The organism is Brumimicrobium oceani, assembly GCF_003143775.1.
In the GTDB taxonomy this organism is placed as follows: Bacteria; Bacteroidota; Bacteroidia; order Flavobacteriales_D; family Crocinitomicaceae; genus Brumimicrobium; species Brumimicrobium oceani.
The window spans coordinates 82,501-313,186 of record NZ_QFRJ01000002.1 but is presented as its reverse complement, the minus strand read 5'-3'; the positions used below and the strand labels follow the sequence as shown (position 1 = coordinate 313,186).

Genomic DNA, 230,686 nt, shown 5'->3' with positions numbered 1-230,686 from the left:
CGGTCATCTATTTTAACACGTGGTGTGTTGTTGTCTCCTTTTACTACTTCGTAAGACATTCTTCCGTCTTCGTTATTTACTTCATCATAAGTTACCCCCATGAATCTTTTAATAGACGAAATAGTTTTTGTTGGATTTGTAATGGCTTGACGCTTTGCTGGATCCCCAACTTTACGTTCTCCTCCTTCAACAAATGCAACGATAGAAGGTGTTGTACGCTTTCCTTCTGCGTTTGTAATAACCACCGGCTCATTACCTTCCATTACTGAAACACAAGAGTTGGTAGTCCCTAAGTCAATTCCAATTATTTTTCCCATATCAATTTTTGTTTATTCTAATTTTTAAATTCTAACTCGCTTGTCCTTTCTCAATTCTTGTGCCACTGGAAATTTATTCGAATATTCAATCATTTTGACACGTTTTGAGCGTTCTGCACTTTTTTTTACTGACAGCTTGTCCTAAAACTGTCAGTATTAGGGTGGATTCATAACTGACAAGTAACATAGCTGGAACGATTTAAATGCTTTATCACTTCTATTATTTAAAACCAAAGCTTTTTTGTCTTTTCTCCTAGGGTGGAATTAAGTGAGAGCACTACTAAAATTGTGTAAAGAATGAAGATAGTTATTCATTTTTACATGAGCATACCCTTCCTTTATCACTTCCTTCAAAAGAAGTATTGGTTTAAACTGCGATAAAGGCATGTGCGAATTTATAAGGCTATTGCTCAAGAAACCCACTTAAATCTGCTTTCATCAAAGGTGGAAATCCGTCACTATCTTTCCTTCTCTTACGCAATTGTAAAAACAATTTACTACATTAGCCTTATGTATCGCATCTCACTATTACTTTATATTTGCTTGCTTGCATTCACCTCAACTGCACAAGAAATCACGCATGCTCATTCAGTACATCATGCTTTTGTGGAAAACAAAGGACAATGGGAAGACCATGTTTTCTTCAAAAACAAAGTGAATGGCGGAAATATGTGGGTAGAGCAAGGGCGAGTGCTATTTCAATTGCAGGATTACTCTCAATTACAAGAAGCACATTTTTCAAAAAAAGAATTCAAAGAAGACATTAGATTCAAGGAGAAATTAGTAGAGTTGGAATTTGTTGATGCTTTGGAAATTCAGAACATTGAAAAGAAAGGAGCGACAGAGCACTATTATAATTATTTCTTGGGAAATGATAAAACCAAATGGGCATCAGAGGTCCGAGGGTTTGAAGAATTCACTTTAAAAGAAATCTACTCTGGAATTGATTTACGATTTATAGAACAGGAAAAACAAATCAAATATGAATTTATCGTAGCACCGAATGCTGTGGCAGATCAGATAAAATTGAAATATACTTTCCAAGATGAATTAGAAATTGACAATGAAGGAAATTTAATTGTGAGGACAAAACTGGGGAATATCATTGAAGAAAAACCTTATGCTTACCAAATTGTAAATGGTAAAATTGTTGAAATACCCTGTCAGTTTGAATTGAATGAAAACAAAGTGACCTTTAAACTAGGTGACTACAATAAAAGAGTGGCTTTGATTATAGATCCAACTCTGGTTTTCGCTACTTACAACGGGGCAGTTTCCGATAATTTCGGAATGACAGCAACTTATGGACATGACGGTTCAGCATTTACTGCGGGTACTATTTATGGAAACTCTCATCCTATGCCAGATCCAAATGCTTTTGATGTGAATTCGAATTTAACAGTGGTGGGTGTGGGTGTAATTACAACCGATGCGTTTATAGCCAAATATTCTGAAGATGGAACCAATTTACTTTGGGCAACCTTTTATGGTGGTGGAGACAATACACAAGGGACAGATGTGCCCCATTCTTTAATTTGTGATAAAGATGATAATGTCTACGTATTTGGTTCAACATCTTCCTTAGATTTTCCAATTGTGAATGGGTTTCAGTCCAATCATGGAGGAGGCTTCCCATTGGCCATAAGCTCGAATGGGACTAATTTTGGAATTCAAGGAACTGATATTTATGTAGCGAAATTTAGCACAAATGGACATAATTTATTGGGCTCAACGTATGTGGGAGGCAGTGAAAATGATGGGGTGAATTATATGATTTCTGCGGGCAATTATCCATCTCCTCTTGCTTATGACAGTTTAACAACCAATTATGGTGATCAATTTCGAGGTGAAATTATGCTGGATTCTTTAAACAATATAATTGTGGGCTCATGTTCGCGCTCTGCAAATTTCCCCTTGAACAATCCCTTCCAAACTTCTTTGGGGGGACAACAAGATGGAGTGGTGTTTAAATTGAAAAATGATTTTTCAAGTCTGCTTTTTTCAAGTTATTTTGGAGGAGCAGAGGCGGACGCCATTTATTCTGTCAAAATTGATTCAAGTTATAATATTGTCTTTGCCGGAGGAACAACCTCTTCCGATTTAGATGTAACAGCCGGCGTTTATCAAAGTGCTTATGCTGGCGGAGAAGCGGATGGATTTATAGGAAAACTTGCTCCTAATGGCTATACTTTAACTCATTCCACATACATAGGAACTGCAAATTACGATCAAACATTTTTTGTTGAAATAGATCGGTTGGACAATGTTTTCGTACTGGGGCAAAGTAATGGTGGAGCTTTCCCCGTTACGAACGCAGTTTATTCAAATCCCAATTCGAGTCAATTTATCGCCAAACTCGATCCGAACTTAACCATTTTGGAAGGTTCGACAGTTTTTGGAAGCGGAAGTACATCTTATGATATTTCTCCTTCAGCTTTTCTGGTGGATATTTGCGGGAATATGTATGTTTCGGGATGGGGAGGAAGCGTTTTTCCCGCAACGCCCGCAATTTCAAATATGCCAATTACAGCAAATGCATTTCAAAGCTCTCCTCCAAGTGGATTTGATTTCTATTTAATTGTGATTGAAAGAGATTTCAATAGTTTACTGTACGGTTCGTATTTGGGAAGTCCGTCTTCTAAAGAGCATGTCGATGGAGGAACGAGTCGTTTCGATAAAAACGGTGTCGTTTACCAAGGAGTTTGTGGGGGTTGTGGTGGATTTAGTGATTTTCCAACCACACCAAATGCTTGGTCCAATCAAAATTTAGCGAATAATTGTAATGCACTGACATTTAAGTTTGATTTCAATTTAATTCCCAAAGCGGAGTTTAGTTTAGATTCTACACTTGGATGTGCTCCTTTTCAGGTCACTTTCTCCAATTCATCTTCTTCCTCAGACCGCTATTTATGGGATTTTGGTGATGGAACGGTTGACTCTACAACACTTAACCCTACAGTCTTATACGACCAACCAGGAACTTATAACGTTGTGTTGATGGTTACCGACTCCACTTGTTTAATAACGGATACAGCTTTTGTGACCATTGAGGTTTTGCCAGCTATTGACTTGGAAGCTTTATCAGATATAAGCTTGTGTGAACCCGACACAATACTGCTCACCGCTGATGCAAATGGGACAGCAAATTCTTTTGTGTGGTCCTCCAACGCTCAGTTCTCCGATACTTTAAATAATTCAACTGCCGATTCGGTTTTACAGATTAACAACCCCGTCGATGGATGGTATTACATTGAGGCCTCAAATGGCGTGTGTAGTGCTATTGATAGTGTTCAGTTTTCATTTACCAGTGCCAGTTTGAGCTTAACAGGCGATACAACTTTGTGTTTTGGGGAGGAGACGATTATTTCTGCCACAAGTAATAATCCAGACCTCACTTTTGTGGACTTTGATTGGGAACCCAACTCTATTATTGTTTCAGGGGATGGAACAAGCGAGGTGACTGTTCAACCCAATGTTTCGCAATATGTTTATGTTACTGCAACTGCCAATAACGCTTGTGTTTTATTCGATTCCATACTTGTTTTGGTGAGTGATATTGATCCATCCACGGTTCTAGCGAATTCCTCAGAAGATTTTGTACCAGTGGGAACGGAAGTAGTTTTATCTGCTGAGCCAGACGGTTTTTCTTACTCTTGGAGTCCCACAGATAATTTAACTGAACCCAATCAACAAGAAACAAATGCTACAATTTATGATGACATCACTTACAAGCTCTCCGTTTCTGATGGGATTTGTAGCAAAAGCACATCGGTAACCATAAAGTCCTTTCCTTATCTTTGTGATGAACCATTTGTTTTTGTTCCCAATGCTTTTTCACCCAATGGAGATGGCGAAAATGATGTACTCTATATTCGCAGTTTAATTGTAGAGGAAGTCACTTTCAAAATTTATAATCGATGGGGAGAAATGGTTTATGAATCCACATCAATGCATGAGGGCTGGGATGGAACGTTTAGAGGAAAGCTTCTTGATCCTGATGTTTATGATTACTATTTAGAAGGGTATTGCATAGATGGACAAGAATTCTTGATTAAAGGAAATATAACATTGATTCGATAATTGAAAGCGATTAAATACATATTGATTTTCTTGTTGTGGTCGAATTTTGTTCAATCGCAAGACATTCACTTTTCTCAATTTGACCATAACCCTGTGTTTCAAAATCCGGCGAACGTGGGGCGTTTTGATGGCGATTATAGAATACACGCCAATTACCGAGACCAATGGCGGAGCGTAACAGCTCCCTTTCAAACCTTATCGATTTCAGGGGAGGTCAAACAAATTTACAAGGATTTTAATGTGGGTGGATTCCTAACTAACGATGTTGCGGGAGATGGTAATTTTCGTACCATAGAATTTCAACCTTCCGTTTCGTATACCTATAAACTAACTCCAGATTCAGTTCACCTTCTGCGCCCGGCTGTTCAATTTGGAATCAATTTTCGATCCTTTGACGCTTCCGAATTAACTTTCGATAATCAGTGGAATGGTTATAAATTCGATGAAACGCTGTCTAGCAATGAAATTTTTCAGTCTCAGAGAAAATCGAATTTTACTTGGGGAGTTGGAGCAGCTTATGAATTTCAAAAAGGAAAACGGCAAAGAATAATTGCAGGACTAGGACTTTTTAATATCAACAGACCAAACCAAGGTTTTTTTAGTGATAAGGTAAAAAGAGACATTCGCTTTAATTTCTACACGCAAGCAGAATACAAAATAGCCCTCGATTGGGATATTTTACCCAGCATTCAAATGAATTTACAAGGGAAGTACAGAGAATTCATCTTAGGTTCACAAGCACGCTATGTGTTAGAAGACCGTTTGGGGAGTTACAAATCTTTCATGGCAGGAATATATATGAGAAGTAGCGACGCTTTTTATATCTCTGCCGGAATGGAGTATCAAAATTATTGGGCGGGAATTTCCTACGACATCAATACTTCGGGTTTATCTCCTGCCAGCAGAAATAGGGGAGGATTAGAACTTAGTTTCCGTTATGTCATTAAAAGATTCAAGCCAAAGACCATAAAACATAGAGTATGTCCAGATTTTATTTAATAGTCCTATTGCTGTTTTTGAGTTTCGCTTCTTCTGGGCAGCAAGAATTAAAAAAATACCTTGATTTCGCTCAAGAAAAGTATGATGAAGGAGATTATGTCTACGCATTGCAGTATTATGAAAAAGCCATGAAAATTGATTCCAATACCATCGATATTTTGTGGGGATATGCCGAAACATTGAGGGCATATAAAGACTATCGAAAAGCGGCTTTCTATTACGGAAAAGTGTATGGCAGAGAGAAAGCACAATTATTTCCTTCGAGTTTATTGCAATATGGATTAATGACTAAACAAACCGGAGACTATGATCAGGCTTTAGAACTTTTTAAGTTAGGAAAAAAGAAATACCGTCAAGACAGAAGGGGATATTTGTACATGAAAAGTCGGGCAGAAGTTCAATCCTGTGTTTGGGCAAAGTCCAATGAGGGTGATACTGCAAATTACATTTTTGAAGCCTTGCCAAAGCACATTAATACACCCAATGCTGAGTTTGGACACAGAATTCACAAGAATCAATTGATTTTTTCTTCTCTTCGAGCGGATTCAATAAGTACGAACGAAGAAGTTTATGACACAACATACAGTACACATCTGTACCGTTCTGCAATGGAAAATGGCGAATATCTAAACGCAAATCAGATTGAGGAATTGGCATTTGATAATATTCATACAGGAAATGGAACTTACAGTTTAGACGGGAGTCGCTTTTACTTCAGTTACTGTGGAGATGATGGACAAAATTACAAATGCAAGATTTTAGTGGCTTATGTTGATGGAGAAAGTTTTGTAGATATCGATACTTTAGGTAGGATCATCAATTCAGAAAATGCAAATACCACAATGCCGTTTATAGGAGAATGGATTGGAAGTGAAGTTTTGTTCTTTGTTTCCGACAGAGAAGGAGGCAGAGGAGGAATGGACCTTTGGTATAGTTTTATAAAAGATGGAAATCAATATGAAAAACCAATCAATATTCGCACTTTAAACACGGTAGACAATGAGCTATCTCCCTTTTGGGACGCAGAAAACCAAACGCTTTACTTCAGTAGCTCTTGGTATAATGGTTTTGGCGGCTATGATGTTTTCAAATCGACTTACAATACCGCTTTTTCGGAACCTGAAAACCTGATGGAGCCCATTAATTCACCAGCCAATGATCTGTATTATTTCGAAACGTCTAAAGGAGATTCCGCATTCTTTAGTTCCAATAGGTTGGGGAGTAACTACAGCAAGAATCCAACTTGTTGCAGTGATATTTACAGTGTCAGAAAACCATTAATTGCCTTACCGCCAACCATTGAAGAAAGCTTTGAAGAATTGAATAAAAGACTTCCTGTGACCTTGTATTTTCATAATGACATGCCTAATCCCCGATCAACAGATACGGTTTCGAATGTAAATTATATTGATAGTTATTACGATTATATTTCAAGGATAGACAACTATAAAAATGAATATTCTAAAGGATTGAAAGGCGAAAAGAGTGAAGATGCAAAAGATGATATTGAAGATTTTTTCACTGAATATGTAAAACAAGGTGTCCAAGATTTGAATCAATTCATGGATTTACTGAAAGATGAATTAGAAAAAGGAAGAAAAATTGAATTGACCGTAAAAGGCTTTGCCAGTCCATTGGCGAAATCTGATTATAACGTGAAGCTTACTAAAAGAAGAATAGCTTCCATGGTGAATTATTTAAGTAGCTATGAAAATGGATTTTTTGTTCCTTATTTAAGTGGAAACGCGGAAAATGGAGGTTTATTAAGTATTGTTCAAATTCCATTTGGAGATTCTCAATCAGACAAGATAGTGAGTGATAATCCCAATGATAAAAAGAATTCGGTTTATTCTAGGGCTGCAGCCAGTGAAAGAAAAATTGAAATTCAGAGTGTTGATTTGTTGTAGGGGCGATTTTCATAATCGCCCTTACACAAATCGCCCTTACTAATAGCGCTAATGCAATCTCTGCCTTAACTCTTGTTATGCATCAATCACCTGAAGGTCCATTTCGCAAAGAGGACATTGCCCTTCTTCTTCATACGTTTTTCCATCTTCACAGTCCATTGGGCATTGGTAAACTGCTTTTTCAGCTGTTTGTTCTTGTGTTTCAGTTCCCTCAGAACCACATGCAGTAAACATCATTCCCGCCAGGAAAAACATTCCAGTAGCCATTAAAATTTTTGCTTTTTTCATCTTGTTTATTTTTTGAGTTAGCACTCTATTTTCAAATTTTCCACCAAGATAATAATTTTTGAATTAATATTTATGGCTATTCATGACTGAAAAACGAGGGTGCCAATTTCATGCTGTTTTTATGAGTAATTCTGAATATCGTTTTCCACAAGAGTTGGTATAAAGCGCTAACAAATGAAATAGCTTTAGTGGGGGATTAAGAATATTAAAAAAAATTAAGCGTACGTCAGTTTTGAAAAAAACTATTGCTTAGACGAAGGGGATGAGGTCAATTAGGCGAGCAGTATAGCCTTCCAAATAAATACTACCTTTGTATTGATTTTTTACAAAGTGTAAAACAGAGTTTAAGCATAGAATTTTCTGAGATAAAGCATTCTTTTTGATATTAATTCTATATTTTTAATCATAGGTTCTTGGAAACCTACAATATGATCCTATTTTGATTGATATGAAGGATCAGGAAAAATGAAATATGACGAACATTACTGAATTTTTTAATACTATTAGAAAGTGGTCATGGACTTTGCCAATCAACCGAAACTTTAGTGCACAGATTTTCGGTATTTTGGTTCTATTGTTTGGCCTCGATTTAAGTCTTTATGCCCAACTTGTTCAAGCACCTACTTTGTCTCATTCTTCTGGTTTTTATTCCGAAGAATTTAGTTTGAGTATAGCAGCAGAAAACCCAAATGACATTATTCTATACACTCTTGATGGTTCTGTACCAAAAATTGAGCATTTGTCTGGAAAAGAGTGGAAGTATAAATTAAATTATAAGGTCAATCCTAGCGATAATGAGGGCCAACTGATCAATGATACCCTTTGGACAAAGGAATATGTTGGTCCCATTTCTATTAAAGATATAAGCAATGATTCAGATAAGATAGCCGATATTTCCACAAGTTATTTGACCAATGATACTTATTATGCTCAGTCAAAAGCGCTAGAAACACCTGTTTATAAGGGAGTATGTTTGCGCGTTGTGGCGTATAGAGACGGAATTTATAGTGATGAGCTAACAAAAAACTATTTTATAGGTGAAGAGCGTAAATACTCAATCCCAATGGTTTGTTTGGCCATTGAACCTGATCAGTTTTTTGGTTTTGTCACAGGAATAAATGTGCCTGGAATAGATTTTGATAACTGGCGAATGCTAAACCCACAAATCGCCCTGGATAATTACCAAAGTATTTTTAGTGCACCAGGAAACTTTAGGCGTAAAGGGATCAACACAGAGTTGAAAATTAATTTTTCCTATTGGGTAGAAGGAAATGAGGTGCTAAACCACGGGGCTGGAATAAGAATTAATGGAAACACAAGCAGGTATTATCCAAACCGGAGTTTAAGGTTGTATGCCAAAAATGGATATGGTCCAAAAAAATTCGAGTATCCTTTTTTCGAAGACTCAGAGGAAGATGAGTTCAAGAGGTTGATTTTGAGAAATGCCGGAAATGATACCGAAGCTTCTTCCGTGAGAGATGCTTTTGTGGGAGATGTTTCGGAAGATTTAAATGTTATCGCTCAAGCATACCAACCCACAATAGTATTTATAAATGGAGAATATCACGGACTCTATAACTTAAGGGAACGCTTCGACAAAAAGTATTTTAATCAACATTTCGGAATTCATGAAGACAGTTTGGATTACATCAAAATAAATGAAGCAAAAGAGGGGAATACCATTGCTCTTGAACAGCTCTATCAATTCATGTTGGCCAATGATTTTACTGATGATAACTTACTCAAAGCATTAGCTGAAAGGGTAGATTTAGATAACTTAATTGATTTTTACATCGTTGAGACATTTATGGGAAATTGGGATTGGCCCCATAATAACCATGAATTGTTTAGAAAGCGAGTCGATTTTGATAGCTTGGCTGAATTTGGTAACGATGGCAGATGGAGATTTTTGGTGAAGGACTTGGACGCTTCTTTGGGAATAGCTCCACATCACGCAGATTATACCTCAAATGATTTTGAACAGTTTAGGGAAGCATCTGGTCATGAAGCAATCGACCGACTCATCCTACCGTTTGTTTACTCCATGAAAAATTCAACTTTTAAGCATCGATTTATAAATAGGTATTGTGATGTTTTGAATTCAACTTATAAAACAGATGTTTTACAAAAGCGATTGGAGGAAATGACCAATGTAATTAGACCAGAAATCAGTGAAAGTGCGCAGCGTTGGAATCCACAGAATAAATATCTGTTGTATTATTGGCCGGTTTATTCATTGAACAAGTGGGAACAACATGTTGAAGTGATTTATGAATACATAGAAAATAGAGCTTCTTGGGTACGTACTCATTTGAATGATGAGTATAGTTTGGGCACAGAAAAAGAGATTATTTTAGATGTTTCCGACAACAATGGGGGAATCATTCATGTAAACACCTTGAAGTTAAATGAAGATTTAGCAGGGGTAAACCAAAATGCTGTTTATCCTTGGAAGGGGATTTATTATTCCGAGGTTCCAGTGCTATTGAAGGCAGAAGCTAAAGCGGGTTTTGAATTTACACACTGGTCTGGAAAGGTAAATAGTACATCGAAAGAATTGAGCGTGAAAATAGACGATGTGAATTACCTTAAAGCGAATTTTAAAAGAACAGGAGAGAGTATTTCTGAGGAGGAAAAAGTAAGTGTTTTTCCTAATCCCTTCAGTGAATTCATCAATATATATGCCGAAAGTTACGAAGGAGAATATAAGCTCGTTGATATGAAGGGAAGCATCGTTTCGGAAGGAAAGTTGACTTCTACTCACATTGATTTGTCACATTTAAAAAGCGGTGTTTATTTTTTAAACATAATCTATGAATCGGAAATAATTAGGAGAAAACTCTTGAAAATTGCTCAATAGAATTTAATAAATGGCTGCTGTTATATTGAAAAATGAATAATAGAAAGCGCGATTCGGAGAGCTAACATCACTGTGACAAGCAAAATGAACTGATTTCGTCTTTATCTTCCGGTGAAAATCTTTTCTAATCTATTTGTTATCCATGTGCTTTGCAAGAAAAGATTAATAGGGTTATACGATAGAGCTTATTGCGACTTAAATGGGTAGCACTAAACGTTTAATCTCAATGGCACGTGATGTCCCAAATAAATCGTGGTAGAACCAAAAAAAAGTGATTTTTACAAATAATGCTATACTATTTCAAACATTTGAAATAGTCAAAAGGCTCTTGGCAGTCATTACATTGGTAGAGGGCTTTGCATGCGGTGGAACCAAATTGAGAGACCAATCGGGTATCTTTTGATTTACATAAAGGACAAGGAATTACAGGTTTTTCACCAAAAAGAACAGATTTGTCCCCTTCGTCTTGGGGAGGTGTAATTCCATATTCTTCAAGTTTTTTTCTGCCATTTTCACTGAGCCAATCTGTAGTCCAAGCAGGAGAAAGTACCAATTCAACTTCGGCTGTTAGCTTGTCTTTCTCTAATCTTGATTTTATATCTTCTTCGATTACCTGCATGGCTGGACAACCTGTGTAAGTCGGTGTGATAATAATTTTCCAATGATTGTCATTCACATGAATAACATCGCGAACAACGCCAAGGTCAACCACAGTTAAAACAGGAACTTCCGGATCCGTCACGTCCTCCAACATTGCCCATATATCTTCTGACTTCATATTCAATTACGAGTTATTTAATTACGAATTACGAACCCCTGAACAACGTAAAAAGCGTAATTCAAACATTCGTAATTTGTAATTGATTTTCAAGTTAAACCGTTAACAATTAATCATTAAAAAGATTTACCATTCCATTCCAGGATAGGTTCTTTGCATATATTGCAATTCAGCGAGTAAATAGCCTAAATGCTCGGAGTGCACTCCTTTTCTTCCTCCTGATAACTGCCATTTTTCTTCTGGTAAACTAAGTGTTGCTTCTTCTAGAATTTTATTCATATTGTTTTCAAAGGCAACTCTGAATGTTTTAACATCAGGAATAATCCCTTCGTTAATTAAAATCTCATCGACTTCATCTTGAAAGAACAACTCGTTGATGAATCTTGAAAGGTCGGTAACTGAAGCCTGTACACGATTGTGTGATTCTTCTGTTCCATCTCCCAAACGAATTACCCATTCGCTAGAATGTCTTAAATGATATTTAATTTCCTTTATTGTTTTTGTAGCAATTGCAGAAATTCTTTCATCTGTGCTGTTCATCAAACCTTCGTACAACAAGTGTTCAAAGTGATCAAAGAAAAATTGGCGAACAATTGTTTTTCCGAAATCTCCATTCAATTGCTCAACTAACAACACGTTTTTGTATTCTCTTTCGATACGTAAGAAAGCCAAATCGTCTTCGGTTCTCCCTTTTCCTTCAACTTCTGCTGCGTATTTATACAATTCCGTTGCCTGACCAATTAAGTCAAGAGAAATATTCGTTAAAGCAATGTCTTCCTCTAGAATGGGACCATGTCCACACCATTCGGATAAACGATGACCAAGTATTAGACTGTCATCCGCTTTTCGCAATAAAAATTCAAATAATGCTTCTTGTTTTGTCATTTTCTTGGCTTACATGTGTTTGATTCCTTCTGGAACTTCGTAAAAAGTTGGGTGGCGGTAAGCCTTAGAGTTTGCTGGTTCAAATAAAGGTCCCGCTTCTGATGGGTCTGAAGCAACAACGTTTTTAGACTCAACAACCCATATACTAATTCCTTCGCTTCTTCGGGTGTAAACGTCGCGTGCATTGTTGATCGCCATTTCTTCATCTGCTGCCCTTAAACTTCCAACGTGTTTGTGACTTAATCCTTGTTTACTTCGGATAAAAACTTCCCAAAGTGGCCATTCTATTTTACTCATAATTTCTTTCTTAAATATTTTTAAATGATGTATTAAGATACCTTTTTGTTGCGTCTTGCTCTTTTTTCAGCATAAACATTGGCAGCTTCTCTCACCCATAATCCGTCTTCTTTGGCTTTTTTACGTGCAGAAACCCTTTCGGTATTACAAGGACCGTATCCTTTTACTACCTGCCAGAATTCATCCCAATCAATTTCACCAAAGTCATAATGACCCGTTTCTTCATTAAATTTAAGATCATTATCTGGAATTTTTAGTCCAATCAATTCTGCTTGTGGAACAGTAGCGTCAACAAACATTTGTCTTAACTCATCATTCGTATGGCGCTTAATTTTCCATTTCATGGACTGAGCCGTATGTGTTGAATCCGCATCATTTGGTCCAAACATCATTAGTGCAGGCCACCACCATCTATTTAATGCCTCTTGGGCCATTTCTTTCTGCACAGGAGTTCCTTGTGCTAGTTGTGTAACGATTTCAAAACCCTGACGTTGGTGAAAAGATTCTTCTTTACAAACACGCACCATAGCACGGGCATACGGTCCGTAAGAACAACGACATAATGGAACTTGATTCATGATGGCAGCACCATCAACCAACCAACCAACCATTCCCATGTCTGCCCATGTTAAAGTTGGGTAATTAAATATACTTGAATATTTAGCGCGTCCTTCATGTAAATCGTCGATTGTATCTTCACGGTCGGCACCCAAAGTTTCAACAGCACTGTACAAGTATAATCCATGTCCAGCTTCGTCTTGAATCTTTGCTAGTAAAACTGCTTTTCTTCTCAAATTTGGAGCGCGGGTTACCCAGTTCGCTTCAGGAAGTTGTCCTACAATCTCTGAATGGGCATGCTGTGAAATTTGACGAATTAAAGTTTTTCGGTAAGCATCAGGCATATAATCTTTCGGCTCTATTTTAATCTCACGATCAACTTTGTCTTGAAAGATAGTGTCCAATGAATCTAAGTTATTTTTCTCCATGTTTTTTAGTTTTATGAGTAGGAGTTCTTTTCAGAACTCACTCCTCTACAAATTTATAAAAATATTTACTATAATGACTTCACATTTACAATTGTACTTGTGCTTTGTCTATTTTTTATCAGATCAATGTTGGCTAAAGGCTAAAACAATAAATCTGGACTTATGTTTTTTAAAGCTATGTGATTCTTAAAGGGAATGCACGAAAGTGTAAATAAGTGACAATTAAAATCATTCTGTTCTTAAGTTATAACTTTTTAGCTCCTAATCCAAGAAATATGGCTTTAGTTGTTAAATTTGTGAGCACAGAATTTGAAAAACTATGAATCCAAGATTTCACACATTAAAAGTAAAAGATATTCGTCAGGAAACGAAGGATGCGGTTTCTATTGCATTGTCAGTTCCAAACGAACTAGCGGAAAATTATAAATACACACCTGGACAATACCTCACTTTCAGAACGTCAATTGATGGAGAAGAGGTGAGAAGGTCATATTCTATTTGCACAGGCATTCAAGAAAATGAGTTGCGTGTAGCGGTGAAGAAAATGGTGAATGGAAAATTTTCTTCTTTCGCAAATGACACATTGAAAGTTGATGATGAAATTGAAGTGATGACTCCTATGGGGACTTTTACGACCGATATAGAGGAAAATACGAAAAAATCTTTTCTGTTTTTTGCTGGAGGTAGTGGGATTACGCCTGTGATGTCTTTGATTAAAACCATTTTAAATACTTCGAAAGAAAGCAACGTTACCCTGATATATGGTAATCGAGGAGTAGATCATATTATTTTTAGAGATGAATTAGAGGATTTGAAAAACCGGTTCATGAATAGGTTTAGCCTCATGCATGTCTTTAGTGGCGAAAAAATTGGAAATAAACTTCAAGAAGGCTTGTTGGATAAAAATCAAGTTGAATTGATATATAATGCGGTTTTAAAAGGTCAAAATACTGATGAAGTGTTTGTTTGTGGACCTGAGCCTACAATTTATGCGGTGAAAGACGTTTTTGAAGAGGCAGGGTTTGATCCTAAAAAAGTGCATTTCGAGTTGTTTACCTCTCCAACACAATCCAATAAAAAACCTTTACCTACAGTAGCATCAGCACATAAGGTTGACGCCAATATTAAAATCATTTTAGATGGGGAAGAGGTGTTGTTGAACTTGGACAGTAATGGGGAAAGTATTTTAGATGCTGCAGCAAACGCTGGTGCAGATGTACCTTATTCTTGTAAAGGTGGAGTTTGTTGTACTTGTAAAGCGAAGGTTTTAGAAGGGAAAGCAAGAATGGATGTGAATTATGCCTTGGAAAAAGACGAAGTTGAAGCAGGGTATATTTTGACATGTCAAGCACATCCTGAAAGTGAGAAATTAGTGGTTTCTTTTGATGAATAATAAGATTAATATAAAACTATGAGTTTGTTTAAGAAAATGTTTGGTGGAAAAAAAGGAGCAAATCCTGAAAAAGTGAAAAGCAAAAAGGAGGAATCCAGTGCTGTTTTGAAAATCAAACAAATAGAGCGCTTAACGGCAGATGCAGTTAAAGTGATTTTTGAAGTGCCTGAGTCCTTAAAATCAAGCTATACCTATGTTCCAGGACAGTATTTGAACTTGATAATGGACATCAATGGAAAAACAGAACATCGTTCTTATTCTATTTGTAGTGATATCAATGAACCTTTGGCGATCGGTATTAAAAAAGTGGAGAACGGAATTGTTTCTTCTCATTTTAATGAAGTTGCAAAGGCAGGCGATGAAATTGAGGTTGGTTTTCCAATCGGTAACTTTAAAATGTCTAAAGTGGATGGGAATTACGTCGCTTTTGCAGCGGGAAGTGGAATTACTCCTGTATTGTCGATTGCGAAATTAATCAACAATACGGCAGAAGGTCACCTAGAGTTATTCTATGGAAATAGAAATGACCAGTCCATAATGTTCGAGGAGGAAATTAATATGCTGTCTACTGATAAAGTGAACACAACGCATATTTTCTCTGAGCAAGAAAAGGAAGGTTTTAGACACGGAATGCTAACAGAGGAGGTGATTACAGAGATTATTAAAAGTAATTTAGATCTATTAAAGGCAAAAGGGTTTTATTTGTGTGGACCAGAACCTGTAATTATAAACGCTCAAAACGCGTTGAAGAAATTTGGAGTTCAAGAGGATAAAATGTTTTATGAATTATTTACTACTCCCGTTCTAATGGAGTCAACTAAAGAAGCGGTAGTTTCCGACTTTAGTGGAGTTTCTAAAGTAACCGTGATCTTGGATGAAGAAGAAGAGCATTTCGAATTGGCTTCCGACGGAGACACAATTCTTGAAGAAGTGGAGAGCCATGGAATTGATGCGCCGTATTCTTGTCGTGGAGCAATTTGTTGTACTTGTAAAGCAAAGGTTTTAAAAGGTTCAGCAACAATGGAGAAAAACTTTACTTTGACCGATTCGGAGGTTAAAGATGGCTATATTTTGACTTGTCAAGCACACCCAAACAGTGAAGAATTAATAATTAGTTATGACGAATAAGGTAATAGTTGTTATTGGTGCGAGTAGAGGGATAGGGAAAGAACTTGTGTTGCAATTCGCGAAGGAAAAGTCGAATACTGTTATTGCCCTCTCCAGAAATACGGGTGTCATGAAAGCCAATTTCACGGCAAGCAACATTCACTCGGGATTTATTGATTTAGCGGCGAAAGATTTGCATGTCGCAATGGCCGAAAGCCTAGATCAGTTTCCTGTGGTAGATATTGTGATCAATAATGCAGGAAAGTTGGTCAATAAACCCTTTCTGGAATTAAGTCGTGATGATATAGACGCCTGTTATCAAACCAATGCGATTGGAATGATGCATGCAACCCAGTTCATGGTAGGGAAAATGATTGAGGAAGGTGGACACATTGTTAATATTTCAACAATGGGTGCATTTCAAGGTAGTGTGAAATTTCCTGGCTTATCGGCCTATTCTACCTCCAAGGCTGGGATTACTAGTTTTACAGAACTTTTTGCAGAAGAGTATAAGGACACAAAAATCAAAATGAATTGCCTGTGTCTTGGGGCCACTCAGACTGAAATGTTGGAAGAAGCTTTTCCCGGTTTACAGGCACCGATCTCAGCATCAGAAATGGCGGAATATATTGTTGATTTCGCATATAACGCAACGAAGTACTTTAATGGAAAAGTGCTACCCGTGAGTTCGACTACGCCGTGATCAACTTATAATCAGTACTTAACGTCTTGTAAGGCTTCTCTATTGAAGATTTTAAGCTTGTTTCACTGGGAAAAAGAATATAGTGGTTTATAAGTATCAAATAGCGTTAATAGCTAAACATTAAAAATTAAACATTATAAGTTATAATGAGCATTCAACTTTACGCCATTCGATTAAAGAAACTATATCTAGCTATTGCTTTGCTTTCCCCAATCTGGATTGTGATTCCAGTTCTTATTCAGAAAAACGGAGGACATCAATATTTAGTTATATTTCTCGGACTTGTTTTGTTAACGCTTACAGGAATTTTAGCACAAATTATTGCACGTAGAAAAATCGAATTAGCAGTAAGTGACCATGCAGTGAATTATGAGAAGCTTTCAATTTTGAAAAATGATATTCAAAGCATAAAAATTGATAAATCGGGCATAGGAATTACTGCGATTGGATTCAATCTGAAAACAGGTAAAAAGATCGTATTGCATTTACCCAATTTAAACCGCAACGCGGAAAAAGGAATTGCGTTTATCGAAAAAGCATTACCAGAGGTTGAATTCGAAGCCCCAGTGGATTTGTTGGAATAATGACGTTTTGTTGGGTGGTGTAGGCTTGCCCTACTAGGGCATGCCTACGCACCCAAAAAACCAAAGGCATGCGTCATCCAACAAACCAACAGACATTCGTAACATCCAGCACGTCTGTTTGTTGGGTGTTGTGCCCTACTAGGGCATGCCTACGCACCCAACAAACCAAAGGCATGCGTCATCCAGCAAACCAACAGACATTCGTAACATCCAGCACGTCTGTTTGTTGGGTGTTGTGCCCTACTAGGGCATGCTACGCACCCAACAAACATCACCGTTTCCTTTTTCCATTAAAAACATCATCTTGCCATTTCTGCGGATTATTTTTTATATAATTTTGAATTCTATCAAATGAAATTGAATTACGAATGATATGATCATTAAATTTTGGTTGCCAACCAAATGACGGATTTATCTTTCGTGCGTTGATGGTTACAATTCTTTTGTATTGATTAATAATCACACCAACACTTCCGGAGTTCCAGTTTTCATTTTTACCACCAAATTTAATTTTAGCTGCTGATTTAGGATTTCTTGGTTTGGTATCACCAACCGAATTTGATGGCCTTACACAAGATTCCAAGATTAAAATTCCGTGGGTGTGGTTTGGCATAACAACAAAGTTTTCCAGTTGAACATGCTCAAAGTGATTCGGTATTTCCAACCAAAAGTTTTCAGCAAATTCTCCAATTTCATTTTTGCACATTTTTCCGTTGATTATCTCACCAAAATAATGCTTGTGCTTTGCGGCGTTTATCGTTATAAAATATGCGCCATCATTGCGATAGTCCCAAGATTGTAGTCGAAATGAACCATTTCTAAATTTTTTATTTCCCATGATTTAAGTGGTTTTTTTGTTTTATAAAAATTGATTTTGGGTAATTCCCTAAATTAAAATACAAAAATTAGTTGTATTGTTTAGAATAAATCATGGAATATTTTAATGGTTATGGAAAAACAATGGTTGGTTGTTTGGTTGGTTGGTTGGTTGGTTGGTTGGTTGGTTGGTTGGTTGGGTTGGTTGGGTTGGTTGGGTTTGATGACGTAGGCTTGCCCTATTAGGGCATGCCTACAGCGCAAACCAACACCCCAACGCCCCAACCAACCCAACCAACACCCCAACAACCAATATTTAACGAATCAATAAAACTGTACATCCATCCATTATTTCGTTAACAATTTTGCCAATAATTCTTCTCTTTCCACTTTCGGAATGGCTTTTTTCTCTATGGCATCTTTTAAATCAACAGTGATTAATTCATCTGCTTTGACACCTACCATTTTTTCTGTTTTTCCTGCCATCAATAATTCTACCGCCATAATTCCAGAACGCGTTGCCAAAGCACGATCAAAATAGGAGGGAACTCCCCCACGTTGAATATGTCCTAAAATTGTTGTTCTTAACTTGAAATTCTCCAGGTGAGGTCTCAATTTTGCCATTATCTCCATTGCGCCACCTTCTTCATCACCCTCTGCAACAATGATTATGCTGCTTCTGCGTCCTTTGTTCTGAGATTTAATTTGCGCGGCAATGGCTTCAATGTCGGTTATTGTTTCTGGTATTAAAACAGATTCTGCCCCGGACGCAATGGCTGAATTCAACGCTAAAAATCCTGAATCTCTTCCCATAACTTCAACCAAGAAAACCCGTTTGTGCGAAGTGGCTGTATCACGAATTTTATCTACGGCCTCTACTATAGTATTGAGTGCAGTATCATATCCAATCGTTGAATCTGTTCCATACAAGTCGTTATCAATAGTCCCTGGAAGTCCAATCACGGGGATATCTACTTCCTTGGCCAGTACGTTTGCACCACGAAAAGACCCGTCTCCACCAATGACAACCAGTCCATCAATTCCTGCCTCTTTTACATTGGCTACTGCACTTTTTCTGGCTTCGGCATTTTTAAATTCTGGACAACGGGCAGAACCCAAAATTGTCCCTCCACGCTGAATAATATTGTCAACGTCTGTATATTTCATATTGACGAATCGGCCTTTCATTAATCCTTCGAAACCATCCCTAATTCCTATGGCTTGAATTCCATAATGCATTGCAGATTTTGTAATTGCACGAATTGCAGCATTCATTCCTGGTGCGTCGCCGCCTGAGGTAAGTATTCCAATCTTTTTCATAGTAAAATAATAGTCAAGTTGTAAATTAAAGAAATATGAACTCTAAAAATAAGTGAATATGTTCAACCAATGATTATTTCGAGAAAAAAGATGGGCTTTTTTAACTGTTCAACGCAAAAATTCTTAGTTTTACCCTTCGTAAATTTACTTTGATTCAAAAGGAAAATATAAGACTTTAATAATGAAAACAGTTCAATTTAGAGAAGCCCTTAGAGAAGCGATGTCTGAAGAGATGCGTCGCGATGAAAATGTATTTCTAATGGGGGAAGAAGTTGCCGAATATAACGGTGCATATAAAGTTTCACAAGGAATGTTAGATGAGTTTGGAGACAAACGAATTATCGATACTCCAATTGCAGAACTTGGTTTTACTGGAATAGCAGTGGGTGCTTCAATGAATGGTTTACGTCCAATCGTAGAGTTCATGACTTGGAACTTCGCTATTTTGGCAGCTGACCAAATTATTAACAGTGCAGCAAAAATGTTGCAAATGTCGGGTGGTCAATACCATTGTCCTATTGTTTTCAGAGGTGGAAACGGAACTGCTGGACAATTAGCAGCAACACATTCCCAAGCATTTGAATCTTTTTATGCACATGTTCCTGGTTTAAAAGTGGTTACGCCATCTAACCCGGCAGATGCTAAAGGTTTGTTGAAGTCTGCAATTAGAGATGAAAGCCCGATTGTATTCTTAGAATCTGAGAAAATGTATGGAGACAAAGGAGAAATTCCAGAAGGGGAATACCTTGTGCCTATTGGGTTGGCTGATGTAAAAGTTAAAGGAAGCGATGTTACTTTAGTTTCTTTTGGTAAAATTATCAAAGAGGCTTACAAGGCTGCTGAGGAATTAAAGAAAGAAGGTATAGTTTGTGAAGTTATTGATTTAAGGACAGTAAGACCAATTGACTATGATACAGTTGTTGAATCAATCAAGAAGACAAATCGTTGTGTAGTAGTTGAGGAATCTTGGCCATTGGCGTCCATTTCTTCTGAAATTGCTTATCATTTGCAGCGATATGCTTTCGATTATCTAGACGCTCCTGTAATGAGAGTAACACAATCAGATACACCATTCCCATTCTCACCAACTTTGATGGATGAAGCTCTACCCAATGTAAGCAGAATTATTGATGCAGTAAAAGCAACAATGTACAAGAATTAGAATTTATTATTTCTAGATACTGAAAGCCCAAGCAGAAATGTTTGGGCTTTTTTGTGTCTTTGTTTTCTTGGTTGCAATGATTTTATTTTCTCATTCTAAAAGAACCTTCACTTTTAATAAACTTCCCTCAGGAGATTTGTTTTTAAATTGAATTCCTTTCGGGAGCTGTATTCGTAAGTTTAATAAAATGTAATAGAAAACGGTTTTCTCTATAATTTGACAAGTCCCTTCCATTGTTCTCGATCATAATTTTCAACGATGATGAAGTGACAATTGGTGCGATTAAGGGCGGGAGACCAAGCTGTAGTGGTTACCTGCAATTATACCAGTTCTTTGTGATGAAAACAAGTGGATGGAAATCAGATTTTTGAAGCTAAATGCATATTAAACGAGAATCAAAAAGAGATTCAGTCGGAAGCGTGAGAATTCCTCAGTCGTTTGACTCCTTTGGAGTGCCAGATGATATATACTATTGATTGGGGAAAATTGCTTATCGATTTTCATTCCGAAAATCCCGAATATAGAGAAGTCTCTTTTGTTGTTCGAAACAATCCTATAAGGCAGATTAAACAAAATTCAAAGGTTTTAAATTGAAATTAGTGCTGATTTTATAAGGAAGCAAAAAACTTTATTTCATTATCACTGAGTTTTAGTTAGAACTCAACTAAAAATCAATATTTGTTGGATAGATTACTTGTTGATAGCTGGGATTATTAGAGATAGAAAAAAAGCCACTCAAAAAATGAGCAGCTTTTTCCAAAATTTAATAGGTCTTAATTATTTAAATAAAACTCTTTTTGTTCCATAGTTCGTTTTACCGCTACTGATATTGAAGAATAAAAGTCCTTTTGGTACATTAATATCAAACTGGATTTCATTTCTTCCCTCTACAAGTTTTGTTGTGGATGAGTAGACTTTTTTACCAGTGATATCATATAGTGTAACATCTGCTTCGCTTTCTTCTTGGCTGTATAGCACGCATTTAACCGCTCCACTTGAAGGGTTAGGGAAAATTATAAAATCGTCATTCATTGTGGATAATAAAGTCATTGCTTCTTCAGGAGCCGATTTCGTAAATCTAAGCTTTTCAATGGTTAGATCTAAATCATTTGTTTGGGCTTCCACCGGCAAGAAAGTAAACGTTAACATTGTTAAGTCGTTGGCTATTAATTTTTCATTTGTCCCTGTAGAAGTAAAGTAGTCAAAAGGAACATAAAAAGTTTGTTCATTTTTGGCAACATTAATGGTTGCTTTATATTGCTGATCCCATTCTTGCACAGAGGATTTTAGCAGGCCTAAATCAAGTAAACCACTTCCTTTAACAGTAAATGATAGGAATTTGTAATCTGTATAATCATCTGGTAAGTTTCCAGGTAATAATGATTTATATAGCGTTAAATAATCATATTCACTGTGTGCTTGTATATGAACATTTCTATGGATAGGCATTTCATCTTCCTCATATACCCTATCGAAATCGTTGGATACTGTATATTCTAAAATGTCAGTGTAAGTAGGATCAAAATCTAATCCCCAGTTACCATCTGCATGGTAAAAAGCATCTTGAATTTCACCATTTACTTTAATTAAACCGTCGTACTCATAGCCATCTTTAATTTCAAAAGTGATGATTTGTTCAGTTTCAGACTTGAAAGGGTTATATCTAGAACCAAAGCCATCAGTTTCGCTGTACACTTCATCTAAAGAAATTTCAATGGTTTGTTCGTCAAGAATACTTCTTAATTTGATATCCATGTCAATTCCTTCTCTAGAAACCTTTGCAGCATATGTTTTAGGTAGTTTTTGAACTTCTGTCTGAACAACGGTTGCGTGTGCATTTAAATTATTTAAAATATCTTTCACTAATTTGTTCGTGTGTTCAGGAGAGGTCGTCCAAACTTGAAAGTTGTAAACTTCATTAGATGCAGTGAACTCATTTACATACCAATTAGATTGAAGTGTGTAATTCTCTTGATTATCATTTTTTCCTACTGCGAATGAAGTGGCGTATTCGGTTACTCCATTTCTTTGTTGAATCACTTGAGTAATGAATTTATAAGCTTCAATTTCAATGGCTTTAACTTTTAAGATTTCAGCGCCTTTAAGTCTATCACATGAGGCTTTTGTGTGGTTATAAATTTTATCAATTGTTTTTATCCCCAATACAACACCTTGTGTTTTTCCGTTTACAGAAAAGTCTACACTCAAAACTTCTTCGGCAATAGTGTAGTCTAATATATCTGTTGGTGATGAAATATAAGAATTGTCTCCTGCAATTAATTCTGATGGGAACATTTCCAATAGACTTTGACCATTGCTTTTAGTGCTGTTTTTCATTAGTTCAGCTTTATTAAATTGAAGCGCGCTGAACTTGTCGAATTGCGTAGGAATACTTTTTATTTTGCGTTGAACATATTGTTTTGACAGCGCATCTCCCAAACTCTCGCTTTCCAAACCTCCACTGTTTCCAGAATTTACTTCTGAAGATTGAATTGTAATTGGGATGATTTCTGAATTTTCACATCCGTTATTGTCAATCGTAGAAATGATTACTTCATAATAGCCCGCTTGGGTAAAGTCAAAACTCACGTTGCTTTGGTTAGAATATAAACCAGCACCCTGAGATGCCAATTCCCACGTGTAATTACTGAATAAATTAGCATTTACTAAAGTTATGTTTTTGGTAACAGTATTTGTGCCAACTCCAGTAGTTGTAATATTGTAATTTGGAGCTGTGATGTCATAGACAATTACTTGCATAGTTTCAATATCGCTTCCATAGGTGTTTGTAGTTGTGAGTGTTACAGTATATGTTCCTGCCGAAGCATAAATTTTCGTTGGGTTCATATTAGTGCTTGTAGTACCATCACCAAAATCCCAAAGATAACTCAAAGGAGCTGATGGTTGAGCAGCTGTACCCGTATTAGAAGTGTTATTAAAAATGAATTCGTTGTCGTTTAAACATTGATTGGTACTTGTGGTGTTAAACTCCGCAGTTGGAGCAACTCCAGGAGCAGGAGCACATCCGGCAATAGAAGGCTGAAAAGGAGCATAGTGCATTTCTCCACCTCTGTGATATAATGATTTTGCAATTACTTGTCCTTCAATATTGGATTGGTTAACAGACTTTGAAATATCTGCGAAAGGAGCAAAAACTGTTCCTTCGATGGTAGAGTGACCATTAATATTTAGCGTTGTGGTATTATAAAAATTATAAAGTATGAAAGGGCTTTCTTGAAATCCTATTCCTGCCTGATTCCAAACATTCCAGTTAAAAGTTCCTTGAGCATCAACATTGATAATTAAGATACGTGATGCATTTGGTTTGTTGTTATAGGTGAATACTTGAACATTATTCATGTCAGCTCCTGTAACATTCAGGTAATTTATGCCCGATTGAAGATTGATTTTAACTTGATTAGGCAGGTTAGTAGTTGGAATTGATTGACCATTCGGGTTGGTTAATTGCGCATTTCCTGTACATTGGGCAATGTCAGATGAGCTTGCTCTCATTATTTGAAAGGCACTTGCAAAATCGATTAGACTTCCTTCAAATACAGGGTTATTATTAACTCCAACACCCAATTGATTAGAATTGGCTTGAAGCATAATTTTAGGAGATGAATTGTAATTTGAAGTTGGAGTAATTCTAATCGGAGAAGCCGCATTATTCTGGTCATAGTACCAGACATTTGATCCCTGACCATTTCCGATTTTAACGTAAGTGTTTTGGTTAACTTGCAGAGCGTTTCCAGATGTGTAATTCACCTTTCCACCGACTAAAAGTCCAATCTTTGTTCCATTTACAGTAAAAGTTCCTGTATGATTTGTAGCGACTTGATAATTTCCTTGAATTTTTAAGTCTTTACCACATGCAACAGGTCCCTCAGATTCATTGGTTGAAAGCGTCATGTCGTTTTCGATGAAAACATTAAAATCTTTAGCAGGACTTGTAGGACTTTGTGCGAAAGTAACACCTGCAATGCTCATGAGTACCGCAGTGATAGCGGTTTTCATATTTAAGTATGATTTTGTCATAGAATTCTATTTTTAATAACACCACAAAGTAGTGATTTTCAGGCACAAAATTAAGAAAAATAATCTTAAATATGATGGGTAATATTATTTGATTTCGATGCTGGTATTTCGAAGCATGTTTCACAATAAGCGCTAAGCACACCTGATGCTTTAAATCAGAAGATCGATTAGTTGCGGAGTAATTCCTGAACATTCGAGATTAAGCATCCGATTAATCACCTCATTTTTCCGCGTTTATTCAGAAACTTAACCAGTAATTCATTCAAAGGTTGATTGGTGTCGAGCTCATGAAAATCAATGCCATACGCAGCACATTTTTGTTCTAATTCTCTAAAATACGCTGCAACTTGTTTGGTGTAGTGTTCCTTTACTTCTCCGGGAATAAGTTTCATTTGTTCACCAGTCTCCATGTCAACCAGTGTGTAAGGCCGGTTTTCAAATTGAAAGTCTAACTCTTTCTTTTTATCTACAACATGAAATAAAATGACTTCATGCTTGTTGTGTTTTAAATGTTGAAGCGCTTCAAAAAGTTTATCTTTATTTTCAGGATCACTGAGCATGTCGGAAAATATGACAATTAAACTTCTGCGTTTGCATAATTCAGCAATATCATGGAGTACCTGAACGGCTTCCGTAGTTTTTGCTTCGTTCGCTTCATATTTGTATAGTAATTTTTCTAATTCAGAAAAAATAAATTGATGGTGTCTGTTCGATGATTTGTTTTCCGTATGCAAATCAAGTTCATCTGTAAAGGTAGAAAGTCCAACTGCATCGCGCTGACGTTTGAGTAGCTCCATTAGGGAGGCAATACCGTAAATACTGTATTTTAGCTTGGACCAATTTTCTTCCTGTTGAAAATACATTGAACTGGAAGTGTCAAGCACAAATTGACAGCGTAAATTGGTCTCTTCTTCGTATTTTTTTGTGAATAATTTCTCTGTTCTGGCATACAATTTCCAATCAACGTGTTTGGTCGATTCACCAGTATTATAGAGTCTGTGTTCGGCAAACTCAACAGAAAAGCCATGAAAAGGAGATTTATGTAGACCAGTGATGAAGCCTTCTACAATCTGCTTAGCAAGTACTTCAAGATTGCCAAATTGCTCTAAATATTCACGGTTAATTTGTTCTGCCATGCGGGAAAGATAGGGAATTAATGTTTAAGGGGGAAGTGGTCGCGCTGTATTTTTAATGTTTAAGGTTTAATTATTAACGTGGTTGCGGTGTAATTTTTAATGTTTAAGGGTGAAGTGGTCGCGCTGTATTTTAATATTTAAGGTTTAATTATTAACTTGGATTTTGTTCTAATGAAAAACTGTTTTTAACGAATAAATCATAACCACAATTTTAACACAGTTGAAATTCAATGCTATAATCGTTAAACATTAAAAACTAAACATTAATAATTGCTAATTATTAATAATTACTAAGGTTTATAATCCTTCAATACCGATTTTCTTCCAATTGCCTCTGTAATATAATCTACGCTTAACTTTGGGTTTCTTGCAGGGGAGTGACTTCTTCCGTAAAAGATGATTTGAAGATGTAATTTGTTCCATTTTTCTTTTGGAAATATCCTTTTAGCATCTTTTTCTGTTTGCGTGACGTTTTTCCCGTTGGTCATTCCCCAACGATAAAGCAGGCGATGAATATGTGTATCTACAGGAAATGCCGGATAACCAAATGCTTGAGACATAACAACAGAAGCTGTTTTGTGTCCAACACCTGGTAAAAACTCTAAATCTTCATAATTATCAGGAACTATTCCATCGTGTTTTTCAATGAGAATTTCAGAAAGCCGATGAATCGCCTTTGATTTTTGAGGTGATAAGCCACAAGGTTTTATGATTTCTCGAATTTCTTCAACCGATAGTTTGACCATGTCATAAGGATTGTCTGCCTTGGCAAATAGGTGAGGAGTAACTTTATTTACACCAACATCAGTCGATTGTGCAGATAATAAAACGGCAATCAAAAGGGTATAGGGGTCTTTATGATCTAATGGAACTGGAGTGGTAGGATAAATTTTGTCCAGCTCTTCCATTATAAATTCTGCCTTTTCTTTTCTTGTCATTTTTCTAGTTTAAATCCATTTTTAACGAAGCTCACAAACTCTTTGAATACACTTTTTTTCGTTACTAAATCTTTAGAAACTTGTCCAAAAGTTGGAGGAGTATCTGCTTTTAATTTTTTAGGTTGTAGCGGTTCTCCTTTTGGCGTATTCATGGTGCCCGGTTTAGGCAAAGGATTAGATTTAGAGATTGAACCCTCATCATTATTCTTTACAAGAAACTTTTCTTCCTCTGACTCAAGTTCGTTCAATTTGTCCAGCATGTCATCTTGAATTTGTGCCAATTTATCGGCCTTTTCAAAATTATCTTTGGCTTTCTGTTGATAACCTTGCTTTTCCATTAATAATCCCAAATTGTTGTGAGAAATAGCGTCTTCAGGATCCACTTCTACCGCTTGTTGATACAGTAAAATGGCACCTTCTAAATCCCCAAAATAGTCTCTCGCATAGGCCAATGCAGCATAACGATAGGCATATCCTTTATCCAATTCCAGTGATAATTCAAGATCGTCGAAGCATTTCCTCTTTTGATTCATGTGCAAATGAAGTACACCTCTGTGCGAAAGAATGTCTGGATGATTTGGATCGAGCTTCAAGGCTTTATTAAAAGCGATTAAAGATTTTTCAAATTTCTGCTCATCCAAGAGCTCTTGTGCTTTTTTATGTTCCGAATTAATATACATTTGTGTTCCTTAATTAATGAGACAAACTTATGGACTTTCCACAATATAGAAAACGATTTGACAATAAGTCTTTTTACAAAGTTACATCATTTACCACATTTGAAGAAGTTCAATTAGTAGGTAAACGTTTTTTAATTCATGTTGTTCACGCAAAAAAGTATTTTGAACAGTTGCAAATTCAAGATATGTTGGCTTCAGAAATTGAAATGTACCAAATGAGTGAAGAAAGCGAATTTGAAGAACAGTTTCAGGCCGCGAAAGAATATATTGCACTCAAGAAGTGAAAGAAAAATAATTCTAGCATCTTGCGGAAGATTTTGTCAGTACATCCACCAACTCATCGAACTAATTGCAGCGCTGTGTTTGTGTGAAGTCTTAGTTCTTTATACTCGGGAACTTGGCGGGAGTCCAAAGTAAAATGAGAATGGTGACCAAAGCCATTATTGAAATTCCTGCATAGACGAATTGTGTAGCATCGAAAAAAGTTTCTCTGAGAAAAAACTGCAATTCTGCCCCTGTCTCCTTGGATTGCATGACATCCACTAGCTCATTTACACTAGGTAGATTCGTTTTTAATTCCTGTGGAGCAGCTTCCATTTTAGAATTTAATCCATAATTGAAAACCACCGCGAATAAGGCAGCTCCTAAGCTTTGACCAAAATAGCGCGAGAAAATATTGGCTCCAGTGACTACCCCACGTTGGGCGTATTCCACCGTCGATTGAACACCCACCAATAGTGGCGTAGAAATTAAACCAAATCCTGCCCCCATAAGCATTTGAATGGCCACCAAAGACCAAGCAGGACCAGGGAATTGAATAAAAAGGAAGCTAAAAGTTCCAATCCCTACAATAGTGATTCCGCATAATGCGGTGTTTCGAAATCCAATTCTTAGATACAGTTTTCCTGATAAAGCGGAGGATACCGGCCAAGTAATGCTCATGCTGGCTAAGATGAAACCTGCAGCAATAGCACCCACACCGGTTACCGATTGTGCGAAAACAGGTAGATACATGCTCGGTCCCATGAGAATCATTCCCATTCCTATGGTGGCAAGATTTGATCCCAGTGTGACCCGTTTTTTCCAAACCCAAACGGGTAAAATAGGTTCAACAGCTTTTCTTTCTATGCGAATGGTAACGATGATGAGTAAAACAGATGCCGAGAGATATCCAAGCATGGTATAGGAAAGCCAAGGCCAAGATTTTCCGCTTTCTAGCAAGGTGTACATGATAAGAAACGCGGTGATCAGCATAGAAATTGCTCCTGCCCAATCGATTTTTGGTTGTTTGGCGCTTTTTCCTTCTTTTAAAAATTTCACAATAAGGCCAATGGAAAGTAGTCCAAATGGGATATTGATGAAGAAAATCCACCTCCAGGAAACATAATCCGCTAAAAAGCCGCCTATGGCTGGTCCAAGAATAGCAGATATTCCCCAAACACTGGAAAGCCAACCTTGAATTTTGGCCCTTTCTTCAATGGTGTAAATATCGCCAGCAATTGTGTTCACAGTGGCCATGATTGCTCCTGCACCTACGGCTTGGATTCCTCTGAAAGCGATAAGCGAAGGCATGTTCCAAGCAAAGCCACAAGCCGCTGAACCTACGAGAAATACGATTATTCCATATATAATAATCGGTTTTCTGCCCAATAAATCTGCCAGTTTACCATAAAGTGGGATGGTAATGGTTTGTACCAAAAGGTAAATGGAAAAAAGCCAACTGAACAGAGAAAACCCTCCCAAATCACCAACAATCTGAGGAATTGCGGTGGCCACAATGGTGTTGTCCATCGCAGCGAGAATCATAGTCATCATTAAAGCGGCTAAAATCCAATTTCTTTTGAGTTCTGTTTTTTCTACTTCCATTTTGTTTTGTGAAGGTGCAAAGATAGGGTTTCGTTTTAATGCTGCTCAGAAACCTTATCAGTAGTTCAATAAATTACGGTAGAATATAGTTTTGTCTTTAATCTGACAAGCATCTTCAATTGTTTGAAATTCATAATTTTTAGCAATGTCAACTTTCGAAGATTTCTTTTTTAATTTGTTGAAAATAGAAATTTTCGAAGGATCTGTTGCCATTTATTCCAGTTGATCACCTGAAGACAATCTTATGATTATCAATATACAGTTCTAAATTTCGCAGGGAAGAAAATAGGCCTTTACAATCTGCGACTTAAAAGCTCACCCTGTTTTATTTTTAGTTCGCTTCATTTTACCAGTTAAAAGCTTTGTTTTATAATTGTTGTCTAATTTAATACAGTAAGATGGATGGCTGGAATAAGCGCAATATATTCTCTTCCATTTTTTCAAGGCAAGACTTTGTTTTTTATATTTGGCGAGTGAAGAAAAAAATATTGGTGCTCGACAATTACGATTCATTTACCTATAATTTGGTTCATTATATTGAATCGAGTGGGGACTATACTGTGGATGTTTTTAGGAATGATGAAATCGATATTGACATTGTAGATCAATACGATACTATTGTACTTTCTCCAGGACCTGGCTTACCCGAAAACGCTGGGATTTTAAAAGAGCTCATTCGACAGTATGCACCTTCTAAGATAATACTGGGCGTTTGTCTAGGTATGCAAGCCATAGGAGAGGTGTTTGATGGTCAACTCGAAAACTTGGAGAATGTTTTTCATGGCGTTTCAACACAGTTATTTGTTGAAGAAACCAATGATTTACTCTTTAAAGGTTTGCCACAAACATTTCAAATAGGGCGTTACCATAGTTGGGTGATTTCGTCTAAAAACTTTCCTAAAGATTTAGTGGTTACCTCAAAAGATGAAAATGGACAAATCATGTCTTTGAAACATATGGATTATCAGCTCTATGGAGTACAGTTTCACCCAGAATCTGTTTTGACAGAATACGGAAAGGAGTTGATTAATAATTTCTTGGAAATAGAATAAGCCAAATTTGTTTTTATCCATCTAGTTTTCTATTCAATTTCCGAGCATTACTGAATTCTTGTGTAAACATGTAAATATCAGCATTGCCCTGATCAAAAGAAAGTATTTGGGTTCGCCAATTTAAATGAACGTGGAGTTTCGTCTTCCTGGTTTTTGAAATTATTATAGAAAATAAGGTGAACATTTCCTGTTGCTAAATTGAAGAATACATTTTAGTGTAATTGATTAGGCCAGATGTAAAATTCCCGCTAAGTGTTTTGAATCGTAACAACAACGCAAAGGAGTTTACTTATGGCAGAATATCGAACTTAGCTTTTAACGATTAATTTCTTTGTTTGATTTTCAAACTTTATGAAATAGACTCCTGGTTTTAAGTCATTTTTAATTTCTGCAGCAGATTCAAATTGCGAGATTGGACAGCTTTCTATTAAAACTCCATTTGAATTGTAAATAGAAAGGGCAGCATTTCCGGAGGTGGAGTGTAAATGATCAAAATAAATTACACCTCCCTGTTGGATTGGGTTTGGATGCATAGTGAAGTCGTTGATAGTCTGGAGATTAACACTGATAGTGGGAGAGTATTCATATTTTCCGTCATAGTCGGTTTGCTTTAATCGATAGTACGATACACCGTTATATGGGCTTCTATCTGTGGTAGAATAGCTTAAACTTGCAGTGCTGTTACCTGCGCCTTCAATGTTTTCCAAAATTTCCCAAGAAAAACCGTCTTGACTTTTTTCAATGGTGAAATAATCATTATTTGTTTCAGAAGCTGTTCTCCAATTTAAATCTACTGTAGAGTTGTCTATATTCAGTTCTGAAGAAAATGAGATGAGTTTTATGGGTAAAGGAGAGTAGGTAATTCCTTTTAAAATATAGTTGTCATAAATTGTTTTGTTCATACCAGAACCGTCCATTAATTCACCAATTTTGATCTGACCAGCTCCAGTCCAATCTAAAACCATTCCTAGGTCAAAGTTAGCTGACCATTTTTCATCACCATCAACAAATAGTTGCGCAGTTCCTGTATTTGGAGAATATTTAAAGCGATAAGTTCTAAAAATGTCATCTAATGGAATATTAAAAACATTTCCAGAATTAACGCTTGTGCCTAATGCTGGGGTATTTGGGTTTTTTAATTTGAAGGACACGATGAGTTGACTTGCACTTAAAAATGAAAATACAGATCCTCTTTTAAAAAATGTACCCTGGGATTCATCTCTTTGATAATCTATGGACAAATCAATTCCTTCTACGTTGAATATAGGGTCATTCGCAAAAAACATATTAATGTCCTGCTTATTTTCATTAGGACCGGCATTTAAACCATTGGTCCCCCCCGCACCATTGGCTGCAGTTAAAGCGATGGGTGAAATACTTGTCGCATTTGGACCAACATCCGCTATTTCTGGATCTTGCCCAATAACATCCCATGTGAATTGTGAAATTACCGTTGTAGTTTGTGATAAAGCAGAATAAGAGATAGAAATGAAAAGTAGTAGAGTAGCGCTGTAGTGTTTTTTCATTGAAATATGAATATAGTTTTAGAAATAGTAAAAAAATAAGGACAAATGGTGCGACCGTTTTAGTTCACAATTTGTTCGGTGTAAAAGTAATAAAAGTTAATTGGGTTACCAAGATAGGTCGTTTATGGAAGGAGAATTTTCTATGCTGTAATCCTAGCTAAGCCCACAGAGTGGGTGATATGTTAATAAAAAACGACTTGCGTTTTTTATTAAGCCACAGAGTGGTGACACAACCGGAATTAATACTTTCATTAACCTAGACTAGTTCTTTTTTCAGAAAAGAAAAGGCCGCTAATTACTTAACTTGTACCCATGTGTCGCCACTCTGTGGCTTTTAGGAGCGAACTCATAATTGTTTTTATTAACATTTTGCCACTCCTGTGGCAATGGTAAATTTCAAAACAAATTAATGATAAGTCGAATCCAAAAAAATCATTTTTTTTTTAAACTTCTGAATTGTCTGAAAAAAAGCTTGACGGTGAAAATAAGATTTCCTTCAAATAAACTTTAGCTAACGACCTAACTTGGTAACCCAAAAAGTTAATTTAAAATGCTTTTTCAGCTTGTTAAGACATAAGATTTGTTAAATATTTTGATTGAAAAAGCTTTGGTTTTAGCGCAAATAAATGGACAGTAAAAAGGATTTGTTGGGCTAAAATTAAACTTGGAATGCGGCATTCACCTGACATTAATGAATTTTTATAGCTTGAGGTTGGGGCTTTTTTCTCTGAAATAAAGATAGTATTGTCTTAATTTTAAGGTCTTAACCCTACTTGCACAGTCGAAAGTTGTTTAGTATATTAACCTAAAATTAACAGAAAACATAATTATATGAAATTAACTAAGATTGTATTGACAGGAGTAATAGCGGCAGCAATGATGAGTACTTCGTGCTCTTCAGACTCGAGTGATCAAGCTGCAGATTCGGAACACCCAGCTGCTACTTCAGAAGGTGAGCATCCTTCTTCTGATGCCGAGCATCCGTCCGATTCAGAGCATCCGGCAGCAAATTCAGGAGATGAACACCCATCTTCAGATTCAGAACATCCAAATGACGCTGATCATGCAGACGGCTTTCATGAGGCAAGTGCTGTTGTAAAACACGAAGAGGTAAAATTGACTTTGTTGCCACCAGCGGTTAACGAGGCGTTGAAAGCGGAAGAATACCTTGATTATAAGACTGAAAGAGCCTTTGTTATTGAGGAGGACGGTGTGAAAACTTACGAAATCATTGTAAAGAAAAATGATGTTGAGTCTAAAATGCTATTCAATTCAGAAGGGATTAGATTAGATAGATAACATAATTGTTTTTAAGGTTTAACAATTTTATTGAGGGCCATACCATTACGGTGTGGCTTTTTTTTGTTTCTTGATTTAGTTCTGCATCTATACGCCACAAGAAAAATAGCTCTAATTAAAAGTCGGGTGTAATTCAAAATGAAGAACAGAATGAAAAAGAATCGACTTAATTTTGAATTGCCAGGTCTTTCCATTGTTGAACATAATAATTTTCAGTGACGATCAGAATGACAGTTTAGGAATATGTTCCTAGTCCAATGTTATCCTGATGAAAATTTATATTTCAATTTGTTGAAATGGAAATTTGCGAAGGATCTTTTCAGTTTGCCTATTAGTTACATGGTTGTTTATTTATCTTATCGGATTCGCGTGAGAGGATGATCATGGAGGGAGATTTCTTTGTAGTGCAATCCTAGCTATGCTCAAAGAGTGGTAAAACAAATCGGAATTAACTCTATCGTTAATTTAGAGTAGTTCTTTTGATAGAAATGAAGTGACTATTAATTGCTTGGTTTTTAAGTGTGTGTCGCCACTCTGCGGCAATCCTAAATATCAAAACAAATCAATGATAAGTCAACTTAACAATTCATTTTGATGCTTTTCGAAAACTTTACCAGCAGTTGAATAAATTACGATAGAAAAGGGTGCTCTCTTTAATTTGGCAAGGTCCTTCCATTGTTGAAAATCACAATTTTCAACAATGATCAGGATGACAGTTTTCGGAGTTAGGGGGGTAAACGAGAGGAAAAAACAAAACGCCAGAGCGCTTTTGTTTTTTCCTCTCGTTTGAAATATGTCCCTACTACAATGTCATCCTGAAGAAAATTCCTATTTCAATTTGTTGAAATGGAAATTTGCGAAGGATCTTTTTAGTTTGCCTATTAATCACTTACTTGAAGAGATGTATTTAGGGGTAAAGTATAGGCATTAAAAATGATCTGGCACGGAGTTAAGTTTGGTTGTGAATTTTGAAGACTGGAGTGCAGAGTGGGTTTCAGAGTGAGAAAGAAAGTGGTAATGATGTAAATATAATGAAACCCCGTCAAGAGTGTAGATCTTTTAGTGCTCCGAATCGCTGCGTTGAGCATGTCGAAACGTCCGAATAAAAGCTTTGAAATCTTAACGATTTCTAGTCCTTTTTTATTCAGTTTTAAAATTAGAGAATTGTTTTCATGAGCTTGCTTTGCTGCGGTTCATTTTATATTCCCTTGAACGCCTTTTAGTTGTTCAGACGAATATAAAATAAAAAAAGCCTCCACTAACGTGAAAGCTTTTCTTCTTAGTGACCCCGTCAAGATTCAAACTTGAAACCTCTACAGCCGTAATGTAGTGCTCTATTCAGTTGAGCTACGGAGCCATTTTATGTTTTTTAAATTCGCTATTCTTTCATAGCGAGTGCAAAATTAACTCTTTATTTTCCAAAAACAAGGGGAAACTGAATAAAAATGAACTTTTTTTTATAATAATTCCAATGTGCTTGTAAATCAAGGGGTAAAGAGCTGATGTTTTTTATTCTACTTCTGCAGAAATTCCACGGTCTAATAAACCGGTGCACATTCCTTTTAATTTTTCGTAATCTCCAGATTTAACATCGCACTTTCCTTTATAGTGGATCAACATTGTACATTGCTCTGCTTGAACAGCGTCATGCTTGCAAATCTTGATTAGCGATTCTATCACGTGATCAAATGTGTTTACGTCATCATTATACACGATTAAATTATGTTCGGCAACTTGCTTTTCAACAACTTCTTCCTCAAATAATGTTTCTGTACTCATTTTAAATTCTCTCATTGGTTATGTGATGCAAAAATACACTATAAATTGATGACCGCCAATTATATTTTGTGCCCAAGCCCGAAACAAATAATTGGTCAATAGGAAGGTGTTGACGCTGAATGGAATCTCTTCGCAAGATTACAGTGTCAAAAGTAAAATTGCTGCAACAGAAACAATTCCTCCAACGATTTTTAAAGTAGAAGCAGACTCTTTGAAAGCAAGTATTCCGATGATGAAGGACGCTATGACAACGCCGGTATTGTTCACCGCATAAGTGACGGAATCCGATAATCCTGAAAAGCGAATGGCCATTAAAAGGAAATACATTGAAAAGAAGTTTGGAATGCCCAAAATAAATCCTCCTAAGATGGCGCTCTTTTGAAATTGAATGTCACGCTTAATTACTTTTACAAACATGAAAAGCAAACCTAAAATCGCCGCTACTCCAAAGCCAAGTGCAGTAAATAATGCCAAAGAAAGATCTCCAGCGGCCACCTTTTCAACGTAATTGACAACAGTATCTAACATTCCGCTTCCCAAAAAAAGCAGAACGAGAAACCAAACTTTTCCCTTTCCTCTTTTTTCTTGGTCGATTTTCTTTTGAAAGGTAATGAGGAATACGCCAATTAATGCAGCCATAATTCCTATGATTTTAGTGAAATAAACAGATTCCTGATATAAAAATATTGCCGCCAAAACAGGAATGGCTAAACTCATTTTTACCGTCACAGAGGTAATTCCAATTCCATTTTCTTGCGAACTTTTTCCCATCATTAAAAACAAGCCTATAAAAGACGCACCGACAATGAAAACAAAGGGAATCCAAAACCCTGTGCTCAAATCCCCAGCTTTCCATTCATCTCCAAATAGGAAAAGTCCAACGGAAAAACCTGTGATGTAGTTGTAAACAATCGCTTGGAACACATTAATGTTAAAGCGTTCGAATAATCTAAAGGTGATTAAAATTAAAGTTGAACTGGCGATGCTGAGTAATAAATAAATCATGATTTTCGGTAGTGCTGAATAATATCGACGCCAACTGTTTCGTGAGACAATAAAGTTTTATTCAATAGGAGAGGAGCGGTAATCCCTTTTCCAAATGTTGAACTGCCAATCAATTGATAAGCTTCATCCCAAAGTCCGTCGGAAATAAAATTCGCATGTGTTTGTGCGCCGCCTTCAATGAAAACGGAAAGCATTTTTTTTTCGTATAACAGCTTTAAAATGTTTTCTGAAGTCACCTTTTCTAAAGTGATTAACTTAACATGTTGGGGTAAATCCTTAATTTTAGATTGCAAACTTATAATTGTTGTCGCTTCGCCATCGGTGAAAACTTTGGCCTTCAGATTTGAGTTTCCATTCGAATCAATCACAAAACGATGTGGAGATTTTCCTGCGATTTTTCTGACATTCAACTGCGGATCATCATTGTTTATTGTTTTCCAACCTACCATAATCGCTTGCTCTTCACTTCGCCATTTGTGGACAAACATTTTCATTCTTGGCTGCGTAATCCAATTGATTCCTTCTGCTCTTTCTTCTGGCAAACGGTCCATAAATCCATCTCTTGTTTCTGCCCATTTCAATACAACATAAGGCCTTTTTTTCTCGTGATAAGTGAAAAATCTTCTGTTCAACCAGCGGGCTTCCGTTTCCAAAACACCAATTTCCACTTCAATTCCAGCGTCTTTCATGCGTTGAATTCCTTTACCAGAAACTTCAGAAAAAGTATCTAAACATGCCACAACAACGCGTTTAAATTTGTTTTGAACAATCAAATCCGCACAAGGAGGTGTTTTTCCAAAATGAGCGCATGGTTCCAAAGTCACGTAAATTGTTGACTCAGAAAGTAAAGACATGTCTTCAACATCATTCACCGCATTTACTTCCGCGTGGGCTTGACCATATTCCTGATGAAAACCTTCGCCGATGATTTTGTCATTGTGAACAATCACCGCGCCCACCATAGGATTCGGCGCTGCATTTACACCCGCTAATTTTGCCAATTGCAAGGCCCGCTGCATATAAATTCTATCTTTTTCTTGTTGTGACATAGTGGGTGCAATTTAAGGAATAAACTAAATTAATCTTTATTTGAGTTGGGTATTATTTTCTGAATTAGGGTTGTCCTCTCCCTTTATTCGCCTCCAAAGGGGGAGATTGATAATACCTTCGATTTATTTCTCATTTATACACTTAGTTTTCTCCTCGATTAATTTTAATTGAAGGCAATTATTTTTAGGGTGATCTTTTTTGGAAATTCGGTAGCTTCGGCAGGCTCAGTCACCGAAGGGTAATCCGTTGACTGAGCCCGTCGAAGGCAACTGTCATGAATGTAATCTCTGTTTGGAATTCGGTACCTTCGGCAAGCTCAGTCACCGAAGGGTAATCCGTTGACTGAGAATCTTGATAGTTCACCATTTAATCACATGATTGTTTATCTCCCGCTATTCATTGCATCACGTTAATCATCAGCCATTAAACATTAAAAATTAAAAAGCCTTCCAATACATCGCAACCCCCGTTAATCATTAAACCTTAAACATTAATCATTGACAAATCATTATCTAATCGAACTTCAAAGCCTTAATCGGTGAAATCTTGGTCACCACATACGATGGAATAATCAAGGCGGCGGTACACAGGATTATGGTTCCTATGTTCAGGAGTAAAATGTGAATGAAATTTAGTTCGACGGGAACGGCATCGAGGTAATAGACCTCTGGGTTTAATGGGATGATGGTGAAATGTTGTTGCAATAAACAAAGGCCAATTCCTACGACGTTTCCGATGATTACGGCGCGGAGGATGATGAAAACGGCTTGGTAGAGAAATAGTTTTCTGATGTCCCAATTGGTGGTTCCAATGGCTTTTAAAAGACCAATTAATTGCGTTTTTGTGATGATTAAAACCAATAATCCCGAACCCATGTTGATGGTTCCAATCAAGAGCATTAACACCAAAATAATGATGACGTTGAGGTTGAGGAAATCGAGCCATAAAAAAATTTCTTGCTGATCTTCTGAAATGGTTCTTACACGGTATTCGATTTGTTCCTCGGTGTCTTGAAAGTAAATTGCACGTTTTATATTCGCCGCAATTTCATCTAGTTGGGCAAAGTCATTGACTTCCACTTCGTAACCGCCAATGTAGTTTTCGTAACTCCCTTTTCCGTCGAAATATTCGAAAATAACGCGTTTTCCTCCTTTAATGTTTACAGCGAATTTTGTTCCCGATTCATTTAAAAACTCTTTTTGAATTTGATCCATTTCTAAGTCTTTTGGAAAGCATGGCAAGTACTTATTTCCTTCTACTTTCACATGAAGGTAAGCAGTGTCTGGAATAGAGTTTAATTCTCCAAAACCGTCTATAAAGGAATAATAATCGGAACTTATCAGGCGAATTACAGTGTCTTTGATGTCGCAATAGGTGAAACCATAAGCATTTTCGAAGCCTTTTCCCCAATCGTGGCGGTAGTTTCCATTTCCCCCTCGGGCATCGGCATAAATTACAAATTGACCATCGCTGGTAACAGTGTCTGCCACACGAATCGCGGTTTGAATCCCCCAATCGTTGAGGCGCTGCACATTTCGCATATCGCCAATTACCACTTGTTCATCAAACTCCTGAAGTCCGGTTTTAAAAATTCCCGACACTTTGTATTTTAACTTAACGGGGGTTGCCTTCACGAAAAATACACTCACATCATCGCCCACAGCTATGCTTAAATTTTTAGCCACTTGCGAAGAAACAATAATTTCATCATGGGGAATACTGTCTTTTACGTTGGGAACAATTCCCTCAACCAAATGCTTTTCAAAAAAGTCCCAATTGTAGCTCGAACCCACGCCTTTCATGACAATTCCGTGAATTTCTTGTTGCACTTGAAAAGTGTCCACGCCATTTACGGTATAGCGATTGGTGTCAGGATCCGACTGTAAAAGCGCAGGTTTGTAGGCGAAAGGCTGAATGTTTTTAACGCCCTGTATATTTTTCACAGCCAATTCTAAAGAATCATTGTAGATAATTGGGGCAGATTCGAAAGTAGAATTTTCACCAGCTTTAACAATTGTAGCGTGCGAACCAAAGCCAATTACTTTATCTTTGACCTTGTTCTGAAATCCTGTAACGACGGCTAAGGTGATGATATTTATGACCATAGCCAAAATTATACTCAGGCGAGCAATTCGCGTGATGGGTTGCGAAACTTTTTTATCTTCGCCCTTCCCTTTATGGATTTTCTTTGCTATGTAATAGATTTTATTCACAATATCTTAAAATGCTTGCTAATGTACTCATTGCGTCTCTTCCTAAAAAGTTTTTTAATGTTTTTCGTCATTTCTTGTCAAAGCAATTTGCCCGCACAAGAAAACGAACTGAACCAGACGCTAGAGAATTCACAAGATTCAATACAAAATTCGCTGCCAGAAGTCGCTGAGAAATTAGTAGTAGGAGCAGAACAAATAGAACTTATTCAAACACTTTTAGGAAACAAAAAAGTGGGAATTGTCGGCAATCAAACCAGTAGAGTAGGAGAAACGCATTTGGTGGATACCTTGCTTTCTCGCGGAATGAATGTCGTAAAAGTGTATTCTCCAGAACACGGATTTCGTGGAGATGCAGATGCCGGAGAACATGTTTCTTCAGATCAAGATCCTAAAACAGGTTTGTCTATCGTTTCTATTTATGGAAGTAATAAAAAACCAAGTGCCGCCCAGCTAAATGGAGTGGAAGTACTGCTTTTCGACTTGCAAGATGTTGGCGCGCGATTCTATACTTATATTTCAACGTTACATTATATCATGGAGGCCGCCGCAGAAAATAACATCGAAGTGGTGGTGCTCGATAGACCCAATCCCAATGGACATTATGTGGATGGACCGATTCGTAAGAAAGGATATGAATCTTTTGTCGGAATGCACCCAATTCCAATCGTTCACGGAATGACAGTCGGAGAAATTGCAAAAATGATTAACGGGGAAAAATGGCTAAAAAACGGAGTTCAAGCCGATTTAACTGTGGTTTCTTGTTTGAATTACGATAGAAATATGCCTTATTCGCTGCCCGTTTCACCTTCGCCAAATTTGAGAAGCGATGCGGCCATTCAACTTTATCCTGGTTTATGCCTTTTCGAAGGTACGATTTTAAGTGTGGGCAGAGGAACTGAAACGCCTTTCGAAGTTTTTGGTCATCCTGACTTAAAAGGAAAAGAAGCTTTCGATTATAGTTTTACGCCTGTGCCTAGTTATGGCGCGAAAGATCCTAAACTTAAGAATGAGTTGTGTTATGGAATGAATTTACACAATTACGGTGATCCAAATAATTCAGAAACGAAAAGAATACATCAGTTAGAAATTCAATGGTTAATTCAAGCCTATAAAGCGATGGGTTCGGATGACTTTTTTATCACGAAGAACAGATGGTTTGATATCCTAGCGGGAACGGATGAGTTGAGGAAGGATATTGTTGCAGGGAAAAGTGAGGAGGAGATTCGAGCGAGTTGGAGAGCTGGTTTGGAGGGGTTTAAGGAGAAGAGAAGGGGGTATTTGATTTATTGATTATGGCTGTAGGCTTTAGGCAATAGGCTGTATGCGATAGGCTTTATGCAATTGTAGCTTCGATTTTGCTTTTTCTTCATTCTCACTCTGATTTATTTGGGTTGGAGAACTGGTTTCGTGGAGGTGACGCAAAGCTGCGCGGAGGGGCAGAGATTCGCAAAGTTCTTGAAGGTGACGGAGAGTTCTTGAAGGTGACGCAAAGCTGCGCGGAGGGGCAGAGATTCGCAAAGTTCTTGAAGGTGACGGAGAGCGCTGCACTGAGCTTGCCGAATGTGTTGTGTGGAGGGGCAGAGATTCGCAAAGTTTTTTAGAGGTGACGGAGAGTTCTTGAAGGTGACGCAAAGCTGCGCGGAGGGGCAGAGATTCGCAAAGTTTTTAGAGGTGACGAGGGAGTAGGGCTGTTTTTTCGGGGAGCTTTGCAAAGATAAGTTTCGTGGAGTTTTTTTAGGTTTCACAGAGAAAAAGAAGAGATTTACATGAATTCCCCAATACTCCTTATTGAATACTGACTACTGATTTGGGGCTTCCCTAATTTTCTCTCCGTAAACTCCAAGAAAATCAGGTCGGGCTATCCACTGTATCTTTTTTTTGAAAGAAAAAAAGGATGCCGTTTCTATCCCTAAGCCGGGCGTTAATGGTTCCATAATTAAGAATTGATTATTCGAAAATTTTATTTTAGTTTTTGTGAAAATATAGCATTGCATACTATGGTGATATACACCACCCCACTGGGGTTTATTATGTATTATAAACCAAAAAAGAACGCAATCTGCGTTCTTTTTAAATTACTATATTTTTGAATGAAAAGCCTGCCAAGTTTTCAAACCTCTCCCAAGACCCTCAAACCTCTCCCTATAAATCTCTAAAAAGGACGTTTTGGTAGTCCTTTAAACCATTTATAGACAATCTCGCTTTCTGGTTTTAAAATTACCCAAGCGGTTACAATGATAATCTTAACATCGGTAATAAAACCTTGATTTTCTTGGTACCATTTTTCCACTTCTCCTTTGAATGGGTAGATCTTTTGAGAATAGAACTCCCAAGTATCTTCACCTCTGTTTCTTACTTCGGTGATGAGTTCCTCTTCGTCTCTAAAGATGATAGAACCAATACCAGTCAATCCAGGTTTAACGTTATATATTACCTTTTGTACATGCTCGGGATAAGCGTCAAAACTTACTTTCATAACTGGTCTAGGACCTACAACGCTCATGTCGCCTTTAAAAATGTTAATCAGCTGAGGTAATTCATTGATTTTACTTTTTCTCAAAAATCCGCCCATTGGGGTAATGCGTGGATCTCGTTTTGTAGTAATCACACCACCTTTCATATTCGGACTATTCAACAACATCGTTGCGAACTTCCAGATCAAAAAAGGCTTGTTTTTATATCCAACACGCTCTTGCTTGTACCAAATATATCCTTCTCCTGTCAATTTTAGCCCAATCATAATTGGAATTAGCAATGGGGAAAGAATGATTAATGCAATCCCTGAGGAGAGGATGTCAAAAAAGCGTTTTATTAATTTGTACATTTTTTTTGTTTGTTGTTTATTCGTGTATTCGTGAAATTGTGAATTTGTTGGTTTCAAAACACGTGGATGCGTTGGTTTTTAAAACAGGTAGAGCCACACGGCCGTGTGGCTCTACCTGTTTTAAAAAACTAATTATTTACATTTTCTGATCCAATGATTTCCCTGTCTCGATATGTTCAAAATCGGGTAAATGTTTCTTCAATAAATCTACAATTGATGATTTGTCGTGATTTCCTGAATCCATTAATTCTTGTAATTCCTTAATGGTTTGAACGATGTCTTCTTTAGGCAGTTTTCTTGCATTTTTAATTACGCCTAAACTGTCAAAAGTTTCCTGATCAACTACATCTGTATCCGTATAAAATTCTTCGTAAAGTTTTTCTCCAGAAGTATCTGTATCAAAGAAATAAACAGGATATGGATCTTTGTCTGTCGTTGTTAATGCTAATTCTTTGGCTTCAACATCAGATTTACATTCTACAATTGGACGGTTTGATGCTTTGAAGAAATCAATAGTGATATCCTTAAAAAAGGCCATTTCTTCTTCTGCTAATTTGGGGAAAAAGATTTCTCCTGAATTTCCTAGCATACACGCTAACATACAAATCTGACCACTTTCTTCTGGCGAAACAAAGAATCTTTTCACATCCGCAGGACAAGAGATAGGCTGATTTTGAAATAATCTTTCAATATATCCTGCTAAAAGGGAACCGTTTGAAAAGGCAACATTTGCAAATCGGGCTGTTGTAATTTGTAATTCATTACTGTAAGCCATAATGGTTTCTTCCATCAATTTCTTACTAGCACCCATTACGTTAACCGGATTCGCTGCTTTATCTGTGGAAACACAAAAGAAATGCTCTGGTTTGTTATCAACCAGTAAATCTAAAAACTCTTTCGCTTTGAAAACATTATTTACAATCATCGCCTCAATAGAGTATTTATCTTTCTCGCTTCTAACGTGCTTGTGTGCTGCAAAATTCGCTACAATATCAAATGGACCTTCAGCCAAGAACATTTTTCTAAATACAGAATCTCCAAAACTCATTGGATAAGTTTTGTATTCCTCAGGAACAAACATATTTGCATCTGAACGCAAAGTTCTTGTTAATTCAGTTAAACCGTTCTCATTCGTATCAACCACATATAATTTACCTGGCTTAAACTTCAGGACTGCTTTGATATAAGAAGAACCAATTGTTCCAGCTCCTCCAATAACAAGTACTGATTTACCTTCAATTTTTTTAGTTAAAAGTGCTGCGTTCGCTTCAATATCCTTCTCAAAAAGACTTGTTGCTCTTTTTGTTATGTGGGTGTTTATGAAATTAGGGATGTCTATTATGTTCATTTTTTAGTTTTTTCGTTAATTTGTTTTTTAGTTGATTTGTTGATTCGATTTTTTGTGAATTAGTGAAGTCGTTTATTTGTTATTTAGCATTCAAGGATTCTTAGTGTCTCCCCCTTTGGAGGGGGCGGGGGGAGGATTTAACTACTTGTCTAAATTAATTGGCCTATCTAAAGCATAATACTCAAAGCTCTATATGCTTTTGTAAGCAAACAATACATAAATGAATAGATTTAGTTTAAAATTATTTAAATTCATGTACTTTAAGTTCCGTTTTAACATTTAAAATAAACATTGCTATTAGATAAAGTAAGAACTCATAATCTATAGGATAAACCCTATTTCTCGTAAAAACCTTTGATCACCTATATTATCCTCCCTCTGTATCTCCCTCCAAAGGGAGAGGTGTTTCAAATCAGCTTTTATGTTTAATTAACAAGATATATTCAATTGATATCACGATGGAATTTTCTTAATTAAGATGAATCCTTTAATCACCTATTTCTCGTAAAACCCCTTTATCGTCTCCACAACCTCCTCCAACTGTTCTCCCGTTATCCCAGCCGAACTAGGAATACTAATGCTATTCTCATAAACGCTTGCAGAAACATCTTTTTTATTAATATAAATATCGTCTTTAAACATGGCTAATTGATTCATCGGCATCCAGAATGGACGAGATTGAACTCCATTCTTGTTCAAATAATCCAATAACTCACGCATGCGAGATGTGCTGAACGTAAACAACCAACAGTTTGGATCTGTTCCTTCTGGAATTGATTGAAACTTGATATCTCCAACTCCTTCTAAGTGTTCACGATAAAAAGCATCCATTTTTTTCTTCGCTTTTAACGTTTCTGGGAAAGTTTCCATTTGTGCAACTCCAATTGCTGCAAGTACATTCACTAATCGATAGTTATAACCAATTTCATCATGAATGTAATCCATCGCACTGACTTTCGCTTGAGTTGTTAAGTGACGCGCTTTTTTTGCGATTTCTTCATCGTCGGTAACAATTACTCCACCACCTCCAGTAGAAATAATTTTATTTCCATTGAAGCTAAAAACTCCAATTTTACCGAATGTTCCAGCGTGTTTTCCATCAAATGTACTTCCTAATGCTTCCGTACTGTCTTCGATGATATCTAAATGATATTTCCCTGCTATTTCCAACATGCGGTTCATATCACCAAAGTTTCCTAGTACGTGAACTGGCATAATCGCACGAACTCTTTTCCCAGTGGATTTATCAAAACAAAAAGTTCCGTTGTTAGATGTCTTTAATTCTGTATTTTCTTGAAGATATTTCTCCAATAAATTCAAATCCATTTGCCAATTGTCTGCATCGACATCAATCAAAATGGGTTGTGCTCCTGTATATTTTATCGCATTCAATGTTGCAATAAATGTAATATTTGGTGCAATCACATGATCGGCAGCCGTAACACCCAACAAGATTTGTGCTATGTGAAGTCCAACAGTTCCGTTCATACAAGCAACGCCATATTTAGCACCTGCATATTCAGCAATCATTTCTTCAAATTGCGTAACATAACTTCCAGCTGATGAAATCCAACCGGTTGTTAAACAATCAAGGACGTACTTCGACTCGTTTCCTTCTATTTTTGGGATTGATAAGGGTATCATTTTTTTTATGTTGTTAATTTGTTGTTTCGTTTATATGTTAATTCGTTGAATCCCTTTGTCTCCTCCCGATTAAAATCGGGAAGGGGGCAAGAGGAGGATTTTTATCTATTTAAAGATTCTTACATTTTTGTTTTAACGACTGGCAAAAAAGGGATTCCTCAGTCGTATTACTCCATCGGAATGACAGTTGTAGAACATATGAGAGTGGGAGAAAAGTTGAAAAAGCGAAGCTTTTTCAACTTTTCTCCCAATAAAACATCCAATTCTCTGTCATTCCGAACAGCGCTTAAAATCTTTGATTTTTAGTGATGGAGGAATCTCTTCTTTTCTATCAGTTAATATTTCACTCCCCAATCTTTAAATTTTTGAATAAGAATCGAAGATTCTTATTGAATTATTGAATCTTTAAACAATTGGTTTCGCGGGATTTCCTACCACAGTTTGACCATCTGGAATATCCTTAATGACCACAGCACCTGCGCCTACTATTACATCTTTGCCTATCGTTACACCTTGTTTAACAACTGATCCAGCACCAATAAAACTTCTTTCTCCAACAGTTACATTTCCTGCTAGTATAGCTCCGGGAGCAATATGAGCAAAGTCTTTTATTTTACATTCATGTTCTACTACTGCACCGGTGTTTATAATACAACCAATTCCTATTTCACTCAATGGATTTATTATGACTCCTGCAGAAATTAATGTGTTCACTCCAATCTTTGCTGTGCTTGAAACTATTGCAGATGGATGTTGTAAAGTCGTAAAAACACCTTCTTTAACTGCAATGATTTTATGGTAAACCTTTTCACGGATATAGTTATCTCCTATACTTCCAAAAAGCATCGCATCATGTTGCTCGAATTTTTCTTCAATGTCTAAAAACGGTAATTTATATGGGTTGTTTTTTGATTCAGTAAATTCGTGATAACCTAGAATATCTAAATTCATAGCTTGTGCTGTTTCGATGCAGACGAAAGCATGACCTGAGTATCCTATGAAGGCGATTTTTTTATTTGAGTTCATTTATTCTTAAGGTTGAAATTTTCTTTGACCTTACTTTACAGCAACCTCCTCTAAGTAACCAAGATATTCCTTTGCTAACTTTTCTCTATCAAAATGAAGCTTAGCATATTCATGTCCGCTGATTCCCATTTTAAGTAATTTCTCAGACTGATTATATATCTCTCTTAGTTTCTCGGCAATGTCTTTTGCATTTTCAGGTTCAACATATATACCGCATTGTGCTTTCTCCACCAGCTCTCTAGAAACTCCATCAATTGCTAAAAGAATTGGAATTTTACACGACATGTAATCAAATGATTTATTACTGTAAATTGTTTTAAACGTATCTACCTTTTTTAATACTGATGCGCCCATATCTGAAGCCATAATATATTTAAAAACATCTTCCTTTGCTACAGGATCTCTGAAAATTACATGATTGTCTAATCCTCTTTTTACAGTTTCTTCTTGTAGCATTTTCTTTTGCATTCCACTTCCTATGAGTTGGAAAACAATATTTGTGTCTCTAAGGTATTCTGCAGCATCTAATAATTGAATTAGGTGGTTGGCTACTCCATGTGCACCGACATAAGTAATCACGAATTTGTTTTCTAAACCTAAATCCTTCTTAAAAGCTACTCCATCAAAATCGCTTAATTTTTCAGAAAGTGTAAAGTCAGCTGCATTGGGTATAAATCTGATTTTCTCAGGAGAAATCCCTTTTTCTATCAATTTATCTCGAAAAGCTGGCGTTAAAACGTTAATGAACTTCGCTCGTTTATATAAAAATCCTTCAAACCAAAAAGCGAGTTTGATAATAAACTTATTTTTTAGTACTCCCGTGTCTATTGCTGATTCTGGCCATAAGTCACGCACTTCAAAAACAAATGGTACTCTTTTTAGTTTTGATAAAACATAAGCGGTCATTCCTACAAATAGAGGAGGGGAGGTGACTAAAATCACATCGTATTTACCTTTGGTTTTTCTCCATCCTCCCCAAATAGCAGAGAACATAAATGAAAAATAGCCCCATAAACGGCCTAAAAAGTTAACGTTGTAACTTTCTGATACATGACAACGCAATACATCTACGTTTGGATAAAAGTCATTGTCTTTAAAGTAATGCTTTCCTTTATAGCGTTCTGGTTTTTTCCCTGTAGTGTAATTTACCATTCCTCCCAAAACGGTAACTGAATGACCAAGCTTACTCCAAACTTGCGTCATCTCATTAAATCGAGAACCTCCACCTTCGCCTTTCTCTAAGAAATATTGATGTATGAGTAGTATTTTCACTTTTAGTCTTTAATTTTTATTGTTGTAAGCATTGTGTTTTTACTTTTGAAAGTATAACGAATACTTTTTTCTTTCACACCGTAGTTGCTTGAATGCCATTTCTCTTCAATTAATGGTTCAAGTTTTAAGCCATCAACTGTTTCACATTCTATATCAATTGAGTTTAAAACTTCGGGATTTATGTGCCAAAAGACCTTCTTATCTAAGTGGTCGGTATTTGAAACCTCATCTTTAACCACCCATTCATTCTTACTTTTCAGTTTCTCTACTTTTCTTGAATGCCATATTCCTTTACCGATGTTTTTAAAGCCTTCAATTTTACCTTCAAAAACAATTTTATCATTTGTTTCTGAAACTTCTCCGGTTGCCTTTTTTATCCAATTAAACCAAATGAATCGGCTACCTCTTAACATTTGGTTTTCACCATTAACAGATAAAGTATTATGACCTTCACAACCAGTAAAAAAATCGATTGTTTCTTTATCTGTGTTGTATTTATAAGTACCAGCGTCCCAAAGATAATTCTGTCCATCTTTCCAGATATCTAAATGCAAATTATCACTTTGGGAAGGACGATCTTTATATGCTCCACATCGAATAAATGTTTTTACTGAATCTTCTTGATGAATATAGTAGCCACCTATCTTGAATTCATGTATTCCTTGAATATTTTTCGGTTTAATTTTTAGATTATTCAATCCGTACCAAGCTTGACTTTCTTGATTAACTGTAACGGTATTATTTATTACTGCTCTTAAGTCGTTCAATTGGGAAACGTAAATTCTAAAATCATCTTCTGTCCATTTGAAAAATAGTGCACCATCATTGTTTCCATAATTGGGAAGTTTTCCACTAACAGGATCCATTGATGTGTCTAAAAATTCTAATGATAATTGAGCACGTTTCTTGACAATTGGTGACAGGTTGACTTTATGTAAATCTGAAAGTCTTATTCCCCATGTTAATAATTGAACAAGTACCCTATGATAATTCATACTGTATTGAAGGAATGTTCCATCAGGGTAAACTTGATACTCTACTTCTTTCTCAAACCATTTCTTTCCGTTTGTGCTCCATTCTTTAGTGTTTGGTAAAAATGGGAAAAGTAAGCCGGAAAGATACAACATCATTGTCTCAGTTATTGCATGATTGTTCCTTACTGCAATTCTAGAGAAATTAATATGATGATATACATGATGTAATTGCCAATAAATAGCATACATGATTTTTTGAAATCTATCTTGCGTTAAATTTGGAGAATCTTTATAGTAATTTAAAGCCAAAGACCAATTCATAATACGTAGGCTAATTTCCTGACTACATTTATAATTCGGACCGCAATTGATAGGATTCTTTTCTATAAAATCAATGATTTGATTAATAACAAATTCCGATTGGTCTTCTTTGTAATGATGGTCATATCTTAATAAATCAGTAAGGAATGAAAATCTAGCCTTTTCCCATACAAATTTAATATCACCCATTTCTTCTGAAAGATCTGGAATTGCTGACCAATGTATTGAGGTGTCATATTCGTATCCTGTAATTGGGTTGGTCACCCAGTTGAAATCTATACCTAAATCATATATTTCTTTACTGAATAAAACGAATTTACCGGCTTTCATGTTCTCAACTCTCTTTTTAAGAGTATCATCAGGAGAAGAAGGAGTATCTATATTTTTTCCGCTAAAAAAGAAAGTTGGTGTATCTGCTCTCCATTTCTCTAAAGAAACTTCTGGTGAAAAGGTTGGATTAGCAGGATGTCTTTTTTGTAAAACACCTATTTTAGTTTCAATAGCGTGAACAATGCGATAACTAGTGTATCGTAAACCCATGTTTTGAACTAATTGTAATTTGTTTTTAATCAAGATTCCAATTTCAAAAGTGTTTCAATAATTCTTTCAGCACATTTTCCATCCCACATTGGGATTTCTTTAGCCTTTTTCCATTCTCCGCTAAAAAGTTTTTCCATTGCTGGTTGAATAGCTTTAGGATCAGTTCCCAAAAGCTCGTTGGTACCCAAATCCATTGTTTCAGGTCGCTCAGTGTTGTCTCTTAAAGTCATACATGGAACATTCATTATAGACGCTTCCTCAGTGATTCCACCTGAATCGGTAACTACCGCCTTTGCTCTTTCTACCAAATAGTTAAATTCTAAATAACTTAAAGGCTCAATCATATGTAGTCTAGGGTGCGAGATACCCAATCCTTCAAGAATCTTAGCGGTTCTTGGGTGTACAGGAAATACTAAAGGGATTTCGTTTGAGTGATCAATGATTTCTTGCATTAGCTCCTTTAGCTTTGAACTTTCATCAACGTTTGCAGGACGGTGAAGTGTCATAACGATATACTCCTTTTCTTTAAGATTTAGTTCATCCCAAACTGGAGGTTTTATGAAATTAGGTCTTTGTTTTAATAAAGTATCAATCATTGTATTTCCAACAAAGAAAATTTGATTGTCTTTAACACCGCTTTTTCTTAAGTTCTCATTGGCTAACTCAGAAGTTGTAAAAAAGTAATTAGTGATAGCATCAGTAATTAAGCGATTGATTTCTTCTGGCATTGACCAGTCTCCTGAACGAATTCCTGCTTCTACGTGGGCAACTTTTACTTGCATTTTTTGTGCAGTAATAGCACAAGCCATGGTAGAAGTTACATCACCAACTACTAAAACAAGGTCTGTTGGATTATCGAGTAATTCTTTTTCAAAAGCTATCATGATTTTAGCTGTCTGTTCAGCTTGTGTTCCTCCACCTGATTCCAAATTAGTGTCAGGAGCTGGAATTTCTAACTGATCAAAAAAGTCACCTGACATTTTTTTATCGTAATGTTGACCAGTATGAACAAGACGATACCCTATGCTTTTACCTTCATTTTTCGCTTTTTGAACAGCGTGAATGATTGGTCCTATTTTCATAAAGTTTGGTCGTGCGCCTGCTATGATTGTGATTTTCATATTTTTCTAAACTATAAATTTATAAATTTTTTTTTATTTGTTTTAAAGGATACTTAATGATCATTTGATCCTTTTTAGTAGCGAAAGTTGTAAACCAAAGATGGTTTTCGGATCCTGGTCCACTAGGAAACATTAGCTGACCATATTGAAACAATTTCATTGGATATAAATCTTTTTTAAATACTTGAATACACTTCCACTGAATACCATCAATAGAGCCCCATAATTCAACATTTTTTTGATTGTTAACTTCTGAAGGTTCACAGACAGTTGAAAAAAAGAGCATACCTTTTACCTGACTTCCATAAAACACCGGACCACCAATCTCTTGGAGTCTTTCGATTTTATTGTTTGCTCTAACAATTCTGTAGATATAGTTCCTTTCATGCGGGGCATCAGTTGCATAATAAATATGTTTCTCTGTAAATAATAACTGGATTCCTCTTGCCTGTTGATCACCCTGAATTAATGGGATAAATTTCTCACCTTCTAAGAATCCGATAAAACATTCATCATCATTATCCCCCGTTGCTATAAATAGTTTTTTGGTAAAGGGGTCAAGCTGTACACTATGAATATGACGAATGTTTTTAAAAACATAAAATTCCTCAAAACGGGTTTTATCCTCAGTGGATTTAAAAAGACAAATTTCTTTACGCTCTATATTTGAAGTATATTCGCCATAATAGAAATCCCCATTATATTCAGTAACCACTAGAGGACGAGAACCAACAATTGGACTTCGACTAATCAGCAGCTTATCTGTTTTGGAGAAAATAAATATTTCATTAAAACCAAAAACTGTAATAAAATTTTTGTCAATCAAAACATGATAAACATATTGTCTAAAAAGACGACGGCTTAACTTTGTCTGTACTTTTAAATTATTAACAAACTTTATGGGGATCTCTAAATACTTCTGCCAATTTTCACCTTCATCTTCACTTATGTAAAGAATATTCTTTCGAGAGCTGATCAACACATCCTTATTCACATAGTGTAACAAAGCGTTTTTTTGAACAACTTCAGAACTTTTATTTAAAGTAAGGCTCATAACAGATTTTATTTTTTAAAATGTCACTGATTTTAGGACAACTTAAGTTTTTATGTTTTAAAAAAGCCATTCCTAAGCGCGGAGTATTAACCCAAGCTTGTTTTGTACTTAATTGAACAGGTTTATTTTCCAAAAACACTTCTTTGAAATTTTGGACACTATCTAGATAATAATAAAACCATCCCCATGTTCTAGGATTTATATCCATTAAAAAATATTCTTTAGTATCCAGTTTTTGTTTGAATTCAAACTCAATAAAACCCTTATAATCGATATCAGATAAATGTTCTTCTATTCTGAATATTAACTCTTTATTCTCTGCCGTCTTGTTCACAACATATGCTGATATACCTTTAGGATAATGGTTTTTTTGTTCGACAGCAATTAAACTATTTTCATATCCATTATAATAACCTGCGATAGCGACTTGACGATATTCTTTCTCATCTAAATATGGTTGCAAAAGACATTCTTTCACAATTGATCCTAATTCATCAAACTCTATTTTAGTTTCAATTTTTTTAAATTTGAAACTTACATTCCCTTTCATAGAATCCTTTGGTTTCACGGCTAAAGGGAATAAAAGATTGTTAACATTGATTTCGGGGATGTAGTTTGTTTTTATATCATTTGCAATCTTAGAAATATTAGCTTTATCTCTTAAATAATAATGATTGGATAGATATGGTATATAGAGCTCTGATAGGTGATTAAAGGCAGTTTCAGAGCTAACTAATATATTATTAGAATCAGAAATTTGATTCTTATTTATAATGAAAGCTTCACCGATCCTCTTTTTCTCAGAATATTCATTTGGAAAATAATAAAGAGTTGATGATATTCCTTCTTTTAAAAGAAATTTATAAAGATTATAACCTGTTTTGGCTCCGCCAATTATTTGAATCGCGTTAGTCATATTAATTCCATTCTCCTTTAATAGCTTTTAAATATTGTTGAGCCATGTGTTCAATTGTGTAGTTTCCCATTTTATCAGAGAGTCTTTTAGCATTTTCTTTTAAAAGTTGGGGGTCTGAATAGATTTGATCAATGTAGGCTTTTACTTTTTTAGGTTCTGAAAAATCAATAAAATCTTGATTGGCGTCTATCGCTAATTGGATTTCCGGTCCATGATGAGAGTTTGGATCAATGGCTATAGATCGGTTGAATCGTGCCGCATTCATAACTAACAGGCCAGCTCCCCCCGGATTAAATACGAGATGTGCCCATTCAAAGTGTTCTTTTAACTCTTCTTCATAAGCAGCATCAAAAATCTCCAAATTATCCAGTTTCTTTTTATTTGTGAATTCTTCACGAATACCAGGACCAATCAATCTCACGTGAACCCTAGAATCCCTTTGTGCTAAATCATGTAATCGATCTATTTTTTTGCGCTCTTGATATCTGCCTACCCAGATAATATGAAGTTTATCTTTTAACTCAGGTAGAGGAAGAGGAGAGATTTCACTTTTACTATATGAGGTATTGTTAAATACGATAATAGGCTTTTTTGTTTCCTTAATTAGTCTCTTTTTAACCATTTCGGAATAGACTAAAATACCTTCTTGATTAGCATTTATAAATATCTTTCTTAAAAGCTTAGTTATGGGGTCTTTATGACTTCCGTAGATTAGTCCTTCACATATTACTCTTTTTTTTCTTCTGAAAAGATTGAACATCCGAGGAAGAAACCACATTGAATACCCTACTACAATTACATCATAATCTTCATTTCCAAGCGTAAACTCTTTGGTGTTAAAGTGAAATTTCAAGAATTTCTTTTTTTCTAAAGGAATATATTTATAACCTATTCTTTCATCCGGATCTTGTAAATTAGCTTCTATTCCTTTATATGAAGTTACGGTTAAATCTACGAACTGCCCTAATTCCGTTAAAAATTTATCTCGGTAATTAGGGGCGTAGTTAATCAAATAAAGAACTTTATATTTTGCCATCAACTAATATTTATTTAATATCGTGTTATACAATGATATATAATCTTGTGAAAATTGCTTCTTATCAAACTTATCTTCCATTAATTTTCTACTATTTTGGCCCATAACTTTTAATTCGCCCCTATTTTCAATGATTGACTTTATTACTGCGATTAATTGATTTATATCTCCTGCTTGAATTAATTTACCATTATAACCATCAACCACCACTTCATGCGTTCCTCCTACATCTGTAGCAATAATAACACAACCAGAAGCACCTGCTTCCATGGCAATATTTGGCAAACCTTCCGCCATACTAGGAACTAAAACTATATGTGCTTTTTGCATAAATAGTTTTACTTCTTCCTTACTAAGTTGACCAATTGCTTTAATTGAATATAAGTTGAGATTATTCGTTTCTAACTTATTTTCTAGTAATTCAACTGAAGTCTCAGGTCCTCCATATAAAAGTTCTACCCTATCATTCAATTCAGGGTTTTGGTCAATAACTAGTTTCCATGCTTTTAGGACAGTAATACCGCCTTTTAAATTTCTTCCAAAAGATGTTTCACTGCGATAAGATAACCCTCCTAAAAACAATAAATAAATTTTCTCTCTTGGGTCTAAAAACTTTTGTTGATTAAATTTGAATTCTTGTAAATCTACCCCTCTGTAAACTACTTTAGTGTTTGCAGCTGAATATAGTTTTTTGATTGCTTCGGCTAATTCATTGCTATTACAACCAAAATAATCCACATTATTTTCCCAACCTTTAATTCCTAAGGAATTAGTCAACTTTGGTAAGCTGAAATTTATATCAGACCCAATACATTGTGCTATATGCTTTTTGATGAGTTTCTTGGCTACATAACTTCCGACTACTCCTGAGAAACTGGCACCTACAGAATGAATAAGTTCAATGTTTTTTAATTTCTTCCTGAACGTCATCAGAAAAATATTTTTATAAATCAATAATTGTAACCCTAAAATTCTCGGACTAGAATTTGGTAAAAGAGGAAATGAAAAAACAGATATATCTAATCCATCAATTTGATAAGTATCTATAAACTTTCTTTTGGGGTGCCAAGCGCGTAAATGTATTATTTTTAGTTTTACAGAATTGGATAGCTGTTTTGCAGCTCTCAGGTTAAAAGCACCGTCTTTTGGTCTTTCCAAACTTGGAAAAGTATTTACTAAGAATAATACCATTAAAATGTACTTAAAGATTTGTTATTTATTCTTTGTTCAACATGATATACATATCCTATAACTCCAACCATTATAATCATTGCTGAAGGAGAATTATATAAAATAATACCTAATCCAATAATTTTTGTTGTAATAACAATTAATGTACAAAATAATAGATTAAACCTAACTTGTTTATCCATAATTATTTTTGATAGTTTATATGATTTTATAATAGCCATTATGTAAACAAATTGATAAATAATGAAACCGAATAAGCCTGTTGAAGTTAAAGACTCTACGTAGTCAGAGTGAGAATATTGACCTGAAAAAAAATACACACGGTAATTATTAAGTCCAACTCCAAAAATTGGATTATCTGCAAATAATTGTAATCCAAAGGTAAACATCTTATAACGAATATCTCCTTCGACACCTCCTCTTTCTTCTCCCATTTCAAAACGTTCTTCTAATACTGTTCCCTCCATAATTATAGGAATTAGAGCGTATGTTATTAAACCAATTATCAAAAGAGGAATGAATATTTTAGAAATGGAAAGTTTATACTTTTGATTGGCTTTATAAATCCCAATAAATCCAACTATTAACACAAAGAATGACATTGCTGATTTTCTAGATCCAGAATCAAAAACTCCATCTAAAAAAACAATTAATAATGCAATCGCTACTATCCAAGTTAGATTAACTTTAAATTTTTTAAAAGACATGAAAATCAAAATAGACATACTTGCAAAGACCATTTTTAATCCAAATGAATTTGGGTTACCAGCTAATCCATATTCTCTTTCTTTATTTATCATTTCTTCAGTCTGAAAACCAAATTGAATAGCTAAAATTTGCAACAAACCGGATATAAAAATGGCAAATATTAGATGTTTAATTAATCTAATATCATAAACTAGTATTAAGAATATAACATTAATAAGAATCACTAAAAGTATTAAAGAGGAAAATCCATTCATGAATAGATTTATATTCTTGACTGTAAATACTCCAGTAAAGTAGGCCCATGCTACCCAGCAATTTAAAAGTTTAAGTTCAATCGGATATTTTTTTATTTTGAAAAAAAGTCTATAAGGCTCTTTTAACAGAAATGCGAATGTCATTATCATTGCAAAAGCTGGCATTAGACCTGTTTCATTAAATGTAAATGCCACTACAATAAATGCGATCAAACTTATCTTTAAAAAGAAATTGTTTTTTACAGTTTTAAATAAAGTAAGGAGTTTACTTTTTTGTGGCATGAATGTCTTTTAAGTTATCAATTATATAGGTGATTCTTAAGTTACATAAATGATTTTCACAAAAGCTACCGGCCTCGAAATACCATTTGTTATTTTTAAGTAAATATCTACCTGGAACTCCTTTTATTTTCATTTGTTCCTTTGCGATGCTATTACCGAAAACAGTTTGAAGTTCATTTACATACAGATTGCCCTTATCATCTTCAAAAAGATCAACATCCATTGAATGGAATTTACCCTTATCAGTAATTTCTTTTAATAGTTCGAAGGCTTTTAATGGTGGTAAGTCCCAGTTTGCCTTTCCTGAGCCACTATGAAATTGTCCTTCCATGTCCTTTCCATGTCCAAAATAGGAGTCCCCGATTCTTACCATTCTCCATTCCTTTACGTTGGCCAAGTACTTTTGAAAATAAATACTTCCTTTTTGTCTCTTGTTGGCACCTTTGCGTTTTACTTTATATCCATAATGCAAAAAATCTTTTGTCATTTTTATAGCTTTATCTCTGTTTTTTAAAATATAGACTCCACTCGCTGATGCACCTAAATTACTTTTTAAGACTATTGGGAATTCAGTTTGTCTTAAAAATGAAACTGCCTCTTCCACGTTGTAAAATATATCGGTTTTAGGTCTCGGAAAATTGAAAGATTCTAACCAGTAATTTTGAACGCGCTTATTCTCGTATAACCAAATTTCCTTAAGGGTAGGATAAAGTTTTAGATTAAGTTCCTCATTCATTATTCGGAGTCGCTCATCTACCATCAACTTAACCTCTTCAGTTCTAACGTCTGGCCAAGTTAAAAAAACATCGCATTTAGAGTTTTTTACTTGGTCTATCCAATCTTTCTTTTCTAGATATATTATTTGATAAGAAATTTTTAATTCATGACAGGCAGCAATCCAGTGTTTGTGATACTGAATTCCTCCGTAAATTATTCCTACTTTAATTGGAGATTCATGATATATAACTGTATCAGGATCATTTAAATATGGATTTGTTTTAGCTAAGGAATATTCATCATATTCTGGTATGTAAATATTGTTTCTCAATACTTTTTTTAATCCTGTTGGAGTAACTTTTTTTAAAAACTTATATAGTTTTATCTTCTTCATTTTTCTATGTAATCACTTAATTCTTTCAACATAAAACCAAGGTATATAATATATCTTCTTTGCGTACTTTCAATCAACATTTTATCAAAATCCGTATGAGGAGAATAGTCTAATAAAACTTCTTTTGCTTTATTTAATACTTTCTTCTCTCGAATCATGTTTATGATTTCTGAATAGGAAGAAGAGTTCATTCTCTTAATTAACTGGTTCTTAACTAATTTATTTCTTCTTTTTACAGACCCTAAAGTCTTAAGTTTACTCCAAACTAGATACTTTGTACTTAAGCTGTCAAAACTAAACCCATAATGACTACCTACTTTTGCCAAGGCAGGAGCCGTCCTTGTTATTAATTCGGCTTGGTATTGGCCACCGATCCCTAAATAGGGTGTAGCTTTTAAAGCTTCAATTACATTATCATATTCTATAAAAGGCATCAGAAAGGGAGAGGCTTTTCCATAAGCTGAGGCTACAGAGCCATTACATTGTGGCATTTTGATTAGACCGTAATAAGCATGAGTAGAAAACATATCCATCTTGTCAAAATCTACATCAAGTTGTTTTTCTAACTTACTTCGTATGTAATCTGATGTATTATTTAATTGTTGTGGAGACCCCACAGATTCCTCGGAAAATGGAAGAAATATATAGCGATTTACCCAATCATTCCAATTCATTTTTTTTGAACCAGTAAAATACGAATCTCTATAAATTTCGCCTCCTAAACCATTTAAGCTATATTCTGAATTTCCTAAAGTTGACTTTTTATAATCAAAAGTATATGTTTCACTGTAGGCTCCTAAGTGTCTAGCACTTATTCCATCAAAAAAGTTTAGATTCTCTGTTAAAATCTCTTCTAATCGTTTATCCTCGTATTTTTCGAGTCTTTCGGTAGGAATTAAATCAATTTGTGTTCTATATAGTTCAGCTATTTCTTTAGCATATTTTATCTCTGTATCATGAACACCCTTTGTATTATGAGAGTGTAAGTGTAATTTGTTATCAATGTGTTTATCTGCCAATGACAAAATCAGTCTACAATCAAAACCGCTTGATAATCCTAAATCGCCTATTTGATCTTTAAATGTGTTGTTAATTTGAGTAAAATAACCACCTAGTTGATTTGCTTGATCATTTAAACTCTGATCTCTACCTTTGTCGTGTAAACGAATTTCATCTATTTTTTTATATTCATGCTTGGCCCAATTTATATTGTTTAATACAGGGAATTCTAAAGGATTATTTGGTAAGATTTTTCTTATTCCATTTACTAAGGTTTCACTTCCTAGGTTAAAACCTGTGGATAGTTTTTCTTGTAAAGCATTTTGATTGATTTTAAATTTATGATTACTATTCCTTAATAATAATAAAAATGAAGATGATATGGAAGAACTTATTTCATTATGAAATATTGATTGTTCTCCTAACTTGTCATTAAGTATAGTAATTTTTTCGTCTCTCCAGAGAATGAAAATATAATTGCCTTTTAGTTGATCTAATTCTAATTTTCCTGTTAGAAAGTCTGTCAATAATTGATTTAGAATATGGTTTAATGGTAAATTTTTATACATAGGAGTACCTATTAATACTCCTCCTTGGTCTTTATTACCTGTTTGATAAACGGATTTGTTTCTGACTCCTTCAAATACTTTTAAATTCCATTCACCTATATCATAACCTTTACAATCTGAAATCTTTGATTCAGTTGATTCCCTGATGAGGTTTGCTTTATTTTCGCTTAATTTGGAAAGTAGAAACATAGATTTGTTGATTTATAATCTAATAGATTTATTCTTAAGAATTTCTTGGATGATTTCAGAATGCTCCGTGTTTCGGAATAAATTTAGAAATTTAGCAAATCCGGTGTTCTTATATAAAAAAGAGAAATTTTGTCTACGAAAAATTCGTCTTATTATTTTATTGTTGAAAAAAAACATTTCTCTCAAATAATAACTTTCTTTTAATTTGACGAACTTTTGCCATTCATAGTGAAAATCATTTTCATTTTTTAAAATTTCATTAACTTTTTTTAATTTTCCATCAAATATTATTTTTTCATTTTCTTTTAAAAGACGAATTTGATTGTCTCCATCAAATTGTTTAAGACCTTTAACTTCAGTGTCCATCTTATTTTTATCAAATTTAAATTTAACAATATATCCTTCATTCCATGATGTGTTTGTTCTGTTTAAATCAAAAGCTAAACTACCTTGACCGTAGGAAATAAAACCATTATTGTATTTTTCATATGCACCGATTATATGTGAATGCTGGCATAACACTGCTGATGCTCCTATGTTAATCAAGTGTCTACAAAGTCTTAGTTGATTAGGACTAGGTAATGGGTTGCCTGACAGACCCGTATGAAGTAAAATAACAATGTGATGAACCTCTTTTTTATATTTTTGGATTAATTCGAATATGTAAATCAAGTCCATAGGCAAAGCTCCTGAATTATTGAAGTCTTCAAATGTAGAGAATTCATTATTACTAAATGATGCGATACCTACTTTAATATTACCTTTTTCTATTATCTTAAAATCATAAAATTCTTTTTCTTTGACAACACCAAAAAAATCTGAATCAGATTTTTCAATTATCTCAATAGTATCCAATAAACCTTTAATACCATAATCCATAATGTGATTATTGGCTAGGGAAAAGTAATCAATATTAAGCTTCTTTAAACCTTTTTCGACAGTTGTAGGTGCTTTGATATGACGACCTGATTTTAAGATTTTACTTTTTGAATCTGTAATTGGAGATTCTAAATTTACTATACGAAAATCAGCATCATTCCAAAATTTCGAAAAGTCTTTCGAAAAAATAATTTTGTCGTGGCTCAGGCTTTTGATAACTCTATTTTCTATGCAGAAATCTCCAGCTATATTTATTTCAATCATGTATTAGTAAATTTATTGATGGATGTAAGGCTAGATAGATATTCATAAATCATTAGAACATTTTCTTTTTTTGTTTTGTTTCCAATATTTTTTGATATGTCATAATAACAAATGTTTATGCTAGGATAAATTTGATAAAGCGTAAATAATGCTGTTGAGAAGAAAGAGATAACGTGTGATGGTAAAAAGTTTATTTCATTTCCAAATACTATTTCTATAGGCTTACGAAATCTCTGTTGTTTGAGATCTATCTCTTTTTCATTTTCAAGTCTATGCAATACATATATAATTTCAATTCCTTTTTTGCTGTAAAATGTTTTAATTTCATTGATAAAGGATTTGAATTTATCAAATGAAATAAAATCCAATTCTACTACAGGTGCCCCAATAAAGAAACATATGTTTTTTTCTGGAATAATTAATTCATCATTGTAAAAAGAGTTTTTCTGTGCAGGAAGTACATGGTCGATAAGGTTATTAGGTAGTGAAAAGTGAGTATAGAAATTCATTCTTGGAATTTCATTTGTTTTTTTCAGTCTTAATATTTTGTAGATTATTTTATCCAATATTGATTTACGAAATCCAAATCCATAATTGCCATCAATATTTCTCTTTTTATATACATTTATAGTTGCGAAACCATCGTCAACCAATGTAATCTTTTTTCTTTTTTCTGAAAATTTATATCCCAAATAATAAGCGAAAATATTATTGAAATTTCCGATGAGGATAGAGTCGTAATTTTCTGAATTAAAGATTAATCTTAAATATAGAGCTTTTAAAATCCAGTTTATCCTAATTGGCAAATAAGCAATTCTTTTGAATGGAATAATACTATTTTCTTCAACAATTTCTAATATGCTTTTTACATTTTTTGAGTCTGATGCAAAAATTAGAACTTTGGAATTTGCTTCACAATTATTATTAATTATGTATGATCTTGCATTTATGTATTGTAATGGTGTAAATACTATTGCTAAAACTCTTTCGCTCATGTTATTTGTGACTTACTTTTTTAAAGAAAAATAAATAATTAAACAAGTTGAAAAATTCAGATAGAACGGCACCTATTGAAACAGCAAGGAGTAAGTCGTCAACAATTAGAAAAGAAATATAACTAAAACCAGCTATATAAATAAGGCGAAGGATAACTATATATTTTAAAGGTTTGTAAACCTTTAAACTATTTAAGGCATTATGAATTAAAGCGTTTATACTATAAAAAACACCTGAAAATATAGTGATTTGTGCTGCCAAAATACCATCTATGTATTTTGGAAAGAAATTTGTAAATATCGTTGGGATTATTAAAGCAAAAAAAGACGCGCCTATAATCATAACTATAAAAAGTATCTTAGATGCTTTTATAGCATAATTGTAAACTTGTTTAGCATCCCCGGTTTTTCCAAATTTATATGCCATTTGAGGAAATAGGTAACGATTAGTATAATTTGGTAAATTTAGCATTGCGGCATTTACGCTACCTGCAGGAGAGTATAAACCAACTAACAGAGGATTCCCAAATAGTACGAGTATTAGTCTAGGTATTGTTCTACTCAAACCTGCGATATAATTCCAAAAGTAAATAGGAAAGCCTATCATAACTAATGCTTTAAATTGATCTTTTTCAAATTTATAAGAAACTTTAAATGGTTTGAACACTTGGTATCCAGCATATAGAGCCAGAGCCAGTCCTACCTGATAAATAATATAGCCCCAAATATTAAAGAAATATACTAGTGGTAAAAAAACAAAATATAGTAGTGTGTTAAATAATTGAATTTTACTTAATTTATCAAAAGATTTTGATGATCTATAAGTTGCACCTAAAAAATTAGTCTGAATAGTTAAAGCACCTGTCGAAAAGGCAAATACTAACATTATAGTATTATTCAAAGATAAATTATCAGCTAAATAAAATATAGCAGCAATCAAAATTGTTGCAAACATTAAAACAAAACTAAGGCTGGTAATAAAATAACCTGCTGTCTTAAGTCTTTTCATTGCCAACTGTTTATCGCCCTTTCCTAACCAATATGGTAATTCTCTATTCAGGCCACTTGTAGTTCCCAGTGTTAAGATTTGGATATATCCTACAAAAACAGTGAAACTTTGCCATTGACCAAGATCCTTAGGATCAATCCATCTTAAGATTATAAATCCGGAAATTGTTTGAGCAAGTGTTTTTAATAATCCAGAGGATATGTATTTACCAGCAGTTTTATTCCTCTTTAAAAAATTCACAATTCATAGTTAATTAAAAATTCAGCTATATCCCAATCCAACATCGTATCAATATCATGAGATGAAATATCATCCATAACAAACTTTTTCACCTTTGTAAATTCATTGATTTTCATTTTTTTCAAGGATTCAATGTTTATAATATAAATTGCACCATTCAATTCATATACTTTCGGGCAATCTTGTCTTCTTGTAAAGTTGCCTTCTTTAGAATTCTCTAGAAAGCCTAATTGATTTTCTTCTTTTAAGACAAAGTATGGATTAGAACTTGTTTCTTTAACCGAAACTACCATGTCCAAATCATTATGGTATAATGATAATGCTTCTTTAATGTGTTCTGAAGTTCTGAATGGAGATGTAGGTTGTAATAAAATTAAAGTATCACATTCAATTCCTTTAGACTCCATAAAGTTTATTGCATGAAGTAAAACTTCATAAGTTCCCGCAGAATCAGTTGCGAGTTCAGCGGGTCTTAAAAATGGTACTTGTAAACCATTTTCTATCACTTTGTTTCTTATTTCTTCGCTATCCGTGCTTACGATTATTTGACTTTCACTAAAAACTACTTTTGCAGCATCAATGGTATGTTGTATTAAAGGTTTACCTCCTAATTCTTTAATATTTTTACCTGGAACACCTTTTGAACCACCTCTTGCAGGAATAACAACTAATGGTTTCATATTAAAATTTAATGTGTTTAACATCTTCCTGCGCCTTCTTGAAATCCTCATGTTTTCCAATGTCTAACCAATATCCGTTGATAGGATAGGTTATGAGTATATTATCCATAGAAAGAACATTTTCCATCAAATCAGTGATATCATAGAACTCATCTTTCGGAATCATTTCGAGTAAACTCTTTTTCATCAAATAGATTCCTGCGTTAGAAAAGTAAGTATATCTAGGCTTTTCTTTTAACGATTTCACTTTATTTTTACCGTCTGTTTCTAGCACGGCATAGGGTACGTCAACGTGGTAACTTGTCGCTGCTACAGCCATGTCTGCTCCAGATTCTTTGTAACTTTTATAAAAATCGGCAAAGTCTATGTTCGTTAATAAATCACTATTCATAACAAAAATATCCTCATGCTCAAACTCATCTGCCAGAAGAATTGATCCTATAGTTCCTAATGGCTTATCTTCCTTTAGATACTTTATGTTTAATTTTTTATTTGAACCATCACCAAAATAATCTTCTAATTGTTCACCTAAATAATTAATACTGATATGAATATTTTCAACTCCTATTTTTGCAAGTCTATCAATATTGTATTCTATAATCGGCTTGTTACCAACTATTAGAAGTGGTTTAGGTGTTTTTTCTGTTAACGGTCTTAAACGTGTACCTTTTCCTCCAGCCATGATTACGGCATCAGCAGGAATAATCGTTGATTTTTCTCTAAAATTTAATATATCAACAATCTGATTTTCGCGATTTAGAATAGGAATGATCTTAAAGTTGCGACCTTTAAAGTCTTCTAATTTAGCTTGATTATATTCATCATCAAAAATGAACTTTGGATTTCCTTGAATGAAGTCCATTATTGAATTATCAAATCCAAGTCCTTTAATAAAACCTCTTCTTAAGTCTCCGTCTGTAAGTGATCCGATAAGCACAGTCTTATTATCTACAATGAATAAGATAGCGTCAGCACCAAGTTCGTCTAAACGTTTTAGTGCGTCTCTTACGCTTTTATCTTTTGAAATGAGGTGTGTATTATTATCCATTAGGGAATAGTTATTTATCAATATATTTAACTAGTTGGAATGCTTCTGCATATTCTACTCCTACACTGGCTCCTCTGAATGTAGCCAAAGCTTCTATGTTTCGAATTGATCTAGGAAAAGGGTGTTCACCTAATTCAGAATGATAGATCTTCATGATATCGATTTTTTCATCCATAAACTCGGAAATATCAACAAAATAGTTCGGCATGAAAGTTTTTTCGGGTAGTGCTGGTGCAAATTCTGTTTCCGAAATACACTCATACATTAAAACGCTTTTTATGTATGGATATCTAAAAGATTTGGTACATGCCATTACCGCGTCGAATGTAACTCTATGATCTGAATGAGCGTCTGATCTATTTAAACAATAAATAACTTCTGGTTTAACCTCTGAAAATATTTCTGAAATTTTAGGAACCATATCAATTAGTGTCTCCGATGATAGGGACATAGTAGGGTAATCAAGTTTATAGATGGCTTTAGCTCCTATTCTCTCTGCGACTTCATTTATTTCAATTTGTCTTGAATTTACTCTTTCATTTGAAAAACCATTCTCTTCAAAAATACTAGTAGTAATAATCCAATATATTTCATCACCGTTTTTCTTATGTTTTAATAAGGTTCCTCCAACTCCAAGTACTTCATCATCGGGGTGTGCTGAAATAATAACTATATTTTTACTCATAAGTATTCATTTATTTTAGGTAGTTCTGTAAATTCATGCTTTTCAAGAATAATTGCAGAATCGTAAGTTTTTACTACAATTTTAGTATTATCTATTATATCTAAGACTTTTCCTGGTTCATAATTAATCGGATAATCCACTTTGGATATTGAAACTTCCCAAATCTTTATTTCTTTATTTTCGATTTCTATATGTGCTCCGACGTATGGATGAGTCAAAGCTCTAACTAGATTGAAAATAGAAAGGGAATTCATTCGGAAATCTATTATCCCATCTAATTTCCCTCTTTTTCTCCAACTATTTCCTTGGTTTTTGTTTTGTTTAATTCTTAAAGGAGCTTCTCCTTTATTTTGATAATGGTTTGAAAAATCAATTATTTGATTTAAAGCTATGCATTTAATTTCATCATATAACGTTGTTGCAGTGTCTTGTGGGGATACCTTAATTACTTTTTGCGAGATAATGTCACCAGTATCTGCATCTTTATCCATGATAAAGAATGATGACCCTGTTTTTTTTAATCCTAGAAAAAGAGCCCAAATAATAGGATGCCTGCCTCTATTGTTTGGTAAAAGCGAAGGATGAAAACCTATTACCCCATGTTTTGTAGCATTAAGTATGCTAGTTGGCAGTAGATATGACCATCCAAAACAATAGATTATGTCGGGTTTTTGATTTGAAATGAACTCCTCTTTGGTCTCATTGTTCGATTTTTCGTCAAAATAGGTTGGTATATTGAATTTGTTACAAAGTGGTGTTAAGTCACTAAAATCGGAGTTGAAATTAGATTTTCTTTTTGTGATTACACCACATATTTTAAAATTGTTTTCAATTAGGTGCTCTAAACAAGAGTAGGAAAAATCAACAGTCCCTATGAAAAGTATTTTCATTTTACTCAATGTCATAAAATTTCTTTTTAATCAGATTAGTTAATTCTACTTTTTGAAGAACATCTACAATTTTATTTGAAGAGAAACCATTTTCATATGGGTTTTTAACTTTTTCAACAATTTTTTTAAATTCAGGTGATATGGCGTTAATAATAGCTTTCTTTATGTTTACTTTTTCTGGTAAGCAATCGATAACACTTTCAGCTTTAATTCTACCTTTTTGCCTATCTCCAATATTGATTGTGGCCTTCTTAAATGAAGGGACCTCAATTAAACCACTAGATGAATTTCCTATTACTACGTCAATAAACTGTAAAGCTGACAAGTATCGAAGTTGTCCTAAAGAGTTGTATACAGTTGAAATTTCAGGATTCTCTCTTACAAAGTCATCAATTTCTGAATTAATTATTCTTCCATCTGTGTCTGCGTTTGCTTTAGTGAATATTATTTTAATATCATCTAATTCCTTAAAAGCCTCAAGAAGTTCTTTTATCTGCTTTTCTGCCGTAGAGTTCTCTAATGTTACTGGATGAAATGTGACCAAGAAATGATGTTTTGCATCAAGTTTAAAATTAATTGACTTCTCGAATGTATCTCGGTCTAACAGTGCCATCTTTTTTATACTTTCAATTCCAAGAGCACCAACATTATGCACACTACTTGGTTTTTCACCTAATTGAATAATTCTTTTTTTGTATTCATCGGTTGATGGGAAATGTATATGTGACATTTTAGTTAGTGAATGACGGATAGGTTCGTCAATTAAGCCCTCTGTAGCTTCACCCCCATGACAATGTGCTACAGGTATTCGTGCAATCATAGCGCTACTTACAGCGGAAAATATTTCAAACCTATCCCCTAAAACTACTATAATATCTGGTTTTAAGTCCGCATAAACGTCAGCAAACGAAATCATTGCTAGCCCCATGCTTTTCGAGACTCCAATTGGTGTATCAGAAGATAAAAGCATTTCTATTTTTTTATTTATTGTAAATCCATCAGCTTCAATTTCTTTATAGGTGTTACCAAATTCTGGAGATAGATGCATCCCAGTGACTACTATTTGTAACTCCAAATCTTTAGAGTCGTTTATAGCTTTCATTGTCCAGTGAAGCAATCCATATTCTGCTCTAGTTCCCGTTATGACACATATCTTTCTCAAAATCAATTCAATTTTATAATTTCTTCAGCATTAAAGTCTCTTATTGCTTTTGTTCCAATTATATGATTCCAAAGCATTGGACTTATCCCTGATCCAGGTCTTTTAATTCCTAAATTATTTTTAGTCAATACTTCACCTTTTTTAATTTTTTTTAATGCTATTATACTCTTTCGAACTATTGTTTTGTTTTTAGTTTCAGAAGGAGATGGCTCTTTAATTCCAGAGCCAGAAATAGCTATTTCAATATTTCGAATTGCTTTTACCATTTCTTTTAGTTCATTAGGTTCTAAGGAAGCCCTATGATCTGGTCCAGTTAAATTTCTATCCAGTGTAAAATGCTTTTCAATTACTTTTGCACCTAATGCAACAGCTGCAATTGGCACTTCAATACCTAAAGTGTGATCTGAATAACCTATAGCCGTACCAAGCTCTTCTTTTATGTGAAGCATTGCTTTTAGGTTAACGTCTTCCATTGGAGTGGGGTACTCTGTATTACAATGTAAGATTGTGATATTAGAAGATTTAACCCCATTATCAATTAAAACTTTGTAAGCATCTTTAACTTCATCTATATTGGCCATTCCTGTTGAAAGAATAAATTCTGAATACAAGGATGCAACTTTTTCTAAGTAAGGCAGATTTGTTATTTCTCCTGATGGTATTTTTGATAAAGTTATTCCAATGTCAGAAAGAAAAGTTAAGCTGTCCAGGTCAAAACCAGTAGAAAGAAATTTAACACCTTTGGCTTGACAATAAGTTATTAAATCTAAATGATTTTTCTTTGATAATTCTAGCTTTTTAAGCATTTCATATTGAGAGTCATTGTTACCCGTATTTTCATTTTGGTAATCTGCTCTAGTAGCACTTTTTGTTACTAACTTGGAAGCTTTAAACGTTTGAAACTTCACATAATCAACTCCTGCATCTGCTGCAGCATCAATAAGCTGTTTAGCAAGGTTCATGTCGCCATTGTGATTCACTCCAGCTTCTGCTATAATAATTACTTTATCTATCATATTTTTCTTCCGGGGTTTCCAACTATTTTTGAGTTATCTTCTACATTTTTTATTATGACTGAACCAGCTCCAATTATTACATTTTTACCAACTTTCACGCCTTGTTTCACAACTGAGTTCGCACCGATAAAATTATTTTCACCTATTTCAACATTTCCAGCTAAAACTGCACCTGGCCCTATGTGCACCGCATCTTTTATTTTACATTCATGTTCTACAATTGCACCAGTATTGATAATGCAAAAATCACTAATTTCAGCAAGAGGATTAATCGAAGCATTTCTTGCAATGAAATTCCCTACACCAATCTTTAGCATTTCTGTAACTGAAGCTGATGGATGTATAATGTTTAAAATTACTTTTTCTTTCGAAGAAATTAGACTTCCTAGTTTATGACGTATCTGATTATCACCAATGCCTAAGATGAAGTTATTATTTTCACTCCAATCGAAATTAGGATCCGTTTCAAATCCTAAATATTCTAAATCAAAATAATTTGGAAATACTTCATTTGGTTCTAAATATCCATCAATTTTAACATCAGATAAGAGTGCAGCCTCGGCAACTACAAACCCATGTCCAGAGTATCCTGCTAGAATTGTTTTTTTCATTTAATTGACTTGCAATTTTAATAACCTGTTTAAAAGTCCATTCGTTGATGAATCAAATTCCCCAGAAATTCCCCCTTTATTTATCGAATCTAATTTACTTTTCGAAAGTTCCTTCCCTAATTCAACTCCCCATTGGTCAAAACTGAATATATTCCAAATTACCCCTTGAACAAATATTTTATGTTCATAAAAAGCAAGTAGACTGCCAAGGTTATAAGGATTTAATTTCTTGAGCAATATTGTATTGGAAGGTCTATTTCCATCAAATACTTTATAATTTTCATTTTCTGCGGTCGTATTCGCTAAACCATCAACTTCTTTTACTGTCCTTCCTTTTAACAAAGCTTCTGTTTGAGCAATTGCATTACAAATTAATTTATTTTGATGATCATCCAATGTTGAATGAGTACCAATTGGTATAATTAAATCACAAGGAATAAACTGTGTGCCTTGATGTAATAATTGATGATAAGAATGTTGTCCATTTGTTCCAACTTCTCCCCAAATAGCTACTCCAGTTTTATAATTTACTGGAAAACCGTTTCTGTCAATGTTTTTTCCATTACTTTCCATCGCAGCTTGTTGTAAGTAAGCTTTGAATTTGGAGAGATGATGTGAATAGGGGAGTACAGCTTCACTTTGTGCATTGAAGAAGTTAATGTACCAAATACTCAATAAGCCCATTATTACTGGGATGTTTTTATTGAAGTCTTCATTAACAAAATGTTGATCTGCAGAGTTTGCTCCTTTTAAAAGTTGTTCGTAATTATCATAACCAATTGTTAAAGCAATGGAAATCCCCATCGATCCCCACAGGCTAAATCGTCCACAAACCCAATCCCATATTTTGTATATATTTCCATTTAAAATTCCGAAATCATTTGCTGCTTGCTTGTTTCCGGTTATTGCAATAAAATGTTTTTGAATAAAATCTTCATTTCTACATTCCTCAAGGAACATCTCTTTTATCGTATTGGCATTGGTAAAAGTTTCTTGGGTTGTAAAAGTCTTTGACGCTATTATAAAGAGCGTTTCATCAAAATTAATTTCAGATACCACTTCTAAAAGATTGGCACTATCAACATTACTGATGAAGTATGATTTAATTCCATCTAACCAATAAGGTTTTAATGCCTCATTGACCATAGCTGGACCCAAATCACTTCCCCCTACACCGATATTAACTATGTATTTAATGTTTTTGCCTGTGTAGCCTTTCCATTTACCAGAATGAATCTCATTACAAAGCTTTTCAATCCTTCTTCTCTCTACTTGAACTAATGGAGTAATGTTTTCATCATCAACTAAAATCTCCTCATCTGAAAAGCTTTTTAAAGCTGTATGTAAAACGGCTCTATCTTCTGTTTCATTGATTTTCTCACCAGTAAACATCGCTTGAATAGCCGCAGAGAGCTGACATTCATTTGCTAAATCAACTAATAATTCAATAGTTTTATCGTTTGCAATATTCTTAGAATAATCGAATAAGATCTCTTCAAACTCAATAGAAAACTTATCAAAACGATTCACATCATTGTCAAAAAGCTCATTCATATTCATCGAATGATGCGTCAGATAATACGCTTTAAGCTTTCTCCAAGCTTTGGTTTGAGTAGGGTTAATTTTGGGGAACACTTTTATGTTGAATTGTTAACTTGTTAAGTCGTGAAGTTGTTTGTTTTGTGCTATCAGAGACAGTCTTCAATTATGCAACTGATGATTTGCAAAAATGGACTAAATCTTTTTCAACAATCTGCTCAGGGTTGTAATCATCGATTTGATCAAAGTGAAATACGTCTATGCTATGATAAAATCCGTTTGAATTTTCACCTTTCATGGACTTTAATTCTTTTACTTCAGCTATACTGCTATTGTTCACAATTATACTTATTCCGCTTTTTAAATGAGGTTCACTCAGTTTATGAATAACTATTCCATCCTTACAAAAAGTTAATTGACTTGTAATTATTGGTTGTGGGATAGGGGAGTTACTACTAGAATTGTATTGATTCACTTTTTCCTTTAGCAATTTATGATATTTTTCTTCTAAAGCGATCCATTGGTTTTTAAGTTGTGTATTCATTTGATTTGGTTTTATTGGTTATTCGGTTATTTGTTAAATCGTGTATTCGTAAATTTGTGAATTTGCTTTAACAAAACGGCTATACAAATTCACGCATCAACAAATTTACATCGCATAAATTAAAGTCTCCCACCAGCATTTGGTAAAACACCTTTCACATCATACACAATACCATCCTTAGATTTCAATTTCTCTAAATCTAAATTTAAAAATTCGTTGTGGGCTACAGTTAAAACAATAGCATCAAAAGGTCCTTGAGGCATTGTTTGTGTTGTTTGCAAATTGTACTCATGTTCAACTTCTTTTGGAGAAGCTAAAGGGTCATAAATAGTGATATCCGCAGCATATTGTTTTAATTCTTTTACAACATCAACTACTTTAGTGTTACGTACATCAGGACAATTCTCTTTAAAAGTGATTCCTAAAATCAAAATCTTAGAACCTTTAACTTTTAAATCATTGTTTAACATGAGTTTTACTATCTCTGAAGCTACATAAGCTCCCATAGAATCATTCATTCGACGTCCAGCCAAAATGATTTCAGGATGATATCCTAATTCCTGTGCTTTCTGTGCCAAGTAATAAGGGTCAACACCAATACAATGTCCACCAACTAATCCTGGCTTAAAAGGTAGAAAGTTCCATTTAGTACCAGCAGCTTCTAAAACAGCTTTTGTATCAATCCCCATGAGGTTGAAGATTTTAGCCAATTCGTTTACGAAAGCTATGTTTACATCACGTTGAGAGTTTTCAATAACTTTCGCTGCTTCTGCAACTTTAATAGTAGGAGCTAAGTGAGTTCCTGCCGTAATCACTGATTTATATAACTCATCCACGACTTGACCAATTTCAGGAGTGGAACCTGCGGTTACCTTTAATATTTTTTCAACGGTATGTTCTTTATCTCCTGGATTAATACGTTCTGGTGAATATCCCGCAAAGAAATCTTCATTGAACTTCAAACCAGAAATGCGCTCTAAAACTGGAACACATTCATCTTCTGTTACCCCGGGATAAACAGTCGATTCGTAAATAACGATATCACCTTTCTTCAACACTTTTGCCACAGTTTCACTTGACTTATACAAAGGTGTAAGATCAGGACGGTTATTTTTATCCACTGGAGTAGGAACCGTAATAATGAAAACATTACAGTCTTTGATGTCTTCTAGATTTGGAGAATTATACAATCCAATTTCCATATTACTGTCCTGCACTAAAACATCTTTCAGCAAATCATCACTTACTTCTAAAGTAGAATCGTGTCCACCGTTCAAATCATTAATACGCGCTTCATTGATATCAAATCCTACAACAGGATATTTCGTAGCGAATAAACGAGCTAAAGGAAGTCCTACGTATCCGAGGCCGATGATGGCGATTTTTGTGATGTTCTCAGGGTTGTTCATAGTTTTATAATGTTTTTGGGGGTTGCTTAATCTTATCCCTTTTTTGTGTTCAATAAGTTGTTTAAATGCTGTTCAACGATTTCCTTCGGGTTGTAATGGTTTACCTCCTCAAATTTGTAGCTATATAAATAACTGTGGTTTTGTTTTTGCGAATTCAGAGCGAGCATTTTAGCTTTAATTTCAGATGTAGCCATATCATTAAACATTACACTAATTCCTCCTTTACTTTCAGAAGAACTTCTTTTATTAATGAGCACTCCATCTTTACAAAAAGTCAACTGGCTTGAAATCAAAGCTCGTGACAATGGATGATCATTTGTTTGGTTATGTTCAGCGATTTTCTCTTTTAATAAAATATGGCATTGTTCTTCTAAAGCAATCCATTGGTTTTTAAGTTGTGTATTCATTATGTTGATTTTAGATGATTTGATTTTTGGTTAGTTGTTGTTTTGAGATGTCTTTAATTATTTTTATTCTCTTCAGTGACTTCGCTGTTTTCGTTGCCTTCGGTGACTGAGCTTGTCGAAAGCATCGAAGGCATCGAAGTCGACGAAATGGTTGAAATCAATAGTTGACTTTTCCTCCCCCTTGTCCCCCTCCAAAGGGGGAAACGCAATCAATAAGCCTTGAACTTACTGATAGTGTATATTCTTTATAAACTATATTTATTAAATCTTATTCTTTAAAACGGAGAGCTTCCAAACTCCCCCTTTGGAGGGGGAAAAAGGGGGAGGACTTTCTAAATATTAATATTTATTTCAATTTTATTATTAGAGTGAAGATCTTTTTTATCTCTATCTACTTAGTCCTCTTCACTCAAATCTCACACTCCTTACTGTAATTTGAATTTATTTCAAATTATCCCAGTACCACTGCACAGCCTCTTCAATCCCATCCTCAATCACATGGGTCGGTGCATACCCCATCAACTTCTTCGCTTTCTCTACACTCGCCAAAGAATGAGGAATATCTCCTTTTCTATTTGGACCATGAACGATTTCTACTTTATCAATTTCAGAATCAAATTTCGTTAAATGCTTTTTCAATAAATTAACCAATTGAACTAGGGTAGTGCGGTCACCCACTGCGGTATTGTACACCTGATTCAAGGCTTCTTTATTTTCGGTAGTTATCGCCAATAAATTCATTTGAAGCACATTGTCGATATAGGTAAAATCACGCGAATAAGTTCCATCGCCATTAATGGTTGGACTTTCGTGATCCATAAATTGCTTTACGAACAATGGAATAACGGCAGCGTAAGCCCCATTTGGATCTTGTCTTTTTCCAAAAACGTTGAAATAGCGGAGACCTATACAATTCATGTCGTAAGTTTTCGCAAAAACATCGGCATACAATTCATTCACATATTTCGTAATGGCATAAGGCGACAAAGGTTTTCCGATAATATCTTCAACTTTAGGTAAGTTTTCAGAATCTCCATAAGTAGAACTACTCGCTGCATAAACAAATCTATCCACTTTAGCATCTCTCGCTGCCACCAACATATTCAAGAATCCATCAGTATTTACAGAATTCGTGTTGATGGGATCATTAATAGAACGCGGAACAGAACCCAAAGCCGCTTGGTGTAAAACAAAGTCTTGATTTTCACATGCTTTATGGCAAGTATCTAAATCACGAATATCACCTTCAATTAAAGTAAAGTTTGCATTTTCTAAGAAAGCTTCGATGTTGTGTTTGTGTCCCGTCGCGAAATTATCAAGGCAAGTCACTTTTGCACCTATTTCGAGTAGGATTTCACAAAGGTTACTTCCGATGAAACCTGCTCCTCCAGTTACGAGGATGTTTTTGTTTTTTAATACTTTAAATTTCTCTTTCATATTTCTTTGTGAAATGCTTTATGCTTTTCCTTGTATATTTTTTGCCTTCGATCCATTCGGCTAGCTCAGGAACTTCAGGCTCAGTCAACGGGAGTACTCTTCGGTGCTTTCGGTGACTGAGCTTGTCGAAGGCGTCGAAGGCGATGAAGGCTCCGAAAGCCTTGAACTTACTGAAAATGTATATTCTTTATAAACTATATTTATTAAATCTTATTCTTTAAAACGGAGAGCTAATAAACTCCCCCTTTGGAGGGGGCTGGGGGGAGGACTATGTAATTCTTCTACTATTCCCATTGTTTTTCCTCAGATCTCATTCTCTTTTACTCTCTCCCTAGTTTCTCTCCCTGCGCTTTAGCGCAACCTCTCCCTAAATCTTCGATTTTCCCACGGCTTCGCCCTCATCAGTCACATTGTTATTTACAACATGTTGATTATAAACTTTCAATAAAATAATTCGACAATTGGTGATTGTATCATTTGATTTGTGTAGAATCGGACGGTTTACAAACCGTCCCTACAACAATATCAAATAAATCACTCCAATCATGTCAAATAACCAGGCTGAGAGAATTATCAATTACGAATTAATAATTACGAATTTTTCAATTACTCCCCCGCGTTAACCCTTAATAATTAACCATTAATCATTACGTTAACAATTAACCATTAAAAAAATCCCTATCGCGTTAATAATTAAACATTAAAAACCGTTAAACATTAATAATTAAACATTAATCATTAACTCAGATTCTCAATTTAACCACGTAACCTAAATTTTTGAGTAAAATCCAGCATTGATTCCCCGAGATCTTCTTGATTACCCCTTTTTGTTTTTCACTTCCAAGGTTATCAATTTCCACTTCCTTGCCGACTTCGATTTTTTCAACCGAAAGGACATTGGCTTGGTTTTCACTCATTTCTTTCAATACATCAATTTCTTGCTCACTTACTTGGGCAGGTTTCCCCATCCAAAAAAGATAGCGCACAGCACCTGGGATTTCAAAAACGATATCACGTTCTTTGTCCTCTAAATTTACCAATATCATCGATGGAAGTAATGGAGTTTCGACTTTTTTTATTCGGTCACTCCATTGACGGCGTTCGATTCTGGTGGGGCAATATGCTTTAACGTCTAATTGCAGTAAGCGGGATTCCACTTTCTTTTCACTTTTAGGTTTCGTTAAGAGCACATACCAAGGCATTGCATTATCATTTAAGTTTGCGAAAATAAACATTTTTATTTAATGCTTGTTGTTTTGCACCCTAAAAATCGGGGAGAAGCTCTTATTTTAATAAAATACACCTTCTTGTGTGTTTTTAATTAACTGGAATTAAGTCTGTTATTCAGGTGATTAGAAAAATGCTATTTATTTCTGAGAAGTTAATCTTTCTTGGAATTCGGTACCTTCGGCAAGCTCAGTCACCGAAGCATAATCCGTTGACTGAGCTCGAGGTTCCTGAGCTTGTCGAATGGATCGAAGGCAACAATTCTGAGTGTAATCTTTTTTGAAATTCGCTACCTTCGGCAAGCTCAGTCACCGAAGAGTATCCCGTTGACTGAGCTCGAGGTTCCTGAGCTTGTCGAATGGATCGAAGGCAACAATCCTGAGCGTAATCTTTCTTGAAATTCGGTACCTTCGGCAAGCTCAGTCACCGAAGAGTATCCCGTTGACTGAGCCTGAGGTTCCTGAGCTTGTCGAATGGATCGAAGGCAACAATCCTGAGCGTAATCTTTCTTGGAATTCGGTACTTTAATGTCCTCTCCCTAAAACCTCTCCCTATTCTTCGCGGTTAAATCATTTCCAAAAACTCTTTCTGAATACTTTCCCCTTTGTCTTTATTATACCAATTCTGCAATTCCACCTTTTGTTTTTCGAAGTCAGCATTTTCTTCTTTCAGTTTTGTGAAAAGCACCTGACATTCTGCTGGACGAGGTCCCCAAACATGTAAATCCTTTTCATTTTCATTACGGATCACCAATTTAGGAATAGATTTTCCCCCATTCGTTAGATAATCGTCAATCATGAAAGGTTCCGTATCCCTCCAAACAACTTTCAAGGTAATATTCGGGTTCAATTCCGACATCATATAAATAAAAGGAGCATTATGCGCCGCGTCGCCACACCAAGGTTCAGTAATTAAATACCAAGTTTGTTTTTCGTCAATCGCTTTAATCGCCTGAGTTAATTCCTCATTAATTTTCGCCGTTTTCAACCAACGTTTTTGTCTACTGCGATTCAATTTAAAGTAATCCAAATACATCGGGTTGTCATAAGGCGGTTGCGGAGTTTCTTGTGCCAATACCTCTTCAAATTTCGCCAAATAACCTTCCCAGTCTGTTATATTATTCATTTCTATTTATTTTTTTCGTGATATTAATCATTGTGTATGGATATTACAATTTTGGGAGGGGAATGTTTGCTTTTTAGTAATCAAGGAAATCCGAAAATCAAAAAAAATCACAGGTCAGACGTTTTTGATTGAGTTTACGATTTAGCCATTTGTCAGCACTGTGATTCATGTGATGAAATGATATACTTTGATTATGGGGAATACTTTAATTTAAAACGTGTTTGTTTTTAAAATCAAGGGAATCTGAAAATCAAAAAAATCACAGTTCAGACGTTTTGTTTGGGCTTTGATTCTTGTCAGCACTGTGAATAATGTGATTAAATGATGAGCTTTGATTATTGGGAATACTCTTATTTGCAATGTGTTTGTTTAATCAAGGGAATCTGAAAATCAAAAAAAAAATCACAGTTCAGACGTTTTGCTTGTGTTGTGATCCTTGTCAGCACTGTGATTCGTGTGATTAAATGATATACTTTGATTATGGGGAATACTTTAATTTAAAACGTGTTTGTTTTTAAGATCAAGGGAATCTGAAAATCAAAAAAATCACAGTTCAGATGTTTTGTTTTGGCTTTGATTCTTGTCAGCACTATGATTCCTGTGATTAAATGATGGCTTTGATTTTTGGGAATACTCTTATTTGCAATGTGATTGTTTAATCAAGGGAATCTGAAAATCAAAAGAATCACAGTTCAGATGTTTTGTTTGCGTTATGATCCTTGTCAGCACTGTGATTCGTGTGATTAAATGATATACTTTGATTATGGGGAATACTTTAATTTAAAACGTGTTTGTTTTTAAAATCAAGGGAATCTGAAAATCAAAAAAATCACAGTTCAGATGTTTTGTTTGGGCTTTGATTCTTGTCAGCACTGTGAATAATGTGATTAAATGATGAGCTTTGATTATTGGGAATACTCTTATTTGCAATGTGTTTGTTTAATCAAGGGAATCTGAAAATTCAAAAAACCCAAAAAATCCGCATAAATCCGCGTTCGAAGATCCGCGTCATCCGCGTCCCATTACAGCGCCACCACATCCCCCGTTAACCATTAGAAATAATACAGCGCCACCACTTCCCCCGTTAAACATTAAACCTTAACCATTAATCATTAAAAAAAGCAGCGCCACAACGTCAATATTATTTCTTCACCGTATCCAACACAAAGGTACTCTTAATCTGATTCACGTTTTCCAGAGCCGCCAGCTTTCCCGATGAAAATTGATGATACGCATCCAAATCTTTCACCATGACCTTTAACAGAAAATCGTTTGCCCCACCCATTAAATAACATTCCAAAACCTCGGGTAATTTCCTGATTTCTTCCTTAAAAATTTCAATTTCCTTTAATTTTTGGACATCCAAAGAAACGGAGCAGAAAACATACATTCCATTGTGCAATTTTTTGTTATCGATTACCGCAACATACTTTTCAATAATCCCCGTTTTCTCCAACTTTTTAATGCGATTATGCACCGGCGTCGTCGTAATCCCCACCAAATTCGCAATTTCCTTAATACTTAACTTCGCATCCCTCTTCAACAATGCAATAATTTCCCTATCTAATTCATCTATTTCGTACATAGTTTGTTATTTTCTAATTGATTAATAATTATTTGGAGCCTTAATCCGTCTACATTTTCTAGTGAGTTCCGCCTTTTATGATTTTGCTAAGCGCTACAGGAGCATTCCGTTGGTCGCTCTGCATCACCAAGCAAAATTCATAAATGCGTTCACCCAGCTATTCATTTCCGCCGGGGCTTAACACGATGCGATGTAATAACAGCATTCAGTCTCGAGTAATGAGTCTTAAGCCGAAACCAATAAGTATTTCCCTTCATGCCTCCTCCGCGCCCTCTGCGGTTTTCCTCCGTGTCCCTCTGTGAAACAACCAAGTGCCACAGGCGCTCTCCGCGCCCTTCAACTCAAACCCTCTGCGAACCTCTGCACCTCCGCGCCCCTTTGCGTAACCCTTCTTTGTCTTCTTTTCCTCCATGTCCCTCTGTGAAAAACCTCCTTTACCCTCTGTGAAATAACCAAGTGCCACAGGCGCTCTCCGCGAACCTCTGCACCTCCGCGCCCCTTTGCGTAACCCTTCTTTGTCTTCTTTTCCTCCGTGTCCCTCTGTGAAAAACCTCCTTTACCCTCTGTGAAATAACCAAGTGCCACAGGCGCTCTCCGCGAACCTCTGCACCTCCGCGCCCCTTTGCGTAACCCTTCTTTGTCTTCTTTTCCTCCATGTCCCTCTGTGAAAAACCTCCGTGTCCCTCTGTGAAACAACCAAGTGCCACAGGCGCTCTCCGCGAACCTCTGCGCCTCCGCGCCCCTCTGCGTAACCCTTCTTTGTCTTCTTTTCCTCCGTGTCCCTCTGTGAAAAACCTCCTTTACCCTCTGTGAAATAACCAAGTGCCACAGGCGCTCTCCGCGAACCTCTGCGCCTCCGCGAACCTCTGCGTAACCCTTCTTTGTCTTCTTTTCCTCCATGTCCCTCTGTGAAAAACCTCCTTTACCCTCTGTGAAATAACCAAGTGCCACAGGCGCTCTCCGCGAACCTCTGCGCCTCCGCGCCCCTTTGCGTAACCCTTCTTTGTCTTCTTTTCCTCCATGTCCCTCTGTGAAAAACCTCCTTTACCCTCTGTGAAATAACCAAGTGCCACAGGCGCTCTCCTCGAACCTCTGCACCTCCGCGCCCCTCTGCGTAACCCTTCTTTTTCCTCATCACCCTTTGCGGTAAACCCTTCCAAAAACAGAAAATCATCCCTTTTCCCCAACATTCCACCAGCCAAAAAAGAACAAAAACAACTTATTCTGAAATTTTAAAGAACATTTTCCTTATTATTTCATAAATATAGAAATATAACATCAATACCTTAACTTTGTGAAGAACAAAAATCAATGTAATGAAAAAGAATTTCAAGCCAGAAAGTTTAATGATGAGCCACGGATACAAACCAGAATTATCAGAAGGCTCCATCAAATGTCCAATATTCCAAACCTCAACATTTGTATTTAAAACAGCAGAGGAGGGGAAGGCCTTTTTTGAATTGGCATATGGTTTACGTCAAAAAGAGCAGGACGAAGAATTGGGGTTGATTTACAGTAGAATCAATAATCCAAACCTAGAAATATTAGAAAACCGCTTGTCATTGTGGGATAAAGCCGACGATAGTGCAGTTTTCGAAAGTGGAATGTCGGCCATTAGCACAGTTTTATTAGAATTCTTAAAACCAGGCGATTTACTTTTATATAGTTCGCCAACTTATGGAGGAACAGATCACTTTATTCATGATTTCTTACCGAAAATTGGAGTAGATGCAGTTGCGTTTCATGCCGAAGATTCAGAAGAAGAAATCGAAGCAATCGTTAAAGCAACAGGAAAAGCAGACCGATTGGGATTGATTTACATTGAAACACCAGCCAATCCAACCAATTCTATGATCGACATAGAAATGTGTAACCGCATCGCAGCGAATCACAAAAACGGCGAAGGAAAAACTTACGTTTGTGTCGACAATACCTATATGGGTCCAGTTTGGTCAAAACCATTAGAAATTGGCGCTGACTTAGTGGTTTATTCCGCTACGAAATTCATCGGTGGACACAGTGATTTAATTGCAGGAGCCGTAATGGGGAATGCTGAATTGATGTTACGTGTAAAAACATTAAGAACATTCTTAGGAAATATGGTGAGTCCGCACACCGCTTGGTTAATGCTGAGAAGTTTAGAAACCTTGAAAATAAGAATGGAAAAGCAATCGAGAAATGCACAAAAAGTAGCGAATTTCTTGAATACACACGATAAAGTTGAAAAAGTACATTATTTAGGATTAATAGACGAAAATTCACCGAACTACGAACTCTATAAACGTCAATACAACGCCCCAGGCGCAATGATTTCTTTCAATATCAAAGGCGGAGAGAAAGAAGCATTTAAATTCTTAAACAGTTTGAATTTAATTCAATTGGCCGTAAGTTTAGGAAGCACAGAAAGTTTAGCACAACATCCACAAACAATGACCCACTGCGCCATAGAGCCAAAAGCAAGAGAGCGCATGGGCGTAACCGCAAATTTAGTCCGCGTTTCAATAGGAGTAGAGGACGCTGACGATATTATTTCAGATGTAGAGCAAGCATTAAACGCCGTTTAATACCCAAGTATTGAGGGAGAGTCTTGAGGCTTGAGGCGAAATCAATTTGCATTTTGCTTTAATACTCAAAACTCTCCTTTATCATTAAGAGCTCCGTGAAACAAAAGTGCCACAAGCGCTTCTATCAAACCTCTTTTCCTCTGTTCCCTTTGTGCCTTCTCCGTGCCCCTAGCGTCAACCCTCTCCCAATTTCACCCTCTCTGCGAATCTCTGCCCCACCGCGCATCACATTTGGCAAGCTCAGTGCAGCGCTCCGTGTAACTCTTCTTTCCTCCATACCTTCGCCCTTAGAACTCAACCAATCCCAGTTGTTCATTCATCTCCAAAAAATGTGCTGACAACCCGGCCTTGATTACCAACTCCTTCTCCAAAAATGGATGCCAAATCCTCAAGCTCTCCGCGTGCAGCAACATTTTCTCCAAACCAAATTCCTTTAAGAAAAGCGCATTCTGTTTATTACAACCATGCGGCCGATCTCCAATGATTGGGTGACGTAAATGATTCAAGTGTTTTCTAATTTGATGCATTCTTCCCGTCCTCGGAAAAGCCTCAATTAAAGAATAGCGCGAAGTTTCGAATTTCCCGAAAGGCAAAGGAACCTCAGTCCGCTGAATTAAACGAAATTGCGTAAGCGCCTCTTGCGTTTTTCCACTGTCATTAATTAAAGGATAATCGACAGTGATTTCATCAGGAAAATAGCCCCGAACAATCGCTAAATACCTTTTCTGTGTGTTGTCATCTTGCAAAGCCAACTGAAATGGATGTACGAACTCCTGTTGCTTAGCAAACAATAAAACACCCGAAGTTTTCCTGTCCAATCGGTGAATAGGAGTGACCTGATATCCCACTTGATCTCTTAAAATCTGCAAAGCAAACTCTTTCGCATCACGCGCTAATTTCGTACGATGAACCAATAATCCCGCAGCTTTATTAATCGCAAGAATGTATTCATCTTCGTAAACAATCTCTAATTCCAATTCCATCGATTTTGAAAACCCTAAATATAATTTTTTCCTGTGATCGATAACCATTTTAATATTCGTGATTCAACGATTCAAAAATTCAATGATTCGATAATTCAATGATTCGTAATTATTTTCATAACACATTAACAATGTTTTCGAACGATTTGCAAACTTAGCGAAGCGATCTCATGACCAAAGGGAGTAATCGTTCCTCCATCCGCGTCCCACTACAGCACAAACCCAGTAATGAGTGGGAGTTGTGAACAGAAATCTAATTGATATTTTCTAAAAATTCGTAATTCCCACATTCGTAATTAACTTCGTTGAGGGCTAAAGCCGTTCGTAATTCAACGATTCGTAATTATTTTCATAACACGTTAACAATTAATATTAAAGCAATAATAATTAAAACCCTATCTTTATCTCTCAAAATCCATGAATGAAAGCATTAAAAATAACACTTATCTCTTCTGCTATTCTTGCAATACTATATGTATCAGCGATTTTTGCACTTGAATTTTATATAGGAAAACAATTAGAGAAACAAGATAAAGTCAGTTATTCTGAATTTAAAATGAGTTTCGGGGGAGATTTTATTTTAAAAGACCTGAAATTTAAAAATGAAATCCTTGAAGTGGAAGCAGAAGAAGTGAGTTTAAAAGTGGGAATAATGAAAATCATTTCCTCCGATACAATTCTCATCCGACAGTCTTTTGCGAAAAATGTTCAGCTGAATCATTATAAAATAGAAGCAGATTCAACCCAATCTGATTCTTTAAAGAATGACGATAAAAAGAAAATCCAAAGACCATTCGCATTAAGAAAAGTGCAAATTGAAGGACTAGATTTTTATGCCATGGAGAAAAACGCCGAAGGTCAGGTGGATACATTGACAAGGGTTTTAGGAGCTGATTTACAAGCGAATTTAGGAGATATAAAAGATTTGAAATTTGAGCAGTTAGAGCGGTTGAATGTGCAATATTTCAAACAAAAAGCAGGTGTTTTACAAGACATTTCATTTGACCATTTGAAATATGAAAATCATCAATTTGAGATAGACACTTTTAAGGTATTTACCCGCTATTCGAAGGAAGATTACATCAATTATATTCCAGAACAAAAATCGCATGTAGATTTGGTGGCCCATAAGGTGGTGCTGGACAGTGTGGATTTTGAAATCGACAAGAATAAACTGGTGAAAATTTCATTGAATGAGGTTTTAATCGATTCTTTTGAGCTGGAGGTTTACCGAGATAAAACGATTCCTGAATACACACCACATAAACCTACTTACGGACAAATGGTGCAGAAATTGGATTTTTTAATTGATGGAAATGCGCTTGAAACGCAAAATTCAAGAATTAGCTATGCGATGAAAGGGGAGGACGGAAAAGTCAGCGTTATTGATTTGAATGATGTCAAGGCCCGCTTAACGCATATTCATAACATTACGGAAAGAGATCAAAATGCAATTTTAAAAGGAAGTTTTTCAGTAAGTCCAGGGTCTTTGGTTAACGTAGACCTCTCTTATAATCAATTCGAAAATGTGGAGACTTTTATTTTGGATGCGCATGCTACAAATGTCGAAACAAGCGCACTTAACAGCATGTTGAAGCCTGCAATAAATGTGGAGTTGAGCGGAAAAATTAATGAATTAAAATCTCACATGGACTCTAGAGGAGATGCGAATGGAACATTTATGATTAGATCGCAGGATATCGCTGTGGATGTTTTTGATAAAGAAAATAAGCGCCGAAAAGTGGTTTCATTTGTTGCAAGTAAGCTCCTCAATCCACCAATAGAAAAAAACAGTGAAGTGCGAGACTTCAAACGAGATCCAACACGATCTATGTGGCGTTATGCTTGGTTTTTTATTCTGGAGGGCATGAAGGAAACGGTGTTGTAATCGCTTTTTTCTCCTGTCGCTTGAAATATGGCACTGGCCCAATGTCACCTTGATGTGCAAATCTTTTTTCAACTGCTTGGAAATAGAAATTTTCGAAGGATCTTGTCAGTTTACCGCTTAATCACCTATTTGCTTAGAGATATTTACAGGTAAATTATCGGGTAGGCATAAAATTCATTTATCTTTAGCATTGAAATAAGAATATACATTGAGAATAAGCTTTCTAAATTTCAAAAAAGTGGGGAGATTTAAAAAGCTCCTGTTTTCATTTCTGATCTTTTTGATCCTTCCTTTTCTTTTTGCCTATTTTTCTAATTTGTTAATCATCAACACCGCTAAAGAGAAAACTTCATTTAAGTTAGAAAAACTGGAAGCTAATAAGGTTGGACTTCTTTTGGGTACTTCGAAGTATAGAGCTGCTGGTGGAATAAATTTGTATTTCAAATACCGTATAGATGCTGCGGTTCGCTTATACAATAGTGGGAAAATTGAATTCATATTAGTCAGCGGAGACAACAGTACTCAATATTACAACGAACCAGAGGCGTTCAAAGCAGAGTTGATTAAGCGTGGAATACCAGCTAAAAAAATATTCTTGGACTATGCTGGATTTAGAACTTTAGATTCTGTTATTCGCGCTTCTAAGGTTTTTGGTCAGCAGAAAATCACCATAATTTCTCAAAAGTTCCACAACGAAAGGGCTATTTATTTGGCTGAACAATATGGAATTGAAGCCATTGCTTATAACGCCCAAGATGTTTCAAAAAACTATGGGTTTAAAACTCAAATAAGAGAATATTTTGCCAGAAGCAAAGCCGTTTTAGATGTTTTATTTGGCGTAGAACCAAAGTTTTTAGGCGATAAAATTGAGATTGCTTATTGAAACAGAGTTTGGGTACTTGGTAACTTTTTTTGTTATCAATTGTTTGTGTTTTGTTTTCTCCCAACAAAATAAATCCGTGTAAATCCGCGTTCGTCAATCCGCATCATCCGCGTCATCCGCGTTCCATTACAGCGCATCCCCGCTAATAATTAATCATTACTCAGTTCCATTATTTATACTCATTCTTCGCTTTATTGGCCATCCACTTTAGCTCAAATAAATTACTTTTATAATTAAAAATAAAGCAATGGAAACTAAAAACTACACACGCATATTTAGGATACTACATTGGGCAATCGCTGTTTCATTTACTTTTCTTTTAATCACTATTTTCCTTCGCCTTACTTGGATGAACAAATACAACATGGCGGAAATTATCGGAGAATTTTTGAATAATACCAATCAAAATTTAACGCAGGAAGAATTAATTGTTTTAGCCAAACAAATCAGAAAACCAATGTGGAATTGGCATATTTACATCGGCTATGTGCTTACTGGCTTGTTTTTTATCCGCTTTACCATTCCAATTCTTGGATTTATGAAATTTCAGAATCCAGCTCAAAAGTTATTGACTAAAAAGGAGAAATTCCAAAGGTGGACCTATATTCTCTTCTATGTTTGTGTGATGATTTCTTTAGTAACCGGATTGATTATTGAGTTAGGACCAAAGGATTATAAAAAAGATATGGAAGCCATTCATGTGCAATCACTCTATTATTTAATTCCCTTTATTGTTCTTCACATTGGCGGCGTTATGTACGCAGAATTTACGAGTCAAAAAGGTCTCATAGCTAACATTATCAGCGGTTCTAAGCGTAAGAATTAGGGAAAACATGAATAATTTACTATATTTGCACAGGTTTTTAAGGAAACCATCTTGAAAAGTCACCATTTCGGACATCATACTTTTCTACAATTAAAGACCTGTTTGTCGTCTTTTCCTCCTGCAGCTAGCAGAGTTTTTTTTCAATAAAGTACAATTAACAATAACGCTTGATTTTTCATAATTTTATGAAGAAAAGCGCAATAAAATTACAATATATTATGACCAAAAAACGTGTAGGTATTATCGGTGCTGGACCAAGTGGATTAGCGCAACTTCGAGCTTTTGAGGCAGCTAAAAAAAAGGGGGAAGAAGTTCCTGAAGTAGTGTGTTTCGAAAAACAAAGTAACTGGGGAGGTATGTGGAATTACTCTTGGCGAACTGGAGTAGGGAAGTATGGTGAACCTATTCATGGAAGTATGTATAAATATTTATGGTCGAATGGACCTAAAGAATGTTTAGAGTTTTCAGACTATTCTTTTGATGAACACTTTGAAAAACCAATTTCTTCGTATCCTCCAAGACCAGTTCTTTTTGATTACATCCAAGGAAGAATTAAGAAAGACAATGTAAGAGATTACATTCGCTTTGATACCACGGCAAGATGGATAAGCTTTGATGAAGACACAAAGAAGTTCACCATGATTTTGGATGATTTGAAAAATGACAGAACCTATTCTGAAGAGTTCGATTATTTGGTTGTTGCATCTGGTCACTTTTCAACACCGAACATGCCTTATTTCAAAGGAATTGAAAACTTCCCAGGAAATGTTCTTCACGCGCATGATTTTAGAGGTGCGGATCAATTTAAAGATCAAAAATTACTTTTAATCGGAAGTAGCTATTCTGCGGAAGATATTGGTGTGCAATGTCACAAACATGGTGCGAAGTCTGTTACTTTAAGTTACAGAACAAGTCCGATAGGAATGGATTGGCCAGAAGGAATGAAGGAGAAGCCATTGGTTACTCATTTTGAAGACAATGTTGCACATTTCAAAGATGGCACAACTGAGTCTTATGACGCTGTAATTATGTGTACAGGATACCAACATAAATTCCCTTTCTTGCCAGACAATATGCGCTTGAAAACGAAAAACAATTTATATCCTGATCATCTTTACAAAGGTGTTTTCTTTAACGAAAATCCACAGTTAATTTACTTAGGAATGCAGGACCAGTATTATACTTTCAATATGTTTGATACTCAGGCATGGTTGGCGCGTGACTACATGTTAGGTAAATTTGAGTTGCCTTCAAAAGAAGAAAGAAGAGAGGACATTAACCTTTGGTTAGAAAGAAACGAGAAGCTCAAAAATGGAGATGATCATGTTGACTTCCAATCAGATTACATTAGAGATATCATTAAACTTTCTGATTATCCAGATTTCAATTTGGACAAAGTAGCAGAAATGTTCAAAGAATGGATGAAGGACAAAGAAGATAACATTTTGACATACAGAGATAAAACCTATCAGAGTGTAGTGACTGGCACAATGGCCGCGGAACACCACACAGACTGGATGGATGAAATGGATGACAGTAAAGAACGTTATCTTTATGAACCGGAAGAGGAAGAGGACGATGATGTAAAAATGAACTCCACAGTAGTCTAATTACTGAAAAGGTTTAATATTTCGCCCATCAGGACTTGTTTCTGATGGGCTTTTTTATGTGTTGAAAGAAGTACTTCCTTCGATTCTTTGTTGCCTTCGACGAGCTCAGTCAACGGGATACTCTTCGGTGACTGAGCTTGCCTAAGGTGCCGAGATTTTTGGGATTTCTTTGGGGAGTGTTGCCTTCGACGGGCTCAGTCAACGGGATACTCTTCGCGACTGAGCTTGCCTAAGGTGCCGAGTTTTTTGGTGATTGCTTTTGGGAGTGTTGCCTTCGACGAGCACAGTCAACGGGATACCCTGCGGCGACTGAGCTTGCCTAAGGTGCCGAGATTTTTATACTGTTGGTGAAGGTTAAACCTGTTTCTGTCGTTAAAAATTAGACAACAATCAACACATCATTTACAAATAAAATCCTAATGTGAATTTCTTATTTTATATTAGCCTATGGAAAACTTATTAAATGAAATAAGAAATTGTAAGGTCTGCGAAGAGCACTTTCCTCATGGCTGTAATCCAATTATTTCAGCCAGTGAGAAAAGTAAAATTGTGATTATTGGGCAAGCTCCGGGAAGAAAAGTTCACGATTCAAATATTCCATGGAATGATAAAAGTGGGGATAATTTGAGAGATTGGCTTGGGGTAGATAAAGAAACTTTTTATAATCCAGATAACTTTGCCATCGTAGGAATGGGATTTTGTTATCCCGGAACAGGAAAGTCTGGCGATTTACCTCCGCGAAAGGAATGTGCTCCTTTGTGGCACCCACAGCTTCATGAAGAAATGAATGATGTGAAATTGACAATACTCATTGGTCAATATGCCCAAAAGTACTATTTGGGAAAGCAAGCCAAAAGAACATTAACTGAAACTGTGGAATACTACCACGAATACCTTCCGAAATTCTTCGTTCTGCCACACCCTTCACCAAGAAACAATATTTGGCAAGCGAAAAACAGATGGTTTCCTTCAGAAGTTTTACCTGAATTAACGGGAAGAGTGAATTCTATTTTACAGTAAAAAAACTTGGTCTTACAGAAAATTCGTGGGCTGATAGATGGTGTATTTCAATACTTGACGCAGTCGACTTTTTTAGCTAACAAAGTTATATAAAAATACAAGAGGGAATGGACAGGCGTCCTTTCCCTCTTGCTAATCAACCTAACCTAACCACCTAAATCATTATAAAGGTACGTAGATATAATTCATTGACAATGTTTTTTGGAGCAAAAAAAACAACTTTTCGACTAATCGGTAAATAGCTTAGATGAACAAAGAAATAGTTAGACGAATAATTTTAGACAATTGTTTATTAAGGGATTAACCATGGGTTTTTACCTGAACTCTGGGTAAAATATAATTTCTAGCTAGCGGACCTTCGTTCATTAAAAGATCGATAATCGATAGATTGGGCGAAAATGGATATTTATCAGAAAAAACTTGAATGTATTTTTCCTGTTTTTGATGAAATTGTTTTTTATCCAAAGCAATTCTGAAGTCTTTTGGGCCTTCTGGAGTGATATAATCTTCAGAAAAAGAAACTTTAATTTCCAAGTCTAACCAAATCAATAGTTGTTTTAAAATATTCAAATTAAATTGAGACAAAGATTCCTCCTCCTGATAAATAAGTTCCTTAATTTGTGATCCGTAATAGAAGAAGTAGGGCGCATGTTGGTAACTGCTTTGTATAGCTTTCCAATGGTCTTTTCGCCAATTGGTGTCATGGGAAATTACAATATCCTTAACAGGCGATTTACTTCCCAATGGACGCATAACAGGAACACTTAAATACATAGGGCCGTTGCTTTCCAGTATTTGCGTGCGGTTTCTCCAGGTTTGCTTTTTATAATGTTCATGCACATCTATGACCATCTCACTGTTTTTGGCAATGGATTGAAAATAGGGGATACTTCCAAAATAATTCGTTGAGTAAAGCATTATTCTATTCCTGTAAATAATCTTTCCCAACGAACGCCACCATTCGGATCGCTAGAGTACCAAACCATTGAAGCTCGACCAACAATGTGATCTTCTGGAACAAATCCCCAAACCCTTGAATCTGCAGAATTGTAGCGGTTGTCTCCCATCATCCAATAATAATTCAATTCAAAAGTGTAGTTCGTAGCTTCCATTCCGTCGATGTAATATTTCCCATCTTTCTCTTCGAAAGTGTGCAATTCATACGCTGTGATCACGCGCTCGTACCATGCAACGTTGTGTGGATTTAGCTCGATGGTTTCTCCTTTTTTAGGAACCCAAAACGATTCGAAGTTTGAAACATTGTTGTTGTGATTAAAAGACTTAGGATAGTAATTCAAATTATTAACCTTTTCTGCTGAAGATTGATCAGCCACAGCTTTTCTTTTCTGATTCATCAATGTAAACTGAGCTTCTGGATAACTTTGTTGAAGAGCAGATAATTCCGAAGCAGTTAAATTCATGATGCTGCCGTTATTATAATAATCTCTGTTGGGCTCTAAACCATACTTCGATTTCATTACCCGTGCAGATGGCAAAGAAATATTTGATACTTGGTATTGTAAGTTCTGATATTCGAAAATTGGCGCTTTTTCACCATTCACATACACTTGAGCATCTTCAATACGCAGTGAATCTCCCGGGATTCCAATACAACGCTTGATGTAATTTTCTCTCTTATCTACCGGACGATAAACCACTCCATAATGGTCAATGATTCGACCTTCTCCACCAGAAAAAGTACGCTTATTCACAGCAATTTCGTAGCGTGCTTTATCGCGCCAAACATTTATATTATCAATGAATTCTGAATAGATGCCATTCACAATTTTCTGTACATTTCTGTCCAATTTTTGAGCTTCCAATTGCATTACGCTATCTAAAGCAGCACCTTGGTACTGTGAAGAAAGTTCTTGACTTCTTTTCTGAAGCAGCGCACCACTATTTGGAATTTTGTTCTTGTCTATGGACTCTTCAAAAAGTCTTCTCGCCTCATTGTTTACAATACCATGATAATCGTGTCCCATTAATCCATGTGGCATTCTTGGGTCGTAAACCGCAGTATCTCCAGACGGATAATTGAATACAACAACATCATAGTTTTCAATGTTGGCCCATCCTGGAAGTCTGGTGTATTCTAATTTTTCGAAAGTGGTATAGGATTTAATATTGACCCAAGGAATCGTATTATGAACTAACGGAAAAGAGAGTGGAGTAACGGGAACTTTTGAACCATAAGCCATTTTATTTACCACTAAAAAATCTCCCACCAATAAGGTCTTTTCCATAGATCCAGTTGGAATTTGGAAAGGTTCAAATACATAAGTACGGATTGCACTAGCGGCAACCAATGCAAACAAAATACTGTCTCCCCATTCTTTAATCACTGTTTTCCTTCCTTTTTTCTTCTTTTGTAAGAAACTCAAGGCATAAGCCACTAGGTGACCAATAATCGGGAGTGTTAGAAAAAGGACTAAGTGGTCACCATTTTTTCTGCGTTCAATGTCGGTTTCCTTTTCCCAATCTGTGGTGTAAACCGGTTGAATCGTTTCATCATTGGCAATTTTAGCCATGATTAAGAAAGGGAAAAATATCCCTTGCAATGTATCGGCTAGTGAGAAAAATCCATGTTTGCGAATAAAACTCACGTTGAAAACCATCCACATTACTATGTGTATTCCCGGAATGAGCATCAAGAAGGCCCACCAAGCGGGTTGACCTGCAATTTTTGAGGCAATCGCATAATTATATCCAGGTATTAAGGCTTCCCAAGACTTGTGTCCTGCCTTAGGGAAACTCTTCCACCACATTGCGAGGTAAGGATATACAAGAAAAAATAAGTAAAAATATAATGCAGACATTGTTTTTAAATTTTAAGAAAGTTGTAGTACATCTTTCATTGTAAATATTCCTTTTTTATTGATAATCCACTCCGCTGCTATCACTGCACCTAAAGCAAATCCTGTACGGTTATGTGCTTCATGCTGAATAGAAAGGGTGTCAATATTTGATTTGTATTCTATTAGGTGAGTCCCTTTAACATCGGGTTCTCTAACGGCATTAATTTTCAGATTATTGCCATTTTTTGATTTTTTATCACTTTCTGTATCGTTTTCTGTCTTTGATTCTGGGCAATACCAATCCGAAAGCGCGCTGTAATTTTCGATGATTCCTTCAGCTAGTGTAATGGCTGTTCCACTTGGTGCGTCAAGTTTTTCGGTATGGTGAATTTCTGTAATACCAGGGCTATATTCTTTATAGGGCGCCATCAATTGAGCCAACTGTTCGTTTAATTTAAAGAACAAATTCACACCCACGCTAAAGTTAGAAGCATGAACTAAGGCGCCATTTTGATCATCTACCCAAAGTTTTACTTGTTCATAGGACTTATTCCAGCCTGTAGTACCAATAACAGAAGGGATATTTTCTTTTAGAAGGAATTCGATGTTATTGATAACTGAATCTGGTGTGGAAAAATCTATCGCTACGTCAGCTTCTTTAATCATTTCTGTGTTTAGGGGCTGAGCATCTGTTGCTTTTCCTACAACTTCATGACCTCTAGAAATAAGAATTTTCTCAATTTCCTTTCCCATTTTCCCATAACCAACAAGCACTACTTTCATAAAGCGAATAATTTTTGGAACAGCACAAAATTAGTATTCTCCAGCATTATACCGATTTAAATTAACGAAAATTAAAGCTGAGCGCGAGTCCTGGAGTCCGGAAATCATGCATTCTGGGAGAAAGGCTAATTGATAAATCCCTTGAAATGTCAAAATTCACAAAATGTGCTTCTACATGAGCATCCAAAATATTTAACCCGTAAACGGCAATGAATGCAAAGATCATTAAATCACGAGACCTTCTGGCTTCTTCAAAAAGAGTGAGCACTCCTTGTGCGTCATATTGCGCATATTTTTGAAGGTTTATTTCGCCGTTTTCTTCCCTAAACATGAATTCTTCTTTTAGCTCTTTCTGTAAAAGTTGATTTTGTATGGCTTTATATCCCGTAAAACCCAATCCAGCATAAATAATCGGAATTTTCCAAAATGCTTTTTTCTTGCCTTTTGGCATGGCGATATGATTGTAAATCTGTCCTCCGCCTGGCGCTAATGAGAGTAAAGCGGCCTTTCTAGGAGAATGAACCGTGTCTTTTACTTTTAACATTAGTGTAGAATCATTTTTGAACTTTTCTGGCAGTTCTGTTTCTTGCGCCAATACTGCGCTAGAGAAAAAAAGAAGAAGTACAAAAAGTAATTTCATTCTTTATTCGTTCAAAATTTCAATAATCCTGTTCAAATCTACCTCCGAATTGAAGTTGATGATTAATTTTCCGTTTCCAGTAGGTTGCTTTTTAATTTGAACTTTTGCGGCTACTTTATCAGAAAAATCTTGTGTGAAATCGATTTGCTGATTGGTAACTGCTGGTTTAGCCTCTTTCTTTTTTGGTTCTTCGGTCTTGCTCTTTTCTTCTCGAAGAATGTTTTCCACATCGCGAACCGAAAGCTGCTCATTGATGACACGATCAAAAATTTCAATCTGTTTATTTTCATCCTCTATTCCCACCAAGGCCCTAGCATGTCCCATAGAAATTTCGTTTTCTCTTACGGCCAATTGAATTTTTGCGGGCAACTTGAGCAAACGCAAATGATTGGTGATAGAAGTTCGGCTTTTAGAAACTTGCTGTGCTAGTTTTTCTTGTGTTAAATTACACTCTTGAATTAAACGGTGGTAAGAAAGTGCAACTTCAATCGCATTTAAATCTTGACGCTGAATATTTTCAACCAAGGCCATTTCTAGCATGGTTTGATCGTTGGCTACACGAATATACGCAGGAATTTCTCTCAATCCTGCCAATTGCGAAGCTTTAAAACGACGCTCACCAGAAATTAATTGGTATTTACTTCTGCCTAATTTTCTAACGGTAATGGGTTGAATAATGCCATGTGTAGCAATAGATTCCTTTAATTCGTTCAAAGCATCCTCCTCGAAATGTGTACGCGGATTAAAGGGATTGGCTTCTATCGCAGAAATAGGGAGCAAAGCCACAGAACCCAATACAGACGCATCGGATAAATCCTCAGAGGTAATATCTGTTAGTGAACTTTCTAATAGTGCACTTAATCCTTTACCAAGTGCTGGTCTTTTTTTAGAATTAGAGCTCATCTTCTAATGAAATTTTATTGTTTTCGTTTGATAATTTTGTTGCTTCTTCTCTTTGCGTAATTTCTCTGGCAAGATTCAAATAATTCACAGCTCCTTTACTTGTTGCGTCATGCATTATGATTGTAGAACCATGCGAAGGCGCCTCAGCTAAATTGGTATTTCTGTGAATTACGGTGTCAAAAACCAAATCTTGGAAATGTGTTTTTAACTCCTCCACAACATGATTTGCTAAACGTAATCTAGTGTCATATAAGGTAATTAAAATCCCTTCAATGTCTAAATCAGTATTTAAACGTCCTTGAATAATTTTAATTGTGTTTAACAGTTTTCCTAAACCTTCCAGAGAATAGTATTCTGATTGGACAGGAACAAGAACAGCGTCGGCAGCAGTTAAGGCATTTACTGTAATTAATCCTAAAGATGGAGAACAGTCGATTAATATATAATCGTAGCGGTCTTTCACCTTTTCGAGTACTTTTCTCATCAAATATTCACGATTGGGCATATTGATCATTTCCAATTCAGCCCCCACCAAATCAATGTGAGAAGGAAGTACATCCAAATTTGGGTTGTCTGTCGAAAGAATTACTTCGGAAGGATGAACATCATTAATTAAACAGTCGTAAATGTTTCTGGTCTGCTTTGGATCAAACCCTACACCAGAAGTGGCATTCGCTTGAGGGTCTGCATCTACAATCAAAGTTTTGTACTCTAGTACTCCAAAACTACCTCCTAAATTTACGGCGGTAGTTGTTTTTCCAACTCCTCCTTTTTGATTTGCAATAGCAATTATCCTACCCATGGTTTTATTTAATTTTTTGTAAAGTATAGCACAAATGAGAGAGCAAGATACGGATTAAAAACTTACCCATAAGTTTATTTAATCAAAATAATAATAACAGCACCTTGTTAGAAATTCTGTGTATTTGTTTTAAGTTTTATAATCCTACTGATGAGTAGTGATATAAGTCTCCATAAGAAAAATCTAAATTTTGAATTGTGCGCGTTTTCTTGCCGACATTTTATAAACCTAAAATCATTTTCACTCTTCTATTTTCACCCTGAAATTTGTGACTCAGGATGCAAATATTTTGTTTTTATTCCGTTTAAACAACAATTTCTCCAACTTGTTAATAACTTTGTATTTGAATATTTATGGTGTTTCTTTTGAAATGTGTTTAAAGGTCGATTAAAAGAGAATTGAAACTGAATTTCATAAAGAAAACCAAAAACTATTGTCCTTATGAAAAGAATAACTTACCTATTTCCGATTCTATTGTTTACAAGCGCTTGTAGTAATCCTAATTCTGATTCAGTTGAAAAACTTCCTGTGAAAAGCGACTCTATTGTGTTGAATGAAGATACCTTAGAAAATTTGGATGTCGAGGAGTTGAATAATAGGGGGGGGGATGAATTAGAGGTGATGAGTGAGCTGGAGCAAAAAATGATTGACGCAGGTTTAGTTGATATACAGTCTGTAGATTCTACAATTCAGGTTGATGTTAAATATGCAACCATGGACAATTTTATGAATAGAATACTCTATGCGGGATATGATAAAGTTTATCTTCAGCCTGTGGTTGCCGAAAGACTTTCCAAGGCTCAAAAAGCACTTAAGAATATTGATTCTACTTTAACTTTAATCGCTTTCGATGGTACAAGACCAAGGTCAGTTCAGCAAGAAATGTGGGATGCTTTGGATACAATCCCATTCAATGAAAGGGTGAAATTTGTGAGCAATCCAGTAAATGGAAGCATTCATAATTACGGGAGTGCCGTTGATTTATCAATATTGGATCTGAAAACGGGATTGTGGCTGGATATGGGAGCAGGATATGATGATTTAAGAAAAATAGCGTATCCAAGGCACGAAGAGAAATTTCTTGCCTCTGGCGAATTAACGCTAGACCAAGTGAACAATAGAAAATTACTTCGAAAAGTAATGAGCGCTGGAGGATTCTGGGTAATCGAGACGGAATGGTGGCATTTTAACGCTTTTTCTAGAAAGAAAGCGAAGGAATTGTTCGAGGTGGTGGAGTAGAGGGAAATCCCTCAATCTTCGAACAAGAAGTTTAAATTGTTCGTGCTGGGCGGTTTTCAGAGAAAGGTAAGAATAGTTCGGAGTTGCCCTGAGGAGCAGAAAAAACAGCAGAGCGCTCTTAGGCTCTAGTATGTATCTCAGAGAAAAGAGAATGTTGGTTTATTTCCTTGAAAGCTCTAACAATAAATGAGAGGGAGAAGTTAGAACGGAGGCAGAGAAATAGAAGGGGTCACGGGAATAAAGGAACACCAAATAATCTCGTCTCAAAACTACTTTTCATTACTGGATTTGCCTTTTATCTTTTCCCACGTTCCATACATGCTTTCCTGACTCGGGCGGTTGGGCTCCTCTTCTGTTAAGGGTTCGCATGCTTTTAGTGTCGCATAGCACTCTTTGGGCAACTGTTGGTAAAGTGCGGTTCCTTTGGTTTTCCAGTCAATCATTTCTTGTGAAACTTCCTTAATTACTTTTGCTGGATTTCCAACTGCTAGACTCCTTCTTGGAATTTGGGCTTTGGCTGCTACGAAACTTAACGCGCCAATAATGCATTCCTCTCCAATTACAGCATCGTCCATTACCACAGAGTTCATTCCTATTAAACAATTTGCTCCAATAATTCCTCCGTGTATTATTGCTCCATGGCCAATATGGGCGCCTTCGTGCAGAGTAACTGTAGTTCCAGGAAACATGTGAATTGTGCAATTTTCTTGAACATTACATCCATCTTTAATCACGATTTTCCCCCAATCTCCCCGAATTGCTGCTCCTGGACCAACGTATACATCTTTTCCGATAATTACATTACCCGTTACTGTTGCATTAGGGTGGATAAAGCTTGAGGGATGAATCACAGGTTTAAAACCATTGAACTCGAAAATATTTGCCATAATTTAACTTTTTGCTACAACTTTTTAGCCCATTTTTGCGTTTGTTGAATAATGAGTTACTGCGAATTTACAAAAGATTTAGACGAAAACCATTTAGATAAAAAATATCATGATGAACGTTATGGTTTTCCAACCAACAATGACGATGAATTGTTTGGTCGATTGATACTAGAAATTAATCAAGCTGGATTAAGTTGGTCCTTGATGCTCAAAAAAGAAGAGCACTTTAAAATTGCATTTGATGAGTTTTCAATACGGAAAGTGGCAGCCTACAAAAAAGAAAAAGTGGAAAAGTTAATGAATAACGCAGGGATTATTCGAAATAGGAGAAAAATTGAAGCTGTGATTTACAATGCTAATCAAATCATTGCTATTCAAGAAAAATATGGTAGTTTTAACTTGTGGTTAGATCAATACCTTGGCTTCTCCCTTGGGGAATGGACGAAATTGTTTAAGAAAAACTTTAAATTCACGGGCGAGAAAATAGTGGAAGAATTCCTTATGAGTACAAGTTACTTGAAAGGGGCTCACAGTGAAGATTGCCCGATTTACAATAAAATTAAAAACAAAAAACCAAAATGGGAAATAAAATAGCAATTCTTATTATCAGTACTTTTTTTGCGCTTATTAGTAATTTTAGTCAGGCGCAGTATTCTTTAGGAGGCGGAATAAGTAGTTTTCATGGATTAAACCTAGATATTAATCGAATGGGATTAAATGGTTTTGTTGAGCTTCCAAAGGCCAACGATATAACTTTAATGGTGAGAGCAGCCTACATGTTTCCAGTGAAGGATTCAAGAACGGCAGATATTGAAGCCAAAAACTTTAATATCAAGCCCGCTAAATCTGAAGCAGATATTGTCGCTAAAACTTCTTATTTCGCTGTTGATGGAGGAACTCGTCATTACTTTATTAATGATTATGATGTTGGTTTTTCACTTTTTGCTGGTCCGCACATTAAAGGTATTTTAGCCTCATATAGTGTAGATTATAGAGTGCCTTCAGGTTTAAATCCTTCAGACTATCAGACGATCGCAACAGGAAGTGCGCCTGCACAAGATTTAAATAGTTTAAGACCACAATATTCTTTATTATTTGCTTTTGGAGGAACTGTTGGAGTTAAATATCAGTTGCCTTACAGAGGCGCCTTGATGTTTGATTTCGGTTTGGAAATTGTAACACAACTTTACGATCCTGCTTATATTTTGGGGTATGATATTTCGCCTTTGTCATTTTCCATGAACTTAGGTTACCGTTTTGATTGGTATTAAGATTTAGCCAATGATAATTGTTGAAAGCGGAGGTACAAAATCGACTTGGGTATTTAATTCTACTCCCAATACAATCCAATCTTTTGAAACCGTAGGATTGCATCCACAGGAAAGTACCCTGGACAAAGAGAAAATCCTACAGTCTTTGGTGGAAGAACACAATATTCAAGGCAGGGAGATTTATTTTTACGGAGCAGGATGCGAAAGTGTAGAGGCTAAAGTGAAAATTACGGCTTTTTTGGAATCCTTAGGTTTACGTGTAAGGGCTGTGCAAACCGATATTTATGCAGCGTGTTTAGCACATTTTGGCCATAAAAAAGGAAGTGTTGGAATAATTGGTACAGGAGCCGTTGCGGCAAAATTTGATGGTGAAAAAGTTGTACAGCAAACTTCTGGATTAGGTTATTTAATTGGTGATGAAGGTAGTGGGTTTGATATTGGAAAGCGCTTATTAAAAAAGTATTTTCAAAATGAATTACCATTGAACGTAAAGGAATCAATTGAGAATTATTTCAATCATCAATCTATTCTTCACCGTATCCATGAACCTGATGGAAGAATGCATATTGCAGGTTTGGCAAAAATAGCACGGAAATTTTCTAAAGAGCCGCCTGTTCATTCAGTTTTAATTTCAGCGTTTACAGATTTCTGCAAATTTGCACTGAACCCTTTAGGCGTAAGTTCGTCGGTTCATTTTATAGGAAGTGTTGCGTTTTACTTTCAAGCAGAATTAACGGAAGCACTAGAAAAAGAGGGGTATACGGTGGGTGAAATTAAGAAAGAGGCCGTCTTTGAGGTTTTTAATTTCTTATCATCTGAAAGCCCCGCTTAGACCTATATATTTTTTCGATTATCTATTTTGTTGAATGTAATTCGAATAGAAATTTTTTTTAATGCAGAATTTTCTTGATATTGCAGTTCCTATTTCAGTAAAATAATGGAAAAATTTGAATTAAAGGCGAGCGCACACACACCATATATTCATTTTAATGCGCAATCTGGTGAAATGATTATTCAAGGAAGATCGATATCTCAACCTGATGAAGATTTTTGGGCTCCGGTACTCAAGTGGTTTTATGCTTATGCCGCCGCTCCTCACAAAACAACTCATGTTATTTTTAATTTGGAATATTTTAATATTTCCTCTTCCAAACAAATTTTGTTTCTACTGCACAAATTAAATGACTTGTTGGAGGAAGGGCATGATGTTCATGTGGAATGGCGATATACTGAAGATGATTTGGAAATGAAGGAGTCAGGCTTTGACTTTTCATGTGTAGTGAATGTTCCTTTCGAATTCAAATGTGTTCCTGTAGAAGTGGTTCCATCTATTTAGTGTTAAGCTTCAAACTCTTGAAAATGCTCTTCCTGAATTAAGAATTCTTTCCCCAATCATCGGGAACAACAAATCTTGCTTGTTGGTCATTGAACATGAACAGAATTGGATTTTTTAAAGGATCTTCTATTTTTAACGCTTTTGGTGATTTCATTTTTTTAATAGGAGCTAATGCGGATAACCAGTTCGGACGAGATAGCTTTTCGATCGCTTCAATATTGGATGCTTTTAAGTCTGAAATACGAATGAATAAATTAGGGACAAGTCTGTTTATTCTGCCAGGAGCAATTGCTTCTTCAGCAAAGAAAACACCTTTAATAAAAAGGTGTGAAGCATCAATAGCTTTGTTTATTTTTTCTTGAACTTCTATGTTTAAGCCCATTGGAATTTGATTTTTTACAATCTTGCCAAGCTTTAATTCTAAATTATCTCTAAGGCGAGGTCCTACCCATGATGAACCCACATTAAAGTCTTTTAGATTTTTGAGCATATAGTATTTAACAGAGCATTCTAAATGGATTACTTTCCCTTTGTATTCGATGATAAAGTCAATTTCTCCAATGGTTTTTTTATGGATATTAATCTGGAAATTCTGTAATAAAAGTTCAATTTCATTAAATGTTTGAAAGAAGTAGGAGAGAAGCGCCTCAGCATAAAATCCAAGCCTGCGATTTCTTCTTCGATTCACAAATTGCTCTAAGTCCGATGAATTCTTATCGAGTTCTATAAAATAGGCTACAGTAGATTCTTGCCATTCCCTCAGAATCTCTCCAGGAAATAAGGAATAAGGAGACAAGTCATAATCTAGCGATAAAGGAGGTTCAGAAAATAATAACCAATATAGATCCCGAACAGTTTTATTCTTTAATTGAAGATATACTTTTGATTGCATTTCCTAAAAATAGTGGAATTGTTTGAATTCTGTCGCATCGATGCTCGGGTAAAGGATTCCTCTTGACTTAAAATAGATGTAATTTGTTACTTGTGACGCAAAATTCACTCTTTATCTGAATTCAATTGAGGTGAAAATCCACAAAAGTTTGCGTTTCTAAAAGGCTCACGTCATCCGCGTTCCGTTGTAGCACAAGACAGGGAAGAGGGTGAGTAATAAGTTTTGAGGCGAAATTCAATGGATAACTTTCTTTAAATAAACTTCCTTTCAATAATCGTATTTCCTCTATTTCCTTGGCGAAGCTTTGTGATTCCTCCGTGCTATTTTCGGTAAAGTCCAATTATGTGAGTGACAAATGAATTTTGAACCGAAATTCAATTAATATTTTTCCTCCAAAAAATCGTAATTAAATCTACACATAAAAGACTAGTTCAGCGCCAACCCGTGAAGCACCTTGTCCATTATTTGGCGGCTTAATATTTAAACAATGATTACCCTCAAAAATCTGCTTTGCCCTAGCATTCCCGTCATCCGCGTTCCGTTATATCGCAAACAAAAAGCTCATTCAAAGCTCTTGGATCTTCATTTTCTAACAAAGGTTTTGAAGAAAATAGCATTTTGAATTAACTTCAATGACTACTTTAGATTGAGGCTGATTGTATTTAATTCGTCACCTTTTGGTAAAGACACAATTTAATATAATCCCATGTTGTATTAAAAAAACGCTTTCTTTTTGCCAATCCTATTTGAATTGATATTTTTGTGCTGAAATTATTCGTTTTAACGGCAAGTTATAATGAGTTTCATAAAAATATTCGACTTATTGAAAGGTCGTTATTTCATTAAATTATAGAATAAAATGAGAGTAGTTGATACTATACCACATGAGCGTTTTAAAATACAGATTTTTTCATATAACGGAAAATATACTGTTAAAATTGAGCTTGGACAGTTTGAACAAAGTTATAAAATTGGTGAATTAGATGTGATGGGGGTAGCTGATGTCAAGGCAATGGTTACACCAGAATTTCTAAGTGGCTGCTTAAAAAGATTCGTGGAAATGCGCACAGACTGGAACGCTTCTTTTACTAATAAAAATACTAACATAACAAATTCATAAACGAAATGAGAAGATTTTTTTCTATTGCAATTTTAGGCCTTAGTGCCTCTTTACTCGCTGCTTCATGTGGTGATGATAACTCTTCAAAGGCGGCTGATAATGAGGTGGTCACTCCAGTTGAGAAAAAACAAATGGGTGAGGGTTCTACTGGAATTGCAATGGCGTTCTACTACCAAGACAGTATCGCAACTCAATTTGGTTTTTACAAAGAAGTGGATTCCATGATAAGAGCAAAAGAGTTGAATTTTCAGAAAGAATTAGAAGCAAAGTACCGAGCATATCAGGCTTATGAAGCGGATATTCAGAAGAAAATGCAAAACAATGAAATTACAGGGTATCAAATTGAAGAGATTCAGCAAACTGCCATGCAAAAACAGCAGTCTATTCAACAATTTGAACAACAACGTGGTGCTGCACTTCAAAATGAATCAATGAAATATCAAACGGCCTTGATGAATAAAATCGCAGAGGCTGGAAAGGAATTTTCTAACAAAAAGGAAATTGATTTATTGTTCTTCTATCAAAAAGGTGGACAAATTACTTTCATTAATAATGCTTACGATGTAACGGATGAATTTATTAAATATCTAAACAAAAGAGAAGAAGATTTAATGTCAGGTTTTGAAGATGAGGTAGACGCTTTAGAAGCTGAAGACTTAAATTAAAATGCCGTAGACAAGGCCCTCGCACAATCAATCTCAGTGAAAATATTTTAGTAAGGAGTACAAGTTTTTAGTTACTGTACTCCTTTTTTATAACGCAATACTCAAAATATGTTTATATCGCAGGAAAAGTTACAAAGTAATATCGCCGAATACGTTATTTATATGTATCAGGTAGAAGATATGGTGCGTGCTTACAATTTTAATATTGATAAGATTCGTGTTCATATCATTCGTCCGCAGGTAAAGAGTGAATCGCTAGAAGCTGAGGCTGTGAAGTGGTATGAAGAAGTGATTAAAGAAATGAAAGGTCGTGGCCTTACTTCAAAAGGTCATTTGCATCGTTTGGGAGAAGTAATTACGGAAATGATTTATTTACATAATACTTTAAAGGATGTTGTAGAAGATAAAAAGTATCTAGATTTGATTGCTGCTGCAGAAGAAAACGTTGAAGCATTTCAAAAGAAAAGTGACCTTGGCGCTTTACATTTCGTGGAAGTTTGTTTTCAAGCTTTGTACATGAAATTATTGTTGAAATTACAGGGCAAAGAAATTGGTGCTGAATCGGAAACGGCCTTCGATACCATGCGAATTGTCTTGGCATACCTTACAAAAGCTTATCACCAAATGAAGGCAGGGGATATGTCAATGTTTGAAAAACAGAATTAATGGTGAATGTTTTTTTATTCCGTAGAGACGCAATGCATTGTGTCTCTACGGAATAAAAAAACACCTCCACATTAGGGACTGAATTGTTACCTTTTTTCCTAAATTACAAAACCCCATTTCCGCTAGGATATCCGTGTGTATGGTTAATCCATTTGTTATAGGCATTCGATTTTAATTCTTCGAATTCTGGATTTCTAGATTCTCGTTTTCTAGCAAGTTCAAGTATGATTTTTAAATGCTTCGTAGGAATGTATTTGTTGAAAACTAACGTATTGCCAACAGTAATAATCTCCTGAATTTTGATTGTAGATTCGTCATCTTTAATCTGTTGAAATTCTTCCCATAATTCAATGTATTCTTCTTTTTGATTATGATGACCTCGTTTTAAAAAAGCAAATCCAATTGTACCAATAATTAAGCAAATCAACATTGTTGCAAACAGGATAATTCCATTTTCCATTGTGTAAAAGATTAAAGAGGGTTACGAGCGAAACTTCTCATTAAATTGAATTATCTGCTGTTTTCTTAAAGCTTCTAAATCTTTTGGAATGTCTCTTTTCCAGCGTTTATGCGACCAGATCCAGTATTGCGGCGCTTCCTTGATTGTGTTCTCTAATAAATGTACAAACTGCTCTGTGATTTCCCCATATTTTAATTCACCGGGAGAGGAAGTGATTTCTTTCAATCGCATGGAGTAGTGACCGCGTTTTACTTTGTGTAAACTAAAATAAACCACTGCTTGGTCATATTTATTGGCTAACATTTCAGGCCCAAATAACATTCCTGATGTTTGATTTAGAAACTCCATCCAGTAGCTTTTATTAGAATCTCCAGGCGATTGATCTGCAAGAACTAAGGTGGATATTCGTTCTTTATTATTGGTGAAGAAATCATGAACAATTTTGGAGTGAATGACCTTCATTCCAAATCGAGATCTTCTTCCATTGAGTTTTTTATCCCAAAAACCATTGCTCAAGGGCATACCTATACCAACAGCTTGGTGCTTGAAAAGTAGGTTTTGACCGGTAATTAGCCATTCCCAATTATTGTAATGTCCAGAAACCAGTAAAACATTTTTGTTTTGAGCATAAAGTTGATCTATAACTTCAGGATTTTCAACCTTGAAACGTTTGAGCAACTGTTTTTTAGAGATGCTTAAGTTTTTAGTCCCTTCAGCTAATAGATCTGTCAAGTGGCGGTAGAATTTACGCTCAATTTTTCTTTTTTCCTTGGTAGACATATTGGGGAATGATCTTTCTATGTTTCCTCGAACTACTTTTCTTCGGTATGGGATTAGGGTTATTAATAACAAGTAAAAAAAATCTGTAAAAAGATACATCACCCTCAATGGAAGCAGGGATAATGGATAAACCAGTATATAATATGCAAATGCGCTGAACATCTTGTGTTTTTGGTAAAAATAGAAAATTTTAATGGAAATGAGTTTTTTGATTTTGAATACAACGCTTACCAAAGCAATTCAAAGGGAGGTAAGGGATATTTCGTAATGGGCTTGTCGGAACTTGACCCGCAGTTTATTAATTTACAGTAAAAAATAGTATTCTTATTAAGTGGCCAAGGTTCTACTATTGTTTGTAAATCATACTTTTGAAGCCAAACTAATATTAAACGATAATCAAAAAGAGATTCCTCATTCCGAAAATACCGAGTATTGAGGAATCTTCTTTGTTGTTCAGAAAAATCTTCGATGAACCATGTTAAACTCAAAGGTTTTAAATTGAAATTAACGGTAACTTTTGCGCGGAATCAAATTTTATTAATCGTTAAAAACACTTAGAGCCCTTGATATCAGGCGATACAGGAAATGTGATAATTCAAATAAACCCGAAAATCCGCTAATTGAAATCCAACCCATTTGGCATCGGATTAACCGTTAAAAACAATTAGTGCTGCTGATAGTAGGTGATACAGAAAATATGAGAAACTGAATAAAACTGAAAGTCCTTTAATTGAAATGCAACCCAATTGGCTTTTTGTTAACCGTTAAAATCATTTAGAGCCCTTGATAGCAAGCGATACAGGAAATGTGATAATTCAAATAAACCCTAAAATCCTTTAATTGAAATTCAACCCATTTGGCTTTTCGTTAACCGTTAAAAACACTTAGAGCTCTTGATAGCAAGCGATACAGGAAATGTGATAATTCAAATAAACCCTAAAACCCTTTAATTGAAATTCAACCCATTTGTTTTTTAGTTAACCGTTAAAAACACTTAGAGCCTTTGATGGTAGGGGATACAGGAAATATGATAATTCAAATAAACCTGAAAATCCTTTAATAGAAATCCAACCCAATTTGCTTTTTATTAACCGTTAAAAACACTTAGAGCTCTTGATAGTAAGCGATATAGGAAAAGTGATAATTCAAATAAACCCGAAAATCCTTTAATAGAAATCCAACCCATTTGGCTTTTCGCTAACCGTTAAAAACACTTAGAGCCTTTGATAGCAAGCGATACAGAAAGTATGATAAACTAAATTCACCCGAAAATCCTTTTTCTGAATCTTAATTCATCGTCGAATAACTCTCAAAACCGTTTATAGTTACTGATGGTCAACTGTAGAATTATTCATTTAGCTTTTTTTGATTAAAAATTATTGAAATCACAAATTTGTAATTGACTGTTTGTAATTCAAAAATGTCTAAAAGAATCTTAAATTTGCGAGGTCAATAAAATATGATGAAAAATGGAAAAAATTATCTGTGGAATTCAGCAAATTGGGATTGGTGTTCCAGATGTTCAAGAAATTTGGAAATGGTACCGGAAATTTTTTGGTGTAGATGTTCGGATATTTGAAGAGGCTGCTGAAGCTCCTTTAATGACGAGATATACAGGTGATAAAGTACATTCTAGAACAGCAACATTGGCGCTGTCCATGGAAGGTGGTGGTGGATTTGAGATTTGGCAGTTTACAAGCCGAGATACTGAAAAGCCAAAATTTGATGTTCAATTGGGTGATTTTGGACTGTACATTTGCAGAATAAAATCAAGAGATGTGAAGGCCTCTTTCGATTTTATGAAGTCAAATGGAGCTAAGGTTCTGGGAGACTTAAAGAAAACACCGCATGGAGAACCACATTTTTTCGTGGAAGATCCAAATGGAAACATATTTAACGTGGTCCAAGAACTTACCGTTTTTCAAAAGACAAAGTTTGAAGGGAAGACAGGTGGTGCTGCAGGTGTAATGATTGGCGTAAGTGACATCGATGCTTCAATGAAGCTGTACGCAGATATTTTAGGCTATTCAACTGTCGAATACGATGAAACAGGTGTTCAAGATTGTTTTTCAGACTTGCCACAGGGAGATAAGAAAGTGCGTCGTGTCTTGTTATCGCATCCTGAAACACGAAAAGGTCCATTTGCACCCTTGTTGGGACCAACAAAAATTGAGTTAATTCAAGCCATCGAACGAACTGACTGCAAGAAAATCTTTAAGGACCGTTATTGGGGAGACTGGGGGTTCATACATCTTTGTTTTGATATCAGAAACATGGAGCAGCTTCAAAAAGAATGCGAGGCCGCTGGTTTTCCGTTTACAGTGGATAGTGGTGCCACTTTTGACATGGGAGAAGCGGGAGGAAGATTTTCTTATATTGAAGATCCAGACGGATCTTGGATAGAGTTTGTGGAGACACACAAAGTTCCGCTAATGAAAAAACTTGGTTTATACATTAATCTGAAAAATCGAGATCCTAAAAAGTCACTTCCGAAATGGATGTTGAAAGCGATGGGAATGAACCGAGTAAAATAATTTGTTTCATTTGAAGAGTACGGATTAATGAGTAAACAGTAATGGTGAGGAATATTTTTTGCTTACTTTTATGCTTCATAAACTTCTATATATGTTTAAAAAAATATTCTTATTTAGTTTAGGCTTGGCTTTTTTATCAAGTTGTGAAACAAAATTCAGCGTTAATGGCGAATATGTTGAAACACCAATTGTACACTTCTTACTCGATCAGGGTAAAGAAATACAGTATTTAAAATTGAACAGAACCTTTCTAAAAGAAGGAAATGCGAATGAGTTTGCGAAACAACCAGAATTGTCTTATTTTGATAATGTGGATGCCACTGTCGAAGAAATTAAGGATGGTGTTACTTTAAGAACTTGGACGCTAAAAGACACAGTGATTAAAAATAAAAAGGAGGGAGCTTTTTATGCGCCAGAACAGAAATTATACTTTTTTAGACCGGATTTTGTGGAGATTTCTGGGACTGACACCACCTATTTAGATGAAGATGCATTTTACCGTTTGAAAATTGATATCGATAACGGAAATCACATGGTGAATGGGCAAACCAACTTAGTTTCAGGAGTGAACATTACTTACCCGAAACCTCAGATATCCTTTAATTTTGCAGAATCAGATGTTTCTTCAAATGGGTACAGAAGTACACCGATCAGTTTTTCAAGATCACCAGAAGCAGGGATTTTTAACTTAAAGATACGTTTTGATTACAACGAATTTATTGGTTCTAATTATGAAAAGAAATCTTTATTGTGGCCAGTAGGGGAAATTACAAATTCAGGTACATCAACAAGCGGTGCAACCATTTTTGCTGAGGGGGAACAATTTTATAAGTATCTCCAGAATAATATTGACGAAAACCCTGCCGTAACGAAAAGACAAATTGAAGGTATAGAAATTCAATTGGTTGGTGGTTCTAAAGACTTGTATACTTACATGTTGACTAACGAACCCTCATCTTCTTTGGCGCAAAACAAACCGACCTATTCAAATGTAGATGGCGCCCTAGGTATTTTCTCTTCACGAGTTACAGTTACACAATACAAGGATGCATTTTTTGGAGTGAATTCTAGAGCTTTAAATGAAAACTCAACCAAAGAGCTGTGTAATGGTCAATTTACTGCACCATTGAAGTTTTGTAGCCACTTGGCAAGTGATGTCAATACAAATTTCTCGTGTAACTAAGTTATTTATTTACACAACATAAATTTAATTAATGGATGATTTTCGAATCGTCCATTTTTTTTTGAATCAATTTTCCTTTGTTTATTAGTTTTTCCATGAATTCAAGGAATCTAGCACTAAAAATCAGCTATTGTAGAAAAATAAAGCTCAATTGCTACTGCTTTTTTTGAAATAACAAGTACAAACACAATCCTTGGCTATGGCTAATCTTTTCTACGTCTAAACTTTTAGGCACAATATTTTTTCAATAAACCCGTTAATTAATGTGAAAAGCTTTTTAATTGTTTAACGCATTTAACCCCCAAAAAAAGTTTTTCGCTGTCTGCAAGCAGCAAAATATACCTGTTTAAACCCAATTTTAAAAACTATGAGAACGATAAACCCCATTTACCATCATTCTGACCAGATGCTCAATCAAGAGCAAGAGTGGATAGTATCAGCTAAGGAAAACCCTAAATATTTTGCGCCATTATACGAGAAGTATCATGAACAAATATTTAGATATGTATATCAGAGAATGGATGATAAGCAATCTGCTTACGATGTCACTTCACAAGTGTTTTTAAAAGCCCTGAAGAACATTAAAAAGTTTGAGTACCGTGGAGTACCTTTGGCTTCTTGGCTTTACAGAATAGCCAAAAGTGAGATGAATCAAGCATTCCGTGATAAAAGGGCTAAACGAACAATAAATATTGATGACACGCAAGTAGCTACCTTCATGGAGGTGTTTGAGGAAGAAACAAATAGCATAAATAAAAAGCGTTTGTTTAATGCATTGAGTGAGCTCAACGAATTGGATTTGCAATTAATTGAGTTGCGCTATTTTGAAGAAAGACCTTACCGAGAAATAGGCGATTTGTTGTCTTTCAAAGAGAATAATGCCAAAGTGAAAACATTTCGCGCTTTAGAAAAACTTAAAAAATCATTTAATAAAAATTCACGCTTATGAAACGAAAAGTAGTTTATAATCGGTGGAAAGTTCCCTCCGAGGAAATTCAAAAACAGCAAGATTTTGACTCAATTCTTAAAGGATTGAAAAAAGATTCAACTGGATATTGGAAATCAATAGGATTTTGGGGCACAGTAGGTACGTCCGCTGTTGCCCTATTTTTTGTAATCTCACAATTTTAAAATTATTACTATACGGAAAACTTTTACCTCAAATGTTAACTTATCTTGAATGCAAAATTTGTCTATCGAATTTATTACATTTGTATTGCAAAAATTGATGCGTGTTGCCTCAATTAAATGAATGGAATAGATGAAGAGTGTTTTTACAGTTTTAGCAGTAATTATTAGTTCAAGTTTAATTGGACAAATTTCAATTTTGGAAGAGAATTTTGATTCATCAAGCCTTCCCGCAAATTTTACAATTATTGATAATGACGGAAACACAGTGGCTAATGATGTGCAGGAGTATACAAGTGCTTGGATTATTAAAGAAGATCCGACGGATGCAACGAACGGAACAGCTTCAAGTACTTCCTATTTTAGTCCTGTAGATAGGGCTGACCGTTGGTTAATCACTTCCCAAATGACCCTCGGAGCTTCTGGGAATTTCATTTCATGGAGTGGACTTTCGCATGACGCTTCTTTTCCTGATTCCTATAAAGTGATGATCTCCAAAACAGGTAATTCAATCGCTGATTTTACGGATACCTTAGTTGTTGTGAGTAATGAGCTCCCCGTTTGGAATAAACACACCGAGAATTTAGAAGATTACGCGGGTGAAACAGTGTATTTTGCTTTTGTAAATACAACTTACGACGGATATAAATTATACTTAGACAGTATTTACGTTAGAGAACAAGACCCTTTGTCCACGATGTCGGAGGAAATTAATCTTGCTATTTATCCAAATCCTGTGCTAGATGAAATTGACCTAAATACATCAAATGTGCTTATTGAAAATGTTGAAATATTTAATTCTTTTGGACAAAAAGTGATGGGTGAAAAAATGGAGTCTTCTGCATTTAAGGCTGTTTTAGATGTTTCAGAATTAGGATCTGGAGTTTATTTTGTTGTTGTAGAAACATCCGCAGGTGTTGTTCGGAGAAAAGTGATTAAATAACTACTTACTAAGTTTCGAAAAGTAATTTTAGTAATTACTTACTCCAAATTTTAATTTATTCCTCAATACTGGTTTGTTTTGGGCTTTATCTTAATAGCGAGACTTCATGATCTATAGTCCTAGATTTTTCTTTATGTCAATGTTGTCGGTATATTCATTTAAAATAGATTGATTGTTCTGAATTTCAATCCATCTTATTTCATTAATACAAAACAATATCCACATTTCGACGAAAAAATTAGATACAGCATATAAATGAATCCTGTGATCTCCAAGTTGCCTTACACCTACATACTCTCCTTTATTTTTAAGGACCTCATAGCGCTTTTGCAATGACATTTTAGTGAATTCTTTTTTGCTGATGGAACTCTTCATTTTTAATTGTAATTTAGCTACTCAAGTTTTTAATACTCTTTTTCTAATGGTCTATTATGAATCAAAACTGAACCTTTTCAATCTAAAGATGTACAGCCATAAAAATAAGCATCATTATGTATAAAATACTCATATTATTTATCTTTTTTTCACTGCTAGTGAATGCTCAGAATGTTCCAATAAATTCAAACCAGAGTAACTCTCCGGCTTTGGAAAAACAGGAAAATCAAAAAGTTCAGAGGGATGTTCAATCTAAAAGAGCAAAGCCTTTTCCTTCACAGACCGAGGTTTTTGAATTAAATGTAAATCACTTGCAGTCTGAATTGAAAAGCATTTCATTGTCTCCATATAGGAAAACTCCTACAGCGGAACAACAGCAAAACATGGAGTTGCAATTGAAAGAAATAGCAAGAATAAACAATAATAGTTTTGAATATCATTTACTCAACTATCAAGTAGGAAATTATGATTTTTCAAAAATTGAAAGTTTAGAAAAAGCAGCTTTTATTCGGCCAAATAGTGCTGAAGTACTGAAAGAGTTTAGTGCTTATTTCTATATTACGGATAGGGAGGAAAAGCTCAACCAATATCTAAAAAGTCTACATTCTATGAGGGTTTTTCCAATGAATTTGGACTTATTCGCGGTAAACTTGCTGAAGTCTTTGCCCGCAAATACTATTTTGATTAGTCATGGAGAAAATGATACCTACCCCTTACTTATTCAGCAGAAAATAAAAAACATAAGAAATGATGTGGAAATAATTAGTTTGGAGCATCTACAAAGTGTGGAATATAGAAAACGATTAAAAAAGCGAGGATTTAAGATTCCGAATAACAATATTATTGGAACAGATTTTTTTATAGAATTTATTGAGATGAATAAAAACCAACAAATCATAGCGGCGCCTTCGATGCCCAAGGAGTATTTATCTAAAGGGAAAACGATAAATACCATTGGCCTGGGCTACTCTTTGACTGGGTTTTCGGATGTGAAATTTGATATAAAACAATATGAAGAGGTCTTAAAATCATTAATTACTCAGCACGTTAATCAAGGCGGTAGAAGTGAAGTGTTGAGTAATTATTTACCCTTCTTGTTTAATGTAAGAAATGTGTATTTAAAAAAGATGGATGTTCAATCAATTCATGAAATTGAAGATTTAATGCTTCAGATTGCTAAATTATCTAATAAACAAATTCAGGTAGAAGCGCTTTTGAATAAATAGGATGGGGATATTTAGAGTCAATTATAAAAAACAAAGCGATGAGCATTTGGTGCGACTGATGAGCAAAGGCGATGAACGTGCTTTTGATGAAGTCTATCAACGCTATGGTTCAAAGTTGGCTTATTATTTTACTCGAAAATTAAAGCACGACAAAGAAAAAGGAGAGGACTTTATGCATGATTTGTTTGCCAAATTAATCGATAGACCCGAATTGTTCGATCCCAATAGAAGCTTTAAAACTTGGATTTATTCTGTAGCGAACAACATGTGCATAAACGAGTATAAAAAGATGGCGGTACGGTCAAACACAAATAATGGTATTTCATCAGAATTACAAGTTTCAGCGAACAACCAGCCTATTGAAGAACAATTAAATGAAAAGAATTTTAGTAGTGATTTAGCCAAGTCATTATCAAAATTGGATGAGAAACACCGGGAAGTTTTTGTTATGCGACATATGGATGGATTCTCAGTGAAAGAAGTCGCAGAGGTAATGGGAATTAATGAAGGAACTGTGAAGTCGCGCTTGTTTTATGCGACAAAGAAAATCGCTGGAGTTTTGCAGGCCTATAACCCTATAAATGAAGAATAAAATGGAAGATTTTGTTAAAAATATAATTGTAGAGAAAAGCTATTTTGAATTGACTCCAAAAGAGAAGGAAATTGTTCAAGATTGGGCGTCGAATGAAGAGGAGTTCGATGCTTTAAAAATGACTTTTCTTGCTGTTTCAGATTTCAATATTGAAAATGAAAAACAATTGACACCAAATGTAAAGCAGCGCCTAAATGAAAGGTTTTCGGCTAAACATGCAGTTAAAACTGACGGATTCTTGAATCGCTTTTTAATATTTTTCTTTCCACGAGATACACATGTTTTTAAAAAACCAGCTTTTCAATTGGCAATGATTGCTTTGATTGTAGCGCTTGTTATTCCATTTTTATGGCAAGAAAATCCAGCTCAATATGCGATGAATGAAGAAAACGAAAAATTGGAGGTGGAGAGAGTCCAACCCAAAAAAGTGAGTGAAACAAATGAAACTCATAATAAAGTTGAGTTAAAGGAATTGATTGAGAATAGCAGTGCCGAAATAAAAGAAGTTTCAGTAGATCAGCCCAAACGAGTTGTACCACAGGCGGTAAAAGAACAAGAACAAGAAAGCACTACGTTAAAAAGTGACGACACGGAAGAGATTTATTTGGAGGAAATTGTTCAAGTACCTTCAACAAGTAAAATGGACGCAGAACTTCAACAACTGGATGACTTACCAATGATTTCAAGAAAAGATGCCAACGTGGAATACAAGACACCATCCTCAAAGCAGGTTGAAGCCTCTGAAACATTGGCTTTGTTAACTGCTTTGTATTAGTTTTTTAGGCTTGGTTTTGTTGATTGCCTCAAAAATGAATATATCAATTTTAAACTTGAATGTTTCTTTGTTTTTTTCGAAATAAAAATTAGGGTTAAGCATGAATACTCCTAGTTATCATTGAAGTCTAGGGGCGCGCGCGATAAAATATCATACTTTTTCCCTTCTCTTTTCATAAATCGTTGCCAAATGTCTGTAACGGAAGTGTCCATAATTTCTTGCGAATTTAAAACAGGCGCCACAATCCAATTGTTTCTGTTGATTTCTTCTTCTAACTGACCAGGATCCCAACCAGAATAGCCTAAAAAGAACCTCACCTGTGTTGAATTTGCAGTTCCTTCGTTGAGTTGTTGCGTCAATAAATCATAATCACCACCAATATAAATTCCGTCATCTACCTCTACACTTCCAGGAAGCTGATCTCCTAGTGTATGAATGAAGAAAATATTTTCGGTTTGAACAGGACCGCCAACACTTATGTTGGCTCCGACGTCGGGGAAGTTTTTGGCTACTTCCGATAAATCAATATCTAAATAATTGGTCAACACAAAACCAAAAGTGCCTTCACTGTTGTGGTCACACATGTACACGACAGAGCGACCAAAATAATCGTCTTTAGAAAAAGGGTCGGAAATTAGTACTCGCCCTTTACGCGGTTTTCTTTTGTTTTCAAATGATAAATCAATGGCCATAGCTTCTCTGTGTTGAACTTACAATTATTGTTTCAATATATATAAAATCTTATTAATTCAAATGGGCTAATTTTACTAAATTAATAAATTATTTAGATGAACAGTTTTGAATTGCTATCTTGGTGTTTTAATCTAACTTATAACTAATATATCGCAAAATTATTTTCTGTTAAAACAACTTTTTATATGTATTGTTCGAATTGTGGAAATGAAATATTTAAAGAAGCTAACTTTTGTTCCAACTGTGGAATTAAGTTAGGACCATCCATTAATTCAAAGGAGGTAAATAGTGCGAATAATTTTGAAACATTTAGCTTTTCTTCAAATTTTATTTTAGGAGGAAGCCTGCTCACTCCAGATCGTGTGACCATAACTTCGAGTGAATTAATTTATAGAAAAAGGAACAGTAATTTTATTGGAGTGGACGAAATAGCCATTCCATTTAAACGAATCTCATCATTTGAGTTAGACAGAAGATTAATCAGCACCATGATAGTCGTCTACACCATGGGAAATGAAATAGTGAAACTGAAAAGTTTTTCAATAGGAGATGCTAAGAAAATTCGTAAGGTTTTGAATGAACGGCTTGTTTAATGGAGCATTTATAACTGTGTGCGCCCCAATAATATTTTCCTCTATTTATCAAAAGTGCTAGTTTTAATTTTTCTCTTAGGAAGGATTAATGGAAAGGATTGAATCATAATTATGTACTCCCAAAATTGACCTTTCTCTGTACCTCTCCGGCAGCTGACGGAAATGGTGCTCCGAATTAATTGTTTTAGATCTTAAAGCTGATGTAGTTTTTTGATAGTCAAAATTCCAAGTGACAAACCTTTAATCAGTCATTATACTATCAAAGAATGTCCAGCGCAAACCTCGTTAATAATTAAACCTTAAACATTAAACATCATTATCAAAGGAATTCCGGTGGTTTTCTCAATTCCAATTTGGCACTTTGGAATAGGGCAGAGGTTGCATTAAACCTGATGAGGAAACTTTGCTGTCCACCAACGGGTGTCCAGTAGAATGAAAGCTGCCAGCAGTGCATATCGCGACTTAGGGAAAGACGCGTTTGAGTTAATTCCTTCATATTTAAGTCGTAGCTTGAGTTTAATCCCAACTTCCATCTCTCTGTAAAACTTACATCTCCAGAAAGAACAATATTTTGGTTTCTACTGTATCTTTCATCAGGATTAGATTGGTTCAAGTTTACAAAAAAGGTGTGTGTTAGGTTAATTTTCCACGGAATTTCAAAATTGATCACTTCATGTGGATTTAAAGCATAATATTGGAAGTCAGCCCCCCAATGATCGCCCATTATCTCTTGTGTTTTATTAATTTCCTCCCTGGATTCTTTCGCTGTAAAGGTGTAAGTGGTAGAAATATTTGCCTTTGTAACTCGCCCAAAGCCCTGCCCGCTATTAAAAGCATATTCATCATAGAAATTGTCATTACCGTCCCAAGCATAAGGCGACACCGAAGCTCCAGATACAATACTCAACCCTTTGATTGGAGCTATTCTTAAATTGAAGTTAATATCGGAAAACTGCATGGAATCCTTGAAGATGTCATAGTTTCCGCTTATGGAGAAGGCATCAATAATTCTGGTTTTTGTAAACTCTTCGTCAATCGTGTCGTTTCTGTTGCGGTGTTTTAATTCAAAGGTGTTATTTAAGTTGTAGCTGATTAATCCCACTTCTCGGCCTAGACCTTCACGATATAAACTGTTTTCGAAGGGAGAATACTTTACAGTATCACCATTTGGGCCTAAATAATCTGTTCGAAATGAGCTCAGGTTAGGCTGGTATCTCATAGAAATTCGTGGGGTGATTACATGGCGCATTTTCATTCCACTATTGCCGACAAAATTGTAGTATGCATAGAGGTTGGTGGATAATTCTGTTTGGAATGCAACATCTTGCGAAAGACCTAAGCCATCTAAAGTGTCATTGACAATTAGGTTCGAAGAATCTACATAGCGTTTTTCTATAGACTGAAAATTCATTCTCAGGTTGTATTGGGCTGTAGTATTTAATGTCAAGGTTTTCTTGAATAATTGTAAAGGATAATTTGTTCCAATGCGATGTTGGATACCATTTTGCATTTGATTCTCTATTAAATCATACCTTCCTTGTGAAATTAAACTATCACCAAAAATTGCTCTATTTTTTGCTTCAAGGGCATAGGTGACACCAATTTTCTCATAGAATTTTTCTTCTCCAATTTTATTTTTTCGTAATGCTTTAAATGGAAAGAAACGGTTAACATTCACATTTAAAGTCGGTAAGTCAGCATCTATATTCTTGGAAGCGGAGTTTTGTTTTAAGGCTGCTTTTAACCCTATCGTAACAGGTTTTCCGGGGAAACTACGAATTAGGTTGATGTCTGAATTAAAATTGTTTTGAAAGTATTGCTGACTTAAATTGTCCAAGTCTGTCTTACCGCTATTGTCAGATTGAAAATTAACACTAGAGTTAAATCTCCAAAAAGGATTAGCTTTCTGCTCTTGAGAATGCTGCCATTGAACAACAATTTTTTCTTTTCTAATTGAATCTAAAGGGAAAGACTGTCGAAAAGAACTGTATTGTAGATTTAAGTTTCCGGCAAATTTGTAGTGTTTTTTATAGTCGGTTTGATTTCTAATTTCAAATGTCCCACGAGAATATAAAGTCGCATACATGGTTGTTTGAATATGCTCCGATTGTTTAATTGGGAAATAGTAGCCTAAGTCTTGAAACCCAAATCCGTATTGCGAAACAGGAGTGAACATTGGGAATATAAATCCATTTTGCTCCTCTTCCTGATCTTTTGTAGGGATAACACTAAAAGGAAGTCCTAAAGGAGTCGGAATTCCTTTAACCCACAGATTAACAGGGCCAGTGGCAATTCTTTCGCTAGGAACCATCACTGCTTTGGAAAGTTGAAAGTGGAAGTGAGGGTCGTCTAATTCGCAAGTGGTAAATTTACCTTGAGTAAAGTGTACTTGCTCATTTTTTTGACGCTTTGCAACTCCCATTTGAAGGTACATTTCTTCTTGCTTGGTTTTTAATTCCTCGATAAAACCTTTTTCTGTCTCAAAATTATAGCGAATGCTTGCCGCAGTAAAAGACTGTGTTCCTTCTTCAAATTTCGGAATCCCTACCCTGTTTCCTTCCTCATCTATGGTGTAAATGGCATAGATTTCACTTTTATCGGTGTCTAGTTCAATGAGGTCTGCAGTCATTTTGATGCCATCATATTCAACAATAGCATCACCGTAAATGGATATTTTGTTTGTCTTTAGATTAGCAACTATTGAATCTGTACAAGAGTAGGTAACACGAGATTCTAGAGCATCTTTGGTTCTGTAAATACGCTTTTTCTCTTGCACTTGAAGAGAGTCTTGAGCGTAAAATGAAGGTGTTAATAGAATTATTAACAATCCAACGACGAAAAAATGCGTTATGGAATATTTTTTGCTCAATAGGAACTCGTAAATTTGTATATAATAGATAAACTAAACGGATGCAAATCTAAAAAATTACATTGTTGTGTGGTCAAAAAAAATTAAAACAATAGTATTATTTACACTTCTGTGGTCTGTTCTTCCAATGTTCGCACAAGAAAATCTAAATGACGTTTTGTCTAATGGGATTAGAACTGTAGTAATTGACCCGGGACATGGAGGGAAAGATCCAGGATGTCATGGTGGAATTACCAATGAGAAAACTGTGGTTTTAGCTATAGGTTTAAAATTGGGAGAGTACATTAAAAGTAAGTATCCACATATAAAAGTGATTTACACCAGAGATTCAGATAAATTTGTAGAGTTAGATCAGCGCGCTAAATTGGCTAATGACAACCATGCCGATGTCTTTATTTCTATTCATGCCAATGCCGCGGGTTCTGCAGCCTATGGTACAGAAACTTACGTTTTAGGACTTCACAGAACTGAAAGTCAAGAACAAGTAGCAGAGCGGGAGAACAGCACAATCTTATTTGAGGAGAATAGTGACGAGAAATACAAAGACTTCGAGTTAACTCCGGATGCTATTATTGCCAGACAATTGCAGTTAAGCGTTTTCTTAAATCAAAGTATCAACTTAGCTTCAAAAATTCAAGCACAATTTAAAGGCATAGGTCGCCGTGATAGAGGGGTTAAGCAAGCTGGGTTTATTGTCTTGTACAAAACTACAATGCCTAGTGTTTTAATTGAAACTGGATTTCTGACCAATAGCTCTGAGGAAAAGTTCTTGCATGACCCAGTGAATCAAATTAAAATGGCAAATGTAATTTTCAAGGCTTTTCAAGAATATGTGGCCGAGATAGAAGGAGTAAATACTTTGGTTGAAAACGGTGCTGGTTTTGAAGCTTCTATTGAAGAAATTAAACAAAGTGATGAAAATGAAAAGATTGTATTCAAAGAAGAGAAAGACAAAGTTTACTTTAAAGTTCAGGTAGAAACATCACGTGTGCCATTATCAGTAAACCATAAAAGGTTTAATAATGTGGCAGTGAAAGAATACAAACAAGATGGTTTATATAAGTACACAGCTGGTTTGTTTGAAAATGATTTTCAGGCGGCCAATGAATATAAAGTTGAAATGCAAAGTATTGGTTTTGAGTATGCCTTTGTGGTAGGCTTTGTGAATGGTAAAAGAATTCCAATTGCAGAGGCAATTAAATTAGCCAAGAAATAGAATTTCTGCTACTTTAGTAAAGTATTTATGAATTTATCCGTTATTTTAGCACAAAATCAAGAGTATTGAAAGTATCAAAAGAATTCAAAATAGGTTTAGCCGTAATTTTATCTACCGCATTACTCATTTTTGGGGTAAATTACCTCAAAGGAAACAGTTTCTTTGGTGGTGATGATGTGTATTATGCGTACTTCCCAACGTCAGGGGCCTTAACTCCTTCTTCTTCAGTAACCTTAAATGGAGTAGAAGTGGGGAAAGTGGTGACTGTAGACTTGGTAAACCCAAATAATTACACGGACCCGAATAAAAGAGTATTGATTAAGTTTAATATTCATACGGAAGGCCTAAGTTTGGCAAAAGGCTCAGGTATTAAAATTGTTCCTGGAGTTTTAAGTACTGGTGTTCACATCGAACAAAACTTTATTGCTGAAAAGGGATATTATGCGATTGGAGACACCCTAGATGGAACAGTAAGCCAGGAAATTACGGAACAAATTGAATCAGAATTATTGCCGATTAAGAGGAAGATGGAGAATCTAATTACCTCAATTGACAATATCGTAAATTCAATCACGGTCTTTTGGGATACTTCAGCAGCAACAACTCTTGATGAAGGATTAAACGAGGTTAAAATTGCGATTTCAAGATTTGGTAGGGTGGCCTATAACATCGATAACATGATTCTAGATGAAAAAGCTAAACTGGGAAGAATCTTTGATAACGTTGAGAACATAACGCACAACTTTAAGGAAACCAACATGGAAATTCAGAAGGTTGTAGGAAATATGGGAGAATTGACGGATTCATTATTAACGGTTGATTTTAAATCTGCAATTGGTGAGGCAACGGTAACCTTACAAAATTTAAATGGCTTATTAGAAGAAGCCGCGGATGGAAATGGAACCCTTGGTAAGTTGCTGAAGGATGAACAATTGTATGATGAGTTGAACACAACTAACGAGAGACTTCAAAACTTAGTTGAGGACATTAAAGTTCATCCAGAAAGGTACATTCATTTCTCTGTTTTCGGATCTAAAACAAAAGGAGTTCCGATCACTAAAGATGAAGAACGCAAATTGAAAAAAATACTTGACACAATTCAATAATCAATAAACACTAATATATGATATCAATTATAATTTTTGCAGTTTTATTACTTGTCGGATTTGGATTTTTCGCGATGAATGCGAATAAAATTCGAGCAAATATTTTAATGGGACGTGATGTAGATCGCTCCGATAACAAAGGGGAAAGGTTAAAAGTGATGACGCTCATTGCTCTAGGTCAAAAAAAGATGTTTAAACGTCCTATCCCAGCAATCTTACACTTGTGTTTATATGTAGCTTTTGTAATTACACAAATTGAATTGATAGAAATTATTGCAGATGGATTATCAGGTGAACACAGATTGTTTAGGTCTTCATTAGGAGGTTTTTATACCTTTATGATATCATTTATCGAAGTGCTTTCTGTTTTGGCTTTTGTAGCTACTTTCTTATTCTTAGCAAGAAGAAATCTATTGAAAATTCCGCGTTTCAACATGAAAGAAATGAAAGGATGGCCAAAAGTAGATGGTAACCTTATTTTGGTAATGGAGTTGATTTTAATCACCTTTATTTTTATGATGAATGGTGCGGATGAAGTGCTTTACGCTCAAGGTCTTTCCCATGCCGAAAATCTTGGTGATCAATCCTTAGGGTTTGCTATATCTCAGTATGTGGGGCCAGCCCTTTTTGGTGGAATGAGTGAATCATCATTAATTATGGTGGAAAGAATTGGTTGGTGGGGACACATTTTAATGGTGTTTACTTTTTTAAATTACCTTCCTTTCTCTAAGCATTTCCACATTATTTTAGCTTTTCCAAACACCTATTTCTCTAATTTAAATCCTCAAGGTAAAGCAACCAACATGGAGGCAGTGATGAAAGAAGTGAAATTGATGATGGATCCAGATGCAGATCCATACGCTATGCCGGAAGAGGGTGAAGGAGAAGCTGAGGTGCAAAGATTTGGAGCGAAAGATGTTGAGGATTTGTCTTGGAAGAACTTATTGGATGCATACACTTGTACAGAATGTGGAAGATGTACTTCAAATTGTCCGGCAAACAGAACGGGGAAACTTCTTTCTCCTAGAAAAATTATGATGGACACCAGAGACCGATTGGAAGAAAAAGGTGCTGGTTTACGTAAAAATGGAAAAGATTATGACGATGGTAAGAGTTTACTGAATGACTACATTACCGAAGAAGAATTGTGGGCATGTACTTCATGTAATGCCTGTGTTGAAGCTTGTCCTGTAAATATTGACCCATTGTCTATAATTACAGACATGCGTCGTTACCTTGTAATGGAAGAGTCAAAAGTACCAACAGAATTGGCAGGAATGATATCTAACATTGAGAACAACGGTGCTCCATGGCAATTTAGTCCAGAAGACAGATTGAATTGGAGAGACGAAGAATAATAGTATAAATTGATTACAAATAAATATTTATGAGCAATTTGATGAAAGTACCTACAATGGCAGAAATGACAGCGAACGGAGAAGTTCCTGAGATCCTGTTCTGGGTAGGTTGTTCAGGGAGTTTTGACGATAGAGCCAAAAAAATAACCAAAGCAATAGTTAAGATTCTTAATAAATGTGAGGTAAAATTTGCTGTTCTAGGTGCAGAAGAGTCTTGCACAGGAGACCCGGCAAAACGTGCGGGAAACGAATTTGTTTTCCAAATGCAAGCCATGCAAAACATCGAAGTTTTAGATGCCTACGAGATTAAGAAAATCGTTACAGGATGTCCTCATTGTTTCAATACTATGAAAAATGAGTATCCAGAATTAGGCGGAAACTATGAAGTGATTCACCACACACAATTGATTCAATCTTTAATTGAAGAAGGAAAATTGAAAGTGGAAGGTGGAGATACCTTCAAAGGAAAGAAAATTACTTTTCATGATCCATGCTACCTTGGACGAGGAAATAATGTTTACGAAGCACCAAGAGAAATGCTTCGTAAATTGGACGCAGAATTGGTAGAAATGAAGAACTGCAAAGCCAAAGGATTATGCTGTGGTGCAGGAGGTGCTCAAATGTTCAAGGAAGCTGAAAAAGGGGACAAAGAAGTGAACGTTCTACGTACGGAAGAAGCGATGGAGGTTAAACCAAATATCATTGCAACTGGTTGTCCATTCTGTAACACAATGATGACGGATGGAGTGAAAAATAAGGATCAAGAAGGAAATATTCAAGTAATAGATGTTGCTGAATTAATTGCTTCTGCAGCAGATTTATAATTATGGAAGCTTCAAATAAAAATCTGTTTACTCAATTTCCAGATCAATCAAAAATTTGGTTATACCAGAGCGATAGAGCACTGAGTCAGGACGAAATAAAACAGCTTGAAAGTGAACTAACTTCCTTCGTTGAGGGTTGGGCAGCACATGGAAGTAAATTATGGGCAGGAGCCAAGGTGTTGAATCCTTATTATGCAGTGGTTGCTGTAAATGATTCTTTAGTTCCGCCATCAGGTTGCTCTGTTGATGCATCAGTGCACAAAATGAAAGACCTTGGCTTAGAAATGGGTATTAATTTTTTCGATAGAATGAAGGTTACCATTCAGGAGGGACAAGAGTTAAAACAAGTTCATTTTTCAGATTTAAACGCTCATCCGGATGCTTTGGTGTTTGATCCGCTGGTCTCATCTTTGGGTGAACTAAGAAATGCATGGCCTAGACGAATTCAGGACAGCAACTTTGCGCATATCTTAGGTTAGTAGCATAAGAATCCAAGGGGCTCGATAGAGTACCTATTTGGTTTGATGTATATTTTACGAAGTAAACTTGTTAAAATGTCCTTACCTCTAGATTAGGGAAAGGGAAAAACATAATTTGACAGTAACTGATGTTTTACAGAGGGTTCAAAAGGGAAGGAGATAAAATGAATGAAGTTCGTACACGAACAATTTTATCTTCTTCCCTTTTTCTGTTCTATACATTATCTCAATTTTAGCGTGAGACTCGATCTTGGATTAAAAGCCATGAATTTATTGCCTGATTTTTATATCCAATAAAGCAATCGGATAGCATTCCCAATGAGGTGATTATTTCATTTTATGTGTTCAAAGTAAAGAACACTTCTTTGTCTATGCTTGTGATGAATCATACAGCCTGAGAGTTTTGCCAGGTAGTGATAATCGGAGGATATTTAGACTAAGTGCCCATTGTCTGTTTTGGATAAGACATTATTTAAATGAAAACCTTCGTTGAAATCAGAACTGCGGTAAGCATTTTACCTTAGCTCTCTATAGGGAATGCGGTTTTGTATTCTGTATATCTTATAAAGATAGAACGGACGTAATTGAAGGTCTCAGAGCCTCTCATATATCCGTAATAGCATACAGGGTCGTGGTAATATTTTGGATTGGATAAATGCTTAATGTAAACCTCAACATTATCATCCCATACCAAAGGATCTTTGCCGTACTTCGAAGCGAGGCGCTGAGCATCTAAGACATGACCAAGTCCTGCATTGTAAGTAGCCATAGCGAACTTAATACGTTGAACAGTGTCTGGAATACTTTCCCATTCTTTGTAGTCTTTTATGATTTTCCTAATTCCTCCGTCAATTTGTACAGCAGGAGGGGAGTCTGGAAATACATTAAATGAAGGTCCTGTTGTAGGCATAAACTGCATTAGCCCATAAGCGCCAGCCCAAGATTCTTGTCCCAACTTAAATTTCGATTCTTGATATATAAGTGCAGCTATTAGTCTCCAATCCCATCCATATTTTGCGGACACATCTTTTATAATGTCATCATACGGTGAGATTTTTGTGCCTTTAATGGAAGAATATTCACTTTTAGACTTTGAAACATTGGAGGTGTTGTTCAAATACTTGTATTTTATATAATTGAAGGTGGATGTCTTCATAAAATCGTCTAACCAAGCATTCAGTCTTTTCCTTAGTAAAGGACTTTGTTTTCTTACCCCAAAGGCAATGCGTTGTTTTACGCTTAACTCCAGTTCTGTGTCAACATTTGTGTAATAACGTTGATTAATCAATGCTACATTTTCATCAACCACTGTATAATCTATAAAACCTTGTGAAACCATTTCAATAACATCTTCTGGAATAATGTTTCCATCCAATGGTTTTAAAATAATGGTATCACCCAATTCGTCTTGTAAATTAACCAATCTGTCATAGTAGCTAGAGTTTTTCCAAACATGAATGGTTTTTCGAGATAATTGTGCAGGATCACGAATGAGCTCTTTTTCCCATATACTTTTTCTGATTGTACGCCAGTTATCGGGCTTTCGTTGAACTAAAACCTGGGAGGTTCTCATAATTGGTTTCGTAAAGTCAATTTTATTCCTTCGGTCTTTAGTTACCGTGTAGTTACAGGCGATTACATCACCTTCTCCGTCATTTAATTGATTAATTATATTATCTAAATCCTGAACAACTTTAATTTCTAGTTTTACCCCTATTTCCTTAGCAAACTCATTTAGAATTTCGTATTCTAATCCCATTTTATGTCCTCTGTATATAAAATAGCTTGTAGCACTGTTCTCCGCCAAAATGGTAAGTTTCTTGGCTTTTAAAATTTCTCCTAAATCATTTTGCTTTTTCTCAACAGCTTTTCCAACAACATTATTGTCTTTACTCTTGGTGTTTTGACAGCTATATGTGCTAAACATCAACACCGAAATACAGAGGAGAGTAGAAGAATATATTGTTAGTTTTCTTGTCAAGATATGGGATTTGTTTGTTAAATATAATAAAAAATATCAATAGCTGATAACTTTGGTGCTAAATAGGATTGTAAATAATGCAGTTGATTGTAGACAATCTAGGTGTAGTCCTCATTTAATACTTCGAGAAAACAACTGTTAATAGAGCATGTCATGTGCTTTCTATTACTTCTTGTTGAATCTTCTTATGGCGTCTTTCATATAGATTTGAAATACCTTTTCGATTAACTGTTCGTTAGCATTAAATACTGCAACCGCTTTATCTAGGTTATTGGGAAAGGATATTCTCCGTGATAAACCTTCTGAAGCCAATTGTAGCCCTTCAATGTTGGCGTACCTTCTTAATAAATCATGTTTTTTAATTGCTTGGAGTAGATCAACGAAGTTTGAAGGATAATTAAAATTGGATTTTGGATCGAGTAAATTGCTTGAAATACTAGTGTAGTCCAAAAATCCAGAAACAAATAGGTCTAAAGAAGTCGGGTGGTATTTTTTCCAGTTTTTAGCCAATAAGTGATCAAAATATAGATCGATGGCGATGCCTGCAATTTTAGGTAGTGAATTATACAAATGAAGTCTTAGCTCTGTAACTACCGGATGATGATCTACGAAGTCATCAATTTGTCGGTGTAATAATACTCCTTCTTGAACGATTTTAGGAAGGTAGGTGTAGTCTTTACCTTTAACAAAGTCGCCAAACAAGTTGGCGACCATTAAATTGTGTTTTTCCTTAGAGAAATATAGATGTCCTAGATAATTCAAAAACTAGTATATAAATCTTCCTTTTCTGTTGATCATGATATCGTAAACAAATGCGATTTCAAATCCTCCAATACTTCTTGATGCCGGTAACATAGTGTTGACATTCGAATCATAAGAAGCGGCGATTGTCATTCCTTTAAATGAATATTGGAAATTCAATACGATAGCATCCTGAACTCTGTGGTAAATCCCGAAAGAGAATACGGTTGGCGTATAAAATGTTGTTCTTTTCGAAGCGTCTTGTAGATAGTAATCAAAGTTGGTTCCGAAAATGATATTTCTATTTGGTCCTTGGAACATGGCCATTGCTTGAGGAGAAATTCCAAAATCACTATTGTAGAATCTATGACTCATTCCAAACTGTCCCATGTATCTAATGTACATGTTGTCCTGAACATTAAAGTCTAACTTTGGTTCCAAGATATGATTTGCAGAAAATCCTAAATATACCTTGTTCTTCTCTCTGGTTTCAAATTTATAGAATATTCCAGCTCCTAAATCAAAGTTTGATGCGCTAGAGTTATTCAAACCTTCAGGTGATGTATTTGGGTTAAATGCATAGCCGTTCCATTGGCTTTCCCAAGTTAAAGAGCTATTTCCTAATGAACGCTGGTATAAACCAGGTGAAACTCCAATTGAAATAGAATTTTCGTCATTAAAAAATATGTGATAAGAAATAGGCAGAGTAAAATGATTTACCATATAACGTCCGTCACCACTCATGTCATTTATAAAAGAAGCTCCTAAACCAAAGTAGTTTTTGCGGGTTTGCGACCTTAAGATTTTACCTTCTACAGAAGCGGAAATCGTTTGGAAGGGTTTGTCCGTTACGCTAAAATACTGGGATCTAAAATTCGTAAATAACCTTATGTCGTTATCATTTGTTCCTACAGAAGCTGCATTGTGTTGTAGGTTATTCTTGAACCACATGCTGAAATTGTTACCTTGCTGAGCTGAGGCAAATAAAACAGTGGTTAATGCAACTGATAATAATGTAAATTTCATCTTGATATTATTTTACAAGTGTAACATTTCCTGATACTTCACTCGTTGTACCATCAATGAGTGTATAACTTAAGGTGTAAACGAAAACACCTTGGTTTAATGGTTCGCCATTATGTTTTCCGTCCCAACCTTCTCTTAAGTCAGTTGTTGAGAAAACCAATTGCCCATAGCGATTATAGATTTTAAAGTCTATTTCGGTAATTCCGATTCCTAATACATTTAATCTGTCGTTTTTTCCATCATTGTTCGGTGAAAAAGCACTTGGCACTTCAACTATTTCCTCGAAAGGAATATACACTGTTACTGTATCATATCCTACACATCCGTTTAAGTCTGTGAGCGAAACAGTGTAAGGAGTCGTGATAACAGGTGTTGCAAATACTGCGACACAAGTATCACAATCTACGCTTTCTGAAGGCTCCCAATATATAAAGCCTTGTTGGTCTGGAATAGCTCCCAGTGCAGCAGCACCTCCTAATGCGATTATCGTGTCCTCAAATGCAGTAATTGTTGGTAGGTCTAACACTGTAAGTGTTTGTACTATTGTGTCTGTCCCTAAAGAGTTTGTTGCGATTAGAGAAATAGCATACGATCCTGGTTGATCAAAACAAACATTACTAGGATTTTGATTAATTGAGAAAGCAGGAGAGGCGCCTCCAAAGTCCCAATTCCATGTGGATGGGTTTCCTTCAGACTCATCCGTAAAGTCAATACAAGAACCAGCACAAACCACGAGCGTGTCAGTAGAGAAGTTCGCCGTTGGAGGCGCTAAGTCACAGTTCTGTACCATAATTTGGTAGGTGATGTCGTCTGTTCCGTTATCATCTGTTACCGTTAGCTTAACATTATATGTTCCAGCAGTTGAATAACAAATGTTTGTCGGATTTTGGACATTTGATGTTAAAGTATTCGCACCATTGAATGACCAAGTCCAAGAATTAACGTTTGTTCCTACAGACATGTCCATAAAGTTTACGCACTCATTTTCGCATATTGTAAAAGATGTTGCTCCGAAATCCGCAATTGGATTATTTGGTGGTGTTGCATTGGTTGAAAGTACTAGATTGTTTACCGCGAAAGAAGGTGCGTTAATTGTTGCTCCGTCATTGTCGTTCGTCCAATTAAAAGCAAATCTTAAATCTGGCTGATTCTCTACAGCTACTGGTAGATTTATAGTTTCTCCACTCCATTCACTGCTGTTTGTTCCACATGCTGTTCCAGGTGTTTGTGTCCATATTACATTCCAGGTAGCTCCAGCGTCAATACTATATTCTAGGACAGCGAAATCCACACCTGCTTGACCAATTCCCATCCAATCAAAATCTAACTGTAATTGAGTTTGGGTTAAAGTCGAGATTCCTGTTGTTAATGCAGCACGTAAGTTCGTGTTACCCGCACCAGCACCCATTCCATTATCTCCAGGGTAATAAACGGCTCCATCGCCGAGAACCCCACAAGCAGGACCTTGACAGCTTACGTGTAATGTTTGGTCACCGTTAAGTTTAGCTCCACATCCCGGAGGAATAACTCCACCTTCCGCATCGCTAATGGCCCAAATATTTGCGTTAGCATCGTTCAATCCAGTTTGGATTGTTAAGTCCCAGTTCCCTGCTGTTCCTTCAAAATCGTCACTCCAGATTTGAGTTTGTCCAAATGTGAAGAGGTAACTTATTAAAAATGAATAAAGTAGTACGTGTTTCATCGCCTATATATGCTTTAATTAGTTTTTATAATAAATTCAAATGTAAATAAAAATTCTTTACAATACGGTACTACAACGAAATCTTAATTTAAAAGTTGTCTTTGCGGTAGTAGATTTCGACATATAATCGCGGTTAATTTCTCAAAATATTGCTAATTGAAAATCTAAATCTATTTTTGCCCTAGAATTTCTAAAAACATTATGATATGCTGGGTTTAAAATTGCCAACAGATCCTCGTTGGGTTAACATTGTTGAAAAAAATATTGAAGAAATATTAACTGATCATGCCTATTGTGAGCAAAAAGCGGCTACCAATGCTATAACGGTCATCGTAAAATTCCCAATGTACCCAGATGTTGTGGAGGCGATGGGTGAATTAGTGAAAGAAGAAATGGAGCATTTTCAAATGGTGCATCGGGAATTAGTTAAGCGTGGTTTTCAACTCGGGTATGAAAGAAAAGATGAATACATACACGATTTACTAGCTTTCCAAAAGAAAGGAGGAAGTAAAGAGCAACAGTTTGTAGAAAAAATGCTCTTCGGTGCAATGATAGAAGCCCGAAGTTGTGAACGTTTTAGATTACTTTCAGAGCATATTTCAGATCCTGAGTTACGTGTTTTCTATAGAGAATTGATGGAGAGTGAAGCACGGCACTACATGATGTTTTTGAATTTTGCTAAAAAACATGCTACTTCAATTGACGTGGATAAACGTTGGAAAGAATTTTTGGAATATGAGGGCCAGCTCATGAATAAATACGGGAAAAAAGAAACGATTCACGGCTAATCACAGAGAAAGCTATTTCATAATTCACGACTTTAATTATATTTACAAATTATAAAATTGAGGCAAAACATTATACCATGAGAAAAATTGATTTCCGACAGTTGTTCAAAAATAACTGGATACATTTCTTAGCCATTGGCTTATTTATCATTACTACATTTATTTACTTTCAGCCACAATTTACTGGTCATAGTCTAAAACAACACGATATTGAACAGTTCAAAGGAATGTCTAATGAAATAAATCATTTTCGTGATGTGAATGGTGAAGAGCCACTTTGGACAAACTCCATGTTTGGTGGTATGCCAACTTATCAGATTTCAACTAAGTATGAAGGGAATTTACTCAAAAAGGTTTCAACTGCTTTTCAGTTATGGTTAACTTCCCCGGCTGGAATGTTTTTCGCTTATTTGCTAGGTTTCTACATTATGTTGTTGTGCATGAAAGTAAATGCTAAGGTGGCCATTTTTGGAGCTTTTGCTTTTGCCTTTTCATCTTACTTTATTATCATTTTACAAGCTGGTCACAACACGAAAGCTGCCGCTATTGGACTTGCACCTCCTGTAATTGGTGCTTTTTATATGGCCTATCGTCACAATTTGAAATGGGGAGTTGTACTGTCCGCTCTATTCATGAGTATGCAATTGGCAGCGAATCACGTTCAGATTACTTTCTACCTGGGAATGTTGCTTGTTTTTGTCGGAATTGCGGAATTCATTAGACATATAAAGCATAAAAACATAGGTAATTTTCTTAAAGCCACAGGAGCCCTTCTTTTGGTTTATGTTTTTGCCTTGGGGATAAACTATGGAAATCTCTCTTTGACTAACGATTATTCAAAATATACCATTAGGGGAGGCAATGATATTTCCATCAATGTAAATGGAACTACGAACGCTGCAAATTCAACTTCAGGATTAGATAAAGACTATGTAACACAATGGAGTTATGGAGTAAAAGAATCAATGACGTTGATATCGCCTTATGTTCTGGGAGGATCAAGCGCTGCTATTGCCAATAGTCAATTTGCTGAGCAATTGCGCTCACCAGAAATGCGCTCTAAGGCAAGCTTGGTTGCGCAAAACAATATTTATTGGGGAGATCAGCCCTTTACTTCGGGACCAGTTTATTTGGGAATTATTGTTTTCTTTTTGGCGGTTTTGGGAATGGTTTACCTCAATGGACCAATGAAATGGGCATTATTTGGAATTACTGTGCTTACTTTGATGTTGTCTTGGGGGAAAAATTTTATGGGACTTACAGACTTTTTCTTAGACAATGTCCCTTTCTACAACAAATTCAGAGCAGTAACAATTATTCTGGCAATTGTAGAACTCACCATTCCTTTAATAGCTGTTCTTTTCCTAAATAAATTATTCAAGAAAAAAGAAGAGATATTAAATAACATTAAACCGTTTTATATCGCTTCAGCTGCCTTATTGGTGGTAATGGTGGTTTTAACTTTTACGGGCTTAGGAAATGGATATTTATCCACGCAAGAAAACGATTACCTATATTCTTATGGAGACCAAGTTAAAGCCCAATTGGCCCAAGAAGATCCTGCGGTGCTGAGGGAAAATGGAATTGACATCAATAACGCTTCACAGGTTCAACAAGTGATAGACCAACAAATGAAGCGTGTGAATGACCAATTTGACGCTTTAATTGAGTTTAGAAGAGGAGTTTATCAATCAAGCATGTTGCGTTCTATTTTCTTTTTGGTGATGGGAATTGCGCTAGTTTCAATTTTCCTAAAAACAAAAGTAAAGAAGGAGTATATTTTATTGGGACTAGGATTGTTTGTAGTAATTGATTTAGTGATGGTAGATTTGAACTATTTGAACAACAAAAAGTCAGATGGAAGAAACTATGATCATTGGGCGGAAAAGGAAAAAAATGATTTCCCTGTCGCGCCGAGTCAAGCAGATAAACAAATTCTGGAGCAAGAAGTGGCCGCTGATCCATCACTAAAAAGTTTAATTGATAATGTTTCCGTGGCTAACGGGAAAAACCGTGGAAGAGTTAACCAAAATGAATTGTGGTTGAAAAAGTTACAAACACTTGGAATGGCTACTAATTATCGTGTTTATGAGCCATCTATTGGCTTCAATAGTTCTAGAGCGTCATATTTCCACAAAGCTTTAAATGGATATCATGGTGCAAAGCTGCGCCGAATTCAGAACGTTAAAGATTTTCATATTAATTACAATAATATGGATGTTTTAAATATGCTGAATGTAAAATACTTTATTCAAGAAGGGCAAGCACGAAGAAATCCTGGAGCTTTAGGAAGTGCTTGGTTAGTAAAGGAGTTGAGTGTTCAACCCAATGCGAATAAAGAACTGCTGGCATTAAGTAATATGTTTATGATTTCAAATGAATCAGAACATGCCCTTGTGGTGAATGGAGTAAGTAAAAAGTTAGATACAATTTCGGGAAGAGAGAATATTGTGTTCTTTAATGGTGATTCAATGCGAGTTGATTTGAGCGGCGTTTTACGTTCAGGAGTCAACTCAAGCTTTGTTCAAGACGTAAATGGACAAGTGAATTGGATTCCCACAGTGGAATTGGAAAAAGACAGTTTAAACAGCTTTTCTAAATTGTTAACGGTTCAAATGATTCACGATTTTGATCCTAAAAACGAAGCAATCATTGGAGTTGAAGATGCTAGTCAATTGTCTTCTTTAACTTTTACAGGACAAGGAAGTATCGAAATGACTTCTTATGCGCCGAATGCAATGGTTTACAGTGTAAATGTTCCAGATAATCAATTTGCTGTTTTTTCTGAAATGTATTTCCCTGATGGTTGGAATGCTTACGTAAAAGGGGAGAAAGTTGAAATTCAAAGAGTAAACTATCTATTAAGAGGACTTGAATTACCTGCAGGAAAATATGATGTAGAAATGCGATTTGAAGTTCCTAAATTTGATTTAGCAAACAATATTTCTTTTGCTGGTTCGATTTTATTATTCATTGTGATGGGAATATTCTTTTTTCAAGATTTCTTAATGAAAAATAAGGAGGATGAAGCTGCTTAAAAGGAGTAGCGTAATTGCTTTACTTGCGAATAGCGTCGAATAGGAATGCTTAATAATTAATGATGAAGCGAACATTTTCAATACTGTCAATATTGAGTTTTTTAACTTTAGTTATTTACTCATTATTGATGGTGTTTTATGTATTGAACCCTATTCTACATCTGAAATATCTGCTCATATTAATTGCATTGTTCTTTACATTTCTTTCCTTGGGTTTATTTATTAGGAACACAGACTTAGGTAAATTGCAATTTATCCTAATCTTTACTTTCCTGATTTCACCTTCTTTTTATGCACTTTACAGCTTTCTTTCCTCTATGTCATTTCTAGATTATTCGAACATTGTTGTGGGTGGAATGATTTTTCAAATAGGAACAGGAGTTTATGCTTTAATTGGCGGTTTTAAGAAGGAATATTTGACCCCCTTGGGAAAGAATTTTTTGCGGTTGAATTATGCTTTGTTTTTGTTCCTCGCGGTTGTTACAATTTTTGATATTCGTTTTTTTATGAATGGCTTTGTTTACATTCCAACAGGAGCAGTGGTTTCTTTATTAACAATCCTTCTGCTTTTCTTTAAACCCCAATATTTAAAGCGCTAAGTAAATCACAAGCAGTTTTTAAACTTATGGACTATGGCTGATTAATTTTGGTTCTATGTGATTTTCTAGGGTTTTTGAATTATATCTAATTGTTTTATATCAAGAGTTGACGTCCTTAGCTTTTAACACCTTGTTCTTTAAGGACAACTCCATTGAAAAACAGATAGCCAATTAATTAATTTCAAAAAAGAAAGGTTAGCGCTGATAACTGCCTAAAAATACAACTCGTGCAGGAGATTGAAGTTAAACTCACAATAGCACAATTAATTATGAGAAATTATTCTTCCAAATAAGTCCCGAAACCAGCAATTCTCTGTTTCCAATAGGAAGATTGATAAATGTCGACTATGGAAATTCCAACACTTGTACTGGCGTGAATCATTTGGATGCTGTTATTATTTGTAGAATAAACGACACCAACATGAGAAATTCCAGATCCATTATCAAAAAACACAAAATCACCAGGTTTGACATGCTTGCGCTTCACCTTGATGGACGCCTTGTACTGATCCACAGCTCTTCTGTTGAGTGTTTTTCCCATTTCCTTCTCTGCCAAATAACAGGTAAAACCACTACAGTCAAATCCTTTCGGAGTGTTTCCTGCCCATTTATAAGGAACTCCCAATAAATCGTCAGAAAGAGCCAGCACATTTTGTCTTTGCTGTGAAATAGATACCGTTTCCGTGATAATGTCTTCCTCTGGAATAATTAGGTCTTCCTTCATGTTATCCACATCAGGAACATCGTCTAAAATCATATTCAAGAAATCCTCTAACAAATCAAAAGTCTTTTGGTCACCATCTCTCTTTAGTTCGTACATCCATTGTTTTAGGTCGCTTTTTAAAACACTTAATTCGTAGGTGTGAGCTCTTAATATTTCTCTACCTTCATGTGTTTGTTTTAGTTCAAGAAAACTTTCATAGGCGTCCTGAATTGCATAACTGTGTCGTTTGTACCAACGTTTGCTTTGTGCTAGTTGTAGTTGTGAAAGTGCTAGATAATAACGAGGCACGAATGAGAAATCATATTCAGGATTGTCTAATAATCGATTGGCTTTTCTATAAACGGCCTGGTATTGCCCTTGATCATACCTCATTTCTAATTGGTCAAATTCCAATACTTGGGCAGAGAGAGTGAAGCTAAAAAGCAATGCTAAAAGAATTAAATAGACTTTGTACATGATTCAAAAAATTCGTTCCTACAAAACTAATTTAAAAGTCTATGTGATAGATTCGTGATTGGTTTATTAGATTAACATTTGCTTGTTTAAAAGCGAATTATAAAACAAATGCCTATATTCCGTGTTTTAAAGTCATCAAACAGTTATTTTTGGTGTCAAATTTGATTAAAATTCAAAGAACAATTAAAAACAAATCATGAATAGAATTATAATTGCACTCGCCACATTAATGTTATCAAGTTCACTGTTTTCGCAGGGAGATGATGCCAATATGCTGAGGTTATATGAGGTTTACACCTACATTGACCGAATGTATGTTGATGATGTGCCTAACAAAAAAATATCTGAAGCAGCCATCGTTGCCATGTTAGAAGAACTAGATCCGCATTCAACTTATATTCCAGCGGATGAAGTAGAGCAAGCTAACGAGCGAATTAACGGCAGTTTTGTGGGAGTAGGGATAAGATTCAATATTCTAAAGGACACTTTGTTGGTGGTTAATCCTATTCCAGGTGGGCCATCGGAGAAATTGGGCGTTAGGGCCGGAGACCAAATTGTAAAGGTGGATGGCGAAAACATTGCTGGTACAGGGTTAAAAAATTCTCAGGTGCGTGAACTCTTACTTGGTGAAAAAGGTAGTAAGGTAGTAGTTACTATCAAGAGAGGAGCAGAGGATTTAAAAGACTACACTATAACAAGAGATAAAATTCCAGTGAATTCCGTAGTGAGTGCTTTTATGGTCGACGAAGAAGTAGGCTATATTAAGCTAACTAATTTCTCAAGAACAACGGAGGAAGAGGTGGATTTGGCGATCAAGAAATTGAAAAAAGCAGGAATGCAAGATTTAATTTTTGATTTGCAAGGAAATGGTGGTGGTTTATTATACGCGGCCAAATATGTTGCTGATGAGTTTTTATCTGACGACAAATTAATCGTGTACTCCGAGGGTAGAAAACAGCCAAGAAGTGTGTTGAAAGCCGATAAAAAAGGTGATTTTGAAAAAGGGAGGCTTGTTGTTTTAATCGACGAAAGTTCTGCCTCTGCTAGCGAGATTCTTTCTGGTGCAGTTCAAGATTGGGACAGAGGACTAATTGTGGGGAGACGTTCTTTTGGAAAAGGATTAGTTCAACGACCTGTAGAATTGTCTGATGGAGCTCAACTAAGGTTAACAATCGCCAGATACTATACACCAAGTGGAAGATTTATTCAGAAACCGTACGAAGATATTTCAGCGTATAGAAATGACTACATGGAGCGTTACTTACATGGTGAAATGATGCACAGAGACAGTATTAATCTCCCTGATTCTTTGATTCACAAAACACTTGTTAAGGAGCGTAATGTGTATGGAGGTGGTGGTATTATGCCAGATGTCTTTGTTCCTTTAGATACTTCAGAATATTCGGACTATTACAAGAAGTTGAGTAGATCTGGTGTAATCAATACTTTTTCTTTAGAATATGCGAACGACAACAGGAAAAAGATTAAGAATAAATATAAATCGGTAGAAGGGTTTAAAAATGACTTCGAAATAGATCAATCATTTTTGGATGAGTTTTTCGATTACGCCGTAAAAGAAGATTCAAATTTAGTTTTTGTAGAAGAGGATTACACATTGAGTGAAGATCTGCTCAAAATTCGATTGAAATCTATGGTAGCCCAAAACATTTGGGACTTTGAAGCCTTCTATCAAATTTTTAATGTGAAGAACGAAATTTTTATGGAAGCCTATAAAACCTTGAAAAATGGTTCTTACGACAAAATGAATTTAAACGAAAAGTAATAAGCCGATTACATTTTTTATATTTGTAATCTACACAAAACACAAGAATTATTTAATTATGAAAAAAGTTATTTGGATATTCTCATTTGCACTTTTGACATTTTCATGCGCTAATGAAACTGGAACAGATGCAAATATTGAGGTGAAAGATGGTGAAAAAAGATCTAGACTTTCTGCAGGTTCACAAACTTCTGAAGAGTTGAAATTGGCAGCCGAAGAGCGCAAAGCACAGCAAAAGAAGGCAGAAGAAGAAAGATTGGCCAATCAAACAACAATGGAGATCACTCCTAATGTTCACGATTTTGGGAGCATTCCTAAGCAAACGCCGGTTTCGACAGTGTTTAAAATCAAAAATACGGGAGACAAGCCTTTAATCATTAATGATGCAAAAGCATCTTGTGGCTGTACTGTTCCACGTAAACCAGAAGAACCAATCATGCCAGGTGAGGAAGGAGAACTAGAAGTATCATTTACTTCGAACCCAAGTCAAGCTGGTGCACCAATGAACAAGTCAGTAACAGTTACTGCAAACATTCCTAGTGGAACTAAAGTGGTTACCATTAAAGGACAAGTTCAGAAATAAGAACTTAACTGTTTATAGATATTGAAAAGGAGGCTGAGAGGTCTCCTTTTTTTGTGCGAGTTGGTAAGTGGGATTGGGTGGCTAGGACTTGTTGGGGACGTTTTGGTAAGGGTGATTTGGTAAGGGCGATATGTAAATCGCCCCTCAGAATCACTCTTCTCCATCAGTACACTCTTCCTCCTCTTTACTAGAACAACAACTCATCTTAGCTTCTATTTTAGCATCGCTTGAGGCTTTCTTTTCACCTTTGGCCATCATCATTTCAATCTTTGGACTAACATATGGAATGCCTAGGTTTAGGCCCCTTAAAATCATAAAAAGTCCAACTACTGAGATTAAACTAGCCAACACAAATTTTCTGTTAAAGAAGCTTGCTCTTGCAAAGAAATCTTTTAAAACCCCCAAGAAGATAAACCCAGGTAAAGTCCCTAAACCAAAGAAAAACATGTAAATCATCGAGTTCTGAATACTTCCAGCGTTTAATGCACTGATTAGTGCTATATATACCATTCCACAAGGTAAAAATGCATTGATAAAGCCAATACCCATTAATTTTGGTGTTCCTGCGGGCTTTCCTTTCAAGAACTTTGACATGGTGCGCATGACCAACTTATTGAACCAGGAAGATTTCACACCACTTTTATAATAGGCACCCCATGCAAAAAAGATGATTAAAATTCCAGAGACAATACTTAACCATTGTAGAACTCCCAGCACAGAAGCGCTTAATCCAATAATTCCTACGACCACTCCCATTAGGGTGTAACCCAAACTACGACCAATAGAGTAGGAGGTGATTCCTCCAGTAATGGTTGCGTTGGACTTTCTATTTAAAGGAAGGGCCATGGCTATAGGTCCGCACATTCCAATACAGTGCAGGTTGGTAACCAATCCCAGAGAAAAAGAAATGAAAATTATATTAATTATGGAATCCATAGGGTATCTCTCATTTGGTAGCTTTCATTCTGTGCTTTCCATTCTGCGGTAACGTAATATTTACCGGATTCTAATTCCGATTTATCTATAAACATACTTTTACCTTTAGAGGCAATAGAGATATCGCCATCCTTTGCATTCGGACGGTATAGATTGATATCTAATAGTTCTACCTCATCAGGTGTATTTAATCTAATAAATACACCGTTCTCTGATAACTCTAAAGCAAGATCACTTTTATTTTTAATTGCGTTTTGTTGCGCATTAATTTCTCTTTCAAATTGCACTTCATCTTTATAGTAATCTGGTGTAACCAGTTGAGTGTCCTTACTCATTAATACTACTCCCATATACACTATGTATGAGATGAACGCTATTAATGCAATGGTTATTCCGTGTCCCCAGTTCATTTTATTCTAATTTAATTTGTTAAAGTAAAGGTCCAACAAAACTTGTTTTTACCTCATAAAGTTCTTCTCCGTCTCCTAAGATTTTAATCTTGAGTTTCTTTTGTCCTCGTTTAAGCTCTTTTGAATCCAATCGGATCACAAAATTGTCTTTAATTTGTTCCTCTGGTCCAAGAGAAATAGAAGATTTAGGCATGCTTATAGAGCCCTCTAAACCATCTTCTAGTTGAAGTTGAACATCAAAGCTTTCTTTGGATTTATTAATCAGACTAATTTCGTAAATATTACTAATTATTCCGTTTTCTAATACCTGATAAGTTGAACCTCTTTTCTTCAACACTACAGCTTCAAAGTCTGTTCTAGTGAAAACTAAAGCTCCCCAAATCACTAGCAATAATCCTAAGAGAGCGGTGTAAGCTTGCATTCTTTTAGTGAATTTAAACTTTTTCCCACCTTCAATATTGTTTTCAGAAGCATAGCGAATTAATCCCTTTGGAAGGTTTACAGCCTCCATGATATCGTCACATGCATCTATACAGGCAGTACAGTTTACACATTCCAGCTGAGTTCCATTTCTGATATCAATACCGGTAGGACAAACGTGTACACATTGTTTACAATCTATACAATCTCCTTTACCAACTTCCTCTCTGTTTTCAGTTTTCTTGAATCGGCCTCTGCTTTCTCCACGTTTATGGTCGTAAGCAACAATGATGGAATCTTTATCCAATAGTACACCTTGAAGTCTTCCGTAAGGACAAATTGTTGTACAGACTTGTTCTCTCATGAAAGCAAATACTCCGTAAAATACCAATGAAAAAACGACCATTGCTATGAAACCACCTAAGTGTGCAGAAAGAGGGTCTGTTTGAATTTCCCATAATGCATCAGCACCAATAATGTAAGCCAAAAATGTATTTCCTATAAGGAATGAAACCAAAAGGAAAATAGAGTGCTTTGCAGTTTTCTTAAAAATTTTCTCTTTGTTCCAAGGTTGTTTATTTAATTTCTTCTGACGTGTCCAGTCTCCTTCAATCCAATATTCGATTTTACGAAATACAAACTCCATAAATATGGTTTGAGGACAGACCCAACCACAGAAAACCCTACCAAAAACGACGGTAAATAGGATGATGAAAACCATCATTAAAATCATCGTAAATGCAAATATGTAAAGGTCTTGAGGCCAGAATACCTGACCAAATAGAACGAATTTACGTTCTAGTATACCTATTAAAATTAGCGGCTGTCCACCAATCTTAATATGAGGTGCCACAAACAAAAACGCAATTAAAAAGATACTAAGAACAAGTCTCCATTTGTGAAACATTCCCTTGGGCTTTTTAGGATAAACCCAAATTCTTTTACCATCCTCTCCAATGGTTGAGATGGAATCTCTAAATTCATCTTCGTATAAGTCTTCTTCTTTTAACATCTTGTGTTTTTTTAGTGACAATTTCTAGTCAAATATGCCATTATATATGAAAAAACGATATAGATTCCAGCTGCTTCAATTAACAACTAAATCTATATCGTCTCATAAGTTATATATTTTTTTGGTTTATTCAACCAAATCTCCCTCCGGTTCTTTCCCTCCATTCTCAGGAGTTACTTCATCAAAGTGAAGGACAAAGGAAGCTACTTGTTGTATCTGAATTGGATTTAATATAGATTCGTGTGCAGGCATTCCTTTCGGTGCACCGTATTTAAGTACTTTATACACGTCTTTAATATCTCCTCCATAAATCCAATAGTCATCCGTTAGGTTTGGTCCAATTTCTCCTTGTCCATCCGGTTGGTGACATACTGCACAGTTGTTTTCATAAATGGCTTGACCTGCCATCAGATCAGAAGCTTCTTCCATAAGGATAGCATTCGTTTCATCGATATTCATGGCATTTGCTTCCCTATATGCTGCAATTTCGATTTTCGCTTGTTCAACAGATTTGTCGTACTCCGCTTGTTGCAAATCTCCTGTACCTAAAATATGGTAATGGAATACATATACAACAGAGAAAGCAATCGTTACATAGAATAAAGCAACCCACCATGGTGGCATAGGATTGTCCAACTCACGAATTCCATCATAATCATGACCAAGATCTACTTTGTGCTCGTCTTCAATTGAAACACCTCCTTGCATTGCTTGCATAAAACTGCTTCTTTCTGGAGTTCCATCTGCTTTTACCCTAACTTCCTTAGGTTTAATGATTCTCAAAGTTTTGTAGAACATATTGATCATCATTAACAAGAATCCTAAAAGTAATAAAGTAATAATCAACAATGCATTAATATCTGCTGCAGTTACATAAACCCATAACTCCAAGTCTTTTGCTGCTTGAGTTGGTCCCGTAAAGCTTAATGCACTTGCCATTTGACTGCTACCTATAAATCCAAGAACCAACAACATCGTTAAGGCTTTACCACCATTTTTCGACTTGTGATGTAATTCTGCAATTTTTTCGCGATACATATCCGAGTTAATTAAGGCAGAAGTGCTACGTGATACCATAAAGATTCCTAGCAAAAGAATTAATATGATAAACATGAACACTTTAAAAATGGTAAGATTTTCTTCGTAATTATCTACATAAACAACATCGCCTGTCGCCATGTCTGTGCTTACAGCTGTCGCTTGGTCTGCTGCTGCAGCAACCGGTGCCTCAGCAACATAACTATCCGCATATTCAATTACTGCTTTGGCCTCTTCAATCGTTATGTTTTGAGCGAGCATAGGAGCAGGGCTAAATTGCTCAGCAATCAAAGCTCTTTCGCTTTCTCCTGATTCTATTAGTTTAGCAGGATTAAGTACCCATTTATATAGGTTTTCTTCTTCGCCTTCCCATTTTGCTTTTACACCAACTAAGTTTGGACCAGTTGCGTCCTTTCCAAGAATATGACAGACAGAACATTTACTTTCGTATATCTTTTGTCCATCTTGACCATTGGCCACAAGTGAAAGTCCGACTGTTAAAATGCTTAGAAGGATTGATTTCCTTAAGTTCATCATTCTTTTCATAATTAATTTTTAGTGTCGTTAGTATCTAAAATTTCATCATCTTCCAATAATGGAATTTGACTATAAATATCTGTTTCTTTTTTGGTCATTTTGTACATTCTCCAAAGCATTACTACAAAAAAGAGTACGAAGATGACGAGGGAAATAATTGGGAATATTTCTATCCCAACTATTTCCGACATGTTATGTTTAATGTATCTAAGCATAAATCTATTATTTCATTGAAGTTTCTACCTCAGTCTCATCAGCAGGAACAGCTTTAATGTCTGTACCTAATCTTTGAAGGTAAGCGATAAGAGCAATAATCTCTTTATTAGCTATGTCAGAAACGGCTACATTACTTTGTTCTTTACTCAAATCCTTAATCACATTTTGTGCAATTTTATTCGCTTGTGCTTCTAAATCAGCCATGGCTTCTTGATCAAAACCTTCTGGATAAGGAACTCCCATGCTTTGTAACACGCGAATTTTCTTTTCAAGGTGCTTTGTGTCAAGGTTTTCCTCAGCTAACCAAGGGTAAGCAGGCATGATTGAACCTGGAGAAATTTCTTTAGGCATAATCATGTGAGAGTAGTGCCAAGAATCACTTCTTAATCCTCCTTCACGCGCTAAGTCTGGCCCTGTACGCTTAGATCCCCACAAGAACGGGTGGTCATAAACAAATTCACCAGCTTTAGAGTATTCACCATAACGCTCTGTTTCGAAACGTAATGGACGAACCATTTGAGAGTGACAACCAACACATCCTTCGCGAATGTAAATATCACGACCTTCTAACTCTAGAGGAGTGTAAGGCTTAACTTGAGATATTTTTTGAATGTTAGATTCAACAGCCATTGTAGGAATAATCTCTACCGCACCACCAATCGCAATTACGATGAAACTAAATACTAACATTCGAACTGGTTTACGCTCGATAACTCTGTGCCAGTGTTCGCCAGAGTGGTCTTCTTTCTTGTCAATTGTTGGAGTAACTAATACTACTTCTTCTTTAATGAATGAACCTAATTTAACCGTTTTTCTGATGTTGTATGCCATCATAAATACACCGATGATGTAGATTAATCCACCAAAAGTACGCATAATGTAGAATGGTTTAAGTGCTGTAACAGTACTTAAGAAGTCAGGGTACATTAAAGTTCCGTCTGGGTTAAATTCTTGCCACATTAAACCTTGACTAAATCCAGCCCAGTACATTGGAATAGTCCAAAGTAAGATCCCTAAAGTTGCAATCCAGAAGTGAGCGTTGGCTAAAGATTTAGAGTATAATTCAACTTTGAATAAGCGTGGGAATAAATAATACATCATTCCGAAGGTTAACATTCCATTCCAACCTAATCCACCTACGTGAACGTGAGCAACAATCCAATCCGTAAAGTGTGTAATTGAGTTAATGTTTTTCAATGATAACATTGGTCCTTCAAATGTTGCCATACCATAAGCAGTAAGGGCTACTACGAAGAATTTTAATACAACATTATCTCTTACTTTATCCCAAACACCTCTCAGCGTTAAAAGACCATTTAGCATTCCACCCCAAGATGGAGCAATTAACATGATTGAGAATACAACTCCTAGTGATTGTGCCCAATCTGGCAAACTTGAATATAATAAGTGGTGTGGTCCAGCCCAAATGTATAAGAAGATCAATGCCCAGAAGTGGATAATTGATAGTTTATAAGAGTAAATTGGACGATTAGCTGCTTTTGGTACGAAGTAATACATCAATCCAAGGAAAGGTGTAGTTAAGAAGAATGCTACTGCATTGTGTCCATACCACCACTGAACTAAGGCATCCTGAACTCCAGAGTACCAAGAGTAACTTTTCATGAAGTGCACAGGAACCTCGAAAGAGTTAAATATGTGAAGAACGGCAACGGTTACGAATGTAGCCAAGTAAAACCATATTGCTACATAAAGGTGTTTAACACGTCTCACAAGAATTGTAGCGAACATGTTCCAACCAAAAACAACCCACATCACGGCAATAGCAATATCAATAGGCCATTCTAATTCCGCATATTCTTTTGTAGAAGTGAATCCCATTGGTAAAGTAATTACCGCTGAAAGAATAATTAGTTGCCATCCCCAAAAGTTCAAGTAACTTAATTTATCACTCCACATTCTTGTTTTCAATAAACGCTGAAGTGAGTAATAAACACCCGTAAAAATTGCGTTTCCTACGAAAGCAAAAATCACTGCATTGGTGTGCAATGGACGAATTCTACCAAAAGATATATACTTATACCCAAGGTAATCATTGAAAAAATCAGGGAAAGCTAACTGCAAAGCCGCAATCAATCCGACCGTCATTCCTGTTATTCCCCAAATAATTGTGGCGTACGCAAAGTACTTTACAATTTTGTTGTCATACCTAACTTCTACTTTTTCCATTATTCTTTAATTGGTTTTTCTTTAACTTCTATTTCAACTTTTTCTTTTACTTCTTCATCTTCGAATAACATGCGCATGCCTGGTGTTACATCATCATCATACTGTCCAGTTTTATTGGCCCATATAAAAGAGATTAAAAACAATAGTGCGAGAAGCAAACTCACAACTAACATTACGTATATAATTTCCATGGTACAAATATACTCACGATTGTGAATAATTAACAGTTAAGATACAGATAAAAACATGATTTATATCAGTTCTAAATTAGATTGATTCTTAATAAACAAAGGGCTACAGCGTTTTTGTTAAAAACTGGACATAAAAAAAAGGCGAGAACTCTGTCGCCTTTTTAAATTATATTATAACTATTAATTATGAGTTGATTCCCACCACCTCTATATCAAAAGTTAATTCTTTACCTGCTAAAGGATGATTACCATCAACGATAATGGCATCTTCTTTAACTTCTTTTACTAGCAATTGAATTTCATTACCATCTGGAGCTTTAGACACTAAACCCATACCCACTTCTGGTTGAATATCTTGAGGTAAACGATCTCTTGGTACTTCTTGAATTAATTCTTCGCGTGGCTCGCCATAAGCTTCTGCTGAAGGAATTACTATTGTCTTTTTCTCATTAACTTTCATGTCAATTACACCATTCTCGAATCCTGGGATTAGTTGACCTGTACCAACCTGAAATTCCATTGGATCACGTCCTTCTGAACTATCGAAAACTTCACCGTTTGCTAATTTACCTGTGTAGTGTACTTTTACCTTGTCATTTTGTTTAACTTGACTCATAAAACTTTGTTTGTATATTAATAATGATTAAAGCATATTTACTCAAATCTTGTGCAAAGTTATGGCTTATGTTACGAAGTCCAAAGATATAAGCTGCTTTTTTTGAATTTAGTGAAGTATTTTATCGCAAATTCTGTTAAAAAATTGATTCCTCCTAAAGTGAACACTAGTATTAATTTAAAAGCTTTGAGTTTAGTTTAATATGACTTATTAAAGGTTTTTCTGAACAACAAAAGACATTCCTCAATACTCTGTATTTTCGGATTTATAATCGACAGGCAACTTTCCTGCATCATTTATATAACAACTGCAATTCCGAAGGAGTCAAACGACTGAGGATTTCTCAGGCTTCGGACTGAATCTTTTTTTGATTTTCGCTTACTATTAATTTAGCTTCAAAGACTTATTTTACAAATAGTTGTTATTGTTGTAAAGAACGAGTATGGTTGTGGGTAACCTATTTAAAAAATGAACGGAAACAATTATGCGAATTGTTTCCGTTATTTTTAAGAAGCTTAAAACAACTGGTTCAAGCAATTATTTGAGGCCTTTGTGAGTCTAAGCTATTTCGAATTCAAGCTTCTCCGACCAACTTTTTAAAAGTATACTACTATTGATTAATTCGGAAATATTCCTTCTTTTTTCGTTTATAAAATACTGATTCTGTGATGAAAATATTTCTTTGTAATAAGAGATGCCCTTCTGTAAATTTTCACTGTAGGACTTCAACAAATTAATATCTTTTTTATTCCAATGAACGGGAAGCTCTTCAATTTTCTTTTTAAAATCGCTCAAATATAAGCGCAGTTCTTTAATAAACATATGCGGACGGTCTGTTCGTGTCATCATGTTCTTTCGCTTGTAGATATGGTCAACAGCTTCTTTTAGCGTCATTTCGTTTGAGAAGTAAGCTAAATTTGGTCCTGGACAAACTGATACACCCGGACCTTCTTTTCGGGTGTCTATCCCTTCATTCAGTAGGGCGGAAGTCCCTAATCCAACACAAATACAAGACTTCTCAGTGATTTTGTTGTATCTTTTTTCATATTCCAATTTTGGTAGCTTTTCCTCTTGTAGTTCTTGAATTTTAAAATGTTGATATTGACGGGACGCAGTACAGATGTTTTGTTCTGTAAACTCCTTGTTTTGCGCGAGGTATTTCTTTGGACAAGAGCTTCCAGGACGTTTTTTTGTAATGTTTGATTCCTTTTCTAAGTCTTTTGAGTTTCCTCTAAGGTTGTTGAACGGAACTCCTAATGGTGAGATGTCACTGAGGTATAAGTCATCTTCCTTGGCGTTTTTAAGTTTTTCCAGTGTTGCTTTGTCTACAGTTGTAGCTTCCGGAACGAGTAAGAAAGGTGTGCCCCAACCAATACTGTCAAATTCATAATGTTTCAGTAAAAAATCATGTTCCTCTGCTGTTCCAATACCACCTTGTGCGGAGTATTTTATTTTGGGTGCATTTTTGGGTATAACTCTACCTTTGGACGCTAAGGCTTTGCAAAGGATGGAAAACAGTTCGTTCTTGGTGCTTTCTTTATTGTCTCTAAATTCTGCTAAAATGGGACCCATCAAAAATCCGTTTGTTGCAAAGGCGTGGCCTCCGCAGTTCAATCCCGATTCAATCCTGTATTCTGACACCCAAATCCCTTTTTTAGCTAAAAATTTTCCTTGAATAATCGCCGACCTATAATCACTGACCTTGAGTATTATTTTTTTCTTTATTTTACCTGTTTCGTTGGCGTAAAAGTCTTCAAATTGTTCAATGTAACTGTAGAGTCTTGGATTCATTCCTGCAGAAAGGACTAAAGATGTGTTTAGTGCGCTTTGAGCATAACCACGCAAAGCTGCGTGTGCGTCATTGTATTCAAAGGGTAAAAGTTCCTTGTCTTTATAGTTTTCTTTATCTACTTTGGTCATAATATTAACATCAATACTTCCTAATGTCATATTATTTTTGCAAAGTTCTTTCGCAGGGATTTCTTCGTTACACAAGCTAAAATAATCTTTTAATCCGTTTGCCGATTTTTTGAGTTCTTCAAACCTCTGTTCGCTTACCTCTTTAATCAAGTTTAAATACGATGTTATTCTTTTTGCTCTGTAATCATTAATTTTTTTTGGAATTTCAATATAATTGATCTTGAACTTTTTGCTGTACACTTTTCTTAGTTTCTCCATCAACTCATCATCTACAAGCGAGACAACGGAGTCAATACCATATTGTGCAACCTTCATCGGGGAATCTATTGTGAATCCAATTCCCATAACAGGAATATGGAAGCTATGTGCTTTTGTCATTTAACTTAACTTTTAAATAAGCCGGAAAGTTAAGTCAACTTATTTTTTCATTTTATGATTTGAATCATATTAAAGTTCAATTGCACAAAGTAATTAGGGTTAAGCAGGTGGTAATAAGGTATGAGGGTTTTTGAATAACGAAAAGGCGTTTTTATTGATTGAATAAAATTTATTTTGCACATAATCTTGTAGTAATCGATTTTTAGAATCAAAAAAAGAGACACAAGCAGTTGTGTCTCTTTTCTTCATATTTTGTTAAACTTTTTTCTTTTCAGAGAGAAAAGTATCTTTTTTTGTTGATCAAGGAGTTTAGCTTTTTCGAAAGCCCCCAAAAATTAAACTAAGAACAATTAATGCCACTGCAATAAAAAATACAATTTTGGCAGCATAAGCTGCACCGGCTGCAATTCCTCCAAATCCAAAAATGGCTGCTATTACTGCAACTACAATTAATCCAATCGATAATCTAAGCATAATATTAGTTTTTAATAGTGAGTAATTATTACGCCGTATGTTTATTGATTTTCAATATCATTTAATAACAAAACCACGCAATGTTTAATAATGTGATCTTAAATTAAAGTAATTTATTCGATTGAAAATTAATCGTTTACTATTTTAGGTTTTTTTAGTAAAAAGCCTATTCAAGTGTTAATTTTTTCTCGCGAGAGCCATCAGAGTAGATGTAAATCAATAAGGTGTTTGTTTTGAATTGGACTTCGCGACCAGTGATGTCAATAATCTTAAGCAACTCTTTAGAGGACTTCATGTTTTCTTGACTAATTGATGTAGTTGCAGGATCTCCCCAAATCAATTCGGCGTATTCTGGGTGGTCAATGAATGGATTTCTATTCTGTTGATAATCATAATAAATAATATCATTTCTATTGCGTTCCCAATCATCAACAGGATCTTCGTTGTGCCATTCCAGTAAGTCAGAAAGCAAAGCGTGAACAGGTTCGGATGTACTGTTGTTTGAAGGCAGGTAATCAATAACTTCTAAATCTGGTTCGCCATTTTGACCTTCATAACGCGTGGCCATATAGAAAATCATTCGAGCAACATCTCCTTTTACCTCTGCTCTAGGTTGCCATAAATGTTGACCAGTGTCGTAAAAGTTGCCAGTTGCAGCGCCGCCATCGTAATGAGGTGTACTTGCGTTTCCAAACCACATGTTTCCTCTGTCTCCATTTACACCAATATCACTCGGTCTTAAATGGTGAACATCTGTTCCTGGGCCTTTAGATGTCCCAAAATCTCCATGAGATTTAGCCCAAACGTGTTCACGATTCCAGCCATTGTTGTTTGCATATTCTGCTGGGCCATTTATCGATCTTCCGGTGTAAATTAAGATTACATTATTAGGATTTGAGGGATCTCTATCTGTTTCTTTTAAGATGTCCCAAACATCTGTGCTGCTGCTAGAGTAAGGAAATTCAATATGTCCTTTTATAATATTATTCAAAGCCGATTGTAATGCTGTTCCATTGAGTCCGTCTGCGGGTGTGTAATATCCAGGAGGAATTTGAGCTGTTAAGGTATGAAGACTAAAAAAAGTCACTATAGCTAATAAAAAATGTGTTCGATATATTTTTTTCATGACGCGAAGCTATTTGTTTTTGGAAAAGAAAAGAAATTTTTAAGCATGCAATTAGTTGTAGAGTAAGATATTTAACATTTTAGGGCTATCATTTTATCTCACAGATTGTAAAAGCCAATTTTCTTCCCTACAAAATTTTAAATGGATGATCAAAATATTGTCTTCGGATGATCTAAGGGTTGAGTCTCTGGTATTCTAATTATTAGCAAAGTTTTCTACAAGAAAATACGATAGTGCTTATTGCAGTTTGAAAGGGTAGTCTTATGATGTTTATATGAATTACGGGGTATCTATCAATTTTAAATTTTGGGCGCCAGCAAGCATCACGCTTTAATTTAAGAGCTTAGCGGCTTGAGCTTGTCCAGTTTTCAAATTCAAATTAATGTTACCGCCTACAATTCCAATTTGTTTTAGCGGGTTGCTGCACGACTAGCAATCAAAAGTAGAGCTTCCTTTTGTGGCTTATTTTGTTTGGTCGTTGGGCACTCGCTTTCAACAAGATTTCCATTTTCGTCGGGGCGCAAGTGTAGTGCTTCTGTAGCTAAGTAACTGTTTTAATTCACGGCAATTAGTGGTTTCAAATAGAACACTTTTAGTTAAACTCTCTAAAAAATTGCTTTGCAAGACATAAATATTATACTTTTGCACTGATGAAAATAATTTTTAAAATACTAGCTGTAGCACTACTAACAAGTGTTTTGTTTTCTTGTAGTGATTATCAAAAAATTCTTAAAGGAGACGATTACGAGGAGAAGTTTCTTCATGCCAACCGAATGTATGATAAAGGTGTTTATAATAAAGCCTTAACTTTATATGAGCAAATTTATCAACGTTTTCCAAAAACAGATAAAGGGGAGGTAGCTTATTATCGAATTGCAAAATCTTACTACGAAGTAGGCGATTACTACATGGCAGGATATTATTTTAATCAATTCACGCAGCGTTATCCTTTTAGTGAGAATGCAGAGGAAGCCTTATTTATGACGGCGATTTGCTCCGTTCAGAATAGTCCTTCGGCTTCTTTAGATCAAGAGGAAACTGAGTTGGCACTAAATGACTTACAGCTTTTTGTTCAACGTTACCCAGATAGTAAGTTGATTGATTCTTGTAATAGAACAATGGATCGTTTAAGATTCAAATTAGAAACAAAAAAGTTCGAATCGGTGCGATTGTATGATAGAATGGAGAAGAGTAGAGCAGCTGTTGCAGCATCACGATCTTTTTTAGAAGATTATCCAAGGTCTGTATATATTAAAGAGGCTGCATTTATGCAATTCAAAAATTCCTACGATTTAGCTATGCGAAGTGTTTTGCAGAAGAAAAAAGAAAGGGTAGAAAATGCAATGGAAACCTATGCTAAATACAGTTTTTTGTTTGAAGGAGAGTCTTACGAAAAAAGGACTGCAAAGTATAATGAAGATTTAGCGCAAGAATTAATTTACGTAGCGGAGCAATATGCCTACAGGGATATTGCCGAAGCATACGAATTGTCTAGTTCTACATCTGAACAGAAAAAAGTATATTATCTTGAGGAAACATTGAAAAGATTTGATAACTTTGCCAAAAAATACCCTGACTCAGAATTACTTGAAAAAGCAAGAGTTTTTCAAAAACGAGCAGAAAAGGAATTAGTCAATAGTTAATATAATATTTTATAAATATGAGCTTTAAAAATAGTAGAGCAGAACGTTCAACAATTACTAGAGATACAGTTGATTTAGAAAGAGGAACTGACAATATCTATGAGTCTATTGTAATGCTTTCTAAGCGTGCAAATCAGATTAATGTTGATTTAAAAGAAGAATTAACTCAAAAACTTCAAGAGTTTGCATCTACTACAGATAATCTAGAAGAAATTTTTGAAAACAGAGAACAAATTGAAATTTCCCGTTTTTACGAACGTCTACCAAAGCCAACCGCTATGGCAATAGATGAATTCGAAAACGGTGAGTTGTCTATTCGTGCAATCGAAGGGTAATTAACTCGCAATGTTAAAAGGAAAACGCATTGTTCTCGGTATCTCTGGAGGTATTGCTGCATATAAAATTGCGTTTTTAATTAGAATATTAAAACAAAAAGGGGCAGAAGTTAAATGTATTTTAACTCCTGCCTCTTCTGATTTTATAACACCTTTAACGGTAGCTACCCTATCTCAAAATCCCGCACACATTGATTTTTGGAACAAAGAAAATGGTGAGTGGACCAATCATGTAGATTTAGGTGCTTGGGGAGATCTTATGGTTTTAGCTCCGCTTACTGCTAATACCTTAGCGAAAATTGCCAATGGTTTTTGTGATAATTTACTAACCGCTACTTATCTTTCTGCAAAATGTCCAGTAATCGTTGCCCCGGCAATGGATTTGGACATGTATTCCCATGAAACAACAGAGGAGAATATGGGTAAAATTGAAGGTCACGGTGTTAAAATTATTCCTGCAGAGGATGGGTTTTTAGCGAGCGGCTTGATCGGGAAGGGAAGAATGGCTGAACCAGAAACAATTGTTAATGTAGTGGAGTCCTTTTTTCAAAACTCAACATCTATGGTGGGGGAAAAGGTATTGGTTACGGCAGGCCCAACCTACGAGGCCATAGATCCTGTTCGTTTTATTGGAAATCACTCTACAGGAAAAATGGGATATGCTTTGGTAGAAGCGTTGTTGGAAAGAGGAGCAGAGGTTATTTTAATTTCAGGACCGACAAAGCTCAAACTTCAACACAAAAATCTTACTCGAATTGATGTGAAGACTGCTAAAGAGATGCTTTCTGCAGCAACCAAACATTTCCCAAGTTGCACAGGAGGTATTTTTGCAGCTGCAGTTTCAGATTATAGACCAAAATCTGTAGCGCAACAAAAGATCAAAAAATCTTCTGATGTAATGAATATCGAAATGGTGAAAAACCCAGATGTTTTAAAAAGTATTGGGACATTAAAAAAAGAGAATCAGTTCTTGGTCGGATTTGCTTTGGAAACCAACAATGCCATCGAATATGGAGCAGAGAAGCTAAAAAAGAAAAATCTGGATTTAATTGTTATAAATTCCCTTGAAGATGAGGGCGCTGGTTTCGGACACGATACAAATAAGATTACCTTGTTGGACTTTCACAATAAAACTACTAAATTTGAGTTATCTTCAAAGAAAGTTGTAGCCAATAGTATATTGGATTATCTAATGAAATTAAAGAAATGAAATACATTTTCAGCATATTAACCTTATTCTTTGCTTCCCTAACATCCGCACAAGAATTAAACTGTCAAGTGAATGTCGTATCAGATCCCGCGCTTGATGTTACCACTACAGAACAAGAAATTTTTGAAGGATTAGAGCAAGCCATTTTTGAGTTAATGAACAATACCTCTTGGACCAAAGACCAATATGAAGTAGAAGAGCGCATCAATTGTGTTTTTCAAATCTCAATAACAAAAATAAAGTCAACAGGTTCTTATGAAGTGTCTTTACAAATTCAAGCTACAAGGCCTGTTTATAATTCTACCTACAACACGACTTTATTTAATTTTCTTGACCAAGATTTTGGATTTACATTCCAAAGAAATGCACAAATTTTATTTACAGAAAATCAATTCAGTAGTAATTTAGCTTCTGTGTTGTCTTTTTATGCCTATTATATTTTAGGCTTAGATGCCGATTCTTTTGCTCTAAATGCGGGAGATCCTCATTTCGCAAAGGCGCAAAATGTTGTTACACTGGCTCAAAGTGCTGGAGGATTAGGTTGGAGAGCAAGCGAAAAAGGCAGAAGAAACAGGTATTGGCTTATTGATAACACAATGCAAGAACTATTTTCTCCTTTACGAGAGTGCTATTACGAATACCATAGGGATGGTTTAGATAATTTATACAGCGATCAAAACTTGGCAAGAACGAATATCACTTCGGCGCTTAACAAATTGTTATCAGTAAATAGCGCTCGCCCAGGCTCTGTGAATGTTTTGAACTTTACCCAAGCCAAACGAGAAGAGTTGAAGGGCATTTACTCGGAGGCAGATAGAAAAGATAAGGTTACGGTGGTCAATACATTAAAAAGACTTGACCCTGCTAATTCTTCTAAATACCAAGAAATACTTGAATAATGCTTAAGCGATTATCCGTAAAGAATTTTGCATTAATAGAAAATGCACAACTTGATTTTAAAAGCGGCTTTGCTGTTATTACTGGGGAAACGGGTTCTGGAAAATCTATTTTACTGGGCGCGCTTAAATTAATTTTGGGCGAACGTGCAGATTATTCCGTAATCAGGAATGAGGAGAAGAAAACGATTGTAGAGGCCGTTTTTAACATAGACGAATCAACTTATTCTGATTTTTTTAAAACCAATGATTTAGATCTAGAGTCTGAAACAATTATTCGAAGAGAGATTCATGCTAAGGGGAAGTCTCGTGCTTTTATAAATGATACTCCAGTTCAATTAAATGTTTTAAAGGAGTTGACCCAAGGATTAATACATATCCACTCACAGCACCATACTTTGTCACTTAAAGATGCGGCCTTTCAAAGATCAATTCTCGATGTTATTGCTGAAAATACAAGCACTTTAATATCGCTTAAAGCGCTTTATAGCACTTCTAAATCATTAAAACGAAAAATAAAAAGTCTAGAGGAAAGCAAATCTAAACTAGAGTTAGAGTATGAGTTTAATTCGTTTCAATTGGAGGAATTGTCTAAACTCAATTTAAAAGAACTAGACTATGAAAGTATAGAAAAAGAAGTGGAACGTGGAGAGCAGTTTGAGGAAATCAAATCTGCTTACCAAATGATTTCACATCTCATAAATGACGATGAAGAGGGAGTGTTAACTACCTTAAATAAATTGACTAAAAATGCCAATGTCAATGATCCGAAAGTTCAGGAGTTAATGACGAGATTACAATCTGTTAAGTTGGAATTGAATGACATTGCTGCGAATGCAGAGGATGACTTGTCTGATATGACTTTAGAACCTGAAACACTAAATACATATATTAATAAATTAGATGCTTACAATTCGGCTATGCGAAAGCATAACCTGAACTCACAGGAAGAATTGTTGACACTTTATAATTCATTGTCTAGAGAGGTTGAAGATTCTGGTCAGATTGATGAACGAATTGAAGACATGACTGCAGAACTTAAAGTGGTTAACGTCAAAGCTTTAAAATATGCTGAGACATTATCTTCCGCAAGAAAAAAGGTGGCTAAAAAGCTAGAAAAGGAAGTGGCTGTTTTGCTCAATCAACTGAAATTGGTTGGAGCAACAATACGTTTTCATTTTGAAACGGTCGAATTAGGTGAGTCCGGAACAGATAACATTTCCTTGTATTTTGCTCCAAACAAAGGGATGTCGCCCCAGGTTATTGAAAAATCTGCTTCCGGTGGAGAATTGTCTCGATTGATGTTGGTCATTCAATATCTTTTATCTCAAAAACAGCAACTGCCCACCGTTATTTTTGATGAGATAGATACTGGTGTTTCCGGAGAGGTCGCTCAAAAAATCGGAGAACATTTAAAGAAGATGGGAGAGACTATGCAATTATTAGCAATAACCCACCTGCCTCAAGTCGCGAGTAAAGGAAACGATCATATCTTGGTTCAGAAAAGGGATGAAAAAGGAATTACTAAAACTTACTTGAGCCGTTTAGATAACGAACAACGAGTTGAAGAGATAGCAAAATTGATGAGTGGAAGCAAAGTGAATGAAGCCGCTTTAATGAATGCAAAGAATTTGATGAATGAATGATAAGAAATTTATATTAGTTGGATTATTATTTATAGTTCTGGGAATTATACTCGGTGCCATGGGAGCCCATTATTTAGAAACTATTGGAATAGAGGAGGGCAGAATTGAGAGCTTTGCCACAGGAACGAGTTATTTAATCTATAATGGACTAGGCGCTTTAGGGTTAGCAGGAATAGTACATAAGTTTGATTTTGAAATTGGCTATCAGTTTAACGCCATTTTAATAGGAACAATCTTGTTTTCGGGATCTATATTTGCCTTGGTATTGCTCCCTGCCGCAGGTGTAGAAATAAATAAATTTATCGGTCCAATCACTCCAATTGGAGGGTTGATTCTGATATTTGGGTGGTTAACCTTGTTTATTAAGTATTTAAGAACTTATAAATCATAGTTTGTCGCCTTTTAATACAGCATTGTGAATAAAATACATAATATATTGAGTATATGCGATTAATATCGTTTAAATTTGTAGAATATAAAGCCCAACGTAAAAATTAAAATCATGAATGAATTTGGTAAAAGAGGTTCGAATACCAATTTAAAGTCGGACATAGGATTAGACAACCTAGGAAATGTTTTTTGGAACATGAGTCCAGCAGAGTTAGTAGAAGATACAATTCTTCTAGGAGAAGGTGTAATGACAGATTCAGGAGCAATCGCTGTGAATACTGGAAAATTTACAGGTAGATCACCAGAAGATCGTTTCATCGTTTGTGATGACAAAACAGAGGATGCTGTTTGGTGGGGAAAGATTAACAAGAAATTTGACGTTGAAAAATTTGACGCACTTTACAACAGAATGAAAGCATACCTTACTGGTAAGGATATGTATGTTAGAGATTCTTATGCTTGTGCTGATGACGATTACAGAATGAATATTCGTGTAGTAACTGAGTTACCATGGTCAAACATGTTTGCGCACAATATGTTCTTACGTCCTACCGACGAAGAAATTCAAAATTTTGTTCCTGAGTGGCATATCGTATGTGCTCCAAACTTTTTCGCTGATCCAGAAATAGACGGAACAAGACAATCAAATTTTGCAGTGATTGATTTCACAAAGAAGATGATTATCATCGGAGGTACAGGATATACGGGAGAAATCAAGAAAGGGATTTTCTCTGTATTGAACTTTGTTCTACCTCACGAAAAAAATGTTTTATCTATGCACTGCTCAGCTAACGTTGGGAAAGATGGAGATACAGCAGTATTCTTTGGTTTATCAGGAACAGGAAAAACGACCTTATCTTCAGATCCAGATCGCCGCTTAATTGGAGATGATGAGCACGGATGGGCTGATAATGGAAGTGTATTTAACTTTGAAGGTGGTTGTTATGCTAAAACAATCAATCTTTCAGCAGAAAACGAGCCTCAAATTTTTGGAGCTATTAAATTTGGAGCTATTTTAGAAAATATCGGTTTCCACGGTGAATCTTCAACTCCAGATTACGATTGTGATAAAATAACTCAAAATACACGTGTTTCTTACCCTATTAATCACATCGACAATATTATGGTTCCATCTAGAGGAAGCGAACCAAAAAATATTTTCTTCTTAACATGTGATGCTTTTGGTGTTTTACCTCCAATCTCAAAGTTAACGCCTGGTCAAGCGATGTATCACTTTATCTCTGGTTATACTGCGAAGGTAGCAGGTACAGAAGCCGGAATTACTGAGCCACAAACTGTATTTTCAGCTTGTTTTGGAGCACCGTTCTTACCTTTACACCCTACGAAGTATGCGGAAATGTTAGGTAGTAAAATTGAAAAAAATGATGTGAATGTTTGGTTAATCAACACTGGATGGTCTGGTGGTGCTTACGGAACAGGATCAAGAATGAAATTAAAATATACACGTTCTTTAATCACAGCAGCCCTTACAGGTGAGTTGGAAAAAGTAGATTTCATTACGGATGATGTATTTGGATTAAGTATGCCTACTACATGTCCAGACGTTCCTACTGAAATTTTAAATCCAAAAAACACTTGGGAGGATAAAGCAGCATTCGACAAAAAAGCGAATGAGTTAGCACACGCATTTGTGAAGAACTTTGAAACTTTTGAAAGTGATGCCTCAGAAGAAATTATGAGTGCAGCACCTAAGGTAATGGTGAAATAAATTACGCATAAATTATACTGAAAGCCTCGGCGTTTACGTCGGGGCTTTTTTGGTATAAATATTGGATTGATTATCTTTGAATTATAAATTTAGAACTATGAAATACTATACATTGTTACTCGCACAGATATTCGCCTTTTCTCTTTGGGCCAATATTCAGTCAGCACCAGTTCCTTTTCAACGACAAGATTCCGACCACATTAAAGAAATTCTTAAAACTTGGAACGCTACTAAAGGAGAATACCTTTACGAAAGTATGGCGGCTTTGGTAATGCATGAAAAACAACCAGAAAGACCAAGTAATGTAAATCAAACACCTTATGAAATGCTGCAAACGATGGATAGTCATCGTGTGGAAAGGTTGCAAAGAATAGCAGCAAGCGAATTGCAAAACGAAAGAAACACGCACAGAGGAGATCGTTTTTATTGGGAAGATTGGAGAAACTACCTGAACTCAACACAGTGCGATATGAATAGAAACGGAAAGTCAAGTGGTGATCCTCACATGAGAACATTTGACGGAGAAGCCTATGATTTTCAAAACGCAGGTGATTATTTATTGACAGCTTCTGATGATAATTCTTTCATGATTCAAACACAACAAAAAAGAATAAGTGAAAGCGTTGCTTTAAATAGTGCTGTAGCAATGAATGTTAATGGCGATTTGTTAACCTTTACTTCTGTTTTAAAGGATAGTGGTGAAAAAATGATTCACGTAAACGGTCAAGAAATTCAAACCGAAAAAACGGATTTAGTGCTTCCGCAAGGTGGAATAGTAAACTACAAAAACAGCAAGTATTTTGTGAAATGGCCAACTGGCGAGCAGTTAAGTATTGGCGAGCGTTCATTTAAAGATGCTAAGTTATTCGATTTAAATATTTATGTTCCTTCTTGCAATGAAGACTACTATGGTCTTTTAGGAAATAACGATGGGAATAGAAAAAACGACTTAGTTGCTTACGATGAAGAGGCGAAAAATGAGATTTCCCGCGAAACTGCTGCTCAAACAAGCGAAGAAATATTTGGAGCAAACAGAAGAAATCCAGAAGTATTAGCGCGTGTTTCTTCCGAGCTGTTTTTCATTACGAGAAATTATGGAAATCAATTTCAATTAAGCGACTCAACATCTTTGTTAAGAAATCAAATGACGGATTTACCAGACAGTATAAGGTATCCAAAAGAATTGTTGACTTTAGCGCAACTCGATGATGAGCAGATTGAAACAGGATTACGCAAGGCAAGAGAGGCGGGTGTAGCAGAGGAAGATTTATTCGAGGCGGTTTATGATTATGGATATTTAGGTTTAGAGCCAATTGCATTTAGAGATGATTATGTGGCACCAAAAGAAATCAAAAGATCACAAGAGCCAGAACTGGATAAATCAGGGAATAAACTAAAAGGTGAAGAAAAACCTAATTCTCAAATAAGAATTAGCCCAGCGATTTTTATTGGAACAGGAGTTCGCGTGACACCACCAAGAACACACCGTCCAAATCCACATACAAACCCAAGGCCTAACACCCGAAGAACTGGAACTACACCAAGACCAACACCTCCAAGGGGAGGACGCAGATAATAATTTAAAAGGTTCTAAGTACATTATAATGCTTGTCGGGAACTTTACCAGCATATTTCAAACGAGGGAAAAAAAACAAAAGAGCTCTGGCGCTTTTGTTTTTTTCCCTCGTTTGTCCCCTAACTCCCACAACTGTCATCCTGATCATTGGTGAAAATTATGATTTTCAACAATGGAAGGATTTTGTCAAATTTGAGAAAAAACCATTTTCTATTGTAATTTATTAAACTGCTCCTAGCCTAATGGCATCCTGAAGTAAATTTCTTTTTCAATTTGTTGAAAATAGAAATTTGTGAAGGATCTTGTCTGTTCACCGCTTAATCTTATACCTGATTAGATATATTTACTAGCAAAGTACCGGATAGGCATTTAAATTATAGATTAAAGTCCTAAGATTAAATTGTTCTTAGGGCTTTTTCCGTTTAAATAATTTTAATTGATAGTCAAATCGGTAACCATAGGTTAATCTCAAGTAATAGTGTGTCTGGTTGTACTTAAAATCTTTAAAACGTATACTTTTCTGATCAAACTGAGAAGTAAGCATCAAAAACCAATTATCAACGTTATAGCCTGCTTGAAGCTTAAGGTCTAGGCGAGGAGCTAAACCTAAAAAGCCTCTATTGGTATTACTGAAATTGTAAAATTTCGTTTGAATTACTGCACCTAAGCCTATAAAAGCACCAAATTGCCACCCTTCGAGATTATTGATGTAGGCATAGCCAGGTACAGCACCAAAATCGAATGCAGAAATAGTATTCGCCTTATGAATAGACGATGTTGTGTTTAGATAGCCTTGCGGAATAATTCCATTTCGAGAAGAGATACCATGTATATTAGAAGTAAGTCGTAAGTAAGCACCGTGTACAGGGGAAGTGTACCTTCCTACAATTCCTACAGCGGGCTTCATTCTAAGCTCAGGGTTGAAAAACCGGTAGGCATTGACACCAAAAGCCCTAGATTTAATATTTCCATTCAAATAATACCCTACTGAAGAAAGTGGTAAGTTGTTGGAAATCATATGCGCATTTCTTATACCAAATCCTTTATATTCTTGGAACCCCAATGTGAAGTCCCAATTTTGGTAACTGAACTGCAGTCCTAAATCAAAATATTTAGTTTTACCATATTTTTCTGTATTTCGAATATGGCCAGGTAATTTGTAGCTAATTTCTAGTGCAAAGGACTGATAAGCCAAGCCAATACCTTGAATAAGATTGAGATTATGTTGAAAGCTTAACTTGCTAAAACCGTTAAAATCATCACTTAGTTTAAAAGGTGCGCTGTTCAGGGAAAGAGAGGTGTGAACCACTGCTTTCTCTGAGAACATTACATAGGGAAGTCGTTCATTCTGGCCAAATAAAAAGCCGAAATAAAATGTACTCAAAACTAAAGCAATTACAACTTTCATGACCAACAAAAATACGTTATTCAAATTAAATTGTGACATTGTGCCTCAACTTTATATTTTTGTGTGCTTTAAACACGTAATTTGATTAAATTCGCATCCACATTATGAAGAAATTATATAAGTTTTTACTCAATACCTTGCCGCGTCCTTTGTTGATTCGATTAAGTTTCGTTTTTAAAAGAATTGCGCCTTTACTTTATAAAGGAAATAAAGTAGCTTGCCCAGTTTGTGAACGCTCTTTTAGTAAGTTTTTATCTTATGGATCCGATATCGCGCACCGTGAGAATGTTTTATGTCCTTATGATTTAACATTAGAGCGTCACCGATTAATGTGGTTGTATTTACAGCAAGAAACTAATTTCTTTAAAGATAAGCAAGAGGTGCTACACATTGCGCCCGAACAATGTTTTCATGGAAAATTTAAAGAGCAAAAGAACTTAAATTATCTTACGGGTGATTTGGTCTCTCCTTTGGCAGAAATGCATTTCGATTTGCACAACATACCTTTAGAGAATGATCGCTTTGATGTCGTTTTTTGTAACCACGTTTTAGAACATGTCGATGACGCAATGCAATGTATGCGCGAATTAAATCGTGTGATGAAGCCAGGAGGTTGGGGTATTTTTCAAGTGCCTCAAGACCTGAATCGTGAATTAACTTATGAAGATCCAACGATTACTTCTCCAGAGGAAAGGGAAAAACATTTCTGGCAGAAAGATCACGTTCGTTTATTTGGTAGAGATTACCCAGAATGGTTAAAAAGAGCAGGGTTTGAGGTAGAAGAGTTTGTGACTTCAAAAGAATTTCCGGATGCCGATATCGAACGTTATCGTTTAATTTCAAAAGAAATTCTCTATATAGTAAGGAAAAAGGTATAATGAAAACGCGGTATTGGATTGGTCTTATTTGTTTACCATTTCTAATTCAGTGTACCGATAATAGCACGATTGAAAAATATCAATTTGTGCCTTTAGATACCTTGGTTTATAATTCTCTACTCGTTGAATTAGGTGAAATGTTGTTCTTTGATCCTCGGCTTTCTCTCAATAACTCGGTTTCATGTGCCTCTTGTCATAATCCAAAACTTGCCTTTACTGATGGTGAAAAATCTAGCTTAGGTATTCATGGACGCCGAGGGAAAAGAAACTCACCTACACTTTGGAATGTCAAAAATCAAGATAAATTTATGTGGGATGGCGGAATTAAGTCACTTGAAATTCAAGCCTTAGTCCCACTGCAGGACACTAATGAAATGGGTGGGGAAATCACGGATTTATTTCCAAAACTGAGTAATGTTTTGCTCTACGATAGCCTAGCCAAAATTTTATTCAACAGAAGTTTCGATCCATTTGTACTTACTAGAGCTTTAAGTGCATTTCAAAAAAACATTTTTCAAGAAAACAGTCCCTATGACGATTGGAAAAAGAATGGATTAATTTTGGATTCTGCGCTGGTGAGAGGAGCTAATCTTTTTGATGACGTTTTGAATTGTGCCAATTGTCATGGAGGAGTTGGGTTTACAAATAACTCTTTACAAAATAATGGATTATATTCCGTTTATGAAGATCAGGGCCGATACAATATTACTGGTGATAGTGCGGATATAGGTAAATTCAAGGTGCCAACATTGCGCAATATCTCCATTACTAGCCCTTATATGCACGATGGATCTTTGGAAACACTACAAGATGTGATAAAACATTATTCAAAAGGAGGTGAGGTGAATGGAAATAAAAGTCCACTTATAGAGGCTTTTACTCTATCTAAAAAAGAGGAAGCGGATTTAATCTATTTTTTAAAATCACTAAAGGATAAGAACCTCGCTAATTAGTCGGGATTTAGGCATTATTATTTAATAAAGTCCGTATTTTTGTTTCATGGTTTTGATAACAAAAGAGAAAAGTTCAAAGGGCTTAATCTGCCAAGTCAAAATTAAGTCTTTAAATATTAAATAGTGAATGTTTATGAAGTGTACAGCACGTTTTTATAAAATGAATTACGATTTTTCGCCAGAGTTTGCAGAAGCACATCATGATGGAAATGAATCTGAAAATAATCGCTTTTATGATTGGGAAGATGAATTGTCCATTACAACGGATGTGAAAGACATCGAAGTCATGGATAATGCGACTTATACAATTCAAGGAGAGCGAGGAGGAGAAACATTCGCTGAAGAAATCAAAAATGTTCTATTGTTTAATATTGTAGGAGCGGATGGAGCAATAACACAAATGGCATGCTCGAAGTCCTTGGTTTTAAAATATGAAATCAACAAGGAAGAAGAGGCCATTGAATTAAAAGTTTATTTGGAAGAAATGGAGCCTTTAACGAATCCTATACCTGGAATTTATATCGCGATACAAGACTTTCCTAAATCCTTAATTGATTGATTTTAGAAGTTGAAAATATTGCTTATTCTTACACAAACAAAAACTTTGTTTTTAAAAGTGTAAGTTTTAATTTGTCTCCCGGTGAGGTGATTAGTATTGTTGGACCTAGTGGGACCGGAAAGTCGACATTACTGAAATGTATTGCGGGTTTAATTCAATTGGATGAAGGAAAAGTCCTTATAGAGGGAAGTCAAGTACCCGAAGCTAAAAACATGCTTATTCCAGGTCATCCCGAAGTAGCGCTAGTCAATCAGTTATTTGAACTGGATGATTATTTCACCGTTAGAGAAAACATTTCAAATCAACTACATCATTTACCTTTGGCGGAGCGTTTTGAATTTACCGATGAATTATTGGATATTTTTGAATTGGAAGATCTGGCCCATAAAAAATCCAAAGATATTTCTGGAGGTGAGCAGCAAAGGCTTTCAATGGCATGTGCATTGGCAAAAGAACCCCGTTGTTTACTGTTAGATGAGCCTTTTGCGCATTTAGATGTGCATCTAAATAAAAAAATAGGGGAGTATATTAGAAGGCTCGCGAATTTAAGACAAATGGGAGTTGTTTTAGTTACACACGATGGAACAGAAGCTTTAGCATGGAGTGATAGAATTTTGGTGATGTCTAATGGAGAAGTTTTTTCAGAGTATACACCATTTCAAGCCTATCATGAACCGAAGACTTTCTTTGAGGGAAGTTTTTTTGGAGAGTTAAATAAGATTAATCTAGATGGAAAGCAACTTTTATTTAGACCAACAGAATATTCATTAACGCCCGATCATAACAAGATTGAAATACAATTAGAATGGAAGTATTCTAGTTTTAGGGGACCGTATTATGCGAATTATTTTGAATCGAAGGGTGGGGAGGAAGTTGTACTATATGCCAATAAAGAACTAATACCGACAAACGTAGTTTATGTCTAAAGACAAGTCATACAGAAAGGAAGAGCAGGAGGATATTCAAGTGGTGAAGGATGAAAACAGAGGGCGAAGGTTAAAATGGCCTGAAATCTGGGAATTGACTAAAATAAGCTTCAAAGAATTTTTTCAAGGCGATAGCTTTATGCATGGTGCTGCTTTTGCTTACTACACCATTTTCGCGCTGGTTCCAATAATTTATTTGGCCGTAACTTCCTTCGGCTTAATCATGGGGCAGGATCAAGTGATTGCCATAGTGGGGGATTTAATGGAAAGCAACATGGGAATTAGTGACGTTTCCTTCTTTACGGATTTAATGTATAAGTGGGAAATTGGAAAGGGTGGAACACCTTTTCTTCAAATTGTGGGTATCATTTTTCTGATTTTCATTTCAACCGCAATGTTCAATTCCTTAAGTAAAAGCTTAAATACTTTCTTTGGAATTGTTCCTATTCAGCATTATAATGTGGTGCTCGAAGAATTAGTAAAGAGACTTCTTTCCTTTGGATTAATGGCTGTTTTTGGGGCAATAGTGATCATTATGTACTTCGCGCAATCCATTTTGATCGGGGTAGGATCGAGAGTGCTATCAGATGGGAGCTTGTTTCAAGAGATACTTTTCTCCATATTGGAGCACTTTTCAATAATTGCAATCAACTTTTTAGTATTTACCCTTGTCTTTAAATATTTGCATGATGGAATTGTAAAATGGAAGCTGGCTATGGCAGGAGCTTTTTTTACTTCGGTATTGTTGTATCTGGGTCAACTGGCAGTGAATTATTATTTAGCCAATTTCTTTTTCGCTGCCAATAGTGGTGTAGCTGGAATTTTGCTCGCCGTTTTAACATGGATTTTCTATATCTCGCAAATTATTTTCTTAGGAGCGAAATACACATCGGTATACGCAAGAATGGTAGGAATGCCAATTAAGGCGAAGTAGATTTTCAATTGATCGGTGAAAGTTGGTACTTTTGAAGTTCGTAAATTAATTCTTTTTCTTTAGTCCTATTATCCTGAAATAGAAGTATAGCCTTATCCATGTAAATCGCAAAAAGCACTAGCCTTTAATCCTCTTGATCTTCTATTGTAAACAGCTTTGATAATAATTGGATGAGAAGAGCTCCTTCATTGAGTGAAACAAAACAAAACTCAGTTTTTTATTTCCCAAGAGTTTCTTTTGATTTATTCTAAGTGATCTTTAGAATTCAATGTTTTGAATATCAGAATGATATGGGAACTATAAAGCGGTAATCCTATAGCTGTCGATCCTTAAATATTGATTGAGTTAAAACAAGTAATCATTGTATGTTAAACAATTTTCAATTCTGAATCATCGATAATTCTAAAACTCCGGCTGAGCTTCAAAAAACATTTCCTCTTTGGTAGCAGGATGTTTAATCTTAAGTGTTGTTGCATGGAGATAGAGCCTGTCACTCACTTTTCCATACAGATCATCTCCTTTTATTGGGGTGTTTAAACCCTTAATATGTGCACAATGCACTCTTAATTGATGAGTTCTACCTGTAACAGGAATTAACTCAATTCTGGTCATTCCTTTTTTGCGTTCTAGCACACGCCATTCGGTTCTTGCAGATTTACCTTTCTCAAAATCTACTTTTTGTCTTGGTCTGTCCAGAACATCTAAAATAAGTGGTAAATCTATTGTCCCTTGAGTTTCTTTCAAGTAACCATCGAGTAAAGCAGTGTAAGATTTTTCAACTGTTCTCTTAATAAATTGCTGCTGAAGAATACGGTGTGATTCTATATCTTTTGCAATAATTAATATGCCAGAGGTAGACATATCTAGCCTATGAATTAAAAGCGGACCTTCCGCATTGGGGTATTGCTTCTTGATGCGCGCATAAACAGAATCGTAAATTTCTTTGCCGGGAACAGAGAGTAAATCATAGGGCTTATTAATGACCAATATATAATCGTCTTCATAAACAGTGGTAATCACTTTATCAATTCCTGGGTTGGACAGCAAGGGATTGGGTTCAACTTCAATTCCTTCGAGCATATGAGAAAGAATGGGTTTACATTTTCCTAAACATGCAGGATAATATTGTTTATGTTGTCTAATTTCAGTTCCAGGAGGTGCTCCCCACCAAAACTCTGCCATCGCAATAGGTTTTAAATTGTTTTTAAATGCGTAGTGTAAAAGTTTGGGGGCAGCACATTCCCCAGCTCCTGCTGGGGGTTTTCGAAAAGCTGTATCTTTAAAAATATCTAATAGCGCCTTTTCATTGCCATTGTAATTTAGGAATTTATAAGATTTGAAAAGTCTCTGCTGAAGTTGAGCCGAATCCGTTTTTCGTTTTTGTAAAAGATCATTTAATTCATTGGAAAAAGGTTTTAATTTTTTATCAATTTCAGCAATTTGAACTGAATAATAACGCTTAAAATCTGCCAATTTGGTTTTATAGGCAATACTTTCTTTGGCCAGCTCTTCTAATAAATTTTCATATTCGGAAGGATTTAATTTAGTTTTCTGCTCCAATCGAATTTTCTTTCTTTGCGCTTTAGCATTGCGCATTTCTTCACGTAGATTTTCTTCCTCTGTTATAAGTTTTTCTTTTCTGGACCTGAAATCCTCTTTTAAATTTAAATATTGTTCATCCTTCTCAATCTCCGAAATTCTCGCATTAATGTCGTTTATTTTTAATTCTCCTTCCAAAAAGAAACTTCCATCTGTTAGCATATCGAAAACTGGAGGTACAAAGTGTTTATGGTGATTTGAGTTTGCAAGTTTACCCGAGAATGCGGCTAAATACCCCAATTGTCCCCCTTCATTTTCCACAACTAAAACACCAAACATTTTCCCTATTTCTAGCCCTTCTTGGTTGGGTTCAATACCAAAATTATGATTCCAGTTTTGCTTCTCGATGTAGCATTGTAATTGCTCCGCAGCAAGAGTTGCCAAGGGATGAGGTGTATAATAAAATGGATAAGTGAATTTTTGAGGTAAGGATAAGGCAGTAAAATCTTTGCTAAAAGAAATAAATCGAGAAGGGTTTTTCATTGAAACGAATGTATAAATTGAAATTGACCACAAATATATGCATGCAGATTTATAATTGATAGTAACAGGACTCAAATATGTATTCGGACGGCATAATGAAAGCTCAGAAAAGAATAAAGCCCTTTATCTACCCAAATGCTTATAAACTCATCCTTATTTCGAAAAGTATGACAATAATTTGACTATTTTTGCAGATTGAAAAATACCGAAATTAAAAAACATGAAAGTTTCATATAATTGGTTGAAAAATTACGTAAAAACTGAGCATTCACCAGAACGTTTGAGTGAAATTCTTACTGATACTGGACTTGAAGTGGAGGGGCTTGAAAAAGTTGAAATCATTAAAGGAGGATTAGCTGGTGTTGTTATCGGACACGTAACAAGTTGTAAACCTCACGAAGGAGCAGATCGATTAAATGTAACAACAGTGAACATTGGCGAAGCGGAAGATGTTCAAATCGTTTGTGGAGCACCAAATGTTGCCGAAGGACAGAAAGTAGTTGTGGCTACTGTTGGAACTACGCTTTATCCTAATCCAGATGAACCTTTTAAAATTAAAAAAGCAAAAATTAGGGGTGTTGAGTCTTTCGGTATGATTTGCGCTGAGGACGAACTAGGTATGGGCGTTTCTCATGATGGAATTATGGTCTTACCAGAAGATGCAAAGATTGGGCAAAAAGCAGCTGAGTATTTCAATTTGGCAGACGATTATAGAATTGAGATTGGTTTAACACCAAATAGAAGTGATGCCTTAGGTCACCTTGGAGTGGCAAGAGATATTGTGGCTTTCAACAAAATTCACAAAACGGAAAAAAGCTCTTTACAATTGCCTGATATCAGTGCATATGAGCTTTTTGAGAGCGGTGAGAAAGTGAAAATTGAGGTGCAATCCCCAGAAGACTGTCCTAGATATATGGGCTGTGTTGTTTCAAATTTGAAAGTAAAACCTTCGCCTGATTGGTTAAAGAATTACTTATTAACCATCGGACTAACGCCAATTAATAATGTTGTTGACGTGACCAATTTTGTGATGCATGAATTGGGAACTCCATTACATGCCTTTGACTTGAGCAAGGTGGGAGAGAAAATTGTGGTAAAACATGCGGAAGAAGGGGAGAAATTCACCACTTTGGATGATGTTGAACGTACTTTGACAGAGAAAGATTTAATGATTACAAATGGAACTAAAAACCTAGCAATTGCTGGTGTTTTTGGAGGAATGAATTCAGGAGTAAACACAGATACCACATCTATTTTTATCGAAGCCGCTTATTTTAATCCTGTGAGTGTTCGTAAAACAGCTAAACGCCACGGATTAAACACTGATGCTTCCTTCCGATATGAAAGGGGGGTTGATATTTGTATGATTCCTTTTGCGATGAAAAGAGCCGCAACTTTAATAGCAAAGCTGGCTGAAGGGAATATATCGCACGAACCTATTCCGTTTTATCCAAAGCGTGTTGAGCCAAACGAAGTTATGTTTAGCTATTCTAGATGTAACCAATTAATAGGAAATGATATTGATGTAGATAAAGTAGGTGAAATATTGAACGCTTTGGATATTCAGATTCTTCAAAATAACGGCGATCAAGTTAAACTAAAAATTCCTACTTATCGCGTAGATGTTACGCGAGAAGCAGATGTAATTGAGGAAGTTTTACGCATTTATGGATTTAATAATATAGAATTGCCTAAAAAATGGAACATTAGCCTTTCTGATCAGAATTTAAGAAGTGAGGAAATGAGATTAAATACCATTGCTGATTTGTTGGTGTCTCAAGGGTATTTTGAAATGATGAATAACTCATTAACTTCTAGTAGTTTAATCGATGAGCATGGAGGAGAAGCCTTTTCAAATGACCATTCTGTGAAAATGTTAAATCCACTGAGCTTAGACTTAGACGTAATGCGTCAATCTTTAATTTTCCAAGGATTAACAACAGTGGCACACAATAAAAATCGCCAAAATTCTGATTTAGGATTGTTTGAATTTGGAAAGATTTATCAAAAATTCAATGGTGAATTTAAAGAAAATAAACGCCTTTCTATTTTTCTAACTGGATCAAAAGAGCCTGAACAATGGAATTCTAATCAAGAGGAAGTTTCGTTTTTTACCCTAAAAGGAATTGTAACTGCGATATTAGATCGTCTGGGATTAGATGGAATGGCTTCAATGAAAGGCTTAAAAAAGTCTATCCTCGAAGATGGAATGCAATTGTACGTTCAAAAAGACAAAATAGGTGAAATTGGATGGACAAGCACTCAACTGAACAAAAGTTTAGGAGTAAAGCAAAAAGTTTATATTGCTGATTTAGATTGGGACATGATTCTGAGTTTAGGTAATCGAAATAAGGTTTTATTTAAGCCTTTGCCTAAAACATTTGCCATGAGACGCGACTTTTCTTTGTTGCTAGATAAGGCAGTAACCTTCCAAGAAATAGAAGTCATTGCAAGGAAGTCAGAGCGGAAACTATTGAAAGAAGTAAACCTTTTTGATGTTTACGAAGGGGATAAGCTAGCCGAGGACAAAAAGTCTTATGCTGTGAGTTTTTATTTCCAAGACGATGAAAAAACATTGAAAGACGATCAGATTGATAAAGTAATGGAGAATATCCGCATTCAATTAGAAGAACAGTTGAAAGCAGAATTAAGGTCATAATTTTTATTCCTTTAGAGGCGCAATGCATCGCGCCTCTAAAGGAATAAAAACCTCCACAAAAATAAAATCAAAATAATCTGCCATCAAAAAAGTAATCTTCATTTCTTACCAGTTTAACTTTTTCGTCAAATAAAGGGTGTTGGGTATTAATGATGTAGTTGAACTCTCTGGTAATTATAGCAGAAGGAACTTTAAGCACTAGTGACCTTTGTTCTTTGTACCAGTTAGAGCCTATTTCTTGTAGTTCTGGGTATCTTCTAAATTTTCGCCAATCATCAGGTAAATCCTTTGTTAAAACTTGTTCGTAGAGTTCTTCATCATCGGCAATTGAAATGATCATTACTTCATAGTTCGGGTCGGGATTTATGGCATTGCGATGAACCACTAACTCCAGCGTAGATAATGATCTGGAAGAACCTGTGTAAATGACAAATTCATTTTTTTTATTCCATCGATTTGAAGCTCCAGAACTCGTAAGTTTTCTAGAATGCTTTTTATGAGAAATCCTGAATACTGCCATGTTTACAAGCGCTTAGGCGTTATCACCGTATTCTATACCTGTTAAACGGTCTTCGATGTATCTAATTCCTGAAATGCTTTTAAAGAAATCAACAGGAGGAAGGTTATTGAATTGAAAATTTGGGGTTTCTAGCCAAGTGTTAAAAGCTTCTTTCGAACCGAAAACCAACTCACCTTTCTTGTAAAGCGCGATTAAAAGGAAAAACTTTTCTTTGAAAGGCAGAGAAATCTCTGTTTTTAAATTCTTGTAGTTTTGGAAGGTTTTTTCACTTACATTGAACCACTCAGAAATTATTTTATCTGTTTTTTGTGCTAATTTTTTAAAGAATTTGAACTCTTTACTAGCAATATTAACTGTGTTTATGTAATACACTATTTCTACATCTGAAACGGAATCAGGTATTTTATCTGGGTCGTATTTATATTCTTTGTTCTTCATAATCAATCGTTTCCTCAAAAATAAGTATTTTTACTTTGTTTTAAAAGTATTTTTACTTTTTTTTAAAATGAAAACTTCTCAGCGCCCCAACCAACCCAACCCAATCCAAACCTTTGCGAATCTTTGCCCCTTGGTGAAACACATTCGGCAAGCTCAGTGCTTTGCGTAATCCTCCATTCTCATACAAAACTCTCCGTAACCCAACCTAAACCAAACAAAACCTCTGCGAATCTCTGCCCCTCAGCTAAACTCCGCGTAATTCTGCTTTTTTTCTGCGAAACTCCTGCTTAACCCAACCCAATCCAAACCTCTGCGAATCTTTGCCCCTCAGTTAAACTCTGCGTAATCCTTCCTGAGACACCCCTCTGCGAAACTTTGCGTACCCCAACCCATCCCAATAAAAAACTTTGCGAATCTTTGCGAAAACTTTGCGGAACTCTGCGTAATCCTTCCTGAGACACTCCTCAGCGCAACCCAACCCAACCCAAACCTCTGCGAATCTCTGCACCTCAGCGAACCTCCGTGTAATTCTTCTTTTTTTCTGCTAAACTCCTGCTTAACCCAACCCAATCCAAACCTCTGCGAATCTTTGCCCCTTGGTGAAACACATTCGGCAAGCTCAGTGCAGTGCTTTGCGTAATCCTTCCCCCGCAACACCAAACAAACCCCAACCACCCCAAATCTTTATCGATTTAATTTAAAAATTGCAAATCACTCTTCAATTTCCCTTGATTCCCATCAGTAAACTCATTCGTAATATTCTTTTTTCCTTAACTTAGCAATTCAATAAAAGATCAAATATTATGGCTATAAAAGACTACAATCACAAGGTAGCAGAGCGTTTGATGCGCTACGTTCAAATCGATACAACAGCAGATCCAAACTCAACTTCATTTCCTTCTACAGAAATTCAAAAAGATTTAGGTCGACTTTTACTTCAAGAATTACTTGATTTAGGTGTAGAAGACGCTGAAATGGATGAGTGGGGGTATGTTTTTGGAACGGTAAAAGGTAATACTGAAAACGACGTTCCAACGGTGTGTTTTTGTGCACACATGGATACAGCACCAGATGTGACAGGAAAAAACGTGAAGCCAATTTTACATAAAAACTATGATGGTAATCCAATTACACTTCCAGATGATAACTCTCAGGTAATCACAACTGAAAAACACCCATACTTAAAGGAAAAAGTTGGTGATGATTTAATTACTGCAAGCGGTTTAACATTGCTTGGAGCAGATGATAAAGCGGGTGTGGCGTGCATTATGGATTTCGTGGAATACCTTATGGGGAATCCTGGTATTAAGCATGGGGATATTCGTATTTTATTTACGCCAGACGAAGAAGTTGGGAGAGGAGTTGACCATTTAGACATGGAAAAACTAAATGCAGATTACGGTTATACTTTGGATGGTGGAGTTTTAGGATCTATTGAAGACGAAAGCTTTTCTGCCGATGCAGTGAAAATTACAATTCATGGTGTTAGTGCGCACCCAGGTTACGCAAAGGGTAAAATCGTTAATGCTTTAAAAATTGGAGGTAAAATTCTTGCAGCTCTTCCAAACGATAGCTGGTCGCCAGAAACTACTGAAGGTAGAGAAGGGTTTGTTCACCCGACATCGTTTGATGGAATTCAAGAAAAGGCTACGATCGGATTTATTATTCGTGATCACGAAACCAGTAAACTTGCAGAATATGAAGCAAGATTGAAAGAGATTGCAGAAAAAGTAATCGCTGAATATCCTGCGGCAAGCATGGACTTTGAAATAACAGAGCAATACAGAAACATGAAGGAAGTGCTAAAAACTGTTCCTTTCGTGACTGATTATGCGATTGAAGCAATGAAAAAGTCTGATATTACACCACGTCCCGTAATTATTCGTGGAGGAACAGATGGTTCCCGTTTATCTTTCATGGGCTTACCTTGTCCGAACTTGTTTACAGGCGAAATGGCAATACATTCTAAGCATGAGTATGTGAGTGTTCAAGATATGCAAAAGGCCGTTCAGACGATGGGCGAACTGGTTCAAATTTGGGAACAACACGTATAGTTTCTGTGTAGAAAGTTACTTTTGTCATTGCAAAGAGCTTTCTATTTCAGAAACCAGCAATTGCAATAAAAGTTTTTAAATTAAAAAAAGAGGTTTAGTTATATCGAGATCGGTGGATAGCCTGCCGAATTCATCTCGTGACTAAGCCTCTTTTTTGCTGATAACTACCCACAAAATATCCAAAATCTAACATGATTGTAGTTTCCCTTTTTTCTTTCTTTACAAGCATCCAAGCCCCTTTGAAATTTAATTTCCCTTTTCTCCAAATCTTCTAATCCAATGGCTTCTCTGTTTTTGTTGATTTGATCTAAATCTTCTTCATTTTTGGTACTATGCCATTCGTTGTAATGCAATCCTTTGTAATACTTATTTCGTCCCCATTGTGCTTGGAAATCTATTAAGGAAGCATATTGTTTTGGAGAAATGTTTCCTGTTTCAATGTTTGAAAGTAAAATTTCATTCAATGTTGTTGGCCTTGGATCGGAGAAATAGTGAACTAAAATAATAAATGCGAAATTTGATTTAAGTTTGTCATATTGATGTTTATGATGAAAAGAAGCTTCATCTAATCCGATTAGCTTTTCATTTGGGAATCCATATTCTAAAATAAGAGGAGTCAATTCATTTTCTACAATTTCTTTGACCACTTTTTTCCATTTGATGCTGATAAATGGCCTCCATAAGAAGTTCCAAGGATGTAGTTCATGTTTGTCTCTATAAAATTGATCTAAATCGTATAATTCATTGATTTTATTCCGTAATTCCCAATTGATATCGGCAGTATAAATTTCCCTCAAAGAATCATAATTGCTTTCATATTCTGTCCAATTATTTGATTTCTGTAAATCTACAAGTAAAGAATCCATTAAAATTCTTTCCATCGTTACGCCCTGTTTTGTTGCCCTTTTCAGAAAAGTAAAAGCTGAAGCTGTGTCTCCATCAACGACTGCTGTTTGGGCAGCTCTAAAACAATCTTCTGCAAATACGAAGTCATATTCTCTAAATAAAGAATGGTACAATTTGACTGCTTCCGAATAGCTAGAATCTAAGATTTTGTTTTCAATTTCTCTGGCTTGTTTATGGTATTCTAGGTAGTTTTTTTGCGCGAAGGAATTTGATGTCCATACAATGAATACAATTATCGTCAAGATTTTCATGGGTGTGAAATCACAGTATTAATATTCATAGAAAAGCCAATTATTGACCAATAATAAAACGTTTCACTACTTTTTGTCCATTTAGCTCGAAATTCAAAATATAAACTCCATTCTCAAAAGCAGAAACATCAATTGATACTTTTTCTCTCTTAGCTTTCACCGTTTTCAGCAATTTCCCATTCACATCATAAATCTCAATTACTCCATTTATACTCTGTGTACTTGCAATCGTCAAAATTGAACTTACCGGATTTGGATAAATGCTTAAATTAATCGCTTCATGATTTTCAACTCCTAAAGTGATATTCACATAACAATCAGAATAGGATGGATGATTAAAGAAATCTTGATTATTGGCGAAAGAACATGTCAAAAGCATAGAATCTGGTATTTCTTCGCTAAACTTTCTTGGTGATAATGGAAAAAGTGGTCCGTGAACACTTCCAATTCCTTCAATCCATACTTCATTTAAATGATCAAATGCCGTTGGACCAGTTGGTTCTGTAAAAATAAATTTCTTATAACTTTCTCCATTAATTTGAATGGTCTGAATTTCCTCCACATGAATCCAAGAAGTGAACAAATCGAAATCATAAAATACACTGTCGCCAACAGCTAAACTAAAATCATAAAGTGTGTCAATTGGATTTGCTCCCTTTTTGAATAAAACCAAATCATTGTCAACTCTGGTCAATCCCTCAAAAGCAAGATTGCTCTGGAAAAGTGAATCGCTAGTGGAGTAGATTTTAGACCAAGTATCACCGTTTATTAAACTGTCTCCTTGAAACCCGTATACTTTAGTTGTGGTTGCGACAAAACTAGGGTGTTCTTGCGTTGCAGCAGTAAAGGAAGTAGCAACATTCCATTGAGCATCTTGATTGGAAAAATGATTTGTGATTTGACCAAAAAGTAAGGTGGGAAGTAAAACAGAAAAGAGTAGAAGTGTTTTCATAGTTTCATTATTAATATGTTAGGATATAAAATTAAACAAATTAAACGATGAAAACTAAGTTGCCGAACGTTTTTAATCAGAGCTTCATTAATTCCTGTTCATCGTTTTAATGTATAGATGGTACCTGAGAGTATCGCCATTATAGAATAAAGAATGCTGTATTCGAGTGCAATATCCTTGGAGACCAAAAACAAAGTGAGAAATGTTCCTAAGACTGTAATTGCGATAATTAATGCTTTAATGACACTTGTGTTGACTTCTCTTTTTTCTAAAAAATAAAACAAGCCAGTTGAAGTTATGATCGTTGGAAGTGCGAATAGGAAGCTGAATAATAGAAATATTAAAAAGACTTCAAGTTGAAAAGTGTAGTCAATGATGTCACTTTTGAAAAGTGAATAAGTAAAAAGAACCAATGGACTAACTAACAATATAGTGATCCAGTATTTAAATATATATGAATAATTCATTTTTGTCTATAAGTTGAATATTTCTAATTTTATTCATTAGCATACATTGCGCCAAAAGTATAAGAATTATCTCAGTTTGTTGAAATTATTCCTCCCAAAACTCAAACTCATAAACATGCTCAATTACCGTTTCATTTGAATAGGAACCTCTTACTTCCTTTATAATTAAAGCCTTTTTTTTATCCAATTGATAGCTGAACTCCACAGAACCTGAATTTGTATTATTCGAAAATTTGTTCATCGATACAATTCTTCCTTCTTCATCATAAGCGAAGAAATTCTGGTACCTGTCATTGTCCAAATAACTCTCCACTGGTTGATTCTTATCATTGGTCAGAATATCCATTAATCCATATCTTTCTTGCCTTACGCCAATTATATTTTGATTCTCATCTGCGAGTATACAATAAGAATTTGTGCAAAATTGGTTTTTTTCTAAATATCGAAGTTGCGTATAAGCTCTGGTGTTAAATTCACCCACTAGGTTTAGTTTTAGCGTATATTGGTAATTATTATTATAAATGATATGCTCCTGATCAATTTCTAAATCAACATTTGTTCCTTGGTAATCTGATTCAACATCGAGTTCATAATGTTCAGAATAATCTAAAACATCATCTTTATAATGGTACAATTTCAATGATTTATCACGATCCGTAGTCCTTATGCTTTCAAGGAGATTCTTGTTATTGTACTTATATATTTCCTCTCTTCTGATCTTCCCATATTCATCGCTGTGTTCAATTGAATTTACCTGTTGAAGCTTGTTTAAGAATATCTTTTTTGTTCCCATAAATCTTCTGTTGGTGTCATAGAGTTGATAACTTGTAATTTTCATCGCATAAACTTCTTTCTCAAAGTCAAGAATATCCAACATTTGGATTTCCTTTGGTGCATGAGAAAATTTGGATAAATCGAAATTATGGTCATTATTTAATTGTTCCAATTGCGTTTTTGTAGGCGCTTTTAATTCCTTTGAAAACGTAGGTTTGAATTCAGGATAAACTTTCAGCAATTCTTGAACTTCATCATCTTTTAAATAGACACGAAACGATTCCTGATTAAAAAGTTCAGAAGAATTAGAGCGTTCTGGAAATTCAACAATAACTCCGCTCAAATAAGGATAGACAAGTGCTTCTGAAAAGTAGAGTTTAGATTCTATTTCTAATCCTATTTTTTCGTTTTGTTTAGCGTTCTCAATTCTTTCTAAATTGTCTAAATCTATTTTTTGTGTCTTTAATAAATAAAGTGTTTTGAATTTAGAAAGGGTTAATTTTCTTAGTTCTTCTTGCTGTCTAGAACAAGGGGAGTCCTTGATTTCAATTATTGTATTTCTATTAAAATCCGCTAGATAGAATTGCTTAATAGGAATCATGTTTTTTCCATAACGTCCTCCGCTATTCACTTCAAAATTGTAATTAATCGAATATATTCCACAGTTATTGAGCACACTAATTAATCTAATATCAATAGATTCGAATTTTGGATTAGTAGAATACCTCGTATCATTTCCTTGCAATCGGTTCCATTTTTCAATTTGACTTTGTTGCTTTAAAGCTTTGTTGTTGAGTTGAAAAAAGGCCACTTCATCATTCACTGTTGCTTTTGCTTTTTCAAAGAACTGCTCTTCGACTTTAGACCAAACTTCATTCTTATCTTTGTTTTTATCATGAACAATTTCCAATTTACTCGGAGAGTAATCCTTTTTAATCTCAGCACTTAATACATACGAAGAGGTTGAATATTCCTTGTTTTGAAAAACGTCTAAAATCTGGGTTTGACCCATTATTGAGAATAAGCATAAAGCCAATATTGTTGTAATTCTTTTCATTATTCTGTCTTTAAACTATTTTTCTGTGTAAAACTCAATCAATAAAAGTCCATCCTTAATTTCTGTCTTCACACGATAAAAACCTTTTTGCTCTAGAAATCTTCGGAGTTCTTCTGTACTAATTGTTGTCTTACTATTTTTTGGAGTAAATTCATTTGCATTTTCTGATTTTCCTTCCACTTCCAGTTTTCCAGCAACATAATTAGCTCCAGCAACAATTCGATTAGCATTGGCTTTAATTTGAACAGAATCTTCTCCATTTATATAATCAAAATCTACTTTAGCCTCAGTGATATTAAAACCATAAAACTGTTGTGATTGATTTGATAATAGAGGAACATCAGCATATTTCCCTCTTGATGGATGAATGTCTAGTTCTGCTTTTGAGATTTCAATGTTCATGAAATTATTGATGATTCCCAGTGGATAACATGTACTGTCTTCGTCAATAAATTGGATGCTTTTGATGTCCTTTTCATCGAAATCCATTCCCTTTGTTTCAAATTGAATGGTGTACGGTTCGTTATTCAAATTAACCATTGGATTCTGCTGCAGACCAATCGCAATAGTTTTCGTACCCAAATAGGCATGAACAGTTTTCTTATTATAATAGTTGTAATTAAAGTTCCCTTCAATATTACTGATGTATCCTTCCGTTTTACACGGATTCAAATTGAATTTTAGCTGATTTGCTGCTGGATAATGAAATGCAAATTCTCTAAACATCAATAATTTCATACTTGTAAAGCCAGCAGAGCGATTATTATCTGTTTGTAAACCAACATAGAAAATGTTTTCATAATTAAAACTGTCAATTGGAATTATCGTTTTTGGAATAAAGTCTTTAATGTTTTCATATTCCTCAAGGCGAGAGAGTGAACCAGCATAGCCAATTTTGCCCGATTTTAGTGATTTGTCGTAACATCTGCAAGAATTAGGGTCTTCAGTACTTTTGTCAATGATGATCTCACCATTTTCGAATAAACTTATCTCAGCTTCTCCGTTTTCATCATACTTTATCCATTCTCCATTTCTTTTACCCTCCTTAAAGTATCCTGTATTGAGAAGCCTCCCGTTTTCATCTTTGTTTTGATATAGTCCATGAGATTTGTTGTCCTTTAATTCGTGTGAGGTCTTGAGCTGACCATTTTCGTAAAACGTTTTTACTTCTCCAAAACCAGTGGTGAAGTTGTTTTTACGTTGTAATTTCAAAATGTTTCCTTTATAGAATTGACGTTCTATTTTGATTGAATCTCCAATTGTATAGAGGAAGTTAAAGTAAGAAGTATCACCGTTATCCCACATGGTGATACTGTTGCTTAATTCAGGCTCACGCATGTTTTTTAAATTCCCATTTTCATAATAATCAGCGAAATAGTGTTCTTTTCCAAGGCTATCATATTTTCTAACTTCTCTTAATAAACCTTCGTTGGCATAACTATAACTTTCCTTAATTTGATGGTTTTGAAAATATGATTTACGTGATTTAATTACTCCATCTACTGTTTTTTCTACCCATTTTCCTATTGGGAGTCCATTTTTGTATTCTGCATGACTTAAAGTGTCACCATCAATTGGATTGTAAGAAACCCAAGTTCCATTTGGTAGACTATCATTGAATTCTATTTTGAAAAATGGTGACCCATTCTTGTAGTTCCATTGGTGAATACCATCTCTAAACCCTTTTGTAATCAGTTCTTCATTATTCCATTCGGGATTGTATTGTGCAGCAATTTTTTTGGCAATAGTATTTATGTTTTCCTCATCGATTGGTTGACCAGTACTGGTAAAAACTTGATTTAATTCACCATTCGATGTGAAATTAGCTGTATTCGTATAATGCTTATCTGCGATAAAATGAATTCTCCTCAACAGTTGATTGGTGAATAAATTAAATCCAAACGTAGGTCGGGAATGTCTTAACCAGTGAATGGATTTTAACTTATGGTCTAATGAAATCTTAAGGTTTAGGGCATCTGTAACACTTAATTCTTTTAATTTCCCATTTTCATAGTTTAATCCAATGCTATTTCTATCATTTCCATCAGCATGAAAAATTCTGGTCAATTTCCCAGATTCATCATAGGTTTTATTCCATCCAATGTGTTTTCTAGAACTATAAACCCGATGATACATGTAGTCTTCTTTGAGTTGACCGTTTTCATAATAGCTTTTGTATAAACCATCGAGTTCGCCATTTTTGAAATACATTTCTTTTTCAATTTGACCGTTTGCATAGTAAGTCATGGTTTTACCTTCTTTCTTTCCGTCGATCCAAGTTGTTGTACTTCTGATTTTTCCTTTATCCCAGTAAGTTTCAATTCCCGTTTTCTGAGAAACTTTCTTCCCATCAACTTCAACAATTTCAAAATGTGCTTCGTAATTTTTTAAGCCTTCTGAATCAAATCTTTCCTGAATTCCAGATTTTAGATTGTCCTTGAGGTGTTCACGTTTATTCAATTTTCCATTATGTTGAGAATAGGTTTCCTGAACACCGTTTTTCATAAAATTTTCCCAATGCTCTTTACGGAAAAGTATACCATTATAGTAAGTGAGAATTTCTCCTTCATAAACATTCTTGTAAATAGTGTCGCCAAGTTGAATTTCACCATAAAATATTCCTTCTCTTTCCTTATGTCCATTGGCACTATAATGAATATAAGAACCATGTGGAAGACCATCTTTGTATTCCACTTCTGATTTTAAAGTACTGTTTTTATCTTGATGATATTCTTTACAAATTCCATGTTTCTGACCTTTTACATAGTTCAAATCTGAGGAAATATTTCCGTCGTAGTGATAATATTTTACGTTTCCGTCTAAAACAGAAAGCTTCTTTGGAATATGCACTATTTCTTCAGGTTTTGACTCTCCAAATTCATCTTTTTGTGTTTGAATGGCAGAAATATACTTTGGATTATCAATTATTATGAAATTTTCATCACTTCGAGTTTTACCATTTTTATGAAATACAATTTTATTTCCAATGTACAAATCATTTTGGAAAGTTCCTTTTTCTCGGATTTCTCCATTGATATGATAAATTGTGTATTTACCGTTTTTAAGTCCGTTTTTGTATTTATATTCTTCTCGAATATTAGTATTATTATGTTGATAGGTGGTCATTCTCTGTAAAACTGAGAAGTCTTTTTTCGGTAAAGCTTTGTAATAATCAGTTCTACTCAATTGACCAGTTCTTAGTTCAAAAAAATCGACTTTACCACTCAGCAATCCTTTTTTATAATTAGCTATCAGTTTTAACTCTCCATCAATGAAAAATAGTTTTTGCTCACCATGAAGTTTTCCTTTTTTAACTTCAGAAATTTCTAAAGTGTCTTTGACTTCATTTCGAATAATCCAAATTTCTTTGTTAAACAATTCTCCTAAAATTACTTCTTGGACTAGAGTATCTGTTCCATCCGATGATTTAAAAGCGGTTTGGTAATTTTTTCCTTGTTGAGAAAAAGACGAAACAGAAAAGAAGAGGAGGAAAAGGAGTAGAAGAAGGAATTTATGTTGAATTTTCATTTTAGTTTTTGGTATTTTCGATGTTGTACAGTTCAAAGTGTTTTTAGTTCAGAATTACATTGGAGAACCACTATTATACTGATTGTAAAAGCTTATTTTCTTAATCTTTAAAGTTAATCAATTTAGATAATAGCGTGAAAGATTCTAATTATTATCATATTTTTATTTGAGCTAACGGACGGTTTTAAATTGAGTTGTCTTTTCAAACTGAAGTCTTTTTTAAGTGGTTGTGTTACAATCAGTACACGCTTAAAGTGCAGTGCAGGTTTTTATCCTAAATCTTCAAACTGCTCATCTTCGATAACATCTGCAATCAATAAATTGTCATCACCGTTTTCATGCATCTTCTTAAACGCTTTATCCCATCCTTTCCTTGGTTTTTTAATCGGACGCAAGATTATTTCCTTTTCCTGTAAAGTCATTTCAACTTTATCACCTATGTTGTATTGCTTTAAAATTTCATTTGGAATTAGAATACCTTTTGATTCTCCTATTTTAATAATTCGTATTTCTATTGTTTTAACTTTTGTATCTACAAAGAAATTACATTGTAATCTGTAAAACAAATCTTTTTTTTAACCTTTAAGTAATATTCCAAAATGCTACCGCGAGATTTTTTATCGTGGTAACATTTTTCTCATGATAGGATTTTTTCTTAATACTCTGTAACCTTCTTAGTTCCAAAAAGACCATACTCTATCCACTCTCCATCTCTTTTTCCTTCTTTGGATTTCCCTTCTAAAATGAGTTTTCCTCTTTTGTTGTATTTTTTGTATTCGCTAATTTTTTGTGGATATTTAGTGTTAGCCACTGACTTAATATTTCCATTTTTATAAAATGTTGTGTAGTTCCTAGATTCTGTATCAAAATTGTAAATGCTATTTGATTTTATCCTGTTGTTTTTATGGAAAATTCGTTCAATGGAAATAGAATCATTAATGTTGGATGTTTTTCTGTAGCCTATGGTATCACCATTTTCTGAAAAGTTGATATAGTCGTTTGACTTATTGTTTGTTGTGCTTTTTAATTGGCCACTTGAGTAATAATAAAACTCTGACACTTGTTTTCCTAAGCTATCATGATTAGAAATATATCTGGTTTTGCCATCAAGGAAATATTCCGTTTTATTTTCAATTTTGTGATTCTTATAATAGTTGATTTCAGAAAGTTTAGCTGCATTCAAATCTTTGTTTATCCATTTTTCAACAGGTGCGCCATTGTCGTAGTTAGCGTAAATTAGCGTGTCATTTAATAATGGATTGTACATAATCCAAGAACCATGAGGAAGAAAATCTTTGAATTCTATCTTGAAATAGGGAGATCCATCTGCATAATTCCTTTTGTGTATCCCATCTTTAGTTCCGAACTTTGAAAATTCTTCACCATTCCAATATGGGCTGTACTGAGCTGCTATTCCTTTTGCTTTCTCTTTCGTTTGCTTATCTTTTGTCTTTTTGTATTTGAAAGAACCATTGTTGTTATTTCTTAAAGAAGTCATTTCTCCATCTTCGTTATAGGAAGCAATGGCCAGATCGTTTTCATTTGTGAAAAAAGAGAGTTCACTTAACTTTTGATTTGAGTGTATTTCAAAAGCGAGTAGTATATTCTTCCATTGCATGGATTCAATTTCTTCATCAAAGTTAAAACCAATACTTAATAGATTACCGATTTTTATTTTTTCTAGTTGACCATTATTATAAAGATATTCAACTATTAAATCACCTTTATTATTCGAGTAAAATTTTGTCAACAAATTGCCATTCTCTTCATAAGCGGTGTACCAGCCTATATATTTTGAAGGATTTAAACGAGTATGCGGAATTTGTGTATAGTCTCTTTTTAGTTGACCATTTCTGAAATAAGATTTAACTGAATAAATTCTATCTTTATTTTCATTGATTTCAACGCTTGTTATATTTCCTAACTCTCCATTTTCATAATATGTTTTTGAAATATCAATGAGTCTGTCATCTTCATAATAGCTTTCAGCAGCTAATTGACCATTATCATAATATTGCTTTGAAACTCCATTTTTAAGTCCATTTTTCCATTCAGTTAACGAGATAAGCTGACCTTTTCTCCATTCTTTATGCGTTCCTGTATTTTGAGAGAAAGCTCTTCCATTTATTTCTACTATTTCAAAATATCTTTCTGAGGTTTTGATGCCTTCACCATCAAAGGTTTCTTGAATTCCAGACCTTAAATTGTCAACATAATTGAACTTTGTGTATCCATAACATTGTGATCCGGTAACTTTATTGTAATTGTATCTATATGTTTCAAAAACACCATTTCTTTTAAAATCTTTCCATGTTTCTATTCTCCAAGGCTTCATTATTCCACCGTACATTTTGTTAAAGACAATTCTCCCGTCATAAAAAACATTGCCATCTGGCATTACACGTTGATAATCACCTTTGCTTTCTAGATTACCTTTAGGGTCATAATAAGCAAAAGAACCATTTTCAATTCCGTCCTTAAAAACAACTTCAGATCTCAACAATTTATCCCCAAATTCATAATATTCTTTACATAAACCGTGTTTAAGCCCTTCTTTGTAATTTAAGTCAGCTCTTAAATTGCCTTCTCGATCATAATATTTTGCACTTCCGTGTAAGACAGACAAGTTTGATAGTACATTAATACCTCTAGGCTCAAGAATATATCTTTTTTCGTTATGTGGGGTGTTTTTTAAAGAATCTGGAATTTCATATATGATGTAGTTTTCATCGTGCAATATATTTCCAGAATAACTATAAATCAATTTGCGACCTACAACTTGATCATTTTCATAGTAGAAATGGGTATTTAATTGTCCATTATTGTGAAATGACTTAAACGCTCCATTCTTTCTACCTTTAACATAATTGGTGAAAGACCGTATTGAATCATTTTCAAAATAGATTATTTCTTTTCCAGCCAAATACGAATATCCCTTTTCAGGAACAGGTACATAGTTTTGAGTGGCATACAAAAAATGAACTTCAGAAGAGCTGTAAGTATTAACTCTATAGTGTTCAACTCTTCCTTTCAATAAGCCATTCTCATAGTTTGCAATGGTTTCCGTTCTCCTATCTGGAAAGAAAATGTGTTGTGTTCCATGTCTTTTTCCATCCATAAAATCTGTGATTTCTAGCGTATCTTTTTCTTTGTTTAACACAATAATCTGATTTTCTATAAAAACAGTATCTAAAGGCTCTTTTCCATCATAAATGTAACTATGGAAACCATATTCATAATTGTCGCCTAACTGCGCCTTTGTAGTTAAGGACAATATCATGAATAAGGGGATTAAAATATTTTTCAAGAATGGGTACATAAATAATAAATATTAGGAATACTAAAGTAAGAAATGAATTTGTAAAACTAGATTTATGATTGTTAAAGCTTGAACCAAAAAAAAGAGCGCTCCTTTCGAAACGCCCTTTCTCTTTAACTATTTATTAATCCAAAAAAGAAGGAAACTCTTTTGGATCTGCCTCATTCATAATTTTGTATGCAGCGGCATAAATATCATCGATGTTCGGCTTAGAGAAGTAATCTCCGTCTGTTCCATACGCTGGACGGTGGTCGTTTGCACTTACTGTTACTGGCTCGCTGTCCAATAAATAATAAGCTTTTTGCTTCACTAAAACTTGATCTAAAATATAGGCAGACGCTCCACTAGAAACATCTTCGTCAACAATCATTAATCGACTCGTTTTTTCCAAAGATTTAGAAATGTCGTGGTTTAAATCGAAAGGCAATAAAGTTTGAACGTCAATTAATTCAACACTAATGCCTGCTTTTTCTAATTCTTTGACTGCTTCTGCTGCGATATTGAAAGTAGAACCATAACTAACTAATGTTAAGTCTGTTCCTTCTTTTACAATATCAACCTTACCTAATGGAGTTTTGTATTCACCAAGGTTTGTAGGCATTGCTTCTTTAACACGGTAACCGTTCAATGGTTCAATCACCAATGCGGGTTCATCTGCTTCGTTGGTTCTCGACCATAGCGTTTTTGGCACAACGCCGAACATGGCACCACCGTCTAATTTGAAGTTTCCTGTATTTATTGGATATATTTTCTTTTTACTATTGACTTTTTTGTGAATATAAGGTTTGTGACAATAATAATGAAAGTAGGGGTTTGAAAATGATGTTAAAGTGCTGTGAGAATTCTCTGACTTAAAAATTAATTGATTCTATCCCAATATAAAACACCTTCTGTTTTTATGGAATTTTAATTTTTTCTCATCTCAACAAGAGAGATTCTTTAAATACATAAATTTCAAATCAAATTACATTAATTTTGATATCAATGATTAAACAGCTTTTTATATTATTCGTTTTACTTCAAACACAAAGTCTAATTGCCCAAAACAGAACACTATGTCCTGAGGAGGTCCATGAATTAATTGTATCAAAGGAATTCAAGAAAATCGAACCCATTGAATTCAACTTGGATTCTATAGGAGTGAAAATAATTCGTCAGTTTTTTTATGATAAAGCAAATTATCCAGATCAAGTGTCAAAAAAGCAGTATTTAGACAGACCTTATATGGGTTCTTGGGAGAAAAGGAATCTTGCTAGTTTTTTAAAAAGACTTAAAAATGCTGAGTATAGAAAAAAGGTTTACACTTTAACAGATGCTGATTCATTATTGCTTAGACGTCAAAAAAGAGGTCAAACTGGAATGTGGAGTTTTAGACCAATAGATACTTCAATTGCAATGAATCCTTACTATGCATTTTTTAGTTTTGATATCACCACTGCTAGAAATACAATTCCTAGATCGATGGTTGCTAACGGATTTGAATCAACTGGTTCTTACAGAGGATCAATGCCGGTAGCAAAACAATCGGCATTAATTTATGATTCCAGGTTTACAGTTGGAATTCCTAAGGTAATTTTGAATTCTTCAAATAATGAGCAATTTGAATTACCTCTTATTATTATTGGAAAAGACTTTGTTTCTTATCGTGCTGGCTTGTCATTACTCGAAAATGTTTTAAAAGAATCAGGTTATTCAGATAATTCTATTCGATTTACACTTGTTCAATTGTACGTAGCTACTAATTATTATTCAACAAATGAAATAGAATCAGTTCCTTGCCAAAGTTTCAATTTGTTCAAAAATAAATCTTGTTATCAGTTTAAGCTCAGAAAAGATTTAGAATATATTTTTACGATGAAAAAAACGCATGAGATCAGTTATAAATTAAAGGAAGAAGCCGAAAATTTAAAATACGCGGTAGAGACAGCTGTTTGGAGAAGTTATTCTGATAATTATCCTGAAATTGAATTTAAATCTAAAAGAGGGAGGAGATTTATTTATGAAGTCACATATCGGACTAGTGATTACCAATATAAAAAGTCGAAGGCTATATATAATCGAGGACGGGTTAGATTTAGAGATCTTAAACCATAAAAAAAGTCCAAACATTTCTGTTTGGACTTCTCTATATAATATAATCTTAAAATTATCTTTTTTCGATAGAAACGTAGTCACGCTCAGTAGCTCCTGTATAAATTTGACGAGGTCTTCCGATTGGTTCTTTGTTTTCGATCATTTCTTTCCATTGTGCAATCCAACCTGGTAATCTACCTAATGCGAACATTACAGTAAACATTTCAGAAGGAATATTTAATGCTTTGTAGATAATTCCTGAGTAGAAGTCAACGTTTGGATATAAACCTCTTTCTACGAAATAAGGATCTTCCAATGCAATTTTCTCCATTTTCTTAGCAATTTCTAATGCTGGATCTTGAACACCTAATTGTTCTAGCACATCATCAGCTGCTTTCTTGATAATTTTAGCACGTGGATCGAAGTTTTTGTAAACTCTGTGTCCGAATCCCATCAAACGGAAAGAATCATTTTTGTCTTTCGCTTTTGCAATCCATTTGTCTAAATCACCGCCATCTGCTTGAATTTTATCTAACATTTCAACTACAGCTTGGTTTGCTCCACCATGTAATGGTCCCCATAATGCTGAAATACCAGCTGAAATAGAAGCATAAAGATTAGCTTGAGAAGAACCAACAATTCTTACTGTTGATGCAGAACAGTTTTGCTCGTGATCAGCATGAAGAATAAGTAATTTGTTTAATGCTGATGCAACAACTGGATTTGGTTTGTAATCTTCAGTTGGCATTGCAAACATCATGTTCAAGAAATTCTCTACGTAATCCAATTCATTCTTAGGGTAGATGAAAGGATGACGTACTGCATTTTTGTATGACATAGCCGCCAAAGTTGGAAGCTTAGCAATTAATCTGTGAATTGTTAAATCAATGGCCTCAGGTGATCTGTTTGGATCTTGAGACTCTGGATAAAAAGTAGATAAGCTCACTACCATTGATGCCAGAACTCCCATAGGGTGCGCTTTCGAAGGATAAGCTTCGAAAAACTGCTTCATGTCTTCATGAACCAATGTGTGATTTGTTATGCTCTTTTTGAATTCAGTTAATTCTGTTTCAGTTGGTAATTCTCCATAAATAAGGAGAAAAGCTACCTCTAAAAATGTTGCTTTTTCTGCTAATTGTTCAATTGGATAACCTCGGTACCTTAAAATTCCGTTTTCACCATCTAAGTAGGTGATTGCACTAGTTGTACTTCCTGTATTTTTAAATCCAGGATCGATAGTAATTACTCCAGTAGTACCTCTCAATTTCTTGATGTCTATTGCTTTTTCATTCTCCGTACCAGTGATAACAGGGAATTCGAAAGTTTTCCCTCCAATTTCTATTTTTGCAGTTTCGTTCATTTTTTTAACTCGTTTTTAATATACTATAATTCTGCTGCCTAAGTTAGTGAAATCTTTCATTTCTGATGTACTTTTTGACAGTTCTTTTCTCATTAAAACACACCTAATGTGAATAAGTTCACAGTGCATTAAATATCAGGTCAAATTTAATACTAAATTGTCAATAAAAGACTATTTAGTATTTGTTAAATGCCTATCCTATACTTTACCAGCAAAAACACCTAATCAAGTTTGTGATTAAGTGGTAAACCGACAAGATTCTTCGCAAATTTCTGTTTTCAACAATGATTAGGATCTTGTCAAATTAAAGTGAAAACCAATTCCTATTGTAATTTACTAAACTGCTGGTAAGTTCCCGACAGCATTATTTCTTAAAATAATTCTGTTTATAAGTTTTCTAAAGTGTATTCCAACATCATTCTAAATAAATGATTCCTGGTGTTTCCACCGTAAATTCCATGGTCTTTATTTGGATAAATGAACTGATCAAAGTCTTTGTCTGCTTTCACCAATGCTGTTACCATTTCCATAGCATTTTGTACATGCACATTGTCATCTCCTGAGCCATGAATAATGAAATAATTTCCTTTTAGTTTATCGACATGGTTGATTGGAGAATTGTCGTCATACCCTAATGCATTCTCTTGTGGAGTACGCATAAACCGCTCCGTATAAATGTTGTCATAATATCTCCAATTGGTTACCGGAGCTACAGCAATCCCCATTTTAAAATCAGCAGCACCTTTTGTAATGGCCAATGAAGCCATGTATCCACCATAACTCCATCCCATAATACCAATTCGGTCTGGATCAACAAAATCCCATTTCTTTATGTATTTTGCAACAGCAATCATGTCTTCTGTTTCTAGTTTACCCAGTTGTAAATAGGTAGATTTTTTGAATTGTGCACCTCTGTACATTGTACCTCTTGGATCAACGCTCATAACGATATATCCTTTTTGAGCTAAAAGTTGGTGATAAGCTCCATTTCCTCCATCGTAAGCATCTTTTACCATGTTAGAACCCGGTCCTCCGTATACATTAAAGTAGACAGGGTATTGCTTTGTGCTGTCAAAATTTGGTGGATACAAAATCCAAGCATTTAAATCATGTGTTGCTCCTTCGACTGTGATAAATTCCTTTTGCTGAAAATTAAAATCATTCATCAAATATTTTAGAATTTCATTGCTTTCTAATTCCATGATTAACTTTCCTGTAGCATCATGCAATGAATAAACAGGAGGTGTGTTAATATTTGACCAACGGTTAACGTAATACTGCATTCCTTGAGAGAATGTGATTGAATTTGTTCCTTTGTTATCACTAATTTTATCCTTTTTTGTTCCATCTAATCCAATTGAATAGAGTGCTGTGAATTGTGGACCTTCCTCGGCAGAAGTATAGTACAAAATCCCCTTTTCTTCATTGATTCCCATAAACTCAATGACATCCCATTTTCCTTCAGAAATTTGCTGACTCGATCCATCAATTCCAATCTTGTAAATGTGATTATAACCATCTTTTTCACTTGTTCGAATGAAGTGCTTACCGTCTTTCAAAAAGTATAAATTATCATCAATTTCAACATAAGCTTCGTCCTGTTCTTGATAAATAACATCAGCAGGCATTTTCTTTGCTGTTACATCAATCCAGTGATATTTTAAATGATTTTGATGACGGTTTAGTGTTAAGGCCATCAATTTGTTTTCGGTAGACGAAAATTTAAGACGCGGAATATATTCGTAATCGCCCAATTCAATTGTTGTCGATTTAGCATTCTTAACTTTCGCTACCTTCAAGCAAACTTTTGAATTGTCTTCTCCAGTTTTCGGATATTTAAAAGTGTAAGGAGTAGGGTAGAGCTCTTCGAAATACATCATTGTAAATTCCTTTACATCACTTTCGTCAAATCTTAAATAAGCAATGTATTCGCTGTTTGGAGACCAATCATAAGCTTTTGTGTAAGCGAATTCTTCTTCATAAACCCAATCCGTTGTACCATTAATAATTTCGTTTTCTTTTCCATCATTTGTAATGGCTTTCACTTTTCCTGTTGCAATGGTTTTTACGTAAATGTTATTCCTATATATATAGGCCACTTTTTTTCCATCAGGAGAATAAGATGCTAGAGTTTGAGGAATTCTTTCAGAATCGAGTGGAGAAAGTGTTTTGCTTGTCAAATCATACATATAGTATTCTGCTGAAAAACTTCTTCTGTAACGCTTTTTACGATTTACTGTAAGCAGCAATTTTGTTTCATCATCGTTGAATTCGTATCCGTCTACTTTTAATTCTTTGCCTTCATAAACAAGTTCTTTTCCATCGAGAATTGATTCAGCAGTTCCGGTTAAATCTTCGAAAGAATAGCGCATAATGGATTTTTTTCCATCCACTAAGGCGAAACGAGAATAGTGTTTTCCATCTTTCATCGAACGAAATCCACTAATTCCATTTCCGTAGAATTTGTATTCTTTCCATATATGTTCAACGCTTAGTGCTTTTGAAGTGTCTGATTCTTGTGCTGCACCTAAAAAGGCTGTGAATGCTAATATTAAAAAAGGGAGAACTAGTTTTTTCATTTTTTTGACTTGTTTTTGCGAATATAATAGAATTATTCTTGACCCGGTAATTTTGAACTGTACTAGAACTGTGAATGGGTTACTCTCCTTTCTACAAGGTATTAAATTTATTGACAGCTAATTGATGCTTTCTTGATTGATTCTGTATGAAGAATTGCTGGTAATCAAAATGAGATTTGTCGGAGTTTCACTTCATCTGAATATTAGGCGTTTTATTGTTTAGAGAAAGTGGATGGTGATGCTCTATTGTTGTGATGTCTTTTCGAAGATACTGCGTCAGTAATCAACAATTAGCATAGGGGTTTTAGCCTAAGTTTAGAGTTAGAGGTAGTGGTCATTTTAAGTGAAATCAAAATTATGTGATATTTAATGAAATAATTTTCCGGGTAAGTATTTTTTTTTTCAACAGTTATTAAATTAATATCAATTCAAAAAACAGAATTTATTAATTGGCCTGTAACATTCATGACTATTGATGTTGAGTGAAAATTGTTTTGTGTTTGTAAGTTTAAATCAATAAAACATGGAGTGATTTTAAGACAATTGCTCAAAAAATTAACTAAAAAAACTAAAAATGTTCATAATTCTATAATATGCGGTTCAATAAAAAGCCTTAATTTTGTCCTGAAAATCATTTTGTGTTCTCCTTGAGGCAATTATGTTTATGCTAAAACCATAAAATGATAAAATAAAAAAACGATGAAAAATTAAGTTGTATCCATATAAGTTTGTTCAAACTCGCAACTGTTTTGTTTTTTAAATTTGTAACAATTCTCAATTAAATATAACAACTATGAAAAAAGTTTTACTTTCATTAGGACTTCTTATTAGCGCTTCAATAAGTGCGCAAGATTGTTCTGAATTATTTATCTCGGAGTATGTTGAAGGCTGGTCCAACAACAAGGCAATAGAGATTTACAACCCAACAAATCAGGCTATTGATTTGAGTGATTACATGTTGATTCGTTATTCTAATGGTGCAAACTTTGTAGGTCCAGAATCAGGAGTTCTTTTATCAGGAACGATTCAACCTTATGACGTTTATGTTGCCGTTTTAGATAAAAGAGATGAAATGGGAACAGGGCAAGACGCTCCAGTTTGGGATTCTTTACAAGCGCGTGCTGATGGGTTTTATTGTCCAGATTACAATGTTTCTAAAGCAATGTACTTCAATGGAAACGATGCAATGGTATTAGCTAAAGGTACTTTGACAGATATTTCAAACTCACAATTAATTGATGTTTTTGGAAAAATTGGAGAGGATCCAGATGTTGGAGACCCATACAACGGTTGGACAACTGAAGCTCCTTTTGTTGGTGTTGGTGTTGTAATTTCTACAGATCATTCTTTGGTACGTAAACCTACAATTAAAGAAGGTGTAACACAAGCAAACATTCCTTCGTTCAATGCTATGGTAGAATGGGATACTTTACCAGCAGTAATTCCTATGTTGGATGCCAATGGAGATCCTGTATTGGATGGAAATGGTAATCCACGTATCGAAGGAAACTGGGCTACATTAGGAAACCATGCTTGTGATTGTAACGAATTGTCTGTAAAAGATGAGTCTTCAATCAAATTGTCTATTTATCCTAACCCTTCTGCAAACGGAGTATTTAACTTTGCAACTGAAAGCAATATTGTAAACGTTACTGTATATAGTGCTGTAGGTCAAAAAGTATTCTCTCAAGAAGACAATTCTGGCATTCAATCTTTCACTATCGGGAATCAACCAGGTGTATATCTAGTTAACCTAGAAACATCAAATGGAGTTGTAACTTCTCGTCGTGTTATTGTAAAATAAGATTTTAAAATTATTTAGGGGAGTTTAAAAGCTCCCCTTTTTCATATCAATTTTTTCCATTGTGATAAAGAAAATTATATTCCTCGCTATCCTTTTTCCTTTTTTTGCAACTGCTCAAACCGGAACTTTAAAAGGAAGAATCACCGATCATGCTACTAGTGAGCCTGTTATTGGTGCTTATATCTATATTTCTGATGAATTTAGGTCAAAAGCACAATTAGACGGATCCTATTCCATACAAAATCTACCTTACGGAGATTATCAAGTGAAAATTTCAATGTTTTCCTATGACACTTTAGTTGTAACTGTTTCTATAGATGAACCAGTTGTAAATAAGGATTTCTCTATGGGCGATACCCAAGAAATGGAAGAAGTTGAAGTGATTGGGCAACTAGCAGTAGATAGAAAAACTCCAGTTGCTGTAAGTAGAATATCGGCCAAACAAATTACAGAAGAATTAGGTTCGCAAGAATTGCCTATGATATTGAACTCAACTCCTGGTGTACATGCTACGCAGCAAGGAGGTGGAGATGGTGATGCGCGAATTAGTATTCGTGGTTTTAACCAACGAAATATCGGTGTAATGATTGATGGTGTTCCTGTAAACGACATGGAAAACGGAGCGGTTTATTGGAGTAACTGGTTCGGATTGGATCAGATTACCAACCAAATTCAGGTACAACGTGGTTTAGGTGCAACTAAATTGGCTATGCCTTCTGTTGGTGGAACAATGAATATTATTACGCAACCAACTGGTGGAAAACGCGTAATTAAGGTAAACCAAGAATACGGTTCTGGAAATTTCTTGAGAACTTCACTTTCTTATAAGTCTGGTAAATTAAAAAATGGCTGGGGAGTTCTATTCTCTGGTTCGTATAAACAAGGTGACGGATGGGTTGATGGCTTGAGTACACGCGGAGCTTTCTATTATTTGAAAATTCAAAAGAAAGTTGGAAAACATTTAATCTCATTAAGTGGATTTGGAGCGCCTCAAGAACATGCACAACGTTCATATAACCAACCAATACAATATTGGGATGCTGAATACGCAAGAGAACAAGGAATTGATGTTCCAGAAGGTTCACCAAATATTGACAATGGTATTCGTTTCAATCAACATTTCGGTTACATAACAAATTCTAATGGAGACAGAGTTGAAAAAGCCGAAAGAAGAAATTACTACCACAAACCACAAATCACATTGAAAGATTTCTGGAAGGTAAATGATAAATTATCGATTTCAAACATGGCTTATGTTTCTATCGGTAGAGGTGGAGGAGAACGTTTGAAAAACTCAAGTGGAATTCTTTATGATGAAGAAGGACATGTTGACTGGGATAGAATTGTTGACAATAACCAAGAGGTTACACTTTTCGGAACAACAATGCCATCTGTAGATCCTTCCCACCATCCAAGTTTATTAAAATCAACGCAAGTGGTCACTTCTTCAGTAAACAATCACATGTGGATTGGTGCGGTTTCTCAATTTGATTATAAGTTAAGCGAACATTGGGATATTTCTGGTGGTTTAGATTACCGTTATTATCAAGGTGAGCACTACACGGAATTACGAGATTTACTAGGAGGGAACTATTGGATTAACTCCAATGATAAAAATGCGATGACCAATATGAAGGTTGAAGGAGATAAAGTGGGATGGCAACCTTACCACAATCACCGTGATGCTTTGGTTCAATGGGCTGGAGCTTTTGGACAAGCAGAATACAATAAAGGAAGATGGTCTTCTTTTGTGAATTTATCTACTGTTGTTAATGGATACAAAGGAATTGACTATCACCAAAAAAGAGAGATTCATTTAGATGATACTACTTTATATATCGGTGGTGAGGATGTTGTGAATTACAATGGTGAATATTATCACCCAAATCACCCAGATTTAGAGTATAACCAAACAGAATGGAAATGGTTAGCTGGTTTTACTGCAAAAGCAGGGGCTAACTTTAATATTACTGAAAGCATGAACGTTTTTGTAAATGCAGGGTATTTATCAAGAACACCTCAGTTTAGTAATGTGATTGATAATTCAGATAACGAATTCTTTGAGGAGATCTTAAATGAAAACATCATGGCTTTTGAGTCTGGTTATGGATACCGTTCTAAGCGTTTCAGTGCAAACGTGAATGGATATGTAACCTACTGGGAGAACAAACCATTCCCTTTTGGAGTGTCAGTTCCAGATCCAAATGACCCAACAGAATTTGTAAGAGCAAACGTAAATGGAATGGATGCCTTGCACATGGGAATTGAAGTAGATGCGGTGTATAAAGTATTGAGCAATCTTTCAATTGAAGGTATGGTTTCTTATGGTGATTGGACTTGGCAATCTGCTGAGAAAATTGATGTAGTTGGACAAATATTCGAATTTGATGCTGTGGGTGTTCACGTGGGAGATGCTGCTCAAAGTACTTACGCTGGTGCGATTAGATACGAACCATTCAAAGGATTTTATGTAAAAGCAGGATATACTTATTTTGACCGTTACTTCAGTGATTTTGACCCATTCTCATTAAGTGTTTCTAGTGGAAATGGAGGTAAAGAATCTTGGCAAATTCCTTCTTATGGATTGCTTTCTTTCCATACTGGTTACCGTTTCAGATTTGAAAATTCAAGTTTAATCTTGAGAGGAAACGTATTTAATGCTTTAAACTCTCTATATATTTCAGACGCTAGAAATAACCAAAACGGAAGTGCTTTCGATGCTGCTTCATCAGGTGTTTTCTTTGGTCAAGGAATTCGTGTGAATTTCTCTTTAGGATTTGAATTTTAATAAAAGTAAAAAAGAATAAAATGAAAAATAAAATAATGTTATTCGGTGCTTTGTTTTCCATGACTACTTTGTTTGGACAAACAGATATCGATGATGCACGCAATTTTCCAGTGGGTGCTACAGTAACCATTAAAGGTGTAGCTGCTGATGGTGGAGAATTGGGTCCAATCCGTTACATTCAAGATCAAACGGGTGGACTTCCAATCTATGGTGGTTCATTTACGAACGGTGTAAACAGAGGAGATTCTGTTACCGTTACGGGGACAATTAAGGATTTTAGTGGCTTGTTGGAAATCGATCCAATTACTTCTTTAACACCTCATGGTCCGGGAACACAAGTAGCTCCTTGGAATATCAATATTGTGGATTTAGGAAATACCTACGAAGGTCGTTTGGTACGAATAGATAACGTTACATTCCCAGATGCAGGAAGTAGTTTTGCAAACAGTACAAACTACAACTTCACAGACGGAGCAAATACTGGAACAATTCGTATTAACTCAGGAACAGCAATGGCTGGGCAAACAATTCCAGGTGGAGCGCAATCTGTAGTTGGTTTATTGAGTGAGTACAATGGTCTTTTCCAATTGTTACCTCGTGATATCAACGACATTTTTGGATACACCGCTCCTGATAAGAAAATAGAAGTTTCTGTAAATGGAACACCTGTCTTGAATGGTGCCACAATTCAAATTGGAACAACAGCAAGTACGCCAATTGCGGTAAGTAATATTGGCGTGAATAACCTAACGGTTTCTGCAATTAATTTCTCAGGAAATGCTTCAGCAGATTTCTCAACAACGGTAACAACTGGAGCAATAGCAGGCGCTGGAATGACGACTGGGAGTATTGATTTTTCTGCAACAGCAAACGGTTCTAGAATCTCAACTCTGTCTATCGCTTCAGATGATCCAAATACACCTGTTTTCACTTTAAGTTTATATGGAATTGGAAACGATAATTTAGCTACTGAACCAACAAACGGTGCTTCTGCTTTAATGTTCTCAAATGTTGAAGCTTATACAATGAACGTAGGTTACACTGCTTCTGCCGATGCGGAAGGCTACTTGGTAGTTTGGAAAACAGGAAGTGCTCCAACAGGAGTTCCTGCAGATGGAACTGCCTACCAAAGAGGTGATGTTATTGGAGACAGTAAGGTAACTTATGTTGGAAATTCATTAACTTTTACTCCTCGTGGTATTCGTGCAGATATGGATTATCATTACACTGTTTATGCCATGAATGGATTCGGAAACTTTGTAAACTACAATCAAACGGATGTAGCTAGCGGAAACCAAATGTCTACAGGAAGTCAAATCGGAAACTATTACGGTTCTTTAAATACAGGAACACCAACTTTAGTGGAGGATTTAACTGCATTGATCAACGCACACGATTATAGCTCATACTTCTTGTACAAAACATTGTTGATGGATGGATTTGAAGCAATGGATACATTAGGTGGAGATAGCTACGTAACTTGTGTTTATTCAGGTGAAAGAAAAGTGTACACTGGTTCTTTCGATTGGACAGCAACAGGTTATTCTAGAGAGCATACTTATGCACACTCTTGGATGCCAACTTACCCAGCAAACGGACAACCAGAGGAGTTAGAATATGCAGATTACCATAATTTATATCCTACAAACTTAAACCAAGCCAATACACCAAGAAGTAATCTACCTTTCGGTGAAATCGTTGGAACGCCAGCTTTTGAATACTTAGAAGGAGCAAGAGGTCAAGATGCAAGTGGAGCTTTGGTTTATGAGCCTAAAGACGACCAAAAAGGAAACTTGGCAAGATCAATTTTCTATATGGCGACTGCATATAATGGTGCAAATGGAACTGGGGATAACTGGAGTATTCCTTCAAACCAAGATCAAGCAGTATTGAAAAACTGGCACTTTAATGATTTGCCAGATAGTTATGAAATTGCTCGTCACGAATTGATTTACAGCATTCAAAACAACAGAAATCCTTACATCGATAGTGTAGATTTCGCTTGTTACGTAGATTTCTACAACATGGATTATATCGCTGATGGATGTGAGTTAGGATTATCAACGGATTTTATCGAGAACAATTTATCTGTTTTCCCTAATCCAAGTAATGAAATAGTTTATGTTCAATTGAATGGAGTTGAAATCACTTCTATTGACGTAATGGACATGACAGGAAGAAAAGTGGGAACATTCTCATCTTCAACTCAATTTGTTGAGGTAGATGTTACAAACTTTAATTCAGGAACATATTTATTGAATATTAATACAGAAAAAGGTAATTTAGTAGAAAGAATTATCGTTCAATAATAGATGAAATAAACCATGAAAATTGTTCAAATTTTATGGACATTATTAGTAGGAGCAGGTCTTTTGGCCTGCTCTTCTGCTTCTGTATTTGTCCAAAGTGATAAAGTCGAAATCAATACCACAATAGCTCCCGATGATAGTTTGCAAGCCTTTATAGCACCTTACAAAAATGAATTGGCTGCAAATATGGACAGGGTAATTGGTTTTGCAACTGGAGATTTATTGAGAGATAGGCCAGAAGGGGCTTTGGGGAATTTTGTAATCGATGAAACAGAAAACTACCTCGAAGAAAATAACTGGTTAGCAGGAAAGCACTATATTTCTATTATGAATCATGGTGGATTAAGATCGCCCATTTCACAAGGAAATATTACCGTTGGAGATATTTATAAGTTGATGCCTTTTGATAATACTGTTGTTTTGGCGAAGCTTCCAGCAAATGAATTAGATTCAATAGTTGCTTATTTAAAGAAATCAGGAGGAGAACCCATCGGAGGTTTTCAAATTAATGGAGATATTGTGAGTTTAAAAAACAATAAGGAGTTGGCTGATACTTTATATGTCATCACCACAGACTACTTGGCCAATGGAGGAGATAATATGAGTTTCTTTAAGCGCAGTTATGAAATCACAGACACAGGCATTTTTCTCCGTGAAGCACTAATAAAAAGAGTAGAAGCAATAGATACGCTTCGTCCAGTTTTGGATCACCGCATAAAATGGTAATATGGAACGTCGTATATTTTTACAAAAAAGTTTAGTTGTTGGAACAGGATTAGCGATTAGTCCTAGTTTATTGAGTTATCCCAAAGAGCCTGAACACTTAGATAAAATTACTATTCTGCATACGAATGACACCCATTCTAATATCGAAACATTTCCTTCTACGCACGCCAAATATCCAAATCAAGGAGGTGTTGCAAGAAGATATGCTATGCTTAAGGAAATCCGGAAACAAGAGAAAAATGTACTTTTGTTGGATGCTGGAGATATTTTCCAAGGAACACCGTATTTCAATAAATTCCACGGTGAGTTAGAAATGAAACTCATGACTCACATGGGGTATGACTGCGCAACAATGGGGAATCATGATTTCGATGCAGGATTAGAAGGATTTTTAAACGCCTACCAACACGCAGATTTTCCCTTCGTTTGTTCCAACTATAATTTCAATAACACAATCTTAAAAGATCTTACCAAAGAGTACCAAATATTCAACAAAGGACCATTTAAAATTGGAGTTTTTGGAGTTGGTGTAGGATTAGAAGGATTAGTCGCCAAAGCACATTATCAAGATACAGAATGGTTGAAGCCCATTCCAATAGCCAATAGAATCGCAAAACACCTGCGCTTCGAAGAAGAATGTGATTTAGTGATTTGTCTTTCCCATTTGGGCTACGAACCAAAACAATTCAAAGACAACGACCAAACCCTCGCCTCCGAAACCCAAAACATCGATTTAATCATTGGAGGTCATACCCACACCTTCCTTCCAAAACCAGAAGTTCACTTAAATAAACTAGGCGAAAAGGTTTTGATCAATCAAGTGGGCTGGGCTGGATTGGCACTGGGGCGGATTGATTTTTATTTAGGAGAAAAGAAAAAACACCAACGTCATGATTTGATTTTAGTGTAGGGACCATTTGTAAGGGCGATTTGCAAATCGCCCATACACACGCCCCAACACAAATTCCCCGAATTTCAACGCTCATTTCATTTGTTCTCGTACATTTGTGAAAAAATAAATTGATTATGTCTGTACATAAGAATGTAAAACGTGTAACCACTCATGTGTTGCAAGAAATGAAGGATAACAACGAGAAGATTTCGATGTTAACTGGATATGATTTTTCTATGGCTAAAATCATAGATGGAGCCGGGATTGATGTTATTTTAGTAGGAGATTCTGCTTCGAACGTGATGGCAGGGCACGAAACAACTTTGCCCATTACCTTGGACCAAATGATTTATCATGCGGCTTCTGTTGTTCGTGCAGTAGAACGTGCTTTGGTGGTTGTGGATATGCCTTTTGGTTCTTATCAAGGTAACTCTAAAGAAGCTTTGGTTACTGCGATTCGTATTATGAAAGAATCGGGTGGACATGCAGTGAAAATGGAAGGTGGACAAGAAATTATTGAGTCTATTTCAAGAATTCTTACTGCAGGAATTCCAGTGATGGGACACTTAGGATTAACTCCACAATCAATTTACAAATTCGGAACTTACGTAGTAAGGGCAAAACAAGAAGAAGAAGCAAATCGTTTGATTGAAGACGCAAAAGCATTGGAGGCAGCGGGTTGTTTTTCTATCGTTCTAGAGAAAATTCCAGCTGAATTAGCGGAAAGAGTGGCCAAAGAAGTAAATATTCCAATTATTGGGATTGGTGCTGGTGGAGGAGTTGATGGACAAGTTTTGGTGGTTCACGATATGTTGGGAATCAATAATGACTTCAATCCAAGATTCTTGCGTAAATACCATAATCTATTCGAAGAAATGACGAATGCCTTGAAAAGCTACATCAGTGATGTGCGTTCAGGTGATTTCCCAAACAAAGAAGAACAATATTAAGAATGGCTGTAGATGTTATTTATGAAGACAACCATCTGATTGCTGTCAATAAAGCTTCGGGTGACATTACCCAAGGCGATAAGACAGGCGATTTGCCGTTGCCCGATAAAATTAAACTCTGGTTAGCCGAAAAATATAAGAAGGAGGGCAATGTCTTTTGTGGTGTGATCCATCGCTTAGACCGCCCTACTTCTGGGTTAGTGGTTTTCTCCAAAACGAGTAAGGCACTTTCCAGAATGAATCTTTTATTCAAAACTCGAGAAGTTGAAAAAGTATATTGGGCCATTGTGGAAACAAAACCCAAGGAAGATACCGGAAGCTTAATCGATTATTTGAAGAAGAACAAGGATCAAAATAAAAGTTACTCCGTCAAAAAAGGAACTCCAGAAGCAAAAGAAGCTGTTCTTGACTATAAATTAATTGCTCAAAGTGACCGCTATTTTTTGTTGGAAGTTTACCCACAAACAGGAAGACATCATCAAATTAGAACGCAACTGGCAAATATTGGTAGCATCATTAAAGGTGATGTGAAATACGGAGCCAAACGATCCAATAAAGACGGCAGTATTTCCTTACATGCCCGAAAAGTTAAATTCATTCATCCCGTGAAAAAGGAACCGATAGAAATTACTGCAAAAGTTCCGAATGAGCCGCTGTGGAAGTGGTTTGAGAAGGAAGTGGGGTAGAGTTATTATGCCATCGAAATACCAATACTGTTGCCTTCGACATGCTCAGTCAACGGGATAATGCTTCGTTGACTGAGTTTGTTGAAGGCTACGACTTCATCCTTGTCGAATATCTAATCTTCAAGTCCAACTACCTTTTTTAGGAATAAAAAAATCTGCGATTATCTGCGTTGCTTGCAGCTCTGCTGAGCTTGCCGAAGTATTTGCGTCATCCGCGTTCCATTACAGCGCAACTTGACGCCTCGCTCGTCATTCGAATAATCATCAACTTTCACCTTTTTTCGAACGTTATCTCCCTTTCGATTCCTTATCTTTGCAGCTTTAATTAAATAGAACATTTACCATGGCTTTATTAATCGAGAAAGATACAATTTGTGCATTATCTACTGCGAATGGAGTAGGTGCGATTGCGGTGATCCGTGTTTCAGGGGACGGTGCATTGACTTTGACTTCTAAAATCTTCTCAAAAGATTTAACGAAAGTTGATACTCACTCAGTACATTTTGGTACAATTCGAGATGATGAAAATAAAGTCATTGATGAAGTTTTGGTTACTGTTCTAAAAGAAGGAAAAAGTTTCACTGGAGAAAATACCACAGAAATTGCTTGTCACGGTTCCACTTTTATTCAGCAGCAAATTCTCAACTTACTGTTCAAAGCGGGATGTAGAATGGCAAAGCCAGGAGAATTCACCATGCGCGCTTATTTTAACGGCAGAATGGATCTTTCTCAAGCAGAAGCCATCGCAGATTTAATTGCATCTGATTCAAAAAAAGGGCATGAAATCGCCATGAATCAAATGCGAGGTGGATATTCAGATAAAATTGCGCACTTGCGTCAACGTTTGATGGATTTCGCTTCTTTAATCGAACTAGAGCTTGACTTTTCAGAAGAAGACGTGGAATTCGCCAGTCGAACGGAGTTAAATGAATTGGTTATCGAACTAAAAGAGAAACTGACTTTACTGACAGAATCTTTCGCTTATGGAAATGCAATTAAACGCGGAGTTTCAACAGTAATCGCAGGAAGACCCAACGCAGGGAAATCGACTTTGCTTAACGCTTTGTTGAACGAAGAACGCGCCATTGTTTCTTCCATCGCAGGAACAACAAGAGATACCATCGAAGAACGTTTAACGATAGATGGAATTTTATACAATTTCATTGACACGGCAGGAATTCGTGAAGCCACAGATGAAATTGAGAAAATAGGAGTGGAGCGCGCCATTTCCGAAGTCAGTAAATCAAATATCTTGCTCTACGTTTTTGATGCCAATGAACTCTCAAAAGAAGAGGTTCAAAACGATTTAAAACGTTTAGAGCGCGAAGGTTTATCCATCGTTCTCCTCGCCAACAAGACCGAAGAAATGGATGCTTCCAAATTCGCCAATTACAGCGAAAAACACCCAGTAATTGCCATTTCAGCCAAAAAACACGAAGGTTTAGATGCCCTCAAATCAGAATTAGCAAAATCTGTAGAAGAGTTAGCCACCGAAAGTGATACGATTGTCATCAACGCAAGACACTACGAAGCTTTTTCGAATGCTTTGGCGGATATGAATCAGGTGGAGCAGGCTTTAGAAATGCAAATTTCAGGGGATTTGCTGGCCATGGATATTCGCAGTGCGATTCGTCATTTGTCGAGTATTACTGGAGAGATCAGTACGGATGATTTGTTGGGGAATATCTTTGCTAATTTCTGTATCGGGAAGTAAAAACTGATGAATCAGTTTTTATAGGGAGAGTGGCGCTGAAGCGGAGGGAGAGGTTGCTGATCAATCAGGAGGGAGAGGGTTGAGTGGAGATAGAGATTGCTAAAATTCTTTCAGAACAGTTTCAATGGTAATTACCTTATTGTCCCTTTATCTATTTTGAAAAGTTTTTCGATTACTCCTTCTAAAAAAATGGCCAGCTTGATTCTTTTATTTTACTGTCGAAGTGCATTATAATGCTCTTTTAGAAGTCAATAAGGACATGATTTTTGATTTATGCGATAAATAGTGTGTTTTAATGCACTTTTGTCTGTGAAATTGTTTGTTGTTGAAATGATAAAGATTACTTTAATCTGATGCTTTTTTCGATACTTGTCTAATTGATTTTTGGTTTATAATTTAATTTCTCTTGAATATTACGTGTCACTGGAAAGTAGAGTGGAAGTTTAGGGGGGGAGGTGCGTGAATATTAATTTTGTCATTTAAAGACTTGTTTTCAATAGATAGAACCTAACTTTAAAAGACGGATTCGAGTTTAATAACTTGTAATTCTTATATTAGCGTACTATTCTTACAAATATGAATAAAAAAGACTTAACCGAAAGAGACATTTGTACTAAATTCATCAATCCAGCCATAGAAAAAGCAGGATGGAATATGAGAACCCAAGTAAGGGAGGAAGTTTCCTTTACGGATGGTAGAATTATTGTTCAAGGTAATCTTTACACTAGAGCTAAAAACAAACGTGCCGATTACATTCTTTACTATAAAGCCAATATTCCAATAGCTATTATTGAAGCCAAGGATAATAAGAAGCCTGTTGGTCACGGTATGCAGCAAGCATTAGAATATGCAGAGATATTGCAAATCCCTTTCGTATTTACTTCTAATGGAGATTCTTTTGTATTTCATGATAAAACAAATACAACAGGGGAATTAGAAAAGGAATTGGCTTTGGATAGTTTTCCTTCGCCTGAAACACTTTGGAAAAAGTATTTAAAGCATACTAATATTGAAACGCCAGAAGCACAAGAAATTGTAGAAAAAGACTACTACGCTGATGATAGCGGAATGACGCCTAGATACTACCAACAAAATGCAGTGAATAGAACCGTAGAAGCGGTAGCTAAAGGACAAGACAAAATTATCTTGGTCATGGCTACAGGTACAGGGAAAACATACACTGCTTTTAATATTATTTGGCGTTTATGGAAAACGGGTGTAAAAAAACGCATCTTGTTTCTAGCCGATAGAAATGCATTACTAACACAAACTAAAAATGGTGATTTCTCTCCTTTTGGTAATGATGTAATGCACATTATTAAAAACCGAAAGATTGATAAATCCTACCAAATATATTTTGCTTTATACCAAGGTTTAACAAGTACAGATGAAGAAAAGAACGCTTACAAAGAATTTAGTAAAGACTTCTTCGATTTAATTGTAATTGATGAGTGCCACAGAGGTTCAGCATCCGAAGCTTCGGCTTGGAGAGAGGTATTGACTTATTTTGATTCCGCAACGCAAATCGGATTAACAGCTACACCCAAAGAAACTAAAGATGTTTCTAACATGGAATATTTTGGAGAACCTGTGTACACCTATTCTTTAAAACAAGGGATTGACGATGGTTTTTTAGCACCTTACAAAGTGGTAAGAATCACAACAAACGTAGACGAAGGTTGGCGACCAACGGCAGGATTAGTTGATAAGTATGGGAATGAAGTTGAAGACCGTATTTATAACCTTAAAGATTACGACAAAACATTAGCTATTGATGAACGTACCGCAATTGTTGCTAAAAAAATAACCGAATATTTAAAAGCCACAGATCGTTTTGCTAAAACCATCGTCTTTTGTGTGGATATTGACCATGCAAATAGAATGCGACAAGCCTTAATTAATGAAAATGCAGATTTAGTGGCTAAACACTGGAACTATTGCGTTAAAATTACGGGTGATGATGAAGTAGGTAAACAAGAACTTGATAATTTTACAGATGTTGAAGAACGTTTTCCGGTAATTGCAACTACTTCTAAAATGCTAACCACAGGTATTGATACCAAGATGGTGAAGCTTATTGTTTTAGAATCTAATATTCAATCGGTAACCGAGTTTAAACAAATTATTGGTCGTGGAACCCGAATCAGAGAAGCAGAAGGTAAGGTCTTTTTTACCATTATGGATTTTAGAAAAGCTACCAATATTTTTGCAAGACCAGATTTTGATGGTGACCCTGAGCAGATATACGAACCAATGCCAGATGAGCCTGTTGTACCACCAGAGGAAGAAGATAATACTTCGCAATATGGGGATGAGGAAGAACCTTTAAATCCTGATGATTTCAAACCAACTAATGTTAATATTGATGAGGAAGAGGAAGTAACTCGTAAATATTATGTGAATCAGATACCTGTTTCGGTGATTAACGAACGTGTGCAGTATTATGGAAAAGAAGGGAAGTTAATAACAGAATCTCTTAAAGATTACACAAAAAAGAACATAGAACAAGAGTTTTCGTCTTTAGATGCATTTATTCAAAGGTGGAATAATGCCGAAAAGAAAGAAGAAATTATTAAAGAACTCGCAGAGCAAGGTGTGTTGCTAGAGGTGTTGCGTGAAGATGTTGGTTTAGATTTAGATGATTTTGATTTAATATGTCACGTTGCATTCGATCAACCAGCATTAACAAGACAAGAACGCGCCAACAACGTACGTAAGCGTAACTACTTTTCCAAGTATAGCGAAACTGCGCAAAAAGTTCTAAACAGCTTGTTGGATAAATACGAGCAAGAAGGCATTGTTTCTATTGAGCAAGGTTCTGTATTAAAAGTACAACCTTTAAGTGAAATGGGTTCAGCAGTAGAATTGGTGAGAGCATTTGGCAAGAAAAAAGATTTTGACCAAGCAGTTAAAGAATTAGAAAACGAAATTTATAATATAGCTTAATTGAATTTGCTAAGAAAAATAAAACTACCTGAAGGTAGGCGACTTGAATTTAAACAAGTGTTGCCTACTAAATCCGAGTTAGCAAAGACCATTGTTTCTTTTGCTAATGACGCGGGTGGTGAATTATTTATTGGTGTAAAAGATAATCCTAGAGAGATAACAGGTTTAACCGTTGACCAATTAGACAGTATTGAAAACCAAATTAGTAATATTGTTAATGACCAATGCTCACCAACCATTTTGCCAGAAATTACTTTTGTTGAAGAAAACAACAAAAAAATCATAAGAGTTTATATTCATAAAGGCAGTAAACCTCCTTATTTTATTTCCTCAAAAGGAATAGATAAAGGAACATTTATTAGAGTTGGTTCATCTAACAGATTGGCTACAAATGAAATTATCCGAGAATTAGAAAGACAAGGTCAAAATATTTCTTTTGACTCTGAACTGGTTTTTAATAAAAAGTATAAAGACTTAATTATAGATGATTTTAGTGACTTTTTTAAAGAAAAAACGGGTGAGAAATTAACTGTTGAGATTCTAAAAAAGTTAGAACTAATAAAACAAGAACAAGGTCAGTTTTTACCTACCAATGCACTGGTTTTATTATCTGATGATAAAATTCGAAATCAAATTTTCCCAAACGCTAAAATTGAATGCGCACGGTTTAAAGGGATTGTTCCTGGCAATTTTATTGATCAAAAAACCATTGATGATAGTATTGCTGTACAAGCAGAACAAGCCTATCAATTTGTAATGCGTCATGTTTCTGAAGGTACAGAGGATTATAAAGGTGTTTATAGAAATGACCGATGGGAATATCCTATGATTGCGATTCGAGAAGTGATAAGAAATGCCATAATTCATAGAGATTATTCTCTTACAGGAAAAGATATTAAAATTGCCATTTTTGATGATAAAGTGGAAATTACAAGCCCAGGAAAATTATTACCTACGGTAGATTTTAACGAGATGGATGCAGGGCAATCTGATGTGAGAAATAAAGTGCTTGCACCCGTTTTTAAACGTTTAGGTATTATTGAGCAATGGGGGAACGGATTGCAATTAATTTCAGATGATTTAAATGAATATCCAGAAATTAAATTAGCATGGAAAGAACCAGGTGTTGCTTTTAGAGTTTCGTTTGTAAAGACAAACTACAATCAACAGCTAGAGTCACAGCTAGAGTCACAGCTAGAGTTACAGCTAGAGTTACAGCTAGAGTTACAGCTAGAGTTAAGGCACGAGTTAGAGTACGAGATGAAGCACGAGTCTATGTATACTCATATACTGTTAATAGTGAAAGAAAAAGCTTCTTCCAAAAAAGAAATTTCAAGAGAATTAGGGCAGAAATCTATATCAAGTCAATTAAATATTGTTTCAAACAAATTACTAAAAGATAATCTAATTGAAAGAACAATACCAGATAAGCCAAAAAGTTCTAAACAACAATATAAAATAACAGAACGAGGAATTGTATTTCTTCAATTATTAAAGGATAAAAAAGCAGAATGAGTAATATAACAACAAACATAAAGGGCATACGCGATATTATGCGTAAAGACACAGGAGTAGATGGAGATGCACAACGTATCTCTCAAATGGTCTGGATGCTGTTTATGAAAATATTTGCCGACAAAGAAGAGGAATGGGAAATTACGATAGACAATTACGTAAGCCCAATTCCTGAACACTTAAAATGGCAAAACTGGGCAGCTGATGATGAAGGCTTAACAGGTGATGCTTTAATGGAATTTATTGAAAACGAGTTATTTCCTGCTTTAAAAGACTTGGATATTACCATAAGTCCGCAAGCTAAAATTATTCGTTCTGTATTTGATGATACCTATAACTTTATGAAAAACGGAACACTCTTCCGTCAAGTAATTAATGTTATTAATGAAATAGATTTTAACAGTACGAGCGAACGCCATGTGTTTAATGATATTTACGAAACCATTTTAAAAGACTTACAGTCTGCAGGTTCTTCAGGTGAATATTACACACCAAGAGCCGTAACGCAGTTTATGGTAGATATGATTAATCCGCAATTAGGGGAAAGCGTACTAGATCCTGCTTGTGGAACTGGTGGATTTTTAACGTGTACGATTGACGCAGTTCGCAATCAAGTAAACAACTCAAAAGATAGAGATGTATTGCAAAACTCCATTCGTGGGGTAGAGAAAAAACCATTGCCACATTTATTATGTACCACAAATTTAATGCTAAATGGCTTTGATTTGCCTGTAGTGCGTAGAGATAATCTACTCAGTAAACCTTATGCAGATTGGGGAGCAAAAGACAAACTAGACATCATACTTTCTAATCCACCTTTTGGAGGTGTAGAAGAAGATGGTACCGAAACCAATTTCCCTAAAAAGTTTAGAACTAAAGAAACTGCCGATTTATTCCTTGCCTTAATTATTAAGTTATTAAAAGACAAAGGTCGCTGTGCTATTGTTTTACCAGATGGTACTTTGTTTGGAGAAGGAATGAAAACACGTCTAAAAGAAGAATTACTGGAAAAATGCAACCTGCATACCATTGTGCGTTTGCCAAATGGGGTTTTTAACCCATACACAGGTATTAAAACCAATCTCTTGTTTTTTGAAAAAGGAACGCCTACTAAAGAGATTTGGTATTACGAGCATCCATATCCCGAAGGCGTAAAAAGTTACAACAAAGGAAAACCGATTCATATTAAAGAGTTTGATACAGAAAAAGCATGGTGGGACAACAGAGAAGAAAACACACAAGCTTGGAAAGTTTCTATTGAGGAGATTAAAAAAAGAGGATATAACTTAGATATTAAAAACCCACATCAAGAGATTGATACCTTGGCAAGTCCAGAAGTGTTGTTAGAAAAATTTAGAACTACCGAACAAAATATTTCTACCATACAAGACGAAATTATTAAGGTATTAACAGAAGCTTTAAAATAATATGGAGTTACTACATCATTTTAAAGAATTAACCATTCGACCGAAAAATGCCAAAGAATTAAAAGGCTTGATTTTACAATTGGCAATTCAAGGAAAACTGACCGGGCATTGGAGAAAAGAAAACCCAGGTATTGAATCTGCTTCGGAATTATTAAAGGACATAATTAAAAACAAAGAGGTTTTAATTAAATCAAAAATTGCTAGAAAGGAAAATGCAAAAAAAGAATTTCTAAAAGATAAAGTTAGTTTTTTGATTCCAGAAACGTGGATTTCAAAAAATATAACAGAGTTTTATTATACGATAGGTGGTAAATCAAATCAAATTCAATCCAAAAACTACAGTGAAACTGGTAAGTATCCGATTGTTTCGCAAGGTAAAAATAGAATTGATGGTTATAGTGATGATGAGAGTAAATTATTAAAAATAACTAAACCTATAATTGTATTTGGAGATCATACTAGACTAGTAAAATTCATTGATTTTGATTTTATAATAGGAGCAGATGGTACAAAAATACTTAGCCCATTTGATGGAGTAGATTCAGAATATTTTTATTTACATACGTCCAGTTATGATTTATCTAGCAAAGGTTATGCACGCCATTATAGTTTGTTGAAATTAGAAGCTTTTGCTCTTCCACCTTTAGAAGAACAAAAAGAAATCGTAAAAATAGTAGAAACACTTTTTAAGGAAGTAGAGCAATTAGAACAATTAACGGTTGAGCGCATTGCTTTAAAAGAAGACTTTGTAACGTCTGCTTTAAACCAACTCACTTCAAATAATGCCAACCAAGAATGGTCTTTTTTACAAGAGCATTTTAAACCTTTCTTTAATGAAACCACGAACATTAAAAAGTTAAGAGAAACCGTTTTACAATTAGCAGTACAAGGAAAATTAACCGCAGATTGGCGCGCAAATAATCCAAATACAGAAGATGCTTCTGTTTTACTAAAACGTATTCAAGAAGAGAAAGCACAACTCATCAAAGACAAAAAAATAAAAAAGGAAAAAGCTTTACCTGAAATTACGGAAGAGGACATTCCTTATGAATTGCCTGAAGGTTGGGTTTGGTGTAGGTTGAATGAGATTCTTCATAGTAGTTTTTACGGACCTCGTTTTGGTAAAGAAGAATACGTTGATAATGGAGTTCCTACCATTAGAACTACAGATATGAATTCCAAAGGGTTTATCAAATTGAAGAATCCGCCAACAATAAAGTTAACAGAAGAGAAGTTAAAATTATACAAAGTAGAAAAAGGAGATTTATTAGTCACTAGAACTGGAAGTATAGGTACTATGGCTATATTTAATGAAGAATATGATGCAATACCAAGCGCCTATTTAATTAGGTTTAGGTTTCTAATTGTGAATATTGAATATGTCTTTAATTTAATGCATTCCCCTTATGGGCAAAAATCACTAGGGTTGCTAACAAATACAGTTGCACAACCAAATATTAATGCAACTTCAATTAAAGATATTCCATTTCCACTTCCACCACTAGAAGAACAAAAAGCCATTGTAGAAAAAGTAAATGCTATAATGGGTTTATGTGATGCTTTAGAGCAAGAAGTACAACAAAGTCAAGCACATAGTGAGATGTTGATGCAGAGTGTTTTGCGGGAGGTTTTTGAGGGTTAAAATTTAATAACAAAAAATTGTTATATTGTTAAAAATAAAAAATTAGTGAGTTAGAGAAGTGCTGAAGAATGCGTTTCAAGGTGTAATTTGTTATGTGAATAACATATTATAAGCTTAACATTAAAAGCTGTTAAGAAGAAGGTATTTTACAAATGCAAGAGATTGTTGGATTAATTTCTAATAAGTCTTGTGTTAACTCTAGAATCATCTTATAGATGTCTGGAGATACCCTAATAGTTCTGTTTAAGTTATTTAATATCATAGGCAACTTTGTTATTATATGCAAATATACAGTAATTATTTATCGCCCAACTTGAATTGGGGCGGTTGTAGACTTAGGTTTACAATCGAAAGAGCATGCATTTTTCAGGAGTTTTATAAACTCTAAAAGCAATGCTTCGTAGTTGGCTTCTCTGCTCACTTCTTATAAAATGGAAAAGAAAAAGAAAGATTGGTTTAAGTTAAAACGGTATCCACATATTGGTTTTCCGTTAAAATCTAAAGATAGATATCTTTGGATAGAGAAATATGTAACTAATCCGGATGAAATACAAAAACATGCTTTCTTACCCTTTATTCATAAAACTTCTAAAAAAAGAAAATTTAGAAAACAATACTCTGAAGAAACAGGAAAAGTAATAATAGATTCTAAAGAAAAAAAAGCGCTAAGAAAATCATCAGTAAAAGATAGAGAACTGTATTATGCGTCTCACCTAGATTCTTTAATTTATGGTTATTATGCTGAAACGTTGTCTAATAGTTATGAGGATAAGATTAAAGAATATGGTTTAGATGATGTAGTTTTAGCCTATCGTTCTATTCCAATAAAACCAGAAATTCCAGAAGGTCCAAACAAGTGTAATATTGACTTTGCTAATGATACGTTTAATTATATAAGGAGTTATCCGGATAAAAAATTTGTTGCAATAGCTTTAGATATTAAAGGTTTTTTTGATGAGTTAGACCATAAAATTCTACGAGATGTTTGGTTACAATTATTGGAAGCAGAAGAGAATAAACTACAGAAATTACCACCAGATCATTTTAATGTATTTAAAAACATTACAAGGTTTGCTTATGTAGACATTGTTGATTTATTTAAAGAATTTCAGAACAAAATTTTTATTCAAAAAAGAGATTCTAACGGTAAGTTATTACCCAAAAAGAGAGGTAAAGTTTCTAAAATTAAATTTCTGAAAAATCAAGATGCTGTTGCATTTTGTACAAAAAAAGAGTTTTATAAAAAGAAGCATAAATTAGTTAGAAACACCAAGGTTATACAGAAAGGTGATAATAAAGGTTTACCTAAAAAATTTGGTATTCCTCAAGGTTCTCCAATTAGCTCTGTGTTAGCAAATGCTTACCTTTTAAATTTTGATAGAACAATTAATAATTTTATTAAAGAAACAGGAACTTATAGGAGATATTCAGATGATATGGTTGTTGTTTGTCCTTTGGACAAAAAGGATGCAATTATAAAGCTAGTAATTTCTGAAATAAAAAAAGTAAAATTAGAAATTCAGGAGGCTAAAACTCAAATATTTCATTTTAGAAGAAAAAATGGAATACTTAACTGTGGGCAAGAATTTAAGAATGGAATAAATGAGAGTAAAAATCTTATTTATTTAGGTTTTGAGTTTGATGGTGAAACGACTCTTGTTCGTTCAGCTAGCATATCAGCTTTCTATAGAAAAATGAAAAAAACTGTAAAACGTTCTAAGCATTATGCGAAAAAAGGTAAAAATAAAGGACAGATTTTTAAAGGTAGAATATTAAAAAAGTTCTCATACAAAGGTGCTGATAGAAAAAGAAAATGGATATGGAATGAATCAGTTAAAGGCTTTGAAAAATCAGATAGTTATGATTGGGGAAATTTTTTGTCTTATTCTAATAAAGCGGCTAAAACTATGACCAAAAATAAAATAAAGAAGCAGACTAAAAAATCTTGGAATAAATTGGTAAAAGAAATAAAAAAGTAACTTAATAAAAGTTGAATAAAAAAGAAAAAACAATACATGCTAAAATTAAAAAAGTAAATGCTGTATTAAATCAAGATTTGCAAATTCCATTATACCGACGTCCGTAACGTTGGCAACCTAAAAATGTAGCACAATTATTAGAAGATATTTATGGTAGTTGGAAACAAGTAAAAAGTGCGTATAGAATTGGTAGTGTTATATTAAATGAGAATTTAGAGAAAAAAGAAGAAGGATTTAAAATTATAGATGGGCAACTATAGACTAGAAAAAATATTGGGATTTTTCAGCTCAAACACAAAATTTTGGAAAGTCTCCTGTATTATTTATTTATAACTTTTTCTCTCATTCCCTCTTTCTGCAACTTTCTTGTTTTCTTTAATTTCTCAAAGAAAAGCTCACCAATACAATAGTAATACAATTCGATTCCAAAAGATTCCAGTGTAAGATTTAACCAAGTATTTTTTCCAATTAAAGACTTCTCTCGGGTATGTTTATAAAAACTGCCATCGCTAACATCTCCGTGAAGCGTCTTGAGTTTTTCTTCATCTGCTGTGAGAAAGTAAAACTTTTTATAATGTTCCTTATTTATCTTTTCAAATGTGATCATTTTGAGAATATCACTCTGGAACTTTCGCTTTCGTCCTGAATTAAAAGGCAATTCTGTTACGTAAATCTCACCTATAACTTTAGCATCTTTTAAATACAAATCAAGTTGCATCTTAATGTTTGAAGCGTTTTCTAAAGTGAAGGTCTCTTTTAGGTTGTCTTCCTTTTGTAAAGGATAAAACTGTTTTAGGAAGGAAGTAATAATAAAGAGTTCCCCTTCAGATTGAAATTGGGATGATGATTTTGGTAGGTTAATATTTTTCATGTTAATTTACATTGAGAAATGGTTTCTAATTTTTCTTTCGAATTGTTGTTTTCCAGTCTCCTTTCGTTGACCATGTTTTCTATTCCACCATGAGCAATTGGGATGAACTGCAACTTGAATTGGAACTTGATGATTTTTGAATTTATGTCCTTTCAAAATTTCGCACCACTTCCTATCTTTATAATCACCTTTTCCGTTTTGTAAACTACCAAAAGCATTTTTAGACACAAAGAAAATAAGTTTAGGATCCAATATTTTTATGTTTTCTTCAAAAACTTCAATAGCTATTTTCTTATCTAATGAATTGTCTTTTTTAAACTCTTTTTTATGCTTTGCAGGTTTTTGATAAAAGTTATACCAAGCCACACTTTTCAGGTCTATATTTTTGTTACCATTTTTGAGCGCTGAATTGATATTGTGAAAAAGGCGATGTCCTTTTCTATTCTTATCAAAGAAATTATTAATTACTCCTCTTGTATTGGTATTTCCTTTCATTGAATTTACTAATTCTAAAGTTGGGTTATCATACCAGTTTGAAATATCTCCCTTAAAATTATCAGGTACATAATGACTTTCTGAAATAATTAAGATTTTGTAAGTGTCATAATCTTCACCAACGTATGGCATCATTTGTGGATGCTTTTTATAATGATTAATCTCCATCAATTTATCATCATATGCTAAATTGAACATTTCTATTCTTTTCATAATTCTATTTGTTTTCTAATTTAATAATTTATTTCACTCCTCTCAACCACTTCCATCCCCGTAAACCTCTCATTAAAACTAAAATACAGATTTTCCAAATACCCACCATCGTCATCCATCACATACAAGTCAATACGATTTTTAGTCAAGTTATTTGCTCCGTCTCTATCAATTCCATAATATTCTAACCTGTGCATAAACCAAATATGATCAGCCAAATCTGCTAAGTTATATTCGAGTTGGATGTCTGGAATCTGTGGTAATTGAAAAGGGTTTCCCTGGGTACGTTTAGCCGATTTTATTTTCTTAAGAATCATCCCACAACAATCCAATCGACGTAGAAGTAGTTTTAACTTTAGAATAAAATTATACTTTTCATCTGTTGTCAGCTTGACTTTTAAATTTCTAAATAAATTATTTTCATTATTTATGATTATCAATTTGATTCCATTTTGAGTGACATAATCTTCGATAAGTTTCATGAATTCATTTTGTTCAAACTGCTTTTCTTTTTCAATGAAGAGCTTTTTGCTTTTAAAAGAGTTCAGTATTTCTGAAACTTGATCAGTTGTTTCTTTATTCCAAGGCAGCTGCTCAAGTTGGTGCGATTGGATATTTCCAGCAATGGAAAGTAAACGTTTGCTTAGTTTTGATGGAGATTCAAATTGTGTTAAATACAAAACACCTGAATGTTCTGCGACTTCCATAGCAAGCTGACCGATGAATGTTTGCTGTCCCATTGCAGCAGCTCCGCCTAAAATGTAAAGTTCTCCTAATTTTAATCCATTGAGTTGATCGTCGATGTTTGAAAAACCTGTATTTAATGAAAGGAGTAAGGGATTCTCAGCTTTTTCTATTACCTTTTTCACTTGATGCTTCAAGCTAGAATCTCTTTTATCAGCGATCTCATTTTGTTCTTCCTTACTTTTCATCTCTCCACGATTTTAAAGTATCAGTTATTACATTGTCCTTCTTTTGACTTTTATTAAGAACAATGGCTTTGTGTGTTGCTATTTCTTTCATGCTTTCTAATTCTTCTAAAGCCTTTACAATGGCATCACGGTAATGTGTTGACTCGTTCTTAAAATCGATCTTCTTCGCGCCGTGTTTATGGTACAATTCAATAAACTCTTGTTGTTCAACTTTTGATTTGTTTTGAAGTATTTGGGCCAATTCGAGTAGCATTCTGCGTTCTTTTTTTAGCGTTTCTTCGGCTAGAATTTGTGCCGCATCAATTACATTTGAAATCTCTTTTTCTACTTCTTCAATTTGATGAAAGCTTGTTGAATTTTCGGTTTTATTACTTGCATAATGGTAAAGTTTTTCGCCCAATCCTGCATTTTTAAAGGCGTTGTCAATTAAGCTATACGCTTTTTGAATATCCGAACTTGCGCCCATCGTGATGTTTTCTGCTCCGAAAATGTACTTTTCTGCCATTATTCCAGCGAGCGCTACAGCAACTTTGTTCAATAAGCTCTTTTTTGAAGTAAAATCTTCATTGGAACGTGAAAACACAAAGCCTTCTTTTCCATCTGTGGCTGTTGCGGTGATGATTTTTGGTGCTTCGTTCAATAAATGAGCAATCACTACTGCGTGACCGGCTTCATGTACTGCTGTTATTGCCTGGTTCTCATTGTTTTTTGGTTTTCTTAATTCACCTAGTTTTGAACGCAATGGAATAACTAAAGTATTCACTTGATTGCTTTGGGAAAGAAAGGTACAGATCAGTTTGTTGTCCTTTTCGGATAATGAGATTTCGTGAATAGCCTTTTCTTCTTGCAATACCGCTTGAAAAATTAGAGCAGTTTGCGATTTAATGAGTTGATAAATTGTGGTAAGAACAGGTCGTGCGCCTTGAGTGGGATAAACGCCTTCATCGTAAATTTTATTGATTAGAGAGTTGTCATAACGCCAAGAAATGGCATAGTGTTTTTCTAACATCTTGAAATACGCATCCAACTTCATGGTAATTAATTTTCGGTAGGCTTTTTTGTTTAAGGCAGGATAAATAATGTGGTTATTTCCGAGTCGCGCAATTTGTTCATCACGAAAACGCTCCTGCAAGGCAGATTTTATGTCGGGAACTGTTATTTTTTTACTGACTTCATAAAATTCATCGGCAGAAATGTCTGTATTTAGGTTATTGTTGATTTTATAAGCTTCGTCCAAGTTTCCAACTACAAAAATGAGGGATTTACTGAATTTTCTTTCCACAGGTTGACGCGCAATGAGTAAGGCTTCCTCCAAAAAATGAAGGGTTTCTTTACCATTCAATGTTTTTAAATGCAATACTAATTCTTCCACCATGTCAAGATTATAGCGTTGCGGCACATATTTCACCAATTCGTAATGTAAACTCTGTGGAATAGCCAGGTATTCTTCGGGTTCCGTGTCGATTAACATTTCTGTTTTCATTTCTTCCAAAAACAAGCTTTTCTCTTCGACAACAATCCCATTTTCGATAAGCATTCCTTTAGAAATCAACATTTTTAGACTTCTGATGTGCTTTAGAATTTCGGTTACAATTTGTTTCCACGAATTTTCAATAATTTTCCCTGAATCCAGCAAGTCCCACACCAATCGATGAGCGCCATTTTCCACTTCTTTTTTACCTGATAAATTCTTTTCTATGGTTCGTGCATGCTGAAATTCATCCAAAATAATTATCAAAGGCTCGTCATTTAAAACAGCAGCAATTTGTTGCACCGATTGATTAAAAGAATGCGGTCCATATTTCGCACCAAAATCAATCCGAAATGTTTTGTCTTTTATCTCTAATAACTCAGCGATTCTTAAAAGCAAAGAAGTTTTTCCCACGCCAGTAAGTCCCCATAAATTAACCACATTGGGTTGGGTCTGTATTTCTGCCAAAGTATACCATGAGCGGATGTTGTCAACGACTTCATCAATAGCATTGTCTATTCCTGTGAACTCGGTTTTCAATTGAATTCTAATCTTTTCTAAGCGATTAATTTTCTCATTAAATTCTTCTTTTAACTCCATTAAATTGTTGTTCATCTTCGTTTTCTTTTTGATTTAAAACAAAGGTCAGGGAGGATACCGACAGAGGGTGTCGGAGGGTGGTTTTATACTTTTAAATAAATGTGAATTAAGAGTAATTGTAGTGAAATTCCTCCCCCTGTATTCCCCTCCAAAGTGGGCTACGATGCCAAGTAGCTTTCTGATTGAACAAGTGTAAAGCTTCTTAAAAAAAGTTTATGAAAGTCATTTTGTTAAAAAGAGAATATTCGTGATTACTTCCCCCTTTGGAGGGGGATAAGGGGGAGGACTACAGTTTGATTTGCAATTCGCGAATCACTGGCGTCCGATATAAATTTTATGATTATTCTTTAGTCTTTGTCTATTCTGTACTATGGCTTGTTTTGCGATTTTAAGGGCTTAGATTTGAGAAAAAGTATGTTCGTGGCGTTTGGGATTCCACAGCGAAAATGAGTTTTCAAGTGGAATTGCATTTCTTTGAAAAAGAAATATAGCATGGAGCTTTAGAAAATCTCATGGTGCGAAGCATTCGCCTTGGAATTCCTTTGATTTTTTTGTTTCGTTTTTTTATCAAGAAAAAAATGAAAAAGACATAGGAGATATAGCGAAACTTATGTTTTTGCGGTAAAGCCTTTTTAATCGGACATTAGTGATTCGCGAATTGCGAATCGCGAATTAATTATTATATTTGTATAAAACTTGATTTCATGAAAAAGCACAATGGAATGCGTCCACATGATATAGTGATTCTTTTAAAAATTGCATCTAAAGAAAATAAACCTTGGTTGATGAAGGATTTATCCTATGAATTAGGGATTAGCGCTAGTGAAGTGAGTGAGAGCTTGAATCGCTCAGCTTTTGCTGGATTAATAACCCAGAACAAAAAGACTTTAATGAGAATGTCTATATTAGAATTCTTAGTACATGGTTTAAAATATGTTTATCCGCAGAAGCCTGGGTCTATTCTTAGAGGAATTCCAACCGCACACTCAGCATCGCCATTAAAAAAGGAAATTATGAGTGATGAGTCTTTCGTATGGCCTTATGGGGGGGGGACAATAAGAGGGCAGGCTATAGAGCCACTTCACCCAAAAGTTCCCGAAGCTTGTTTGAAAGATCCATTATTTTATGAGTTTATGGCTTTGTGTGATACATTAAGAGTAGGTAAAGCACGCGAAGTTAATATGGCTAAAGAGGAATTGAAAAAACGATTATTATGAAGAACACCTTAATTAATAGAACTGCCACTAAAAAAATCGCCCATGCGTTAGGAGAGCTTAATAATGATGCTGTATTCGTTGGAGGCGCAGTGGTGAGTTTGTATATTGATGATAAATCAGCTGATGATGTTCGACCAACAAAAGATATAGATATTAGTTTGGAAATCACAAGTTTTGGTGAGTTGGAAAGAATAAGAAAGCGCTTAGAACAAAAAGGATTTTATCAATCACATGAGGACAAGGTTGTTTGTCGTTTCAGATTCGAAGACATAAAAGTAGATGTTATGTCCACAAAAGAAGTAGGATGGGCGCCAGCAAATCAATGGTTTGAGTCTGGATTTAAAGATTTAATTGAAGTTGAAATTGATGATATTACTGTTAGATGTTTGTCACTTCCTTACTTTTTAGCAACAAAATTTACAGCTTTTGAAAATCGTGGTGGAGAAGACCCTAGAACAAGTCATGATTTTGAGGATATCGTGTATATTCTGAATCATACATCGACACTTAAAAATCAAATATTATCAAGCGAGAACAAAGTAAAAAATTATCTCATTCACTGTTTTAATAAAATAATAGAAAATCGCAATCAACAAGAAGCCATTCTTGGGAATTTATTTCATGAAAATCAAGATTATCGGTTTACTAAAATTATGAACACACTTAAAGAAATTTGTAGCAAACGTTGAGGTTTTTTAATTAAATTCTATTCTTTTCTAAGCGATTTATTTTCTCATTAAATTCTTCTTTTAACTCCATTAAATTGTTGTTCATCTTCGTTTTCTTTTTGATTTAAAACAAAGGTCAGGGAGGATACCGACAGAGGGTGTCGGAGGGTGGTTTTATACTTTTAAATAAATGTGAATTAAGAGTAATTGTAGTGAAATTCCTCCCCCTGTATTCCCCTCCAAAGTGGGCTACGATGCCAAGTAGGTTTTTGATTGAACAAGTGTAAAGCTTCTTAAAAAAAGTTTATGAAAGTCATTTTGTTAAAAAGAGAATATTCGTGATTACTTCCCCCTTTGGAGGGGGGTAAGGGGGAGGACTAGAAAAATAAAGACTCCTCCCGCTAGAAATGTTGAAGAAAAACCAATATCCTTATATTCGCCTAAAAACTCAATGTCAGCACAAGCCATCATCCGCTGTTACAAACGCATCATTGATCAACTCGTGTCAGGACAATATCCTTCCATGGAATCAATCATGGATTATATTGAACGCGTTGGTTTAAAAGCTTCCAAACGAACTATAGAAAGAGATTTTGAGGCGATTCGGAATGAGTTTTAAGTCTAAAAGAGAACATTCTTAACTCCTTTTTCTTTTAACAAAGCTTGTGTTTAGCCTTTCTAAGCGGATACTATTTTAAAATCAAATTATAACTCAACCTTTTTTTGCATTAATAATGCAAGGTATATTGTTTTTGCACGTTTAGCGCAAACCTGAGTATGTTTGCGTTATTAGTGCAATAATTTTGTTATATTTGATTACTTTAAAATATTTATTATGAACTATCCGATTTTAATGGCTGATATTGTTGAAAGTCGAAAAAAGGACTCAACGTTACTTATGAGTAATTTTAAAACGCTTGTTGACAAGATTAATAACCAATGGAAAAACCAATTAACATCTCCACTAACAATCACACTTGGTGATGAGTTTCAAGGCATCATTAATACTATGGGTAATGCAATAGAAATAATTTTTCAAATAGAAGAAGAAATCATTCAAAATGAGTGGGGCTTTAAGTTGAGATTTGTACTCAATTATGGCGAAATTGAAACACCTATAAATAAAAAGAATGCCTACGAAATGTTAGGTGATGGTCTTACAGAGTCGAGAGAAAAGCTTAATCAGTCAAAGTCTAATAAAAATAGATTTATAATAATGCTGAATAACAATTTAAAAGCACAACAAATATTAAGTGATTTATTTTTAATTTATCAATTCTATATTGATAGCTGGAAGATAAATGATTACTATATTGTTAAAGAGTTTTTACTAAACAAAAGCTATCAAGAAGTAGCTGAAGCTCTAAATCTTAATGTGTCTAGTGCGTGGAGGAGATATAAAAGCTTAAATATTGAAGAATACACAACGTGTAAAAGACTATTTACCAATTTTAATACTGTACTCAATGTATAACTTATTATTATTTATCGTCATTTTTTTATTAGGAGAGCTGTTGTTTAATTTCACTTGGTTCAGATACTTAAAGAAAAAGTTTATGGACAAGAATGAAACAAGTAATAAGGATTCAAAGAGAGTTTTACGAATGAATTTATCGGTTTTTAAAGGAGTTTTAGAAAGATTCATAATGGCTATAGGGTTAATTTTAGTAATCCCAACAATACTAGTCGTTTTTGGTGCAATAAAATTGGGTACTAGATTCATGGAGAGTAAAGAGGAGAACGCTCAAAAGATAGAAAACGATTATTTTTTAGTTGGTAATTTCAGTTCAATTGCAATTTCTATCTTATATTTTTACGTGTTTGCTTTTCTTACCAAATAACACCTTATTCCATGTCAGCACAAGCCATCATCCGCCGTTACAAACGCATCATCGATCAACTCGAGTCAGGACAATATCCTTCCATGGATTCAATCATGGATTATATTGAACGCATAGGTTTAAAAGCTTCCAAACGAACTATAGAAAGAGATTTTGAGGCGATTCGGAATGAATTTGATGTCGAAATTGAGTACAATCAAAGTAAACGAGGGTATTTTATCAACAAAGAAAAAAGTTTACCGATAGATAGTTTTTTGCGTTTGTTGGAGTTGGTAGAAACAGCGCATGTTTTTCAAGAAAGTCTCCATGAAAGCAAAGAAACTTTGAATTATATTGATTTTGAACACGAAGGAAATATTTCTGGAATTGAATATCTGCAGGAGCTACTTCAAGCCATTCGGAATCAGCAATACATCCGCTTTAACCATGAAAGTTACCAATCGGGTAAAACGAGAAAGTATCGGGTTAAACCTTATCTACTCAAAGAGTTCAAAGGACGTTGGTATGTGGTAGGAGAGGTGTCAGGAATCAATGAAATGCGCACTTTTGGAATTGATCGAATTTCTTCATTTGAATTGCTGACCAAAACTTTCGAAGCCAAAAAAGACTTGAATTTAAAAGACCGTTTTAGAGAAACAGTTGGATTAACTTATTCTGTAAGCGAACTCACTAAAATTGTAATTGCTGTAAAATCAACTCAAATCCCTTATTTAAAGTCATTGCCCTTGCATCATTCACAGGAAATTCTTGAAGAAAAAGATGGAGAAACCATGGTTGAATATTTCTTAAAGCCCAATTATGAATTTAGTCAGTTGCTTTTTATGCACATGGATAGACTAAGGGTTGTGGAACCTGATTGGCTGGTTGAAGATATGAAAGGAATGGTGGAGCGGATGCGGAAGATGTATACCAGTTGATAGTTAGGGTGATATGGTTTTCGAGCGTACGCGCCAAAACCGATTCCAAGTCTAAAAAGAGGTTAAATGCAAGATTTAACCAAGCTTAATGTTTTAATCACCCACAAACACCTCCAAAACCTTCTCACCCAAATCCGCACACAATTCCCCATCCTCAACCACCTTCACAAATCTCAAATAGCTTTTGCGGGAAATTTAAGTTGTAGAAAAAGGAACGGTGTCTTTAGTTTTGAAATCATCTTTTTTGTTGTTTTGGGAATTCAGCTAAATATTCCTTTATCAAAGCAACAATTAAAGTTTTCTTAATTGAAGCGCAATTTGCTTCTTTTGATAATATTGCGAGATTCTCTTAATATCTCGCGTTATTTACACATTTCCATGCTGTCAAAATAAGATTCTTGAATTTAGCCAAAGTTAAGGCACACTATACTTAGAATTGCCTAGGTTTCGTGGCTTGTTTTACCAAGTAAATATAAGGCCAGTTAAAATCAATTCAGCTCAGTAACGTAGACTTGGATTACAGCACGAAATACGTCAAATTAACTCGTCTATCCCCACAAACCCCTCCAAAACCTTCGCACCCAAATCCGCACACAATTTCCCATCCTCAACCACTTTCACAAATCTCAAATAGCCTTTGTGAGAAATCTCCGTTGTAGAAAAAGGAACGCTGTCTGTAGTTTTGAAAATATCATCTTTGTTGTTTTGGGAATCTCTGGTGTAGAACAATTTTAATCTCTCTATAAGTAAAATTAGGCATTGATTCTCGCAGAAAGTAATCTGCAATTTATTGATAATCTAACAAATCTTCTTTTGCTTTTTCTGTCATAAATAATTCAGTTAGATTCATGTCATTTGCTAATTCGTTTCTAAGTTTGATGACTTGTTTGTTGAATTTTTTATTCTTTATTGGTGAAATGCAATAAAAGTTAATTGCTTCTTCTTCAGAATGAAGAAATTTATCAAACTGAAAAATGTAGCAACTTGTTTTCTATAAAGACTAAATCGTTTTGATATAATTCTATTTTTATCGTTGTCTTTCTCATACCATTGACCAAAAAAAGAATAAATAATATTCTCATTATCACTTTTATCTATTTCATCAAGAATGATTTTACATGAGGTGTTGAGTAGCCTTTTGATGTTGCCTACAGATAATCCCATACCAATTATTTGATATTTGTTTGGGTGATTTTCATGAATTTTAGGATGAAATTTTATAAAGGCATAGTCCTGGTAGTAATAGATTTAAACGATGTAGACTATATTCTTTTTAATTTTTATTTTGAACGCTTTAATCCTATCTGGATTGTCTTTTTGAAAAGGAAAAGAAATACTCCTCGTTAGATTGGAGTTTCGAATTGGTGTATAGTGACAATATTTTAGTAGGTTAGAGGCCATAAAAAAAGACCGTATTTAACGGTCTATATAATTGAAAAAGTGTAAATATTATCTAACCGCAGCGTATGCATTAAGCCTATAGCTTTCATACTCTTTAGCAGTCATTTGAATAGACTTTTTATTTTTTAAAATTTTCTGAAGTTTGTTTTCTTTGTTCATAGAGTATTCAGTTTTTGGCTTAATCACTCTATCTAAGCTATGTGTTGTTCCCATGGCTATTACTTTTGTTTGACGCAAATATATGTAAATAATATGTATATGTCATAAGTATATCGCATAAATGACAGAATTCTAACATATAAGCTTATTAAAATCAATTCAACTCAAGCAATTATCTTCGTTGCATCACCCCACAAACCCCTCCAAAACCTTTTCACCCAAATCCGCACACAACCTGCCATCCTCAACCACTTTCACAAATCTCAAATAGCCTTTGTGAGAAATCTCGTCTTTAGAAAAAGGAACGCTATCTGTAGTTTTGAAAATGCCTTCTTTATTGTTTCTGAAATCTCCGGGGTAGAGGAGCATTACGTTTTCTGCATTCCAAAAACGAGCGTAGGTGTAAACTTGTCTTAAGTCATCGACGCTAGCAGTGAAACCTGGTCTTTTCCATTTGGTGTCGATTACAAATTTGCGCTTCGTGGTTTTGTGTTCAATTACGATGTCGGGTTTTAGACTGTTGCCTTTCCAAAATCCTTTGGATCGTTGGGGTAAAACTTCGTAGTCTTTGTATTTGGAATTAGGTTTTAAAACTTCCTTTCTCAATTGGATAAAAACATAGTCCTCCCACAATTCGTTCATGTCGAAGAGTAGGGCAATCATATTTTCTCGTCCTTTATTGATGTCGGGAGAATAATTTAAGATAATCAAGCGCGCCAGTTCAAAAGCTCTTTTGTAAGGCATAGATTTACGGTTAAAAGTCACACTTTCCAATAGTTTGGAAGTTACTTTAATGTGTTCTACCTCGGGAAAAGATAAAGTCATTCGTCTCCACAAATCATTTAAGCGAGAGCCACGCGAGAATTGTCCGACAATTTCTAGTGCAACAGCAAGAATTTGGTGTAATTGGTGATTGGTGTCATACACCTGATGCGTGGTATAAAAGCGTTCTTTATGAATGTGATTGTGACGAATATTTTGTGCAAATTCTAGTTTTCCTTTTAATGCTTTTACATTTCCAGATTCGCGGCGATACTGTTTAATTAATCCCCGATGAATTAAATATTCAATTTCTCTGAGGAAATATTCGAAATAAACTTCTAAAAGATTAAGGTGCTGCTTTTTTACCTGAGCTTCACCTGCGCTTTGTGCCTTAATTCTTCCACAAGCTTTCAACATTTGTAGTAAAACACCTTTCCATTCACCATCGTTTTCGTCTTTGTCTGCTTTGGGATGAATTTGTAACAGGAGTTCACCCACTTGCAATACACCCACAAACTGCTTGAACTTTATACCTTTCGGGATAATGTCAAAATACGCGCTTTCATGAACGGTGTTTAACTTAATCAAAGCATCTAAATGCGTTTGATTAAAGCCTTCTTCACCAATGAATAAGCGCCCATGTTCAAATCTGTTGATGACTTTTCTCACGGTCTAAGATGCTTCTTCTGTGATGAGTAACAAAGCCTTCAGTGCTGTGATAATGTCAAAATCTGAACTGTCGAAATCTTTAAAAACATAGCGCTTCCTTTCTTCGTAATATTCCTGATTGTTTACCGCGAAAGTAACTTTTGGAAGCTCTTTCTTAAAGAAATAAGAGCCAATCACCAATTCCATTTTACTATAATCTCCAAAGAAATATTCTTGCAATAGTGGGATGACTTTATCCATAAAAACATTTTTCAAGTCTTCTTTGCTTTCAACATTCAAGAAGTAAGAATGTCCAATCGTATGGTCTCTATCTACAAGGACTTCAATTCGTTCATTGATGGTTGTTAAGAGTTCAGCTAAGTTAATTCCTTCGATGTCAATATCGCTCAATAGTTCAGGATTTGGCATCATTTCTTTAAACGAAAATCTTCTTCGCAAAGCAGTGTCGAGCGCTTCAACGGAACGATCGGCGGTGTTCATTGTGCCGTAAATATCTATGTTTGAAGGTACACTAAACAATTCCTTAGAGTAGGGGAGTTTAATACTCAATTCATTTTTTGCGCCTGTTCTTTTATCAATTTCGATAAGGGTGATGAGTTCACCAAAAATGGCAGAAACATTTCCACGATTTATTTCATCTATGAAAATAGCATATCTATTGTTGGGATCATTTTTTGCTTTTAAGCACAGTTTTTTAAAAACACCATCTTCAATTTTATAACCGAGATCTATTGATTCTTCCGCTTCATTTTCAGGTAAAATCGGTTTTATTCCCTCAATAAAATCTTCATAGGCAAAAGATTGGTGGAAGGTAACAAAATCGTAGTTTTTGATGATTTTATCTGGGTCGGGATTGTAATTGTCGACAGAATCTTTGATTTCTCTTAATTCTGGAGCTTGTTCATCCAATTCAGTAGAAAGTAGCTTCCATGTCTTTTCTTGAGTTTTGTCGAAAATAAAAGGAGCTGTTCGTTGTGTATAAGCCACATTTTTTGATTCAGCTATTGTATGAATTTGCAGAGTTCCCCAAAGGGTTGCTCTCACATTTTTAGATTCAGAAAGACTTGCTTTTTTTGCAACCCACCGATTTTCTAGAATTTCATTTACGCTGGCAGTACCAATCTCTAATAATGCCAAAGTTGTGACTTGCCACCATGTTAAATCAGAAACTATTTTTTCAGAATACTTTTCATGTGATATTGAGGTTTCCTTTAAAGTATATTGGTCAAATAACTGTTCTTTTAAAAAGTAAGTTTTCCCTGTTCCTGGAGGTCCGAAGAGGATTTGGTTGGTTGGCAATTTTAGCTTCTGCATTATTTCTATTTGTTTTTCGTCACCTTGCATTAACCCCATCAATCGCTGATAGAAAAATTCGTAATCATCATCGTCTGATTTATAATTCGTGATATTGGTGAGCGTTTTCAGCACTAAGCTTCGGTTTGTTTTCCAACTTCCATTTATTTTCCAATCCACCGATCTGCTACTTTTGTATGTTTTCTTGGAGTTATTATGAAAATAGTCTGAAGTCACAATACCATACCCTAGCAATTCATTCCTACCTTTTTTTACAATGACGACATCACCAATTTTTATCTCTCTGGAAAACTCGAAATTTGCGGTAACGTTATTCTTTTTACTCCCTTCACCGCCGTAATTTTCCTGTAAAGCAGAATAAATGTCATCTCTTGTTTCATATTGTGATAAATCGCCTAACTCGTCCCAGCCAATTGCCATTATGCCCTCTTCATAGAATGAATTCCAATGTTCTGCATTTCTTCCTGGTGAGTAGATCCAGTAATTTATATCTGTTGTTTTAGTCATTCCTAATAAAGCCTTAAATTCTTTTTCGGTAGCACTGAAATTAGTGCCTTGTGTTCCCCCATTGAAACTTGAAAATAACGGATTGTTTTTTATTTCTTCCCATAAAATAGGATCATCTGCTAAGTATTTAGTGATTATAATTTTCACACGATGAGTAGGAGGTGTTTCCTCTGAATTGATGTAGTACTGTTGTTCGTATTCTTCTTCCTCGAAAGTACCTACCTCTGAAGTAACCTCAGCTAAGGCGTAACAACCTGCTCGATTTCCAGTTTGCCAAACGATTATTTGGTCACCCACTTTAATTTTCTCCTTATGCGCTGCAACTTTCCAACTTTTTAAATGTCCGGCTTTTAAGGCTTTGGTGATATTGTAAATTTTAGAGTTTCCTTGAAATATCCAGTAATTTATCGGCTTTTTATCTGATTTCAGCCTTTTTGCTAAATTATCTTGCAATTGTTCAAAGCGTTCATCATTAGGAAGAATGTCGTCGATTCCAGATTTTAGAGCTGATTCTTTTAGAATGGGATAATTTTCATCTAACCAATTGTATAATAGCGTAGGGCTATCTTCAGAGAATTCTCCGATATGCAACCAAGCTCTTTCGCCTTTTTTATCCCATTTTATTTCTGTAAATTTTGTTGCTAGCTCTTTATAAAATGCAATTATTTCAGGGTCTTCTATCCCCGGAAAAACTATTTCGAAGTGCGCAGAATAGGTGTTGTTCTGTAATGGTCGGATAACAATTCCTATGCTTTTAGTAGAATTTGCTCCACCACTTTTGTCCGAAAGCGCCACAAAACAATAATCATCAGTCCCCTGAAAAACCATACCATGTGCAAATTTTCCACCGGGATACTTTTTGTCATTGGTGCTTGCTCTTTGTCTGACCAGAAAATTAAAATTTTGATTATGCTTTTCTCTATATGAAAGTAAGAGTTTATGTATTGTTTGATGGAAATGCATGGTATTATTTTAAAAATTAGATAGTTGCGGCTTTAATCAAAAGCGATGTTAGGATAAACGCAATTGAGAAAAGTCACAAACTTTCCTTTATGAATCTTTCAAAGAGGATGAAATTAGTTCATTTTATGGATTAAGAAAACTTTAGGGCTGAAATTAACTTCTACAGTAGTGAAAATGGTGAGTATAAATGCTTTTATTGATGGAAAGTATCATCAAAAAAAAAGAGCCACTTTCGCGACTCTTTTAAATATTGTTGGATAATTTTAAGCGTTTCCATTAACATGTACATCCATTTGTGGATAAGGAATTGATAAACCTTCAACCTCTTGATCGAATTTTTGGTACACTTCTTCATGAATAGCGTGGAAAATATCCCAGTAGTCTTCTTTGTTACACCAAACTCTTACTGTTAAATTCACTGATGAATCACCCAAAGATCCTAGTTTTACAAATGGCTCAGGATCTTTAAATATTTTATCGTGCGCATTTACAATCTCTAAAATCGTGTCCTTAGCAAGTTTTAAATCTTCTCCATACCCAAATCCAAATGTGAAATCAACACGTCGTGTAGGTTGCATACTGAAGTTGGTGATGTTTCCGTTGTACAAAGGACCGTTAGGAATGATAATCGTTTTGTTATCTGGCGTTGTCATTACAGTATGGAAAATTTGAATTTCTTGAACAGTACCAGATTCTCCAGATCCTGTAACATAATCTCCAACTTTAAACGGTTTGAAAATTAATATCATTACTCCACCCGCCAAATTGCTTAAAGTTCCAGAGAATGCCATACCAATAGCTAAACCCGCGGCTCCTAAAATAGCAATGAAAGAAGTCATTTCGATTCCTACTTGAGAGAAAACCGTTACGATGGTTAAAACTTTCACAAGTCCACTCACTAAGCCTTGCATGAAAGTAATCAAACCTCTGTCTGAATCTCTTTTTTCAAGAATTTTCACGACCATTTTACTGAAGAACTTTGCGAGTCTCATTCCAACAAGGAAAATTACTACCGCTATTAGAAGGTTAGTTCCAATTTCTACTATTTTAGCAAATAATTCACCTTGAGAAATGCCAAAGTACTTCTCGGTGTTTAGAATATCATTATCCATAATTATGTATTGGTTAAAAAAATTAAATTTGTCACAAATATAACTTTTTAATTGTGTCTACATAAGATTCCGCCCTATGATATTGATTCTTTCTAAAATTATATACTTCCTAATCACACCGTTAACTTGGCTTCTTTTGTCTATTTTTATTTGGGCTTTCGCAAAAAAGAAGAAAGTAAAACAGATGGCTAAAGTGAGTTCAATCGTTATTATTCTATTTTTCTCCAATACATTCATTTACAAAGAAGCCCTGCGTTTATGGGAAATTCCAGCAGTAAATAAAACAGAAATAAATCACCACGATGTAGGCATTGTCTTGGGTGGAATGTTCGAATATGATAATGATGCAAATCGATTGAGCATTAGAAGGGGAGGAGATAGGATTTGGCAAGCGATAGATTTATATAAAGCCAAAAAAATAAGTAAAATTTGCATTGTGGGTAAACACGGGAATGTAATTGACAGAGGATTAAAAGAAGCAGAACAATTAAAAGTTCAGCTTGTGGAGTGGGGAATTCCTGAAATCGATATCATTACCGAAACAGAATCGAGAAACACCAACGAAAACGCGAAATTTACCGCAGCTCTTTTTCAACAATCCTACCCGCATTTCGATAGTTTTTTACTCATCACATCTGCCCGTCACATGAAAAGAGCAAAAGCTTCTTTCGAAAATTATGAATTTGAAGTCACTCCTTTCTCAACAGATCAGTACGTGGGAAAAGAAAGGTTTTACCATTGGGATGAGTTCATCATACCCAGTGCAGACACCTTTAACGGTTGGTTCGGACTGATCAAAGAAGTGGTGGGCTACGTAGGGTATGGGCTTTTCTAATGTTTAATGGTGAAATGGTTGCGCTGTATTTCTAATGATTAATTATTAAGGTTTAATGATTAACGAGGTTTGCGCTGGACGCTTTTGAACGAAAAGCCACAATTTCAACACAGTTGAAATTCAATACCCTGGACGTTAATCATTAATTAAGGTTTAATGTTGAAGTATTTGCGCTGTATTTCTAATGATTAATTTTTAAGGTTTAATGATTAACGAGGTTTGTGCTGGCCGCTTTTTAACGAAAAGCCACAATTTCAACGCAGTTGAAATTCAATACCCTGGACGTTAAACATTAATTAAACCTTAATCATTAACAACTAAACATCTTCTTAAACTCATGAAGAATCAAAGCCGTAGCTCCCCAAACCACCTTATTATTGATGTCGAAATAGGGAATATTATCCAGTATTCTATTGTCAGAAAGTTTGAGACTCTTTTTTTTGATAATACTTTCGTCAAATAATTGATGAATTGGAAAGGAGAATATTTCGGCAACTTCTCTGATGTTTTTAACGAAAATAGGTTGTTCTTTATAATGAAAAACATAAGGTTGAATACTAAAGTTGCTTACCGGAATAAAAACAGGGGTTAATTCTCCCAACAATTCAAAATGCTCATGTTTTAACCCAATTTCTTCTGTGGCTTCCCTAATTGCAGTTTGTTTTAAGTCATGATCAAAATCTTCCATTTTTCCTCCAGGAAAACATATTTCTCCGCTGTGCATTCCCCGATAAGGCGATCTTTGAGTGAGAATTCCTTTTAATTCATTTTGATTTTCATAAAGAATTAAAGCAACTGCGCTAACTCTATAATTTTGCGATTTTTTAATCGCTTCAGATGATCTACCTCTGCCCATTGGAGACATAGGAAGGTGAGCTTCTTCTCCGGGCAAAGTGAGTGTGAGCTGTTTTCGTATCTCTTCAATCGAAATCTTCATTTACTTTTCATTTTTAACTTTCTTATTTGATTTTAAGCTTTAGAAAGCTGAATGCTCTTCTGTTTTAACAGCACAATATAAGAATAGTTCTTTTTAATGGGGTGCTGCTACAATAATTGGTTCTGTATGTTTGTTTCCTCCTTTGATATATGCCTCTAGTCTAAACTCATCCTAAGGAAAATTTCTTTTTCAATTTGTTGAAAATAAAATTGCGAACGTGCTATCAACCAATTTAAACAAAAGAACAGGGAAGGAGCTGGACTTTTTCCTGAAACAAAAAAGTCCAGACGAGAACGCCTGGACTTTTCAAAAAGATCAAGAAAAAGTTTATTCAACAATCTCCATTTCTTCAATTAAGTTATGTGCTTCACCGTATTTTTCAACGATAAATAAAACATAACGGATATCGCAAGAAATAGTACGTTGTATGTCTTTCTCAAAGAAGATGTCTCCTGACATTGCTTCCCAGTTTCCGTCAAAGGCAGTTCCGATCAAGTGACCATCTGCATTTAGAACTGGAGAACCAGAATTTCCTCCTGTAATGTCGTTGTTACTGATAAAGTTGACTACCATTTCTCCTTTATCATTGGCATATCTACCAAAATCTTTGTTGGCAAATAACTCTTTTAATTTTGGTGAAACATGGAATTCAGGGTTGTTTGGATCTTCTTTTTTCAACCCTTCTTCCAAAGTAGTATAAATGTCGTATTCTTTTCCTTCTTCTGGAGAATAAGGAAGAATAGAACCATAAGTTAAACGCAAAGTACTGTTAGCATTAGGATAGAACGTTTTGTCTTTGTCCATTTCTCTATAACCCTTTACGAATAATCTATTCGCTCTTTCAAGGTCATTCATTACCTTTACATACTCTTCGTTTTCTGTTAGTTTATTGTATTCAATGTAAATGGATTCAATTAACTGAAAAAGTGGATCTTTCTTCAAAGTTTCCATTGGAAATTCCTCAGATTTTTCAACCAATTCATCAAATTTTTCAAACTTCGCTTTTGAAGAGAAAATAGATTTTTTCTTCGCTTTTTTAACAAGTTTGCTCAATTTTCCTTTGTCTCCTGCGTTTTTAATCAATTCAGGCATCATTTCAGCAGGAATGTCATTGTAGTACATTTTAAGTACAGCTTCTAAAGTTTCAAATTCTAAATCCAAATTCGCTGTTTCGTAAAAGCTCATCATACGTTCCTTAAAGCTTCCGTAAGCTCTTTCTCCCATTCCTTGCTCGATGTAGTTTTCTAAAAGAACAAATCGGAAAACGTTTAAGTTAAGGTCTACCGAGTAAATAAATTCACTTTGGTAAACATCAGCATAAACTTGATTATCGGTAAAGGCGTAAGCTTTTTGAATCGTTTCCATGATATCCGCATACTCCGGGTTCTCAGCAGCAAACTCATTAAACCTAGCTTCTAACTTACGTTTTTTGTCGGCTACTTTGTTGTTTTTTAACTGCTCAGATTGACCAATAAAGTATTTCCAGTAGTTAGCCACCTGTGCGTGCTTTGATGCATAGTTTAATCTTACTTCAGTGCTTTCATTCATGTATTTCTTCATGATGTCAAGCTTCTTTCTACGAATTTCTACTCTTTTTGGTTGTTCAATGTTTACCGCTTGTTCCACTCCAAAAGAAGAAAGGTAACGATCTGTTGATCCTGGGAAACCGAAAACCATTGCAAAATCTCCTTTTTCATATCCTTTAATAGATACAGGAAGTGAGTGCTTTGGGTTGTATGGTTGGTTGTCTTCGCTGTATGGCGCTGGTTTATTGTCAGTTCCAGAGTAAATTCTAAACATGGCAAAATCTCCAGTGTGACGAGGATACATCCAGTTGTCAGAATCATGTCCGAATTTCCCGATAGATTCTGGTGGTGTTCCCGCTAAACGTACATCTTCGTATGTTTCTGTAACGAATAAATAAAATTCATTTCCTTCAAAGAAATCACGTACAAATGCTTTATAGTTAGATTCTCCTACAGCTTCTTTAGTTAATTCAGCAGAAATTTCTCTAATCTTAATTGCACGTTCTTCCTCAGACATTTCATCTGTTAGGTTAGCTGCAATTTGTTCTGTTACATCCGCAATAGAAATAACAAAAGTAGCCGTTAAGCCCGGAATAGCGATTTCCTCTTCATAACTTTTAGCCCAAAATCCGTTATCTAAATGATTTTCTTCTTCACTTGAAGCGTCTGCAATCGCATCATATCCACAGTGATGATTTGTAAGTAATAATCCTTTTTTTGAAATCACTTCCGCAGTACAGAATCCACCAAATGAAACGATGGCATCTTTTAGTGAGGAGTTGTTGATACTATAGATTTCCTCTTGGGTAAGATTTAATCCATGTTTTTTCATGTCTTCATAATTTCTACCCAATAAAAAAGGTAGCCACATTCCTTCATCCGCTCTGGCGAAACCTGAAAAAAGTAAGGTGCTAATGAAAGTAAGCGCAATAATTTGTTTTTTCATAACTTAATTTACTTGTTAATATAATGGTCGTTTTATTCTAGATTGAGCGCGAAAATAATAAAAACAAAGTAATATTTCGCTACACAGACCTATATGATTGTGATTAAAGGAGTCAGATAGGAGAAAGTTAACAACTTTACACTTTTCAATTGTTCAGGGAGAATTAGGCAAATCAAAAAAAATGAATAACAACTCAAGTTTAGGTTGTGTTTAATAAATGATAATTCTATATTTGCCAGCTATTAAATAATAAACGACACTTTAACTATGCGTAACAAAGGATTTTTTTGGTTTTTTACAATCTTACTGTTAGTGGTAAGTATATACCAAATCTCATTTTCTTTTATTGGAGGTGGTATTGAAAAGGAAGCTGAGGAATTAGCTATTGAAAGGGTAGAAGCTCTAAAGGCAAGTGCAGAGGGTGACTCTGTAAAGTTGCCTAACGGAACTTTTGTAAATTTCAATACTGATAACGAAGCGGATGCCTTAGCAAAAGCTGCTTTCATAAATGAAATTTTAAAAGAGAAGAATGAAGAAGAGGTTTTCTTAGGAAACACTTTTAATGAAGTAAAAGGAAAAAGCGTTTCATTAGGACTTGACCTTGAAGGAGGGATGTCTGTGACACTTGAATTGTCAATGTCAGATCTAGTGAAAAATGCAGCTTTAAATCCTAGAGATTTACATTTCAAAAAGCCTTACGAAAGTGCTTTGGAAGAGTTTAACGCAAAAGGAGGTGATTTCATCGATATTTTTGTTGCAAAACACCAAGAAATGTATCCAGATCGTCTATTGATTCGTGAATTTTCTAGCGATGATGTCGTATCTAAAATTACAAACAAAGCAACTGATGAGCAAACGAAAACTTATTTAAGAAGTCTTTCTGATGGTGCATTAGATGGTGTGGAAACGATTATGGAAAATCGTATTAACCAATTTGGTGTTGCTCAACCTAATATCACAAAGGACAATAATGCAAATCGCTTGTACATTGAACTTCCTGGTGTAAAAGATCAAGCAACTGTTAGACAACGTTTACAAAGTACTGCCAACCTAGAATTCTACCTTGCTTATAAAGGAGAAGAGTTAGGTGGTTTCTTTAACGAGTTATTAATAGAACGTTCTGATGACGTAAGTAATGATGAGTTTGATGACTTGTTTAGCGATGAAGAGGATACAACATCAACGGAAGCAACAGAAACTGTAGAGACAGTTGATACAACAACTTTAAGTTTAGAGGAGGAATTAGCAGTGGAAGAGGAGGCAGCAGCAGATACTTCATTTAAGTTGTCTTCTTTCGGTAGAATGTTCCAAGTGAATATTGATGGCGAAGGTAGATTCCAAAATAGTCCACGTTTAGGTTTCGCTAAATCTGCAGATACGGCTAAAGTAAACACAATCTTGAACGACAAAGCAGAAGAGTTGATGTTAGAAAACATTAAATTCGTATGGGGTTCAAAAAGTGAAAATATTGGAATTCAAGATACACTTTACTACACACTTTATGCAATGAAAATCCCTCAAGATTTAAAAGCAAGAGTAGGAGGTACAGATATCGAAAATGCACGTTTATCTTTCGATCCAAATCAGTCTGACCGTGGTGTGAGTATTGATATGAGTGATCGTGGTGCAGAGGAATGGGGTAAAATGACTTCTGAAAACGTTGGGAACTTTATTGCCATTACGATGGATGAGAAAGTGTACAGCGCACCAATCATTAACGGACCAATTACAGGTGGACAAACATTAATTTCTGGTGACTTTACAGTTGCAGAAGCACAAGCATTAACAAACTTATTGAACGCAGGTGCTCTTCCAGCTCCATGTATCATTGTGGATGAAGCGGTGGTTGGACCAACAATTGGAGCTGAAAACTCACGTTCAGGATTAATTTCTTTTGCCTTTGCTCTTGGTTTAGTCTTGATTTACATGATCTTCTATTACGGTCGTGCGGGTATTGTTGCTGATATAGCATTGGTAATGAATATTATTTTAATTGTAGGTTTCTTAGCTGCATTTGGAGCGGTTCTTACATTAGCCGGTATTGCAGGTATCGTTCTTACTATTGGTATGTCGGTGGATGCAAACGTACTTATCTTCGAACGTGTTCGTGAGGAGATTAGAGAGGGTAAAGGAATGAAACTAGCCATTAAAGATGGTTATTCAAATGCGCTTTCTTCTATTATTGATGCCAACGTAACTACATTATTGGTTGCTATTGTGTTGAAAACATTCGGATCAGGTCCTATTGAAAGTTTCGCAACGACTTTAATTATTGGTATTTTCACTTCAGTGTTTGCTGCTGTTGTAATTACCCGTTTGATTTTCGAATCGCAAGTTTCAAAAAAGAAAAGCTTTACTTTTTCAACTCCAATGACGAAGAATGCATTTACCAACGTAAACCTTGCATTTATCAAGAACCGTAAGAAATTTTATATCGTTTCTGGTATTCTCGTATTGGGTGGAATTATCGCTATTTCAACACGTGGTTTGAAGCCTTCTGTAGAATTTGCTGGAGGTAGAACTTACGAAACTGTATTTGAACAACCAGTTGGTCAAGATGTAGAAGAAATCAAAGCAGTTCTTCGTGACGGACTTCAAGTAGACGGTGCTCCAGCATCTGTTGAGGTGAAAATTAGAAATTCAGATTTCCGTGTAGAAATTGCTACAGATTACTTACAAAACGTTCCTAATTCTGAGGCTGCTGTACGTAAAGATTTATTAAGTGCTTTAGCTACTGTTGAAGGAAAGTATGGAGTGGCAACAATTGAAAATAGCCGTTCTGTTTCTCCAACAGTTTCAGAAGAATTACAAAGGTCATCTTCTATTGCGATTATCTTATCCTTAGTGATAATCTTCGTTTATATTTTAATCCGATTCGGAAAATGGCAATATGGTCTTGGAGCAATCGTTGCCATGACACACGATGTTATTATCGTTCTTGGATTGTTTGCATTGTTGCACGGTGTTCTTCCTTTCAACATGGAGGTGGACCAGGCATTTATTGCTGCGATTTTAACGGTTGTGGGTTACTCAATTAATGATACCGTTGTAGTATTCGATAGAATTCGTGAATTCTTGAATAAATACCGTAGAAAAACTCAAAACGATATTATCAATGATGCGATTAACTCAACTCTTGGTCGTACTGTAAATACATCTATGTCTACTTTCATTGTACTATTAACCATCTTCTTATTTGATGGTGGTGCAATTAAAGGTTTCGTATTTGCATTAATGATAGGTGTAATTGTGGGTACGTACTCTTCTGTATGTATTGCAACGCCAATTGTGGCTGACTTGATGAAAAGCAAAGACCACAAACACGACGATGACGAAGTAGAAACAGTATAGTTTCATAATAAAATAGAGAGAAGCCCTAGCAGAAATGTTAGGGCTTTTTTATGTTTTATCGCTTAGAGTTGGAAGAATTCTATTTTGTAAATTACGAAAGCGGGTCAATAATTTTATCCTTTGTCATTGGATTTAATGATAGGTTTTTTGATGTAGCACTTTCCAAACTTCTCTGCTTTATTTTAAGCATTTCATAATAATATCCAACACCATTTCATGGAGTTGTTTTTTTTGTACCTTTATAAATAAATTAAAATCAAAAAAAAATGAGTGGATTTTGGATTGCCATTATAGTCGTTGCAGTATTAGTAATATGGGTTATTGCTATTTACAACGCACTTGTTCGATTAAGAGAAAACAGAGAAAATGCCTTTGCGGATATTGATGTTCAATTGAAACAACGCCATGACTTAGTACCTCAGTTAGTTGGTGCAGTGAAAGGATACATGGAGCATGAGGCGGGAACATTGCAAGCCGTTACTGCAGCAAGACAAGCAGCTGTGGGCGCTTCT

Annotated in this window: 193 protein-coding genes and 1 tRNA gene (2 of these 194 running past the window's edge); 85 read left to right on the top strand and 109 right to left on the bottom strand. The window is 35.2% G+C overall.

All coding sequences use genetic code 11. The features are described 5' to 3' along the window. Positions 1–317, bottom strand: the 5' end (the start) of a protein-coding gene (dnaK, locus tag DIT68_RS04245) for a molecular chaperone DnaK (protein ID WP_109358566.1). Its footprint begins 1,591 nt before the window's first position; the window shows 317 of its 1,908 coding nt (coding positions 1–317); its start codon is at positions 315–317; the stop codon falls past the left edge of the window. Positions 318–827: 510 nt separating this feature from the next. Here dnaK and DIT68_RS04240 point away from each other — a divergent pair. The 3 genes from DIT68_RS04240 to DIT68_RS04230 are packed head-to-tail and all read left to right on the top strand — an operon-like array spanning position 828 to position 7,303. Next, a complete protein-coding gene (locus DIT68_RS04240; RefSeq protein ID WP_109358565.1) occupies positions 828–4,397 on the top strand; it encodes a DUF7948 domain-containing protein in 3,570 nt (1,189 codons plus the stop codon). After that, positions 4,398–5,396 (top strand): PorP/SprF family type IX secretion system membrane protein, encoded by a 999-nt coding sequence (locus DIT68_RS04235; RefSeq protein ID WP_109358564.1) that lies wholly within the window; start codon positions 4,398–4,400, stop codon positions 5,394–5,396. Continuing rightward, positions 5,378–7,303 (top strand): tetratricopeptide repeat protein, encoded by a 1,926-nt coding sequence (locus DIT68_RS04230; RefSeq protein ID WP_109358563.1) that lies wholly within the window; start codon positions 5,378–5,380, stop codon positions 7,301–7,303. Before DIT68_RS04235 ends, DIT68_RS04230 begins: the two co-directional genes overlap by 19 nt. A gap of 75 nt (positions 7,304–7,378) precedes the next feature. Here DIT68_RS04230 and DIT68_RS04225 read toward each other — a convergent pair whose 3' ends face one another. Then, positions 7,379–7,591 (bottom strand): heavy metal-binding domain-containing protein, encoded by a 213-nt coding sequence (locus DIT68_RS04225; RefSeq protein WP_109358562.1) that lies wholly within the window; start codon positions 7,589–7,591, stop codon positions 7,379–7,381. A 472-nt stretch (positions 7,592–8,063) separates the two neighbouring features. On the opposite strand from DIT68_RS04225, the gene DIT68_RS04220 reads away from it, so the two are divergent. Then, entirely contained in the window at positions 8,064–10,451 is a 2,388-nt protein-coding gene (locus DIT68_RS04220) for a CotH kinase family protein (protein WP_109358561.1), read from the top strand. A gap of 295 nt (positions 10,452–10,746) precedes the next feature. On the opposite strand, the gene paaD is transcribed toward DIT68_RS04220, so the two are convergent. The 4 genes from paaD to paaA all read right to left on the bottom strand — a co-directional run bounded on the left by paaD (position 10,747) and on the right by paaA (position 13,397). Then, positions 10,747–11,229, bottom strand: coding sequence for a 1,2-phenylacetyl-CoA epoxidase subunit PaaD (paaD, locus tag DIT68_RS04215; RefSeq protein WP_109358560.1), 483 nt, complete (start codon positions 11,227–11,229; stop codon positions 10,747–10,749). A 126-nt stretch (positions 11,230–11,355) separates the two neighbouring features. Continuing rightward, positions 11,356–12,114, bottom strand: coding sequence for a 1,2-phenylacetyl-CoA epoxidase subunit PaaC (gene paaC / locus DIT68_RS04210; protein WP_109358559.1), 759 nt, complete (start codon positions 12,112–12,114; stop codon positions 11,356–11,358). 9 nt (positions 12,115–12,123) lie between these two features. Next, the gene (gene paaB / locus DIT68_RS04205) at positions 12,124–12,411 is read right to left on the bottom strand and encodes a 1,2-phenylacetyl-CoA epoxidase subunit PaaB (protein ID WP_109358558.1); all 288 of its coding nucleotides are present in this window, start codon (positions 12,409–12,411) and stop codon (positions 12,124–12,126) included. Positions 12,412–12,443: 32 nt separating this feature from the next. Beyond that, on the bottom strand, positions 12,444–13,397 hold the full coding sequence (gene paaA, locus DIT68_RS04200; RefSeq protein ID WP_109358557.1) for a 1,2-phenylacetyl-CoA epoxidase subunit PaaA: 954 nt from the start codon (positions 13,395–13,397) through the stop codon (positions 12,444–12,446). A 319-nt stretch (positions 13,398–13,716) separates the two neighbouring features. Between paaA and paaE the strand changes: the two genes are divergently transcribed. The 4 genes from paaE (at position 13,717) to DIT68_RS04180 (ending at position 17,184) form a co-directional block, all read left to right on the top strand. Beyond that, positions 13,717–14,790 (top strand): 1,2-phenylacetyl-CoA epoxidase subunit PaaE, encoded by a 1,074-nt coding sequence (gene paaE, locus DIT68_RS04195; RefSeq protein ID WP_109358556.1) that lies wholly within the window; start codon positions 13,717–13,719, stop codon positions 14,788–14,790. 18 nt (positions 14,791–14,808) lie between these two features. After that, positions 14,809–15,918, top strand: coding sequence for a 2Fe-2S iron-sulfur cluster-binding protein (locus DIT68_RS04190; RefSeq protein ID WP_109358555.1), 1,110 nt, complete (start codon positions 14,809–14,811; stop codon positions 15,916–15,918). Further along, positions 15,908–16,600, top strand: a complete 693-nt coding sequence (locus tag DIT68_RS04185) for an SDR family NAD(P)-dependent oxidoreductase (RefSeq protein ID WP_109358554.1) — start codon at positions 15,908–15,910, stop codon at positions 16,598–16,600. Before DIT68_RS04190 ends, DIT68_RS04185 begins: the two co-directional genes overlap by 11 nt. A gap of 146 nt (positions 16,601–16,746) precedes the next feature. Beyond that, positions 16,747–17,184: a hypothetical protein gene (locus DIT68_RS04180; RefSeq protein ID WP_109358553.1), complete on the top strand. Its 438-nt coding sequence runs from the start codon at positions 16,747–16,749 to the stop codon at positions 17,182–17,184. 271 nt (positions 17,185–17,455) lie between these two features. Here the strand turns inward: DIT68_RS04180 and DIT68_RS04175 are convergent, their stop codons facing one another. Next, on the bottom strand, positions 17,456–18,022 hold the full coding sequence (locus tag DIT68_RS04175) for a transposase (protein WP_109358552.1): 567 nt from the start codon (positions 18,020–18,022) through the stop codon (positions 17,456–17,458). Positions 18,023–18,114: 92 nt separating this feature from the next. On the opposite strand from DIT68_RS04175, the gene DIT68_RS16615 reads away from it, so the two are divergent. Next, positions 18,115–18,246, top strand: coding sequence for a hypothetical protein (locus DIT68_RS16615; RefSeq protein ID WP_255411153.1), 132 nt, complete (start codon positions 18,115–18,117; stop codon positions 18,244–18,246). A 102-nt stretch (positions 18,247–18,348) separates the two neighbouring features. Here the strand turns inward: DIT68_RS16615 and pfkA are convergent, their stop codons facing one another. Then, positions 18,349–19,320 (bottom strand): 6-phosphofructokinase, encoded by a 972-nt coding sequence (pfkA, locus tag DIT68_RS04170; protein ID WP_109358551.1) that lies wholly within the window; start codon positions 19,318–19,320, stop codon positions 18,349–18,351. Positions 19,321–19,501: 181 nt separating this feature from the next. Here pfkA and DIT68_RS04165 point away from each other — a divergent pair, with 181 nt between their 5' ends. After that, entirely contained in the window at positions 19,502–20,482 is a 981-nt protein-coding gene (locus DIT68_RS04165; RefSeq protein ID WP_109358550.1) for a pyruvate dehydrogenase complex E1 component subunit beta, read from the top strand. A 777-nt stretch (positions 20,483–21,259) separates the two neighbouring features. Here the strand turns inward: DIT68_RS04165 and DIT68_RS16635 are convergent. From DIT68_RS16635 to DIT68_RS04145, 4 genes are all read right to left on the bottom strand, one after another. Beyond that, the gene (locus DIT68_RS16635; RefSeq protein ID WP_109358549.1) at positions 21,260–24,520 is read right to left on the bottom strand and encodes a choice-of-anchor A family protein; all 3,261 of its coding nucleotides are present in this window, start codon (positions 24,518–24,520) and stop codon (positions 21,260–21,262) included. A gap of 215 nt (positions 24,521–24,735) precedes the next feature. Beyond that, on the bottom strand, positions 24,736–25,656 hold the full coding sequence (locus tag DIT68_RS04155) for a DUF58 domain-containing protein (protein ID WP_109358548.1): 921 nt from the start codon (positions 25,654–25,656) through the stop codon (positions 24,736–24,738). A gap of 290 nt (positions 25,657–25,946) precedes the next feature. After that, positions 25,947–26,594, bottom strand: coding sequence for an endonuclease III (gene nth / locus DIT68_RS04150; protein WP_109358547.1), 648 nt, complete (start codon positions 26,592–26,594; stop codon positions 25,947–25,949). Continuing rightward, the gene (locus DIT68_RS04145) at positions 26,591–27,274 is read right to left on the bottom strand and encodes a tetratricopeptide repeat protein (protein ID WP_109358785.1); all 684 of its coding nucleotides are present in this window, start codon (positions 27,272–27,274) and stop codon (positions 26,591–26,593) included. The genes nth and DIT68_RS04145 overlap by 4 nt, the downstream gene beginning before the upstream one ends. A 29-nt stretch (positions 27,275–27,303) precedes the next feature. Here DIT68_RS04145 and DIT68_RS04140 point away from each other — a divergent pair, with 29 nt between their 5' ends. Continuing rightward, a complete protein-coding gene (locus DIT68_RS04140) occupies positions 27,304–27,558 on the top strand; it encodes a hypothetical protein (protein ID WP_109358546.1) in 255 nt (84 codons plus the stop codon). Positions 27,559–27,649: 91 nt separating this feature from the next. On the opposite strand, the gene DIT68_RS04135 is transcribed toward DIT68_RS04140, so the two are convergent. Together DIT68_RS04135 and DIT68_RS16280 are read right to left on the bottom strand one after the other, a co-directional pair. Further along, complete coding sequence (locus DIT68_RS04135) at positions 27,650–29,140, bottom strand: MDR family MFS transporter (RefSeq protein WP_109358545.1); 1,491 nt, start codon at positions 29,138–29,140, stop codon at positions 27,650–27,652. Positions 29,141–29,197: 57 nt separating this feature from the next. After that, positions 29,198–29,353, bottom strand: a complete 156-nt coding sequence (locus tag DIT68_RS16280) for a hypothetical protein (RefSeq protein ID WP_158276105.1) — start codon at positions 29,351–29,353, stop codon at positions 29,198–29,200. Between the two features lie 260 nt (positions 29,354–29,613). On the opposite strand from DIT68_RS16280, the gene DIT68_RS04130 reads away from it, so the two are divergent. Continuing rightward, complete coding sequence (locus DIT68_RS04130) at positions 29,614–30,192, top strand: anthranilate synthase component II (protein ID WP_233244149.1); 579 nt, start codon at positions 29,614–29,616, stop codon at positions 30,190–30,192. Between the two features lie 308 nt (positions 30,193–30,500). Here the strand turns inward: DIT68_RS04130 and DIT68_RS04125 are convergent, their stop codons facing one another. Next, complete coding sequence (locus DIT68_RS04125; protein ID WP_109358543.1) at positions 30,501–31,718, bottom strand: T9SS type A sorting domain-containing protein; 1,218 nt, start codon at positions 31,716–31,718, stop codon at positions 30,501–30,503. A gap of 831 nt (positions 31,719–32,549) precedes the next feature. On the opposite strand from DIT68_RS04125, the gene DIT68_RS04120 reads away from it, so the two are divergent. Continuing rightward, on the top strand, positions 32,550–33,017 hold the full coding sequence (locus tag DIT68_RS04120) for a hypothetical protein (protein WP_109358542.1): 468 nt from the start codon (positions 32,550–32,552) through the stop codon (positions 33,015–33,017). Positions 33,018–34,300: 1,283 nt separating this feature from the next. Here the strand turns inward: DIT68_RS04120 and DIT68_RS04115 are convergent. The 5 genes from DIT68_RS04115 to DIT68_RS04095 form a co-directional block, all read right to left on the bottom strand. Then, positions 34,301–34,374 (bottom strand) — tRNA-Arg (locus DIT68_RS04115). A gap of 152 nt (positions 34,375–34,526) precedes the next feature. Continuing rightward, positions 34,527–34,811 (bottom strand): ATP-dependent Clp protease adaptor ClpS, encoded by a 285-nt coding sequence (locus tag DIT68_RS04110; RefSeq protein ID WP_394336373.1) that lies wholly within the window; start codon positions 34,809–34,811, stop codon positions 34,527–34,529. Between the two features lie 123 nt (positions 34,812–34,934). Beyond that, the gene (locus tag DIT68_RS04105) at positions 34,935–35,801 is read right to left on the bottom strand and encodes a DMT family transporter (protein WP_109358541.1); all 867 of its coding nucleotides are present in this window, start codon (positions 35,799–35,801) and stop codon (positions 34,935–34,937) included. Continuing rightward, positions 35,798–36,850 carry a bifunctional diaminohydroxyphosphoribosylaminopyrimidine deaminase/5-amino-6-(5-phosphoribosylamino)uracil reductase RibD gene (gene ribD / locus DIT68_RS04100; protein WP_109358540.1) on the bottom strand — a complete coding sequence of 351 codons (1,053 nt, stop codon included), beginning with the start codon at positions 36,848–36,850 and terminating at the stop codon, positions 35,798–35,800. Before ribD ends, DIT68_RS04105 begins: the two co-directional genes overlap by 4 nt. 513 nt (positions 36,851–37,363) lie before the next feature. Next, positions 37,364–39,064 carry an ABC transporter permease gene (locus tag DIT68_RS04095; protein WP_109358539.1) on the bottom strand — a complete coding sequence of 567 codons (1,701 nt, stop codon included), beginning with the start codon at positions 39,062–39,064 and terminating at the stop codon, positions 37,364–37,366. Positions 39,065–39,121: 57 nt separating this feature from the next. Here DIT68_RS04095 and DIT68_RS04090 point away from each other — a divergent pair, with 57 nt between their 5' ends. Next, positions 39,122–40,354 (top strand): exo-beta-N-acetylmuramidase NamZ family protein, encoded by a 1,233-nt coding sequence (locus DIT68_RS04090; protein ID WP_233244148.1) that lies wholly within the window; start codon positions 39,122–39,124, stop codon positions 40,352–40,354. A gap of 862 nt (positions 40,355–41,216) precedes the next feature. On the opposite strand, the gene DIT68_RS04080 is transcribed toward DIT68_RS04090, so the two are convergent. The 33 genes from DIT68_RS04080 to DIT68_RS03915 form a co-directional block, all read right to left on the bottom strand. Beyond that, positions 41,217–41,888 (bottom strand): sugar transferase, encoded by a 672-nt coding sequence (locus DIT68_RS04080; RefSeq protein WP_109358783.1) that lies wholly within the window; start codon positions 41,886–41,888, stop codon positions 41,217–41,219. 136 nt (positions 41,889–42,024) lie between these two features. Continuing rightward, positions 42,025–43,236 carry a polysaccharide biosynthesis protein gene (locus DIT68_RS04075; protein WP_109358536.1) on the bottom strand — a complete coding sequence of 404 codons (1,212 nt, stop codon included), beginning with the start codon at positions 43,234–43,236 and terminating at the stop codon, positions 42,025–42,027. Positions 43,237–43,731: 495 nt separating this feature from the next. Beyond that, entirely contained in the window at positions 43,732–44,880 is a 1,149-nt protein-coding gene (locus tag DIT68_RS04070; protein WP_109358535.1) for a LegC family aminotransferase, read from the bottom strand. A gap of 405 nt (positions 44,881–45,285) precedes the next feature. Next, positions 45,286–45,906, bottom strand: a complete 621-nt coding sequence (locus DIT68_RS04060; RefSeq protein WP_109358533.1) for an acetyltransferase — start codon at positions 45,904–45,906, stop codon at positions 45,286–45,288. A gap of 30 nt (positions 45,907–45,936) precedes the next feature. Then, entirely contained in the window at positions 45,937–47,178 is a 1,242-nt protein-coding gene (locus DIT68_RS04055; protein WP_109358532.1) for a glycosyltransferase family 4 protein, read from the bottom strand. Between the two features lie 2 nt (positions 47,179–47,180). Then, positions 47,181–49,013, bottom strand: coding sequence for a heparinase II/III domain-containing protein (locus DIT68_RS04050; protein ID WP_146194114.1), 1,833 nt, complete (start codon positions 49,011–49,013; stop codon positions 47,181–47,183). 29 nt (positions 49,014–49,042) lie between these two features. Further along, a complete protein-coding gene (gene wecB / locus DIT68_RS04045) occupies positions 49,043–50,134 on the bottom strand; it encodes a non-hydrolyzing UDP-N-acetylglucosamine 2-epimerase (RefSeq protein WP_109358530.1) in 1,092 nt (363 codons plus the stop codon). A gap of 19 nt (positions 50,135–50,153) precedes the next feature. Then, complete coding sequence (locus DIT68_RS04040) at positions 50,154–51,188, bottom strand: hypothetical protein (RefSeq protein WP_109358529.1); 1,035 nt, start codon at positions 51,186–51,188, stop codon at positions 50,154–50,156. Continuing rightward, a complete protein-coding gene (locus tag DIT68_RS04035) occupies positions 51,169–52,104 on the bottom strand; it encodes a hypothetical protein (protein WP_109358528.1) in 936 nt (311 codons plus the stop codon). The genes DIT68_RS04040 and DIT68_RS04035 overlap by 20 nt, the downstream gene beginning before the upstream one ends. A 1-nt stretch (position 52,105) precedes the next feature. Next, positions 52,106–53,140 (bottom strand): glycosyltransferase family protein, encoded by a 1,035-nt coding sequence (locus DIT68_RS04030; protein ID WP_109358527.1) that lies wholly within the window; start codon positions 53,138–53,140, stop codon positions 52,106–52,108. A gap of 3 nt (positions 53,141–53,143) precedes the next feature. After that, positions 53,144–54,331, bottom strand: a complete 1,188-nt coding sequence (locus tag DIT68_RS04025; RefSeq protein ID WP_109358526.1) for a glycosyltransferase family 4 protein — start codon at positions 54,329–54,331, stop codon at positions 53,144–53,146. Further along, positions 54,331–55,575 carry an O-antigen ligase family protein gene (locus DIT68_RS04020; RefSeq protein WP_109358525.1) on the bottom strand — a complete coding sequence of 415 codons (1,245 nt, stop codon included), beginning with the start codon at positions 55,573–55,575 and terminating at the stop codon, positions 54,331–54,333. Before DIT68_RS04020 ends, DIT68_RS04025 begins: the two co-directional genes overlap by 1 nt. Continuing rightward, positions 55,559–56,686: an ATP-grasp domain-containing protein gene (locus DIT68_RS04015; protein ID WP_109358524.1), complete on the bottom strand. Its 1,128-nt coding sequence runs from the start codon at positions 56,684–56,686 to the stop codon at positions 55,559–55,561. Before DIT68_RS04015 ends, DIT68_RS04020 begins: the two co-directional genes overlap by 17 nt. After that, a complete protein-coding gene (locus DIT68_RS04010) occupies positions 56,683–58,443 on the bottom strand; it encodes a hypothetical protein (protein ID WP_109358523.1) in 1,761 nt (586 codons plus the stop codon). Before DIT68_RS04010 ends, DIT68_RS04015 begins: the two co-directional genes overlap by 4 nt. 12 nt (positions 58,444–58,455) lie before the next feature. Further along, complete coding sequence (locus DIT68_RS04005; protein ID WP_109358522.1) at positions 58,456–59,586, bottom strand: CapA family protein; 1,131 nt, start codon at positions 59,584–59,586, stop codon at positions 58,456–58,458. Further along, positions 59,583–60,581: a hypothetical protein gene (locus DIT68_RS04000; RefSeq protein ID WP_109358521.1), complete on the bottom strand. Its 999-nt coding sequence runs from the start codon at positions 60,579–60,581 to the stop codon at positions 59,583–59,585. The genes DIT68_RS04005 and DIT68_RS04000 overlap by 4 nt, the downstream gene beginning before the upstream one ends. A 1-nt stretch (position 60,582) precedes the next feature. Further along, the gene (locus DIT68_RS03995; RefSeq protein WP_109358520.1) at positions 60,583–61,830 is read right to left on the bottom strand and encodes a lipopolysaccharide biosynthesis protein; all 1,248 of its coding nucleotides are present in this window, start codon (positions 61,828–61,830) and stop codon (positions 60,583–60,585) included. After that, entirely contained in the window at positions 61,827–62,510 is a 684-nt protein-coding gene (locus tag DIT68_RS03990) for an acylneuraminate cytidylyltransferase family protein (protein WP_109358782.1), read from the bottom strand. Before DIT68_RS03990 ends, DIT68_RS03995 begins: the two co-directional genes overlap by 4 nt. A 1-nt stretch (position 62,511) precedes the next feature. Beyond that, positions 62,512–63,558, bottom strand: coding sequence for a nucleotidyltransferase family protein (locus DIT68_RS03985; RefSeq protein WP_109358519.1), 1,047 nt, complete (start codon positions 63,556–63,558; stop codon positions 62,512–62,514). A 10-nt stretch (positions 63,559–63,568) separates the two neighbouring features. After that, on the bottom strand, positions 63,569–64,243 hold the full coding sequence (locus DIT68_RS03980; protein WP_109358518.1) for a PIG-L deacetylase family protein: 675 nt from the start codon (positions 64,241–64,243) through the stop codon (positions 63,569–63,571). Next, on the bottom strand, positions 64,240–65,148 hold the full coding sequence (locus DIT68_RS03975) for a formyltransferase family protein (RefSeq protein WP_233244147.1): 909 nt from the start codon (positions 65,146–65,148) through the stop codon (positions 64,240–64,242). Before DIT68_RS03975 ends, DIT68_RS03980 begins: the two co-directional genes overlap by 4 nt. Then, positions 65,135–66,295, bottom strand: a complete 1,161-nt coding sequence (gene neuC, locus DIT68_RS03970; RefSeq protein WP_109358516.1) for a UDP-N-acetylglucosamine 2-epimerase — start codon at positions 66,293–66,295, stop codon at positions 65,135–65,137. The genes DIT68_RS03975 and neuC overlap by 14 nt, the downstream gene beginning before the upstream one ends. Before the next feature lie 2 nt (positions 66,296–66,297). Next, on the bottom strand, positions 66,298–67,311 hold the full coding sequence (gene neuB, locus DIT68_RS03965) for an N-acetylneuraminate synthase (RefSeq protein ID WP_394336372.1): 1,014 nt from the start codon (positions 67,309–67,311) through the stop codon (positions 66,298–66,300). Then, positions 67,308–67,922, bottom strand: coding sequence for an acetyltransferase (locus DIT68_RS03960; protein ID WP_109358515.1), 615 nt, complete (start codon positions 67,920–67,922; stop codon positions 67,308–67,310). Before DIT68_RS03960 ends, neuB begins: the two co-directional genes overlap by 4 nt. Further along, on the bottom strand, positions 67,923–69,557 hold the full coding sequence (gene pgi / locus DIT68_RS03955; protein WP_109358514.1) for a glucose-6-phosphate isomerase: 1,635 nt from the start codon (positions 69,555–69,557) through the stop codon (positions 67,923–67,925). 70 nt (positions 69,558–69,627) lie between these two features. Beyond that, positions 69,628–70,005, bottom strand: coding sequence for a hypothetical protein (locus tag DIT68_RS03950; RefSeq protein ID WP_109358513.1), 378 nt, complete (start codon positions 70,003–70,005; stop codon positions 69,628–69,630). A gap of 119 nt (positions 70,006–70,124) precedes the next feature. Then, positions 70,125–71,414, bottom strand: a complete 1,290-nt coding sequence (locus DIT68_RS03945; RefSeq protein ID WP_109358512.1) for a nucleotide sugar dehydrogenase — start codon at positions 71,412–71,414, stop codon at positions 70,125–70,127. A gap of 32 nt (positions 71,415–71,446) precedes the next feature. Then, positions 71,447–71,821 (bottom strand): hypothetical protein, encoded by a 375-nt coding sequence (locus DIT68_RS03940; RefSeq protein WP_109358511.1) that lies wholly within the window; start codon positions 71,819–71,821, stop codon positions 71,447–71,449. 441 nt (positions 71,822–72,262) lie between these two features. Beyond that, entirely contained in the window at positions 72,263–73,258 is a 996-nt protein-coding gene (locus DIT68_RS03935; protein ID WP_109358510.1) for an SDR family oxidoreductase, read from the bottom strand. A 743-nt stretch (positions 73,259–74,001) separates the two neighbouring features. After that, entirely contained in the window at positions 74,002–74,493 is a 492-nt protein-coding gene (locus tag DIT68_RS03930; RefSeq protein ID WP_109358509.1) for a UpxY family transcription antiterminator, read from the bottom strand. A gap of 556 nt (positions 74,494–75,049) precedes the next feature. After that, entirely contained in the window at positions 75,050–75,610 is a 561-nt protein-coding gene (locus DIT68_RS03925; RefSeq protein ID WP_109358508.1) for a thioredoxin family protein, read from the bottom strand. Between the two features lie 1,141 nt (positions 75,611–76,751). Then, positions 76,752–77,195 (bottom strand): Lrp/AsnC family transcriptional regulator, encoded by a 444-nt coding sequence (locus DIT68_RS03920; RefSeq protein ID WP_109358507.1) that lies wholly within the window; start codon positions 77,193–77,195, stop codon positions 76,752–76,754. A 336-nt stretch (positions 77,196–77,531) separates the two neighbouring features. Further along, the gene (locus tag DIT68_RS03915; protein ID WP_146194113.1) at positions 77,532–78,095 is read right to left on the bottom strand and encodes a hypothetical protein; all 564 of its coding nucleotides are present in this window, start codon (positions 78,093–78,095) and stop codon (positions 77,532–77,534) included. Positions 78,096–78,511: 416 nt separating this feature from the next. Between DIT68_RS03915 and DIT68_RS03905 the strand changes: the two genes are divergently transcribed. Further along, positions 78,512–79,759 (top strand): cystathionine gamma-synthase family protein, encoded by a 1,248-nt coding sequence (locus DIT68_RS03905; protein WP_109358504.1) that lies wholly within the window; start codon positions 78,512–78,514, stop codon positions 79,757–79,759. 287 nt (positions 79,760–80,046) lie between these two features. Here the strand turns inward: DIT68_RS03905 and DIT68_RS03895 are convergent, their stop codons facing one another. Continuing rightward, on the bottom strand, positions 80,047–80,742 hold the full coding sequence (locus DIT68_RS03895; RefSeq protein WP_109358780.1) for a pseudouridine synthase: 696 nt from the start codon (positions 80,740–80,742) through the stop codon (positions 80,047–80,049). A gap of 421 nt (positions 80,743–81,163) precedes the next feature. Between DIT68_RS03895 and DIT68_RS03890 the strand changes: the two genes are divergently transcribed. The 5 genes from DIT68_RS03890 to DIT68_RS03870 all read left to right on the top strand — a co-directional run bounded on the left by DIT68_RS03890 (position 81,164) and on the right by DIT68_RS03870 (position 86,969). Further along, positions 81,164–82,630, top strand: a complete 1,467-nt coding sequence (locus DIT68_RS03890; protein ID WP_109358502.1) for a hypothetical protein — start codon at positions 81,164–81,166, stop codon at positions 82,628–82,630. A 238-nt stretch (positions 82,631–82,868) separates the two neighbouring features. Beyond that, positions 82,869–83,513, top strand: coding sequence for a SanA/YdcF family protein (locus DIT68_RS03885; RefSeq protein ID WP_233244146.1), 645 nt, complete (start codon positions 82,869–82,871; stop codon positions 83,511–83,513). Positions 83,514–83,760: 247 nt separating this feature from the next. Beyond that, on the top strand, positions 83,761–84,339 hold the full coding sequence (locus DIT68_RS03880; RefSeq protein WP_109358501.1) for a cytochrome b/b6 domain-containing protein: 579 nt from the start codon (positions 83,761–83,763) through the stop codon (positions 84,337–84,339). Positions 84,340–84,557: 218 nt separating this feature from the next. Further along, on the top strand, positions 84,558–85,949 hold the full coding sequence (locus DIT68_RS03875) for an NAD(P)-binding domain-containing protein (protein WP_109358778.1): 1,392 nt from the start codon (positions 84,558–84,560) through the stop codon (positions 85,947–85,949). A gap of 447 nt (positions 85,950–86,396) precedes the next feature. Further along, positions 86,397–86,969, top strand: a complete 573-nt coding sequence (locus DIT68_RS03870) for a uracil-DNA glycosylase family protein (RefSeq protein ID WP_109358500.1) — start codon at positions 86,397–86,399, stop codon at positions 86,967–86,969. Positions 86,970–87,269: 300 nt separating this feature from the next. Here DIT68_RS03870 and DIT68_RS03865 read toward each other — a convergent pair whose 3' ends face one another. The 6 genes from DIT68_RS03865 to DIT68_RS03840 all read right to left on the bottom strand — a co-directional run bounded on the left by DIT68_RS03865 (position 87,270) and on the right by DIT68_RS03840 (position 92,895). Beyond that, the gene (locus DIT68_RS03865) at positions 87,270–87,887 is read right to left on the bottom strand and encodes a WbqC family protein (RefSeq protein WP_109358499.1); all 618 of its coding nucleotides are present in this window, start codon (positions 87,885–87,887) and stop codon (positions 87,270–87,272) included. Beyond that, entirely contained in the window at positions 87,887–89,788 is a 1,902-nt protein-coding gene (lepB, locus tag DIT68_RS03860) for a signal peptidase I (RefSeq protein ID WP_109358498.1), read from the bottom strand. Before lepB ends, DIT68_RS03865 begins: the two co-directional genes overlap by 1 nt. Before the next feature lie 12 nt (positions 89,789–89,800). Then, a complete protein-coding gene (gene dapB, locus DIT68_RS03855; RefSeq protein ID WP_109358497.1) occupies positions 89,801–90,550 on the bottom strand; it encodes a 4-hydroxy-tetrahydrodipicolinate reductase in 750 nt (249 codons plus the stop codon). A 61-nt stretch (positions 90,551–90,611) separates the two neighbouring features. After that, positions 90,612–91,190, bottom strand: a complete 579-nt coding sequence (locus DIT68_RS03850; RefSeq protein ID WP_109358496.1) for a DUF5683 domain-containing protein — start codon at positions 91,188–91,190, stop codon at positions 90,612–90,614. Between the two features lie 3 nt (positions 91,191–91,193). Continuing rightward, complete coding sequence (locus DIT68_RS03845) at positions 91,194–92,093, bottom strand: ParB/RepB/Spo0J family partition protein (RefSeq protein WP_109358495.1); 900 nt, start codon at positions 92,091–92,093, stop codon at positions 91,194–91,196. Further along, complete coding sequence (locus tag DIT68_RS03840; RefSeq protein WP_109358494.1) at positions 92,083–92,895, bottom strand: ParA family protein; 813 nt, start codon at positions 92,893–92,895, stop codon at positions 92,083–92,085. Before DIT68_RS03840 ends, DIT68_RS03845 begins: the two co-directional genes overlap by 11 nt. A gap of 441 nt (positions 92,896–93,336) precedes the next feature. Here DIT68_RS03840 and DIT68_RS03835 point away from each other — a divergent pair, with 441 nt between their 5' ends. After that, positions 93,337–94,134 carry a M15 family metallopeptidase gene (locus DIT68_RS03835; RefSeq protein WP_109358493.1) on the top strand — a complete coding sequence of 266 codons (798 nt, stop codon included), beginning with the start codon at positions 93,337–93,339 and terminating at the stop codon, positions 94,132–94,134. A gap of 269 nt (positions 94,135–94,403) precedes the next feature. Here DIT68_RS03835 and DIT68_RS03830 read toward each other — a convergent pair whose 3' ends face one another. Then, entirely contained in the window at positions 94,404–95,021 is a 618-nt protein-coding gene (locus DIT68_RS03830; RefSeq protein WP_109358492.1) for an acyltransferase, read from the bottom strand. A 51-nt stretch (positions 95,022–95,072) separates the two neighbouring features. Between DIT68_RS03830 and DIT68_RS03825 the strand changes: the two genes are divergently transcribed. The 4 genes from DIT68_RS03825 to DIT68_RS03810 all read left to right on the top strand — a co-directional run bounded on the left by DIT68_RS03825 (position 95,073) and on the right by DIT68_RS03810 (position 97,628). After that, positions 95,073–95,615, top strand: a complete 543-nt coding sequence (locus DIT68_RS03825) for a DNA-3-methyladenine glycosylase I (RefSeq protein WP_109358491.1) — start codon at positions 95,073–95,075, stop codon at positions 95,613–95,615. Continuing rightward, positions 95,600–96,292, top strand: coding sequence for a hypothetical protein (locus DIT68_RS03820; protein ID WP_109358490.1), 693 nt, complete (start codon positions 95,600–95,602; stop codon positions 96,290–96,292). Before DIT68_RS03825 ends, DIT68_RS03820 begins: the two co-directional genes overlap by 16 nt. A gap of 10 nt (positions 96,293–96,302) precedes the next feature. Continuing rightward, positions 96,303–97,124 carry a hypothetical protein gene (locus tag DIT68_RS03815; RefSeq protein ID WP_109358489.1) on the top strand — a complete coding sequence of 274 codons (822 nt, stop codon included), beginning with the start codon at positions 96,303–96,305 and terminating at the stop codon, positions 97,122–97,124. 105 nt (positions 97,125–97,229) lie between these two features. After that, the gene (locus DIT68_RS03810; RefSeq protein ID WP_109358488.1) at positions 97,230–97,628 is read left to right on the top strand and encodes a DUF1987 domain-containing protein; all 399 of its coding nucleotides are present in this window, start codon (positions 97,230–97,232) and stop codon (positions 97,626–97,628) included. Between the two features lie 37 nt (positions 97,629–97,665). Here the strand turns inward: DIT68_RS03810 and DIT68_RS03805 are convergent, their stop codons facing one another. Then, positions 97,666–98,520, bottom strand: coding sequence for a DUF1853 family protein (locus DIT68_RS03805; protein WP_109358487.1), 855 nt, complete (start codon positions 98,518–98,520; stop codon positions 97,666–97,668). A gap of 859 nt (positions 98,521–99,379) precedes the next feature. Here DIT68_RS03805 and DIT68_RS03795 point away from each other — a divergent pair. The 3 genes from DIT68_RS03795 (at position 99,380) to DIT68_RS03785 (ending at position 100,971) form a co-directional block, all read left to right on the top strand. After that, positions 99,380–99,640, top strand: coding sequence for a hypothetical protein (locus DIT68_RS03795; protein WP_109358485.1), 261 nt, complete (start codon positions 99,380–99,382; stop codon positions 99,638–99,640). A 5-nt stretch (positions 99,641–99,645) separates the two neighbouring features. Beyond that, complete coding sequence (locus DIT68_RS03790) at positions 99,646–100,305, top strand: OmpH family outer membrane protein (protein WP_109358484.1); 660 nt, start codon at positions 99,646–99,648, stop codon at positions 100,303–100,305. Positions 100,306–100,413: 108 nt separating this feature from the next. Then, positions 100,414–100,971: a DUF4924 family protein gene (locus tag DIT68_RS03785; protein WP_109358483.1), complete on the top strand. Its 558-nt coding sequence runs from the start codon at positions 100,414–100,416 to the stop codon at positions 100,969–100,971. A gap of 103 nt (positions 100,972–101,074) precedes the next feature. On the opposite strand, the gene DIT68_RS03780 is transcribed toward DIT68_RS03785, so the two are convergent. Further along, positions 101,075–101,431 carry a hypothetical protein gene (locus tag DIT68_RS03780; RefSeq protein ID WP_109358482.1) on the bottom strand — a complete coding sequence of 119 codons (357 nt, stop codon included), beginning with the start codon at positions 101,429–101,431 and terminating at the stop codon, positions 101,075–101,077. A gap of 21 nt (positions 101,432–101,452) precedes the next feature. Then, positions 101,453–102,373 carry a lysophospholipid acyltransferase family protein gene (locus tag DIT68_RS03775; RefSeq protein WP_109358481.1) on the bottom strand — a complete coding sequence of 307 codons (921 nt, stop codon included), beginning with the start codon at positions 102,371–102,373 and terminating at the stop codon, positions 101,453–101,455. 1,307 nt (positions 102,374–103,680) lie between these two features. Between DIT68_RS03775 and DIT68_RS03770 the strand changes: the two genes are divergently transcribed. The 5 genes from DIT68_RS03770 (at position 103,681) to DIT68_RS03750 (ending at position 107,999) form a co-directional block, all read left to right on the top strand. Then, complete coding sequence (locus DIT68_RS03770; protein WP_109358480.1) at positions 103,681–104,745, top strand: VOC family protein; 1,065 nt, start codon at positions 103,681–103,683, stop codon at positions 104,743–104,745. A 91-nt stretch (positions 104,746–104,836) separates the two neighbouring features. Beyond that, complete coding sequence (locus DIT68_RS03765) at positions 104,837–105,928, top strand: DUF4249 family protein (RefSeq protein ID WP_158276104.1); 1,092 nt, start codon at positions 104,837–104,839, stop codon at positions 105,926–105,928. Between the two features lie 367 nt (positions 105,929–106,295). Further along, on the top strand, positions 106,296–106,877 hold the full coding sequence (locus DIT68_RS03760; RefSeq protein ID WP_109358478.1) for an RNA polymerase sigma factor: 582 nt from the start codon (positions 106,296–106,298) through the stop codon (positions 106,875–106,877). Continuing rightward, positions 106,874–107,059 carry a hypothetical protein gene (locus tag DIT68_RS03755; protein ID WP_109358477.1) on the top strand — a complete coding sequence of 62 codons (186 nt, stop codon included), beginning with the start codon at positions 106,874–106,876 and terminating at the stop codon, positions 107,057–107,059. The genes DIT68_RS03760 and DIT68_RS03755 overlap by 4 nt, the downstream gene beginning before the upstream one ends. A gap of 130 nt (positions 107,060–107,189) precedes the next feature. After that, complete coding sequence (locus tag DIT68_RS03750) at positions 107,190–107,999, top strand: T9SS-dependent choice-of-anchor J family protein (RefSeq protein ID WP_109358476.1); 810 nt, start codon at positions 107,190–107,192, stop codon at positions 107,997–107,999. Between the two features lie 111 nt (positions 108,000–108,110). Here the strand turns inward: DIT68_RS03750 and DIT68_RS03745 are convergent, their stop codons facing one another. Then, positions 108,111–108,374: a hypothetical protein gene (locus DIT68_RS03745; RefSeq protein WP_109358475.1), complete on the bottom strand. Its 264-nt coding sequence runs from the start codon at positions 108,372–108,374 to the stop codon at positions 108,111–108,113. A 116-nt stretch (positions 108,375–108,490) separates the two neighbouring features. Between DIT68_RS03745 and DIT68_RS03740 the strand changes: the two genes are divergently transcribed. From DIT68_RS03740 to DIT68_RS03730, 3 genes are read left to right on the top strand one after another with little or no spacing between them, the layout of a single operon-like run. Next, positions 108,491–109,600, top strand: a complete 1,110-nt coding sequence (locus DIT68_RS03740) for a hypothetical protein (RefSeq protein WP_146194112.1) — start codon at positions 108,491–108,493, stop codon at positions 109,598–109,600. 1 nt (position 109,601) lies between these two features. After that, on the top strand, positions 109,602–110,192 hold the full coding sequence (locus DIT68_RS03735; RefSeq protein ID WP_109358473.1) for an RNA polymerase sigma factor: 591 nt from the start codon (positions 109,602–109,604) through the stop codon (positions 110,190–110,192). Further along, positions 110,182–110,967, top strand: coding sequence for a hypothetical protein (locus tag DIT68_RS03730; RefSeq protein ID WP_109358472.1), 786 nt, complete (start codon positions 110,182–110,184; stop codon positions 110,965–110,967). The genes DIT68_RS03735 and DIT68_RS03730 overlap by 11 nt, the downstream gene beginning before the upstream one ends. 110 nt (positions 110,968–111,077) lie before the next feature. Here the strand turns inward: DIT68_RS03730 and DIT68_RS03725 are convergent, their stop codons facing one another. Continuing rightward, entirely contained in the window at positions 111,078–111,659 is a 582-nt protein-coding gene (locus tag DIT68_RS03725; RefSeq protein ID WP_109358471.1) for a YqgE/AlgH family protein, read from the bottom strand. Between the two features lie 186 nt (positions 111,660–111,845). On the opposite strand from DIT68_RS03725, the gene DIT68_RS03720 reads away from it, so the two are divergent. Further along, positions 111,846–112,253 (top strand): zinc-ribbon domain-containing protein, encoded by a 408-nt coding sequence (locus tag DIT68_RS03720; RefSeq protein ID WP_109358470.1) that lies wholly within the window; start codon positions 111,846–111,848, stop codon positions 112,251–112,253. Positions 112,254–112,572: 319 nt separating this feature from the next. On the opposite strand, the gene DIT68_RS03715 is transcribed toward DIT68_RS03720, so the two are convergent. Further along, a complete protein-coding gene (locus tag DIT68_RS03715) occupies positions 112,573–115,029 on the bottom strand; it encodes a putative LPS assembly protein LptD (RefSeq protein ID WP_146194111.1) in 2,457 nt (818 codons plus the stop codon). A 160-nt stretch (positions 115,030–115,189) separates the two neighbouring features. Here DIT68_RS03715 and DIT68_RS03710 point away from each other — a divergent pair, with 160 nt between their 5' ends. From DIT68_RS03710 to DIT68_RS03690, 5 genes are all read left to right on the top strand, one after another. After that, positions 115,190–116,338 (top strand): N-acetylmuramoyl-L-alanine amidase family protein, encoded by a 1,149-nt coding sequence (locus DIT68_RS03710; RefSeq protein WP_146194110.1) that lies wholly within the window; start codon positions 115,190–115,192, stop codon positions 116,336–116,338. A 65-nt stretch (positions 116,339–116,403) separates the two neighbouring features. Further along, positions 116,404–117,444: an MlaD family protein gene (locus DIT68_RS03705; RefSeq protein WP_158276103.1), complete on the top strand. Its 1,041-nt coding sequence runs from the start codon at positions 116,404–116,406 to the stop codon at positions 117,442–117,444. 17 nt (positions 117,445–117,461) lie between these two features. Next, positions 117,462–118,802: a (Fe-S)-binding protein gene (locus DIT68_RS03700; protein WP_109358466.1), complete on the top strand. Its 1,341-nt coding sequence runs from the start codon at positions 117,462–117,464 to the stop codon at positions 118,800–118,802. A 29-nt stretch (positions 118,803–118,831) separates the two neighbouring features. After that, positions 118,832–119,626, top strand: a complete 795-nt coding sequence (locus tag DIT68_RS03695; RefSeq protein WP_109358465.1) for a (Fe-S)-binding protein — start codon at positions 118,832–118,834, stop codon at positions 119,624–119,626. Positions 119,627–119,628: 2 nt separating this feature from the next. Further along, positions 119,629–120,105 (top strand): hypothetical protein, encoded by a 477-nt coding sequence (locus DIT68_RS03690; protein WP_109358464.1) that lies wholly within the window; start codon positions 119,629–119,631, stop codon positions 120,103–120,105. Between the two features lie 520 nt (positions 120,106–120,625). On the opposite strand, the gene DIT68_RS03685 is transcribed toward DIT68_RS03690, so the two are convergent. The 4 genes from DIT68_RS03685 to DIT68_RS03670 all read right to left on the bottom strand — a co-directional run bounded on the left by DIT68_RS03685 (position 120,626) and on the right by DIT68_RS03670 (position 125,555). Further along, positions 120,626–122,086: an MltF family protein gene (locus DIT68_RS03685; RefSeq protein WP_146194109.1), complete on the bottom strand. Its 1,461-nt coding sequence runs from the start codon at positions 122,084–122,086 to the stop codon at positions 120,626–120,628. 165 nt (positions 122,087–122,251) lie between these two features. Beyond that, positions 122,252–122,848, bottom strand: a complete 597-nt coding sequence (locus DIT68_RS03680; protein ID WP_146194108.1) for an acyl carrier protein phosphodiesterase — start codon at positions 122,846–122,848, stop codon at positions 122,252–122,254. A 3-nt stretch (positions 122,849–122,851) separates the two neighbouring features. Beyond that, entirely contained in the window at positions 122,852–123,853 is a 1,002-nt protein-coding gene (locus tag DIT68_RS03675) for a PorP/SprF family type IX secretion system membrane protein (protein ID WP_109358461.1), read from the bottom strand. Between the two features lie 7 nt (positions 123,854–123,860). Then, complete coding sequence (locus tag DIT68_RS03670) at positions 123,861–125,555, bottom strand: PKD domain-containing protein (RefSeq protein ID WP_109358460.1); 1,695 nt, start codon at positions 125,553–125,555, stop codon at positions 123,861–123,863. Positions 125,556–125,761: 206 nt separating this feature from the next. Between DIT68_RS03670 and miaE the strand changes: the two genes are divergently transcribed. The 3 genes from miaE to DIT68_RS16185 all read left to right on the top strand — a co-directional run bounded on the left by miaE (position 125,762) and on the right by DIT68_RS16185 (position 129,980). Further along, complete coding sequence (miaE, locus tag DIT68_RS03665) at positions 125,762–126,343, top strand: tRNA-(ms[2]io[6]A)-hydroxylase (RefSeq protein ID WP_109358459.1); 582 nt, start codon at positions 125,762–125,764, stop codon at positions 126,341–126,343. Between the two features lie 77 nt (positions 126,344–126,420). Continuing rightward, positions 126,421–129,381, top strand: coding sequence for a glycosyltransferase family protein (locus DIT68_RS03660; RefSeq protein ID WP_109358458.1), 2,961 nt, complete (start codon positions 126,421–126,423; stop codon positions 129,379–129,381). A gap of 92 nt (positions 129,382–129,473) precedes the next feature. After that, a complete protein-coding gene (locus DIT68_RS16185; protein ID WP_146194107.1) occupies positions 129,474–129,980 on the top strand; it encodes a hypothetical protein in 507 nt (168 codons plus the stop codon). Between the two features lie 277 nt (positions 129,981–130,257). Here the strand turns inward: DIT68_RS16185 and DIT68_RS03650 are convergent, their stop codons facing one another. After that, positions 130,258–131,160, bottom strand: coding sequence for a C40 family peptidase (locus DIT68_RS03650; RefSeq protein WP_109358456.1), 903 nt, complete (start codon positions 131,158–131,160; stop codon positions 130,258–130,260). A 196-nt stretch (positions 131,161–131,356) separates the two neighbouring features. On the opposite strand from DIT68_RS03650, the gene DIT68_RS03645 reads away from it, so the two are divergent. Both DIT68_RS03645 and DIT68_RS03640 read left to right on the top strand, forming a co-directional pair. Beyond that, positions 131,357–132,943: a S41 family peptidase gene (locus DIT68_RS03645; protein WP_109358455.1), complete on the top strand. Its 1,587-nt coding sequence runs from the start codon at positions 131,357–131,359 to the stop codon at positions 132,941–132,943. Positions 132,944–133,001: 58 nt separating this feature from the next. Beyond that, a complete protein-coding gene (locus DIT68_RS03640) occupies positions 133,002–133,526 on the top strand; it encodes a DUF1573 domain-containing protein (protein ID WP_109358454.1) in 525 nt (174 codons plus the stop codon). 150 nt (positions 133,527–133,676) lie between these two features. Here the strand turns inward: DIT68_RS03640 and DIT68_RS03635 are convergent, their stop codons facing one another. From DIT68_RS03635 to DIT68_RS03585, 11 genes are all read right to left on the bottom strand, one after another. Further along, on the bottom strand, positions 133,677–134,462 hold the full coding sequence (locus tag DIT68_RS03635) for a sulfite exporter TauE/SafE family protein (protein WP_109358453.1): 786 nt from the start codon (positions 134,460–134,462) through the stop codon (positions 133,677–133,679). Beyond that, positions 134,450–134,872 (bottom strand): FixH family protein, encoded by a 423-nt coding sequence (locus tag DIT68_RS03630; protein ID WP_109358452.1) that lies wholly within the window; start codon positions 134,870–134,872, stop codon positions 134,450–134,452. Before DIT68_RS03630 ends, DIT68_RS03635 begins: the two co-directional genes overlap by 13 nt. A gap of 19 nt (positions 134,873–134,891) precedes the next feature. After that, positions 134,892–136,304, bottom strand: coding sequence for a cytochrome c oxidase accessory protein CcoG (gene ccoG, locus DIT68_RS03625; protein ID WP_109358451.1), 1,413 nt, complete (start codon positions 136,302–136,304; stop codon positions 134,892–134,894). 126 nt (positions 136,305–136,430) lie between these two features. Continuing rightward, positions 136,431–137,888 carry a c-type cytochrome gene (locus DIT68_RS03620; protein ID WP_109358450.1) on the bottom strand — a complete coding sequence of 486 codons (1,458 nt, stop codon included), beginning with the start codon at positions 137,886–137,888 and terminating at the stop codon, positions 136,431–136,433. A gap of 2 nt (positions 137,889–137,890) precedes the next feature. Beyond that, positions 137,891–138,094 (bottom strand): CcoQ/FixQ family Cbb3-type cytochrome c oxidase assembly chaperone, encoded by a 204-nt coding sequence (locus DIT68_RS03615; RefSeq protein WP_199223373.1) that lies wholly within the window; start codon positions 138,092–138,094, stop codon positions 137,891–137,893. 7 nt (positions 138,095–138,101) lie between these two features. After that, positions 138,102–140,282 carry a cytochrome-c oxidase, cbb3-type subunit I gene (gene ccoN, locus DIT68_RS03610; protein ID WP_109358449.1) on the bottom strand — a complete coding sequence of 727 codons (2,181 nt, stop codon included), beginning with the start codon at positions 140,280–140,282 and terminating at the stop codon, positions 138,102–138,104. After that, positions 140,282–140,473, bottom strand: coding sequence for a cbb3-type cytochrome oxidase assembly protein CcoS (gene ccoS / locus DIT68_RS03605; RefSeq protein WP_109358448.1), 192 nt, complete (start codon positions 140,471–140,473; stop codon positions 140,282–140,284). The genes ccoN and ccoS overlap by 1 nt, the downstream gene beginning before the upstream one ends. Positions 140,474–140,657: 184 nt before the next feature. After that, on the bottom strand, positions 140,658–141,089 hold the full coding sequence (locus DIT68_RS03600; RefSeq protein WP_109358447.1) for an FKBP-type peptidyl-prolyl cis-trans isomerase: 432 nt from the start codon (positions 141,087–141,089) through the stop codon (positions 140,658–140,660). Between the two features lie 558 nt (positions 141,090–141,647). Next, positions 141,648–143,387 carry a hypothetical protein gene (locus tag DIT68_RS03595; protein ID WP_109358446.1) on the bottom strand — a complete coding sequence of 580 codons (1,740 nt, stop codon included), beginning with the start codon at positions 143,385–143,387 and terminating at the stop codon, positions 141,648–141,650. A 309-nt stretch (positions 143,388–143,696) separates the two neighbouring features. Continuing rightward, on the bottom strand, positions 143,697–143,861 hold the full coding sequence (locus tag DIT68_RS03590; RefSeq protein WP_109358445.1) for a DUF1328 family protein: 165 nt from the start codon (positions 143,859–143,861) through the stop codon (positions 143,697–143,699). Positions 143,862–144,027: 166 nt separating this feature from the next. After that, positions 144,028–144,987 carry an endonuclease I family protein gene (locus tag DIT68_RS03585; RefSeq protein WP_109358444.1) on the bottom strand — a complete coding sequence of 320 codons (960 nt, stop codon included), beginning with the start codon at positions 144,985–144,987 and terminating at the stop codon, positions 144,028–144,030. A gap of 650 nt (positions 144,988–145,637) precedes the next feature. Between DIT68_RS03585 and DIT68_RS03580 the strand changes: the two genes are divergently transcribed. From DIT68_RS03580 to DIT68_RS03545, 8 genes are all read left to right on the top strand, one after another. Beyond that, complete coding sequence (locus tag DIT68_RS03580; RefSeq protein WP_109358443.1) at positions 145,638–146,630, top strand: outer membrane protein assembly factor BamD; 993 nt, start codon at positions 145,638–145,640, stop codon at positions 146,628–146,630. Between the two features lie 17 nt (positions 146,631–146,647). After that, positions 146,648–146,965 carry a DNA-directed RNA polymerase subunit omega gene (locus tag DIT68_RS03575; RefSeq protein WP_109358442.1) on the top strand — a complete coding sequence of 106 codons (318 nt, stop codon included), beginning with the start codon at positions 146,648–146,650 and terminating at the stop codon, positions 146,963–146,965. 10 nt (positions 146,966–146,975) lie between these two features. Further along, a complete protein-coding gene (gene coaBC / locus DIT68_RS03570) occupies positions 146,976–148,175 on the top strand; it encodes a bifunctional phosphopantothenoylcysteine decarboxylase/phosphopantothenate--cysteine ligase CoaBC (protein ID WP_109358441.1) in 1,200 nt (399 codons plus the stop codon). After that, positions 148,172–149,074: a type IX secretion system protein PorD gene (gene porD, locus DIT68_RS03565; RefSeq protein WP_109358440.1), complete on the top strand. Its 903-nt coding sequence runs from the start codon at positions 148,172–148,174 to the stop codon at positions 149,072–149,074. Before coaBC ends, porD begins: the two co-directional genes overlap by 4 nt. After that, the gene (gene recN, locus DIT68_RS03560) at positions 149,074–150,717 is read left to right on the top strand and encodes a DNA repair protein RecN (protein ID WP_109358439.1); all 1,644 of its coding nucleotides are present in this window, start codon (positions 149,074–149,076) and stop codon (positions 150,715–150,717) included. Before porD ends, recN begins: the two co-directional genes overlap by 1 nt. Further along, positions 150,710–151,108: a DUF423 domain-containing protein gene (locus tag DIT68_RS03555; RefSeq protein WP_109358438.1), complete on the top strand. Its 399-nt coding sequence runs from the start codon at positions 150,710–150,712 to the stop codon at positions 151,106–151,108. Before recN ends, DIT68_RS03555 begins: the two co-directional genes overlap by 8 nt. 111 nt (positions 151,109–151,219) lie before the next feature. Continuing rightward, entirely contained in the window at positions 151,220–152,836 is a 1,617-nt protein-coding gene (gene pckA, locus DIT68_RS03550; protein ID WP_109358437.1) for a phosphoenolpyruvate carboxykinase (ATP), read from the top strand. Positions 152,837–152,933: 97 nt separating this feature from the next. Continuing rightward, positions 152,934–154,412: a VWD domain-containing protein gene (locus tag DIT68_RS03545; protein ID WP_109358436.1), complete on the top strand. Its 1,479-nt coding sequence runs from the start codon at positions 152,934–152,936 to the stop codon at positions 154,410–154,412. Between the two features lie 406 nt (positions 154,413–154,818). Here the strand turns inward: DIT68_RS03545 and DIT68_RS03540 are convergent, their stop codons facing one another. Next, positions 154,819–155,859, bottom strand: coding sequence for a DUF4421 family protein (locus DIT68_RS03540; protein ID WP_146194106.1), 1,041 nt, complete (start codon positions 155,857–155,859; stop codon positions 154,819–154,821). Between the two features lie 65 nt (positions 155,860–155,924). Between DIT68_RS03540 and DIT68_RS03535 the strand changes: the two genes are divergently transcribed. From DIT68_RS03535 to DIT68_RS03515, 5 genes are all read left to right on the top strand, one after another. Next, positions 155,925–156,698 (top strand): class I SAM-dependent methyltransferase, encoded by a 774-nt coding sequence (locus DIT68_RS03535; protein ID WP_109358434.1) that lies wholly within the window; start codon positions 155,925–155,927, stop codon positions 156,696–156,698. Further along, on the top strand, positions 156,698–157,651 hold the full coding sequence (locus tag DIT68_RS03530) for a cytochrome-c peroxidase (RefSeq protein WP_109358433.1): 954 nt from the start codon (positions 156,698–156,700) through the stop codon (positions 157,649–157,651). The genes DIT68_RS03535 and DIT68_RS03530 overlap by 1 nt, the downstream gene beginning before the upstream one ends. A gap of 133 nt (positions 157,652–157,784) precedes the next feature. Continuing rightward, positions 157,785–158,210, top strand: coding sequence for a hypothetical protein (locus DIT68_RS03525; protein ID WP_146194105.1), 426 nt, complete (start codon positions 157,785–157,787; stop codon positions 158,208–158,210). After that, positions 158,207–159,136, top strand: a complete 930-nt coding sequence (locus DIT68_RS03520; protein ID WP_109358431.1) for an ABC transporter ATP-binding protein — start codon at positions 158,207–158,209, stop codon at positions 159,134–159,136. The genes DIT68_RS03525 and DIT68_RS03520 overlap by 4 nt, the downstream gene beginning before the upstream one ends. Next, positions 159,129–160,070, top strand: a complete 942-nt coding sequence (locus tag DIT68_RS03515) for a YihY/virulence factor BrkB family protein (RefSeq protein ID WP_109358430.1) — start codon at positions 159,129–159,131, stop codon at positions 160,068–160,070. Before DIT68_RS03520 ends, DIT68_RS03515 begins: the two co-directional genes overlap by 8 nt. A 402-nt stretch (positions 160,071–160,472) precedes the next feature. On the opposite strand, the gene DIT68_RS03510 is transcribed toward DIT68_RS03515, so the two are convergent. Next, positions 160,473–162,152 (bottom strand): RluA family pseudouridine synthase, encoded by a 1,680-nt coding sequence (locus tag DIT68_RS03510; protein ID WP_109358429.1) that lies wholly within the window; start codon positions 162,150–162,152, stop codon positions 160,473–160,475. 220 nt (positions 162,153–162,372) lie between these two features. On the opposite strand from DIT68_RS03510, the gene pheT reads away from it, so the two are divergent. Continuing rightward, positions 162,373–164,811: a phenylalanine--tRNA ligase subunit beta gene (gene pheT, locus DIT68_RS03505; RefSeq protein WP_109358428.1), complete on the top strand. Its 2,439-nt coding sequence runs from the start codon at positions 162,373–162,375 to the stop codon at positions 164,809–164,811. A 67-nt stretch (positions 164,812–164,878) separates the two neighbouring features. On the opposite strand, the gene DIT68_RS03500 is transcribed toward pheT, so the two are convergent. Further along, entirely contained in the window at positions 164,879–165,331 is a 453-nt protein-coding gene (locus tag DIT68_RS03500; protein ID WP_109358427.1) for an RES family NAD+ phosphorylase, read from the bottom strand. 12 nt (positions 165,332–165,343) lie between these two features. Further along, positions 165,344–165,769 carry an MbcA/ParS/Xre antitoxin family protein gene (locus tag DIT68_RS03495; RefSeq protein ID WP_109358426.1) on the bottom strand — a complete coding sequence of 142 codons (426 nt, stop codon included), beginning with the start codon at positions 165,767–165,769 and terminating at the stop codon, positions 165,344–165,346. A gap of 803 nt (positions 165,770–166,572) precedes the next feature. Here DIT68_RS03495 and pepT point away from each other — a divergent pair. Beyond that, positions 166,573–167,823, top strand: a complete 1,251-nt coding sequence (pepT, locus tag DIT68_RS03485) for a peptidase T (protein WP_109358424.1) — start codon at positions 166,573–166,575, stop codon at positions 167,821–167,823. 164 nt (positions 167,824–167,987) lie between these two features. On the opposite strand, the gene DIT68_RS03480 is transcribed toward pepT, so the two are convergent. The 8 genes from DIT68_RS03480 to DIT68_RS03450 all read right to left on the bottom strand — a co-directional run bounded on the left by DIT68_RS03480 (position 167,988) and on the right by DIT68_RS03450 (position 179,780). Further along, a complete protein-coding gene (locus DIT68_RS03480) occupies positions 167,988–168,980 on the bottom strand; it encodes a hypothetical protein (protein ID WP_109358423.1) in 993 nt (330 codons plus the stop codon). Positions 168,981–169,020: 40 nt separating this feature from the next. After that, the gene (locus tag DIT68_RS03475) at positions 169,021–169,932 is read right to left on the bottom strand and encodes a T9SS type A sorting domain-containing protein (protein WP_109358422.1); all 912 of its coding nucleotides are present in this window, start codon (positions 169,930–169,932) and stop codon (positions 169,021–169,023) included. Positions 169,933–170,030: 98 nt separating this feature from the next. Further along, positions 170,031–170,399, bottom strand: coding sequence for a hypothetical protein (locus DIT68_RS16180; RefSeq protein ID WP_146194104.1), 369 nt, complete (start codon positions 170,397–170,399; stop codon positions 170,031–170,033). Between the two features lie 85 nt (positions 170,400–170,484). Beyond that, on the bottom strand, positions 170,485–172,230 hold the full coding sequence (locus DIT68_RS03470; RefSeq protein ID WP_146194103.1) for a hypothetical protein: 1,746 nt from the start codon (positions 172,228–172,230) through the stop codon (positions 170,485–170,487). 15 nt (positions 172,231–172,245) lie between these two features. Further along, positions 172,246–175,758 carry a toxin-antitoxin system YwqK family antitoxin gene (locus DIT68_RS03465; protein ID WP_109358420.1) on the bottom strand — a complete coding sequence of 1,171 codons (3,513 nt, stop codon included), beginning with the start codon at positions 175,756–175,758 and terminating at the stop codon, positions 172,246–172,248. Positions 175,759–176,027: 269 nt separating this feature from the next. Further along, positions 176,028–176,324, bottom strand: a complete 297-nt coding sequence (locus DIT68_RS03460; protein ID WP_394336371.1) for an AbrB/MazE/SpoVT family DNA-binding domain-containing protein — start codon at positions 176,322–176,324, stop codon at positions 176,028–176,030. 89 nt (positions 176,325–176,413) lie between these two features. After that, positions 176,414–179,038: a toxin-antitoxin system YwqK family antitoxin gene (locus tag DIT68_RS03455; RefSeq protein ID WP_158276102.1), complete on the bottom strand. Its 2,625-nt coding sequence runs from the start codon at positions 179,036–179,038 to the stop codon at positions 176,414–176,416. A gap of 163 nt (positions 179,039–179,201) precedes the next feature. Further along, positions 179,202–179,780 (bottom strand): transketolase C-terminal domain-containing protein, encoded by a 579-nt coding sequence (locus tag DIT68_RS03450; protein ID WP_109358418.1) that lies wholly within the window; start codon positions 179,778–179,780, stop codon positions 179,202–179,204. A 281-nt stretch (positions 179,781–180,061) separates the two neighbouring features. On the opposite strand from DIT68_RS03450, the gene DIT68_RS03445 reads away from it, so the two are divergent. After that, the gene (locus tag DIT68_RS03445) at positions 180,062–181,171 is read left to right on the top strand and encodes a hypothetical protein (protein WP_109358417.1); all 1,110 of its coding nucleotides are present in this window, start codon (positions 180,062–180,064) and stop codon (positions 181,169–181,171) included. Between the two features lie 52 nt (positions 181,172–181,223). Here the strand turns inward: DIT68_RS03445 and DIT68_RS03440 are convergent, their stop codons facing one another. Both DIT68_RS03440 and DIT68_RS03435 read right to left on the bottom strand, forming a co-directional pair. Further along, on the bottom strand, positions 181,224–182,510 hold the full coding sequence (locus tag DIT68_RS03440) for a citrate synthase (protein WP_109358416.1): 1,287 nt from the start codon (positions 182,508–182,510) through the stop codon (positions 181,224–181,226). 386 nt (positions 182,511–182,896) lie between these two features. Next, positions 182,897–185,089, bottom strand: coding sequence for a S9 family peptidase (locus DIT68_RS03435; protein ID WP_109358415.1), 2,193 nt, complete (start codon positions 185,087–185,089; stop codon positions 182,897–182,899). 793 nt (positions 185,090–185,882) lie between these two features. On the opposite strand from DIT68_RS03435, the gene DIT68_RS03430 reads away from it, so the two are divergent. The 13 genes from DIT68_RS03430 to DIT68_RS03370 all read left to right on the top strand — a co-directional run bounded on the left by DIT68_RS03430 (position 185,883) and on the right by DIT68_RS03370 (position 206,467). Further along, positions 185,883–186,893 (top strand): lamin tail domain-containing protein, encoded by a 1,011-nt coding sequence (locus tag DIT68_RS03430; protein WP_109358414.1) that lies wholly within the window; start codon positions 185,883–185,885, stop codon positions 186,891–186,893. 61 nt (positions 186,894–186,954) lie between these two features. Then, positions 186,955–189,681: a TonB-dependent receptor gene (locus DIT68_RS03425; RefSeq protein ID WP_109358413.1), complete on the top strand. Its 2,727-nt coding sequence runs from the start codon at positions 186,955–186,957 to the stop codon at positions 189,679–189,681. A 20-nt stretch (positions 189,682–189,701) separates the two neighbouring features. Then, on the top strand, positions 189,702–191,990 hold the full coding sequence (locus DIT68_RS03420) for an endonuclease (protein WP_109358412.1): 2,289 nt from the start codon (positions 189,702–189,704) through the stop codon (positions 191,988–191,990). A 15-nt stretch (positions 191,991–192,005) separates the two neighbouring features. Then, a complete protein-coding gene (locus DIT68_RS03415; protein ID WP_109358411.1) occupies positions 192,006–192,716 on the top strand; it encodes a 5'-nucleotidase C-terminal domain-containing protein in 711 nt (236 codons plus the stop codon). A 1-nt stretch (position 192,717) separates the two neighbouring features. Further along, entirely contained in the window at positions 192,718–193,626 is a 909-nt protein-coding gene (locus tag DIT68_RS03410; protein ID WP_109358410.1) for a bifunctional metallophosphatase/5'-nucleotidase, read from the top strand. Positions 193,627–193,742: 116 nt separating this feature from the next. Beyond that, complete coding sequence (panB, locus tag DIT68_RS03405) at positions 193,743–194,558, top strand: 3-methyl-2-oxobutanoate hydroxymethyltransferase (protein WP_109358409.1); 816 nt, start codon at positions 193,743–193,745, stop codon at positions 194,556–194,558. A 2-nt stretch (positions 194,559–194,560) separates the two neighbouring features. Further along, entirely contained in the window at positions 194,561–195,244 is a 684-nt protein-coding gene (locus DIT68_RS03400) for an RluA family pseudouridine synthase (protein ID WP_109358408.1), read from the top strand. 343 nt (positions 195,245–195,587) lie between these two features. After that, positions 195,588–196,958 carry a tRNA uridine-5-carboxymethylaminomethyl(34) synthesis GTPase MnmE gene (mnmE, locus tag DIT68_RS03395; protein ID WP_109358407.1) on the top strand — a complete coding sequence of 457 codons (1,371 nt, stop codon included), beginning with the start codon at positions 195,588–195,590 and terminating at the stop codon, positions 196,956–196,958. 576 nt (positions 196,959–197,534) lie between these two features. After that, positions 197,535–199,904: an EcoAI/FtnUII family type I restriction enzme subunit R gene (hsdR, locus tag DIT68_RS03390; protein ID WP_109358406.1), complete on the top strand. Its 2,370-nt coding sequence runs from the start codon at positions 197,535–197,537 to the stop codon at positions 199,902–199,904. Continuing rightward, positions 199,905–201,419, top strand: coding sequence for an RNA-binding domain-containing protein (locus DIT68_RS03385; protein ID WP_109358405.1), 1,515 nt, complete (start codon positions 199,905–199,907; stop codon positions 201,417–201,419). It begins immediately after the preceding gene. Next, positions 201,416–202,846 (top strand): class I SAM-dependent DNA methyltransferase, encoded by a 1,431-nt coding sequence (locus DIT68_RS03380; protein WP_109358404.1) that lies wholly within the window; start codon positions 201,416–201,418, stop codon positions 202,844–202,846. Before DIT68_RS03385 ends, DIT68_RS03380 begins: the two co-directional genes overlap by 4 nt. A gap of 79 nt (positions 202,847–202,925) precedes the next feature. Continuing rightward, the gene (locus DIT68_RS03375) at positions 202,926–204,488 is read left to right on the top strand and encodes a restriction endonuclease subunit S (protein WP_158276101.1); all 1,563 of its coding nucleotides are present in this window, start codon (positions 202,926–202,928) and stop codon (positions 204,486–204,488) included. A gap of 431 nt (positions 204,489–204,919) precedes the next feature. After that, complete coding sequence (locus tag DIT68_RS03370; RefSeq protein ID WP_109358402.1) at positions 204,920–206,467, top strand: reverse transcriptase domain-containing protein; 1,548 nt, start codon at positions 204,920–204,922, stop codon at positions 206,465–206,467. A gap of 319 nt (positions 206,468–206,786) precedes the next feature. Here DIT68_RS03370 and DIT68_RS03360 read toward each other — a convergent pair whose 3' ends face one another. From DIT68_RS03360 to DIT68_RS03345, 4 genes are read right to left on the bottom strand one after another with little or no spacing between them, the layout of a single operon-like run. Then, entirely contained in the window at positions 206,787–207,338 is a 552-nt protein-coding gene (locus tag DIT68_RS03360) for a hypothetical protein (RefSeq protein ID WP_109358401.1), read from the bottom strand. A gap of 6 nt (positions 207,339–207,344) precedes the next feature. Continuing rightward, complete coding sequence (locus DIT68_RS03355) at positions 207,345–208,046, bottom strand: hypothetical protein (protein WP_109358400.1); 702 nt, start codon at positions 208,044–208,046, stop codon at positions 207,345–207,347. A 20-nt stretch (positions 208,047–208,066) separates the two neighbouring features. Further along, positions 208,067–208,978, bottom strand: a complete 912-nt coding sequence (locus DIT68_RS03350) for a DnaB-like helicase C-terminal domain-containing protein (RefSeq protein WP_109358399.1) — start codon at positions 208,976–208,978, stop codon at positions 208,067–208,069. After that, positions 208,968–211,064 carry a hypothetical protein gene (locus DIT68_RS03345; RefSeq protein ID WP_109358398.1) on the bottom strand — a complete coding sequence of 699 codons (2,097 nt, stop codon included), beginning with the start codon at positions 211,062–211,064 and terminating at the stop codon, positions 208,968–208,970. Before DIT68_RS03345 ends, DIT68_RS03350 begins: the two co-directional genes overlap by 11 nt. A gap of 689 nt (positions 211,065–211,753) precedes the next feature. On the opposite strand from DIT68_RS03345, the gene DIT68_RS03340 reads away from it, so the two are divergent. The 6 genes from DIT68_RS03340 to DIT68_RS03320 all read left to right on the top strand — a co-directional run bounded on the left by DIT68_RS03340 (position 211,754) and on the right by DIT68_RS03320 (position 215,692). After that, complete coding sequence (locus DIT68_RS03340) at positions 211,754–212,266, top strand: hypothetical protein (protein WP_109358397.1); 513 nt, start codon at positions 211,754–211,756, stop codon at positions 212,264–212,266. Further along, entirely contained in the window at positions 212,263–212,955 is a 693-nt protein-coding gene (locus DIT68_RS03335; protein WP_109358396.1) for a nucleotidyl transferase AbiEii/AbiGii toxin family protein, read from the top strand. The genes DIT68_RS03340 and DIT68_RS03335 overlap by 4 nt, the downstream gene beginning before the upstream one ends. A 430-nt stretch (positions 212,956–213,385) precedes the next feature. After that, positions 213,386–213,553: a hypothetical protein gene (locus tag DIT68_RS16275; RefSeq protein ID WP_158276100.1), complete on the top strand. Its 168-nt coding sequence runs from the start codon at positions 213,386–213,388 to the stop codon at positions 213,551–213,553. A 216-nt stretch (positions 213,554–213,769) separates the two neighbouring features. Continuing rightward, the gene (locus DIT68_RS03330; RefSeq protein WP_109358395.1) at positions 213,770–214,408 is read left to right on the top strand and encodes a SatD family protein; all 639 of its coding nucleotides are present in this window, start codon (positions 213,770–213,772) and stop codon (positions 214,406–214,408) included. Positions 214,409–214,490: 82 nt separating this feature from the next. Next, positions 214,491–214,775, top strand: coding sequence for a hypothetical protein (locus DIT68_RS03325; protein WP_146194102.1), 285 nt, complete (start codon positions 214,491–214,493; stop codon positions 214,773–214,775). A gap of 11 nt (positions 214,776–214,786) precedes the next feature. Beyond that, complete coding sequence (locus DIT68_RS03320; RefSeq protein ID WP_109358393.1) at positions 214,787–215,692, top strand: helix-turn-helix transcriptional regulator; 906 nt, start codon at positions 214,787–214,789, stop codon at positions 215,690–215,692. Positions 215,693–216,226: 534 nt separating this feature from the next. Here DIT68_RS03320 and DIT68_RS03315 read toward each other — a convergent pair. From DIT68_RS03315 to DIT68_RS03295, 6 genes are all read right to left on the bottom strand, one after another. Further along, complete coding sequence (locus DIT68_RS03315; RefSeq protein ID WP_109358392.1) at positions 216,227–216,421, bottom strand: hypothetical protein; 195 nt, start codon at positions 216,419–216,421, stop codon at positions 216,227–216,229. A 177-nt stretch (positions 216,422–216,598) separates the two neighbouring features. Beyond that, positions 216,599–216,856, bottom strand: coding sequence for a hypothetical protein (locus DIT68_RS03310; protein WP_109358391.1), 258 nt, complete (start codon positions 216,854–216,856; stop codon positions 216,599–216,601). Positions 216,857–217,141: 285 nt separating this feature from the next. Next, positions 217,142–217,306, bottom strand: a complete 165-nt coding sequence (locus DIT68_RS16270; RefSeq protein WP_158276099.1) for a hypothetical protein — start codon at positions 217,304–217,306, stop codon at positions 217,142–217,144. Positions 217,307–217,438: 132 nt separating this feature from the next. After that, on the bottom strand, positions 217,439–218,683 hold the full coding sequence (locus DIT68_RS03305) for an McrC family protein (protein ID WP_109358390.1): 1,245 nt from the start codon (positions 218,681–218,683) through the stop codon (positions 217,439–217,441). 3 nt (positions 218,684–218,686) lie between these two features. Beyond that, the gene (locus DIT68_RS03300) at positions 218,687–221,467 is read right to left on the bottom strand and encodes an EVE domain-containing protein (RefSeq protein ID WP_109358389.1); all 2,781 of its coding nucleotides are present in this window, start codon (positions 221,465–221,467) and stop codon (positions 218,687–218,689) included. Positions 221,468–221,730: 263 nt separating this feature from the next. Next, entirely contained in the window at positions 221,731–222,579 is an 849-nt protein-coding gene (locus DIT68_RS03295) for a mechanosensitive ion channel family protein (protein ID WP_109358388.1), read from the bottom strand. Positions 222,580–222,763: 184 nt separating this feature from the next. On the opposite strand from DIT68_RS03295, the gene DIT68_RS03290 reads away from it, so the two are divergent. Beyond that, positions 222,764–223,414 carry a YdcF family protein gene (locus DIT68_RS03290; RefSeq protein WP_158276098.1) on the top strand — a complete coding sequence of 217 codons (651 nt, stop codon included), beginning with the start codon at positions 222,764–222,766 and terminating at the stop codon, positions 223,412–223,414. 310 nt (positions 223,415–223,724) lie between these two features. On the opposite strand, the gene DIT68_RS03285 is transcribed toward DIT68_RS03290, so the two are convergent. Together DIT68_RS03285 and DIT68_RS03280 are read right to left on the bottom strand one after the other, a co-directional pair. Then, the gene (locus tag DIT68_RS03285; RefSeq protein ID WP_109358386.1) at positions 223,725–224,351 is read right to left on the bottom strand and encodes an NUDIX hydrolase; all 627 of its coding nucleotides are present in this window, start codon (positions 224,349–224,351) and stop codon (positions 223,725–223,727) included. Positions 224,352–224,678: 327 nt separating this feature from the next. Beyond that, positions 224,679–226,823 carry a S46 family peptidase gene (locus DIT68_RS03280; RefSeq protein WP_109358385.1) on the bottom strand — a complete coding sequence of 715 codons (2,145 nt, stop codon included), beginning with the start codon at positions 226,821–226,823 and terminating at the stop codon, positions 224,679–224,681. Positions 226,824–227,090: 267 nt separating this feature from the next. On the opposite strand from DIT68_RS03280, the gene secD reads away from it, so the two are divergent. Together secD and DIT68_RS03270 are read left to right on the top strand one after the other, a co-directional pair. Then, positions 227,091–230,174 (top strand): protein translocase subunit SecD, encoded by a 3,084-nt coding sequence (gene secD / locus DIT68_RS03275; RefSeq protein WP_109358384.1) that lies wholly within the window; start codon positions 227,091–227,093, stop codon positions 230,172–230,174. 266 nt (positions 230,175–230,440) lie between these two features. Beyond that, a protein-coding gene (locus tag DIT68_RS03270; RefSeq protein WP_109358383.1) for a LemA family protein crosses the window boundary here: on the top strand, positions 230,441–230,686 show its beginning. 318 nt of this gene lie beyond the right edge of the window; only the first 246 of its 564 coding nucleotides appear in the window; its start codon is at positions 230,441–230,443; its stop codon lies beyond the right edge, outside the window.

Coding starts and splice junctions, on each gene's coding strand:
- DIT68_RS04240 (WP_109358565.1), top strand. CDS start 828: ATGTATCGCATCTCACTATTACTTTATATTTGCTTGCTTGCATTCACC.
- DIT68_RS04230 (WP_109358563.1), top strand. CDS start 5,378: ATGTCCAGATTTTATTTAATAGTCCTATTGCTGTTTTTGAGTTTCGCT.
- DIT68_RS04225 (WP_109358562.1), bottom strand. CDS start 7,591: ATGAAAAAAGCAAAAATTTTAATGGCTACTGGAATGTTTTTCCTGGCG.
- DIT68_RS04220 (WP_109358561.1), top strand. CDS start 8,064: ATGACGAACATTACTGAATTTTTTAATACTATTAGAAAGTGGTCATGG.
- paaD (WP_109358560.1), bottom strand. CDS start 11,229: ATGAAGTCAGAAGATATATGGGCAATGTTGGAGGACGTGACGGATCCG.
- paaC (WP_109358559.1), bottom strand. CDS start 12,114: ATGACAAAACAAGAAGCATTATTTGAATTTTTATTGCGAAAAGCGGAT.
- paaB (WP_109358558.1), bottom strand. CDS start 12,411: ATGAGTAAAATAGAATGGCCACTTTGGGAAGTTTTTATCCGAAGTAAA.
- paaA (WP_109358557.1), bottom strand. CDS start 13,397: ATGGAGAAAAATAACTTAGATTCATTGGACACTATCTTTCAAGACAAA.
- paaE (WP_109358556.1), top strand. CDS start 13,717: ATGAATCCAAGATTTCACACATTAAAAGTAAAAGATATTCGTCAGGAA.
- DIT68_RS04190 (WP_109358555.1), top strand. CDS start 14,809: ATGAGTTTGTTTAAGAAAATGTTTGGTGGAAAAAAAGGAGCAAATCCT.
- DIT68_RS04185 (WP_109358554.1), top strand. CDS start 15,908: ATGACGAATAAGGTAATAGTTGTTATTGGTGCGAGTAGAGGGATAGGG.
- DIT68_RS04180 (WP_109358553.1), top strand. CDS start 16,747: ATGAGCATTCAACTTTACGCCATTCGATTAAAGAAACTATATCTAGCT.
- DIT68_RS04175 (WP_109358552.1), bottom strand. CDS start 18,022: ATGGGAAATAAAAAATTTAGAAATGGTTCATTTCGACTACAATCTTGG.
- DIT68_RS16615 (WP_255411153.1), top strand. CDS start 18,115: ATGGAATATTTTAATGGTTATGGAAAAACAATGGTTGGTTGTTTGGTT.
- pfkA (WP_109358551.1), bottom strand. CDS start 19,320: ATGAAAAAGATTGGAATACTTACCTCAGGCGGCGACGCACCAGGAATG.
- DIT68_RS04165 (WP_109358550.1), top strand. CDS start 19,502: ATGAAAACAGTTCAATTTAGAGAAGCCCTTAGAGAAGCGATGTCTGAA.
- DIT68_RS16635 (WP_109358549.1), bottom strand. CDS start 24,520: ATGACAAAATCATACTTAAATATGAAAACCGCTATCACTGCGGTACTC.
- DIT68_RS04155 (WP_109358548.1), bottom strand. CDS start 25,656: ATGGCAGAACAAATTAACCGTGAATATTTAGAGCAATTTGGCAATCTT.
- nth (WP_109358547.1), bottom strand. CDS start 26,594: ATGACAAGAAAAGAAAAGGCAGAATTTATAATGGAAGAGCTGGACAAA.
- DIT68_RS04145 (WP_109358785.1), bottom strand. CDS start 27,274: ATGTATATTAATTCGGAACATAAAAAAGCACAAGAGCTCTTGGATGAG.
- DIT68_RS04140 (WP_109358546.1), top strand. CDS start 27,304: ATGGACTTTCCACAATATAGAAAACGATTTGACAATAAGTCTTTTTAC.
- DIT68_RS04135 (WP_109358545.1), bottom strand. CDS start 29,140: ATGGAAGTAGAAAAAACAGAACTCAAAAGAAATTGGATTTTAGCCGCT.
- DIT68_RS16280 (WP_158276105.1), bottom strand. CDS start 29,353: ATGGCAACAGATCCTTCGAAAATTTCTATTTTCAACAAATTAAAAAAG.
- DIT68_RS04125 (WP_109358543.1), bottom strand. CDS start 31,718: ATGAAAAAACACTACAGCGCTACTCTACTACTTTTCATTTCTATCTCT.
- DIT68_RS04120 (WP_109358542.1), top strand. CDS start 32,550: ATGAAATTAACTAAGATTGTATTGACAGGAGTAATAGCGGCAGCAATG.
- DIT68_RS04110 (WP_394336373.1), bottom strand. CDS start 34,811: ATGAGAGAATTTAAAATGAGTACAGAAACATTATTTGAGGAAGAAGTT.
- DIT68_RS04105 (WP_109358541.1), bottom strand. CDS start 35,801: ATGATTTATTTATTACTCAGCATCGCCAGTTCAACTTTAATTTTAATC.
- ribD (WP_109358540.1), bottom strand. CDS start 36,850: ATGTCACAACAAGAAAAAGATAGAATTTATATGCAGCGGGCCTTGCAA.
- DIT68_RS04090 (WP_233244148.1), top strand. CDS start 39,122: ATGTTTTTCGTCATTTCTTGTCAAAGCAATTTGCCCGCACAAGAAAAC.
- DIT68_RS04080 (WP_109358783.1), bottom strand. CDS start 41,888: ATGTACAAATTAATAAAACGCTTTTTTGACATCCTCTCCTCAGGGATT.
- DIT68_RS04075 (WP_109358536.1), bottom strand. CDS start 43,236: ATGAACATAATAGACATCCCTAATTTCATAAACACCCACATAACAAAA.
- DIT68_RS04070 (WP_109358535.1), bottom strand. CDS start 44,880: ATGATACCCTTATCAATCCCAAAAATAGAAGGAAACGAGTCGAAGTAC.
- DIT68_RS04060 (WP_109358533.1), bottom strand. CDS start 45,906: ATGAACTCAAATAAAAAAATCGCCTTCATAGGATACTCAGGTCATGCT.
- DIT68_RS04050 (WP_146194114.1), bottom strand. CDS start 49,013: ATGGGTTTACGATACACTAGTTATCGCATTGTTCACGCTATTGAAACT.
- wecB (WP_109358530.1), bottom strand. CDS start 50,134: ATGAAAATCACAATCATAGCAGGCGCACGACCAAACTTTATGAAAATA.
- DIT68_RS04040 (WP_109358529.1), bottom strand. CDS start 51,188: ATGAGCCTTACTTTAAATAAAAGTTCTGAAGTTGTTCAAAAAAACGCT.
- DIT68_RS04035 (WP_109358528.1), bottom strand. CDS start 52,104: ATGACTAACGCGATTCAAATAATTGGCGGAGCCAAAACAGGTTATAAT.
- DIT68_RS04030 (WP_109358527.1), bottom strand. CDS start 53,140: ATGGCAAAATATAAAGTTCTTTATTTGATTAACTACGCCCCTAATTAC.
- DIT68_RS04025 (WP_109358526.1), bottom strand. CDS start 54,331: ATGGTATTATTCTTAGTAAATACTTTTCCAAGTTTGGAAAGACCAAAA.
- DIT68_RS04020 (WP_109358525.1), bottom strand. CDS start 55,575: ATGCCACAAAAAAGTAAACTCCTTACTTTATTTAAAACTGTAAAAAAC.
- DIT68_RS04015 (WP_109358524.1), bottom strand. CDS start 56,686: ATGAAGAAGATAAAACTATATAAGTTTTTAAAAAAAGTTACTCCAACA.
- DIT68_RS04010 (WP_109358523.1), bottom strand. CDS start 58,443: ATGTTTCTACTTTCCAAATTAAGCGAAAATAAAGCAAACCTCATCAGG.
- DIT68_RS04005 (WP_109358522.1), bottom strand. CDS start 59,586: ATGATTGAAATAAATATAGCTGGAGATTTCTGCATAGAAAATAGAGTT.
- DIT68_RS04000 (WP_109358521.1), bottom strand. CDS start 60,581: ATGAGCGAAAGAGTTTTAGCAATAGTATTTACACCATTACAATACATA.
- DIT68_RS03990 (WP_109358782.1), bottom strand. CDS start 62,510: ATGAAACCATTAGTTGTTATTCCTGCAAGAGGTGGTTCAAAAGGTGTT.
- DIT68_RS03985 (WP_109358519.1), bottom strand. CDS start 63,558: ATGGATAATAATACACACCTCATTTCAAAAGATAAAAGCGTAAGAGAC.
- DIT68_RS03980 (WP_109358518.1), bottom strand. CDS start 64,243: ATGAGTAAAAATATAGTTATTATTTCAGCACACCCCGATGATGAAGTA.
- DIT68_RS03975 (WP_233244147.1), bottom strand. CDS start 65,148: ATGACATTGAGTAAAATGAAAATACTTTTCATAGGGACTGTTGATTTT.
- neuB (WP_394336372.1), bottom strand. CDS start 67,311: ATGATAGATAAAGTAATTATTATAGCAGAAGCTGGAGTGAATCACAAT.
- DIT68_RS03960 (WP_109358515.1), bottom strand. CDS start 67,922: ATGAAAAAAACAATTCTAGCAGGATACTCTGGACATGGGTTTGTAGTT.
- DIT68_RS03950 (WP_109358513.1), bottom strand. CDS start 70,005: ATGAATACACAACTTAAAAACCAATGGATCGCTTTAGAAGAAAAATAT.
- DIT68_RS03945 (WP_109358512.1), bottom strand. CDS start 71,414: ATGAACAACCCTGAGAACATCACAAAAATCGCCATCATCGGCCTCGGA.
- DIT68_RS03940 (WP_109358511.1), bottom strand. CDS start 71,821: ATGAATACACAACTTAAAAACCAATGGATTGCTTTAGAAGAACAATGC.
- DIT68_RS03935 (WP_109358510.1), bottom strand. CDS start 73,258: ATGAAAGAGAAATTTAAAGTATTAAAAAACAAAAACATCCTCGTAACT.
- DIT68_RS03930 (WP_109358509.1), bottom strand. CDS start 74,493: ATGTTTATTTTCGCAAACTTAAATGATAATGCAATGCCTTGGTATGTG.
- DIT68_RS03925 (WP_109358508.1), bottom strand. CDS start 75,610: ATGAATAATATAACAGACTGGGAAGGTTATTTGGCGAAATTTGAAGAG.
- DIT68_RS03920 (WP_109358507.1), bottom strand. CDS start 77,195: ATGTACGAAATAGATGAATTAGATAGGGAAATTATTGCATTGTTGAAG.
- DIT68_RS03915 (WP_146194113.1), bottom strand. CDS start 78,095: ATGGAGGAAAAGAAGACAAAGAAGGGTTACGCAGAGGTTCGCGGAGGC.
- DIT68_RS03905 (WP_109358504.1), top strand. CDS start 78,512: ATGAAAAAGAATTTCAAGCCAGAAAGTTTAATGATGAGCCACGGATAC.
- DIT68_RS03895 (WP_109358780.1), bottom strand. CDS start 80,742: ATGGAATTGGAATTAGAGATTGTTTACGAAGATGAATACATTCTTGCG.
- DIT68_RS03890 (WP_109358502.1), top strand. CDS start 81,164: ATGAAAGCATTAAAAATAACACTTATCTCTTCTGCTATTCTTGCAATA.
- DIT68_RS03880 (WP_109358501.1), top strand. CDS start 83,761: ATGGAAACTAAAAACTACACACGCATATTTAGGATACTACATTGGGCA.
- DIT68_RS03875 (WP_109358778.1), top strand. CDS start 84,558: ATGACCAAAAAACGTGTAGGTATTATCGGTGCTGGACCAAGTGGATTA.
- DIT68_RS03870 (WP_109358500.1), top strand. CDS start 86,397: ATGGAAAACTTATTAAATGAAATAAGAAATTGTAAGGTCTGCGAAGAG.
- DIT68_RS03865 (WP_109358499.1), bottom strand. CDS start 87,887: ATGCTTTACTCAACGAATTATTTTGGAAGTATCCCCTATTTTCAATCC.
- lepB (WP_109358498.1), bottom strand. CDS start 89,788: ATGTCTGCATTATATTTTTACTTATTTTTTCTTGTATATCCTTACCTC.
- dapB (WP_109358497.1), bottom strand. CDS start 90,550: ATGAAAGTAGTGCTTGTTGGTTATGGGAAAATGGGAAAGGAAATTGAG.
- DIT68_RS03850 (WP_109358496.1), bottom strand. CDS start 91,190: ATGAAATTACTTTTTGTACTTCTTCTTTTTTTCTCTAGCGCAGTATTG.
- DIT68_RS03845 (WP_109358495.1), bottom strand. CDS start 92,093: ATGAGCTCTAATTCTAAAAAAAGACCAGCACTTGGTAAAGGATTAAGT.
- DIT68_RS03840 (WP_109358494.1), bottom strand. CDS start 92,895: ATGGGTAGGATAATTGCTATTGCAAATCAAAAAGGAGGAGTTGGAAAA.
- DIT68_RS03835 (WP_109358493.1), top strand. CDS start 93,337: ATGAAAAGAATAACTTACCTATTTCCGATTCTATTGTTTACAAGCGCT.
- DIT68_RS03830 (WP_109358492.1), bottom strand. CDS start 95,021: ATGGCAAATATTTTCGAGTTCAATGGTTTTAAACCTGTGATTCATCCC.
- DIT68_RS03825 (WP_109358491.1), top strand. CDS start 95,073: ATGAGTTACTGCGAATTTACAAAAGATTTAGACGAAAACCATTTAGAT.
- DIT68_RS03820 (WP_109358490.1), top strand. CDS start 95,600: ATGGGAAATAAAATAGCAATTCTTATTATCAGTACTTTTTTTGCGCTT.
- DIT68_RS03815 (WP_109358489.1), top strand. CDS start 96,303: ATGATAATTGTTGAAAGCGGAGGTACAAAATCGACTTGGGTATTTAAT.
- DIT68_RS03810 (WP_109358488.1), top strand. CDS start 97,230: ATGGAAAAATTTGAATTAAAGGCGAGCGCACACACACCATATATTCAT.
- DIT68_RS03805 (WP_109358487.1), bottom strand. CDS start 98,520: ATGCAATCAAAAGTATATCTTCAATTAAAGAATAAAACTGTTCGGGAT.
- DIT68_RS03795 (WP_109358485.1), top strand. CDS start 99,380: ATGAGAGTAGTTGATACTATACCACATGAGCGTTTTAAAATACAGATT.
- DIT68_RS03790 (WP_109358484.1), top strand. CDS start 99,646: ATGAGAAGATTTTTTTCTATTGCAATTTTAGGCCTTAGTGCCTCTTTA.
- DIT68_RS03785 (WP_109358483.1), top strand. CDS start 100,414: ATGTTTATATCGCAGGAAAAGTTACAAAGTAATATCGCCGAATACGTT.
- DIT68_RS03780 (WP_109358482.1), bottom strand. CDS start 101,431: ATGGAAAATGGAATTATCCTGTTTGCAACAATGTTGATTTGCTTAATT.
- DIT68_RS03775 (WP_109358481.1), bottom strand. CDS start 102,373: ATGTTCAGCGCATTTGCATATTATATACTGGTTTATCCATTATCCCTG.
- DIT68_RS03770 (WP_109358480.1), top strand. CDS start 103,681: ATGGAAAAAATTATCTGTGGAATTCAGCAAATTGGGATTGGTGTTCCA.
- DIT68_RS03765 (WP_158276104.1), top strand. CDS start 104,837: ATGTTTAAAAAAATATTCTTATTTAGTTTAGGCTTGGCTTTTTTATCA.
- DIT68_RS03760 (WP_109358478.1), top strand. CDS start 106,296: ATGAGAACGATAAACCCCATTTACCATCATTCTGACCAGATGCTCAAT.
- DIT68_RS03755 (WP_109358477.1), top strand. CDS start 106,874: ATGAAACGAAAAGTAGTTTATAATCGGTGGAAAGTTCCCTCCGAGGAA.
- DIT68_RS03750 (WP_109358476.1), top strand. CDS start 107,190: ATGAAGAGTGTTTTTACAGTTTTAGCAGTAATTATTAGTTCAAGTTTA.
- DIT68_RS03745 (WP_109358475.1), bottom strand. CDS start 108,374: ATGAAGAGTTCCATCAGCAAAAAAGAATTCACTAAAATGTCATTGCAA.
- DIT68_RS03740 (WP_146194112.1), top strand. CDS start 108,491: ATGTATAAAATACTCATATTATTTATCTTTTTTTCACTGCTAGTGAAT.
- DIT68_RS03735 (WP_109358473.1), top strand. CDS start 109,602: ATGGGGATATTTAGAGTCAATTATAAAAAACAAAGCGATGAGCATTTG.
- DIT68_RS03730 (WP_109358472.1), top strand. CDS start 110,182: ATGAAGAATAAAATGGAAGATTTTGTTAAAAATATAATTGTAGAGAAA.
- DIT68_RS03725 (WP_109358471.1), bottom strand. CDS start 111,659: ATGGCCATTGATTTATCATTTGAAAACAAAAGAAAACCGCGTAAAGGG.
- DIT68_RS03720 (WP_109358470.1), top strand. CDS start 111,846: ATGTATTGTTCGAATTGTGGAAATGAAATATTTAAAGAAGCTAACTTT.
- DIT68_RS03700 (WP_109358466.1), top strand. CDS start 117,462: ATGATATCAATTATAATTTTTGCAGTTTTATTACTTGTCGGATTTGGA.
- DIT68_RS03695 (WP_109358465.1), top strand. CDS start 118,832: ATGAGCAATTTGATGAAAGTACCTACAATGGCAGAAATGACAGCGAAC.
- DIT68_RS03690 (WP_109358464.1), top strand. CDS start 119,629: ATGGAAGCTTCAAATAAAAATCTGTTTACTCAATTTCCAGATCAATCA.
- DIT68_RS03675 (WP_109358461.1), bottom strand. CDS start 123,853: ATGAAATTTACATTATTATCAGTTGCATTAACCACTGTTTTATTTGCC.
- DIT68_RS03670 (WP_109358460.1), bottom strand. CDS start 125,555: ATGAAACACGTACTACTTTATTCATTTTTAATAAGTTACCTCTTCACA.
- miaE (WP_109358459.1), top strand. CDS start 125,762: ATGCTGGGTTTAAAATTGCCAACAGATCCTCGTTGGGTTAACATTGTT.
- DIT68_RS03660 (WP_109358458.1), top strand. CDS start 126,421: ATGAGAAAAATTGATTTCCGACAGTTGTTCAAAAATAACTGGATACAT.
- DIT68_RS03650 (WP_109358456.1), bottom strand. CDS start 131,160: ATGTACAAAGTCTATTTAATTCTTTTAGCATTGCTTTTTAGCTTCACT.
- DIT68_RS03645 (WP_109358455.1), top strand. CDS start 131,357: ATGAATAGAATTATAATTGCACTCGCCACATTAATGTTATCAAGTTCA.
- DIT68_RS03640 (WP_109358454.1), top strand. CDS start 133,002: ATGAAAAAAGTTATTTGGATATTCTCATTTGCACTTTTGACATTTTCA.
- DIT68_RS03635 (WP_109358453.1), bottom strand. CDS start 134,462: ATGGATTCCATAATTAATATAATTTTCATTTCTTTTTCTCTGGGATTG.
- DIT68_RS03630 (WP_109358452.1), bottom strand. CDS start 134,872: ATGAACTGGGGACACGGAATAACCATTGCATTAATAGCGTTCATCTCA.
- ccoG (WP_109358451.1), bottom strand. CDS start 136,304: ATGTTAAAAGAAGAAGACTTATACGAAGATGAATTTAGAGATTCCATC.
- DIT68_RS03620 (WP_109358450.1), bottom strand. CDS start 137,888: ATGAAAAGAATGATGAACTTAAGGAAATCAATCCTTCTAAGCATTTTA.
- DIT68_RS03615 (WP_199223373.1), bottom strand. CDS start 138,094: ATGCTTAGATACATTAAACATAACATGTCGGAAATAGTTGGGATAGAA.
- ccoN (WP_109358449.1), bottom strand. CDS start 140,282: ATGGAAAAAGTAGAAGTTAGGTATGACAACAAAATTGTAAAGTACTTT.
- ccoS (WP_109358448.1), bottom strand. CDS start 140,473: ATGGAAATTATATACGTAATGTTAGTTGTGAGTTTGCTTCTCGCACTA.
- DIT68_RS03600 (WP_109358447.1), bottom strand. CDS start 141,089: ATGAGTCAAGTTAAACAAAATGACAAGGTAAAAGTACACTACACAGGT.
- DIT68_RS03595 (WP_109358446.1), bottom strand. CDS start 143,387: ATGACAAAAGCACATAGCTTCCATATTCCTGTTATGGGAATTGGATTC.
- DIT68_RS03590 (WP_109358445.1), bottom strand. CDS start 143,861: ATGCTTAGATTATCGATTGGATTAATTGTAGTTGCAGTAATAGCAGCC.
- DIT68_RS03585 (WP_109358444.1), bottom strand. CDS start 144,987: ATGAAAAAAATATATCGAACACATTTTTTATTAGCTATAGTGACTTTT.
- DIT68_RS03580 (WP_109358443.1), top strand. CDS start 145,638: ATGAAAATAATTTTTAAAATACTAGCTGTAGCACTACTAACAAGTGTT.
- DIT68_RS03575 (WP_109358442.1), top strand. CDS start 146,648: ATGAGCTTTAAAAATAGTAGAGCAGAACGTTCAACAATTACTAGAGAT.
- coaBC (WP_109358441.1), top strand. CDS start 146,976: ATGTTAAAAGGAAAACGCATTGTTCTCGGTATCTCTGGAGGTATTGCT.
- porD (WP_109358440.1), top strand. CDS start 148,172: ATGAAATACATTTTCAGCATATTAACCTTATTCTTTGCTTCCCTAACA.
- recN (WP_109358439.1), top strand. CDS start 149,074: ATGCTTAAGCGATTATCCGTAAAGAATTTTGCATTAATAGAAAATGCA.
- DIT68_RS03555 (WP_109358438.1), top strand. CDS start 150,710: ATGAATGATAAGAAATTTATATTAGTTGGATTATTATTTATAGTTCTG.
- pckA (WP_109358437.1), top strand. CDS start 151,220: ATGAATGAATTTGGTAAAAGAGGTTCGAATACCAATTTAAAGTCGGAC.
- DIT68_RS03545 (WP_109358436.1), top strand. CDS start 152,934: ATGAAATACTATACATTGTTACTCGCACAGATATTCGCCTTTTCTCTT.
- DIT68_RS03540 (WP_146194106.1), bottom strand. CDS start 155,859: ATGTCACAATTTAATTTGAATAACGTATTTTTGTTGGTCATGAAAGTT.
- DIT68_RS03535 (WP_109358434.1), top strand. CDS start 155,925: ATGAAGAAATTATATAAGTTTTTACTCAATACCTTGCCGCGTCCTTTG.
- DIT68_RS03530 (WP_109358433.1), top strand. CDS start 156,698: ATGAAAACGCGGTATTGGATTGGTCTTATTTGTTTACCATTTCTAATT.
- DIT68_RS03525 (WP_146194105.1), top strand. CDS start 157,785: ATGAAGTGTACAGCACGTTTTTATAAAATGAATTACGATTTTTCGCCA.
- DIT68_RS03515 (WP_109358430.1), top strand. CDS start 159,129: ATGTCTAAAGACAAGTCATACAGAAAGGAAGAGCAGGAGGATATTCAA.
- DIT68_RS03510 (WP_109358429.1), bottom strand. CDS start 162,152: ATGAAAAACCCTTCTCGATTTATTTCTTTTAGCAAAGATTTTACTGCC.
- pheT (WP_109358428.1), top strand. CDS start 162,373: ATGAAAGTTTCATATAATTGGTTGAAAAATTACGTAAAAACTGAGCAT.
- DIT68_RS03500 (WP_109358427.1), bottom strand. CDS start 165,331: ATGGCAGTATTCAGGATTTCTCATAAAAAGCATTCTAGAAAACTTACG.
- DIT68_RS03495 (WP_109358426.1), bottom strand. CDS start 165,769: ATGAAGAACAAAGAATATAAATACGACCCAGATAAAATACCTGATTCC.
- pepT (WP_109358424.1), top strand. CDS start 166,573: ATGGCTATAAAAGACTACAATCACAAGGTAGCAGAGCGTTTGATGCGC.
- DIT68_RS03480 (WP_109358423.1), bottom strand. CDS start 168,980: ATGAAAATCTTGACGATAATTGTATTCATTGTATGGACATCAAATTCC.
- DIT68_RS03475 (WP_109358422.1), bottom strand. CDS start 169,932: ATGAAAACACTTCTACTCTTTTCTGTTTTACTTCCCACCTTACTTTTT.
- DIT68_RS16180 (WP_146194104.1), bottom strand. CDS start 170,399: ATGAATTATTCATATATATTTAAATACTGGATCACTATATTGTTAGTT.
- DIT68_RS03470 (WP_146194103.1), bottom strand. CDS start 172,230: ATGAAAAGAATTACAACAATATTGGCTTTATGCTTATTCTCAATAATG.
- DIT68_RS03465 (WP_109358420.1), bottom strand. CDS start 175,758: ATGAAAATTCAACATAAATTCCTTCTTCTACTCCTTTTCCTCCTCTTC.
- DIT68_RS03455 (WP_158276102.1), bottom strand. CDS start 179,038: ATGATATTGTCCTTAACTACAAAGGCGCAGTTAGGCGACAATTATGAA.
- DIT68_RS03450 (WP_109358418.1), bottom strand. CDS start 179,780: ATGTTCGGCGTTGTGCCAAAAACGCTATGGTCGAGAACCAACGAAGCA.
- DIT68_RS03445 (WP_109358417.1), top strand. CDS start 180,062: ATGATTAAACAGCTTTTTATATTATTCGTTTTACTTCAAACACAAAGT.
- DIT68_RS03440 (WP_109358416.1), bottom strand. CDS start 182,510: ATGAACGAAACTGCAAAAATAGAAATTGGAGGGAAAACTTTCGAATTC.
- DIT68_RS03435 (WP_109358415.1), bottom strand. CDS start 185,089: ATGAAAAAACTAGTTCTCCCTTTTTTAATATTAGCATTCACAGCCTTT.
- DIT68_RS03430 (WP_109358414.1), top strand. CDS start 185,883: ATGAAAAAAGTTTTACTTTCATTAGGACTTCTTATTAGCGCTTCAATA.
- DIT68_RS03420 (WP_109358412.1), top strand. CDS start 189,702: ATGAAAAATAAAATAATGTTATTCGGTGCTTTGTTTTCCATGACTACT.
- DIT68_RS03415 (WP_109358411.1), top strand. CDS start 192,006: ATGAAAATTGTTCAAATTTTATGGACATTATTAGTAGGAGCAGGTCTT.
- DIT68_RS03410 (WP_109358410.1), top strand. CDS start 192,718: ATGGAACGTCGTATATTTTTACAAAAAAGTTTAGTTGTTGGAACAGGA.
- panB (WP_109358409.1), top strand. CDS start 193,743: ATGTCTGTACATAAGAATGTAAAACGTGTAACCACTCATGTGTTGCAA.
- DIT68_RS03400 (WP_109358408.1), top strand. CDS start 194,561: ATGGCTGTAGATGTTATTTATGAAGACAACCATCTGATTGCTGTCAAT.
- mnmE (WP_109358407.1), top strand. CDS start 195,588: ATGGCTTTATTAATCGAGAAAGATACAATTTGTGCATTATCTACTGCG.
- hsdR (WP_109358406.1), top strand. CDS start 197,535: ATGAATAAAAAAGACTTAACCGAAAGAGACATTTGTACTAAATTCATC.
- DIT68_RS03380 (WP_109358404.1), top strand. CDS start 201,416: ATGAGTAATATAACAACAAACATAAAGGGCATACGCGATATTATGCGT.
- DIT68_RS03370 (WP_109358402.1), top strand. CDS start 204,920: ATGGAAAAGAAAAAGAAAGATTGGTTTAAGTTAAAACGGTATCCACAT.
- DIT68_RS03360 (WP_109358401.1), bottom strand. CDS start 207,338: ATGAAAAATATTAACCTACCAAAATCATCATCCCAATTTCAATCTGAA.
- DIT68_RS03355 (WP_109358400.1), bottom strand. CDS start 208,046: ATGAAAAGAATAGAAATGTTCAATTTAGCATATGATGATAAATTGATG.
- DIT68_RS03350 (WP_109358399.1), bottom strand. CDS start 208,978: ATGAAAAGTAAGGAAGAACAAAATGAGATCGCTGATAAAAGAGATTCT.
- DIT68_RS03345 (WP_109358398.1), bottom strand. CDS start 211,064: ATGAACAACAATTTAATGGAGTTAAAAGAAGAATTTAATGAGAAAATT.
- DIT68_RS03340 (WP_109358397.1), top strand. CDS start 211,754: ATGAAAAAGCACAATGGAATGCGTCCACATGATATAGTGATTCTTTTA.
- DIT68_RS03335 (WP_109358396.1), top strand. CDS start 212,263: ATGAAGAACACCTTAATTAATAGAACTGCCACTAAAAAAATCGCCCAT.
- DIT68_RS16275 (WP_158276100.1), top strand. CDS start 213,386: ATGTCAGCACAAGCCATCATCCGCTGTTACAAACGCATCATTGATCAA.
- DIT68_RS03330 (WP_109358395.1), top strand. CDS start 213,770: ATGAACTATCCGATTTTAATGGCTGATATTGTTGAAAGTCGAAAAAAG.
- DIT68_RS03325 (WP_146194102.1), top strand. CDS start 214,491: ATGGACAAGAATGAAACAAGTAATAAGGATTCAAAGAGAGTTTTACGA.
- DIT68_RS03320 (WP_109358393.1), top strand. CDS start 214,787: ATGTCAGCACAAGCCATCATCCGCCGTTACAAACGCATCATCGATCAA.
- DIT68_RS03310 (WP_109358391.1), bottom strand. CDS start 216,856: ATGGGATTATCTGTAGGCAACATCAAAAGGCTACTCAACACCTCATGT.
- DIT68_RS16270 (WP_158276099.1), bottom strand. CDS start 217,306: ATGGGAACAACACATAGCTTAGATAGAGTGATTAAGCCAAAAACTGAA.
- DIT68_RS03300 (WP_109358389.1), bottom strand. CDS start 221,467: ATGCATTTCCATCAAACAATACATAAACTCTTACTTTCATATAGAGAA.
- DIT68_RS03295 (WP_109358388.1), bottom strand. CDS start 222,579: ATGGATAATGATATTCTAAACACCGAGAAGTACTTTGGCATTTCTCAA.
- DIT68_RS03290 (WP_158276098.1), top strand. CDS start 222,764: ATGGCTAAAGTGAGTTCAATCGTTATTATTCTATTTTTCTCCAATACA.
- DIT68_RS03285 (WP_109358386.1), bottom strand. CDS start 224,351: ATGAAGATTTCGATTGAAGAGATACGAAAACAGCTCACACTCACTTTG.
- DIT68_RS03280 (WP_109358385.1), bottom strand. CDS start 226,823: ATGAAAAAACAAATTATTGCGCTTACTTTCATTAGCACCTTACTTTTT.
- secD (WP_109358384.1), top strand. CDS start 227,091: ATGCGTAACAAAGGATTTTTTTGGTTTTTTACAATCTTACTGTTAGTG.